The sequence below is a fragment of the Modestobacter versicolor genome (genome assembly GCF_014195485.1).
Lineage (GTDB): Bacteria > Actinomycetota > Actinomycetes > Mycobacteriales > Geodermatophilaceae > Modestobacter > Modestobacter versicolor.
Window position 1 is genome coordinate 3667403 of sequence record NZ_JACIBU010000001.1, and the last position, 227836, is coordinate 3895238.

Here is a 227836-nt window from a genome sequence, read left to right on the forward strand (position 1 = left end):
CGCTGTTCCGGCCGGGCAGGGCGGGCTGCCCGGGCCCGCCCGGCGCCTCGGGGGCGCCGGGGAAGGCCGTGCGGGCGCCGCCACCCCGACCGGGCAGCTCGGGGGCGCCGGGCTGGTTGCCCTGCCGGCCGCCGAGCCGGGGCGGTGCGCCCGCCCCGGGGTTGCCGGTCCGGGGCGCGCCGGGAGCGGTGCGGCCGCCGAGCCCGCGGGTGGCCGGGGAGCCGGGCGGAGGGGTGCCGGGAGCGGCCGGCGGTGCGCCGCGGACCGGTGCCGGAGCGCTCGCCCCGCTGCCCGGCGGCAGCACGGGGGGTGCGGGCGGGGCCACCGGCGGCCGCAGCCCGAGCAGCGCCGGCGCGACCGGGGCGAGCGCGCCGATGCCGGCGGGGGACGGCGGCGGTGCCGGGGCCGGCCCCGGGGCCGGCGGGGCCACCGGCGGGGCCACCGGAGGCGCCACCGGCGGTGCGGGCGGTGCGGGCGGCGGGGTGGGGGCGACCGGCTGACCCGTCTGCACGGGCGTGGCCAGCACCGGCGGAGCGGGCTGCACGACGCCCACCAGGGTGGGCGGCGGTGCCGGTGCCGCCGGCGGGGCGGCGGGCGGGGCGGCGGGCGGCGCGGCCGGTGGCGCGGAGGGTGCCGGAGCGGGGCCCCCCGGAGCGCTGGGAGCCGCGCCGGGCGGGGCACCGGGCGCGCCGGGTCCGCCGGGGGCCGGGACGTTCTGGCCGGTGGGCAGCGCGGCGTCGGTGGGCCCGCGGAACCGCCCACCGGACTGCAGGTCGAAGAAGGCCGAGGAGTACGCCTGGGCCAGCGGGGCGAGGACCTCCGCGCGCGACCGCTTGTTGTACTCGTCCTGGTGGTCGCCGATCCGGTGGAGGCCGACGACGTCGGTGATGTCCCGACCCAGCTCGGCCAGCGAGAAGCCGCCGTCGTCCTGCTCGCGCAGCCGCTCCAGCCCGCTGCGGTACTCGGCGTAGAGCGTCTCCATCTTCGACTTCAGGTCGGTGACGGTCTCGCCCAGCGCGTTCAGCGTCGTGGCGTTGTCCTGCGCGGCGCGCTGCCAGTCCTCGAGCGAGTACGTGGTGGCGCCGACGCGGAGCAGGAAGGCCTCGGCGGCCTCGGAGTTCCAGACCCCCTGCAGGGTCGTGCCCTCGGTGGTCAGCCGGGTGGCCAGCGAGCCGAGCTGTTCGCCCAGCGTGCGCCAGGCCGTCGCCGCCGCGGTGATCGTGTCCGGCTTCTCCTTGCTCACCGCCAGGTAGTGGACGTCGATCTCGGTGGCGTCGGGGTCCAGCGTGCCCTCGGCGTCGGCGAGCAGGTCGCCGCCGGTGGAGTAGTAGTCAGCGCCCGGGCCCAGGGAGACCCGGCCGGTCTCGCCGTAGCCGAAGTTGTCCCCAGGCATCCGCCCTGCTCAGCTCCCCTGCTCGCGTCCCGCCGGCCTCCTGCCCCGCCCCGTGTGGCCGGTCAGGCGGTGACGGTGCCGTTCCCGGTGGTCGGCTCCGTGCCCGGCGCGCCGGGCGCCAGGATCTCCGGCTCGGGCTCGGGTGCGTCGACCAGGTCGTCGTGGCCGAACAGCCAGTTCTGGTGCGCGTCCTGGCCGTACTCCTCGCGGTCGGCCTCCACCTGGTCCATCGCGGCCTGGTCGGCGTTCTGAGCGGGCGGCGCGGTCGTGGTCGGCGCCGGCAGCTGCCCGGTGGTGCGCAGCTGCTGGGCGGGGCTGCCGCCCGGGTTCTCGGCCGCCGCCTGGGCCATCGCCGCGGAGACGGTGGGGCCGCCGTCGGGGTGGAAGGCGTTCCAGACCGTCGTCATCTCCGACTGCTGGCGGGCGTCGGCGTCGGCGTAGTTCGCCGCGATGGTGAGCGCGCCGGCGCCGAGCGACTGGAGACCCTTGATCACGTCGCCCAGCAGCTCCCCGGCGGACTGGGTCAGCATCGCGTGGTACGCCGCGGCGTTCGCGCCCTCGGGGAGGCCGGTGGCCCCGATGGTGGCGGAGGCGATGGTCTCCAGCTGCGCGGTCGCACCGGTGGTGAAGTCGGTGAGCATGGTGCTGGCCGCGGTGCCGAACTGGGTGATGCCGCTGATCGAGGCGTCTGTTCCCTCGGACATGTCCACTCCGCGTCTCAGGGGCGCCGTGCGCCGCGGTCGGGCCCGTCTCCTGGGCTTTCTCCGCTGGTCACTGTACCGATCGGACTCCCCGCGGCCAGTCGGACGGGCCGGTCCACCCGGTCGGGGGACGGCCGGACCCGGCGGCCGCGGTCACTCGGCCGGGGGCAGCCAGGCCAGCTGGACCAGCTGGGTGCCGCCCTTGCGGGTCACCAGCCAGCCGCGCCCCGGCGGCAGCGGGGAGGGCTTGACGTTGCCGACCAGCGCCCCCTCCTCGCGGTTGCCCGACATGACCACGCCCGGCGAGGCCAGCTCGCGCAGGCGCAGGAGGAACGGCTCGTACAGCGCCCGGGCCGCGCCACCGCTGCGCCGGGTGAGCACCACGTGCAGCCCGATGTCGCGGCCCTGCGGCAGGAAGTCCAGCAGCGGGGCCAGCGGGTTGCTGGTCCCCGACGCCACCAGGTCGTAGTCGTCGACCAGCAGGAACAGCTCCGGTCCCGACCACCAGGAGCGTGCCCGCAGCTGCTCGGGCGTCACGTCCGGGCCGGGCAGCCGGTTGCGCATCACCGCGGCGACCTCCTCGACGATCGGCCGGGTGGTCTCCGCCGACGTCCCGTAGCCGATGAGGTGGTCGGGCGACACCGCCCCCAGCAGGCTGCGCCGGTAGTCGACGACGATCAGCCGGGCCTGCTGCGGCGAGCTCTGCTCGGTGACCCGCGCCGCGAGGGACCGGAGGAACGCGCTCTTGCCCGCCTCGGCGTCCCCGAACAGCACCAGGTGCGGGTCGGCGGACAGGTCCAGGAACACCGGCTGCAGGTCGGCCTCGGCCAGCCCGACCGCGATGCCGCGGCGCGGGTCGCTGGGCAGGGACACGTGCGGGACGACGGCCGGCAGCAGCCGCACCCCGGGCGCGGTCGGCCCGGCCCAGGCGGTGCGCACGTCCTCGACCAGGGACTTGACGCCGTCGGTGAGGCTCTCCGGGTCCGGGTCGCCGTCGATCCGGGGCAGCGCCGTCAGGACGTGCATCTTGTCCGCGTTGATGCCCCGGCCCGGGGTCTCGGCCGGGACGTTGGCCGCCGTCCGGCGGTCCAGCTGGGAGTCCGTCGGGTCGCCCAGGCGCAGCTCCAGGCGGGTGCCGAACAGGTCGCGGATCGCCGGCCGGAGGTCCATCCACCGGGAGGCGGTGACGACGACGTGCACGCCGTAGGACAGGCCGCGCGCGGTGAGGTCGGTGATGACCCCCTCGAGGTCGTCGAAGTCGTTGCGCACCGACGACCAGCCGTCGACCACCAGGAAGACGTCGCCGAACGGGTCCTCGGCGAACTCCCCGGCGCGCTGGCGGCGGCGGTAGGTGGCCATCCCGTCGATGCCGTGCCGGGTGAAGGCCGCCTCGCGCTGGACCAGCAGGGTCTGCAGCTCGGCGACGGTCCGGCGGGTCTGGTCGACGTCGGCGCGGCCGCAGACCGACCCGACGTGCGGCAGGTCGCGGAGCGCACCGAGCGAGCCGCCACCGAAGTCCAGGCAGTAGAACTGCACCTCGCGCGGCGTGTGGGTGAGCGCCAGCCCGGTGATCACCGAGCGCAGCGCCGTGCTCTTGCCGCTCTGCGGCCCGCCGACGACGACCGCGTGCCCGCCGCTGCCGGCCAGGTCCAGCACCAGGGGGTCGCGGCGCTGGTCCAGCGGGCGGTCGACCACGCCGATGACGGCCCGGAGGGTGCCCTGCTGGGCCGGGTCGGCGACGGTCAGCCCGCGCTGCGGGTCGAGCTGCAGCGCCGGCAGCAGCTGGTCCAGCGTCGGCGCGGTGGTCAGCGGCGGCAGCCACACCCGGTGGGCCGGTGCGCCGCGGTTCTCCAGCCGGTCGACCAGCACGTCGAGCAGGCTCTCGCCGAGGGTGTCGGTCGGGTCCTCCGGCGTGGCGTCGTCCTCCTCCACCACCGGCGGGGCCAGGTAGTGGGTGTCGTAGGCGAAGACCGTCGGCGTGGCGTCGCCGGCCAGCGGGCCCGAGCCGTCCGCCGTCCTGCGGTAGGTGGCCGAGACGTAGGCGGCCCGGAACCGCTCGAGCGGGTCGGTGCCGAACTTGACGTAGCCGTGGCCCGGCGCGCGCGGCAGCTCGAAGGCGTCGGGGGCGCCGAGCACCACCCGGCTCTCCATCGCCGAGTTGGTCCGCAGCCCGATCCGGTAGGAGAGGTGGGTGTCCAGCCCGCGCAGCCGGCCCTCCTCCAGCCGCTGGGAGGCCAGCAGCAGGTGCACGCCCAGCGAGCGGCCGACCCGGCCGATCTGCACGAACATGTCGATGAAGTCGGGCTTGGCCGACAGCAGCTCGCTGAACTCGTCGCAGATGATCAGCAGGCTGGGCACCGGGGCGAGCGGGACGCCGGAGGCGCGGGCCCGCTCGTAGTCGCGCAGCGAGGCGTAGTTGCCGGCCGAGCGCAGCAGCTCCTGGCGGCGCAGCAGCTCGCCGTTGATGGCGTCGGTCATCCGGTCGACCAGCGGCAGCTCGTCGGAGAGGTTGGTGATCACCGCGCTGGTGTGCGGGAGCCGGTCCAGCTTGGTGAAGGTCGCGCCGCCCTTGAAGTCGACCAGCACGAAGTTCAGCGCCTGCGAGTCGTGCGTGCAGGCCAGCGCCAGCACCAGGGTGCGCAGCAGCTCGGACTTGCCGGCGCCGGTGGCCCCGATGAGCAGGCCGTGCGGGCCCATGCCGTCCTGCGCGGACTCCTTGAGGTCCAGCTCGATCGGCTGGCCGTCGGGACCGACGCCGATCGGCACCCGCAGCTGGTCGCGGTTGGGCCGCGGCCGCCAGCCCTCGGTGACGTCGAAGGCGTACGGGTCGCCCATCTCCAGCAGCTCGGCGAGGCCCAGCGCGGTGTTCATCGCCTTCTCGCCGCTGCCGCCGACCGAGAGCCGCAGCGGGGCCAGCTGGCGGGCCAGCGCCTCGGTCTCGGACAGCGACAGCCCGTCGGCGCGGCCCAGCGCGATGGTGCCGTCGGAGGTGCGGCTGGTCAGCGAGCCGTCGGCGCCGACCTCCAGCACCAGCGTGGCGCGGTCCAGCAGCCGGGGCGGCGGGGTGCTGAGGTCCAGCACGGTGACGCCCTCGACGCCGCCGTCGGCCATCAGGTGGTCCGAGCCGGCGACGTCGCCCTCGTCGAGCACGACGACGACGTGCGGGCCGGCGATCGGTGCGACCGGGCCGCTGGGGTTGAACCGCGGCCGGCTGGCCAGCAGGTCGTCGAGCTGCGCCTCCAGGCCGGGGACGGTGCTGCTGACCAGGCGGACGTGGCCCAGCGCGTCCTGCCGCTCCGGGTGCAGCGCGTGCGGGAGCCACTTGGCCCACTCCCAGGACGCTCGGCGCCCGTTGCCCGGGCAGACGGCGACCAGCACGTCGTCGGGGGAGTGGTGGACGGCGAGCTGGGCGAGCACCGCGCGGGCCAGCGCGGCCGTGCGCTCGGGCGGCCCGACCAGGTGCACCCGGCTGAAGCCGTTGGCCGCCATCGCCACCGGCAGGTCCGGGACGCTGGCGTAGGTGAGGACGAACCGGCGCAGCGCGCTGGCGCACAGCGGCTCGAGGTCGTCGAGCGGCCGGGTCTGCGGCGGCACGATGGGGGTGGCCAGCGCCTGCGGCCCGACGCCGATCCGGACCACGCCGAAGTCGGCGTGCTCGGGCCGCCGCTCCCAGAGCCGGTGGCTGGCGGCGGTGACCCACAGCGCGTCCGGGTCGGGGTGCCGGTAGGCCATCGCGTCGCGCTGCTCGGCGATGGTGCGCAGCACCCGGCGCCGCTGCAGGGCCAGGTGGCGGAGGTAGTCGCGGCGCCGGCCGACCAGCTCCTTCTTGCCGGCCCCGCCGCCGGAGAGCAGCCCGACGGCGATCATGCCGAGGGCGGAGACGCCGAACAGCGCACCGACGAGGTAGCCGAGCGGGCCGCTGCGGCCACCGGCGAAGAGCAGGGCCATGGCGCCCGCGCCGGCCAGCATCGGCAGCAGCATGAGCACCTGGCTCCAGGAGCGGCCGCTGGGTGCCGGGATCTCCGGTGGCGGGTCGAGGACCACCTCGCCGGAGGGGAGCTCGGGAGCGTTGCGACGCGGCTGGCGGCGCACGATCACGGTGCTCAGCGCCGATCACCTCCCCGTGGTCAGACGGTGCGCCCGCACTGTCCGGACCGGCGCGGATCCGTATCGTATGGCCGCCCCGCCCTGGACCCGCACTGCTGGAGGTACCGATGAGCGCCCTGGTCACCCGATCGGTGCGGCGGCGGGCTGCGGCGTCCGTGACGGACCTCCCCTCGTGACCGCCGGGGTGACCGGCGGCCTGGCCCGGGTCACGATCGCCGCCCCCACCCGCCGGGTCGACGTCGCCCTGCCCGAGGCGGTCCCGGTCGCCGAGCTGCTGCCGGCGGTGCTGCGCAGCGCGGGCGAGGGGCTCGCCGACGACGGCCAGCAGCACGGCGGGTGGGTGCTGCGCACGGCCGAGGGGACGCTCGTCGACCCGGCGCGCTCGCTGGCCGCGCAGGAGCTGCGCGACGGCGAGGTGCTGCACCTGGTGCCGCGCCGGGTGGAGTGGCCGGAGCTGGACTACGACGACGTGGTCGACGCGATCGCCCGGGACGCGCGGCGGGAGAGCCGGTCGTGGGGGTCCGCCGCGACTCGCCGGGCAGGGCTCGCCGTCGTCCCGGTGGCGGTGCTGGCCGCCCTCGTCCTGGTGCTCACCGCCGGACCGTCCTGGACGGCGCCGGGCGGGGTGGCGCTGGCGCTGGCCGCGCTGCTGCTGCTCGGCGGGGTCGCCGTCGCCCGCGCGCTCGGCGACGCCGGGGCCGGGATGGTGCTCGCGGTCAGCGCGCTGCCGGCCGCCGCGCTCGGCGGGCTGCTCGTGCTGCAGGGCGACCAGCCGCTGACCGGGCTGCAGCCGGCGCAGTGGCTGCTGGCCGCCGCGGTGCTGCTGGTCGCGGCGCTGCTCGGCTACGTCGGCGTCGCCGACCGCACCCACTGGTGCGTGGCGGCCGTGGTCGTCGCCCTGCTGGTCGCCGTGGTCGCCGGCACCGCCGCGCTGACCCCGGTCGACGGGCGGGGCGCCGCGGCGCTGCTGGTGGCGCTGGTCGTGGTGCTCACCCCCGCCGTCCCGCTGCTGTCGATCCGGCTGGGCAAGCTGCCGCTGCCGGCGCTGCCCACCACCGCCGAGGACCTGCTGGCCGACGCGCCCCAGGTGCCGCGGCCACGGGTGCAGGCGCGGGTGCGGCGCACCGACGAGCTGCTCACCGGCATGCTCGGCGGCGGGGCGGTGCTCACCGCCGCGGGCTCGGTCCTGCTGGTCCGCGGCGGTGTGGACGACGCCGGGGTCGCCCCGGTCGTGCTCGCCGGGCTGGTCGCGGCGGCCGGCCTGCTGCGGGCCCGGCTGTTCCCCGCCGTCCGGCACCGCGTGCCGCAGCTGGTGGCCGGTGCGGTCGGCCTGGTCGCCGTGGTCGCCGCGGTCACCGACGCCGAGCCCTCGCTGCGGCTGGCGGTCGGCGTGCCCGTGCTCGTCGCGGTCGCCGGGCTGGCGCTGGCCGCCGGGCTGGCCTACCAGCGGCGGCCGCCGAGCCCCTGGCTCGGCCGGCTCGCCGACGTCCTCGACGTGCTCGTGGTCATGGCGGTGCTGCCGGTCGCCTTCGTCGTGGTCGGGCTGTACGGCTACGTCCGCGGCATCGCCGGCTGAGGTGACCTGACCGGTCATGGCGAGCAGACGGGACCTGTTCCAGAGCTACCAGTTCATGGTCCGGCGGGTGATCGCCGGCATGGTGCTGCGCGAGACCGACCCGGTGCAGGACCCGCTGCGGCGGCTCGTCGGGGCCGTGTTCGGCGGCGTCATGGTCACCGTGCTCACGCTCGCGGTGGTCGGCGTCATCGGCGTCCTCCGCCCGGGGGGCAACACCAGCTGGCAGGACGGCGGCCGAGTGGTCGTCGAGGAGGAGACCGGCGCCCGCTTCGTCTGGCTGCCCGACGCCGACGGCGAGTCCCGGCTGCACCCGGTCACCGACTTCGCCTCCGCGGCGCTGCTGGCCGGCAGCACCACGGTCGTGCAGGTCTCGGCCGACTCGCTGGACGACGTCCCCCGCGGCCCGCGGCTGGGCATCCCCGGCGCCCCCGACTCGCTGCCGCCCGCGGACCGGGTGCTGGGCAGCCCCTGGACGCTGTGCTCGCTGCCGGCGGAGACCGTGAGCGGGGAGACGGTGCCCAACACCGCGCTGGTCGTGGGGCAGGGCACCAGCCGCGGCGCGGCGGTGGGCGAGGACGCCGTGCTGGTCCGCGACGTCGAGCAGGGGACGCTGCACGTCGTGCTGGGCGGCCACCAGTTCCCGGTGCCGCCGAGCGCGGAGCCCGCCGTCCTGGAGGGCCTGGCGCTGCGCACCGAGCCGGTGCTCCCGGTCGGGACGGCCTGGCTGAGCGCGCTGCCCGCCGGTGAGCAGCTGGCCCCGCAGCCGGTGCCGGGCCAGGGCGGCGCGTCCGCGGTGCTGCCCGGTGCGGTGGTCGGGCAGGTCCGCTTCGTGGCGGCGGGCGACGAGCGGCAGTACTACCAGGTCGCCGTCGACCGGGTCGTGGAGATCACCGAGGTCCAGGCGCGGCTGCTGCTGGCCGACCCGACCACCCGGGCGACCGCCTACGGGGGGCAGCTGCCGACCGAGCTGCCGCTGTCGCCGGCCGAGGCCGCCGCCGCGCCGCGCACCGAGCTGCCCGAGGCCCAGCCCACCGACCCGCCGGCCACCCTCTTCGAGGTCGCCGACGCCGACCCGGCCGACCAGACGCTCTGCGCCTCCTTCAGCGCCGCGACCGCGGGGGAGGAGGACGCCGTCCCGCAGGTCACCGTCCAGGCCGCCGTGGACGGCGTGGAGACCGCCGCGGTCACCCAGCGGCGCACCCAGGACGGCGTCGTCCTGGCCGACCGGGTGGTCGTCCGCCCCGGCTGGGGGACCCTCGTGGAGTCGGTGACCGCGCCCGGTGCGGCCGGCGGCACGCTGACCCTGGTGACCGACGAGGGGATCCGGTACCCGCTGCCCTCCGAGCGGGTCGCGGCGGTGCTCGGCTACGGCGGGGTCGAGCCGGTCCGGCTGCCCGCGAGCCTCGTCGCCCGGGTGCCCGCGGGTCCGGCCCTCGACGTCGCCGACGCCCGCCTGCCGGGCTGACGCTGGGTCACGCACGCCGCTGAGCAGGCCCGACGGGCCGCACAGACGGGGGACACGGCTCGCACGCTGCCCGGGGACCAGATACGGTCGCTGCCGTCCACGACGTCCACGAGTGGCGTCTCCGGTCAGACGCGTGCCCCCACACGGTGCGCGCAGCACAGGAAGCGGGAACCACGCATGGCTGATGGGACCACCACCAGTACAGCTCAGATGGCGACCTTCCAGGCGCAGGCGAGCGAGGCAGCCTCCCGGCTGACGAGCATGCTCACCACCCTGGTCAACCAGCTGCAGCCGCTCCAGGAGAACTGGCTCGGCGCCGGCGGTACCTCGTTCCAGAACACCACCGCCACGGTGCAGAGCGAGACGGCGAAGCTGAACAACGCCCTCACCGGCATCGCCTCGGACGTCGGCACGGCCGGGTCCAACTACGCCAACGCCGACAGCGAGCAGTCGACGACGATGAACAACGTCACCAGCTCGACCACCGGCATCACCAGCGCACTCCAGGCCTGAGAGGAGACGGACATGAGCGACCAGTACCGCGTCAGCTGGGCCCTCCAGGGCGACGCCGCCGCCAGCGTGAACGCCGCCATCAGCGCGATGGACAGCGAGCTGCAGGCAGTGAACTCGCAGGTCAACGCCCTGATGGGGCAGTGGGACAGCGAGGCCCAGCAGGCCTACCTGGCCCGTCAGCAGCAGTGGAACAGCGCCTCGGAGAACATCAAGGCCGCGCTGCAGCAGTTCATGGCCGGGCTGAACAGCTCCGCCGACATCTCCTCGGGCACCGAGAAGACCAACGTGGGCGTCGTCTCCTGAGCTGAGGCCCCCTCCGCGAGGCCGTCCCCCGACCCGGGGGGCGGCCTCGCGGCGTTCCCGGGCCCGGCGTCCCCGGCGTCGGGTCTCCAGGGCGAGCCGCCTCAGCGGTGCGGCGGCCCCGGCGTGAACAGCGCCTCACCGGGCAGGAACTCCCCGGGCTCCTCGGCGCCACGGGTCTGCGCGGCGCGCTCCCGGCCGGCCCGCCAGCCCCGGCGGCGCATCCGCGGCAGCGCCCAGGCCGCGGCCAGCACGGCCACCACCAGCCCACCGAGGGTCGCCGCGACGGCGGTGGCGGTGGCCCGGGTGCCGGCCTGGCGGGCGGCCAGCGCCTCGGCGGCCGGGTCGGCCGGGGGCGGGGTCGGCCCGGCCACCGGCGACGGGACGCCGCCGGGCACCGGCTCGGTGACCGCCCGGGCCGGGTCGAGCAGCCCGGCGCCCAGCACCAACCGGCTGCTGCCCCCGGCGCTCGCGGTGGCGGTCAGCCGGCCGGCGAGCTCGACGGCCCGGTCGGCGGGGGTCGCGGCGGTCAGCGCGGCCGGGGCAGCGGACAGCACCAGGGCCGCCGCGGCGGCCACGAAGGCCGCCGCCGGGCCGGTGCCCTGGGCGACGGTCTGGCCGCCGATGCCCGCGGCCAGCACGTCCCCGCCGGGGCCGGCCAGGTCGACGTAGCCACCGGCCTGCGAGCCGTCGACCCGCTGGCCGCCGCTGTCGACCGCGGCGACCCCCAGCACGCCCGGGTAGGCCGCCGGGAAGGGGATGAGCGCGGGGTCCGTGGGCCCGGCGCCGTCCCGCTGCGGTGCGTGCGCGTCGCCCGCCGGGGCGACCACGAGCACGCCGGCCGCCTGGGCCCGCTCGACCGCGGCGGCGAGGCCCGGGTCGGCCGCGGTCACCACGCCCACCAGCGCCACCTGCGCACCGGCGGCGACGGCGGCGTCCAGGCCAGCCGCGACCGCGGCCGGGTCGACGTCGCCGGCGACGGCGGTCTGCGCCTGGGTGGCCACCCGCACCGGCAGCACCCGGGCGTCCGGGGCCAGCCCGGTGAAGCCGATGCCGGGCACCCGGCCCGCGACGACGATGCTGGCCAGCGCGGTGCCGTGGCCCACGCAGTCGTAGTCGCCGCTGCCCGTGCCCCCGACGACGTCGGCGCCGGGGAGCACCCGGCCGGCGAGCTGCGGGTGGGTCGGGTCGACGCCGGTGTCCAGGACGGCGACGGTGACGCCCAGCCCGGTGGCGAACGGCCAGACCCGGGCCTCGAGGTCGTAGGCCTCCTGCGGCCACGGCACGTCGGCGACCACCGGGGAGGGCTGCGGCTGCGAGGTGCACCGCGCGTCCACCGCCCGGGCGACGTCCGGAGGGGTGATGGCGAGCGCCGCCGTCACCGCGACGACCGCCGCGAGCGACCGCCCGATCGCTGTGCCCCGCACGTCGCCTCCCGCATCTGCGCTGGTCACGGCCGCCGTCACCCGCTCGTGCAGATGACCGGGGACCGGTGCAGCCAGTATCGTCGTCCCGCGCGGCAGCGCACCGCAGGACCCGAGCGACGACCGGAGGGAGTGCCGTGGAACCGATCGGACGCCCCGACCCCTCGGGGTTGATGGCGCTCGCCGAGAGCCTGCGCTCGACCGCGGAGAAGCTCGCCACCGAGGGTCCCCGGCTGCAGGCGGAGGCCAAGGCCGTGCAGGTCACCGAGACCTCGCGGGACGGGCTGGTCACGGTCACCGTCGGGTCGCGCGGCGAGCTGGTCCGGCTGGACATCGACCCGCGGGTGTTCCGCCGCCCCGACTCCCGGGAGCTGGCCGACACGATCACCGAGACCGTCCACCGGGCGGCCGCCGCCGCGCAGGAGCGGGTGCTCGACGTGCTCGAGCCGCTGGTGCCGCGGCGCACGATGCAGGCCCACCTCGACGGCGACACCGAGGCCGTCGTCTCCGGGATGACCGACCAGATGTTCGGGAGGAGCTGACGTGACCGAGGGCCAGGGCGTCCAGATCGACCCCCAGCAGGTGGCTGACGCGACGGCGCAGCTGGACGCGACCGCGACCGAGCTCAGCAGCGCGTGGCAGACCCGGATGGCGGCGATCGCCTCGCTCAACAACGCGACCACGTGGGGCACCGACGACGCCGGGCAGAACTTCGCCCAGCAGTACGCGGAGGCAGGCGGCACGGACATGCAGGGCAAGGGCGAGGCGGTCGTCGCCGACGTGCTGCAGTTCGGTCCGGACGTCCGCACGGCGGTGCAGAACTCCCTCGCCGCGGACCTGGAGCAGGCGCGCGCGGTCGACGTCCCGGTCGAGGGGCTCTGACCTCCACCCGGCGATGACAGACTCTGCCCCCAGCAGGCTCCCCGCAGCTGACACGGGGTCGGGCCGACGGGAGGGGGCTGGGTGAGCGGCGGCGACGTCCAGCCTGCCTGGGAGGGCCTCGGCCTCCCCGACTGGGCCAGCGAGCTGCTCTCCTACGTCAGCTCCGGCCAGGAGTGGCCCAAGGGCAGCGAGTCCGCGCTCTGGGAGCTCGCCGAGCAGTGGCAGGGCCTGGCCGAGGAGCTGTCGACCGCGCTCGAGCGGGAGGCGACCGCCACCGAGAACCTGCTGGCCGGCTGGCAGAGCCCGGCCACGCTGGCGTTCCTCGAGCGTGCCGACGCGACGCTGTACGGCGAGGAGGCCAGCCTCGCCCAGTTCCTGGGCCAGGCCGGGGCGCTGGCCCAGCAGAGCGACGCCATGGGCCGGGAGGTCCAGTACGCCAAGATCTCGGTCAACGTCGCCTTCTACATCGCGCTCATCTCGGCGTTCATCGCAGTCCTCGCCGCCTTCTTCACCTTCGGGACGTCGACCGTCGCGCTCGGCGCGGTCGGCACCGTGCTGCGCGAGGCCGCCCGCACGATCATCCAGCGGCTGATCCAGCTGGCCGGGCGCCGCTTCGCCCAGCAGGTGATGACGCGGGCCGCGCAGCGGGCGGGGCAGACCGCCGTCCAGCGGACCATCGCCGCCCAGCTGGCCCGGGAGGTCGCCGAGGAGGTGGCCGAGGAGGTCGCCATCGACGCGATCTCCCAGGGCTACCAGATCTCGCAGGGCACCCGGGACGGCTGGGACCTGCAGAAGACCGGTGCGGCGGCGGTCGGCGGCGCAGCCGGTGGCGCGCTCGGGGTGCCGGTCGGGCGCGGGGTCAACCGGGCGCTGGGCAACACCCCGCTCGGCCGGATGGGCCGCGACGCCGCCGGCAACCCGGTCTCCGGGCTGAGCGGGCCGTTCCGCCGCTGGCCGGGCAACGCCGTGAACGCAGGCACCACCAACGCGATCACCTCGCCGTTCGCCAACTCGATAGCGAACGCGACCGTCTACCAGCAGTACTCCTTCTCCCTGGACGGCGCGCTCGGCTCGGCCGCGGCCGGCGCCGGGCGGGCCGGCACCATCAGCCCGACCAGCCCGGAGGTCGCCGCAGCGGTGACCCGGCCGTCGCACGCGCTGGGGTCCGCGGTGGGCGACGGCTCGGTGGTGCGGCCGGGCCAGGGGGTCGACACCGCAGCGGCGCAGAGCTGGTCGGACTTCGCCGCGGCCAACGGTGCCCAGCAGCCGGCGGCGGGCTCCGCCGGTGCCGGCAGCGGCCAGGGAGCACCGGGCGGTGCCGGTCAGCAGGGTGGGGCTGGTCAGCAGGGTGGTGCTGGTCAGCAGGGGGGTGCCGGTTCGCAGGGTGGAGCTGGTTCGCAGGGTGGTGCCGGTTCGCAGGGTGGTGCGGGTCCGCAGGCCGCCCACGACGCCCCGGCAGCGGAGACCGCGCAGCAGTCGACCAGCGCTCCTACAGCCGCCACCGCGCCGGCAGCCGCTCCGGAGTCCGCCGCCCCGGGTACCACCCAGGGCACGACGGCACCGGCGGCCACACCGACCACGACGGCGCCAACGCCCGCGCCGGACACCTCGGGCGCGTCCGTGACCACGCCGAACTCGGAGACCACGCCTGGACCGGCGGGCACCCAGGACACGGCGCCCCCGGCGGCCACGCCGGACTCCGCGTCGTCCCCGGCCCCGGCGGCCCCGGCGGCCCCGTCGAACGCGGACAGCACCACCGCACCGGCCACGTCGAACTCGGAGACCACGCCTGCACCGGCGGGCACCCAGGACACGGCGCCCTCGGCGGCCACGCCGGACTCCCCGTCGTCCACGGCCCCGGCGGCCACGTCGTCTTCAGAGACCACGCCTGCCCCGGCGGGCACCCAGGACGCGGCGCCCCCGGCAGCCACCCAGGACGCCACGCCCGCACCGGCATCCACCACGGCCCCGACCACCGACACGTCGGCACCGGCAGTCAGCCCGGCCACGACCTCGCCGGGGGCCACCTCAGCGCCGGCGGTCACCTCCGACTCCACGCCCCCGAGCGCCACTCCGGGCGCGTCGCCCTCGGACTCCTCGACGTCGGCCCCCGCTGCCACGGCAACGGACACCACAGCGACTGCCGCTCCCACGACCGCCGCCCCCGCCACGGCTGCGACGCCGAGCACCGGGGCGCCGAGCACCGGGGCGCCGGGCACCGCGGCGCCGGCCGCTGTGACGCCGGGCACCGCGGCGCCGGCCGCCACGACGCCGGCCACGACCCCGAGCACTGCGACGCCGAGCTCCGGAACGCCGAGCACTGCGACGCCGAGCACTGCGACGCCGAGCACCGCGACGCCGAGCACCGCGACGCCGGCGACTGGCACGCCGAGCACTGGCACGCCGGGCACCGCGGCGCCGGCCGCCACGACGCCGGCCACGACCCCGAGCACTGCGACGCCGAGCTCCGGAACGCCGAGCACTGCGACGCCGAGCACTGCGACGCCGAGCACCGCGACGCCGAGCACCGCGATGCCGAGCACCGCGACGCCGGCCGCCGCGACGCCGGCCGCCGCGGCGGCGGCCGCCGCGACGCCCACCGCTGCGACGCCGACGGCGGCGACGCCGAGCACCCCGACGCCGGCCCCCGCGACCCGCCCGACGGGCGACCCCGCCGGACCCACCCGGGCGTCCCAGGCACCGGAGGGCTCCCCGGACGGCAGCGCCGAGCAGGTCGCGGCCCCGCTGGTGCAGTCCGGTGGGTCCGGCGTGCGGCCGACCAGCCCGGTGCGTGCCGAGATCTGGGCCGAGCGGACCTACGAGGTGATCCGGGCCGACACCCACGACGTCGCCGACATCGTGGCGTCGACCGCCGACGTCGACCGCGGGGACGGGCGACGGGGGTTCACCGCAGCGGAGGTCCAGCAGGTCAAGGACCACCTGTTCACCCAGGAGCACCGGCTCGCCCTCTACGACGACAACGGTGAGCGGGTGCCCGGCGCCGTCGACGTCCGGACGTTCGACGTCGACCCGGACATCGCCGAGACGTGGCTGCGGCTGGCCGGTCCGGGCACGGCGCACCCCGACGACGTCCGGCTGCTCGCCCACGAGCTCGCCGAAGCGGCTGCGTGGGCAGCCGACCCGGAGCTCGCCTACCCCGAGGCGCACGCCGTCGCCCAGCAGGCCTTCGACTGGCACGGCAACCGCCGCGGGCCCACGCACGAGAACACCGACACCTGGAGCGAGCGTCATGGCGCTGTTGCTGACCTACCGGCTGACGGCGGAGAGCCCCGAGCAGGTGGCGTACGAGTTCGGGAGCAGTCCGGAGGACATGACGGGCCAGGTGCTGGTCGACCCCAGGGACCCGGACCGGGAGCTGCCGGGCCGGGGGGACCCGGGCCTGCAGCGGACCGTGGCGGGCAAGGTGACCCTGCGCTGGATGCGCGAGGGGACGTGGCCGCGGGGCGGCGCGATCCAGAGCTGACGGCACCCGGCGTCGAGGCCCCGGGCCCGGCAGCACCGGGCGCGGACGCCGATCACGCGCCCCCGCTCAACGCCGGGCCGGACGGCACCGTGCTGCTGGAGAACGGCGTCCCGGTCGCCCCGGTCTTCGCCCGCTCGGCGCTGGACCTGCCGCCGTCCTTCCACGACACGGTCGCCGCCCACCTGCCGCCGGGGATGACCGTGGCGGAGTTCGACGTGCTGCGCCGCACCCCGGCCGACCAGCTCACGCCCGAGCAGGTCGAAGCCCTCCGCACGATCCGCGAGTCGACGCAGGTGGCCCGCGGGGACGTCGTCCAGCGCGCCCTGCCGGCCGAGACGCTCGCCAACTACCTGGGGAACCGCACCGTCGACGTGCCGAACGTGGGGGTGGTCTTCCAGCCCACGACCGTCAGCGGGTTCACCGCGGCGATGGCCGACGTCGCGGCGCTGACCACCCCGGCAGCGGTGTACGAGGGCCTGGCGCTGGGCTACACCGACCCCCGCTACGAGCGGGCCAACGGCCGCCCGCCCTACCTGCCCGACGACGGGTCGATCGCCGTCCTGCGCTTCCCCCTCGTCGACGTCACGCAGACGAGCACCCCGTTCTCCCCGGTCTTCGGCGGCGACGTCACCTCGCCACCGCCGTTCACCGGCAACGGCTTCACCGACAGCGCCGGCCACCGGGTGCCGGAGTTCACCATCGACGGGCTCGTCGACCTGCCCGACGGTGCGGAGATCTACGCCCTGGACGTCGACGGCCGGGAGACGCTGCTGGCGGTCTACGACCTGGAGACGGCCTCCTGGCTGCGCGCGGCGACGCCCACCGGACCCACGACCTCGACCACCCCGAGCACGGAGGACACCCATGACACCGCCGCAGGACCCGGCACTGCCGGACGGCAGCTGGGTCGAGTGGAAGGGCCGGGTCTACAAGGGCTCGATCGTGGTCGACCCGCCGGCGTCGGTGCGGGTGTTCGCCCCGACGCCGGAGGACGACCAGTTCACCCGCAGCCGCAGCGGGGGGTGGACGAGGGTGCTCCCGGAGACCGAGGTGGTGCAGTTCCAGCTGCGGACGTACTGCCGGTGGCAGGGGGAGCGGTTCGCGGTGGCGGACCGGACGCCGGACGGCCGGTTGAGCCTGGTCTGGACGGGCCGGGACGCGGGCCGGGCGGCGCAGCTGGGCCTGCAGCTGCTGGACAAGTACACGTGGGGGACGACGGTGCCCGCGTCGGAGGTGACCGACCTGGCGCAGGAGCGCCACGACGTCCAGCTGACCCCGCGCCGGAGCTGACCCCGCGGGAGGCCGCCCAGCACCTGACCGCCGAGCCGGCGCCCTGGCAGCCCGGCGACGACGAGACCGGGGTGGACCGCCCCGTCGTCGAGCCCGGCCGGTACCTCCCGCCCGGTGCGGAGGTCGAGCAGCGGATGCAGGACGCCCACCGGGCTGCGGGCGAGGGCGACGTCGCCGGCTGGATCGACGCGGTCAACCCGGCGATCCACGTGTTCGCCCCGGGGTCGGACGAGGCAGGCCCCTGGCGCAACAACTGCGGTGAGTGCTCCCGCCGGGTCGCCGACGCCGTCCAGGGGGTGGCGGTGGTCCCGGCGTGGGGCGACCCGGCGCGCGGCGAGTACGAGGAGATGTGGTCCTGGGCCGGGGCGCGGCCGCTGCAGGCGCTGACCGCGCCGCCGCCGGTGCCCGGTCCCGGCGGTGCCGACACGGCGGCCTCGCTGGACGCCGCGGCCCGGTTCACCGCGGACGCCTGGCAGGCGATCGAGCAGGCGGCGGCGGGTCAGCCGGTCGGCACGGTCGTCGTCGTCGGCGTCGACTGGGACGTGCCCGGCCTGTCCCGCGGCCAGGCCGGCGGGCACTGGTTCAACGCCGTGGTCGGCCCGACGGGGCTGCTCTGGGTGGACGGGCAGGACGGCACGGCCTCGCCGTGGCCGCCGGGGTACGGCAATCAGATCTGGCGGGCCGAGGCGATCGTGCGTCGTCCGGGCGCGCCGTGGGAGGGAGTGGACCTTGACGCAGGGCAACGGCCCGGGACCCGAGGGGTCGACACCGGAGGAGGCGATCGCCTCGGTGCTGAGCTGGACGGGCACGGACGACCAGGAGACCGAGGGGCGGTGGGCCGCCCAGCCGTTCCAGGACGCCTGGCTGGTGACCCGGCCGACCCAGCGCCGGGGCGCACCGCTGTTCCTGGTGCGTCAGGGCCGGGTGCGCCCGGTGCACCTGGCCCGGGAGACGCTGGCGGAGGCGCACGCCCAGCTGGTGACCGAGCAGGGCTGACCGCCGACCCCGGCGAGGTCGAGACCGGCGGTGCCGTCCGACCGCGCGACGTGCTCGACCCCGACGTCCAGGAGGCCTGGGCGCGGCGGGTCTACGACGCGCTGGTCACCAACCCGGCCGTCGTCCCGGCGATGGTGGCGGCGCTGGCCGACACCCGCCGGCTGGAAGGCACCACCGGGTTCAGCCCGGCCGAGGTCGCGCTGGTGCTGCGGCACGTCGTCGTCGACCGGCACCTGCTCACCGACCCGGACACCGGGCTGCCGACCCGCCGGGCGCGCTTCGACCCGGACGCGGACATGGCCGAGGCGTTCGTCCGGGTGTTCCGCGGCACCCAGACGCCGGCCGACGTGACGTTGATGGAGCACGAGCTGGCCGAGGCCCGCCACCTGGCGGCGCACCCGGGCACCAGCTACCGGGCCGCGCACGCGGTGGCCACGGCGCGGGCCGACTGGTGGGCGACGGGCCCGCAGCGCACCGGCGAGTCGATCGAGGGACTGGAGGTCACGGATGGCGGTGTACCTGGTGTACGAGAAGGTGCAGGAGACGGCGGGCGCGGTGGAGTACCGCTACGGCCCGGACGAGAGCCGGCTGACGACGTCGGTGGTGGTCGACCCGCAGGACCCGACGGCCTGGCCGAGCGTGGGGGGCGAGGACCCGATGATGCCGACGGTGGTGCGCGGGATCGTGAAGCGCCAGCGGGCGACGGGCAGCTGGCCGGACCGGGGCGTGATCGAGCACTGAGCCCGGGCCGGCTGAGCCCGGCCGCCGTCCTGCGGCTGGCCCGCGAGCTCCAGGAGCGTGCCTGGACGGCCCTCCCGCAGGCGGAGCAGGACGAGGTGACGGCGCAGGTCGCCGCCGCCGAGCGGGTCGCCGACCAGGTGACCGCGCTGCTGCAGGGCGTGCTGACCACCGTCGGGCCGGAGCTCGGGCTGGCGGGGCTCGCCCACCGGGTGAAGGCGCCGGCGTCGATCGCCCGGGCCATCCAGCCGCTGCGCCGGCTGCGCGCGCTGAGCGCGACGGACGCCGTGGCCACGTTGAACGACCGGTTGCGCTTCACCGTCGTCGTCCCGGTGGACGGGTACACCGCCACGGTGCAGCGGGTGCTGGCCGGGCTGCAGGAACAGGGCCTCACCGTCCGGGCGAAGAGCTTCTGGCGGCCGGGCAACCGGTACCTCGGGCTCAACGTGGTGGTCCGGGGCGGCCCGGACGACGTCCCGTTCGAGGTGCAGTTCCCGACCCCCGACACCCACGACGTCGGGCACGACACCCACCCCGACTACGAGCTGCACCGGCTGCCGGTCGAGCTGGCCGGTCCGCTGGCGCAGGTGCCGGCGCTCGGCCGGATCCTGGACGCCAACGCCCTGAGCGAGCTCGACGAGCGCATCCCGGCCGGCGTCGAGGACTTCGGGACGCCGAAGGACACCGGCCCGGCGACCGCGCTGGCCGCTGACGCGGAACTGGTCGACGCCTACCTGAACGCTCTGGCCGAGCGCGGGACGTCGGTGGTCGAGCACCTGCTCGAGCAGGAGGTCACCCGGCCGACGGCCCGCCTGCTGGCCGACATCATCGAGGGAGAGCGCAGTGCGACAGGACGAGGAACTGGTCTACCGGGAGGCCCGGGACCCCGGGACGGGGGAGGCGTGGAACGTCTTCGTGGCCCACCTGGGGCCGTGGACGACGCCGCGCGCGGGGGCCTACCTGCCGGCCCTGGGCCGGTGGGCGGCGGACCCGGAGGCGGTGCGGGCGCTCGTGCTGAGGGACCTGGACCAGGGGGACGGGGCGATCACCCGGGTCGACCGCGCGAGAGCGGAGGCCGTGGCCCGGGAGATGGGGCAGGAGCTGCCCAGCGAGGCGGAGCTCAAGCGGATCCTCGCGCCGGGCTGAGCGACCCGCCGGTCGCCGAGGTCGGGACGGCGCAGCTGCCGGTGCTCGCCGGGGTCCTCCCGGTCGAGCTGGCCGCCGGCCCGGTCCCGCTGCTGTTCCGGTTGGTGCTCCCGCCGGACGGGCGGCCGCCGGTGGTCGTGCTGACCGAGCTGGCCGGCTCCCCGGCCCCGTGGGCCGACCCGCGGCTGGTCGCCTCGGCCGCCGACGAGCTCACCGCGCGCTCCACCGCGCTGCAGCGGACGCCGCCGGACCGGGTCCTCTGGTTCGCCGAGCACCTGCCGCACGACGGCGCGGACGGGCTGCTGCGGCGGCTGGAGGTGCGGCGCGAGGACGGCCGCCACTCGGCCGACCCCCGGCGCAGCGAGGCGATGACCAGCGAGGCCGCCGCGTGGTGGCGCGGGGTGCTCGAGCTGCGCCCGGCCCCGGAGGTGCTGGAGCGGCTGACCGGCGGCGACGCTCAGCGCTGGGCGTCGGCGACGGCCAGCGAGCGGTCCAGGTAGACCGCGCCGACCGACAGCAGCCGGTGCAGGTCGCGCAGCAGCCGGTCGAGCACCCGCACCGGGTCGGCCTCCTCGGGCTCGTGCTGCGGGGCCTGGGCGGCCATCTCCGCCAGCCCCGCGGCCGCCTCGGTCAGCGTGGGCCACAGGTGCCCCCACTGCCAGAACTCGTAGGTGCCCAGCGGCACCTGCGCCAGCGCCGGCATGCCCAGCAGGCCGATGCCGTCGACGTCCGGCCGGTCGGGCAGCTCGCCGAGGCCGAGCAGCAGCGACTGCACGCGGTGCGTGCCGGTGAACTCGGCGGCGGCCTCGGTGCCCGGGGCCACCTCGGCGGCCAGCCCGCGCGCCAGCAGCGCGTCGAGCACCGCCGCCGGGTCCTCGACACCGGCCTCGCGGGCGGCGCGGCAGAGCTCGGTGCGCGTCCACGGCGTGCTGGCGACCCGGTCCGGGACCCCGTGCGCGAGCGCCCAGACGTCGGCCGTGGCCCGGTCGGGCAGCAGCGGGCTGTCCCAGCCCAGCCGGACCACCCAGTACGCCGGGGGTGCGCCGCGCTGCTGGTGGAACGGGCCCATGGCGTGGCCCAGCGGGAAGACCAGCGGTTCCCCGGCGGGCATCAGCTCACCGCCCAGGTGTCCAGGCAGACCGCGTTGGGCGTCAGCAGCCGGTGCAGGTCGCCCAGCAGCGAGGCGAGCAACGCCTCCGGGTCGCTGGCCAGCGGGTCGTCGATGCCCACCCGGGCGGCGGTCGCGGCCGCGCCCTGGCACGCCCGCCACAGGCTGGTCTCCATCGTCGCCCACTCGAACAGGTCGTAGGCGGCGGCGGACAGCACGGCGAGCGGCCGGCCCGGCAGCCCGACGGAGTAGGCGTCCGGGTTCTCGGCGGAGTTCCCCAGGCCCAGCACGAGCGGCACCATCCGGACCCGCTCGGCCAGCGCCAGCCCGCTCGGCGTGCCCGGGGCGGCCAGGGCGACCAGACCGGCGGCCGCCAGGTGGTCCAGCCGCTCGGCTGCGTCCGGCAGGCCGATGGCACCGGCCTGCGCGGCCAGCTCGGCGACGGTCCACGGGCGGGGGACGTGGTCGGCCGGGCCGTGGGCCATCGCCCAGACGCTGAAGTCGGTGGAGGTGAGCCGCTGCAGCTCGGCCCCGACCCGGACGTGGAACTCGTCCTGCGCCGCCCGGACCCGGATCAGCTGGCCGATCGGGTAGACCTGCAGCGGCGGCGAGTCGCTGGTCATCGCGGGGAGCCTAGCCGGGGCACCGGGGTGAGGGCCGGAGGTCGCTGTGCCAGGCTCGCGGTCATGAGCCAGCCGCGGCTGACCACCAACGACTGGGGCAAGGCGCTGCAGGCGGCGCGCCCGCCGGAGGGCACCGGGCCCTCGACCGCGGAGGTGCTGCGCGGCCTCCGCGAGCACCGCCCGCCCGTGCCGGTGCTCGCCGCCTGGGTGCTCGGGCTGCTGTTCCCGCTGGCACTGGTGGCGATCGCCGTCCTGGTCGTGGTGCGCGAGGCGACCGCCGACGGCAACCTGGCCAACCGGGTCGTGATCGGTGCCCTCCTGGTCGGTGTGCTGCTCGGTGTCGCGGGACTGTCGCTGCGCGGGCTCAACCGCGCCGTCCACGTCGGCGACCACGACGCCGCCCGCTTCCCGGCCCGGCTGATGACCGTGGTCTGCGTGCCGGTGGCGCTCTTCCTGGTCTTCTGGGTGGAGGGCCGGGGCCACGACTGGGAGTCGTCGATGGTCTGGCCGTTCGCCCTGCTGGCGCTGGCCTGGGCTCCTCGACCGTTCAGCGCGCAGCCGGCGGCCCGCCGGTGGACCGCGGACGCGCTGCTGCGCCGCGGGCCGGAGGTGCGCAGCGGGCTGGAGGCAGACCTGTTCATGGACGCCCGGGTCTGCGCCCGGTGCGGCAACGCGCTGCCGGGCCAGGCGCGCCGCCTCGAGCCGGTGTCCGGCCCCGTCGGCGAGGGCTGGGTGGTGCAGACGCCCTGCCCCACCTGCGCGGCACCGCTGCTCTACGCCTTCCGGCGGCGGGACGACGGGGTCCCCGCCCCGGACGACCCGCTCGCGATCGGCGCCCCGGGGAGCACCGGCCGGGGGATGGGCGGGGGCGACTGGTCCCACCTGGCCACCGTCCACGCGGTCCCCGCCGACCTCGACGTGGCGACGGCCGACACCGCCACCCTGCGCTCCTGGCTGGCCCGCGGTGCGGTGTCGGTGCAGGCGACCGGGGAGCTGCTGGCGCTCGTCCGCCCCGGCGGCAGAGCCGTCCCGCTGTCCCGCCGGGCCGGTCGACCGGCTCCCTTCTCCAGCGATGTCGCGGAGTTCAGCCGGGCGGGGTTGAAGAGCCGGCTGACCGAACGGCGGGCCCGGCTGGTCGCGGTGCGCGACGAGCTGGCCCGCCGCGGCGAGAGCGTCCCTGCGGTCCTGCCCGGTTGACCGGCGGGGTCAGCGGACCGCGCGGATCTGGGTGCTGGTGGTCGACATCGGCGACCACGGGTCCGGGTGCGGCTGACCGGCGTCCACGACCCAGGAGGGGGTGCGCGGAGCCGTCGTCTGTCCGCGGGTCGCCGGACGGGCACTGAGGTGCACGATCAGGGAGAGCAGGACGAACAGCCCCACGAACACGCCAGCGATGACCAGAAGCGTCGAGAGCATGTACTGGAAGTTAGTGGTGCGGACCGGTCCGTGTCCGGCACTTCACCGGGCAGAAGTCACCGAACCTGAGCCGCAGAGTGGGGGACTCTGACGGTTGACGGGGTCGACATGGCGACTCGACCGGCTGGTCAGCGGACCCGATTGGGCAGAGTCTGCCAGAACGGGGACCGCGGCGGCCGTGCCGCTGGTCACGGCTGCTCGGGATCGACCAGGTCTCGGCGCCGGGAGCTGGCTCAGAGGTCGAGCGGGAGGCCGGTGTAGTTCTCGGCGAGCTCGCGGGCGGCGGCCTCCGAGCTGCAGACCCGGCGGAGCTGGGAGAGCTGCAGCTCGGCGTCGAAGTCGTCGCCGGAGCGGTGCAGCATCGAGGTCATCCACCAGGAGAAGTGGGTGGACCGCCAGACCCGGGCCAGCGCGCGGTCGGAGTAGCTGTCGACCAGGTCGGTCTGCTTGTCCTGCAGCAGCCGGACGAGCGCGCCGGCCAGCAGGGTGACGTCGGCGACGGCGAGGTTGAGCCCCTTGGCGCCGGTGGGCGGCACGATGTGCGCGGCGTCCCCGGCGAGGAACAGCCGGCCGCGGCGCATCGGCGCGCTGACGAAGGAGCGCATCGGCAGGATCGACTTCTCGGTGACCGGGCCGGTCTGCAGCTCCCAGCCGTCGAGGGCGAAGCGGGTCGACAGCCCCTCCCAGATCCGGTCGTCGGACCAGTCCTCGATCTTCTCGGTGGTGTCGACCTGCAGGTACAGCCGGGAGACCGACGGCCCGCGCATCGACAGCAGCGCGAAGCCGTCGGGGTGCCAGGCGTAGACCAGCTCGTCGGTCGACGGCGCGACGTCGGCCAGGATGCCCAGCCAGGCGTAGGGGTAGGTCCGCTCCCAGGTGCGCCCACCGGCGCCGGCGGTCACCACCGGCCGGGAGACGCCGTGGAAGCCGTCGGTCCCGGCGATGACGTCGCACTCCAGCACCTGCGGGGTGCCGTCGGCGTCGGTGAACCGGATCCGCGGCGAGTCGCCGTCCACGTCCTCCGGCACGACGTCGGACACCTCGAACAGCAGCGGCGGGCCGCCGGCGAGCTGGGCCGCGATCAGGTCCTTGGTGACCTCGGTCTGCCCGTAGACCCAGACCCGGCGCCCGCACAGCTCCGGGAAGTCCAGGTGGTGCCGGGTGCCGGGGTACTGCAGGTAGACGCCGTCGTGGGGCAGGCCCTCGCGCTGGAGGCGGTCGCCCAGCCCGGCGTCGATCAGCGTCTGCACGGTGTGCTGCTCGAGGATGCCGGCCCGGATGCGGGCCTCGACGTACTCGCGCGAGCGGTTCTCCAGCACCACGGTGTCGATGCCCTGCAGCTGGAGCAGGCGTGACAGCAGGAGGCCGGCGGGGCCGGCGCCGATGATCCCGACCTGGGTGCGCACGTCCCGAGTGTGACCTGGGCCGCCCGGCGGTCTGCGAATTCCTTCCGGTCAGCGGAACTGGTCGGAGCGGGCGAGCTCGCGCCCGATGCCCCGCGCCGCCACCTGCAGCACCGGGGCCAGCCGGCCGGTGTCGCGGCGCTGGGCGGGGACGACGATGCCCAGGGCGGCCACGACCACCGGGCCGTTCGCCCGCTCGACGGTGACCGGGACGGCGACCGACGCCGTGCCCGGGGACATCTCCTCGGCGGTGCGCGCCCAGCCGCGCCGGCGCACCTCGCCCAGCTCGCGGGCCAGCACGCGCGGGTCGGTGACGGTGTGCCGGGTCTCGCGGGTCAGCTGCCGCAGTGCCTGCTCGACGACGTCGTCCGGCGCGGAGGCCAGCAGCACCTTGCCCACACCGGTGGCGTGCAGCGGCAGCCGGCTGCCCACCTGGCTGACCACCGGCACCGACTCGCGCCCGGAGATCCGCTCGACGTAGAGCGCCCGCAGGCCCTCCCGGACGGCGAGGTGCACGGTGTCCCGGGTGGCGGTGTGCACGTCGAGCAGGAACGGCGAGGCGACCTGGCGCAGCTCCAGCTGGACCGGGGCGAGCAGGCCGAGGTCCCAGAGCTTGCGGCCGATCTCGTAGCGCCCGTCGGGGCGCCGGGACAGCGCCCCCCAGGCGGCCAGCTCGGCGAGCAGCCGGTGCGCGGTGGTCAGCGGGGTGCCGGACCGCTCGGCCACCTCGGAGAGGGTGAGCCGGGGGTGCGCGGAGTCGAAGGCGTCGAGCACGCCGAGCGCACGGGAGGTCACCGATCGTCCGGTGGCGCCCGCCCCACCCGCCATGGCCGTACCTCTCTTCTGCCCAGCGGAAGTACCTGCTTGGGAAGCGTAGTGCGTGGGCTTACCGTCCCGGCATGACCGGGACCACATCTCGAGCTCCGCGACCTGCGGCGGACAGCGCACTGGTGCTGCCGCGCTACCTCCGCGATCCCGAGGAGCAGCGCACCCCGCTCGCCTACCCCGGTTACAAGAGCACCGGGCTGCGGGCGCCGCTGCGCACCCCGGTCGACCTGCCGCACCGGCTCACCGAGGTCACCGGCCCGGTGCTGGGCGAGGACCGGGTGCTGCCCACCGACGCCGACCTCACCCTGCGGATGGGCGGCGAGGCGCAGGGCCAGCGGATCATCGTCTTCGGCCGGGTGCTCGACAGCGACGGGCGCCCGGTGCCCGACGCGCTGGTCGAGGTGTGGCAGGCCAACGCGGGCGGGCGCTACCGGCACGTCGTCGACAACTGGCCTGCCCCGCTGGACCCGCACTTCGACGGCCTCGGCCGGGTGATCACCGACAGCCTGGGCCGCTACGAGTTCACCACCATCAAGCCCGGCGCCTACCCGTGGGGCAACCACCACAACGCCTGGCGGCCGGCGCACATCCACTTCAGCCTCTTCGGCCAGGCCTTCACCCAGCGGCTGGTCACCCAGATGTACTTCCCGGGCGACCCGCTGTTCGAGCAGGACCCGATCTACAACGCGATCCCGCCGTCGGCGCGGTACCGGGCGATCAGCCGGTTCGACCTCGACCGCACCCAGGACAACTGGGCGCTGGCCTACCAGTGGGACATCGTCCTGCGGGGCAAGGACCAGACGCCGTTCGAGACCGACGACGACGGAGATGTCGCATGAGCAGCCCCCACATCTCGCCGCTGGTGCAGGCCGCGAACGAGGAGAACGACCGGGTCCCGGGCATCCCGCGCCGGGGCAGCGGCTTCCTCGACGGGCCGCTGCGGCTGGCCACCACCCCGAGCGCCACCGTGGGGCCGTACCTGGCGATCGGGCTGACCTGGCCCGACGGCCCGTACGCCGCGGCCGAGGGCACCGAGGGCGCCATCTGGCTGCGCGGCCGGGTCTTCGACGGCAGGGGCGACCTGGTGCCCGACGCGATGATCGAGACCTGGCAGGCCGACCCCGACGGTCGTTTCGCGCACCCCGACGACCCGCGCGGTGGGCAGACCGTGCCCGGGTTCCGCGGGTTCGCGCGCTCGGACACCGTCGACGGCGGCCAGTACGCCGTGCACACGCTGAAGCCGGGACCGGTGCCCGACGGCGAGGGCGGCCTGCAGGCGCCGCACGTCGACGTCTCGGTGTTCGCCCGCGGGCTGCTGGACCGGGTGGTCACCCGGATCTACTTCGCCGACGAGGCCGAGGCCAACGCGGCCGACCCGGTGCTGGCGAGCCTGCCGGACGACGAGTCACGCGGCACGCTGGTCGCGCAGCGCAGCGAGGACGGCTACGTGCTCGACATCCACCTGCAGGACTGCACCGACAAGGGCATGGTCGAGACCGTCTTCTTCGCGGTGTGAGCCCCCGACCCGTCAAGATGCGCGAGTGACCCTCCTCGACGCGACGTTCGCCCGCGGCCCCGTCTCGGCCGGCGCCACCGCCGGCCCGGCGGGCGACCCGTGGCTGGTGGCCCTGCTGGAGGTGGAGGGCGCGCTGGCGCGCGCCGCCGCCCGGGTGGGGCTGGTGTCCACGACGGCGGCCGACGAGGTCAGCCGGGTGTGCGCCGACCCGGCCGGGCTGGACCTCGCCACGGTCTACGAGCGCGCCGCGGACGCCGGCAACCCGGTGCCGCCGCTGGTGCGCGCGCTGCAGGCCGCCGTCGGCCCGCACGCCGCCCGGGCGGTGCACGTCGGCGCGACCAGCCAGGACGTCGTCGACACCGCCGCGGTGCTGCTGGCCCGGCGTGGCCTGCAGCTGGTCGACGCCGACCTGACCACCGCCGCCGACGCCTGCGCCCGGCTGGCCGCCGAGCACCGCGACGACGTCCTGATGGGCCGGACGCTGCTGCAGCAGGCGCTCCCGATCACCGTCGGGCTCAAGGCGGCCACCTGGCTGGCCGGGCTGGACGGCGCCCGCGCGCGCATCGCCGCGGTCAGCGCCGCGCTGCCGGTGCAGTACGGCGGCGCGGTGGGCACGCTGGCCGCCAGCTCCGGTTCGGGGGTCGACCTGCGCCGCGAGCTCGCCGCCGAGCTGGGCCTGGCCACCACCGAGGTGCCGTGGTTCACCGTGCGGCTGCCCATCGCCGACGTCGCCGGGGTGCTGGGCGCGGTGGCCGGGGTGGTGGCGACGATCGCCGTCGACGTCGTGCTGCTGGCGCAGACCGAGGTGGCCGAGGCGACCGAGGTGTCCGCCCGCCGCGGTGGTTCCTCGGCGATGCCGCACAAGAACAACCCGGTGGCCGCCGTCTCCGCCCGGGCCTGCGCCCGCCGCGCGCCCGGGCTGGTCGCGACGCTGTTCGCCGCGATGGAGCAGGAGCACGAGCGCGGCGCGGGCACCTGGCACGTGGAGTGGCCGACCCTCACCGACCTGCTCGGCACCGTCGGCTCGGCGGCGTCCTGGCTCACCGAGTGCCTGGCCGACCTGCGGCTGGACACCGACCGGATGGCCGCCGCCGTCGCCGCGGCCGGCGACCCCCAGCTGGCCCGGGCGTTGGGCGAGGCGCTCACCCCGTCGCTCGGGGCCGGCCCCGCCCACGACGCCGCGGCGGCCGCGGTGCGCACCGCGACGCAGGAGGGCCGGCCGCTGGCCGACGTCGTGCTCGCCCGGGACGACGTCGACGGCGCCGCGCTGGTCGCCGACAGCTCGCCGGACGTCGGCGAGGCCGGTGCCCAGGTCGACGCGGCGCTGGCCGCCCACACGATCGCCACCCAGGGAGGACGCAGATGAGCGCCGTGCAGGCGACGAGCGAGCGAGCATCGCAGGGAGCGCCAGCGACCGAGGAGCGGAACGAGCCCGGAGGCGGACGATGAGCAGCGTCGAGGTGCACGCCGTCGTGGAGGGCCCGGCCGACGCCCCGGTGCTCCTGCTCTCCAACTCCCTCGGGGCCGACCACACGATGTGGGACCCGCAGGTGCCCCGGCTGGCCGAGCGCTTCCGGGTGGTCCGGTACGACACCCGGGGCCACGGCCGGACGCCGGTGCCGCCGGGCGACTCCACCCTCGACGACCTGACCGACGACGTCGTCGCGCTGCTCGACCGGCTGGGCGTGGCGCAGGCGCACGTGGTGGGCCTGTCGATCGGCGGGATGACCGGGCTGCGGCTGGCGGTGCGGGAACCGGAGCGGGTGGCCAGCCTCGCCGTGCTGTGCAGCTCCGCCCACACCGGCAACGTGCAGACCTGGCGCGAGCGCGCGGAGACCGCCCGCACGCAGGGGACGGCGGTGCTCGCCCCGACCGTGGCCAGCCGCTGGCTGACCCCCGGCTACGCGGCCGCGCACCCGGAGCTGGTGGCCCGGCTGGAGGCGATGATCAGCGCCACCGACGACGAGGGCTACGCCGGCTGCTGCGCGGCGATCGCCGGGATGGACCTGCGGCCGGACCTGGGCCGGGTCACCGCCCGCACGCTGGTCGTCTCCGGCGCCGACGACCCCGCCCTCCCGCCGGAGCACCAGCAGCTGATCGCCGACGGCGTCCCGGGCGCCCGGCTGCTCAGCCTGAGCCCGGCGGCCCACCTGGCCAACCTCGAGCAGCCCGACCAGGTGACCGACGCCCTGATCGCCCACGCCACCGGAGGCACCGCATGACCCGCCCGGACGACGCCCAGCCGCAGCACACCCAGCCGCTGGAGACCGACGACCAGCGCCGCGCCGCCGGCATGCGGGTGCGGCGCGAGGTGCTGGGCGACGCGCACGTCGACCGGGCGGTCGCCGCGGTCACCCCGTTCACCGCCGACTTCCAGGACTTCATCACCCGGGTGGCCTGGGGCGACCTCTGGCAGCGGCCCGGGCTGGGCCGCCGGGAGCGCAGCATGCTCACCCTGGCGATCACCGCCTCGCTGCGGCACTGGGACGAGTTCGCCCTGCACGTGAAGGCGGCGGTGCACAACGGGCTCACCGACGAGGAGATCGCCGAGGTCTGCCTGCACACCGCGGTCTACGCCGGGGTGCCCGCCGCCAACCACGCGCTCACCGTGGCCCGGCCGATCCTCGCCGAGCTGCGCGCCGCGGAGGCCTGACGCTCAGCCGGCCGGGATCCCGATCGGCACGTCCAGCCGACCGCCGCCGAAGTCGGCGACCGCACCGTCGGGGAAGGTGGCCACCCCGCCGAACAGCAGCATCCCGGCGGTGAAGTCGGCCGGCACGTCGAACGCGGGCAGCACGAACGCCGGGTCGTCGGCGAGGTCGGCGGCGCGCAGCACCGTGCCGTCGGGCAGCAGCAGCGACAGGTACTCGATCGGCACGGCGCCCGGCGGGGTGTCCGGGATCGCCAGGGCGACGTCGACGACGAGGAAGGCCCGGCCGGGGTCGGCCGGCTGCTTGGCCCCGCCGGGCCCGGCCCACCAGGCGAGCGTCGCGCGGGTCACGGTGACGGTGAAGGGGAACTGCGCGGCCACCCGGTCGGGGGCGCTCAGCGTGCCGACCAGCTGCGGGGCCGCGTTCACCTCCGCCGTCCGGTTGGTGCGGGCCAGCACCTGCAGGTTGCCGGTGCCCGGCGCACCGGTGAGCAGCGACAGCCGCTGCTGCACACCGGCGTCGTCGACCACCAGGTCGGCCTGCTCGGCGTCCTCGGGCACCGACAGCACGGCCTCCACCGTGGACCCCGGGGCGACCAGGGCCGGGCCGACGGGCACCGGGTCGGCGCCGCTGACCTGGTAGCTCAGCGCCGGCGGGGCGGACGACGTCCCCTCCCCGGCGGTGATCGCGTACCGGACGGCGACGAGCCGCTCGCCGTCGGCCGCCCGCCGGGCGTCGTCGCCGGAGCCGACTCGGTCGGGCTGGGCGAGCCCGGTGACCGCCACGGCGGCCGCCGGGCCGGAGAGCCGCGACGGCCCGGCCGGCGGCGTCCAGGTGACGTCGGGGAAGGGGCCGGTGGCCGACCACCCCGGCTCGGCCTGCGGGGGTGCCGGGACCTCGAGCCCGCCGGAGCCGTCGGGCGGCGTGCCGCCGTCCGGCCGGTGCAGCAGCGCGGGGTCGGCGAGCCGCTCGGGCTCGGGGTCGGCCGGGAGGGGCTCCACGGACAGCCGCACGTCGCCGCCGTCGGGCGCCGCGGTGAGCGGGAAGCGCAGCCAGCTCCGCTCGGGGTCGCCGTCGACGAAGAGGACGGGACCGCACAGCAGGGTGTCGGTGACCTCGTGGCCCTCGGCGTCGGCGAGCTCGAACCAGCAGCGGCTGTCGTCGGACGCGGCACCGTGCCGGTCCTCGACGTAGCCGGCCAGCACGTCGTCGGCGTCGGCGAGGACCGCCTCGGGCTCGGTCACGTACCGGCCGCCGAGGGTGAGCGGGTCGCCGCGGAACAGGAACAGCCCGGCGCCGACCAGCAGGACGACGACCAGGGCGGCGACGACCAGCCAGGGCCCCCGGGACCGCCGCGGCCGGCGCTGCACCAGCGGCGGTGTCCAGGTGGCCGGCCCGGTGGGTGCCGCGTACGGGCCGTGGGCCCAGCCGCCCGTCAGGTCCGGGGCGTGCTGCTCGCCCTGCTCGCCCACTCGTCCTCCGACTGCCGTGCCCGGTGCCGGCCGTCCCCGCGGACCGGCGCCAGGGAACGTAGCGGACCGGGCCGACCGGGGTCACCGGCAGCCGCCCGTCCGGGGGACCCCCCGCACGGGTGAGCTGGGGGAACACCTCTCGGTTCACGCGCGGACACTGCGGGTAGGGGCGACCGGCGGGGAGATCCGGCCCGCACACCGCCAGCCGAGGAGCACCGCCCCCTGCCGCGGACCCAGTGCTCGACCGCAGGAGGCGTACGACCGCGTGACCGCTCTGCCCGACGACCCGACCCGGCGACCGCTCCGGGTCGCCACCGTGCCGTTCGCCACGCCCTACGGCGACGCCGTCGCCCCCGACGGCGTCGTGCGGGTGGGCCCGGACGTGGAGCCCAGCCCGTGGCTGGACCCCGAGCACCTGACCGCGCACGCGGGCGAGGTCGACGTGCTGCACCTGCACGGCGGGTACGCGCACCTCACCGTGCCGGAGATGGACGCCTGGACCGCCGCCGTGCGCCGCTGCGACGTCCCGCTGGTGGTCACCGTGCACGACCTGACCGCCGTCGACGGCGCCGACTCCGGCACCCACCCCGGGGCGGCCCGCACCCGGGCCCGCGCCCACCTGCGGGCGCTGCTGGCGACCGCGGAGGTCGTGCTGACGCTCACCCCGGGCGCCGCCGACGAGATCGCCGACCGGTTCGGCCGCACCGCGATCGTGGTGGCCCACCCGTCGCTGGCCGCCCCCACCCCCGGCATCGGCCGGGAGACCCGGCTGGTCGGCCTGCACCTGGGCGAGCTGGGCCCCGAGGTCGCCGAGCCCCTGGAGCTGGTGCGCAGCGCGCTGTCCGGCGCGGTCTCCGGTGGCGGTCGGCTGCGGGTCGACGTGCACCCCGACGTCGACCTCGGCACCCGGCTGCCCGACCTGCTCGAGCTCGCCGACGCCGGTGACCTGGAGCTGGTCCGGAGCCGGCCCGAGGACCCCGCCGCGTGGGTGCGCCACCTGCAGGAGCTGCACGTGTCCGTCGTCCCGCAGCGCGCCCGCACCCACTCGACCTGGATCGAGCTGTGCCGCGACGCCGGCACCCGGGCGGTCGTGCCCGGCGGCGGGCACCCGCGCGAGCAGTGGTCCGACGTGGTGCTCTACGGCAACGACCCGGTGACCGGGCTGGACGGCGCCTCGCTCACCTCCGCGGTGGTGGCGGCGCTCACCCGGCCGGCCCCGGCGCGGGTCGACGCGGCCTGGCGGGCCGAGCAGCTCGCCGCCGTCCGCCGGGTGCACGCGCAGGTCTACGAGCAGGTCGCCGCGGACCACGCGAGCGCCTGAGCGGACCGGTCAGCCGGCGGCAGCCCGGGTGGCGTGCGGCAGCCGGACGGTGAACGCCGTGCGGCCCGGTTCGCTGGCGACCTGCACTTCGCCGCCGTGCGCGCCGACCACCGCGTGCACGATCGCCAGCCCCAGGCCGGTGCTGCCGGCGGTGCGCGAGCGGGAGGCGTCGCCGCGGGCGAACCGCTCGAAGACGTGCGGGCGCAGCGCGGCCGGGATGCCCGGGCCGTCGTCGACGACCTGCAGCACCGCCCAGCCGCCCTCGGTGCGCAGCCGGGTGGTCGCCGTCGTCCCGTCGGGGGTGTGGCTGCGCACGTTGGCCAGCAGGTTGGTGAGCACCTGGTGCAGCCGGGCGGCGTCGCCGGGCACCTCGACCGGGGTGTCGGGCAGGTCGACCTGCCAGCGGTGGCCCGGGCCGGCGACGTGCGCGTCGCTGACGGCGTCGACGACCAGGGCGGTGAGGTCGACCTCCTCGCTGGCCAGCTCGCGGCCGGCGTCCAGGCGGGCCAGCAGCAGCAGCTCCTCGACCAGCGCCGACATCCGCAGCGCCTCGGACTCCACCCGGCCCATCGCGTGCCCGACGTCGGCGGAGACCTCCCCGCCCTGCCGGCGGACCAGCTCGGCGTAGCCGCGGATCGAGGCCAGCGGCGTGCGCAGCTCGTGGCTGGCGTCGGCGACGAACTGGCGCACCTGGGTCTCGGACTCCTGGCGCGCGGCCAGCGAGGTCTCGACGTGGTCGAGCATGGTGTTCAGCGCGGTGCCGACCTGGCCGACCTCCGTGCCGGGGTCGGTGTCCTCCGGGGGCACCCGCTCGGCCAGCCGCACCTCCCCGGTGGCCAGCGGCAGCTGCGCCACCCGGGTCGCGGTGGCGGCCACCCGGTCCAGCGGGCGCAGGGTGCGGCGGATGACCAGCACCGCGGCCAGCGCGGCCGCGACCAGCGCGAGGAGCCCGACGACCAGCTCGACGGCGATCAGCCGGCGCACGGCGTCGCTGGTGCCGCTCAGCGGCAGGCCCGCCACCAGCACGCCCCCGTCGGCCAGGGTGCTGGACACCAGCCGGTAGTCGCCGAGGTCGCCGCCCAGGTCGACGGTCACCGGCTCGCCGCCGGAGGGCGTCGCCGCCAGCAGCTCCTGCTGCGCGCTGGTCAGGGCGAGGGTCTCGCCGTCGGGACCGATTACGCCGGAGTCGGTGCAGACGCCGTCGACGACGGTCGCGCCCAGCGTGCCCTCGGCCTGGCCGCGGGCGCCGAGGAAGCCGGGGCCCTTGGGCGAGCCCCCCTGCTGCGGTGCGGGGAACCCGTAGCCCCACTGCGCCGAGTAGTCCTTGGAGCGGTCGGTGGTCGCCTCGAGCCGGGTGTCGACCTGGCCGACCAGCTGGGCGCGGAGCGCGGTCACCGAGACCACGCCGACCAGCGCGAGCACGACCACCAGCGGGACGACGAAGGCCACCAGCAGCCGGGTGCGCAGCGACCGGCGCGACCGGGGGACGGGCGGTGGCCGGCCGTCGGTGCGGCGGCTCACCGGGAGAGGGCGGACGTCATGCGGCGGGCTTGATCACGTACCCGGCGCCGCGCAGCGTGTGGATCATCGGCGCGCGCCCGGCGTCGATCTTGCGGCGCAGGTAGGAGATGTACAGCTCGACGATGTTGCCCTGGCCGCCGAAGTCGTACTGCCACACCCGGTCCAGGATCTGCGCCTTGGACAGCACCCGCTTGGGGTTGCGCATCAGGTAGCGGAGCAGCTCGAACTCGGTGGCGGTGAGCCGGATGTCGTCGCCACCGCGGGTCACCTCGTGGCTCTCCTCGTCCAGGGTCAGGTCGCCGACGACCAGCAGGCCGTCGTCGGCGACCACGCGGCTGGTGCGGCGGAGCAGGCCACGCAGCCGGGCCGCGACCTCCTCGAGGCTGAACGGCTTGGTGACGTAGTCGTCCCCGCCCGCGGTGAGCCCGGCGATGCGGTCCTCGAGGGCGTCCTTGGCGGTGAGGAAGACGACCGGGACGAGCGGGGAGTCGGCGCGCAGCCGGCGCAGCACCTCGAGCCCGTCCATGTCGGGGAGCATGACATCGAGGACGACGGCGTCCGGGCGGAACTCGCGGGCGGCGCGCACCGCGTCGGTGCCGTCGTGGGCGGTGCGGACGTCCCAGCCCTCGTAGCGCAGCGCCATCGAGAGCAGCTCGCAGATGGAGGGCTCGTCGTCGACGACCAGCACCCGCAGGGCGCTGCCGTCCGGCCGGGTGAGCTGGGCGCGGGAGCGGGAGGCGGGGGTCGTCGTCGTCATGGGTCGACTGTGCGGGCCCATCCTGAGAGTTCCCTGTGTCCACGACAGGAAGTGGCTGGACGCGTGCCCGGCCGCGCGGAGGGCAGCGGAGCGGGAGTGGGGGTGGCCAGGGGCGGGGTCGAACCGCCGACCTCTCGCTTTTCAGGCGAGCGCTCGTACCGACTGAGCTACCTGGCCCCAGCGCCGGGACCAGCCGTTGCTGGTGCCGGATGGCGACCCTGACGGGACTCGAACCCGCGACCTCCGCCGTGACAGGGCGGCGCGCTAACCAACTGCGCTACAGGGCCTTGCTGTGGTGCTGCGTGCCCCCAACGGGGTTCGAACCCGTGCTACCGCCTTGAAAGGGCGGCGTCCTGGACCGCTAGACGATGGGGGCTCGTGGTCGCTGGAGGCAGTGAGAACCATACATGGCCCTCCGGAGGTGCTCTGCACCCGGTCCTCCGGGACCGCGTGGCGGGCGTGGCGGAGGGGGTCCCGCGTGCCAGCATCGGGCCGTGCGCACCCGCCGTCCGACCCGTTCCCTGGGCCTCGCTGCCGCCGTCCTCCTGCTGGCCGGCTGCGGCTCGCAGACCGGGACCGATGACGCGTCCTCGACCAGCGGCGTCACCGCCGGCAGCTCGGCCACCACGGAGGCCCCGACGTCGGCCGCCGGGGGCAGCGAGGCGACCGAGGACCCCGCGGCCAGCCCGTTCCCCGGCAACACCGACCCCGACGTCGCCGACCCGGTGACCCCGGACGGCCTGACCGTGACCACGGTCCGCGCGGCGCACCACGAGGGCTACGACCGGGTGGTGTTCGAGCTCTCCGGCAGCGGCACCCCCGGCTGGTCGGTCGAGTACGTCGACACCCCGACGTCGCAGGGCAGCGGCGAGGTCGTCGACGTGCCGGGGGCGGCCTTCCTGCAGGTGACCCTGCAGGGCACCACCTACCCGTACGAGTCGGGGGCCACCGAGGTCGCCCGCGGGGCCGTCGCCGTGTCCGGCACCGAGGTCGTGGACGGCGTCGTCTACGACGCCACGTTCGAGGGCACCTCGGTGGCCTGGATCGGCACCGGCGAGCGGACGCCGTTCCGGGTCTACGCGCTCACGGCGCCCTCGCGGGTCGTGGTCGAGGTCGCCGACGCCGGCTGACCCCGGGGGTCAGCCGACCTCGGCGGTGAACTCGACGCCGTCGTCGGTGACCGACGTGCAGGTGATCGACAGCGGGCCGGCCGACACGCTGTCCCCTTCGGCGCAGGAGACGCTCTGGTCGCCCAGCTGCAGGGTGGCCTTGCCGTCCTGCGTGCCGGCGAAGGCCAGCTCGTTGCCGAGGATGCTGGCCTTGGCGTCGTCGCCGGTCAGCGTGGCGGTGCACGAGGTGCCGGAGCAGTCGACGTTGCTGGAGCTGCAGGCGGCCAGCGGCAGCAGGAGCAGGAAGCCGGCGGCGGCGCCGGCAGCGAGGCGCGCGCGGCGGTGCAGGAGGTCAGCCATGCCCGGAGCGTAGGGCGACCTGGCCGACCGCGGGGGACGACGCGGCGGGGTCAGTCCTGCCGGACGGTGGCGGGCGTGAAGACCCAGCTGCGCAGGGCGACGAACCGGACGAGGCCGATCGCGCCGGTGACCGCGGCGATGAGCAGCAGCTCCACGCCGGTGCCGACGTCGCCGATCAGCATGTGCACCCCGGCCAGCGCGAAGGACGTCGCGACCAGGCCGACGACCGCCAGGCCACCGCCCTCCCACTGCGCGGTGAACCAGGAGACCTGCTGCCCGGCGTGGAAGGTCAGCCGGCGGTGCAGCTCGTTGGCCAGCAGCGTGGAGGCGATGGCGCCCACGAGGTTCGCCGGCTGGGCGCCGAACCCGCCGAGGCCGATGAACAGCAGCGCGTAGAGGGCGCTGGAGACGCCGCCCACCACCACGTACCGGGCGAACTGGGCACCCGTGTCGTCCTGGTGGAGGCGGGTGCGCAGCGCGGCGGCCAGCCGCGGCAGCCGGGCGAGCTCGCTCGTGACGACGTGCCCCACCTCGTGCGCCCCGCCGACGGCGGTCCGGCGCAGCAGGGACGGGCAGGTCACGGGTGCTCCTCGAGCTGGGGGTGTACGGACAGTTGCATGCTCCGGCACCAAGTGTGGGCGTCGCATCCGAATTCCCGGTGCGGCGCGCGCACTCTCCGTGAGGTCGATCACGGAGAGTGGTCACGGAATGATCACGGCCGGCTGGCAGGTACCTCCCAGGTACGCCCGGCAGGGTCACCGCATGAGCGCACCCGGGCACCGCCGTCCCTGGCTCTACGACCCGTCGCTGGGGGGTGTGCTGGTGCGCTCGCACCGGTCCCCGACGGCCGGCGCGGCCGGCCGGGTCGTCTCCGACGCGGTGTGGAGCGACGTCCTCGCGCTGCTGCGCTGGGCGGAGGCGACGCTCAGCTGCCCGCCGGAGCTGCGGACCGGCACGGCCTGGCGCACCGCCGCGACGTCGGCCGCGCTGCTGCGCCGGCTGCCCGGGCTGTGCCGCGAGGCCGGCGTCGCCTGGCCTGGCCCCACGCCCTCGCCGCCACCCCTGGACGGCGCCGCCGTCCGGCTGCGGAGCGCGGCCGACCGGCTGGCGCTGCGGCTCTGCTCGCCGGAGGAGGGGGTGGCCGGCCCGCTGAGCGAGGACGTCGGCGACCTGGCCCGGGACGTCGACGAGGTGGGGGCCGCCGCGCTCGCCGTGCTGGCCGCGGAGACCGACTGGACGACGGCGGGCTGATCGCCCGGTCGCCCGGTTCCGGTCGCCCGCAACGGGTATGGGCGGCCCATGAGCCTGCTCGCCGTGCTGGACCGCCTGTCCGAGGTCTCGTCGTTCGACAAGACGCTGGAGTCCGCCCGGACGGCGGTGAACAAGGCGCTGCAGCCGCAGGCGTTCAAGGACCTGCTGCACGGCAGCTGGCTGGGCCACCCGCTGCACCCGATCCTGGCGATGGTCCCGGTCGGCACGTGGCTCTCCGCCGGCCTGCTGGACATCGCGCCGCCGACCCGGCCCGCGGCCACCGCGCTGATCACCACCGGCGTCGCGGCGAGCCTGCCCGCCGCGCTGGCCGGTGCCGCCGACTGGTCCGAGCAGGACGACGCGGTGCGCCGGCTCGGCGCGCTGCACGCCGTCAGCAACGTCGCGGCGCTCGGCCTCTACGTCGGCTCGCTGGTGGCCCGCAAGAAGGGCAACGGCGGGCTCGGGCGGGCACTTGCCTACACCGGTCTCGGGGTGGCGTCGGCGTCGGCGTCCATCGGCGGGCACATGTCCTACGCGCAGTCCTCCGGCGCCAACCACTCCGTCGTCGACGCCCGCCAGCTCACCACCGACTGGATCGACCTCGGCCCGCTCGACGACCTGCCCGACGGCCGCCCGGCGCTGCGCACCGGCGAGGGCCAGGGCGCCCCGGTGCCGCTGGCCGTCGTCCGGCGCGGGGCGAAGGTCGACGCCTTCATCAGCGCCTGCGCGCACGTCGGTGGCCCGCTCGCGGAGGGCACCGTCGAGGAGGTCCGGGGCAGCGAGTGCCTGGTCTGCCCGTGGCACGGGTCGGCCTTCGACCTGGAGTCCGGTCAGCCGCGCCGCGGCCCGACAGCGTCGGCCCAGGAGAAGCTCCAGGTGAAGTACGAGGCCGGCCGGGTGTTCGGGAAGCTGCCGGACCGGCACGTCAGCAAGTAGCCGCCGGCGGGTGACCGGCGCCTAGGCTCCGGCCGTGCGGCGGGTCGCGGTGGGGCTGGTGCTCGTGCTGGCCGGCTGCGGGTCGACGGACCCGGTGGCGGCCCCGGCTCCCTCGTCCAGCTCCGCTGCTGTGGTCCAGACGCTGCCCGAGGTTCCGGGCATCGCGGCCGAGGCGGTGCAGCTCCGCACGGACGCGGCGGTCGGCGGGCAGGTGCAGGTGCGGGTCACCGACACCGGGCCCGCTCCCTTCACCGTGACCGCGGTGCAGCTGGACTCGCCGGGCTTCGCGCCGCTGCCGCCCCGCGCGGTGACCGCCCGGTACGCCCCGGGCCGGACGATCGACCTGCCCACCCCGTTCGGCGCGGTCGACTGCTCGGCCGCGGTGGACCCGGTGGGCGCGCGGCTGACGGTGGTGCGCCCGGACGGCGCGGTGGAGGAGCTCCGGGTGCCGCTGACCGGCGACACGATGGCGCAGGTGCACGCGGGGGCGTGCGCGGTCGCCGACGTGCTCGCCGTCGTCGGCATCGCGGTCGAGGACCTGGCCGACGCAGGGGAGACGATGACCGGCGAGGTCGTGCTGACCCGGCGGTCGGGCGACGAGCCGGTGGAGGTGACCCGGCTGGGCGGCAGCGTGGTGCTCGAGCCGGTGCCGGACGGGGACCTGCCGGTGACGCTGGCGGCGGAGGAGCGCGAGCTGCGGGTCCCGGTGACCTTCGACGCGGCCCGCTGCGACCCGCACGCGCTGGCCGAGACGAAGAAGCCGTTCGTCTTCCCGCTGGCCGTCACGGTGGGCGACGGCGAGAGCGTGCCGGTGGACCTGCCGCTCGACGACGCGCAGGAGGGGCGGCTGCAGGACCTGCTCGACCGGGTGTGCACCGACTGAGCGGGGTTCGCGGGGCGGCCGCCGGGGCATCCCCCCGGTCGTGTTCCTCTTCACCAGCCGGCTCGGCTGCCTCGGGTCGATCCTGGTGTCGCTGCTGCTGACCGCGCTGCTGTTCATCCTCTTCACCGTGCTCTGACCCGCTGCCCCGCGTTCAGTGCGCACTCGTCGGGGTCACCCCGCCGCCGGAGACCCCGATGACTGCGCACTCGCTGGGCCGCCCGGCCGCGGTGGCACGATGGGCGCGCCGGGCCTCTAGCTCAACTGGCAGAGCAGCGGACTTTTAATCCGCGGGTTGTGGGTTCGATCCCCACGGGGCCCACCGCGCAAGTAGGGCGGGTCGCGCACCGTCGAGGCTCACAGTCGCGTGAAGGACCGCCGGTAGGCCGTCGGTGTGAGCCCGACCCGCCGTGCCAGGTGGAGGCGCAGCGAGTCGGCGCTGCCCATCCCGCTGTGGGCAGCGACCGTGGTCATCGGGAGTTCGGTGGCCTCCAACAGCTCGAGCGCTCGGTCGATCCGCTGGTGCAGGAGCCACTGCAGCGGGCTCAGGCCCGTCTCTGCGCGAAAGCGGCGAGTCAGCGTCCGCACGCTGCACTGGGCGTGCCGCGCCAGATCGGTCAACGTCAGCGGCTGGTCGAGTCGTTGCAGGGCCCAGGCCCTGGTGCCGGCGAGGGAGAAGTCGGTCTCGGCGGGGAGCGGAGTCCGGATGAACTGGGCCTGACCACCGGGGCGCACAGGTGCCACGACGGCGAGTCGGGCGATCGTGTTGGCCGCTGCCGCGCCGAGGTCGGACCGGACCATGTGCAGGCACAAGTCGATGCCGGCTGCCAGCCCGGCCGAGGTGAGCACCAGGCCGTCCTCGACGAAGAGGACGTCCGGCTCCAGCGCCACGGCCGGGTACCGGCGGCGGAACAGCTCTGACTTCGCCCAGAAGGTGGTCGCGCGGCGCCCGTCGAGCAGGCCGGCCTCGGCCAGGACGAAGGCGCCGGTGCAGATCGACGCCACGCGTTTGCCGGCTGCCGCCGCCGTCCGCACCGCGCTCAACACCGCCCTCGGGACGTCCTCGCGGGCCATTCCGCCGGTCACCATCACCGTGTCGGCGTCGGCGACCGCCTCGAGTCCCTCGCGGACGCACACGTCGAAGGGGCCGTCCGACTCAAGGACCCCGGGCTCGGCGGCGCACACCCGGACGTCGTAGGCGCGCTGCCCGTCGACCTCCACCTGGCTGAAGATCAGCTCGGGTATGGACAGGTCGAAGGCAGGGACCGGCGCTACGGCTATGACGACGATGCGGTGCATGGCTCGAACTTCCGGATAGCTGGCGTTCTGGCCACTCACCGTAAACCCCACGGCTCGGCAGGCTGTGGGCATGTCCTTCGTCGTCGTCACCGGGGCCGGCGCAGCCGGCATGCCCACCGCCCGCCAGTTCGCCGAGAGCGGCGAGCGCGTCCGCCAGATCACCCGCAGCGGTCGCGGCGTCGACCACCCGCTCGTGGAACTCGTCGCGGCCGACGTCAACGACGCCGACCGGCTCACCGAACTCACCGCGGGGGCGCGGGTCCTGGTCAACTGCGCCGTTCCTGCCTACGACCGCTGGGCCGTCGAGATCCCGCGCATGGCCACGGCCCTGTTGACCGCTGTGGAACGGACCGGGGCGGGGTACGTGATGCTGGGCAACAGCTACGGATACGGCCAGGTGGACGGGCTCCTGACCGAGGACCTGCCGATGGCCGCCACGGGGGTCAAGGGCCGTGCGCGAGCGATGATGTGGCTGGACGCGCTGGCCGCCCAGAACGCAGGTCGCGCGCAGGTCACCGAGGTGCGCTCCGGAGCGTTCCTGGGCCCGGGACCGGTCGGTGCGTACGCGATGTTCGTGCTCGCGCCCGTCCTGGCGGGCGAGGTCGCGTCCTACCCCGGCGACCCGGACGCGCCGCACAGTTGGCACTACACCGAGGACATCGCCCGGACCCTCGTAGCCGCCAGTCGCAACGACCGCGCGTGGGGCCACGCCTGGCACGTGCCGGCCACCTCTTCCCTGCCGGTGCGGGAGCTGACCGAACGGCTGGCCGACCTGGCCGGCGCACCCACACCGCAGATCAACCGCCTCCACCGCGATGACCTGGTGAGTCTCGCCCGACAGCAGCCACTCTTCGCCGAGCTCCTCGAGGTGCTGCACAGCAACGAACACCCGCACGTGCTCGACTCCGCCCGCACCGAGGAGGTCCTGGGAGTCAAGGCGACGCCCCTGGAGACCGTCCTGCAGGCGACCCTGGCCGGCGCCGTCGACGCCTGAGCGATCGGCGGGACACCCGGAGCGCGGCGGCGGCAGTCAGTCCACCAGGCTGCCCGGTCTCGTTGGGGGGCGGATGACGCCACGTGGCCGATCAGGCTGGCGGGGACAGCCTGGCCGTGGCTCACAGACGCCAGAGGTCGGCACACCTGGAGCGTCGGCTCGGACGTGCTCTTCGGACGGGCGCTGTCAGGCGTGGAGGAGCCACGGCGCACTCGTCACGGACCTGGCGTCAGACGCATCGGCTACAGCGCGGCCGGTCAGGGCAGCGGAACCAAGACGCCCCATCCAGATGCCGTACATCCAAGAACGGGGAAGACATGACAGGCAGTGGGAAGTCGAAGCTCGAAGATGTCGCTGTGCAGTACTTCCGTCTGGTGGACGCCGGTGACCCAGCCGTCATCGACCTGTTCGTCGACGATGCGCAGATGTTCTACCCGAAGTTCGGACATGCGCGAGGCAAGGCGGAGATCGGAGCCTTCGCCCGAGGACTGGCCCGGGGCGTCTCCCGTCTCCAGCACGAGCTCGATGACTTCAACGTCATCGCGGTCGGGAGCTACGTCGTGGTCGAGGGTGCCGAACACGGACGGACGAGTTCGGGGATCGACTTCCCTGACGGCACGTCGTCGTTCGGCGTCTTCTGCAATGTCTTCGAGTTCGAGGGAGATCTGATCAAGCAGGTCCACATCTACGTGGATCCGGACTTCGCCAGCACGCATGCGGATGGGGTCGCGTGGGGGGAGTCGGTCCAAGCCGACATCGCCGAGCTCCGCAGGGCAGACAAGACCTGACGGCTGCGACGGCGCCTGGGCTGGTCCCTCGTCACCGACCGTTCCCCTCCGACCGCCCGACCATGCCGCGGGCATGGTCGGGCGCGCCGACGGTCCGCTCAGGAGCCGGCCGCCGCCTTGATGATGTCGGCGACCGCGTCGGGCCGGGAGAGGAAGACGGCGTGGCTCCCGGCCACCTCAGTCACCGTGGCGCCGGCCCGCTCCGACATGAACTGCTGGGCCGGCGGCGGGATCATCTTGTCCTCGGTGGTGATGAGGTACCAGCTCGGCTTGACCCGCCAGGCCGGGTCGGTCACCGCGCCGCCCAGGGCCTCGACGCCCCAGGGCACCTGCGAGGCCGCCATGAAGCGCGCCTGCGCCTCCGGGACGTCCCCGGCGAAGGACGCGGGGAACGCCTTCCGGTCCAGGAAGAGGAAGCCGTCCACCGGCGGCAGGATCGGCGGCACGGGCGCACCGGGCGGCGGGTCGGCGATCAGGGTGTTCACCGACTCGCCCTCGTCCAGGGCGAACGCGGCGATGTAGGCCAGTGACGCGACCTTCTCGTGGGTGCCGGCCTGGCTGATCACCGCGCCGCCGTAGGAGTGCCCGACGAGGACGGTCGGGCCGTCCTGCTGGTCGAGGACGCGGCGGGTGACAGCCACGTCGTCCTCGAGGGACAGCGTCGGGTTCTGGACCACGCTGACCTGGTAACCGTCGGCGGTGAGCAGGTCGTACACGCCCTGCCACCCCGAGCCGTCGACGAACCCGCCGTGCACCAGCACGACGTTGCGGATGGGTCCTGTGCTCATGGGTCCTCCAAGTAGAATGAACGTTCTGTCTTACCGGACGATCGTGACGTCGCTTGCGCCCGGTGTCAAGACAGAACGTTCGTTCTTTTGTTAGACTGAGGACATGCTGATCGAGGCGGCCTTCGCGGCGGCGTCATCTGGGCCTCGTGCACCGACCGCTCGGGACCGGCTGCTCCGCACGGCGGGACGGCTGTTCTATGCGGAGGGGATCAAGGCGGTCAGCGTCGACCGGCTCCTGGTCGAGGCCGGGACCACGCGGGCGACCTTCTACCGGCACTTCGCCGGCAAGCAGGACCTCGTCCTCGCCTACCTCGGGACGGTGGACGCCCACCTCAGAGCCCATGTCGACGAGGTCCTGGCCTCGGGGGCTGGTCCCGAGCCGCTGCTGTACGGCATCGCCGAGGAGATCGGCGGGGACATCTGCGGCCCGGGCTTCCGTGGGTGCCCGTTCCTCAACGCCGCTGCCGAGCACCCGGACGCCGATGACCCGGTCCACCGGGCGGTGCTGGCGCACCGGCAGTGGTTCTCCGGTGTCGTCACTGATGCGCTGATCCGCCTAGGACACCCTCGAGCGGAGGCTGCAGCCCGGCAGCTGGTGATGCTGCGTGACGGGGCGATGGCCGCCGGCCATCTCTCCGACCCCGACGTGGTGCGCGAGAGCCTGCTGACGGGCACCAAGGACCTGCTCGACTTCTCGCGCAACTGACTCGACACCGGCGCCCGCAAGACGCCCACAGAAGGGTCGTCACCGCTCGTTCGCGATCATGTACTCCCAGCGGTGGATCCGCTGGTCATGCACTCGCTCGTCAGTGAACGCACAGGTCAGAACACCGTGGCGTCCGAACTCGTGATCCGCGGGTGGTGGGTTCGATCCCACGGGGCCCACCGCCGGACCGCCGTCGGGGACACTCGGGCCATGCCTGACGGGGAGTACGCGCCGAGCACGGTGCCCTGGGTGCGCGAGGAGGTCGAGCACCTCGAGCGCACCGGCACCGGGCTGCGCGGGCGCTCCGTCGTCCTGCTCACCACGGTCGGGCGGCGCACCGGGCTGGTCCGCAAGACCCCGCTGATGCGCGTGGAGCACAAGGGCGTCTACGCCGCGGTCGCCTCCACCCGCGGTGGTGACCGGCACCCCGACTGGTACGCCAACGTGCTGGCCCATCCGGAGGTCGAGCTGCGCGACGGGGACTCCGTACTGCAGCTCGTCGCCCGGGAGGCCGTCGGCGCGGAGCGGAGCCGGTGGTGGTCGCTCGCCTGCACGGTGTTCCCGTCCTACGTCGACTACCAGAGCAGGGCCCCGCGGCGGATCCCGGTGCTCCTGCTCGAGCCCCGGCCTGAGGCCACGCAGTGAACGGCCGGACGTCGACATGTCGACACGGGGCGGGGTGACGCCGGACGCGCCGGTCTGGACGGAGCTGGCGCCGGAGCGTGCCCCGTCCGACGAGGAGCGACGGTTGCTGGAGTGGCTGGCGGCGGCCGTCGACGAGCCGCTGCTGCACGACCACGTCGCCACGGCAGCGGTGACCGCCGTGTGCCGCTGCGGGTGCCCGTCGGTCCGGCTGCGCAGCGCCGCGGCCCCGATTCCAGAGGCGCGCGTGTCGCAGCTGTCGCACGGCAGCCGACCCGACTACTTCTCGGTGTCCGCCGCTGGTCCGGCCGGCGTGCAGGTCGTGCTGCACGTGGCCCGTGGCCGGCTCCTGGAGCTGGAGGTCTTCGCCGGTGAGGGGGTCGCCGCTCCGGTCCCGGACGTGCGTGACCTGACCGACGTCACCGTGTCCTGATCCGACCCGCGGGGCCTCGTGTCACATCTGCGGGCTCGGCGGTGCTGTAGAGACATGGACCTGGTCAGGAACGGACGAGCGGCACCGGCGGCCGTCCTGATGTCCCCTGCTGTGGTGGCCGGCACCGCGGAGGGGCGGGGCGGGAGGGCGAAGCGCGTGACCGTGTCGCGTTCGGCCCCCGGCGCCGTCCGCCCGGACCTGGCCGACGTGTTCCGCCGCGACTACGCGCAGGTCGTCGGGGTCGCCGCCCGCGTCCTCGGCTCCCGCGACCAGGCCGAGGACGTCGCCCAGGAGGTCTTCCTCTCCTTCGGGCACTCCTCCGTCCCGGCCGCGGAGGCCCCCGGCTGGCTCTCGGTCGCCGCCGCCCACACCGCGCTCAACCTGCTCCGCTCCGGGCGCCGCCGCTCGTCGCGCGAGGAGGTCGCCGCGCTGGCCGAGGACGTCGTCGTCCCCGACGTCGCCGACGCCGTCGTCACCAACGAGGAACGCAGCCGGGTGCGCGCCGCGCTCGCCCAGCTGCCCCACAAGCAGGCCGTCGCCCTCGTGCTGCGGCACAGCGGCCTCAGCTACGCCGAGGTCGCCGCAGCCCTCGATCTGTCCCCCGGAAGCGTCGGCACCACCGTCCGCCGCGCCGAATCCGCCCTGCGCAAGGAGCTGGACCGCAATGCGTCATCCGACTGAGGGCGTGCTCCGCCGCCTCATCGACGAGCCGGCCGGTGTCGCCGACCCCGACCGCCAGCACGTCGCCACCTGCCAGCAGTGCCTCACCGCGCTGGCCGCCGCCCGCGAGGACGCCACCCTCGTCGGCGCCGCGCTGACCACCTCGGTCCGCCCGGACGTCGACGCCGCCTGGCAGCGCCTCTCCACCGCCGCCCGCGCCACGGCACCGGCGCCGGTCGCCGCCCCGGTGCCCCGCCGGGCCCGCCGCGGCCGGGAGCTGCTCCGCCGCCCCGCCGTGGCCGCCGCGGCGTTCGCCGTCGTCCTGGCCGGTGCGGGCACCGCGGCCGCCAACGACTGGCTGCCGATCTTCCGCACCGAGCAGGTCGCCGCGGTCAGCTTCGACACCGCCGACCTCGTCGGCCTGCCCGACCTCACCGCCTACGGTGACGTCGTGGTGACCGGGGACGGCGACCCGCGCGAGGTCGCCGACGCGGACGCCGCAGCCGCGGCGTCCGGGCTGGACGTGCCCGAGGTCGGCACCCTGCCGCAGGGCGTCAGCGGTGAGCCGACCTACCAGGTGGGCAGCCAGCTGAGCGCCACGTTCACCTTCTCCGCCGACCGCGCCGCCCAGGCCGCCGCGGAGGCGGGGGAGACGCTGCCGCCGCCCCCGCCGGGGCTCGACGGGAGCCAGGTGCGCCTGGACGCCGGGCCGGGCGTCGTCGCCGTCTGGACCCAGCCGGAGACCGGCATCCCCGCGCTGGTCGTGGGCCGCGCGGTCGCCCCGACGGCGTACTCCTCCGGCCTGCCGTTCGAGACGGTCCGCGACTACCTGCTGTCGCTGCCCGGCCTCCCCGAGGACGTCGCCGCCCAGCTGCGCACCTTCACCGCCGACGGCTCGACCCTGCCGCTGCCGGTGCCCGCCGACCAGGTCGAGAGCTCGACGGCCGACGTCGACGGGGTGCCCGCCACGGTGCTGGAGACCCGGGACCGCTCGCTGGCCGCCGTGGTCTGGGTGGACGACGGCGTGCTGACCGCCGTCGCCGGCCCGCTCGACACCGACGAGGTGCTCTCGATCGCCCGGGACCTCGACTGACGTGAGCACCGACGCCCCCGAGGTCGGCACCGGGTCCGCCGTGCGCGCTGCGGCGGACCTGGTGGCCGGTCTGCCCCCGACACCCGCCGCCTGGTGCACCGGGCTGCGCAAGCGGTACGGCAAGCGGACGGCGGTGCACGACGTCTCGCTCGAGGTCGGCCGCGGCCAGGTCGTCGGCCTGCTCGGACCCAACGGCGCCGGCAAGACCACCGTGATCAAGATGCTGCTCGGGCTGGTCCGCCCGGACGCCGGCGAGGTGATGCTGCTCGGCCGCCCGTCGAGCGACCCCGCGTCCCGGGCCCGGGTCGGCTACCTCCCCGAGCTCTTCCGCTACCAGCCCTGGCTGACCGCCGGCGAGGTGCTCGCGCTGCACGTCCGGCTGGCCGGGCTCGCCGTCCCGGTCGCCGAGCAGCGGGAGGTCCTCGACCTGGTCGGGCTGGCCGCCCGCGAGCAGGACCGGGTCGGCGGCTTCTCCAAGGGCATGCAGCAGCGGCTCGGCCTCGCCGTCGCGCTGGTGGCCCGGCCCGAGCTCGTGGTGCTGGACGAGCCGACCAGCGCCCTGGACCCCCTCGGCCGGGTCGACGTCCGCGACATCGTGCTGGCGCTGCGCGAGCGCGGCGTGGCGGTGCTGCTCAACTCGCACCTGATCGGCGAGGTCGAGCGGGTCTGCGACCGGGTGGTGATCCTCGACCGCGGCCGGGTCGCCGCCTCCGGCACGCTGGAGGAGCTGCTCGGCCAGCGCGAGGTGCACCTGCACCTGACCGACCTCACCCCCGGCACCGAGGAGCGGCTGGCCGCCTCCGGCAGCGTGCACCGCGAGGGCGAGTGGTTCACCGTGGCGCTGGCCGAGGACTCCGGGACGGCCGTCCCCGACCTGGTGCGCGACCTGGTCGCCCTCGGCGCCCGGGTGCACGCGGTCGAGCCCGCCCGGATCAGCCTGGAGGAGCGCCTGCTGGGCATCCTCCGGGCCGGTCACGACGACGCGGAGCAGGGGGCCACGCGGTGACGACCGCCCGCACGGTGCTCACCATCGCCGCGCTGACCCTGCGCGAGGCGTCCCGCCGCCGGGTGCTGTGGGCGCTGGCCGGGCTCACCCTGGTGCTGCTCGTGCTCAGCGGCTGGGGGTTCTCCCGGCTGGCCGCCGAGTCCGACATCGGCGAGCTGACCAGCGGCCAGGCCCGGCTGGTGGCCTCGCAGGTGCTCAACCTGGTGATGTTCGGCCTCAGCCTCATCGCCGCGCTGGGCACCGCCTTCCTCGCCGGGCCGACGCTGTCCGGCGAGATCGAGTCCGGCATCTCGCTGTCCGTGCTGGCCCGCCCGGTCCGCCGGTCGACGGTGCTGCTGGGCAAGTGGCTGGGGCTGGTGGCGTTCGGCAGCGGGTTCGTCGTGCTGGCCGGCCTGGCCCAGTGCCTCGTCGTCCTCGCGGTGGTCGACTACTGGCCGCCGCAGCCGGCCGCTGCGCTGGCGCTGCTCGCCGCGCAGACCGTGGTGCTGCTGACCCTGGGGCTGCTGCTGTCGACGGTCATCTCGCCGATGGCCTCGGGTGTGGTCGCCGTCGGCCTGTTCGGGGCCACCTGGATCGCCGGGGTCGTCGGGGGTGTGGGCGGGGCGCTGGGCAACGAGGGCGTCGCCCGGGTCGGCACCGTGTCGCGGATGGTGCTGCCCACCGACGGGCTGTGGCGCGGGGCCATGCACGCCTTCCAGGACCCGGGCGCGCTCACCCAGCTCGGCCCGGCGTTCGAGGGCTTCCCGTTCCTGAGCGAGGCGCCGCTGACGGCGGCCTACCTCACCTGGGCCGCCGTCTGGGTGGCGATGGTCTGGGGCCTGGCCGCGGCCTCCTTCGCGCGCAAGGACCTCTGAGCGCGCGGGGTGGGCTGGCACCGGCGGGTGCCGTGGGCCAGGCTGTGGCCGACGGTGCCACGGGGGCTGCCGGTCGACCCGGAGGGAGGCGCCGCGATGACCTCCGTCGAGGCGGTCAGGTGCCACCGCTGCGGGCACGGCTACCGCGCGCACCAGCCGGCCTGCACGACGGGCGCGTCGACCGGGGTCGGCTGCCGCTGCGACGGGTTCCGCTGGGTCGACCCGGCGCCGGCCGCCGACGTCCGCGGTTACCACCGCCCGCTGCCCTGACCCGACGCGCCACGGGCCGCGGCGACCGCGCGCCCCAGCGCCGCTCCACGGGCCGATGAGGGCAAAAGCCCAGGTCGCGGTGGTGCTGATGTCGACAAGGCGGCTGCCCGGAGGCGGGTCATCGACCGCCGGAGGGGTTCGCACAACGATTGGGTGACGGGCCCCGGACGGCGGTGTCGCAGCGCGCCGTCGGAGCCCCTGCGGGCCCTACCTTTCGTCGTGTCGCGGTACTTCCCCCGCCGTGACGGACAGCACCGAGGAGACCCGCGTGAACTCCCCTCTCGACCTGGCACCCCGCCCACGATCCGTCCCCGTCGCCGAGGAACTGGACCTGGCCGAGCTGCTCGACCTCTTCGCCCCGCCCCCGGACGGCGAGCTGTCGCCGCGCGAGTCCCTCCGCGCATCCGGCGTCCGGCTGCTCGGCTGGGCGCAGGACTCCTCCCGCCGCGCCGCCCGCTGGGGCGCCCCGGGGGTGTCGCGGTGATGCTGGTCTGGCCGGTGGTCGCGGTCCTCGGGTTCGTCGTGCTGGCCGCGCTGGTCGTGGCTCTCGCGCAGAGCTCGACCGCGCGCTACGAGTTCGAACGCAACCAGGTGCAGGGGCAGCGCCAGCAGGCAGCGGTGCCGGCGGCCGCGGAGCCGGTCCTGGTCGGGGCGGCCACGGTGGCCCGGCCGGTGGCCGGTGGCGGGGCCGCCGTCGAGGAGATCGCGCCCGAGCTGCTCGGCGCCGCGGCGCACCCCGCCGGCAAGCGGGTCGCCGAGCCGCTGACACCGCCCGCGTGGTGGCTGGTCCAGGAGGACGCGAGCGGCGCGATCGAGCGCGTCGTGGACGGTCCCTTCCACGACCGGATGGAGGCCGACTGGGCCGCCCTGGCCGGTGGCTCGGCCGAGGCGGGTCGCCCCGTGTACGGCGTGCTGCGGCTCGACGGCCGGCTGGTGCGCCGGCAGTCGCCGCAGGAGCAGGCCTGGCTGGCCGAGCTCGGTGAGCAGCTCGACCGGCTGCCCGAGGACTGGGACGGGCCGCTGGCCGACGAGGACGAGCTGGTGACCCTGGTGGTCGAGGTCGCCGCCGCGCTGGTCGAGGCGGGGCTTCCGCTGCACGACTGCGCGGGTGACGGCGTGTCCGGCGGCGTCTGCCTGACGCCGGAGCCGAGCCGGGGCGGGGTGCTGGTCAGCTGGCACCAGCACGACCGGATGAGCCGGGAGCAGGTGCGGGGTGCGGAGACCGACGCGGCCGTGCAGCAGACGATGAACGGTGCGATCACCGACTGCCTGCGCCAGTTGGGCTTCGACGCCGAGTCGCTGGGGGAGTCCGGCTGCTCGCTGGTCACCGCCGCCGAGCGGTGGTGGTGACGGCCCGCTGACGTCAGCCGGCGTCGGCCCAGGACCCGACGACGGCGACGTCCAGCGGGAAGTCGACCGGGAAGCCGCCGAACAGCAGCCGACCGGCCTCGGCGGCGGCCCGGCGCACCTCGTCGCTGACCGCGTCGGCCAGCTCGGCCGGGGTGTGCACGAGCACCTCGTCGTGCAGGAAGAAGACCAGATGCGGGCGCTCGGCGAGGGCCCCGGAGCCCAGCCGCCACAGCCGGTTGCGGAGATCGGCGAGCCAGCACAGCGCCCACTCCGCGCCGGTGCCCTGGACGACGAAGTTGCGGGTGAAGCGGCCCCAGGCGCGGCGGTGCCGGTCGCGGTCCTCGCGCGAGCCGCCCGGGTCGGCGGGCTCGCCGAGGTCGACCCCCTGCTCGGCCCACTCGCCGGTCGGCACCGGCGACCCGCGGCCGAGCAGCGTGTGCACCACCTCGCCGCGCTCCCCGGCGCGGGCGGCCTCCTCGACCAGGCCGATCGCCCGCGGGTAGCGGCGGGTGAGCCGCGGCATCATCCGGCCGCTCTCGCCGCGGGTGCCGCCGTACATCGCGCCGAGCATCCCGACCTTGGCCTCGGCCCGGGTCGCGACCGCGCCGCTGTCGACCATGCCCTGGTAGAGGTCGGACGCCCGGGCCGCCTCGGCCATCGCCGCGTCGCCGCTCATCCCGGCCAGCACCCGCGGCTCCAGCTGGGCGACGTCGGCCACCACGAACCGCCAGCCCTCGTCGGCGACCGCCGCCGGCCGCACCTGCAGCGGCACCGACAGCGCGCCGCCGCCGTTGGACGCCCACCGCCCGGTGACCACCCCGCCCGGCACGAAGTACGACCGGAACCGGCCGTCGCGCGCCCAGGTGTCCAGCCAGTTCCAGCCGTTGGCCTGCAGCAGTCGGGAGAGCTTCTTGTACTCCAGCAGCGGTGGGACGCACGGGTGGTCGAGCTGCTCGAGGGTCCACGAGCGGGTGTCGGGGACCGGCAGGCCCGCCGCCTGCAGCGCGCGCAGCAGCCCGGTGGGGGAGTCGGGGTTCAGGTCGGGCACCCGCAGCGCCGCGCGGATCTCGGCCAGCAGCTGCTCGAGCACCGCCGGCCGCTGACCCGGCGCCGGCCGGGGGCCGAGCAGCTCGGTGAGCAGCCGGTCGTGCACGTCGGCGCGCCAGGGCAGCCCGGCGTGGGTCATCTCGGCGGCCACCAGCGCGCCGGAGCACTCGGCGGCCAGCAGCAGCCCGAGCCGCCCGCGCTGGGCCGACGCGGCCAGGGCCGCCTGCTGGCGGTCGTGCTCGGCGGCCGGGTCGAGCCGGTCGGCGGGGTCGGCCAGCGGGAACAGCGCCGGGTCGCCGGGCACCACCGGCTCCAGCGCCCGCCACCCCTCGGCGTCCGGCCCGCGCAGCACGGCCTGGTCGACGAACGGCGACCGGCGGAGCACGGCGTGGCAGAGCCGCAGGTCGACGCAGCGCTCGACCCGGACCCCGGCGTCCAGCAGGGCCGGGTACCAGCGGGTGGTGTCGTCCCAGACCCACCGCGGCCGCTCGGCCTCCCGGTCGCGGACGAACGCGGGCAGCTCGTCGGCCGGCAGCGTCCGCACCGCGCCGTCGGCGAGCTCGCGCACCTCGACGGCGTCGCCGGGGCGGCGGGTGAGCAGCACCCGCACCGCCGGGGCCTCCGGGACCGTCACGACGGCAGTGTCGCCCGGGGGTCCGACGGTCCGGTCAGCGGCCGGACCACGCCGCGTCGAAGAAGCCGACCTCCAGCTGCATCGCCCGCCGGTAGGCCCGGTGCAGCTCCTGGTGCGCCGGGGCGGCGTCGAGCAGTTCCTCCAGGGTGCCGGCCAGCTCCTCGAACGCCGGGTCGGCGTAGGTGGTGATCCACTCGGCGTAGTCGCCGGCGCCGGCCGCCTCCGGCCCGAGCGACTGCCCGAGGAAGGCGTACAGCCGCATGCACGGCACCATCGCCGCGCAGGTCAGCGCGGTGTCGCCGCGGAAGGCGGTGGCCAGCAGGAAGTCGGTGTAGGCGAGCGTGGCCGGCAGCGGCTCGACCCGGCCGAGGTCGATGTCCCAGCGCGCGGCGTAGGAGCCGTGCAGTCGCAGCTCCTCGCGCACCCCGGCGAGCAGGTCGGCGAAGGCGTCCAGCCCGGCCCGGTCGGTGCTGTGCGCAGCCCCGAGGGCGTAGGCCCGGGCGAAGGCCTCCAGGAAGAAGGCGTCCTGGGCGACGTAGCCGGCGAACCGCTCGCGCGGCAGCGAGCCGTCGGCCAGCGCGGTGACGAAAGGATGGGCCAGCGCTGCCTGGGCCAGGTCGGCGTTCTCCGCCCACAGGGCGGCCGAGGTGCTCATGCCGCCCCCATCGCCATGTCCCAGAACGCGGTCTCGGCGGCGACCAGCTCGATGAAGACCGCGTCGTCCACCGGGCCGCCCACGGCGTCGGCCGCCTGCGCCAGCCCGGCGACGTAGCCGGCGAAGCCCGGCACGGTCCAGTGCTCGACGAACTCCCGGTACTCCGGGGCCCCGGGCAGCGCCGCGGACCAGGCGTCCAGGTAGGTGCGCTCGATCGTCCACAGCGCCTGCAGCGCGGTCGGGACGTCGGCGGCGTCGAGGCGCTCCAGCAGCGCGGCGTAGGCGGCGGTGGCCGGCAGCGCCGGGGCCGAGAGGTCGAGCGCGCGGACGGCGGCCTGCTCCTCGAACCAGGCCAGCTCCTCGACCAGCGCGACCAGCCCGCCGGCGAGCACCGCCTGGGCCGGGCGCGGGGCGCGGGCGAGCAGCCGGGCCTGGAAGCGCAGCAGGTCGGCGACGAAGCGCGCGTCCTGCACCAGCCAGGTGTCGAACGCCGCGCGCGGCACCGCACCGTCGCGCACCGCGGCGAGGAACGGGTGGGCAGTGGCGCCGCGCCAGGCGTCGGCGTGGCGCTGGAGCAGCTCGGCGACCGGCACGCGCCGGACTCTACGAGAGGGCCTAGGGTGGGCGACGTCATGGCTCGAGGCCATGTGCGGGAGCTCGGAGGACCGGGCTGAGAGGGCGGCTGACACGCCGCCGACCGCTGGAACCTGACCGGGTAATGCCGGCGTAGGGAGCACTGCCATGAGCACGTCAGAGTCCGTCCGCACGCCCGCGGGCGACGCCCCGCTCACCCTCGGCGAACCGCCGGCCCGCACCCTGGGCACCCGCGACCAGCTGGGCCTGTTCGGCAACCTGGGCATCAGCCTGCTGCTGCCGGTCGCGGCCGTCTTCGTCGTCCTGCCCGACCGGCCGCTCGCGGTGACCCTCGGCGCGGTCGCCGTCGGCGCCGTCATCGGCGCGGTGCTGCTGGGCGCGGGCGCGGCGGCCGGGGCCCGCGAGGGCGTGCCGGCGATGGTCCTGCTGCGCGGGCTGCTCGGCCGGCGGGCGTCCTACCTGCCCACCGCGTTCAACCTGGTGCAGTGCGTCGGCTGGGCCACCTTCGAGATCGTCATCATCGCCGAGGCGGCCTCCCGGGTCCTCGACGCGCCGCGCTGGCCGTTCGTGCTGGCCGCCGGGGTGCTGGCCACCGCCATGGCGCTGCGCCCGCTCGGCGTGGTCCGGGTGCTGTCGCGCTACGCCGTCTGGGCCGCGCTGGCCGCGATCGTCTACTTGTACGTCCAGGTGCTCCGCGAGCCGCTGCCGCCGCTCACCGGGGGCGCCGGGACGTCGTTCTGGACGGCGGCGGACATCGTCATCGCGCTGCCGATCTCCTGGTTCCCGCTCGCCGCCGACTACACCCGGCACGCCCGCTCGGCCCGGGGCGCCTTCACCGGGGCCACGGTCGGCTACGGCATCGCCACCTTCGTGATGTTCACCCTGGGCGTGCTGGCGCTGGCGGCCTACGGCAGCGCCGGCCTGGACGTCGTCGACGCGCTGCTGGCCGTGCCGCTGGGCGCCCTCGCGGTGCTGGTGCTGATCACCGTCGAGCTGGACGAGGCGTTCGCGAACCTGTACTCGACGGCGGTGTCGGCGCAGAACGTCGTCGCCCGCTGGGACCGCCGGGTGCTCGCGCTCGTCGTCGGCACGGTCGCCACGCTGCTGGCGCTGACCTTCGACATCGCCGCCTACGAGCCCTTCCTGTTCCTCATCGGCGCGGTGTTCGTGCCGCTGGTGGGCGTCTTCGTCGTCGCCTACTGGCTGCTGCCGCAGGGCCGCTGGGACACCTCGGACACCGCACCGGGCCGGCTGCTCCTGCTGCTGCCGTGGCTCGCCGGCTTCGTCGCCTACCAGCTGACGCTGCCCACGTACTTCTCCGGCGTCGGTGCGGGCTGGACGACGTGGTGGAGCGCCCGCCAGGGCGACCTGGGCATCGACCCGGCCAACGGCTGGTCGGCGTCGCTGGTCAGCCTGGCCGTCGCCGGGGTGCTCACCGCCCTGCTCGTGCTGCCCGGGGCCCGGCGCTCCCGCCGGCCCGCATGACGGCGCCGCTCGGCCGGCTGCACGTCCTCACCGACGCCCGCGGCGGGCAGCCGGCCCTGGACGCCGTCGCCGCCGCGGTCGCTGCGGGTGCGCCGGTGGTGCAGGTGCGGGCCAAGGGCTGCACCGACCGGGAGCTGCACGACTTCGCCCGCGCCGTCGTCGAGCTGTGCGCACCGACCGGGACGACGTGCCTGGTCAACGACCGGGTCGACGTCGCGCTCGCGGTCGGGGCGCACGGCACGCACCTGGGCGCCGGCGACCTGCCGCTGGTCGCGGCCCGGCGGGTGGCCGGCCCCGGCCACCTGCTCGGCGGGACGGCGCGGGAGCCGGTGCTGGCCCGGCGGCTGGTCGCCGAGGGGGCGGACTACCTCGGCGTCGGCCCGGCGTATCCCACCCGGACCAAGACCGGGCTCCCCGACGCGCTCGGCCCGGCCGGCATCCGCGCGGTCGCCGAGGCCGTCGACGTCCCGGTGATCGCCATCGGCGGGGTGACCGCCGCCCGGGTCGCCGAGCTGCTGGCGGCGGGCGCCGCCGGCGTCGCCGTCGTCGGGGCGGTCTCCGGCGCCGCCGACCCCGGGGCCGCCACGACCGAGCTGCTGCGGGCGCTGGGCTGATGGACGTCGCGATCGCCGGGGGTGGGCTGATCGGCCTGGCCGTGGCCTGGCGGGCGGCGCAGCGCGGGCTGTCGGTGACCGTCGTCGACGACGCCCCGGGCACCGGTGCCTCGGCCGCCGCGGCCGGGATGCTCGCCCCGGTCACCGAGGCGAGCTACGGCGAGGAGGCGCTGCTCCGGCTCTGCCAGTCCTCGCTGGCGCGCTACCCGGCGTTCGCCGCCGAGCTCGAGGCCGCCAGCGGTCTGCCGGTCGGGCTGCGCACCGCCGGCACCCTGGTCGTCGGCTTCGACGCCGACGACGTCGCGGCGCTGGACGCGCTGCTGGCCTACCAGCTCGAGCTGGGCCTGGACGCCGAGCGGCTGACCCCGCGGGCCACCCGGCAGCGCGAGCCGTCGCTGACCCCGCGGCTGCGCGGGGGGCTGGCCGTGGCCGGCGACCACTCGGTCGACGGCCGGGCGCTGCACGTCGCGCTGCTGGCCGCGGCGCGGGCCGCCGGCGTGCACCTCGTCACCGACCGGGTCGCCGCCGTGCAGGTGGCCGGGGGCCGGGCCACCGGGCTGGAGCTCGCCGGCGGTGGCGCCGTCCCCGCCGGCACGGTGGTGCTGGCCCTCGGCGCGCACAGCGCGGGGCTGCCCGGTGCCCCGCCGCTGCCGGTCCGGCCGGTCAAGGGCCAGATCCTGCGGTTGGCCGGTGCGGCCGGGCTGCTGTCGGGCACCGTGCGCGCGCTGGTCCGCGGCCGGCACGTGTACCTGGTGCCCCACGGCGAGGGTGGGCTGATCGTCGGTGCCACCGTCGAGGACCGCGGCTTCGACGCCACCGTCACCGCCGGCGGCGTGCACGACCTGCTGCACGACGCGATCGAGGTCGTCCCCGGCGTCACCGAGCTGGAGCTGGTCGAGACCCTCGCCCGCTGGCGGCCCGGCACCGCCGACAACGCGCCGCTGCTGGGCCCGAGCAGCCTGCCCGGGCTGGTCCTGGCCACCGGCCACCACCGCAACGGCGTGCTCCTGACCCCGGTGACCGCCGACGCGATCGCCGAGCTGCTGGCCACCGGCGAGCTGCCCGAGCTCGCCGCCCCCTTCACCGCCGAGAGGTTCGCGCGCCGATGAGCATCCAGGTGACCGTCAACGGGTCCCCGACCGACGTGGCCGACGGCGCGACCGTCGCGGTCCTCGTCGCCGACCGCAGCAGCGGGCACGACCGCGTCGCCGTCGCGCTCAACGGCGACGTCGTGCCGCGCAGCCGCTGGGCCGCGACCGAGCTCTCCACCGGCGACCGCCTCGAGGTGCTCGCCCCCACCGCAGGAGGTTGATGTGACGGAACTGGTCCCCGCACTCGAGCAGGAGGAGGCCGCCGACCCGTTCACCGTCGGCGGCGAGACCTTCACCTCCCGGCTGATCCTGGGCACCGGCGGGCTGCCCAGCCTGGAGGTGCTGGACTCCGTCGTCCGGACCTCCGGCACCCAGCTGGTCACCGTGGCCCTCCGCCGGGTCGAGGCCGCGGCCGGCAGCGCGATGATGGACGTGCTCGCCCGCTGCGGGGTCCGGCTGCTGCCGAACACCGCCGGCTGCCGGACCGCCCGGGAGGCGGTCGTCACCGCGCAGCTGTCCCGCGAGGCCTTCGAGACCGAGTGGATCAAGCTGGAGGTCGTCGGTGACGACCGCACGCTGCTCCCGGACGCCGTCGAGCTGGTGGACGCCGCCGAGCAGCTGGTCGCCGACGGGTTCACCGTGCTGGCCTACACCAACGACGACCCGATCCTGGGCCGGCGGCTGGCCGACGTCGGCTGCGCCGCGGTCATGCCGCTGGGCTCGCCGATCGGCAGCGGGCTGGGCATCCGCAACCCGTACAACATCGCCCTGCTGCGCGAGGAGGTGGACGTGCCGGTGGTGCTGGACGCCGGCATCGGCACCGCCTCGGACGCGGCGCTGGCGATGGAGCTGGGCTGCGACGCGGTGCTGCTGGCCTCGGCGGTGACCCGGTCCCGGGAGCCGGTGCAGATGGCGCTGGCGATGCGGCAGGCGGTCGAGGCCGGCCGGCTGGCCCGGGGCGCGGGCCGGATCCCGCGCCGCTGGCACGCCGAGGCCTCCACCAGCATGGCGGGGCTGCCCGACCTGTGACCGGTCTGCCGCGCCTGCTGGTGCTCACCGACCGCACCCAGGCGACCGGCCCGTTGCTCGAGACGGTGGCGGCGGCGGTGGACGCCGGCGCGCGGGCGGTCGTGCTGCGGGAGAAGGACCTGCCCGAGCCCGAGCGGGACGCGCTGGCCGCCGACCTCGCCGCCGTGCTGGCCCCGGTGCACGGGCTGCTGGTGCGGGCCGGGGCGGCCGCTGCCCCCGCCGTGCACCTGGCCGCGGCCGACCCCGTCCCCGCGCCGCGGCCCGGGCTGGTCGGCCGCTCGTGCCACTCCGCCGCCGAGCTGGAGCAGGCGGAGGCGGAGGGCTGCGACTGGGTGATGCTCTCGCCGGTCTTCCCGACGTCGTCCAAGCCCGGGTACGGCCCGGCGCTGGGGCCCGCGGGGCTGGCCGCGCTGATCCGGCCGGGCCTGCGCACCTTCGCCCTGGGCGGGGTGGCGCCGGACGACGTCGCGGCCTGCCGTGCCGCCGGCGCGTACGGCGTCGCGGTGATGGGGCCGGTGATGCGCGACCCCGCGCTGGTCGCGGCCTACCTCGACGCCCTCGGCTGAGGCCCCCGCTCAGCCGCCGAAGCGCTGCACGGTCGTGTAGTGCCGGGAGTGCTCGTCGAACCGGCTCAGCAGCGCCCGGGCCGGGGGCGGGACGACGGAGGCCCTCGGGTCGCCCCCGGTGAACGCGGCCACCGCGGCCAGGTCGGTGAAGGTCATCGCGGTGAGGAACTCGGTGCCCGGGTGCGGGTCCTGGTCGACCGCGGCCCGGCGCAGCACGGTGAGGTCGTGCAGCCCCGGGACACCGCGCGCCAGGATGCCCGGCGCGATCCGGCCGGTCAGCAGCTCCTCGTAGGCCGCCGTCCGGTCGGGGTCGGTCCAGCCGCGCCACAACCGCAGGATCATCGCCGGCTCCTCACCTCGGGTCGATGTGACAGCATCGTGTCCATTCGACAGTATGCTGTCAACCATGGACGACCTGCTCGGCTACCGGTTGCTCATCGCGGACGTCTACGAGCTCGCCGGTGAGTCGCGGCGCACCAGTGAGGCGATGGCCCGGGAGGTGGGTCACTCCGCGGCCCGGTGGCACGTGCTGAGCGTCGTCTCCGACGGGCCGCGCACGGTGGCGAGCGCGGCACGCCGGCTCGGGCTGACCCGGCAGAGCGTGCAGCGCGTCGTCGACGACCTGGTCGCCGCGGGGCAGCTGGAGCTCCGGACGAACCCCGACCACGTCCGGGCTCCGCTCGTCGGGCTCACCGGGGAGGGCGCCGCCACCCTGGACCGGCTGGTGCGCCGGTCCGACGCCGACCGCGGGGAGCTGCTCCGCCGGGCGGGGGTCGGTCGGGCCGAGCTGGACCAGGCGCGGGGCGTGCTCCGCCGGCTGCTCGGCGCGCTGCACGAGCCCCCGACCGGCTGAGGCATGGGACGGACCGGTCCGGGGCAGGGGAGTGCGGTGTCCGAGCCGTGGACACCCGCACCACGCACCAGGAGCCCGACGATGCCCCGTTCGATCGCCGACCAGACCGTCGAGGAGCTCGGCGGCCCGACCAGCGTCCTCGTCCGCCAGCGCAACGACCACGTCGAGCTCGACCGGCTGCTGCACGAGCTCGACGGCAGCACCGGCACCGCGCAGGAGCGGGTGCTGCGGAAGATCGACCGGCTGGTCTTCAGCCACGCCTTCGCCGAGGAGACCGTGCTCTGGCCGGTGATCCGCCGGGTGCTGCCCGACGGTGACGCGCTCACCGGGCAGGTCGAGGAGGAGCACCAGGAGGTCAACGAGCTGGTCGCCGAGCTGGAGACGCTGGCCCACGGCGACCCCCGCCGGGCGGAGCGGCTGGAGCGGCTGGTCCAGGTGCTGCGCGAGGACGTGCGGGACGAGGAGGACGTGCTCTTCCCCCGGCTCCAGGAGGCGCTGGACGCCAAGGCCCTGCGCCGGCTCGGCCTGCAGTGGGAGGTCGCCCGGCGGGTCTCCCCGACCCGCCCGCACCCGACGGTCTCCCGCCGTCCGCCGGGCAACGCCGTCTCGGGGCTCCCGCTGAGCCTGCTCGACCGGTCGCGGGACCTGGTCGACGCCGGGGTGCAGCACGGCCCGGCCCGGCTCGCCCCGGCCGGTGAGGTGGTCAGCCGGGGGCTGGCGGCGGTCGCCGGCTGGGTGGAGCGGGTGCCGCTGGCCCGGCGCGGTGACGACGGGCGGCCGACCAGCCGCTGAGCAGCCCGGCCGGCCGTGGTCTGATCGCGGGCACACGGCCGGCACCGCCGCCGGCCGCCGACGCGAGGGAGTCGCATGTCCGGCAGCTCTAGCGAGGTCCTGCTCGAGGTGGACGGCGGCGTCGCCGTGGTCACCCTGAACGCACCGGAGCGGCGCAACGCGCTGACCCCGGCGATGGCCACCGAGCTGATCGGCACCCTCGACGAGGTCGACGCCCGGGACGACGTCGGTGCCCTCGTCGTCCGCGGGGTCGGGAAGTCGTTCTGCGCCGGCGGTGACGTGCAGACCCTGACCGAGGCGGGCCGGGACCCGGCGGCACCGGATGCCTACGCCGGCATGGGCGCCATCTACGACTCGTTCTACCGGCTGGGCCAGGTGAAGGCGCCGACGATCGCCGCCGTCCGCGGCTCGGCGGTCGGGGCGGGGATGAACATGCTGCTCGCCGCCGACCTGAGGATCGTCGCCCGGGACGCCCGGCTGCTCGCCGGGTTCTTCAAGCGCGGCATGCACCCCGGCGGCGGGCACATGGTGCTGCTGTCCCGGCTGGTCGGCCGGGAGGCTGCGGCCGCGATGGTGCTGTTCGGCGAGGAGCTGGACGGCGAGGCCGCGGTGCGGCTGGGGCTGGCCTGGGAGACCGTCGACGACGCCGCCGTCGAGGACCGGGCGCTCGAGCTCGCCGGCCGGGTGGCGCGGGACCCGGAGCTGGCCCGGCTCACGGTGGCCAACCTCCGCAAGGAGACCGGCCCGCCCGGGGTGAGCTGGGAGATCGCCACCCAGTTCGAGCGGCCCGCGCAGATGTGGTCCATGCGCCGGTCCGCCGACTGACGCACGACGGGCCCGGCTCCAGGAGGAGCCGGGCCCGTCGTCGGTCGACCGGGTCAGGTCGTCTGCTTGTCCTTCGGGGTGGCGCGGGCGTCGAGCTGGATCTCCTTGTCCGCCCTCGGCACGCCGTCCTTCAGCTCCTTGGTGCGCTCGATCTCGGCGTCGAGCTCGATGCCGAACAGCAGCGCGAGGTTGATCAGCCAGAACCAGATCAGGAAGATCACCACACCGGCCAGCGCGCCGTACGTCTTGTTGTAGCTGCCGAAGTTGGCGACGTAGAAGGCGAAGGCGGCCGACGCGACGACCGCCACCAGGATGGCGACACCCGCACCGGGGCTGACGAACTTGAAGCCGCGCAGCTTCACGTTCGGGGTGGAGTAGTAGAGGACGGCGATCATCAGCGCCAGCAGGACCAGCATCACCGGCCACTTGGCCCAGTCCCAGACGGTGAGCACGGTGTCGCCCAGGCCGATGGACTGGCCGATGGCGTCGACGACCGGGCCGCTCAGCACCAGCATCGCCAGGATCAGCGCGGCGAACAGGATGCCGACCAGGGTGATCAGCAGCTGGAGCGGCTTGAGCTTCCAGATCTTCCGGCCCTCGGGCGTCTCGTAGACGATGTTGGCCGCCCGGGTGAAGGCGCCGACGTAGCCCGACGCCGACCAGACGGCGGCCGCGATGCCGATGATCAGCCCCAGGCTGGCCGCGCCGGAGCTGCCGGCGATCTGCTCGATGACCGGGTTCAGCGTGTCGGCGGCCTGGGCCGGCACGACCGCGGTGATCGCGTCGGTCAGCTGCTGCGGGTTGGTCAGCAGCCCGACGATCGACAGCAGCGCGGTCAGCGCCGGGAACAGCGCCAGGACGCCGTAGTAGGTCAGCGTGGCGGCCCAGTCGGTCAGCCCGTCCTCGCTGAACTCCTTGAGCGTGCGCTTGATCGTGCCCCCGGTGGTGGGCTTCGGGTCGGCGCCGACGGGCGCGTAGTCGGCGCGCGTGCCGCTGACGTTGTCGTCCTGCGGGGCGGGGTCGCCGGCGTTGGGCTCCCGGTCGCCCGAGGTGCCGCCGCTCACGCCCTCGTGGGGGGCGCGTGCACTTGCTCCGGCCATGCGGGGCCTCCGTGGGTGTGGCGCGGTGTGGTCAGCCGGGTGGGTTCCCCGGGCGGCCCGCGTCCACGCCTCGCCCCGGCGGCATTCCGGTAACGGCCCGTTCCCGCCCGGAGGACGCGCGGTGAACCGTGCGGCAACGCCACGGGTCCCCGCGCGTCTCCACGGCCGAACGCGACGACCGTCACACACTGTTCACCCGAGTTCATCCTCGGTGGAGGATTGACCGCGGGTGCGGCCGGGCAGGAATGGCTCTGACGAGAGCCGCCGGCTTCCCACGGCGGACCCCGAGAAGCAACGTGGAGCGACAGATGGTGATGTGGCCGGCCGTGACCCTGCTCGGTTTCCTGGTGCTGACGGCCCTGGTGATCGCGATGGGCACCTCGTCCACCGCGCGGTACGAGGCCGAGAAGCGGGCCGCCTCGGCGTCCCGGTCCCGGGGCAGCGCCCCGGAGGCGACCCGCGCGACCGCGACGGCGACCGCGGTCCTCTGACCCCCGCAGCGCAGCGCAGCTGACCTGACGACGACGGCGGTCCTCCTCGGAGGGCCGCCGTCGTCGCACGTCCGGGGTGTCGCCGGTTACAGCCAGTCGCTGCGCGTCTGCAGCACCGTGTCGTCCAGCGACGCCAGCAGCGCCAACTGCGGCCCGACCTTGGGCAGCTCCCAGCGCTGGAAGTAGCGCGCCGCCTGCCGCTTGCCGGCGTGGAAGTCGCCGTCCCGGCCCTCGGTGGCCAGCGCCTGCTCGAGCCACAGCCAGCCGACGACGACGTGGCCGGCCGCCTCCAGGTACACCGTGGCGTTGGCCAGGGCGGACTCCGGGTCGCCTGCCGCCCACAGCGCGGCGGTCACCGTGCCCAGCCGCTGCACCAGGTCCTCCAGCGTGGCGGCCAGGTCGGCCCACTCGGTGTCGGCCGCCCGCGCGGTGGTCGCCGCGATCGTCTCGCCCAGCAGGGCGAGCCCCGCGCCGCCGTCCGCGACGACCTTGCGCCCCAGCAGGTCCAGCGCCTGGATGCCGTGCGTGCCCTCGTGGATCGGGTTGAGCCGGTTGTCCCGGTAGAACTGCTCGACCGGGTAGTCGCGGGTGTAGCCGTAGCCGCCGTGCACCTGGATGGCCAGGTCGTCGGCGGCCAGGCACCACTGCGAGGGCCAGCTCTTCGCGATCGGGGTGAGGGTCTCCAGCAGCAGGTGCGCCCGCGCGCGCTCCTCCGCGGTGTCCGCCGTCCGCTCCTCGTCGACCAGCCGCGCGCAGTACAGGCCCAGCGCCAGGCCGCCCTCCACGTAGGACTTGCCGGCCAGCAGCATCCGGCGCACGTCGGGGTGCTCGACGATCGGCACCGGCGGGCTCTGCACGCCCGTGGACGACACGGCCTTGCCGGCCAGCGGGCGGCCCTGGGTGCGGGTCCGGGCGTAGTCGACGGCGTGCAGCCAGCCCGTGTAGCCCAGCGCCGTCGCGCCCATCCCGACGCCGATCCGCGCCTCGTTCATCATGTGGAACATGTAGGTCAGGCCGCGGTGCAGCTCGCCGACGAGGAACCCGACCGCGCCCGGCTGGCCGCCGGGAGTGTGCACGCCCTCGCCGAAGTTGAGCAGCGTGTTCGTCGTCCCGCGGTAGCCCATCTTGTGGTTGAGCCCGGCCAGCACGACGTCGTTGCGCTCGCCCAGGCTGCCGTCGGGGGCCACCAGGAACTTCGGGACGACGAACAGCGAGATGCCCTTCACGCCGGGCGGGCCGCCGGGGACCTTGGCCAGCACCAGGTGGACGATGTTCTCGGTCAGCTCGTGGTCGCCGCCGGAGATCCACATCTTGTTGCCGGTGAGCCGGTAGCTGCCGTCGTCCTGCGGGACGGCGCGGGTGGTGATGTCGGCCAGCGACGAGCCGGCCTGCGGCTCGGACAGCGCCATCGTGCCGAACCAGCGGCCCTCGGCCATCGGCGGCACGTAGGTCTGCACCTGCTCCGGCGTGCCGTGCGCGACCAGCAGGTTGGCGTTGGCCATGGTGAGGAACGGGTACGCCGACGTCCCGATGTTGGCGGCCTGGAACCAGGCGTGCACCGCCTGGTTCACCACTGCGGGCAGCTGCATGCCGCCGAGCTCCTCGGGCAGCATCGCGGCGTTCATCCCGGCCTCGGCGAAGACCTGCAGCGCGGCGGCGACCTCGGGGATCAGCACCACCTTGCCGTCGACCAGGTGCGGCTCGTTCTCGTCGGCCGTGCGGTTGTGCGGCGCGAAGTGCTCGGTGGCGATCTGCTCGGCCAGCTCCAGCACCGCGTCGAACGTCTCCCGGGAGTGCTCGGCGTACCGCGGCCGCTTGGTGAGCGTCTCGACCTGCAGCCACTCGTGCAGCAGGAACTCGAGGTCGCGCGGGGACAGGATCAGCGACGGGCGCACGGGGTTCCTCCGGTCGACGGCGGTGTCGGGTCCAGGCTAGGCGGGGGAGTCCGCGGCCGGTGGGGCTCGGCGACCAACGTGGGCGCCGGTCGGCTCAGCGCTGCGCACCCCGACGTTCGCCGCCGGTGCGCTGGGGTACGCGGGGACGCATGCCCCTACCGAAGATCGTCTCCCGCGCAGCCGGGCTGGCCGGCGGTGCCGGCGGCAAGGCGCTCGAGCAGCTGCAGCACCTGCGCCTCCCCGGCGTGGGTCAGTCGTCGGTGACCGACGACCCCCGCACCTCGGCCCGCCGGTGGCGCGCCGTCACGGTGCTCACCGACCCCGCGCAGCTCCAGGCGGCGACCCCGGCACCGCTGGCCGCCTTCGGCGACCGGCTGGAGGTCCGGGTGACGCCTGCCCCGGGCGAGCGGGGCGCCGAGCTGGCGGCCCGGTTCCGCGGCCCGGTCACCGAGGAGGAGATCGGCGAGCTGCGCGCGGCGCTGCGCGAGGCGAAGGCGCTGGTCGAGGTGGGCGAGGTGCTCCGGGTCGACCCCCAGCCGCACGGCCACCGGAAGCCGACGCCGCAGGGCGCGGCGCTGGAAGGCATGACCGAGGCCGCACCGAAGGAGGGCGTGCTGTGAGAGCCGCGACCTGGACCGGCGTCAACGAGGTCTCCGTCGAGACCGTCCCCGACCCGACGCTGCTCAACGACCACGACGCGATCATCAAGGTGCGCAAGACCACCAGCTGCGGCTCGGACCTGCACCTGCTCGGCGGCTACATCCCGTTCATGCGGGCCGGCGACGTGCTCGGCCACGAGTTCATGGGCGAGGTGGTCGAGGTCGGCAAGGGCGTCCGGGACCGCAAGGTCGGCGAGCGCGTCGTCGTCAACTCGTTCATCGCCTGCGGCAACTGCTGGTACTGCACGCAGGAGCTGTACTCGCTGTGCGACAACGGCAACCCCAACCCGGGCATCACCGAGGGCCTGTGGGGGCAGAGCCCCGGCGGCTGCTTCGGCTACTCGCACGCCGTGGGCGGCTTCGCCGGCAGCCACGCCGAGTACATCCGGGTGCCCTACGCCGACGTCGGCGCGTTCGTGGTGCCCGAGGGGGTCAGCGACACCCGCGCGCTGTTCGCCTCCGACGCGGTGTCCACCGGGTGGATGGGCGCCGAGCTCGCCGGCACCAAGCCCGGTGACGTCGTCGCCGTGTGGGGCGCCGGCGGGGTCGGGCAGATGGCGGCCCGCGCGGCGATGCTGCTGGGCGCAGAGCGGGTGTACGTCATCGACCGGCTCCCCGAGCGGCTGGCCCAGGTGCGTGAGCACGTGGGAGCCGAGGTCATCGACTACACGACCACCGACGTGCTGGCCGAGCTGCGCGAGGTGACCGGCGGGCGCGGGCCCGACGTGTGCATCGAGGCGGTCGGCATGGAGGCCCACAGCCCCGGCGCGCACGGCGTGTACGACCAGGTCAAGCAGCAGCTGCGGCTGCAGACCGACCGGCCCTCCGCCGTCCGGGAGGCGATCATGGCCTGCCGGAAGGGGGGCAGCGTGTTCGTCCTCGGGGTGTTCGCGCTCGCCGTGGACAAGTTCCCGCTCGGCGCGATGATGAACAAGGGCCTGACGGTGCGCGGGGCGCAGGTGCACGGCCAGCGGTTCATGCCGCGGATCCTCGAGCACATGGCCCGCGGCGAGCTGACCACCGAGCACCTGGCGACCCACGTGATGCCGCTGGAGCAGGCCGCCAAGGGCTACCAGATGTTCAAGGACAAGGAGGACGGCTGCGTGCGCGCCGTCTTCGAGCCGGGCAGCTGACGCTCCTGCCGGTTGATCATGGGCGGCTGGCCGGGGACACGCCGGCGGACGGCGTGGCGAGCGACCATCCGCCCATGATCAACCGGCGCTGAGACGCAGCGTCAGTCGCGGGCCGAGTGCCGCCCGCCCGGTCCGCCGTCCGGGGTCTCGGCGGTCCGGTCGGCGTCGTCCACCGGCGGTTCCACCGAGGTCGGCGCCGCGGCCCCGGCGGCGTGCGCGGAGGCCACCGCGGGGGAGTCGGCCGGGGAGTCCGCGGGCGAGGCCGGCGCCTCGTCCTCGCCGGCCTGCGCCGCCTGGATGCCGGACTGGGTCCGCAGGGCCAGCTGGGGCAGGAAGACCAGCACGAAGAAGCCGACGGCGACGACGCAGGCGGCGATCAGGAACACCAGGTCCAGCGAGTCGGCGAAGCCGGTCTTGAACGGCGCGGCCAGGGCCTGGTCGATCGACTGCACGAACGAGGTGTCCCCGAGGTCGCTGCCGGCCCCCTGCAGCTGCTCCAGCTGGTCGGGGTTCGCCGCGGCGGCCTGCTGGAACGCCGGGTCGGCCTGGGCCGCGGTGTAGGCGTCGTCGATCCGCCCCGGCAGCGTGCTGAACAGCACCGAGAGGAAGACCGCCGTCCCCAGCGTGCCGCCCATCTGCCGGAAGAAGGTCACCGAGGAGGTGGCCACGCCGATCTCCCGGGGTGAGACGGCGTTCTGCACGGCGAGGATGACCGGCTGGAAGTTGAAGCCCAGCCCCAGGCCCATGAGCAGCATGAACGGCACCAGGGTCCACACCGACGTGTCGGCGCCGACGACGACGGACAGCGCGAGCATCGCGGCCACGATGAACACCGTGCCGACCAACGGGAAGATCTTGTACTTGCCGGTGCGGGCGGTGGTCTGACCGGCGATGACCGAGCCGGTCATGATGCCCAGCACCAGCGGGATCATCTGCAGGCCGGCGACCGTGGGGCTCGAGCCGTGCACGATCTGCAGGTACTGCGGCAGCAGCAGGATGCCGCCGAACATGCCGGCGCCCAGCACGATGCTGCCCACGCTGCTCACCGCGAACGTGCGGTTCTTGAACATCCGCAGCGGCAGCAGCGCCTCGTCCTTGTAGGCCCGCTCGGCCAGCACGAACAGCACGAAGCCGACCGCGGCGAGGGCGTAGCAGACCAGCGCGCCGGTCGAGCTCCAGCCCCAGGTGCGGCCCTGCTCGGCGACGATGAGCAGCGGCACCAGGAAGGTGATCAGCGCCAGCGCGCCGGGGAAGTCGATCCGGTGCTCGCGCTTGGTGTGCGGCAGGTGCAGCACCTTGAAGACGACGGCGAACGCCAGGATGCCCAGCGGCACGTTGACGTAGAAGATCCACCGCCAGCCGGTGATGCCCAGGATCGAGGACTGGCCGGAGAGGAACCCGCCGATCACCGGGCCCAGCACGCTGGAGGTGCCGAACACGGCCATGAACCAGCCCTGATACTTCGAGCGCTCCCGCGGCGGGACGATGTCGGCGATGATCGCCAGGGCCAGCGACATCAGGCCACCGGCGCCGATGCCCTGGATCGCCCGGAAGGCGGCCAGCTGGTACATCGAGTCGGCGAGCCCGCAGAGCATCGAGCCGACGACGAACACGGCGATGGCGAAGAGGTAGAACCCCCGCCGGCCGTACATGTCGCTCAACTTCCCGTAGAGCGGGGTGGCGATCGTCGAGGTGATCAGGAACGAGGTGGTCGCCCAGGCCTGCAGGTCGTAGCCCTGCAGGTCGTCGGCGATCGTGCGGATGGCGGTGGAGACCACCGTCTGGTCCAGCGCCGCCAGGAACATGCCGAGCAGCAGGCCGACCAGGATCGTCATGATCTGGCGGTGGGTGAACGCCCCGGAGGCGTCCGGCGCGGCGGCTGCGGCACGGGCGTCGCGACGCTCGGCCCCGGTCCCGCGGTCGGTGGTCTGGGTCATCGGTCCTTCTCGGGAGGGTGCACGGCGCCGCCGGCGGCAGCGCCCAGCTGGGAGACGTGGTCGGTGAGGTCCCGCACGAAGCGGTGCAGCTGGCGGGTGAAGGTGGCGAGCTCGTCCGGCGACCAGCCGGTGGTGGCCTGGGCGATCAGCCCGTCCCGCTCCTGGCGCATCTTCTGCACCTCGCGCTCGCCGTCCGGGGTGACGACCAGCCGGCTGGCCCGGCCGTCCTGCTCGTCGGCGACCCGGCGCACCAGCCCGCGCTCGACCAGCAGCGTGACGTGCCGGCTGACCGTGGAGGGGTCGGCGTGCACCAGCTCGGCGAGGGCGCCCTGCCGCAGCGGACCCAGCCGGGTCAGCGGGAACAGCAGCACGTGCGCGGCGCGTTCTCTCTCGTCGGGGCCCTGACCTGCCGTGCCGGTCATCTGCGCCTTGAGCACGTGCATGACCCGGACCAGCTGGACCAGCTGGTCGGAGAGCGACGCGTCGCCGTCGGCCCGCGGGCCGTCGGTGGGTGGCGCGAGATCGGTCACGGGGGAGCTCCGGGGTCGGCGGCGGGCGCGACGGTGCGCCGGAGAGACACGTGCACGGTACAACCCGTTGCGCGATGCATGCAACGAGTTGCACACCACAACGAGTGCGTGTCGGGACCCGGCCCGGGGAGATGGGATCCTGGGTGCCTGACCCGCGGAAGGAACTGCGAGCACCCCGTGACCACCCCGCACGACGACCTCCGGTCGCGGCTGTCCGCGCTGACCCTCGCCGACGAGCACCGGCTCCGCCGGCGGCTCGACGGCACCCGGCGCACCCGGGACGCCGCCGCCCGCGCGCGGCAGCAGGAGCGCATCGCCGAGGACGTCGTCGTCGCCGAGGAGCGCATCGCCCGCCGCCGCGCCGCCGTCCCGGTCGTCAGCTACCCCGAGGAGCTGCCGGTCAGCCAGCGCCGCGACGACATCGCCGCGGCGCTGCGCGACTCGCAGGTGGTCGTGGTCGCGGGGGAGACCGGCTCGGGCAAGACGACGCAGCTGCCGAAGGTCCTGCTCGAGCTCGGCCGGGGCGTGCGCGGGCGGATCGGCCACACCCAGCCGCGCCGGATCGCGGCGCGCACGGTCGCCGAGCGGATCGCCGAGGAGCTGGGCAGCCCGCTGGGCGACGTCGTCGGCTGGAAGGTGCGGTTCACCGACGAGGTGGGCGACCGGACGCTGGTCAAGCTGATGACCGACGGCGTCCTGCTGGCCGAGGTGCAGCGCGACCGGATGCTCCGCCAGTACGACACGATCATCATCGACGAGGCCCACGAGCGGAGCCTCAACATCGACTTCCTGCTGGGCTACCTGGCCCGGCTGCTGCCCCGCCGTCCCGACCTGAAGCTGGTCATCACCTCGGCGACCATCGACGTCGACCGGATCGCCAAGCACTTCTCGTACGAGGGCAACGAGGTGCCGGTCGTCGAGGTCAGCGGGCGCACCTACCCGGTCGAGATCCGCTACCGCCCGGTCATCGACCCCGACGACCCGGCCGCCGACCCCGACCGCGACCAGGTGAGCGCCATCGTGGACGCCTGCGCCGAGCTGGTGGCCGAGGGCCCCGGCGACGTGCTGGTCTTCCTCGCCGGCGAGCGGGAGATCCGGGACACCGCCGACGCGCTCGGCGAGCGGGGCTTCCCGCACACCGAGGTGCTGCCGCTCTACTCCCGGCTGAGCGCCGCCGACCAGCACAAGGTCTTCCAGCCGCACAGCGGGCGGCGGATCGTGCTGGCCACCAACGTGGCCGAGACGTCGCTGACCGTCCCGGGCATCAAGTACGTCGTCGACCCGGGCACGGCGCGCATCTCGCGGTACAGCCATCGCACCAAGGTGCAGCGGCTGCCGATCGAGCCGGTCAGCCAGGCCTCGGCCCGGCAGCGCTCCGGCCGGTGCGGGCGCACCAGCGAGGGCATCGCGATCCGGCTCTACACGCAAGCCGACTTCGACGGCCGCCCGGAGTACACCGACCCGGAGATCCTGCGCACCAACCTCGCCTCGGTGCTGCTGCAGATGGCCTCCCTGGAGCTCGGCGACGTCGCCGACTTCCCCTTCATCGACCCGCCGGACCGCCGCGCCGTCGCCGACGGCCTGGCCCTGCTCGAGGAGCTGGGCGCGCTCACGGCCGAGGGGGCGCTGACCGAGACCGGGCGCTCGCTGGCCGCCCTGCCGCTGGACCCGCGGATCGCCCGGATGGTCGTGGAGGCCGACCGCCGCGGCGTGCTCGAGGAGGTGCTGGTCATCGCCGCCGGGCTGACCGTGCAGGACGTGCGGGAGCGCCCCACCGAGCACCAGCAGGCCGCCGACGAGCTGCACCGCCGCTTCGCCGACGACAACTCCGACTTCCTCGCGCTGCTCAACCTGTGGCGCTACCTGGAGGAGCGCGCCGACGAGCTCTCCGGCAACCAGTTCCGGCGCACCGTGAAGCGGGAGTTCCTCCACCACCTGCGCATCCGGGAGTGGCAGGACCTGCACGGCCAGCTGCGCAGCACCGCCCGCCGGCTCGGGATGACCACCGGCACGCTGGCGCCGGCCCCCGACGAGCGCGGCGTGACCGCGTCGCTGCTGGCCGGGCTGCTCTCCCAGATCGGCACCCAGGCCGAGCAGGCCAAGGGCGACAAGCGACCGTCGCGGGAGTACCTCGGCACCCGGGGCACCCGGTTCGTGCTCGCCCCGGGCACCCCGCTGGCGAAGAAGCCGCCGCGCTGGGTGGTCGCGGCCGAGCTGGTCGAGACCAGCCGGCTGTTCGCCCGCACGGTCGCCCGGATCGAGCCGGAGGTCGTCGAGCGGCTGGCCGACCACCTGGTGAAGCGCCAGTACAGCGAGCCGCGGTGGGACTCCAAGCGCGGCTCGGTGGTCGCCACCGAGCGGGTCACCCTCTACGGGCTGCCGCTCGTCGTCGGCCGGCGGGTGCAGTACGGCTCCATCGACCCGGTGGTCTCCCGCGAGCTGTTCATCCGGCACGCCCTGGTGCAGGGCGAGTGGACGACGCACCACCGGTTCTGGGCCGACAACGCCCGGGCCATCGAGCGGGTCGCCGAGCTGGAGGAGCGGGCCCGCCGGCGGGACATCCGGGTCGACGACGAGACGCTGTTCGAGCTGTACGACGAGCGAGTCCCCGCCGACGTCGTCTCGGTGCGGCACTTCGACCGCTGGTGGAAGGAGGCCCGGCGGACGACGCCGGACCTGCTGACCTTCACCCCGGAGATGCTCACCAACGCCGCGGCGGCCGGGCAGGTGCAGGAGGCCGACTACCCCGACGAGGTGGAGCTGACCCAGGGGCTCACCCTGCCGCTGTCCTACGCCTTCGCACCGGGGGCGGCCCAGGACGGCGTGACCGTCGACGTCCCGCTGGGCGTGCTGGACACCGTCGCCGAGCAGACCGCGGGGGAGTCGCTGGCCTTCACCGTCCCCGGGCTGCGGGGCGAGCTGGTCACCGAGCTGCTGCGCTCGCTGCCCAAGCAGCTGCGCCGCGGGCTGGTGCCCATCCCGGACCGGGTGCGCGAGGTGCTGCCGCACATCGACCCCACCGAGCCGCTGCTGCCGGCCCTGGAGCGGGAGCTGCGCCGGGCCACCGCCGTCACCGTCCCGCGGGACGCCTGGCGCCCGGCGGAGGTGCCCGCCCACCTGCGGGCCACCTACCGGGTGCTCGACGACCAGCAGCGGCCGCTGGCGCAGGGCAAGGACCTCGGTGCGCTGCGCCAGCAGGTGGCGCCGCAGGCCCGGGCCAGCCTCGCCCGGGCGGCCTCGACCTACGAGCGCACCGGCCAGACCAGCTGGACCTTCGGCGACCTGCCCGCCACCGTCGAGGTGCAGCGCGGCGGGCACCCGGTCACCGCGTTCCCCGCGCTGGTCGACGAGGGGCAGACCGTCGGCGTCCGCGTCGTCCCCACCGAGGCCGAGGCGACCCGGCTGGGCTGGCGGGGCGCGCGGCGGCTGCTGGTGCTCGCCGCCGGCTCGCCGGTGAAGCAGGTGGTCAAGGGCCTGTCGCCGCGCACCCGGCTGGCGCTGCAGTTCAACCCGGACGGCGAGATCCCCGACCTGGTGGGCGACTGCGTCGACGCCGCGGCCGACGAGCTGATCGCCGCGGCCGGTGGCCCACCGCGCACCGAGGCAGCGTTCACCGCGCTGGTAGCCGCGGCGCGCGAGCAGCTGCTGCCGCTGACCACCGACGCCGTCCGGCGGGTCGAGGCGGTGCTGACGCAGGCCCGGGAGGTCGCCGTCGCCATCGGTGCCGCCCCGGGCCGCCGGGTGCCCGACGCCGCGATCACCGACCTGCGCCGGCAGATGACCGGCCTGCTGCACCGCGGGTTCGTCGCCGACGCCGGCCGTCGCCGGCTGCCGGACCTGGTGCGCTACCTGACGGCGATGGCCTACCGGCTGGAGAAGCTGCCGGGCAACGCCGCCCGGGACGCCGTCTGGACCGCCCAGGTCGCCGCGGTCACCGCCGAGTACGAGCAGCTCCGGGCGCAGGTCCCGCCCACCGGTGCGCCCGACGACCCGGTGGCCCGGGTGCGCTGGATGATCGAGGAGCTGCGGGTCGGCCTGTTCGCCCAGCACGTGGGCACCCCGCGGCCGGTCTCCGAGCAGCGGGTGTTCAAGGCGATCGACCAGCTGTCCGCCTAGCCCCGCGCGGCCGGGGGTAGTGCCCTCCGCATGTCCCTCGGCGCCACCGAGCACCCCCGCCCCCAGCTGACCCGCCCGGAGTGGGAGGACCTGTCCGGGCCGTGGGGCTTCGCCTTCGACGACGGGTCGGTCGGGATCGGCGACCAGTGGCAACGCCGCGAGGACGTCTTCGACCGGGTCATCCAGGTGCCGTTCCCGTTCGAGTCGCCGGCCAGCGGGATCGGGGACACCGGCTTCCACCCGGTCGTCTGGTACCGGCGCGTGGTGCACGTGGCGGCCCGCCCCGGTCACCGGGTGCTGCTGCACCTCGGGGCGGTCGACTACCGCGCGCACGTCTGGGTCAACGGCCGGGCGGTGGCCTACCACGAGGGTGGCTCGACCCCCTTCACCGCGGACGTCACCTCGGCGCTGGAGGGCTCCGGCGAGCAGGTCGTCGTCGTCCGGGCCGAGGACTCCCCGTCCGACCTCCGGCAGCCCCGCGGCAAGCAGGACTGGCAGCGCGAGCCGCACGCCATCTGGTACGACCGCACCTCGGGCATCTGGCAGCCGGTGTGGCTCGAGCACGTCCCCGAGGTGCGCGTGCGGGCGCTCACCTGGACCCCGGACGTCGACACCCGGAGCATCGACCTGACCGTCCGGGTGCGCTCGGACGGCGCCCCTGGTCTGCGGTTGCGCGTGGTGCTGCGCCAGCACGGCGAGGTGCTGGCCGACGACACCTACCGCGTCCACCACGGCGAGGTGCGCCGCCGGATCACCCTGGACGGCGGGGACATGAGCCTCGGCCACTCCGAGGCGCTGTGGGCCCCGGAGGCACCCAACCTCATCGACGCGACGCTCACGCTGGTCGACGAGGGCGGCGTCGTCCACGACGAGGTGGGCAGCTACACGGCGCTGCGCAGCGTCACCGCGTCGCGGGGCCGGTTGCTGCTCAACGGCCGGCCCTACTACCTCCGGCTGGTGCTGGCGCAGAACTTCTGGCCGGAGTCGCACCTCGCCGCCCCCGACCCCGATGCGCTGCGCCGGGAGGTGCAGCTGGTCAAGGACCTCGGCTTCAACGGCGTCCGGCTGCACCAGAAGGTGGAGGACCCCCGCTTCCTGGCCTGGTGCGACCGGCTCGGGCTGCTGGTCTGGGCGGAGATGCCCGCCGCGTACGAGTACTCGACCACCACGGTCGAGCGGCTGACCCGCGAGTGGCTGGACGTCGTGGAGCGCGACCGCAGCCACCCGTGCGTCATCGCCTGGGTGCCGGTCAACGAGAGCTGGGGGGTGCCGGCCCTGGAGCGGGCTCCCGATCAGGAACACCTGGTCCGGGCGCTGTACCACCTGACCAAGGCCTACGACCCGACCCGGCTGGTCATCGGCAACGACGGCTGGGAGCAGCCGGTCACCGACGTGCTCACCGTGCACGACTACACCGCCTCCGGTGCGGTGCTCACCGAGCGCTACGGCGACCACGCGGCGCTGGCGCACACCCTGAGCCACACCCAGCCGGCCTACCGGGTGGTCGTGCTGCCCGGGGCGGCGGTCGCCGACGCCCCGGTGATGATCAGCGAGTTCGGCGGCATCTCGCTCGACGCCGACGCCGACGGGGACGACGGCGCCGGGGGCGCGTTCTCCGACGCCGGCTGGAGCGGGTACGGCGCCGTGCACGACGCGGCCCGGCTGCTCGCCGGTTACCGGGAGCTGGTCGGCGCCCTGCTCGACAGCCCGGCCGTCGTCGGGTTCTGCTGGACCCAGCTCACCGACACCCAGCAGGAGCGCAACGGCCTGGTGACCGCGCAGCGGCAGCCCAAGGTGCCGATCGAGCAGATCCGCGCGGTCACCACCCGGGTGTCGGCCGCGGTGCCCGGCGACGCGGTCGGCGAGTTCGCCTACGGCGACTACGCACCGGGGTCCGCCGGGAGCTGATCACGGCGGGTCAGGAGATCGGTCGTTTGACCGATGGCGGTGCGGGATAGACAGTGCTCGGTCCAGACAGGTCGGCCTGCGGTCCAGGACGGGACGAGCTCCCGTCCGCTCACCCCCGGGAGACCTGGGTGTCCTCTGACCGCCCGCACCCCCTGCACCCGCTGCCGCCCGTCGGTCGCACCTTCGTCGGGGGCTTCGAGAGCACCCACCACCCGGCCGCCGGGGTCGACGCGCTGGAGGTGACCGGTTTCGGCGACGCCGACCTGGACCACCTGGTCGGCAGCGGCGTGCGGCACCTGCGCTTCCCGCTGCGCTGGCCGCGGATCGAGCGCTCGCCGGGGGTCTTCGACTGGACCGAGACCGACCGGGCGCTGGAGGGCCTGCGCGACCGGGGCACGGTGCCGATCGTCGACCTGGTGCACCACACCAGCTACCCGGGCTGGCTCGTCGACGGCTTCCGCGACCCGCGGTTCGGCCCCGCCTTCCTGCGGTACGCCGAGGCGGTCGCGCACCGCTACCCGTGGCTGCCGGCGTACACGCTGTTCAACGAGCCGTTCGCGACGCTCTTCCTGGCCGGTCACGAGGCGCTCTGGCCGCCCTACGACCGGGGCATCGACGGGTTCCGCCGCCTGCTGCTGTCGGTGCTGCCGTGGCTGTCGGCGGCCGCGGCCTGCTGGCGGGAGCTGCTGCCCGAGGCGCACCACGTCTGGGTGGACACCGCCGAGCACCACACCGGCACCGGTCCGGGCGTGCAGCACGCCGAGCTCGCCAACGACCGCCGGCACGTGGCGCTGGACCTGGCACTGGGGCACGACCTGGACCCCGCCCGGCCCTTCCTCGGGCGGCTGCTCGCCGACGGCGGGGAGGCACTGCTGGACCTCCCGCCGCTGCGGGTCGACCTGCTGGGGCTGGACTACTACAGCCACTCGGAGTGGCACTACGACGAGCGCGGCAGCCACGCGCCCTCCCCCGAGTCGATCGGGCTGGCCGCGGTCGCCGAGCAGTACGCCGACCGGTACCGGCTGCCGCTCATGCTGTCGGAGACCAACGTCCGCGGCCTGCCCACGGACCGGACCTCGTGGCTGCGGTACACCCTCGAGCAGTACGAGCTGGCCCTGTCCCGGGGCGTGCCGCTGCACGGCTACTGCTGGTTCCCGACGGTCGACTCGGCCGACTGGGACTCGCTGCTGGCCCGCGCGGCCGGCCGGGTCGACCCGGTGGGCGTCGTGTCGATCGCCCCCGACGGCTCCCGGCAGCGCACGGCCTTCACCGACGCCTGGGAGCAGGCGGCCGCCGGCGTCCCCGTCGCCGACCTGCCCGCCTGGCGGTTCCAGCCACCCTGCGACGCCGACCTGGCGGGCCTCCTGCCGTCGCTGACCCACTGGCCCTGGCAGGACCCCGACCCGCAGCAGGCGGTCTCCGCCGTCCGCGTCGACCTGCCCGCCCGCCCCGTCGCCCGAACCCTGGAGGAAGCCGTGCCCGCAGCCGAGCCCGACCTCGTCGTGCTGTCCCACCTCCGCTGGCCCTGGGTGTGGCAGCGACCGCAGCACGTCGTCTCCCGGCTGGCCCGGCAGCGGGCGGCCGGCGGGGCCCGGACCTGGTTCGTCGAGGAGCCCGTGACCGGCGACGTGGCGGCCCCGGAGCTGGGCAGCGAGGACGTCGACGGCGTCACCCGGGTCTGGCTGGTGCTGCCGCGGTCGGTGGTGACCGCCCGCGACGGGCACGTCGGCTTCGACTCCCCCGCCGCCGCCGGGTACGGCGACCTGCTCGCCGAGCACCTCCGGGCAGCCGGCCGGTCGGCCGGTCCGGACGTCTGGCTGTACACGCCGATGGCGCTGGACGTCGCGCAGCCGCTGGAACCCGGCCGGCTGGTCTACGACGTGATGGACGACCTGGCGTCCTTCGCCCACGCACCGGCCGGCCTGGTGCTCCGGCAGCGCCGGCTGCTGTCCGACGCCGACGTGGTGTTCACCGGGGGGCCGTCCCTGCACCGGGGCGTGCTGCCGCTGCGCCGTGACCGCGTCCACCTGTTCCGCAGCGGGGTGGAGACCGGGCACTACGCGGCGAGCCGGCGGCTGCACCGGCCGCACGACCGGCCGGTGGCCGGCTACGTCGGGGTGATCGACGAGCGGCTCGACCTCACGCTGCTGGGGGAGCTGGCGGCCGCGCTGCCGGACTGGACCATCCGGGTCGTCGGGCCGGTGGCCAAGATCGACCCGGCGCAGCTCCCGCAGGCCGGCAACCTGGAGTACCCGGGCCTGGTCGCCTACGCCGACCTGCCGGAGGTGATGGCCGGCTTCGACGTCGCGCTGATGCCCTTCGCGCTCAACGAGGCGACCCGGTCGATCAGCCCGACGAAGACGCTGGAGTACCTCGCGGCCGGGCTGCCGGTCGTCTCGACCCGGGTCACGGACGTCGTCGACGACTACGCCGAGGTGGTGCACCTGGCCGACGACGGCGCGGGCTTCGCCGCTGCCTGCCGGGCCGTGCTCGAGGACGACCTCGGAGCTCGCGACCGCCGCGCGCAACCGCTCCAGGCGCGCCAGGAGTGGGACGCCATCGCTGCGGAGATGGCCCGGCTGATCGAGGACCCCGGCGCCGGCGTCTCCCAGCTGCGCACCGAGGAGCCGGCGTGAGCGGCTGGCGGTCCCAGCTGCGACCGACCCCGCTGGCCCAGGCGCTCGAGCAGGCGCACACCTACGCCGTCGGCGCCGCGGCCGCCGGCCTGCAAGACGCCGGCCTCGGCCCCGTGCGGCTCACCGGCACGGCGGTGCCGGTGCTCGCCGAGGCCGCCGTCACCTCCGCCACCCCGTTCGTCCGCGCCCCCCTGCTCTCCCGGCTCTCCCGGATCCGGCTGCTCCACCCGCCGGCCGGCGTCGACGGCCGGTGCCCGTCCTGCTCCGCCGCTGCCCCGTGCCCGACCGCTGAGGAGCTCGACTCATGACCCGCACCCCGAACACCGTCCGCCGTCCGGCCGGTCCCGGCGCCACGACGGAGCCCCGGCTGGCCGAGCAGCTCGCCGCAGCCGACCTGGTCGTCGTCGGCTCCGGGTTCTACGGCCTGACCGTGGCCGAGCGGGTGGCCAGCCAGCTGGGCCGGCGGGTCGTCGTGCTGGAACGCCGCTCGCACCTGGGTGGCAACGCCTGGTCCGAGCGGGAGCCGGAGACCGGCATCGAGGTGCACCGCTACGGGGCCCACCTGTTCCACACGTCCAACCAGCGGGTCTGGGACCACGTCCGGCAGTTCACCGAGTTCACCGGGTACCAGCACCGGGTCTTCTCGGTGAGCAAGGGGCAGACCTACCCGATGCCGATCAACCTCGGCACGATCAACCAGTTCTTCGGCCGGCACCTGGGGCCGGAGCAGGCCCGGGCGCTGGTGCGCGAGCACGCCGCGGAGATCGACCCCGACCAGGTGACCAACTTGGAGGACAAGGCGATCTCGCTGATCGGGCGACCGCTCTACGAGGCCTTCGTCCGCGGCTACACCGAGAAGCAGTGGCAGACCGACCCCCGCGAGCTGCCCGCCGAGGTGATCAGCCGGCTGCCGGTGCGCTACACCTTCGACAACCGCTACTTCAGCGACCGCTACGAGGGCCTGCCGGTCGACGGGTACGCCGCGTGGCTGCAGCGGCTGGCCACCCACGCCCTGGTCGACGTCGTCACCGACGTGGACTTCTTCGACGTCCGGGCTCTCGTCCCGGCCGGGGTCCCGGTCGTCTACACCGGTCCGCTGGACCGGTACTTCGACTTCGGTGAGGGCCGGCTGTCCTGGCGGACGTTGGACTTCGAGCAGGAGGTGCTGCCGATCGGGGACTTCCAGGGCTGCCCGGTGATGAACTACGCCGACCCCGACGTGCCGTGGACCCGGATCCACGAGTTCCGGCACTTCCACCCGGAACGCGAGCACCCCGCCGACCGCACCGTCGTCGTCCGGGAGTACTCCCGCTCCGCCGAGGCGGCGGACGAGCCGTACTACCCGGTCAACACCGCGGCGGACCGCGCCGTGCTGGCCCGCTACCGCGAGCGTGCGGCGGCCGAGCCGGACGTGTACTTCGGCGGACGGCTGGGGACCTACCAGTACCTGGACATGCACATGGCGATCGCCTCGGCGCTGACGACGGTGGACAACGTCCTCACGCCCCGGCTGACCCGGACGGCGGTGGTCGCGGTCCAGGCATGACGGCGCGAGGGCGCGTCGCTGGGTCGCGCAGTGCAACGGCTGGGCGGGTGAGGGCAGGCCTGTCATCCTTGGAGCCGCTACACGTTGTGCACGATCGAGCCGCCGACTGCCGAGAAGGGAACCGTGTCCTCCTTCAGCGCCCGCATCGACCTGCCGCCGACGGTCACCAGCGTCCCGCTGGCCCGGCGTCTGGTGCGCGACGTGCTGCGCACCTGGGACGCGCCGCACGACCGCGAGGACGCCGAGCTGCTGGTGACCGAGCTGGTGGCCAACGTCGTGGACCACGTCGGCGGCGACGTGCTGACCCTCGAGCTGACCCTCGGCGGCGCCTGGTTGCGGATCGGCGTCGTGGACGGTTCGGCGATCCGGCCGATCGTGCGGGAGATGTCGCACGAGCAGGAGCGCGGCCGCGGCATGCGGATGGTGGCCCGGATCGCCGACCGCTGGGGTGCCGAGGACCACGACGGTGGCAAGCGGGTCTGGTTCGAGCTCTCGCCCGCTGCGGTCGGCGAGCCCGGCTGACCGGCTGGTTTGCCGCCGGTGCGCGGCGGGGACGGTCGGGGGGACAGCGACCGATCGACGAAGGAGTCGTCGCATGAGCGAGAACACGAACTTCACCCAGGCCGGCGAGGGGCTCTCCGACGAGGAGATGGTCGAGGTCGTCGCCGGCCAGACCGACAGCGCGTCCGAGAACGCCGACGAGGCCGGCAAGGACTGGAACGGCGAGGCCGCCGAGGCCCCCCAGCCCGACGCCGCGACCGACCCGACCGCCTGACCGCCTGACCGCGACGCCGTCCGCCCTCCCGGGCCGGGACGGCGTCGCGCAGGGCGCCCGAGGTGCCCCGGCTTCCGCCACACGGGGTACCGAGTGTCCGCGATCACATCGTCTGTCACAGTCTCCGGTGTCACCGTCGACGCAGGCAGGAGAGCGCATGAGCATCCTCGGTACCCGGGTGGTCCGCACGGAGGACCCGCTGTTCCTCACGCTGGGGGCGACCTACACCGACGACCTGGTCGACCACCGCCTCACCGGCGCGGTGCACGTGACGTTCGTCCGGTCGCAGGTCGCCCACGGTCGCCTCCTCTCGGTCGACGTCTCGGCCGCCCGCGAGGCGCCCGGGGTCGTGGCGGCCTACACCGCCGCGGACGTCGACCTCGAGCCGATCCCCGCCGGGCTCCCGATGGTCCCGGAGGCGATGCGCCGGCAGTGGCTGGCCACCGACACCGTCCGCTTCGTGGGCGACATCGTCGCCGTCGTCCTCACCGAGGAGCGCTACCAGGGCGAGGACGCCGCCGAGCAGGTCGTGGTGGACGTCGACGTGCTGCCCGCCGTGGTCGGCACGGCGCAGGCGGCCCGCGACGAGGTGCTGCTGTTCCCCGAGGCCGGCACCAACGTGATGGCCTCCTTCGGGGCGCCGGCGCCCAGCGACTTCTTCGACGGCTGCGAGGTCGTCGTCACCCAGCGGCTGGTCAACCAGCGGGTCGCCCCGGTGCCCCTGGAGACCCGGGCCACCGCCGCCGCCTGGGGCGAGGACGGCCGGGTCACCATCTGGTGCACCAACCAGGGCGCCCAGCAGGCGAAGACCCAGATCGCCGGCTGGCTGGGGCTCGACGAGTCGCTCGTCCACCTGGTCACGCCGGACGTCGGTGGCGGCTTCGGGGCGAAGATCGGTGCCGACCCGGAGTACGCCTTCGTCGCCTGGCTGGCCCGCAAGGTCGGCCGGCCCACCCGGTGGACGGAGAACCGCTCCGAGAACATGCTCGGGATGCTGCACGGGCGCGGGCAGGACCAGGTCGTCACCATCGGCGGCCGGCGGGACGGCACGGTCGAGGCGTACAGCCTCGTCGTCGACCAGGACGCCGGCGCGTACCCGCGGGTCGGCGTCATCCTCCCGACGCTGACCATGCTGATGGCCCCAGCGGTGTACGGCTTCCCCAAGATCCACGCGCAGGCCCGGGTGCTCGCGACCAACGCCACCTCGATCGGGGCCTACCGCGGCGCCGGCCGCCCGGAGGCGACCGCGGCCGTCGAGCGGGCGATCGACCTGTTCGCCGCCGAGATCGGCATGGACCCGGCCGAGGTGCGCCGGAAGAACCTGCTGGAGCCCTTCGACACCCCGCACACCACCCCCACCGGCGCCGTCTACGACTCCGGCGACTACGTCGTGGCGCTGGACCGGGTGCTGGAGGCCGCCGGCTACCCGGAGCTGCGGGCCGAGCAGGCAGCCCGGCGGGAGCGCGGCGACGCCCGTCAGCTGGGCATCGGGCTGGCCGTCTACGTCGAGGTCACCGGGGCCGACACCGGCCTCGGTGCGGCCGAGTCGGCCGAGCTCGAGGTGCACCCCGACGGCACGGCGACGGTCCTCACCGGCACCTCCCCGCACGGCCAGGGGCACGCCACCACCTGGGCGATGCTGGCCAGCGACCAGCTGGGCATCCCGGTGGAGAAGATCACCGTGGTCCACGGCGACACCGACCGCATCCCCCGCGGCGGCGGCACGATGGGCTCGCGCAGCCTCCAGCAGGGCGGCGCCGCGGTGCACCAGGCGGCGGTCGAGCTGATCGACCTGGCCAAGCAGCGGGCGGCCGAGGTGCTGGAGGTCGACCCGGCCGACCTCGAGGTCGACCTGGCGTCGGCCGGCCTGCAGGTGCGCGGCACCCCGGGCTCCGGGGTGACCTTCGCCCAGCTGGCCGGGTCCGAGCCGCTGGTGGTGCAGACCCGGTTCACCGCCGGCGGGGCGACGTTCCCGTTCGGTGCCCACGTGGTCGTCGTCGAGGTCGACGTCGAGTCGGGCAAGGCGGAGGTGGTGCGGATCATCGCCGTCGACGACGCCGGCACGATCGTCAACCCGCTCCTCGCGGAGGGGCAGCGGCACGGTGGCATCGCCCAGGGCGTCGCGCAGGCGCTGCTCGAGGAGGTCCTCTACGACTCCGACGGCAACCCGCAGACCTCGACGCTGGCCGACTACCCGTTCGTCTCGGCGACGGAGCTGCCGAGCTTCGAGCTGGTCGACATGGCCACCCCGACCCCGATGAACCCGCTCGGCGCCAAGGGCATCGGGGAGGCCGGCACGATCGGCGCCACCCCCGCGGTGCAGAACGCGGTCGTCGACGCCGTGGCACACCTCGGCGTCCGGCACGTCGACATGCCGTGCACGCCCATGCGGGTGTGGCGGGCCGTCCAGGAAGCACAGCAGGGAGGCAGCAGCTCATGAAGGTGTCGATCACGGTCAACGGCGAGCAGCGGACCGACGAGGTGGAGCCGCGGCTGCTGCTCGCCCACTACCTGCGGGAGACCTGCGGCCTGCGGGCCACCAACGTCGGCTGCGACACCACCTCGTGCGGCGCCTGCACGGTCGTCGTCGACGGCCTGTCGGTGAAGTCGTGCACGGTGCTGGCGGTCGCCACCGACGGCTCCCAGGTCACCACGCTGGAGGGGCTGGCCGGCCCGGACGGCGAGCTGCACCCCATGCAGGCCGCCTTCCGCGCCGAGCACGGCCTGCAGTGCGGCTTCTGCACGCCGGGCATGGTGATGGCCGCGATCGGGGTGCTCGCCGACAACCCCGACCCGACCGACCGGGAGGTCCGCGAGGGCCTGGAGGGCAACCTCTGCCGGTGCACCGGCTACCACAACATCGTCCGGGCGGTCCGCACCGCGGCCCAGGCCGGCCCGGCCGCCGGCCAGGTCCCCCAGGCGCAGGAGGTCGAAGCATGATCCCGGCGCCGTTCGACTACGTGAAGGTGACCTCGGTCGAGGAGGCGCTGGAGGCGCTGGCCGAGCACGGTGAGGACGCCAAGCTGCTGGCCGGCGGGCACTCGCTGCTGCCGATCATGAAGCTGCGGCTGGCGGTGCCGACCGCGCTGATCGACATCAGCGGCATCTCCGAGCTGTCCTACGTCCGGGTCGAGGGTGACGAGGTGGCCATCGGCGCCACCACCCGGCACCACGAGCTGGAGCGCTCGGCGGTGGCCCTCGCCGAGGTGCCGTTGCTGCCGCACGTCGCCGGCCGGGTCGGCGACCCGCAGGTGCGGCACCGGGGCACCCTCGGGGGCACCGTGGCGCACAGCGACCCCGCCTCCGACCTGCCCACCGCACTGCTCGCGCTCGGCGGCACCGTCGTCGTCCAGGGGCCGGCCGGTCGCCGGGAGATCCCGGTGACCGAGTTCTGGCTGGGCTTCTTCGAGACGGCGCTGTCACCCGACGAGCTGGTCGTCGAGATCCGGGTGCCGCGCACCGGTGCGGCCGGGTGGGGGTACGAGAAGTTCACCCGCCGGGAGAACGACTGGCCGATCGTCGCCGCAGCCGCGGTGCAGGGCCGGGTGGCGCTGGCCAACATGGCCGGGGCCGTCGTCCGGGCCAGCGCGACCGAGGCGGCGCTGGCCGGCGGTGCCTCGATCGCCGACGCCGCCGCACTGGCCGACGAGGGCACCTCGCCGAACTCGGACATGCACGCCGACGCCGACTACCGCCGTCACCTGGCCCGGCTGCTCACCCGCCGAGCCCTGGAGAAGGCCGCCGCCTGAAGAAGGACCCCCTGCCCCCCACCGCTCGCAAGCTCGCGGCGGCCCCTGCAGGGGGGCCGAGAACCGAAGATGGCCATCTCGGGGGCCCATGAGGCCCCGGAGATGGCCATCTCTGGGTCGAGGGGGTCCTTCGTCAGCCGGCGGGGGTGAGCATCCCGGCGCCGACGGTGGCGTTGGTCGCCTCGTCGATGAGGATGAACCGGCCGGTCACCCGGTTGCGGTGGTAGTCGTCGACGAACAGCGGCTGGGTGGTGCGCAGCCGCACCCGGCCGATGTCGTTGAGGCCGAGGCTCGGGGCGTCGGGCTCCCGGTGCAGGGTGTTGACGTCCAGCCGGTACTGCAGCTCCTTCACCATGGCGCGCACCGTGCGGGTGGTGTGCTTGACCGCCAGCCGCATCCGGGGCACCAGCGGGGTGTCGGCCATCCAGCAGACCAGCGCGTCGAGGTCCTGGGTGACGTGCGGGGCGTTGTGCGGCCGGCAGATCAGATCGCCGCGGGAGACGTCGAGGTCGTCGGCGAGCCGCACGGTGACCGACATGGGCGGGAAGGCGGCGTCCACCGGGCCGTCCGGGCCGTCGATCGCGGCGACCGTCGTCGTCAGGCCGCTGGGCAGCACCTGCACCTCGTCGCCGGGCCGGAGCACGCCGGCGGCCACCCGGCCGGCGTAGCCGCGGTAGTCGTGGAAGGCGTCGGACTGCGGCCGGATCACGTACTGCACCGGGAACCGGGTGTCGACCAGGTTGCGATCGCTGGCCACGTGCACGTGCTCGAGGTGGTGCAGCAGGGAGGCGCCCTGGTACCAGGGCATGTTCGCCGAGCGGGTCACCACGTTGTCGCCCTGCAGCGCCGCGATGGGCACCACGGTGAGGTCGGGGACGTCGAGCTTGGCGGCGAAGGCGGAGAACTCGTCGCGGATGCCCTCGTAGACCTCCTCCGACCAGTCGACGAGGTCCATCTTGTTGACCGCCACCACCAGGTGCGGCACCCGCAGCAGCGACGCCAGGAAGGCGTGCCGGCGGCTCTGCTCGACCATGCCCTTGCGGGCGTCGACCAGCACGATCGCCAGGTCGGCGGTGGAGGCGCCGGTGACCATGTTCCGGGTGTACTGCACGTGCCCCGGGGTGTCGGCGAGGATGAACGTGCGCCGCGGGGTGGTGAAGTACCGGTAGGCCACGTCGATGGTGATGCCCTGCTCGCGCTCGGCCCGCAGCCCGTCGGTGAGCAGCGCCAGGTCGACGTAGTCGCCCTTGCTGGCCCGCTCGATGGCGGCGTACTGGTCCTCGAACACGGCCTTGCTGTCGAACAGCAGCCGGCCGATCAGGGTGCTCTTGCCGTCGTCGACCGAGCCGGCGGTGGCGATCCGCAGGATGTCCTTGCGGGCGTGCGCGATCTCCGCGGCGGCCTCGGCGGCTGCGGAGTGGACGTCGATGGGGGCGGCCATCAGAAGTACCCCTCCTTCTTGCGGTCCTCCATGGCGGCGTCGCTGACCTTGTCGTCGCCGCGGGTGGCGCCGCGCTCGGTCAGCCGGGTCACCGCGATCTCGGCGATGACCTCCTCGACGTTGGTCGCCGTCGAGCGGACGGCGGCGGTCAGGTTGGCGTCGCCGACGGTGCGGTACCGGACGCTCTCCCGCAGCACCTGCTCGCCGTCGCGGGGCGTGATGAACTCGTTGACCGCGTAGAGCATCCCCTGCCGGTCGACGACGTCGCGCTCCCTGGCCAGGTAGAGCTGCGGGATCGCGATCTCCTCCTGGGCGATGTAGCCCCAGATGTCCAGCTCGGTCCAGTTGGACAGCGGGAACACCCGGATCGACTCGCCGAGGTGGGTGCGGCCGTTGTAGAGGTCCCAGAGCTCGGGGCGCTGGTTCTTCGGGTCCCACTGGCCGAACTCGTCGCGGAAGGAGAACACCCGCTCCTTGGCCCGCGCCTTGTCCTCGTCGCGCCGCGCACCACCGAAGAGTGCGGTGAAGCCGTGCTGCTCGACGGCGTCCAGCAGCACCGGGGTCTGGATCCGGTTGCGCGAGCCGTTGGGCTCCTCGCGCACCGTGCCGGCGGCGATGGCGTCCGGTACCGACGCGACGACCAGGTCCACGCCCAGCTCGGCGACCCGCTTGTCGCGGAACTCCAGCACCTCGGGGAAGTTCAGCCCGGTGTCGACGTGCATCACCGGGAACGGGATGCGGGCCGGGGCGAAGGCCTTGCGGGCGAGCTCCAGCATCACGATGGAGTCCTTGCCGCCGGAGAAGAGCAGCACCGGCCGCTCGGACTCGGCGGCCACCTCGCGCAGCACGTGGATGGACTCGGCCTCCAGCGTCTGCAGCTGGGTGAGCCGGTGGTCGGCGGTGGTCACGCTGGAGGCTCCCGGGTGTCGGGGACGACGGCAGGTGCCGCCGGACGGCGACGTGTTCGAGCGGGGCAACCCGATCGAGGTGGTGCGGATTCCCCGCACCAGTGTCCGTCATGGCCCCCCGGCCGCCGTCGTGCGGTCGGTCACGTCCCGCCCGTGGGGGGTCAGACCGGCTCGGGCGCGGGGGCGGCCGGACCCGAGCGGGGCAGCCGGACGGCGAAGGTCGACCCCTCGCCCGGGGCGGTGGTGAGGTCGACCCGACCGCCGTGCGCCGCGACCAGGGAGGCGACGATGGACAGGCCCAGCCCGGTGCCCCCGGCGGCGCGGGTGCGCGAGGCGTCGGCCCGGTAGAAGCGCTCGAAGACCCGGTCCGCGTCGCCGGGGGCCAGCCCCGGGCCCTCGTCGCGCACCGCGAGCACCACCACGTCCGGGTCCGCCGGGTCCTCCGACAGCGTGACCGTCACCTTCGCCTCGACCGGGGTGTGCGTGAGCGCGTTGGTGACCAGGTTGCCGATGACCTGGCGCAGCCGGGCCTCGTCGCCCTGGACGACGGGGGCGTCGCTCAGCGACTCGTCCAGCCGCAGGGTCACCGGCCGGTCGGGCTGCACCGCCCGGGCGTCGTGGACGGCGTCCCCGGCCAGCTCGGCCAGGTCGACCGGGCCCAGGGTGAGCGGCCGCTGCTGGTCCAGCCGGGCCAGCTGCAGCAGGTCCTCGACGAGCAGCCCCATCCGGGTCGCCTCGGCCTCGATCCGGGACAGGACCCGGCCGGTGTCCTCCGCCCCGCGCACCGCGCCCTGCCGGTGCAGCTCGGCGAACCCGCGGATGGAGGTGAGCGGGGTGCGCAGCTCGTGGCTGGCGTCGGCGACGAACCGCCGCATCCGCGCCTCGGAGGCCACGGCCTGCTCCTCGGAGGCCTGCTGGGCGCGGAAGGAGCTCTCGATCCGCCCGAGCATCCCGTTCAGGGCCCCGGAGAGCCGGCCGACCTCGGTGCGCTCGTCGCCGGCGGGCACGCGGCGGGAGAGGTCGCCGGCCGCGATCGCCTGCGCGGTGACCTCGACCTCCTGCAGCGGGCGCAGGCTGTTGCGCACCAGCAGGTAGCCGGCCAGCCCCATCGCGGCCAGCACGAGCAGACCGATCACCAGCTGGATGCGCACCAGCCGGGTCACCACGGCCTTGTCCTCGCCCAGGTCGCTGCCGACCACGATGGCGAGGTCCGCGCTGACCGGGGCGACGACCAGCCGCCAGGTCGTGCTGCCGTCCCGGGACCGGACGGTGAAGGTCCGCTGCCCGTAGTCCGCGGCGTTGCCGGCGTCCATCTCCGACAGGTCCGGCAGCGAGGTGTAGGTGCCCCGGACGGCGTACTGGCGGACCACCCCGCTGGCCCCCAGGCACGCCAGGTAGGAGCCGGGGATGGCGATGCGGGGCTGGGTGCAGGCGACGGCCAGCGTGGCGGGGTCCTGCTCGGCCACCTCGGTGATCGCCTCGCGCAGCTGCCGGTCCTGCTGGTCGAGCAGGTAGCCCCGCAGCAGCGAGGTGGCCGCGAAGCCGGTGGCGGCCAGCGCGACGGTCACCAGCAGCACGAGCAGCGCGACCAGGGTGACCCGCAGCGGCACCCGGGAGCCGGGCCGGGCCGGGCCGGGGTCCGCGGCGACCGGCTCCGCGGTGACCGGGTCCGCGACGACCTCGTGCTCGGGTGCGGGGGGCGGTGCGAGCGCGGGGTCGACCGGCGGTGGCGCCGTCGTCACGTGCCGCGGGGCAGGCGCAGGGAGTACCCCACGCCGCGCAGGGTGTGCAGCAGCCGCGGTTCGGTCGTGTCGACCTTGCGGCGCAGGTAGGAGATGTAGGACTCGACGACGTTGGCCTCGCCGTTGAAGTCGTAGTTCCACACGTGGTCGAGGATCTGCGCCTTGGAGAGCACCCGCCCGGCGTTGGTCATGAGGTAGCGCAGCAGCTTGAACTCGGTGGGCGAGAGGCTGACCAGCTTCCCGGCCTTGAGGACCTCGTGCGACTCCTCGTCCAGCTCGATGTCGGCGAAGGTCAGCCGGGGGGCCTCGGCGGCGCGCTGCACGCCCTGGCTGCGGCGCAGCACCGCCCGGATCCGGGCCAGCACCTCGTCCAGGCTGAACGGCTTGGTGACGTAGTCGTCGCCGCCGAGGGTCAGCCCGGTCACCTTGTCCTCCGCGGCGTCGCGGGCGGTGAGGAAGAGCACCGGGGTGTGCGTGCCGTTCTGCCGCAGCCGCCGGACGACGCCGAAGCCGTCGAGCCCGGGCATCATCACGTCGAGCACCAGCAGGTCGGGGCGGAACTGCTCGGCGATGGCGAGCGCCTGCTGGCCGTCGGGCGCGGTGGCGACCTCGAAGCCGGCGTAGCGCAGGCTGGCCGACAGCAGCTCGCGGATGTTCGGCTCGTCGTCGACCACGAGCAGGCGCGCCTCGGGCTTCACGCCCGGCGCCGCGGAGCTGGCCACGACCCCTCCCGATGGACCCTGTGCGGCCGTCGTCGTCATGCCGTCAGGCTGCGACGTCCGGCTGCAGCTGGCCTGGACGCTACCTGTGAGGACGCTGGACGTGGGTCACCCCGACCCCGGTGCTGTCAGCCGGCGGGCGACATGGCCCGGCCGCGGCGCCAGTACCCGATCGCGTGGTGCTGGGCCCGGCGCAACCCCCAGCGGCCGCGCAGGTCGGCGCGCACGGCGCGGACGGCGGCGGACTCCGCCCCCACCCAGGCGAACAGGTCCTCGCCGTCCGGGCGGGGGAGGGCGGCGATCGCGTCGGCCAGCAGGTCGGCGTCCGGCGCGGCCGCCGAGCGGTGCAGCCAGCGGACCTCCACCCCGGGCGGGGCGGCCAGCGGCTGCTCCTCCTCCGGCCCGGCGACCTCGAGCAGTGCGACCCCGCGGGTCTGCGCACCGGCGGCGGCGAGGATCCGGCTGATCGCCGGGATCGCGGTCTCGTCGCCGGCCAGCAGCAGCCAGCCCGCCGGCGCGTCGCCCAGCGGCGCCGAGCTGGCCACCCCGAGGACGGCACCGGGGGCGGCAGCGGCGGCCCACGTCGCGGCCGGGCCGTCGCCGTGCAGCACGAAGTCGATGTCCAGCTCGCCGGCGGCGGGGTCCTGGCGGCGGGACGTGTAGCTGCGCAGCGCCACCCCGTGGCTGCCCTGCGGCCAGACGATGCGCCCGTCGCGGGCCACCTGCGGCCAGCGGGGGGCGAGGTCGCCGACCCGGGGCACCAGCAGCGCGAGCGTCGGCCCCGCCGCGGCGACCACGGGTGCCGGGGCGGTGAGGGTGACCCGCCGGACGGCGGGGGTGACGTCGCGGACGGCGGTCACGGTCAGCACGTCGACCGGGCGGACGTCGGGCGCGTCGGCGGGGGCGTGCTCGGTCGGCTCCACGAGGGCCCAGCGTAACGAGGCCGACCCGGCCGGCCCCGGGGGAATGGGGCCAGCCGGGCCGGCGTCTCAGGACGGGTTGCTCACGCAGCGTTGTCAGACCATCGCTCTGGTCAGGTCGCTCGACGTGCTTCCCCCGTGCAGTGAGCACGCTACGTGACGACCTGCCCGCCGGTACAGCACGTCCGGTGGAACTCAACCCGAACGGGTGACGACGGCCTTGCCAGGCGGCACCCGTCCGGTCGATGTGTGCGGCCCGTCCGCCCCGGGCAGGCAGGGCGGACGGACGACGAGGGAGGACCCCGCGATGGCGCAGGAGTTCAGCAAGGGCGACCACGTGAGCTGGAAGAGCCACGGCGGCGAGGCCGAGGGCACGGTCCAGAAGAAGATCACGGAGGAGACCGAGGCGGCCGGCCGGACGGTCAAGGCCAGCGCCGACGAGCCGCAGTACGAGGTGAAGAGCGAGAAGAGCGGTGGCACCGCCGTCCACAAGCCCGGCGCGCTCCACAAGGACTGAGCCGCACCCCCGAGGAGGAGGACCGATGAGCGAGACCGACGACACCTTCGCCGGCACGTCTGCCCGGAGCACGAAGCACTCGGCGCGCGAGGACGACGCGCTGGCCCACGAGGTCGAGGGGATGATCCGCTCCGGCCGCTCGACGCACGCCGAGGAGTGGAACGACCCGGAACCCACGGCGGAGGGGGAGCCCGACGTCGACTCCTCGCCGGCGGACACCCTGACCGGCGGCGTGCCGGTGGGCATGACCCCCGACGCGGTCGTCGCCCGGGCGGAGCTGGCGCGCTGGCTCGACCGGGCCGACTTCCCCAGCACCGGGCCCGACCTCGTCGAGGCCGCCCGCGACCACCGGGCCCCGGACGCCGTGGCCGACGAGCTGTCCCGGCTGCCGGACGGGCAGGTCTTCGAGCGGATCGGCGACGTGGTCCGCGCGCTCGGCTACCCGACCGAGACCTGAGTCCGCTGCCCTCCGACCGGCGCCGTCCCCGCGGGGACGGCGCCGGTCGTGCGTTCAGCGGCCGTCGGCGCCGGCCTCGGCCTCCTCCTCGGCGATCTCCTCCGCCCCGCGACGGCGGAACAGCCGGGACCCGGGGAAGCCCTTCACCACCTGGCGCATGTCCTGCACCGTGTCCAGCAGGGCGTGCACGTCCGGCGCGACGTCCCCGAGGGTCACCAGCACCGGGAGCACGTCCTCGTCCAGGTGCACGACCAGCTTCGGCATCCGGTCCATCAGCGTGATCAGCGCCTGCACCTCCTCCTCGTCCAACTGCGCGACGAAGCGGTTCAGGACGGGGGCCAGCACGGTGAGCGCCGGGCGGTAGTCGTCGAGCAGCGGCTGCACGGAGCCGAGCATCGCCTCGGCCCGGCCGAGGGTGCCGTCGGCGGCGGACGCCGTCCCGCCCACGGCCGCCACCAGCCGGTCCGCGGCGTCGTTGGTGCTCCCGATCCGCGCGACCGCCGCGTCGGCGGCCGCCTGGGTGCCCCCGATGGCGTCGATGGCCTCGTCGGCCCTGCTCTGGGTGACCCCGATGGCGTCGATGGCCTCGTCGGCCCTGCTCTGGGTGACCCCGATGCCGTCGATCGCCTCGTCGGCCCGGGTCTGGGTGCGGCCGATCGACGCGATGGCCTCGTCGGCGGCGGCCTGGGTGCGGCCGATCGACTCGATCGCCCCGTCGGCTCGGGCCCGGGTGGCCTCGACGGCGGTGATCGCGTCGTCCGCCGCCGCCTGGGTCCCCTTGATCCGCTCCATCGCCTCGTCGGCGTGGGCGCGGGTCACCTCGATGCCGGCGACGGCCACCTCGGCGCGGTCGGCGATCCGCTCCACCCGGTCGACCAGCGTCGACACCAGGCTGAGCAGCCGCTCGACCTCGCCGACGGCCCCCACCACCCGGGGCAGCAGGGCCAGCGCCTCGGCGACGCCGTCCCGCAGGCCGCCGGCCGCGGAGAGCACGTCGGATGGACCGGGGAAGGGCAGCTTCACCCGCCCGACGCTACGGTCCGGCGCCCGCCGCTGCCGGTCGAGACCGGTCAGGTGCCCCGCGCGAGGCTGCCGCCCGCCCGCGCGCCCGACCCTCCGTGAGCGCGTGCACCCGTATCGTGGACACCTCCGTGGTCGACGGGCTCTGCCCGGCCGCGGGTGACCAGACGAGCAGCCCGGACAGGGTGCTCCAGGACCACGACGACGGGATCATCGACCGGTGGCGGACGAGCCGACGCGGCGCGGGGGCGACGACGGCACCCCCGGCGCTCCGCTGACCGTGGCCGAGCTGCTCGCCCGGTCCGGTGCCCCGGTCTCCCGCCGCCGGGCCGAGCGCCGCGAGACGGCGGAGGCCACCGGCCGCCAGCAGCCGGTCGGCGAGGACGGCCGCCCGGTGGACCAGCGCCCACCGCTGCGTGGCGGCGTCCGGCGGGACCCGGCGGGGCAGCCGGCCACCGGGTCGTCCCCGGTGCTGCCCACCGGATGGCAGCCGGCCATGCCGGCGCCGCAGACCGGGGCACCGGCCGAGCCGCCCGCCCGCCGCCCGGGGAACCCGCGCCCGTCCTCCCCGATGGCCCAGCCGCCGTGGCCGCACCCGCCGGCGTCCCAGCCGCGCACGCCCCCGCCGCCCGCTGCAGGACCGGCGGCGCCCAGCACCCCGGCCGCGAGTGCGCCGCCGTCCGCGCCGCCGGCCGCCAGCACGCCGCCGTCCGCGCCGCCGGCCGCCCGGCCGGCCCTCGGCACGGCCCCGCCCGCCGGCGCGACGCCGCCGGTCAGCACCCCGCCGCGGGAGCAGTCCCCGGCGGGCCCGCCGCCGGTGCCGCCGCGCCCGGCGGCGCCCGCCGCGGCCCCGCCTGCCACCCCGCCTACCACCCCGCCTGCCACTCCGCCTGCCGCCACCCCGGCCGCGGCCGGCCCTGCCGAGGCCGCTCCGGTGCGGACACCGGTGGCGGCGCCCGCGCCGCGGATCGTCCAGCCGCGATCGGTCACGCCCGCACCGTCGACCCCCGCCCGGCCGTCGGCCCAGCCGACCCCGCCGGGCGGCACGCCGGTGCCGCCGCCCTACGCCTCGGTCCCGGTGCCCGGCGTGCGGCGCAGCGGCCCGCTGCCGCCCATCCCGGGCCGTGACCTCCCGCTCCCGCACCCCGGTGAGGCCGGCAAGCGCCCCGCGCCGGTCCGCGCCCCGGTCAGCCCGGCCCGGCGGCGGCTCACCCGGGTGGCGCTCGCGCTGGTGGCCCTGCTCGGCCTGGTGGCCGCCTACTACGTGGGCCTCTACTTCTACGTGGACCGGTCGATCGACCGGGTCGACGCGCTGGTCGTCGACGGCCCGGAGGTGCTGGCCCCGCAGCTGCAGGAGGGCTCGCAGACCTACCTGGTCGTCGGCACCGGGCTGCCCGGCCGCACCGGCCCGGCGGCGGTCAGCACGCTGATCGCGCACGTGTCCGGCGAGGGCGAGCAGGCGGTGCTGGTCACGGTGCCGCCGACGGCGCTCAGCGACACCCCCACCTGCCGGGACAGCGACGGCGACGTCCGGCCGGCGGTCACCGAGCCCTTCGCCGCCGCGCTGCTCGACGGCGGGCCGTCCTGCCTGGTCCGCTCGGTGCAGCAGCTCACCGGCCTGAGGGTCGACCACTACCTCGCCCTCGACCTCGACCGGCTGCCCGGCATGGTCGACGCGCTCGGCGAGGTGCCGGTCTGCCTGACCGCCGACTCCGCGGGCACCGCCTCCCGGCTCGCCCTGCCGGCGGGGGAGCACCAGCTCGCCGGCTCCGACGTCACCGGCTTCCTGCAGGGCACCGGCGACGACGTCACCGGCGCGGGCATGGCGGAGCGCGAGCAGCTGGTGCTCACCTCGACGCTCGGCACCGCGCTGGCCGGCGGCACCCTCGCCGACCCGCTGACCCTGACCCGCTTCCTGACCCGCGCCGGCGACGCGTTCACCCTGGACGCCGAGACGACGCTGGGCGACGTCCGCGCGCTCGGGGCGACCCTGGGCGACCTGTCCGGCGACGCGGTGGAGCGCGGCGCGGTCCCGGTGGCCCAGGTCGGGTACCTGCCGGCGGGCAGCGACCAGGCGGCGGTCGTGGTCGACGCGACCGCCACCCGCGAGCTGTTCGACGCGGTGATCGACGGCGGGCGGCTGCCCGCCGCCGCCGTGGTCGAGGCGCCGGCCGCCCCGGAGACCGCGCCCGACGCCTCCGCCGGCACCGCGCCCGCCGACTCCCTGCCCGCGCCCGCGACCACCGACCCGGTGCCCGAGGGCACCGTGGTGACCATCGAGCCGGCCGGGGTCACCGTCGACGTGCTGGACGCCACCGGTGGCGGCCGGGTCGCCGAGGTCGCCGACGGGCTGGCGGCCCAGGGCTTCCAGGTGCGCGCCCGCGGGGTCGAGCCCGGGGCGGTCGACCGCACCGTCGTCCGGTACGGGCCCGCGTCCCTCGAGGTGGCCCGCACGGTCGCCGCCGCCGTTCCCGGGTCGGTGCTGCTGGAGACCGACGCGGTCGGCAGCTCCGTGCAGCTGGTGGTCGGCCCGGACTACACCGCGCTGGCCCCGGTGGCCCTCGGCACGCCGGTACCGACGACGGCGGCCCCGGCCCCCGTCGATGGGGAGGCCGGGGCCGCGTCGTCCTGCGGGTGAGCGTGGCCCTGGGCGCCAGGGCCCGCGATCACCCGAAGCGGCCGGAGATGTAGTCCTCGGTGGCCTTCTCGTCCGGGTTGCTGAAGATCTTCTCGGTCGGGTTGAACTCGATCAGCCGGCCGGGCTGGCCCACGCCGTTGAGGTTGAAGAACCCGGTCGACTCGCTGACCCGGGCGGCCTGCTGCATGTTGTGCGTGACGATGACGATGGTGAACCGCTCCTTGAGCTCGGTCATCAGGTCCTCGATGGCCAGCGTGGAGATCGGGTCCAGCGCGGAGCACGGCTCGTCCATCAGCAGCACGTCGGGCTCGACGGCGATGGCGCGGGCGATGCAGAGCCGCTGCTGCTGGCCACCGGACAGGCCCGAGCCGGGCCGGTCGAGGCGGTCCTTGACCTCGTTCCAGAGGTTGGCACCCCGCAGCGACCGCTCGACGAGCTCGTCGGTCTCCGCCTTGCGCATGCGCTTGCTGTTGAGCCGGTTGCCCGCGATGACGTTGTCGTAGATCGACATCGTCGGGAACGGGTTGGGCCGCTGGAAGACCATGCCGATCGACCGGCGGACGTCGACCGGGTCGACGTCGGCGCCGTAGAGGTCCTGGCCGTCCATGACGACCTTGCCCTCCACGCGGGCACCCGGGAGCACCTCGTGCATCCGGTTCAGCGAGCGCAGGAAGGTCGACTTCCCGCAGCCCGAAGGCCCGATCAGGGCGGTGATGCTCCGCGGCTCGATGGAGACGTTGACGCCCTCCACCGCCAGGAAGTTGCCGTAGTAGATGTTGAGGTCGGAGACCTCGATGCGCTTGGCCACGCGATGTCCTCCTGGTCGGTCCGGTCAGCGACCGGTCTTGGGAGCGAAGAAACGGCTGATCAGGCGGGCGACGACGTTGAGCGCCATGACCAGGATGATGAGGACGAGCGCTGCCGTCCAGGCCCGGTCGATGAACGCCTGGGTCGCGGTGCCCGGCTGGGTGAGCTGGAAGTAGGCGAACACCGGCAGGGTCGCCATCCGCCCGTCGAAGGGGTTGAGGTTGGTGCCGGTGATCAGGCCGACGGTCACCAGCAGCGGTGCGGTCTCGCCGACGACGCGGGCGACCGACAGGGTGATGCCGGTGCCCAGGCCGGCGATGGCGGTGGGCAGGACGACCTTGACGACGGTGCGCCACTTGGGGATGCCCAGGGCGTAGCTGGCCTCGCGCAGCTCGTTCGGGACCAGCTTCAGCACCTCCTCGCAGGAGCGGACGACCACGGGGATCATCAGCACCGAGAGCGCGACGGCGCCCATGACCCCGAGCCGGACCGAGTTGCCGAAGACCAGCGTGAAGAGCGCGAAGGAGAACAGGCCGGCCACGATCGACGGGATGCCGGTCATCACGTCGACGAAGAAGGTGATCGCCTTCTTCAGCCGGCCGGTGCCGTACTCGACGAGGTAGATGGCGGTCAGCAGACCGATCGGCACCGAGATGATCGTGGCCAGGGCGGTGATGATGACCGTGCCGAGGATGGCGTGGTACGCCCCACCACCCTCACCGACCACCCGGTACATCGAGTTGGTGAAGAAGGCGCCGTCCAGCCGCGGCAGGCCGTTGTCCAGCACCGTGTAGACCAGCGAGAGCAGCGGCACCATGGCGATCAGGAAGGCCGTGGTCACCAGGCTGGTCACGAGCCGGTCGGTGGCCTTGCGCCGGCCCTCGATCGAGCGGGAGACCAGGTAGACCGCGAGCGTGCCGAGCACGACGCCGTAGACCACGGCGAGCACGAGGCTGAACCCGGTCAGCGCGGACAGCAGCCCACCGACGACCAGGCCGCCGAGGAAGAGGCCGCTGGCGGCGAACCGGGGGAGCCGGCGCTGGGTGCGCACCGGGCCGTCGGTGTCGGCGCGGTGCGCGCCGGCCGGGGCGAGGGGGGTCTCGGTGCTCATCAGTTGGCTCCGGAGAAGTCGGCGCGCCGGTTGACGACCCAGCGGGCGAGCATGTTGACGGCGAGCGTGATGAGGAACAGCGCCAGCCCGCTGGCGATCAGCGTGTTGACGTCGATGCCGGTGGCCTCGGGGAACGACAGCGCGATGTTCGAGGCGATCGTCGAGGGGTTCGAGTTGCTGATCAGGTTGACCGTCGCGCCGGCGCCGCCGGACAGGATGATCGCCACGGCCATCGTCTCGCCCAGGGCGCGGCCCAGGCCGAGCATGGCGCCGGCGATGATGCCGGACTTGCCGTAGGGCAGCACCGCCATCTTGATCATCTCCCAGCGGGTGGCGCCGAGGGCCAGGGCGGCCTCGCGGTGCAGCGCCGGCGCCTGGCTGAACACCTCCCGCGAGATGGCCGAGATGATCGGCAGGATCATCACCGCCAGCACGATCCCGACCGTCAGCATCGTGCGGCCGCTGGTGGAGGCGGGGCCGGCGAAGAAGGGGATGAAGCCGAGGGTGTCGGCGAGCCAGGTGTGGAAGGGCACCAGCTCGGGCGCGAGCACCGCCAGGCCCCAGAAGCCGTAGACGACGCTGGGGATCGCGGCCAGCAGGTCGATGACGTAGCCCATCGGGGCGGCGATCCGGCGGGGCGCGTAGTAGGTGATGTAGAGCGCGATGGCGACGGCCAGCGGCGTGGCGACGATCAGCGCGATCACCGCGCCCAGCAGCGTGCCCAGGATGAGGGGGCCGACGTAGCCGGCCAGGCCCTCACCGCCGGGGATCTCGTCCGACGGTGCGGTGAGGGCGGGCAGCGCCTCGCTGATCAGGAACGCGGCGACGCCGGCCAGGACCAGCAGGATGAAGATGCCGGAGCCCTTGGCGGCGCCGGAGAAGATGCGGTCACCCGGCCTGCGGACGGTGCGCTGCTGCGCCGGTGGTTCGGTCGGGGCCTTCGTGGCGGTCACCGCTGCTCCGTGGGGGTCGTTCGTTGGTTGCGGGTGCCCGGGTCCGGGCGGTGCGATGGCCCGGGACGTCGGTCGACGTCCCGGGCCATCGCGGCGTGCCGGTGTCAGCCGGCGGCGGTGATGGCGTCGACCGCGCCCTGGGCCTGCTCGCGCAGGGTGTCAGAGATCTGGGCGTTGCCGGCGTTCTCGGCGGCCGTGGCCTGGCCGTCCTCGCTGATCACGTAGTTCATGAAGGCCTTGACGTTGTCGGCCTTCTCCTGGTCGTCGTACTCGACGCAACCGATGTGGTAGCTGACCAGGACGACCGGGTACTCGCCGGTGCCCTCGGTCAGGCGGTTGACCTCGATGGCGAAGTCGTACTCGCCGCGGCCCTCGACGGCCGGGCTGTTCTCGACGACGGCCGCAGCGGCCTCCGGGGACGGGGCGACGAAGTCGCTGCCCACGGCGACGTTGGCGACACCGAGGTCACCGGCGCGGCTGGCGTCGGCGTAGGTGATCGCACCGACGGTGTTGGTGACGACCTCGATCACGCCGGAGGTGCCCTGCGCGGACTCCCCGCCCTCGAGCGGCCAGACGCCGTCGGGCTCGGCGGTCCACACGTCGGCGGCGGCCTGGTGCAGGTAGTCGGTGAAGTTCTCGGTGGTGCCCGAGTCGTCGGCGCGGTGCACCGGCGTGATGGCGGTGGCCGGCAGCGTGGCGTCCGCGTTGTCCGCGGCGATGGCCGGGTCGTTCCAGGTGGTGATGGTCCCGTTGAAGATGTTGGCGATCGTCGCGGGGGTCAGGTTCAGCTCGTCGACGCCCTCGAGGTTGAAGGCGACGGCGATCGGCGAGATGTAGTTCGGCAGCTCGAAGACCTCGCCACCGGCGCAGCGCTCGGAGGCGGCGGTCAGCTCCTCCTCGTCCAGCGCGGCGTCGGAGCCGGCGAAGTCGGCCGAGCCGTTGATGAACTGCTCGCGGCCGGCGCCGGAGCCCTCGGGGGCGTAGCTGAACTGCACGTCGGGGTACTCGCCCTCGAAGCCGGCCTGCCACGCCTCCATGGCGGACTGCTGGCTGCTGGCGCCGGCGCCGACGAGGCTGCCGCTGAGCTCGGCGGCGCTGTCGGAGCCACCACCGGAGCCGCTGTCGGAGCCGGAGTCCTCGTTCGAGGCGCCGCAGGCGGCGAGGGCGAGGACGGCGGCGAGCGATGCGGACACAGCCGCGGCGCGCGTCGTGGTGCTGAGCTTCAACTCAGGGCCTTTCGACTGGTGTGCCCGGACGTCGTAGCCGGGCAGGGGGGATCGAACGACGAGGACGCTAAGCAGGGGAGGTGGACGGATTCGGGTTCGACGGTGAACGCGAGGTGAACGCCCACTGAGGCCTTGGACACGACTCGGCCGACGCTGTCCGTCCAACGGGTGAACGACCGCGCGCCGGGGCGCCCCGGGGCCGTTCCGGCGCGCTCAGCGAGCGGGCTGGCGCCGCCAGGAGACGTCGACGGTGAACCGGGTGAACCCGCTGCGCTCGTACAGCGCGACGGCGGCGGTGTTGTCCTCCTCGACGTACAGCAGGACGTCGGTGAGCCCGCGGGACCGCAGGTGGGCCAGCCCCACGTCGGTCAGGGCGCGGCCCAGCCGCATGCCCTGCGCCTCGGGGTCGATGCCGAGCACGTACACCTCGCCGATCGGCTCGTCGCCGGCCTCCCCCGCCGGGTGCACCTTGGTCCAGTGCGAGCCGAGCAGCTGCTCGCCGCGCCAGGCGAGGAAGAAGCCGGCCGGGTCGAACCACGCCTCGGCCTCGCGGAGCGCGAGGTCCTCGCGGGTCCACCGGCCCTGCTCGGGGTGGTGGGCGAAGGCGCGGGCGTTGACCCGCAGCCAGGCGTCCTCGTCGGTGCCGGGGCGGAAGGTCGCGATGTGCACGCCCTCGGGCAGCGCCGGGCGCGGGTCGGGGTCGACGCCGGCCAGTGGGCGGCGCATCTGCAGCAGCACCCGGGCGCGCTCGTAGCCGCGCGCCCGGGCCAGCTCGGCCGACCCGGGCAGCTCGCCGTGCGCCCACACCCGCAGCGGTCGGTCCCCGGCCAGCTCCTCGAGCCGGGCCAGCAGCGCGGTGCCGGTGCCGGCGCGGCGGGCGGTGGGGGCGACCACCAGCTCCGCCTCTGCCTCCGGATCGCCGGCCGGCAGCTCCAGCCGGGCGTAGCCGACCAGGGTGCCGTCGGCGTCCCGGGCGGTGAGGTCGGTGCCGCCGGGCGGGCCGCCGTGCTGGAGGCGCAGCTCGGACTCCTCGGAGACCGGCCGGACGCCGTCCGCGGCCAGCGCCGCGGTCAGCAGGGCGCGGACCTCGGCCACGGCAGCGGCGGGCAGCCGGTCGGTGACCTCGACGGACACCGTGCCCGGGGCGGTGCTCAGCGGACCGGGCTCAGGAGAGGGTGGCGCCCGCGTCGCTGGCGGCCACGTTGGCCGCAGCGGTGGCGTCGGCGACCTGCTGGTCGAGCTTGTAGCCGACGTTGCGGACGGTGCCGATGAGCGCCTCGTGCTCGGTGCCGAGCTTGGCGCGCAGCCGCCGGACGTGGACGTCGACGGTGCGGGTGCCGCCGAAGTAGTCGTAGCCCCAGATCTCCTGCAGCAGCTGGGCGCGGGAGAAGACCCGCCCGGGGTGCTGGGCGAGGTACTTGAGGAGCTCGAACTCCTTGTAGGTGAGGTCGAGCGGGCGACCGCGGAGCTTGGCGGAGTAGCTGTGCTCGTCGATGACGAGCTCACCGGCCTTGGTGACGCCGCCGTCGCCGCCGTCGGCCGGGGTGGCCGCGGCCAGGCGCCGGGCGGTGGCCCACTTCAGCCGGGCGTCGACCTCGGCGGGGCCGGCGGTGTCCAGGACGACGTCGTCGACACCCCAGTCGGCCGAGAGCGCCACCAGGCCGCCCTCGGAGAGCACGGCCACCAGGGACGCGGCCACACCGGTGGAGGAGAGCAGGGAGCACAGCGTGCGGGCGGACACCAGGTCGTGCCGGGCGTCGACGAGGACGACGTCCCCGGCGTCACCGTCGAGCAGGCTGGACAGCTCGGGGGCCACGACGCGCACCTGGTGGGCCAGCAGCCCCAGGGCGGGGAGGACCTCCGTGGTGGCCTGCCGGGCCGAGGTCATGAGCACGAGTCGCATGTCGTCTCCTCACTGGGGTGTGATCCCAGGCCGTCGACCGCGCTGTCGAGGTGAGAGGGCAGGATAGCCGATGTGCACCGCCGTTCCGCCCCACTGGTGACGCAGCCCACGATCGGTGTCGCGGCCGGCGGCACGTCGCGGCCCGGCAGCCACGCCCGGGCGGTCGCCTCTGGGACGATCGGGGCGTGACCTCCGCCGGGCTGGACCAGGAGCTGTCGCCGCGGACCCACCACCTGCCGGCCGCCGCGCTCGTGGTGCTCAGCTGCGGCGCCACGGTCGCGCTCACGCTCGGCGTGGGCGACACCGGGCGGCTGGTCGCGGTGGCGGTGCTGCAGGTCGCGCTGGTCGCCGCCTGGGTGGTGGCCACCGGGATCCGCGGCTCGGCCGGCTCGCTGGCCCTCGGGGTCGCCGCCGCCGCGGGCGCGGACGCCGCCATGCTGCTGCCCGAGCGGCCGGAGCTCGACTCGCTGCTCGCCGTCCTCGGCCTGGGGTTCCTGGCCGCCGTGGTGCACCAGATGACCCGCCCCTCACCGCGCCTGTACCTGGTCGCCTCGCTGGCCGGCGTCGTCCTGCTGCTGTGCTCGGTGTGCGCGCTCGCGGTGCTGCTGGCCCTCGGCCGGCTCGACGACGGCGACCGGGCGCTGGTCACCGCCGTGCTGGCCGTCGGCGCCGCGCTGCTGGTGGGGCACCTCGTCGACCTGGTGCTGCCCCGGCCGGAGATCGCCGCCGGGGTGCCGCGCGGGCTGCTGGGCCTGGTGCTCGCGGTCGTCGCCGCGGTCGCGGTGGCGCTGCTGCGCCGCGACGGCGGGACGCTGGTCAGCGGGCTGTCGGCCGCCACCTACGGCGCCGCGCTCGGTGGCGTGGCGGCGCTGATGGCCGTGGGGGCGTCCTACGTCGTCGCCGAGCGGGGCCAGTCCAGCTGGGCGCTCCCGGTGGTGCAGGCGGTGCTGCCGCTGGCCGCCGCGGCGCCGATCGCCTACGCCCTCTCGCTGAACGGCCTCGGGTGAGCCGCCGCCGGACCGGGTGCCTGGTGGCGCTGCTGGTCCTCCTCGCCGTCCTGGTAGGCGTGCTGGTCGTGGTCGACCGGGTCGGGGTCGGCATCGCCGAGGGCCAGGTGGCCGAGCAGGTGGCCGCCCGCGGTGGCCTCGCGGGCGAGCCGGACGTGGAGATCGCCGGCTTCCCGTTCCTCACCCAGGCGCTGTCCGGTGAGTACGACGACGTGCGCATCCAGCTGACCGCCGAGGAGCTGGGGCAGCCTGCCGGCACCAGCGCCGACGTCTCGCTGCGCGGGGTGCACGTGCCGCTGTCCGACGCCCTCGGCGGGTCGGTCGAGCAGATCCCGGTCGACCGGGTCGACGGGACGGCGACGTTGTCCTGGTCGCTGCTGGCCGCCCAGCTCGGCGGGGACACCGCGCTGAGCTCCGACGGCGACGGCATCCGGATCACCAAGACCGTCGAGGTGCTCGGCTTCGACTTCCAGCTCACCGCGTCCGGCACCGTGGCGCTCGAGGGCGGGGACGTCGTCATCGACGTCTCCGACGCCTCGGCCGGGGCGGTGGACGTCCCGGACTTCGTGCTGGAGGAGGCCGCGCAGCTGCTGGACTTCCGCTACCCGGTGCCCGCGCTGCCCTTCGGGCTCCAGCTGACCAGCCTGACGCCCACGGCCGACGGCGTGGCGATCGACGTCGCGGCCACCGACACGGTGCTCTCCGGCTGATCCGCCCACGGGCGGAATGCGCCCGGCGCCCACCCGGTTCACGCCGTCGTGGACGCGACCGGGCTCCTGGTGCTGGCGGCTGCGCTGGTGCTGACCGCGGTCGCCGCGTGGTGGCTGCGCACCCGGGACGGCGCGGTCGCCGCACCATCGGGCACCGAGGAGGACGTCGTGGGCGAGCTGGCGGTGCTGCGGGAGCTGGGCGCCCGCCCGGAGGAGGCCGACCTGACCGTCGTGCAGTTCTCCACCGCGTTCTGCGGCCCGTGCCGCGCCACCCGGGCCCGGCTGCAGCAGCTGCAGACCACCCGGCCGGGGCTCCGGTACCTGCACGTCGACGCCGAGAGCCACCTGGACGCCGTCCGCGCGCTCGACGTCCGGCGCACCCCGACGCTGTTCTACCTCGACCGCAGCGGTGGTCTCGTCGGGCGCAGCAGCGGGGCTCCGCGGCCGGACGAGCTGACCGCCCTGGTGGACGCGCACACGGGGGTCTCCTCGTGATCCGCTACCCTCGCGCCGTGGGCACCCTGCTGACCTCGCGCCGCACAGTCGACCTGTGCCGCGTCGGCAGCTGCCTGTGTCCGGCCTCCTGAGGGCGAGAACCGTTCGCCCAGACGCGCCCTGCCCGCCGTCCGGAGGCCCTGCTCGACATGACACCCCCTGCTCGTCCCGTGCCCACCGCTGAGACCGCTGGTGGTCAGGTCGACGTCCGGGGCCCGCGCTTCGGTGCGTGGGTCACCACCGTCGTCCTGGCCGTCGCGCTGGTCACCGGCAGCGGCTGGCTGGTGGCCGCCCAGGCGGTCGTCTTCGCCGTCGGCGCCCTCGCCGGCCTGCGGTACGCGCCCTACGGCGTGCTGTTCCGCACCCTGGTCGCGCCGCGGCTGGGCCCGGTGCGGGAACGGGAGCCGGAGGCGCCGCCGCGCTTCGCCCAGCTCGTCGGCCTGCTGTTCGCCCTGGTCGGCGCTGCCGGGTACCTGATCGGGGCGCCGCTCGTCGGCGCCGTCGCCACCGGGCTCGCGCTGGTGGCAGCACTGCTCAACGCGGCCACCGGCTTCTGCCTCGGCTGCGAGCTGTACCTCACCGTCCGGCGGGCGCAGACCGCCCGCACTGCCTGATCCCGCCCAACCCACCAAGGAGACCCATCCCATGAGCCGCAACGACGTGCTCGTCACCGCCGACTGGGCGCAGGAGCACCTCGGCCAGCCCGGCATCGTCTTCGTCGAGGTCGACGAGGACACCAGCGCCTACGACAAGGGCCACATCGAGGGCGCCGTCAAGCTGGACTGGAAGAAGGACCTGCAGGACGCCGAGGCCCGCGACTTCGTCGACCGCGAGGGCTTCAGCGCCCTGCTGTCGGCCAAGGGCATCAGCAACGACGACACCGTCGTCCTCTACGGCGGCAACAACAACTGGTTCGCCGCCTACGCCTACTGGTACTTCAAGGTCTACGGCCACGGCGACGTGAAGCTGATCGACGGCGGCCGCAAGAAGTGGGAGCTGGACAGCCGCCCGCTCTCCGCCGACGTCGTCGAGCGCCCGGCCACCCAGTACCAGGCCGCCGAGCCCGACACCTCGATCCGCGCGTTCCGCGACGAGGTCGTCGCCGCGATCGGCACCAAGAACCTGGTCGACGTGCGCAGCCCCGACGAGTTCGCCGGCAAGCTGACCGCGCCGGCGCACCTCCCGCAGGAGGGCGCGCAGCGCGCCGGCCACATCCCCTCGGCGGTCAACGTGCCGTGGAGCAAGGCGGCCAACGAGGACGGCACCTTCAAGAGCGACGAGGAGCTCGCCAAGCTCTACGCCGAGGCCGGCCTGGACGACGGCAAGGACACCATCGCCTACTGCCGCATCGGCGAGCGCTCGAGCCACACCTGGTTCGTGCTCCGCGAGCTGCTCGGCCACGAGAACGTCAAGAACTACGACGGCTCCTGGACCGAGTACGGCTCCCTCGTCGGCGTCCCGATCGCGAAGGGCGCCTGACCGTGTGCGGGGCCCCCGAGCAGGGTGGCGGTCTCGCGGGCGTGGACCTGACGACCCAGACGGTGATCCAGGGGCAGGTCTGGCACGACGGTTCGCCGGTCGCCGGCGCCTACGTGCGGCTGCTCGACGCCACCGACGAGTTCACCGCCGAGGTGGTGACCAGCCCGGAGGGTGAGTTCCGGTTCTTCGCCGCCCCGGGGCGGTGGACCCTCCGGTCGCTGTCGCCGATCGGCCGGGCCGAGCGCAGCCTCGCCGCGGACGTCGGGCTCAACGAGACGACGCTCGCGATCGCCTGACCGGGCACGCCGACGGACGACGAAGGGCCGGTCTCCCCCCGGGGGAGGCCGGCCCTTCGGCGTCGCTACAGCCCGAGGAGGCCGGCGAGGTCGCGCATCGCGTCGTCGAAGAAGGCGTCTGCGTCGGCGACCGCGCCGGTGAAGTGGCCGAACAGCTCGAAGCTGATCGCCCCGAACAGCCCGCTCCAGGCCAGCAGTCCGCGGGCCCGCACCCGGTCGTCGATGTCGGGGTGGTCGCCGCCGAGCACCGGCGCCACCCCGGGGGCGAGGGCGCCCGTCGGGGTGCCGGCGGCGGGCGGCAGCTGCCCGGCCCGGGCCGCGTCGCCGAGCACCCGGCCGAGCGCGGCACCGACCCGGATGGCGACCGGCACGGTGTCCCGCGGCGCGGAGTAGCCGGGCACCGGCGAGCCGTAGAGCAGCGCGTACTCGTGCGGGTGGGCCCGCGCCCAGGCGCGCACCGCCCGGCAGATCCCCAGCCAGCGGTCGCGGGGTGCGGCCGCGGGGTCGTCGGCCGCCTCCGCCGCGTCACCCAGCGCGGCGTAGCCGTCGATGATCAGCCGGGTCAGCAGGTCGTCCCGGCTGGGGAAGTACCGGTACATCGCCGAGGACGCCATGCCCAGCTCCCGGGCGACGGCGCGCAGCGAGAGGCCGGCGGCGCCGACGGTGGCCAGCTGGGCCCGGGCCAGGTCGGTGATCTCGGCGGTCAGCTCGGCGCGGGCGCGCTCCCGGGCGGTGGTCGGTGGCACCGCAGCAGCATGCCACTGCGAGAGCACCGCGCGCAATCAAGAGCACTGCTCTTGACAGACCCGCGGAGGCAGGAGCAGGGTCGTCGCCACCCGAGAGCACTGCTCTCACAGATGGCGAGGAGACCGACATGGCGCGACACGTGGTGCTGGGCAAGGGCCCGGTGGGGTCGGCGACGGCGCAGCTGCTGGCCGAGCGCGGGCACGAGGTGCTGGTGCTGTCCCGCAGCGGTGGGCGCAGCACCGGTGCCGTGCAGCACGCGGCGGTCGACGCGTCCGACGCAGCCGCGCTGGCCGCCGCGGTGGGCCGCGCCGACGTGCTCTACAACGCGGTCAACCCGCCGCGCTACGACCGGTGGACGCAGGACTGGCCGCCGATCGCCGAGGCGGTGCTCGGTGCCGCGGAACGCAGCGGGGCGTTGCTCGTCGTCATGGGCAGCCTGTACGGCTACGGCCGCCCCAGCGGCCGCCTCACCGCGGCCAGCCCGCTGGCCGCCACCGACGTCAAGGGCCGGCTCAAGGCCCGGCTGTGGGGCGACGCGCTGGCCGCCCGGGACGCCGGCCGCATCCGGGTCACCGAGGCCCGGGCGTCGGACTTCGTCGGCCCGACCGTGCCCGCTCCCCAGTCGCACCTGATGCGCCAGCTCGACACCCTGCGCCGCGGCCGGCGGGCCTGGGTCATCGGCGACCCGGACGCCCCGCACAGCTGGACCTACGTGCCGGACGTGGCGGCGACGCTCGTCGCGCTCGGCGCCGACCCCCGCGCGGAGGGGCGCGCGTGGATGGTGCCCACCGCACCGCCGCGGACCCAGCGGCAGGCGCTCACCGACCTGGCGGCGGCGATGGGCGCACCGCGGGCGCGGGTGGCCGGCATCCCGTGGTCGGTGCTCCGGGCGATCGGGACGCTGCAGCCGCAGATGCGCGAGATCGTCGCCATCCGGCACCAGTGGGACCAGCCGTTCGTGCTCGACTCGGCGGAGACGACGGAGGTCCTGGGCCTGGCGCCGACGCCCTGGGACGACGTCGTCCGGGCCACCGCCGCGGGGGCGGGTCAGGCCGGGACGACGACCCCGGGCACCGGCACCTCCGACGGCGGCACGGGGCGGCTGAAGAAGTAGCCCTGCGCCTGGTCGCACCCCAGCGCGCGCAGCGCGTCGCGCTCCGCGGCCGTCTCCACGCCCTCGGCGACGGCGACCAGCCCCATGGCGTGCGCCAGGTGCACGCAGCTGGCCACGATCGCCCGGTCGCCGGCGTCGGTGGTCATGCCGGTGACGAAGGAGCGGTCGATCTTCAGCTCGTCCACCGGGAACTGCTTGAGGTAGGTGAAGCTCGAGTAGCCGGTGCCGAAGTCGTCGACGGCGAGCAGCACGCCCAGGGCCCGCAGCTCCTGCAGCGTGGCCAGGGCCGCCTCCGGGTCGCTCATCAGCGCCGTCTCGGTGATCTCCAGGACCAGCCGGGAGGCCCGCAGCCCGGCCCGGGCGAGGGTGCCGGCGACCCGGGGCACGAGGCCGGGGTCGGCGAGCTGGCGGGCGGAGAGGTTCACCGCCATCTGCAGCCCGGGGAGCCCGCCCGCGGCGTCCCACCGCACGGCCTGCTCGACGGCCTCGGTGAGCACCCAGGCGCCGAGGTCGCGGATCACGCCGGACTCCTCGGCGGCGTCGATGAACTCGGCCGGCTGGAGGAGGCCCCGGGTGGGGTGCTGCCAGCGGACCAGCGCCTCGACCCCGCTCAACGTCCCCGAGGGCAGGTGCTGCCGGGGTTGGTAGTGCACCCGCAGCTCGCCGTCGCGGACGGCGGCGCGCAGCTGCTCGAGCAGCACCAGCCGCTCGGCGCCGGGGTCGCTGCTGCCCGGGCGGTGCGCGTCCCAGCGCCCGCTGCCCTGGGCCTTGGCGCGGTACATCGCGGTGTCGGCCCGGCGGAGCAGCAGGTCGGCGGTGTCCGGGACGTCCGACGGCGGCACGGGCACCTCGGCGGCGCAGATGCCGACGCTGGCCGCCACGACGAGCTCCACGCCCTGCAGGACGACGGGCTCGGCGAGCAGCTCGAGCAGGCGGTCGGCGAGCCGGCCCGCGGTCGACGGGAGGACGTCGTCCAGCACGACGAACTCGTCACCGGCGAAGCGGGCGACGTCCGCGCCGGCCCGGGCGGCGCTGCGGACCCGGCGGGCGACCACCTGCAGCAGCTCGTCGCCGCTGGTGTGCCCGAGGGCGTCGTTGACGGTCTTGAAGCCGTCGAGGTCGAGGAAGAACACGGTGGGCACCGCGCCGTCGGCCCGGTCGGTGCGGGCCGCCCCGAGCCGGCCGTGCAGGGCGTGCAGCAGCCCCGGCCGGTTGAGCAGGCCGGTCAGCGAGTCGTGGTGCACCAGGGCGGTGAGCTCGGCCTCGGCCTGCGCGATCCGGGCCTGCGACTCCTCGGCGCGGCGCCGGGCGGACAGCAGCTCCTCCTCGTACCGGCGCCGCTCCTGGGCGTCGACGAGCACGACCCGGGTCTCCGCCCCGGACCCCGCCGTCTGCACCCGGGTCGCGCTCAGCAGCGCCGGGTGGCGCCGGCCGTCGGCCCCGGTGACCTGCACCGACGCCTCGGCGATCCGGCCGGTCACCAGCAGCTGCGGCAGCGAGTGGGTCGTGTAGAGGACGCGGTCGCCGATCGGCAGCAGCTGGGGGAAGGGCGTGCCCACCAGGTCAGCCGCGGCGTGCCCGGTCCAGGTGGTGAAGGTGGCGTTGACGGCGGTGACGAGCCCGTCGTCGTCCAGCAGCAGCTGTCCGCTCGGGGCGTGCTCCCAGAGCTCCGCGTAGTCCCTCACCGCAGGGTCAGCAGGTGCGCGCGGATCGCGGCTGCCGTCTCCTCGGGGGCGCTGATGTGCGGGCAGTGGCCGATGGCCTGCAGCTGCACGAGCGTCGAGCCGGCCAGCTGGGCGTGCAGGTGGTCGCCGACCGAGGGCGGCACCATCGCGTCGGCGCGGCACTGCAGCAGCAGGGTGGGCGTGGCGACCCGGGGCAGCAGCGGCCGGTAGTCGGTGGTGAACATGGTGCGCAGCAGCTGGCGGGCGATGTCCGGGTCGACCCGGCAGAAGCTCGCGGTCAGCTCCTCGCCGAGCTCCGGCTCCTCCGGCACGCCCATGATCACCGGGGCGAACGCCTCGGCCCAGGTGAAGTAGTTGCTGTCCAGCGCGGCGGAGACCTCGGCCAGGTCGGCGGTCGAGAACCCGCCGGAGTAGCCGGTGGCGGGGTCGTCCAGGAAGTAGGGGTTCGCGGCCACCAGGACCAGCTGGCGGAAGCGGCCGGGCTCCTGCAGCGCGGCGAGGACCGCCACCATCGTGCTCACGCTGTGCGCGACGAGGGTGACGTCGCGCAGGTCGAGCTCGGCGCAGATGTCCAGGACGTCCTGGGCGTGCCCGTCCAGGGTGGCGTAGCGGTCGGGGTCGTACGCCGAGGTGTCCGACCGGCCGGCCCCCATCAGGTCGTACCGGACGACGCGGTGGTCGGCGACGAGGTGCGGCAGCACGCCGCGCCACATGCCCTGGTCGCAGCCGAAACCGTGCGCGAGCAGCAGCACCGGCCCGTCCGCACGCCCGGTGCTCGTCACGTTGAGCCGTTCGGACACCGGACCGCGGCGGGCCACGCTCGGCCGGACGGCCGCTTCCATCGACACTCTCGCCACCTCTGGGCTGGGGGGATCCGCGGGTTCGAGATCCGTCGTGCACCACTGACCTCGGCCGGGGGCCGCCGACCCTTGAGCCGGGAGCGCCGCCAGCTCCCGGACTCCCCTCCACCGGGTGAGGCGGGACCGCTCCGGGTGCCGGCCGGAGGGCCGGATTACCGTGGCGGCATGGGTCTGGTCTCCGCCTGGGTGCTCGTCACCCTCACCGCGCTCGCCGCGCTGGGGCTCGCCGCCTCCGCGTGGCGCCTGGCGCGCCGCGACGTCGTCCCGAGCCGGCCGGGGCGTGCCCGATGACGGCGCCCGTCCCGCCGGGGCTGCCCACCGGGCCGGTCGCCGGCCCGACCGAGCTGCCGGTGGTCGACACCGTCGACGTCCGCGAGGGCCCCGAGGTGGCCCACGAGCTGCTGTCGGTGCTGCCGCTGCTGGGCGAGTGGCACGGCGAGGGCCAGGCCGCCGGCGACGGGGGCGACCACCGCTTCGGGCAGTGGGTCCGCTTCGCCCACGACGGCCGCGACTTCCTCACCTACGAGTCCCGCACCTGGCGGCTGTCCGACGACGGCCGGGTGGTCGGCCCCGACCAGCGCGAGTCCGGCTTCCTGCGCCCGCGGGGCGAGGACGAGGTCGAGCTGCTGGTCAGCTCGCCGGCCGGGCTGGTGGAGATCTACGTGGGCTCCGCCCGGACGACGACCAGCTGGGAGCTGGACACCGACGTGCTGGCCCGCACTCCCGACCACCCCGACACCAGCCGCGCCAAGCGGCTCTACGGGATCGTCGAGGGCGCCCTCCTCTACGCGATCGACCGGGCGGCCGGCGACCAGCCGTTGACGCCCACCATGTCCGCCCGACTGGAACGGATCCGATGAGCACCCCCACCGCCCCCCGCACCCCCCGCCAGGTGGCCGACGCCTACGTCGACGCCGTGTGCGACCTCGACCCGATCGTCGCCACCTCGCTGGGCACCCGACCCGGCGACGACCGGCTGCCCGACACCAGCCCGGCCGGGCTCGAGGCCGAGGCCGAGCTGCTGCGCCGCACGCTGGCCGAGCTGGACCGGGTGCTCGCCGCGGACCCCGCGCTGGACGACGACCCGGTCGAGCGCCGCTGCGCCCGGCTGCTGCGCGAGCGCCTCACCGCCGCGCTGGACCTGCACGAGGCGGGCGAGGACCTGCGCCAGGTGTCCAACCTGTTCTCCCCGGTGCACTCCATCCGCCAGGTGTTCTCGATGATGCCGACCTCGAGCCCCGAGGACTGGGCGGTGCTCGCCCGCCGGCTGGCCCGGGTGCCGGCCGCCTACCGCGGCTACCGGGAGTCGCTGACCGCCGGCGCCGAGCGCGGGCTGTTCGCCGCACCCCGCCAGGTGCGCACCGTCGTCGGCCAGCTCGACGAGTGGCTGCAGGGTCCCTACTTCGCCGGCCTGGTCGCCGACGGCCCGCAGGAGGTGCGCGCCGAGCTGGACGCCGCGGCGGCCGCGGCCGACTCCGCCGTCGCCGAGGTGCGCGACTTCCTGCGCGACACCTACGGGCCGCAGGCCGAGGGGACGCCGGACGCCGTCGGCCGTGAGCGGTACGCCCGCTTCGCCCGTTCCTGGAACGGCTCGGACCTCGGCGCGGGCAGCGGCCTGGAGGACGCCTACGCCTGGGGCTGGGCCGAGCACCAGCGGATCCTGGCCGAGCAGCGCGCCGAGGCCGAGCGGGTGCTGCCCGGTGCCACGCCGATGGAGGCGATGCGCTGGCTCAAGGAGCACGGCGAGGCGGTCGAGGGCGTCGAGCAGATCCGCCGGCGCCTGCAGTCGATGATGGACGAGGCGATCGAGGCGCTGGACGGCGTCCACTTCGACATCGCCGGCCCGGTGCGCACCGTCGAGGCGATGATCGCCCCGCCGGGGAGCGCGGCGGCGCCGTACTACACCCGGCCGGCCCAGGACTTCTCCCGGCCGGGCCGCACCTGGCTGCCCACCCTCGGGCAGGAGCGGTTCCCGCTCTGGGACCTGGTGTCCACCTGGTACCACGAGGGGGTCCCGGGCCACCACCTGCAGCTGGCCCAGTGGGCGTACGTGTCCGGTGACCTGTCGACCTACCAGACCTCGCTCGGCTCGGTCGGCGCGAACGTCGAGGGCTGGGCGCTCTACGCCGAGCGGCTGATGGACGAGCTGGGCTTCCTCACCGCCCAGGGCGCCCGGCTGGGCTACCTGGACGCGCAGCAGATGCGCGCCGTCCGGGTGGTCGTCGACATCGGCATGCACCTGGAGCTGCCGATCCCCGACGACGTCGAGGGCTCGGTCGCCGGGCACGCCGGGAAGCGCTGGACGCCGGAGCTGGCCCGCGCCTTCTTCGGCGACTACTGCGGCCGCGACGAGGCGTTCCTGGACAGCGAGCTGGTGCGCTACCTGGGCATGCCCGGCCAGGCGATCAGCTACAAGCTGGGCGAGCGGGCGTGGCTCCAGGGCCGCGCGGCCGCCCAGCGGGCCCGTGGCGCCGACTTCGACCCCAAGGCCTGGCACATGGCGGCGCTGTCCCAGGGCAGCCTCGGCCTGGACGACCTCGCCGCCGAGCTCGCCCGCCTCTAGACGAAGGACCACCCTGCCCCCCACCACTCGCAAGCTCGCGGCGGGCCCCTGCAGGGCGGCCGACAGCGAACGGTGGGGGGCAGGATCCGGATCGGTTGCTAGTCGGGGGCGTCGACCGGGGGCGGGTTGACCTGGTCGGCGTCCCAGGTGGTCCGCTGCCCGGACTCCGCGCGGGCGGCCTCGATGCCGTCGGCGGCGAGCAGCTCGGCGATGCAGCCCGCGCTGCCGCCGACGTAGCTGGTGACCAGGTCGACGTCGGTGGCCACGCACCAGGCGCGGTCGGCCGGCCACCACAGGTTCGCGCTCTGCTCGAACGGCTCGGCCGCCATGTTCGCCGCGGCCAGCTCGATCGGGCCGTTGATCAGCCAGTACTCGCAGCGGGGCAGGCTGAGCGTGGGGTGGTCGGTGATCACCGCGCCGCCCTCGGCCACGGCGAACCAGCAGACGTCGGGGGTCGTCGTCCAGCGGGTGAGCACCCGGACCAGGCGCTCGGCGACCGGTGCGGGCAGGTGGCCGCGGGCCGGCGCGCCGTGCCACAGCGGGGACTGGTCGTCGTTCTCGAAGTACTCCATCGACCCGGTGACCGAGCCCCACTGCATCAGCGGGTGGGCGGTGGCGCCGTTGGCGGCGGCGACGGAGGACCAGGGGACCTCGACGTCGTCGTCCCCGACGTAGCGGACGGCGGGGTGGAACACCCGGGCCACGGCCTCGAACGTCGAGGGGACCAGCGAGGCGACGGTGTCCGGCTTGGCGCTCTGCGCGGACTCGGCGAGCCAGATGCCGGCGGAGGTGTCCAGGGCGACGGACCGGCCGGCGAACTGCACGGTGACCACCCCCAGACAACGGACAACCCCCGGGCTGCTCCGCGGCGCTGTCCCCACCGTAGTGGGGGAGCAGCACGCGGGCCGACTGGACAATGTCGGCAGCCCGGGGGTCGGGTGACTGTCCGGTTCTCGCTCGCCGCCATCGACGGACGGGCGGGATGCCGTCGCTCAGTCGCTGCGGGTCTTCCACAGGTCGTGAACGGGCGGCCCATCTGGACGGCGGCTAGCGGACAGCCACCTCACGTGTCCTGTAAGTCATCAACTTCGGGACCACCTCCTCTCTCGTGTACCTCGACGGTACGACGCGTTCGGGGCGTCGGCAACGACGTTTTTCAGCCCTCGGCGGAGGGCCGCTGGTAGACGTCCGGGATCCCGTCGGCATCGGCGTCCCGGGCCTCCTCCTCGGCGATCAGCCGGTACCGGCGGTCGCGCAGCCGGAGCAGGACCGAGGCCAGCACCGCCGCGGTCAGCGTGCCCACCAGGACGCCGACCTTGACGTGCTCGTCGCGCAGGGAGCCCTCGCCGTAGGCCAGCGCGCCGATGAGCAGCGACACGGTGAAGCCGATGCCGGCGAGCATCGCCAGCCCGATCACGTCCGGCCAGCCCAGCGACTCGTCGAGCTGGGCGCGGGTGAACCGGGAGACCAGCCAGGTGGCCAGGCTGATGCCGATCGTCTTGCCGGCCACCAGCCCGACGACGATGCCGATCGCCACCGGGTCCGACAGCGACTCGGCCAGCCCGGAGAAGCCGCCGACGGTGACCCCGGCGGCGAAGAAGGCGAAGACCGGGACGGCGATGCCGGCCGAGAGCGGGCGGATCCGGTGCTCCAGGTGCTCGGCCAGCCCCGGCCCGGCGTCCGGGCCGCCGGCCGCCTCGCTGCGCACCACCGGCACGGTGAAGGCCAGCAGCACCCCGGCCACGGTGGCGTGCACCCCGGACTCGTGCATCAGCACCCAGGTGATCAGGGCCAGCGGGACCAGCAGCCACCAGGAGCGGATCCGCTTCTGCACCAGGAACCCGAACACCGCCAGCGGCAGCAGGGCCAGCAGCAGCGGGGTCACCGAGAGCGAGGCCGTGTAGAAGAGGGCGATCACGGTGATCGCCAGCAGGTCGTCGACGACGGCGAGGGTGAGCAGGAACGTGCGCAGCGCGGTGGGCAGGTGGGTGCTGATCACCGCGAGCACGGCGAGCGCGAAGGCGATGTCGGTGGCGGTGGGGATCGCCCAACCGCGCAGCGCACCGTCGCCGGTGCCCAGGTTGACCAGCACGAACAGCACCGCGGGGACGATCATCCCGCCGACGGCGGCGGCGACCGGCAGCACGGCCCGGCGGGGTTCGCGCAGGTCGCCGGCGACGAACTCGCGCTTGAGCTCGAGCCCGACGACGAAGAAGAAGACGGCCAGCAGCCCGTCGGCCGCCCAGGTGCCCAGCGTCAGGTCCAGGTGCAGCGCGCTGGGCCCGACCCGGGTGTCGCGCAGCGCCTCGTAGGCCGCCGACCACGGGGAGTTGGCCCAGACCAGGGCGATCGCCGCGCCGACGATCAGCAGGACGCCGCCGACGGTCTCCCGGCGCAGCAGCTCGGCGATCCGGGTGGCCTCGGGGTACGAGCCCCGGCTGAACAGGCGGGCGGGAGTGGTCACGGGGCGGCTCCGGGGTGCGGGGTCGGGTCAGGGACTGCCGACCAGACTTCCCGGCGCACCGTGGGTGACCCTACCGGGCGAGCAGCTCCTGCACCCGTCGGCTGAGGCCCGCGTCGCCGCGGTCCGCGCCGTCGAGCCGGGTCACCGGAGCAGCGCCGCGGACGCCGGAGAGCAGCCAGACGGCGTCGGCGGCGACGAGGTCGTCGACCGTGCCGGGGGTGACGGAGGTGGGCCAGCCGTCGTCCTCGGCCCGCGCGAACAGCCGCGCCTGCGTCGTCCCGGCGAGGATCCCGGTGTCCACCGGCGGGGTGTGCAGCCGGCCGCGGGCGGCCCAGACGACGGTGGACGTCGGCCCCTCCAGCAGCCGGCCCTCCAGCGAGGTGAGGACGACGTCGTCCGCGCCCAGCGCGTGCGCGTGCCGCTGGGCGGCCATGTTCACCGCGTAGGACAGCGTCTTCGCCCCGCCGAGCAGCCACGGGGCGGTGGCCCGGAAGTCGGCGGGGACGCCGAGGGACAGGGTGACCACGGCGATGCCCTCGGTCCGCTGCCGGACCGTCTCGGCCGGGACCGCCGACAGCAGCGCCAGCAGGGTGGGCGGCGTGCCGTCGCCCAGGCCGCGGGTGAGGAAGACCCGGCAGACGCCCTCCACCTCGGCCGGCCAGCCGGCGACCACGGCCCCGACCAGCGCGCGGACGGCGTCCTCACCCGGGTCGGTGATCGCGGTGATCTGCGCCGAGCGGTGCAGCCGGGCGAGGTGGGCGTCCAGGTGCGGGGTGCGCCCGCCGGTGACCAGCACCGACTCGAAGACGCCGTCGCCGCGGCCGAGGCCCTGGTCGAAGGCGGTCACCACCGGCTGGTCGGCGTCCACGACCCGGGGCCCGCCCTCGGTCCAGACCGCCACCCGCCGCGCTGTCTCCGGAGCTGTCACGACCACCACCCTGCCGTACCCGCGATCTAGGCTCGGCACCGTGTCCGGACCGGAGAACGCGCCACCGCTGGCCGCCCAGCTGCGGGCCCGCGGGCTGCGGCTGACCAGCCAGCGCCAGCGGGTGCTCGCCGCGGTGGCCGCGCTCGAGCACGGCACCCCGGAGGAGATCCACGCCCGGCTGCGCGACGAGGCGGGCCCGGACGGCGCCGCGCCGGACACCTCCACCGTCTACCGCACCCTGGAGCTGCTCGAGCGGCTCGGCCTGGTCTGGCACACCCACCTGGGCAAGGGCGCGCCCGTCTACCACGCGGCGCAGCACCCGCACCTGCACGTGGTCTGCCAGTCCTGCGGCCAGATCAGCTCGGCCGACCCGGGGCTGCTCGACGGCGCGGCGGAACGTCTGGCGGCCGATCTGGGTTTCACCGTGGACGTGGGCCACGTGGCGCTGTCCGGCACCTGTCGAGCCTGCACGGAGAAGGAGAACGCATGAGCTCCCCGCTGCTGGACCGCCCCGGTGCCGTCGCCCTGGAGGACGGCGGCGCCGTCGCCGCGCACTACGGCGAGCCGCTGCCCGAGCAGCGCCGGCTGGCCGAGGGCGCGGGGCTGGTCGACCGCAGCGACCGCGACGTGCTCGTCGTCCCCGGCGCCGACCGGCTGAGCTGGCTGCACTCGCTCACCAGCCAGCACCTCGAGCGGCTGGGCGACGCGAGCGGCTCCGAGGCGCTCGTGCTGTCGCCGCAGGGCCACGTCGAGCACCACGTCGTCCTCACCGAGCTGGCCGGCACCACCTGGGGCGACGTCGAGCCGGGCACCGGGGCCGCGCTGGTCGAGTTCCTGCAGCGGATGCGGTTCATGCTGCGCGTCGACCCTGCCCTGGTCACCGCCGACTGGGCGCTGCTGTCGCTGGTCGGCCCGCGCGCCGACGCCGTGCTCGCCGCGGCCGGCTGGCCGGTGCCCGCCGGGCCCTACGCCGTGGCGCCGCTGACCGGCGGCGGCTGGGTGCGCCGGATGCCGGCGATCGGCGACGGGACGGCGGACGTCGTCGACCTGCTCGTGCCGCGCGCCGAGCTGGCGGCCCGCGCCGACGAGCTGCTGGCCGCCGGTGCCGTGCTGGCGGGGCTGGACGCCTACGAGGCGCTGCGGGTCGAGGCCCGCCGGCCGCGCGCGGGCGTCGACTCCGACCACCGCACCATCCCCAACGAGCTGGAGTGGCTGCGCACCGCCGTGCACCTGGAGAAGGGCTGCTACCGCGGGCAGGAGACGGTCGCCCGGGTGCACAACCTCGGCCGGCCGCCGCGCCGCCTGGTGCTGCTGCACCTCGACGGGATGAGCGAGAGCGTGCCGGCGCCGGGCACCCCGGTCGTCTCCGGCACCCGGGAGGTGGGCCGGGTCGGCACCGCGGTGCGCCACCACGAGTACGGGTTCGTCGCGCTGGCCCTGGTGAAGCAGTCGGTGACGCCGGAGACGCCGCTCAAGGTGGGCGAGGCGACCGCCGCGATCGACCCCGACGACAACCCTGCCGGGCTCGACGACACCCAGGCGGCGGCCCGCGACCGCGTGCGCGCGGTCCGGTCTGCGACGATCGGCCGGTGAGCAGACCGGTCGGCGCCGAGGGCACCCTGATCACCCTCGCCCCGACCGGGGCCGAGTCGGCGAAGGCGGACGTGCCCGCGCTGCCGGTCACGGTCGACGAGGTCGTCGGCACCGCCCGGGACTGCGCGGCCCTGGGCGCCGCGGTGCTGCACCTGCACGTCCGCGGCACCGACACCCGCCCGACGCTGGACCTGCCGCGGGTCCGCGAGGTGGTCGCCGCCGTGCGCGAGGCGACCGACCTGGTCGTGCAGCTGTCGACCGGCGGTGCGGTCACCGACCCGGCCGAGGCCCGGCTGGCCGTGCTCGACGCGCAGCCCGATGCCGCGTCGCTGTCGCTGGGCACGGTCAACTTCGGCCGCGACGTGTTCTACAACCCGTGGGACCTGATCGTCGAGCTGCACACCCAGATGCAGCAGCGCGGCATCGTGCCCGAGTACGAGGTGTTCGACCTCGGGCAGCTGGCCACGCTGGCCCGGTTGCTGGACAAGCACGGCCTGCCCCACGGTGGCCACGTGCACGTCGACCTGGTGATGGGCGTGCCCGGCGGGATGCCCGGGACGACGGCCGCGCTCGCCGCCTGCCTGCCGGCGCTGCCGCCCGGGGCCACCTTCGCCGCCACCGGCGTCGGCCGCACGTCGCTGCCGGTGATGCTCGCCGCCCTCTCTGCCGGTGGCCACCTGCGGGTCGGCATGGAGGACACCCTGACCTACGCGCCCGGCGAGCCGGTGCGCGACAACGCCCAGCTGGTGGCCCGGGCGGCCGGCCTCGCCCGGATCGCCCAGCGCCCCCCGATCACCCCGTCCGACGCCCGGCAGCTGCTGGGCATCACCCCCGCGGAGGCCCTCCGATGACCGCTCCCACCCCTGCCGCCGGCGGCGCCGGCGTCGACGAGCTGCTGGACCCGTCCTTCCTGGACGGCGTCGAGGAGCTGCCGATGGCCGAGGTCCGGGCGCTGCGGCACCGGGCCGAGCAGGAGGAGGTCAACCTCTCCTACACCCGGCGGCTGCTGCAGGGCCGGTTGGACATCGTGCGCCGCGAGCTGCAGCGCCGGGCCGAGCACGACGGCCGCTCGCTGGTCGACCTGCTGCCGGAGATCCTGTCCGAGAAGGGGCGCGGGCCGGCGCACGGGCTGGGCCGGCACCAGACGGTGCAGCCGACCTCCCCGGAGCAGTTCGAGACCTGGGTGAACGGGCTGACCCCGGGCGTCGACCTGTCCGACGTCCCCGCGCTGGCCGACGACGCGCTGGAGGCCGCGGCCCGTTCGCTCGGTGCCGGGGAGCGGAGCCTGTCCGAGCGGCGCCGCGGTGTGCAGCAGGTGATGGACGCCGTCGCCGGTGAGCTGGCCCGCCGCTACCGCGACGGTCTGGCCGACGTGGCGCAGCTGCTGGCCGACGAGTCGCGGCATGGCTGACGCCCACGCGATGAGCTCGTGGCCCGAGAACCCCGTCCTGGTCGAGGTCTGGCGGGCGGGGTTCGGCGTCGACGTGCTGGAGTCGGTGCACCGGGGGGCGCTCGTCGTCCTGGACGCCGACGGCGCGCCGGTGCTCGAGGTCGGTGACGTCTCCCGGCCGGTGCTGCCGCGCTCGTCGAACAAGCCGGTGCAGGCCACCGCTCTCCTGGCGGCGGGCTGGCGACCGCGCGACGACCGCGAGCTGGCGATCGGCGCGGCCTCGCACAACGGCGAGGACGGGCACGTCGAGGTGGTCCGCTCCGTGCTGGCCGCCTCCGGGCTGACCCCCGACCAGCTGGGCTGCCCGCCGGCGTTGCCGCAGCACGAGGCGACCCGGGCGCAGTGGCTGGCGTCCGGCCGGGCGCCGGAGCGGCTGGCGATGAACTGCTCGGGCAAGCACGCCGCGATGCTCGCCGCCTGCGTGGCCGCCGGCTGGCCGACCGAGGGGTACCTGGACCCGCAGCACCCGCTGCAGCAGGCGATCGAGGCGCGGCTGGGCGAGGCCGCCGGCGCACCGGTCGCCGCGGTGGTCGTCGACGGGTGCGGCGCCCCCCAGCACGCGCTCTCGCTGACCGGGCTCGCCCGCGGCGTCCTCTCCCTCGTCCAGTCCGACCCGGGCACCCCGGGCCGGCTGGTCGCCGACGCGATGCGCGCCCACCCGTGGCTGGTGGCCGGCACCGGCCGGGAGGACACCGAGCTGATGCAGGCCGTCGACGGCCTGCTGGTCAAGGGCGGTGCGGACGGCGTGCACGTCGCCGCGCTGCCCGGCGGGGGAGCGGTGGCGCTGAAGCTCGACGACGGCGGCGACCGGGGCCGGGTGCCCGCGCTGTCCGCCGGGCTGCTCCGGCTCGGGGTGCCGGCCGGGACGCTGGAGCGCTGGCTGTCCACCCCGGTGTCCGGCGGTGAGGCCGTCGTCGGTCAGGTGCGGGCGGCCGACGTCCTCCGCTGAGGCACTGCTAGCACTCCGCTTGCAAGAGCTAGCACTCCGGGCTACCGTGGCGGTGTGCAGCGACCCACCGAGTTCGTCCGGGAGCAGGTGACCGCGGTCCGCGAGACCGTGGCCACGGCGGCAGCCTCCGCAGCCGCCGGCGCGTCGACGGGGGCGTCCACCGTGGCGTCGTCGGTGCCGGCGGTCGGCTCGCAGGTCGGTGAGTTCATCCGGCACCAGCGCAGTGCCGCCCAGGTGTCGCTGCGCGAGCTGGCCCGCGCCGCCGGCGTCAGCAACCCCTACCTCTCGCAGGTCGAGCGCGGGCTGCGCAAGCCGTCCGCGGAGATCCTGGCCCAGATCGCCCGGGGCCTGAAGATCTCGGCCGAGACGCTCTACGAGCAGGCCGGGATCCTCGACCGCCGGTCGGGCACCGCGGGCACGGTGGCCGCCATCCGCGCCGACGAGGCGATCTCCGAGCGGCACAAGGCCGTGCTCCTGGAGCTCTACGAGACCTACGCCCGCGAGCACGCCGCCCAGCAGTCCCGCGAGCAGGCGGCCGCCCCGCACCCCACCCCCACCCCCACGAAGACGGAGGAGACGGCATGAGCCGCACCGACACCCTGAAGTCCTACGGCGAGACCCTCGTCGACACCGGCCGCACCGGCCTGCTGGCCGCCATCGGCGCCGGCGACGCGGCGGTCGACGCCGCCGTGACCCGCTCCCGCGCCGTGTTCGGCACCGTGCGCACCCGCGCCGAGGCGCTGCCCGGCGAGGCCCAGGTCCAGGCCGACCTCGCCGCCAAGGAGGCCCGCACCCGGGCCGAGCAGGCCCGCGAGCGGGCGGCCCGCGCCGCCGCCGAGGCCCGTGCCCGCGCCGTCCAGGCCCGCACCCAGGCCGAGGGCGCCGCCACCCAGGCGCGCGCGGCGGTGACCACGGCCGCCTCGACCGTCCGCCCGGAGACCGTGCTCGGCACCGTCACCGGCCTCGTGGACAGCGCCCGCAACCAGGCGCTGGCCGCGATCGCCGAGCTGGCCGGCCGGGGCGAGAAGGTCGTCGGCGACCTGCGCACCCAGCCCGCGTTCCGCCGGGTCGTGGCCCGCACCGAGCGCGCCGTCGACACCGTCGAGGACGCCCTGGAGGACGTGCTCGAGGAGACCGCCGAGACCGTCGGCAAGGCCTCGGACGAGGTGACCTCGGTGGCGCAGAAGACCAAGGCGCGCACCGACAAGGCCGTCGACCGGGCGACCGAGGACGGTCGCACGGCCGCCCGCTCGGCCAAGCGCGCCGTCCGGGAGACCGCCGAGGCCCCGGCGGCGCCGAAGGCCCCCAAGGCCACGGCGAAGGTCGCGGCTCCGAAGGCGACCGCCACCAAGGCGACCGCGAAGAAGGCGACCCCGGCGACCGTCCCGGCCGCCACGGCCAGCACCCCGGTGCCGGACCCGACCGCCGTCCCGGCGAAGAGCAGCACTCCCGCCAGCTAGGCACGCACCACCGCGACGCCCCGGCACCGCTCCTGCGGTGCCGGGGCGTCGTCGTCCCACCCGTCCGGGGCAGCAGGCGCGTTCCCGCCCACCTGCCCGGCGATCGCGCCTATCCTGGACGCCATGTTCGGCTTCGACGGGATCGTCTACGCAGTGGTGCTCTACGGCACCCTCGCCCTGGCGCTGTGGGCCTTCGTCGACGCCGTGATCCGGCCCGCCGCGGGGTTCGTGGCCGCCGGCAAGCTCACCAAGCCCGGCTGGCTGGCGATCACCGGCATCGCCGCGCTGGTGCTCTACTGGCGTGGCCCGCTCGACTTCTTCGGCCTGCCCGCGGTGATCGCGGCGGTCGTCTACCTGGTCGACGTCCGGCCGGCCGTGCGCGGCCTGCGCCGGGGCAACACCAGCTGGTGACCCCTCGGGTCGGTCAGAGCCGGTCGTCGGCCGGCATGACGACCCACAGCACGATGTAGGCGATGAACTGCGGCCCGGGCAGCACGCAGGAGACGACGAAGGCCGCCCGGAGGCCGGTGCGGGACAGCCCGAGCCGACGGGCCAGGCCGGAGCAGACCCCGGCGATGACGCGGTGACGGGTGTCGCGGGTGAGCCGGTTGGACACGGGAGAGGTCATGGCTCCGAACGTAGCCGTCAGCCGAAGATCCCGGCAGGTGGCTGCGGGGAGGGCTGGGCGTCGGCGTCGGTGACCACGGCGGCCTGGCCGACGAACCGGTCCAGCTCCTCGTCGCCGACCACCCGCGAGGGCATCGGGTCGCCGGCGCAGCGGCGGGTCAGCCCGGCGATCGGCAGCTCGGCGTCGGAGGCGACCGCCACGGTGTTGCCGAACCGGCGGCCGCGCAGCGTGCCCGGCTCGGCGAGCAGGGCGACGTGGCCGAAGACCGCCCGCAGGGTGGCCGCCTCGGCCTTCACGAAGCGCAGCGGCGGACCGTCGGAGACGTTCCAGGCGGTGACGCCACCAGGCCGGAGCACCCGCGCGACGTCGCGGGCGAACTCGACGGTGGTCAGGTGGGCCGGGGTGCGGGCGCCGGCGAACACGTCGACCAGGACGACGTCCGCGCTGGCGTCGGGGTGCGCGGCCAGCCCGGCCCGGGCGTCGGCGGCCCGCACCCGGACCCGGGCGTTCCGGGGGAGGGGCAGCTCGCGGCGCACCAGGTCGGTGAGCGCCTCGTCCAGCTCGACCACCCGCTGCCGCGAGCCGGGCCGGGTCACGGCGACGTAGCGGGCCAGGGTCAGCGCGCCGCCGCCGAGGTGGACGACGTCCAGCGGCCGGCCTGGCTCGGCGGCGAGGTCGAGCACGTGCCCCATCCGGCGGACGTACTCGAACTCAAGGTGCGTGGGGTCGACCAGGTCGACGTGCGACTGCGGGACGCCGTCGAGCAGCAGCTCCCAGGAGCCGTCCCGGTCGGCGTCGGCCAGCAGCTCCGCCGTCCCGCCGGCGACCTCGGTCCGCCCCGGCAGCGCGGTCAGGTGCGCCCGGTCCCGCCGGCTCACCGGACCACCGGTGCGCTCAGCCGGGCCGGGTCGAACAGCGCGATCGGGTGCCGCGTCGCCCGCTCGGTGACCAGGTCGGCGAGCACCTCCCCGACGAGCGGGACGAACTTGAAGCCGTGCCCGGAGAAGCCCGCCGCGACCGCGACCTGCGGGTGCTCGGGGTGCACCGAGAGCACGAAGTGCTGGTCGGGGGTGGTCGTGTACATGCACGCGACGCTGCGGAGGTGCCGGCCGGCCAGCGCCGGCATCCGCCGGGCGAGGTGCGCGCGCATCTCCGCGACCTCGCCGGCGGTCACCGTCCGGTCCAGCCGGTCGGGGTCGGTCGGTCGGCCGTTGCGGAAGAAGGCGACCTTCACGCCCTCGGAGTCCGGCCCGTACGCCGGGAAGCCGTAGAGCTGCAGCTCCCCGGTGTTCTCCCAGATGAAGACGGGTTGCTCGCGGAAGGGCCCGACCGGCCCGTCGGGTGCGAACCAGAACAGCAGCTGCCGCTCCACGGTGAGGTGCGGCGCGAGGTCGGGCAGCAGCCGCGGCGCCCAGGCGCCGGCGGAGACGACCAGGGACGCCGCCCGGTGCTCGCCGGTCGCCGTCCGCACGGTGACGCCCTCACCGCCGGCGTCGGCCGCCCACCCCAGCGCGGGTTCGCCGAAGCGGAGGTCGGCGCCGGCCGCCGCCGCCCGGCGGAGGTGCTCGAGCACCGTCTGCTCCGGGCGGACGAAGCCGGCCCGGTCCTCGTGGAGGGCGACGGTGCCGTCCTCGACCGCGAAGGTGGGGAAGCGGCAGCGCAGCTCGGCGGCGTCCAGCAGCTCGTGCGGGAGGTCCCAGGCGCGGGCGCTGGCCAGGCTGCCGCGCACCGTGGCGGAGTCGGCGGGCCCCATCATCAGCCCGCCGGTGAGGGTGAGGACGCCGGGCGAGCTGGCCTGCAGGTCCTCGAACAGCTCGTAGCTGCGGCGCAGCAGCGGGACGTAGGCAGGGTCCTCGTAGTAGGCCTGACGGATGATCCGCGAGTCACCGTGGCTGGACCCGCGGTCGTGGGCGGGGGTGAACTGCTCCAGGCCCAGCACCCGCTGACCGCGGGCGGCCAGGTGTGCCGCGGCGGCGCTGCCCATGCCGCCCAGGCCGAGCACGATGACGTCGAACACCGGCCCATGCTCCCGCACCGGGGTCGGGCGGCGGTCAGACTGGTGCGACCGCCGACCAGCGGACGCTGACCTCACCGTGCCGCCACCGGCGGGCCGGCCCGACCAGCGGCCAGCCCTGGTCGGCCAGCGACTCGCAGGCGGCGGCCCAGCGCTGCCGGGGGCCGAACGTCGACAGCCCGGCCGCAGCCGCCCAGCCGGCGTCGAACGCGCTCAGGAAGGCGTGCACCGGCTGGCCCGGCACGTTGTGGTGGATCAGCGCCTTGGGCAGCCGCTCGGCCAGGTCGGAGGGGCGCTCGAGGTCGGAGACCCGGGCGGCGAGGGTGAGGGTGAGCGGACCGTCCTCGTCCAGGGCCACCCAGGTCGCGCGCCGTCCCCACTCGTCGCAGGTGCCCTCCACCACCAGCCCGCCGGGGGCCAGCGCGCCGCGCATCGTGTCCCAGGCGCGGGCGGCGGACTCCTCGTCGTACTGCCGGAGCACGTTGAACGCCCGCACCAGCACCGGCCGCAGGCCGGCCAGCTCGAAGCCGCCCAGCCGGAAGTCGACCCGGGGCGGGTCGCGCTGCTCGGCGACCGCGGCCACCCGCAGCGGGTCGATCTCCAGGCCGACGACCTCCAGCCGGTCGATCTCCGGCGCCAGCCGGTCCACCAGCTCCAGGGTGGTCACCGCCGACGCGCCGTAGCCCAGGTCGACGACGAGCGGGCGGGCGGCGTCGCGCAGCCGGGCGACCTGGGTGGCGACCAGCCAGCGGTCGACCCGGCGCAGCCGGTTGGCGTTGGTGGTGCCGCGGGTGGGCAGGCCCAGCGCGCGGGCCCGGCCGGCGGCCAGCCGCGGCGCCCGGCGGGACGGGGGCAGCGACGCACGCTGGGTGTGGTCGGCCACGGTCACCCAGGTTAGCCGCGCCGCCGTTTACCGTGGTGCCGTGCAGGAACGCCGTGACGCCCGACTGGCGGACCTGACGACCCTCGAGGTCGGCGGGCCGATCGAGCGGCTGCTCGAGGTCACCACCCGCGAGGAGCTGGTCGCCGCCGTGCGGGACGCCGACGACGCCGGCCGCCCGCTGCTGGTGCTGGGCGGTGGGTCGAACGTCGTCGCCCCGGACAGCGGCTGGCCCGGTGACGTCGTCCTGGTGCGCACCCGCGGCATCGCCCGCCGGGACGTGGGGGACACCGTCGAGCTCGAGGTCGAGGCCGGCGAGCCGTGGGACGACCTGGTCGCCTTCACCGTCGACCAGGGGCTGGCCGGCATGGAGGCGCTGTCGGGCATCCCCGGGTCGACCGGCGCGACGCCCGTGCAGAACGTCGGCGCGTACGGCCAGGAGGTGGCCGCGCTGATCACCGCCGTCCAGGTCTACGACCGGGCGGCCGGGGTGGAGCGCACCTTCCGCCCGGCCGAGCTGGGCTTCGCCTACCGGGACAGCCGGCTCAAGCAGCAGCCCGACGCCCACGTCGTCCTCGCGGTGACCTTCGCGCTGCGGGTGTCGGCGCAGTCCAGCCCGGTGAGCTACGCGGAGCTGGCCAGGGCGCTCGGCGTCGAGCTGGGGGACACCGCACCGCTGGCCGACGTGCGCGCCGCCGTGCTGGCCCTGCGCCGCGGCAAGGGGATGGTCTGGGACCCCGCCGACCCCGACTCGCGCAGCGCGGGCTCGTTCTTCACCAACCCGGTCGTCCCGGTCGAGGCCGCGGTCGAGGGCTGCCCGTCGTGGCCGGCCGGCATCGGCGCCGACGGGGCCGCGCAGGTCAAGCTGAGCGCGGCGTGGCTGGTGCAGCACGCCGGCTACGGCAAGGGCACCCGGGTGGGCCGGGTCGGCACGTCGTCGCGGCACAGCCTGGCGCTGACCACCGAGCCCGGCGCCACGGCGACCGAGCTGATGGAGTTCGCGCAGCAGGTCGTCGCGGCCGTCCACGAGCGGTTCGGGGTCACCCTGGTCCCCGAGCCCACCGCGGTGCGCCCGTGAACCCGGCCGGGTCGCTGCAGCTGGGCTCGCTCTACGACGCGCTGCGGACGCCGGCCCCGATGCCGGCCGACCCTGCCGCGATGACCGGCTGGCTGGCCCGGGTCGAGGCGGACGCCGCGCTGAGCGGGCTCATCTCCCGGGTGCTGAACTCCGGCAGCGCGACCACCGCCGAGGTGACCGACGCGCGGGCGCTGTTCGACCGGCACGGCACCGCGGCCGACCCCGCCCGCGTGACCCGCGCCTACGAGCTGCTGCACCGGCACGCCGAGCAACTCTGATGGCGGTCCGGCCGGAGACGGCGGACCTGCTGCGGCAGCTGTACCACGACCTCCGCCAGCCGAACCCCTTCCCGGAGCAGGCCTCCGAGGCCGAGCAGGACGTCTGGATCGCGCAGGCCGAAGCCGACAGCTGGCTCGCCGGGCTGCTCTCCCGGGCCACGGCCCACGGCCGGGTCACCCGGGAGGAGGTCGAGGAAGGGCGCGCCCTCTCGACGGCCGCTGGCAGCTGCCTCGGCGGGGAACGGGTCGCCGCGGCCTACGAGCTGCTGCTGCCCGAGGCTCTCTGAGCCCGCGGCGCGTCGAGAACCGCCGGATCGCTGCATCCCCGGGTGGGATGCCGCGATCCGGCGCGCCTCGGCGAACCCGCGCCGGGCTCAGGCCTCCCGGTGCACCTTGTGCTGGGCGGCCTGCGCGCGCGGCCGGACGACGAGCAGGTCGACGTTGACGTGGTGCGGCCGGGTGACCGCCCAGGCGATGCAGTCGGCGACGTCCGCGGCGACCAGCGGCTCGCGCACCCCGCGGTAGACGGCGTCCGCCTTCTCCTGCGACCGCGTGCGGTTGAGCGAGAACTCCTCGGTCCTGACCATGCCCGGCGCGATCTCCACCACCCGCACCGGCTCGGCGACCAGCTCCAGCCGCAGCGTCTCGGCCAGCGTGTGCACCCCGTGCTTGGCCGCCGTGTACGACGCCCCGCCCTCGTAGCTCACCAGCCCGGCCGTCGAGCCGACGAAGACCACGTCGCCGGCGCCCGAGGCGCGCAGCGCCGGCAGGAGCGCCTTGGTCACCCGCACCGTGCCCAGGACGTTGACGTCGTAGGTGCGCTGCCAGGAGTCCAGGTCGGCGTCGGCCACCGGGTTGGCGTCGAAGGCCCCGCCGGCGTTGTTCACCAGCACGTCGACCCGGTCCAGCCCCGCCGCGAACGCCGTCACGGACGTGGGGTCGGTCACGTCCAGCTGCACCGCCCGGCCCCCGATCCGCTCCGTCAGGGCGGTCAGCCGGTCGAGCCGGCGGGCGGCCAGGACGACGTCGAACCCCTCGGCCGCCAGCCGTTCGGCGGTCGCGGCGCCGATCCCGCTGGAGGCTCCGGTGACGACGGCGACGCGGCCCCGGCCGGCGGAGGGCGCGCTGGTGGAGGGGGGGATCACAGGGCTGGACATGTGCCCATCCTGGCGCTGTAGGACACTGGGCAGTCGACAGGGGTGTCCCGATCGGGCGCTCGACGGACCAGCCGACGCTGCCCGAGCGGGAGGAGTGACGTGCCCTCACGTCGTCATCCGCGCCAGCCGACGCCGTGGCGGGCCGCCGTCCAGCCTCCCGTGCCGGTGCTCCCGCGCCGGGTCGCCACCCTCTCGGTGCACACCAGCCCGCTCGAGCAGCCCGGCGCCGGTGACGCGGGCGGCATGAACGTCTACGTGGTCGAGGTGTCCCGCCGGCTGGCCGCCCGCGGCATCGCCGTCGACGTCTTCACCCGGGCCACCTCCTCCGAGCAGCCGCCGGTGGTCGAGATGGCGCCCGGCGTCACCGTGCGGCACGTCAGCGCCGGCCCGTTCGAGGGGCTGGGCAAGAACGAGCTGCCCGCCCAGATGTGCGCCTTCACCGCGGCCGTGCTGCGCGAGGAGGCCCAGCACGACCCGGGCCACTTCGACGTCGTCCACTCCCACTACTGGCTCTCCGGCCAGGTCGGCTGGCTGGCCCGCGACCGCTGGGGCGTGCCGCTGGTCCACTCCGCGCACACCCTGGCCAAGGTCAAGAACGCCGCGCTGGCCGAGGGCGACGACCCCGAGCCGCGCGCCCGGGTGATCGGCGAGGAGCAGGTGGTCGCCGAGGCCGACCGGCTGGTCGCCAACACCGCCGAGGAGGCCCGGCAGCTCGTCGACTTCTACGACGCCGACCCGCGCCGCACCCTGGTCATCCCGCCCGGCGTCGACCTGCAGCGGTTCCGCCCGGGCGACCGGCAGCGCGCCCGGCAGCGGGTCGGGGTGCCGGCCGACGCCGTCGTCCTGCTGTTCGTCGGCCGCATCCAGCCGCTCAAGGCACCGGACATGCTGCTGCAGGCCGCGGCGCGGATGCTCGCCGACGACCCGTCGCTGCGGGCCCGGCTGCAGGTCCTGGTCGTCGGTGCCCCCAGCGGGTCCGGGCTGGCCGAGCCGCAGCGGCTGCAGGAGCTCGCGGTCAGCCTCGGCGTCACCGACGTGGTGCGCTTCATCCCGCCGCAGGCGCCCGAGCAGCTGGCCGACCACTACCGGGCCGCCGACGTCGCCGTGGTGCCCAGCCACAACGAGTCCTTCGGGCTGGTGGCGCTGGAGGCGCAGGCCTGCGGCACCCCGGTGGTGGCCGCCGCCGTCGGCGGGCTGTGCACCGCCGTGGACGACGGGGTCTCCGGGCTGCTGGTCGCCGGCCGCGACCCGGAGGGCTACGCCTCGGCCATCCGCCGGGTGCTGGCCCGCCGCGAGCTGCTCGCCGCGGGCGCCCGCCGGCACGCCGCCGCGTTCAGCTGGGACCGCACCACCGACTCCCTGGTCGGGGCCTACGCCGCCGCGATGGCCGAGCTGCGGGACACCCGCCCGGCCATCCGGCCCGCCGAGCGGTTCCGCAGCGCCGTGGGGCTCCGCGCTCGATGAGCGAGCGCACCGTCCCCGAGCTCGACACCGTGATCGAGGGGACGCTGCGCGCCGCCGACCTGGAGTTCGAGCACCCCGGCCCGGGCCGCTGGGTCGTCACCCTGCCCGGGGAGAAGCGGCTGCGGACCCTGGTGGGGCTCACCGTCGGTGGGCACGGGTTCCGGGTGGAGGCCTTCGTGTGCCGCCAGCCCGACGAGAACCGCGAGCAGCTGTGGGCCTGGCTGCTGCAGCACAACGCCCGGATGTACGGCGTGAGCTACTCCATCGACACGGTCGGCGACATCTACCTCACCGGCCGGCTCCCGCACGCCGCGGTCACCCCGGAGGAGATCGACCGGCTGCTCGGCTCGGTGCTCACCTACGCCGACGAGCACTTCAACACGATGCTGGAGATCGGCTTCGGCAGCTCGATCCGCCGCGAGTGGGACTGGCGGGTCAAGCGGGGGGAGTCGCTGCGCAACCTCGAGGCCTTCGCCGCGTTCGCCGACCCGGCGCACCGGCCCGCGGAGTGAGCGGGCCGGCGTGAGCACCACCGAGCGCCCGGCAGCGGAGACCACCGAGCTCCCCGCGGGCTACGAGCGCCGCTGGTGGGTGCTGGCGACGATGGTCGTCTGCCTGCTCATGGTGATCATGGGCAACACGATCCTGAACGTCGCGCTGCCCACCCTGCAGCGCGAGCTGGACGCCACCCAGGGCGAGCTGCAGTGGGCGATCGACTCCTACATCCTGGTGTTCGCCGGGCTGCTGTTCAGCTGGGGCGTGGTCGGTGACCGGATCGGCCGCCGCAAGGTGCTGCTCGCCGGGCTGACCATCTTCGCCCTGGGCTCGGTGCTGGCGGCGTTCAGCGGGTCGGCGCTGGAGCTCATCGCCTGGCGGGCGCTGATGGGCGTCGGCGGCGCGGCGGTGCAGCCGGCCACGCTGGCGGTGATCACCAACGTCTTCCCGGCCGGCGAGCGCGGCCGGGCGATCGGCTTCTGGGCCGGTGCCTCGGGGCTGGCCGTGGCCGGCGGGCCGCTGGCCGGTGGTCTGGTGCTCGAGCACTTCTGGTGGGGCGCGGTCTTCCTGCTCGGCGTCCCGGTCGCGGCGGTCGGCGTGCTCGGCATCCTGCTCGTCGTCCCGGAGTCCAAGGACCCCGACCCTGGCCGGCTCGACATCCCGGGCGTGCTGCTGTCGATCGCCGCCCTGGTGGTCCTGGTGTACGGGATCATCCGCGGGGGCTCCGAGGGCTGGGGTGACACGTTGACCTGGGGTGCGCTGGCCGTGGGCGCCGGCCTGCTCGCCGTCTTCGTCTGGTGGCAGCGCCGCACGGCGCACCCCGCGCTGGACGTCTCGCTGTTCCGCAGCCCCGCGTTCTCCGCCGCCGCCGGGGCGCTGGCGCTCAACTTCTTCGCCCTGCAGGGCGCGACGTTCTACCTCGTCTACTACCTGCAGGGCGTCCGCGGGTACTCGCCGCTGCAGAGCGGGGCCGCGCTGATCCCGGTGGCGCTCGGGATCGCGCTGATGGCCCCGCGGTCCTCGAAGCTCGCCGAGCGCTTCGGCGCCAAGGCCGTGTGCGCCACCGGGTTCGCCCTCATCGCGACCTCCTTCGCCGGCATCCAGCTGCTGGAGACCGACGCCCCGGTGTGGCTGGTACTGGTCGACCTGTCGCTGCAGGGCATCGGGATGGGTTGCACGCTGGCCCCGGCCACCGAGTCGATCATGTCGGTGGTGCCCCGGGAGAAGGCCGGCGCGGGTGCTGCGGTGAACAACTCCGTCCGGCAGGTGGGTGGTGCGCTGGGCGTGGCCATCCTCGGCTCGGTGCTGGCCGGCGCCTACGCCAGCCGGCTCGGGGACGACGTCGACGTGCTCCCGGCCGCGGCGCGCGACCAGGCCAGCGAGTCGATCGTCGCGACGCTGTCCGCGGTCGAGCAGGCCGAGCGGGCCGGTGGGGACGCCGCCACCGCGGCCGCTGCGGTCGCCGACCCGGCCCGCGAGGCCTTCGTCGGGGCCATGCACCTGACCGCCGTGGGCACCGCCGCCTGCGCCGTCGTCGCCATGGTCGTCGTCCTGGTCTGGCTGCCCGGACGGCACCGCACCCGCTGACCTGCCCCCTCGTGCGGTCGGGTGTCACCCGACCGGGCGTCCCGGCGTGGCGCGGACCGCCACGCTGCGTCGATCAGTGACCCACCCCACGCCTGCTCGGGTGACCCTCGACCGGACTGTGCGGGTCCCGTTGACCACGGAGCGTGCGGACCGCCACTGTCTGGGGGAGAGCGGCGCCGGACCCACGGCGCCGACGAGGAGGAGCCCCCGTGCACGACGTCCGCCCTGTCCAGCAGCTGCCGCACCGCCCCGCCCGCCGCGACCCCTTCGCGCCCCTGCTGGGCAGCGAGCGGGCGGAGATGATGCGCCGGCACGTGCGGGAGGGCCTGGTCACCCACTCGGTGCCCACCGGTGGCGCGCCGCAGCCGGTGACCGTGTTTGACGACGGCCGCGCGCGGGTCAACCTGGGCACCAACAACTACCTGGGCCTGGCCGGTGACCCGCAGGTGGTCGAGGCCGCGATCAGCGCGCTGCGCCAGTACGGCACCACCGCCGCCGGCAGCCGCATCCTCAACGGCACCACCCGGCTGCACCTGACGCTGGAGCAGGAGCTCGCCGAGCACTACGGCACCGAGGACGCCGTCATCGTCTCCTCCGGCGTCAACGCCAACGTCGCCGTGCTGTCGACCAGCTGCGCCCCCGGCGACGTGCTGCTCGTCGACGCCCATGCCCACGCCAGCCTGCACACCGCCGCCGCGGGCAGCCGCGGCACGGTCCAGCGCTTCACCCACAACTCGACCGCCTCGCTGGAGCGTCGGCTGAGCAAGCTCGACCCCGAGGCCGGGGCGGTCGTCGTCGTGGACGGGGTCTACTCGATGAGCGGCGAGGCCGCACCGCTGGCCGCGATCGCCGGGCTCTGCGGGCGGTTCTCCGCCCGACTGGTGGTCGACGAGGCGCACGGGCTGGGCGTGCTCGGCGCGGGCGGCCGCGGCGCCGCGGAGGCCGCCGGGGTGCTCGACCGGGTCGACGCGGTGACCGTCGCCTTCAGCAAGTCGCTGGCGAGCGTGGGCGGGGCGGTGATGACCTCGCGCGCCGTCGCCGACGGCATCCGGGGCACCGCGATGCCCTACATCTTCAGCGCCTCCGGCGACCCCGCCGCGATCGCCGCCGCGCTCGCCTCGCTGCGGGTGCTGCGGCGCGAGCCGGAGCGGATGGAGCGGCTGCGCGCCAACGGCGAGCTGCTGCGCCGGGTGCTGACCGAGCACGGCGCCGCGCCGCTGCCGGGCAGGGGCGCGGTCATCGCCGTCCTCACCGGCGACGACGAGGCCACCCGGGCCGCCTGGGCCGCGGCGCACGAGGCCGGCGTCTACACCAACGCGGTCGGCTACCCGGCGGTGCCGCGGGGCAGGGGCGTGCTGCGGCTCGCGGTGATGGCCACCCACACCGAGGAGCAGCTGCGCCTGGCCGGCGAGCTGGTCGCCGCCGCCGTCCGCAGCGTGCGCACCCCGGAGGTCACCGACCTGGCCGAGGCCGTCGCCTGACGGGTGGCCGACCCGCCTGGGCACACCGGCCCGGCGCGGGTCGGGCAGGATGAGCCGCGTGAGCGACGCGACCAACTCCGGCACCCTCATCCTGCTCCGCCACGGCGAGAGCGAGTGGAACAAGGCCAACCTGTTCACCGGCTGGGTGGACGTCGAGCTGTCCGAGAAGGGCCGGGCCGAGGCCGCCCGCGGCGGGCAGCTGCTCGCCGAGCAGGACCTGCTGCCCGACGTGCTGCACACCTCGCTGCTCAAGCGGGCGATCACCACCGCCGAGCTGGCGCTGGCCGCCGCCGACCGGCAGTGGATCCCGGTGCGCCGGTCCTGGCGGCTCAACGAGCGGCACTACGGCGCGCTGCAGGGCAAGGACAAGGCGCAGACCCTGGCCGAGTACGGCGAGGAGCAGTTCATGACCTGGCGGCGCAGCTACGCCACCCCGCCGCCGCCGATCGAGGCCGGCAGCGAGTACAGCCAGGACGCCGACCCGCGCTACGCCGCGCTGCCCCCGGAGGCCCGCCCGGCCACCGAGTGCCTGGCCGACGTCGTCGTCCGGATGCTGCCCTACTGGTACGACGCGATCGTCCCGGACCTGCGGGCCGGCCGGAACGTGCTGGTCACCGCGCACGGCAACAGCCTGCGCGCGCTGGTGAAGCACCTCGACGGCATGGGCGACGACGAGGTGGTCGGGCTCAACATCCCGACCGGCGTCCCGCTGCGCTACGACCTGGACGCCGACCTGCGGCCGACCAACCCGGGTGGCCAGTACCTCGACCCCGAGGCCGCCGCCGCCGCGATCGAGGCCGTCAAGAACCAGGGCAAGAAGTAGCGGAGCCCCGGGCGCTCTGCGCCCGGGGCCCGTCGGCCCCTCTGCAGGGTCCCGTCCCGAGCGTGCGAGGGATGGGCGGCAGAGGGGTCCTTCCGCTAGCCGACGTGCGGCGACTTCTCGCCGGTGACCAGGTAGACGACGCGGCGGGCGACGCTGACGGCGTGGTCGGCGAACCGCTCGTAGTAGCGGCCCAGCAGGGTGACGTCGATGGCGGCCTCGATGCCGTGGCCCCAGGTGGGCAGCAGCAGCTCGCGGAACAGCTGCTTGTGCAGCTGGTCCATCAGGTCGTCCTCGGCCTCCAGCTCGGCGGCGGCCTCGATGTCGCGCTTGGCGATCACCGTGCCGGCCTTGGTCACCAGGCTCTCGGCCACGTGCCCGGCCTCGAGGAGGATCGGTCGCACCTCCTGCGGCACCGCGTGCTCCGGGAAGCGCATCCGGGCCACCTTGGCGATGTGCTCGGCCAGGTCGCCCATCCGCTCCAGGTCGCCGACGATGCGCATCGCGGTGGTGATCGTGCGAAGGTCGGTGGCGACCGGCTGCTGGCGCGCCAGCAGCGTGAAGCAGCGCTCCTCGATGCTCTCCCGCACCGCGTCGATGCGCTCGTCGCCGGCGATCACCAGGTCGGCGAGCGCCACGTCGGCGTCCAGCAGCGCGGTGGTGGCGGTGCTCATGGCCGATCCGACCGAGTTCGCCATCTCCACCAGGCAGGCGTTGATGTCGTCCAGTTCCTCGCGGTAGCTCTCCCGCAACACGGTTCCTCCCTCGTCACGTCGCCGGTCCGGTGGACGCCGGGCGACGCTGCACCGCGCGGGGGCGTCTCGGCTCGACGGTCACGGCACGCGGATGCCGTCGAGGGTAGAGACCGGCGGCCGGGCACCAGGGGACTGGCAGGTGAACGCCTGTGCACACCGTGGTGAACAGTACCGACCCGACCGGGTGAGGAGCACCGGAGCGGCTGGTCAGGCTGCCGGAGCCGCCTAGCATCGACCCTGTGGAACCCCTGCTCGCCCTGATGGCGGGCCTCGTGATCGGCCTGCTGCTGGCGTTGACGGTGGTCCGCGCCCGCTACCGGCCCGTCGACGAGGGCGGTTCCGGGCTCCGCGCGGCCGCCTTCGAGCCGCGCGTCGACTCCGACGCCGCGCTCAGCCGCCGGCTCGTCGACCTGATGGACCCCGCCGTCGTGCTGGTCGGTCCCGACGACGCCGTCCTGCTGGCCAACCCCTCCGCGCGGGCGCTGGGCATCCTCCGCGGCGACCGCCTGCTGGTGCCCGGCCTGCTCGAGGTGGCGCGCAACGTGCAGGTCAGCGGCTCCCGCCGGGCCGACGTCGCGCTGCCCGGCGACCTGGTCGGCACCGGCCCGCGGATGGTCGGCGTGCACGGCATCCGGCTGGGCAGTGGCCCGGTGGTCGCCCCCGGGCCGGTGGCGCTGGTGCTCACCGACGTCACCGAGGCGCGCCGGGTCGAGGCGGTCCGCCGCGACTTCGTGGCCAACGTCGGGCACGAGCTGAAGACGCCGGTCGGCGCGCTGGCGCTGCTGGCCGAGGCGGTGCAGGGCGCGGCCGACGACCCGGAGACGGTGCAGCGCTTCGCCGCGCGGATGAGCCACGAGGCCGACCGGCTCGCGCGGCTGGTGCGCGAGCTGATCGACCTGTCCCGGCTGCAGGGCGCCGAGCCGCTGCCCGAGCTGGTGCCGGTCGCCGTCGGCACGGTCGTCGCCGAGGCGGTCGACCGGACCAGGGCCGCTGCGGCCGCCAAGGACATCCAGCTGGCCGTCGCCGCGCAGCCGGGCCTCGTCGTCCGCGGGGTGGAGGCCCAGCTGGCCACCGCGCTGACCAACCTGCTCGCCAACGCGGTCGCCTACAGCCCGCCGGGGACGACGATCGCCGTCGGTGCCCGGGCGCGCTCGGGGTTCGCCGAGATCGCGGTGACCGACTCCGGCATCGGCATCCCGCGATCGGACCGGTCGCGGGTCTTCGAGCGCTTCTACCGGGTCGACCAGTCGCGGGCCAGCTCCACCGGCGGCACCGGGCTGGGGCTGGCGATCGTGAAGCACGTGGCCAGCAACCACGGCGGTGCGGTCACGGTCTGGAGCGAGGAGGGGCTGGGCTCCACGTTCACCCTCCGGATCCCGATGGCCACCGACGCCGACCAGCCGGTGGACGACGACGGCCCCGAGCGGCCGCCCGTGCCGCCGCTGCACGGCCGCCAGACACCTGACGACGACCCCGCCGGGGTCGCGCAGCCGAACGCGCCAGAGAACATGGAGAAGGGACGGTCATGACCCGAGTGCTCGTGGTGGAGGACGAGGAGTCCTTCTCCGATGCGCTGTCCTACATGCTGCGCCGGGAGGGCTACGACACCGTCGTGGCCGCCACCGGCACGGACGCGCTCGCCGAGTTCGACCGGGCCGGGGCCGACATCGTGCTGCTGGACCTCATGCTGCCCGGGCTCTCCGGCACCGAGGTCTGCCGGGCGCTGCGCACCAGGAGCTCGGTGCCGATCATCATGCTGACCGCCAAGGACACCGAGATCGACAAGGTCGTCGGGCTGGAGCTGGGCGCGGACGACTACGTCACCAAGCCCTACTCGGCCCGCGAGCTGGTGGCCCGGATGCGGGCGGTGCTGCGCCGCGGCACCGAGGCGGAGGTCTCCAGCGAGTCGGCGCTGGCCGCCGGCCCGGTGCGGCTGGACGTCGACCGGCACGTGGTCGCGGTCGACGGGCAGCCGGTCTCGCTGCCGCTCAAGGAGTTCGACCTCCTGGAGCTGCTGCTGCGCAACGCCGGCCGGGTGCTCACCCGCGGGCAGCTCATCGACCGGGTGTGGGGAGCGGACTACGTCGGGGACACCAAGACCCTCGACGTCCACGTCAAGCGGCTGCGCGCCAAGCTGGAGCCCGACCCGGCCAACCCGCGGTACCTGGTGACCGTCCGGGGGCTCGGCTACAAGTTCGAGGCCTGAGGAGGGGCCCCGCTGCCGGGCAGCGGGGCCGTCCCGGTCACTGGCCCCGGCCGGTCTCTTCCTGCAGCTCGTCGATCTTGATCGAGGCGTCCGCCTTGCTGATGTCGTCGGGCACCTCCTCGCCGGCCTGCCGCGCCAGGGTGTGCAGGTAGCTCTTCTGCGCGCCGGTGGCCGGCTCGTCGCCGGTCACCCAGTCGGAGGGGTCCTTCTCGGCGGTGGGGTCGCCGGCCTGCCCGGTGTTCACGTTGGATTCGCTCATGTGTTCGAAGCTACGCGGGGATGCCGACCCGTGCAGCCCGAGCGGTGACGACGGCGGCGTCCACCGCGCTCTGCGCCGCGGCGCGGTCGGCGACCCGGGTGCGGGCCTGCTCCCACCGGCGGCCGGTGCGGTAGACGTGCACCGCTCCGCACTGGGGGCACTCGACGTGCAGGGCGACGTGGGTCGGGTGGTTGGCGATCGATCGGATGCGCCGGTCAGCGACCAGCTCGTCGGTCCGGGTCACGGGGCAGGTGATCAGCAACATGGGACGAGCGTGCTCGGGGCGGACGGCACCGACGAGTGGCAGGACTGACCACGGTCGCGGTTTTCCTGCCAGGATGTGCCCATGACCACAACGGACCGCCCGCTCGTCGTCAGCGCCGTCGTCGCCGACGGACTGGTGGGCAGCTTCGGCGTGGGGGTGGCCGCCGAGGTGTTCGGCTACGACCGCCGCGCGATGGGGCTCCCGCTGTTCGACTTCGCGCTGGTCGCCGAGCGCCCGGGGGTGCTGCGCACCGACACCGGCATCGCGATGGTCGTCGAGCACGGCCTGGACCGGCTGGCGTCCTCCGACATCGTGCTGGTCACCGCCTGGGAGCTGTTCGACCACGAGCCCCCGGCGCAGCTGCTCGACGGCCTGCGCGCGGCGTACGCGCGGGGGGCGGTGATCGTCAGCCACTGCACCGGGGCCTTCGTGCTGGCCCGCGCCGGGCTGCTCGAGGGCAAGCGCGCCTCCACGCACTGGCGGTACGCCGGGGAGCTGGCCGCCCGGCACCCCGGGATCGAGGTGGACGCCGCCGTCCTCTACGTGGACAACGGCCAGGTCATCACCGGGGCCGGCACCGCGGCCGGGGTCGACACGATGCTGCACCTGGTGCGGCGTGAGTGGGGTGCGGCCGCGGCCAACGCGCTGGCCCGCGAGATGGTCGTCCCGCCGCACCGCGACGGCGGCCAGGCCCAGTTCATCGACACCCCGGTCGCCCGCTGCGAGGACGACCTGCTGGGCGTCGTCCTGGAGTGGGCCCGCGGCCACCTGGCCGAGGACATCAGCGTCGAGCTGCTGGCCCGCCGGGCGCTGATGAGCCCGCGCAGCTTCGCTCGCCGGTTCAAGGCCACCACCGGGACGACGCCGCACGCCTGGCTGCTCGGCCAGCGGCTGGCCGCGGCCGAGACGCTGCTCGAGGAGAGCGACGCCCCGGTCGAGGAGATCGCCCGGCTGGTCGGCTTCGGCACCGCGGCCGGCCTGCGCGAGCAGTTCGCCCGCCGTCGCGGTGTCTCCCCGCGGGCCTACCGGCAGACCTTCCGGGCCGGCCGCACCGCCGCCTCAGCCGGGCCGGCGCCGGTGCAGCTCCACCGGCACTGGCCGGGGGCTGGCGGGGTGCGGGGCGACGAGGCCGGCGTCGAGGCGGGCCTCGGTCAGCCGGCGTAGCTCGGCGTAGGCGGCCGGGCCCAGCAGCGCGGTCAGCTCCGGGCCGTAGGTGACCACCAGCGGCTCGGCGGCGACGTGGGCGACCGGCGAGCCGGTGCACCACCAGTGCAGGTCGTGCCCGCCCGGCCCCCAGCCGCGCCGGTCGAACTCGCCGATGGAGGACACCAGCACCCGGGTGTCGTCGGGGCGGTCGACCCACTCCTGCTCCCGGCGCACCGGGAGCTGCCAGCACACGTCGGGCTTGGTCTCCAGCGGGTGCCGGCCCTGCCGCAGCGCCATGGCGTGCAGCGCGCAGCCGGCGCCACCGGGGTGCCCGGGCCGGTTGAGGAACAGGCAGGCGCCGTCGACCACCCGGGTGCGCAGCGCCTGCTCCGCGGGCTCGCCGGGGGCGGGCTCGGTCAGGGTGTCGGGCTCGGTCCAGTCGTCCCGGCCCACCGGCGTCCCGGGGTGGCGCTGCCAGTCCAGCGGGGTGAGCTCGGCGACCGAGGCCTCCACCCGGGCCAGGTCGTCGGAGTCGGTGAAGAAGGCGCCGTGGTTGCAGCAGCCGTCCTCGGCCCGCCCCTCGACCACCCCGGCGCAGCCGCGGCCGAAGACGCACGTCCACGCGCTGGTCAGCCAGGTGAGGTCGGCGCGGACCAGGTGCTCGGGGTCGGCGGGGTCGGAGAACTCGATCCACTCGCGGGCGAAGTCCAGCCCGACCTCGGGCGGGGGGCCGACAGGGGTGCTCGGGTCCACGGCGGGAGCGTAGGCGTCGGCGGAGGCCCCGAGACACGGCCGGGCCCCAGACGGCAGACTCTGCGGCATGCGACTCGGGGTGCTGGACGTCGGCTCCAACTCCGTGCACCTCCTGGTGGTCGACGCCCATCGCGGCGCGCACCCCACGGCGATGCACGACGACCGCTGGCTGCTCCGGCTGGCCGAGCACGTCGGTGACGACGGCAAGCTCTCCAAGGCGGGGGAGAAGGCGCTGCTCAGCGCCGTGCAGAAGGCCAAGGCGCAGGCCGCCGACCGCGACTGCGACGAGCTGATGGCCTTCGTCACCTCCGCGATCCGGGAGGCCGACAACGGGTCGGCGGTGCTCCGCCGGGTGCGCGAGCAGACCGGCGTGGACCTGCAGGTGCTCAGCGGCGAGGACGAGGCCCGGCTGACCTTCCTCGCGGTGCGGCGCTGGTTCGGCTGGAGCGCCGGCCGGGTGCTGGTGCTCGACATCGGCGGCGGCTCGCTGGAGCTGGCGACCGGCGTCGACGAGGACCCCGACGTCGCGATGTCGGTGCCGCTGGGGGCCGGCCGGATGACCCGCCGCTTCCTCCCGAAGGCCGAGACCGGCGGCCGCCCGGACCTCGCCGCGCTGCGCGCCCTGGAGGAGCACGCCGACGACGTGCTCACCTCGCCGGGCAAGAAGCTGCGCGGGGCGGGCGAACCCGACCTGGTGGTCGCGACGTCGAAGACCTTCCGGACGCTCGCCCGGCTGGCCGGTGCCGCGCCCTACGCCGCGGGCCTGCGCGTGCCCCGCGAGCTGACCGCCATCGGGTTGTCCCAGGTGATCGGCTTCGTGTCCCGGATCGAGTCCTCGGCGCTGGCCGAGCTGCAGGGCGTGTCGGCCCAACGCGCGCACCAGGTGCCCGCAGGTGCCGTCGTGGCGCAGGCCGCGATGCGCGCGGTGGACGTACCGTTCGTGCGGATCTGTCCCTGGGCGCTGCGTGAGGGAGTCATCCTGCGCCGTCTGGACCAGCTGGAGGGAGCGTGATGTCGGAACCGAACTCGGGTGAGTACAGCGTCCGCTCGCTCGCCGAGATCCTGCGCGAGCACGGGCTGGAGACCGAGCTGGGCACCCGCCCCGGCCGGCGACGGCGCACCTCCGACGACCCCGAGGTCACCGGGCGCTCGCCCCGCGTCGAGCCCGCCGCCCGCGCCCCCCGGCCGCCGGCTGCCGCGCAGCCACCAGCCGCGTCGCCGGCGGGCCGCGCTGCCGCGCCGGCACGGGCCACCGGTCAGCCGGGTGCCACCCGGACCCCGCCCGCCGCGGCGCCCGCACCCCAGGTGCGCCACCCCTCGCCGTCCTGGGCGGACAAGTCCGCCGCCGCCTCCCGTCCCGCCGCCGGGCTGGCCGGACCGGCCACCCCGGCCCGCGAGCCGGCACCGGCCCGGGTCCCGTCCCCGGCCCGGTCCGCCGCCCCGGCGGCAGCACCGGCGCCCGCCCGGGCGGAACCGGCGCCGCGCGAGACGCCGGCCGACCGGACGTCGACCACCGGCCCTGCCGGCGGCCGGGCCGACGCGACGCCGCTCCGCCCGGCCCGCCGCAAGAGCGACACCGACGCCCCGGTGGCCGACCCGCCGTCGGCCGGCCGCGGGCCCACCACGTCGGCGATCCCCACGGCGGGCACGTCCGCCGCGAGCCGCCGCGAGGCCCACCCGGTCACCGGGCCCATCCCGGTGCAGCGCGCGGGCGCGGAGGCGGCCGAGGCCGCCGACGAGGAACCGCTCACCGGCCGGGAGAGCGTGCTGGCCTGGGCCCGCTTCGCCGGTGAGCTGGTCGTGGCGCTGGCGGTCGGCATCGGCCTCTACTTCGCCTTCACCGTGCTCTGGGAGCTGATGCCCTACGTCGCCCTGGTCGCCGCCCCCGTCGCGGTGACCGGCCTGGTGGCCGGGGTGGCGGCCTGGCGCAGGAAGACCGGCCAGGGGGAGCTCGGCGTGCGGCTGCTCGCCATGCTGGTGCTGGCCGGCACCGTGCTGGTCATCGCGCCGGCAGCGGGCCTGCTCGCCGGCTGACCGCCCGGCTCAGCCGGCGGCGAACTGCTCGACGATCGCGCGGCCGAACGCCGGCAGGTCGTCGGGCTCGTGGCTGGTGGTCATCCGCCGGCCGCGCACGACGTCGGCCGCCAGGCCGACCAGCTGGGGCTGCGCCCGCGTCGACCAGGGCCTGCCAGGGCTGGTCGAGCGCCACCTGCTCGACGCCGTCGGTCGCCAGCACCGCCACCCGCTCGCCGTTCAGCTCCCGGACACGCAGCGGCCGCCACCCCGTCCGGCCGCGGGGCGCACCGGCGGGCACTACGGTCGCGGGCATGATCACCGCGGGGCGCACGGGCCTGGCCATCATCGGCGGCGGCAAGATCGGCGAGGCGCTGCTCGCCGGTCTGGTCCGGCAGGCCGGCAGCGGGGACGGCGTCTGGGTCGTCGAGCGCAGCCCGCAGCGGGCGGCCGAGCTCGCTGCCCGGCACGGCGTCGGCGCGGTCGACCTCGCCGAGGCGGCCGCCCGCGCCCGGGTGCTGCTGCTGGCCGTGAAGCCGCAGGACATCGACGCGCTGCTCGCCCTGCTGGCCCCGCACGTGACCGACGAGCACCTGGTCGTCTCGGTGGCCGCCGGGGTGCCGACGAGCCGGATCGAGGCGGCCCTGCCCGCCGGCACGCCCGTGGTGCGGGTCATGCCGAACACCCCGGCGCTGGTCGAGGCCGGGATGAGCGTCATCTCCGCGGGTGCGCACGCCACCGAGGGCCACCTGGACGAGGCCCAGGCGCTGCTCTCACCGGTGGGGGAGGTGCGCCGGGTGCCGGAGGGCCAGCAGGACGCCGTCACGGCGCTGTCGGGCAGCGGGCCGGCGTACTTCTTCTTCCTGGTCGAGGCGATGATCGACGCCGGGATCCTGCTCGGCCTGCCCCGCAACGTCGCCGCCGACCTCATCGTCCAGACCGCCTACGGGTCGGCGGTGATGCTGCGCGAGTCCGGGGAGCACCCGGTGCAGCTGCGCGAGGCGGTCACCAGCCCCGGGGGGACGACGATCGCCGCCATCCGCGAGCTGGAGCGGCACGGGGTGCGGGCGGCCCTCATCGCGGCCATCGAGGCGGCGCACGACCGCTCGGTGGAGCTGGGGCGCGCAGCCGGCTGACCGGGCTGCCCACACATCGCCCACACGGCGTCCACAGGCGGGCGCCGCACCGTGGGCCCCAGACTGCAGCAGGTGAATCACAAGCGTGTGGTTTTCCACAGAAATCTGTGGACAGGCCATGCGCGAGCAGAGTCGACTTGGGGACAACACGCCGTTACGGGTGTGTCACCCGGTGCTTCTGTCCACTTGTGCCCAGGACGGACCGGTCCGCCTGTCCGTTTCACCCATCGCTTCTGTCACTCCGGTCCCCATATGGTCTTTTCCAGCACGAACGTGACACGCCCGCCGGTGGGGAAGCCGGTGGCCGCGCCAGTGCTGAGACCGGAGATGATCGTCGTGACCATGCCCCAGCGCGCCACCATCCAGACCTCCCGCCCGGGTGTCCCGGCCCCGCGCCCCGTGGGTCGGCCGATCTCGGCCGCCTCCCTCTCGCGCCCCGTGCCGGCCGCCCACCCGGCGTCCATGCCGGTCGGCCGTCCGGCCCCGGTGCCGGCCCCCCGTGCCGCTGTCGCCTTCCTGACCGTCGCCGAGGTCGCCGCGCTCATGCGGGTCTCGAAGATGACCGTCTACCGCCTGGTGCACGGTGGCGAGCTCTCCGCCGTCCGCGTCGGCCGCTCGTTCCGCGTCCCGGAGCGCGCCGTGCACGACTACCTGCGCGACGCCTACACCGACATCGCCTGAGCCAGGACCCCACCCCCGCTGCCCGCAGGCTCGCGGGGGGCCTGCAGGGGATGCGTCCGCACCCGGCCGGGTAGTCTCGTGCGCTGAGCGGTGCCGCCCCGTCGGGGTGGCCCGCGCACGAGCTGATCACCTCGCCCGGTGCCCGGCGTGACCGACCCGGTCACCGCCCCGGCCACCGAGCGAAACTCGACGTCGGGAGCAGGACATGGGTTCGGTCATCAAGAAGCGCCGCAAGCGGATGGCGAAGAAGAAGCACCGCAAGCTGCTCAAGAAGACCCGCGTCCAGCGGCGCAACAAGAAGTGAGCTGACGCTCGTGCCGCCCGCGGTCGTCCTGGTCACCGGCGTGAGCCGGTGGCTGGGCGGCGCGCTGGCGGCCGAGCTCGCCGCCGACCCGGCGATCGACCGGGTCATCGGGGTGGACACCGTCCCCCCGCCCCCCGAGGTGCTCCGCCGCCTCGGGCGCACCGAGTTCGTCCGCGCCGACATCCGCAGCCCGTTGATCGGGAAGGTCATCGAGTCGGCGTCGGTGGACACCGTCGTGCACATGAACATCAGCGCCACCCCGGCCGCGTCCGGTGGGCGGGTGTCGATGAAGGAGCTCAACGTCATCGGCACCATGCAGCTGCTGGCCGCGTGCCAGCGCTCGACCACCGTCCGGCGGCTGGTGCTGAAGTCGACCAGCGCGGTCTACGGCGCCAGCTCCCGCGACCCCGCCGTCTTCACCGAGTCGATGCAGGCCCGCCGTGTCCCGGCCGGCGGCTTCGCCAAGGACAGCCTCGACATCGAGGGCTACGTCCGCTCCTTCGCCCGCCGCCGCCCCGACGTGGGCGTCGCGGTGCTGCGCTTCACCAACCTGATCGGCCCGCGGATCGACTCGCTGCTGTCCGGCTTCCTCCGGATGCCCGTCGTGCCCACCGCGCTCGGCTACGACGCCCGGGTGCAGCTGCTGCACGAGGACGACGCGGTCGCGGTGCTCCGGCAGGCCACCACCGGCGACTTCGCCGGCACGGTCAACGTCGGCTCGTCGGGCACCGTGCTGCTCTCCCAGGCCATCCGCCGGCTGGGCCGGGTCGCGCTGCCCGTGCCCGAGCCCGCCATGGGGTCGGTCGGCCGGCTCACCCGCCGCGCCGGGCTGGTCGACTGGTCGCCCGAGCAGATGCGGTTCCTCAACTTCGGCCGCGTGGTCGACACCCGGGTGCTGCGCGAGGAGTTCGGCTACACGCCGCGGTACTCCACCGAGGAGGCGCTCGCCGACTACGCCCGCACGCTGCCGCCGGTGCTGCGCCCCGAGCTGGTCGACGAGACCGCGGCGACGGCGCGCGCGCTGCTGGGCCGGGTCGCCGGCGGGGTCTCCGCCGTCCGCTCGATCGTCGGGGACCGGCACCGCCCCGCGCCCCCGGTGCCCGGACTCCGGGCGGTGCGCGATGCCTGAGGCACGGGTGATACCGCTGCGGCCCGACGACGACCCGCCCCCGCCGCCGCACCGGCCGGAACCCTCGTTCGAGGAGCAGCTGGCCGGCGGGGTGGAGTTCCTCCGCCGCCGGCTCACCGGTGAGTACGACACCGACGAGTTCGGCTTCGACCCCGACCTCACCGACCACGTGCTGCTGCCGCTGCTGCGCCCGTGGTTCGAGCGCTGGTTCCGGGTCGAGACCCTCGGGCTGGAGAACGTCCCCGACACCGGCGGCGCGCTCGTGGTGGCCAACCACTCGGGCACCGTGCCGGTCGACGCGCTGATGGCCACGGTCGCCCTGCACGACGAGCACCCGGCGTCCCGGCGGCTGCGGCTGCTCGGCGCCGACCTGGTGTTCCAGGTGCCGTTCATCGGTGCGCTGGCCCGCAAGCTCGGCACGACCCTGGCCTGCAACGAGGACGCCGAGCGGCTGCTGTCGGCCGGCGAGCTGGTCGGGGTCTTCCCGGAGGGCTTCAAGGGCGTCGGGAAGCCGTTCAGCGAGCGGTACACCCTGCAGCGCTTCGGCCGCGGCGGTTTCGTCAGCGCGGCGCTGCGCACCGGGGTGCCGATCGTGCCCTGCGCGATCGTGGGCGCCGAGGAGATCTACCCGATGCTCGGCAACGCCCGCACCGCGGCGCGGCTGCTCGGCCTGCCGTACTTCCCGATCACCCCGACGTTCCCGCTGCTCGGCCCGCTCGGCGCGGTGCCGCTGCCGTCGAAGTGGTTCATCGCCTTCGGCGAGCCCATCGAGACGGCGTCCTACGGGCCGGCCGCCGCCGACGACCCGATGGTCGTGTTCAACCTGACCGACCAGGTGCGCGAGACGATCCAGCACTCGCTCTACCGCCTGCTGCTCCAGCGGCGCAGCGTCTTCAGCTGATCGGCCGGGCCTAGAACGGCCAGCGGTTGCGGCGGCGGAGCGAGATGAGGCCGCCGACCACGCCGCCGGACAGCGCCGCGACGCCCACGGTGGGGACGCCGATCTTGGCGGCCTTGCGCCCGGTGCGGAAGTCCTTCACCGTCCACCCCCGCGAGCGGGCGACCGCGCGCAGCTCCGAGTCGGGGTTCACCGCGACCGCGGTGCCGACCAGGCTGAGCATCGGCATGTCGTTGGTCGAGTCGCTGTAGGCGGTGCAGCGGGACAGGTCCAGCCCCTCCCGCTCGGCCAGCGCGCGCACCGCCTGCGCCTTCGCCTCGCCGTGCATGAGCTCGCCGACGAGCCGGCCGGTGAACTTCCCGTCGACGACCTCGGCGACCGTGCCCAGCGCGCCGGTGAGCCCCAGCCGGTGGGCGATGATCGAGGCCAGCTCGACCGGGGTGGCGGTGACCAGCCACACCCGCTGCCCGGCGTCCAGGTGCTGCTGGGCGAGCAGCCGGGTGCCCGACCAGATCCGGTCGGCCATCAGCTCGTCGTAGATCTCCTCGCTGGCCTGCACGATCTCCTCGACCGGCCGGTCGGCGACGAACGCCAGCGCGTTGTCCCGCACGGTGTGCATGTCGATGCTGCTCTCCGTGCCGGCGACCCGGAACTTGGCCTGCTGCCAGACGAAGGAGGCGACGTCGCGGCCGGTGAAGTACTTGCGGGCGGCCAGCCCGCGGGCGAACCAGAACAGCGAGGCGCCCATCATCATCGTGTTGTCGACGTCGAAGAACGCCGCCGCCGTGCGGTCCGGTGCAGGCGCGGCGGGCACCTCGGTCTCGGCCGCGGCGGCCGAGGCCTCACCGGCGACGACCGCCCGCGCCTCGTGGTCGGCGAGCTCGGCCGGCTTGCGCGCCGCACGACCGCGGAAGGGCACCCGGACCACTCCGCACCACCCTCCCGGCGTCGGCTTGCACCGTCGTCCGCGACCCTAGCGTCGCCCGCTGACCGCTCTGGACCGGGTCAGCAACCCACCGTCACCAGGGGCGGCAGGCAGACCGTGACCCCCGGCACCAGCGTGGGCACCGAGACGACGGCCCCGGGGCTGCTGCTGGGCGCCGCGGCGCTGGTGCTGGGCGCCCCCGGCAGCGGCAGCGAGGGCAGCGGCAGACCCGGGCGGGCGGTGCTGGTGGGCGCCGGGACCGGGGGGAGACCGCCGGCGGTGGGGGCACCGGGCGCGCCTGCCGAGGGGAGGGCCGCGGTGGTCGGGGCCGGGCCGCCGGTGCCGGCGGCGGGCGCGCTGGTGTCCACGGGCGGGACGGCACCGCTGGGTGGGACCTGGGCGGGCGTGGACGAGCTGCTCGGTGCAGGTGTCCCGGCGGGGGCCGGGGGAGCGGCGGGGCAGGCGGCGGGCAGCGGACCCAGGTCGTCGGCGCCCTCGACCGCCGGACCGCCGGGGCAGCCGAACGCCGTCCGCAGCTCGGCGCCGCGGGCGGCGACCCGGCCGACCAGCTCCTGCGACCCGGCCAGCGCGCCCTGCGCGCCGGTCGGGACCGCGCCGGCGACCCCGGCCAGGCCGTCCTGCTGCTCGGCGGCCCACCCGGTGAGCGTCTCCAGCGCACCGGGGTCGGACTCCTCGACGGCGCGCGCGGTCAGCTCGGCGGTGCCCTCGGAGGTCTGCTCGTCCATCGTCTGCAGCGTGTCGAGCACCAGGTCGACGTCCGGGCCGGCGGCCAGCCCGGCCTCGCCGCCGGACGGCGTGGTGCCCACGACGGCGTCGGCCCCCGGCTGCACGCCCACCAGCTCCTCGAGCTCGTCCAGGCGGGTGCTCGCGAAGTCGAGCAGGGTCAGGCCGCGCTGCGAGTCGCCGGCCAGCGCGAGCTGGGTCTGCTCCCCGCCGCGCTTGAGGTCGTAGAGCAGGTCGCCCGGGCGGGCACCCTGCGCCGCGGCCAGCAGGCCGCCCAGGGCGGTGACGGTCAGGGCCGCGCCGGTCAGCCCGGCGGTCAGCCGGGTGCGCCAGGGGGACGGCCGCGGGTCCGCGCCGCCGGCGAGGAACCGCCGCAGCGCACCGGTCGGCGCGGTGGGACGGCGCGCGGACCCGGTCGCCGGCGTGCGCACCGCGGCCATCGCCACCAACCGGGCCCGGGTGGCCGCTCGGAACTCCTCGTCCGGGTCGACGGCGTGCTCGCTGGACAGCGCCCGCAGCCGGGCGACCAGCGCCGCCTCGGCGTCCGCGGGGTCCCCGGCGCCGCGACGGGCGGGGCCGGGGGCGTCGTCGTGCAGCGTCACCGTGTCCCTCCGCATCCGCGTCGCCTCGTGGCACGCCCGCCCCGGGCGCGTCCTGGACCGGTCAACGACCCCGGGCGCAGCGCCGTTACGGGGTACCGGCGGGTAACAACCGCGGCGGCGTCACAGCCGGTCACCGCAGTCCCTCGGGCAGCAGGGCCGCCAGCCGGCGCACCGCCCGGTGCTGCAGCGCCTTCACCGCGCCGTCCTTCTTGCCCATCGCCGCGGCCGTCTCGGCCACGGACAGCCCCTGCAGGAAGCGCAGCACCAGGCACTCGCGCTGCTCGTCGGACAGCTGCTGCACCCCGGCCATCAGCTCGGCGTTGGTCAGCCGCTGCAGCACCGCCTCCTCCGGCCCCTCGGTGGCCCGGTCGGCGTCCCGCATGTCGGCGGTGGCGACCTCCAGCCGGTACCGGCTGCTCTTCACGTGGTCCAGCACGATGTTGCGGGCGATGGTGACCAGCCAGGCGCCGACGTCGCGGCCCTGGAAGGACAGCGAGTCGATCCGGCGCAGCGCCCGGACGAAGGTCTCGCTGGTGAAGTCCTCGGCCGTCGCCCGGTCACCGACCCGGTGGTAGAGGTACCGGAAGACGACGTCGACGTACCGGTCGTAGAGCTGGCCGAACCCCTCCGCATCGCCGGCCTGGGCGCGGCGGACCAGCTCCCAGACCGCCTGCTGGTCGTCGGTGCGCTCCTCGGCGACGGGGGCGCCAGCCGGGACGGCGTCCACGGTCGCGGGCGCGACGGCCGGTGCGGGCTCGACGGCCGGAGCGGCTGCGGCGGGCTGCCGTGGCACGGGTGAGGGCCGGGGGCGCGGGCTGGGCCGGGGGTGCGGGACGGGGCGGGTGGCACCCCGCTCGGCCGGTGCGCCGGAGCTGGGGACGGCAGCAGGCACGACGGGCCGGGGGCGGGTCATGCCGGTCTCGACCTCCGCTCACCCCCGCCGAGCCGGCGGCTCGGTCCCTGCCCGGTCCGAGCGCGCCCGCGCGGGAACGCTGCGGCCCGGGGCCCATGGTGACAACATCGTGCCGCTGCGTCCACGCGACCGCCGTCCGAGGCGGTCGCCCGACTCCCCGCGGGAGGCCCGCTGTGCCGGTCGACGAGGTACCGGCCCTCGGGCTGCCTGCGGCCGGGCCCGGTGAGGTCCGGTCGTTCTCCGCGCTGGTGCGCCGGGCGGCGCGCGCCGCCGGCGACGCCCCGGCGGTCATCGCCGGCGGCACCCGGCTGAGCTGGGCGGAGGTCGACGAGCGGGTCGACCGGGCCGCCGCGGGCTACCGCGCCCTGGGGCTCGCGCCCGGCGACCGGGCCGCCGTCCAGCTGGGCAACACCGTCGACTGGGTGGTCGCGGTGATGGGCGCGCTGCGGGCCGGGCTGGTGGTCGTGCCGGTCAACACCGCCTACACCGACCCCGAGGTCACCCACCTGCTCACCGACTCCGGCGCCCGGCTGCTCGTGGTCGGCGCCGAGCGCGCCGAGCTGGCCGGCGTGCCGGTCAGCGTGGGCCCGCCCACGTCCGCCGACCCGGCCCCGGCCGACCCCGACGACCCCGACGCCCTCGCGCTGCTGGCCTACACCAGCGGCACCACCGGCCGGCCCCGCGGCGCGATGCTCACCCACGCCGCGCTGCTGGCCAACCAGCAGCAGCTGCTGGCGCTCGACCCGCCGCCGGTGCGCACCGGCGACCGGGTGCTGCTGGTGCTCCCGCTGTTCCACGTCTACGGCTTCAACAGCGGCTGGGGGCTGGTCGCCGAGACCGCGGCCTGCGCCGTCCTGGTCGAGGAGTTCGACCCGGTGGCCACCCTGCGGCTGATGGCCGCCGAGGAGGTCACCGCCGTCCCGGGCGCCCCGCCGATGTACGCCGCCTGGCTGGCCGTCGCCGATGCCGAAGGCGACGCCGTGCTGCGCCGCGGGTTCGCCGCCGTCCGCACCGCCAGCTGCGGTGCCGCCCCCATGTCCGGGGCGCTGTTCCACGCCATGCGCAGCCGCGCCGCCGTCACCGTCTGGGAGGGCTACGGGCTCACCGAGGCCGCGCCGGTGCTGTCCAGCACGCTGGCGACCGGCCGGGCCAAGCCCGAGTGCATCGGCGGCCCGCTGCCCGGCGTCGAGCTGGCGCTGCGCGACACCGCGGGCGGCCCGACCGCCGGCCCCGACCCGGGCAGCCGGGTGCGCGGCGACGTCTTCGGCGACCCGTTCGCCGACGACGACGCCGACGGCGACGAGGCGGGGGAGATCTGCGCCCGAGGGCCGAACCTGTTCAGCGGGTACTGGCCCGACGGTTCCGACGGCCCGGACACCGACGGCTGGCTGCTCACCGGCGACATCGCCTACCGCGACGCCGACGGCGACCTCAAGCTCGTCGACCGGCGCCGCGACCTGGTCCTGGTCAGCGGCTTCAACGTCTACCCCGGTGAGGTCGAGCGGGTGCTGGACGAGCACCCCGGCGTCGCCGAGAGCGCGGTGATCGGCGTCCCGGACCCGCGCACCGGGGAGGCCGTGCACGCCGTCGTCGTCCGCGCCGCGGGTGCCGAGGAGGTGACCGAGGCCGCGCTGCGCGAGCACGCCGCCCGGTCGCTGGCCCGGTTCAAGGTGCCGGTCGGCGTCCACTTCGTGCCGGAGCTGCCGCACTCGCTGGCCGGCAAGGTGAGCCGGGCCCGGCTGCGCGAGCTGGGGCTGGAGCGCGCCGCGGCGGCCGCGGCCGACGAGGAGGCCACCGGTGCCTGAGCCGGTCACCGTGCAGCTGCTCACCCGGCAGGGCTGCCACCTGTGCGTCATCGCCGAGGAGACCCTGGCCCGGGTCGCCGGGGAGGCCGGGGCCCCGGTCGAGCTGGTCGACGTCGACGCCGACCCCGAGCTGCAGGCCGAGTACGGCGACCGGGTGCCGGTGGTGCTGCTGGACGGCCGGGAGCACAGCCACTTCACCGTGGACGTCGACCGGCTGCGCCGCGACCTCGGGCTGGGCTGACCCCGGGCTGGGCTGACCGGGCACCCGAACGGGTGCCGGGACGCGTGGTCCTCGACACAGCGGACCCGCCCGACCTGCACGGACGCCGTCCGCGACTTTGTTCAGGCGTTCACAAGCGGTTACCGTGGCGTTCGCCGGGCGCCGACGCGCCCAGGTCCCTGAAGTGTCTGAGCCCGAAGTCCTCCCGATCGCCCCCGGCCCCGGCCGGACCGCGGTCGGATCGCTGTGGAGTCTGCCCGTGTCGGAGTCGCGGCCCCGGATCGTCCCGGAGGCCACCGTTGCCCGGTTGGCCGTGTACCTGCGGGTGCTGGCCGGCCTCGCCGACGGCGGCCGCAGCCACGTCTCCTCCGGTGAGCTCGCCTCCGCGGCGGGCGTCAACCCGGCGGGGCTGCGCAAGGACCTGTCCTACCTGGGTCCCTGCGGGGTCCGCGGGGTGGGCTACTCGATCAGCGGTCTGCGTGACCGGCTGACCGAGGTGCTCGGTGGCGAGCGGTCCCGGCCGTGCGTGCTGGTGGGGATCGGCCGGCTGGGCTCGGCGCTGGCCGACTACACCGGCTTCGCCAGCCGCGGCTTCCAGTTCGCCGGGCTGCTGGACAGCGACCCGCGCCAGGTGGGCACCGAGGTCGGCGGCCTCGTCGTCCGCCCGGTCGAGGAGCTGGAGGCCGTCGTCGCCGAGACGCATGCCGCCATCGGGGTCATCACGACACCGGCCGAGGTGGCCCAGTCGGTCTGCGACCGACTGGTCGCGGCCGGGGTGAGGAGCATCTTGAACTTCGCGCCGGTGGCGTTGACGGTGCCCGCGGGCGTCGACGTCCGGAAGGTCGACCTCTCGGTGGAGCTGCAGGTGCTGGCCTTCCTGGACCAGCAGCGGGACGGCTCCCCGCCGGTGGTCGCCGCGCTGCGCGCCACGGGGGGTGCCCGATGAGCCTGCTCGCCGTCGGCATCAGCCACCAGACCGCGCCGGTCGCCCTGCTCGAGCAGGTCAGCATGACCGGCGACGACACCGTCAAGACCCTGCACGAGCTGGTCGGCTCCGAGCACGTCTCGGAGGCCCTGGTCCTCGCGACGTGCAACCGGATCGAGGTCTTCGCCGAGGTCGACCGCTTCCACGGCGGCATCACCGACGTCAGCCGGGTGCTCGCCCGGCACGCCGGTGCGACGGTCGAGGAGCTCTCCCCGTACGTCACCGTCTACTACGAGGACCAGGCGATCGGGCACCTGTGCACCGTCGCCGCGGGCCTGGACTCGATGGTCGTCGGCGAGACCCAGGTGCTCGGCCAGCTCCGGGCGGCCTACGCGCTGGCCCAGGAGGAGGGCACGGTCGGGCGCGAGCTGCACCCGATCGCCCAGCGGGCGCTGCGGGTGGGCAAGCGGGTGCACGCCGAGACCGGCATCGACAAGGCCGGCGCCTCGCTGGTCTCCGTCGCGCTGGACCGGGTCACCGCCACCCTCGGCGACCTCGCCGGCCGCCCGGTGCTGGTCGTCGGCGCCGGCTCCATGGGCGCGCTGGCGGCGACCACCCTGGCCCGCCGCGGCGCGTCGGTCACCGTCAGCAGCAGGACGCCGGCCAGCGCCGCCCGCCTCGCCGAGTCCGTCGGCGGGCGCCAGGCCGACCTGGACCAGCTGGCCGAGGAGCTCACCGCCGCCGACGTGCTGGTCACCTGCACCGGCGCGACCGGCACCGTCATCGGCACCGACGTCGTCAGCACCGCGCTCGCCGCCCGCGGCGGCCGCCCGCTGGCGATCGTCGACCTGGCGCTGCCCCGCGACGTCGACCCCGCCGTCGCCGGCCTGCCCGGCGTGCAGGTGGTCGACCTGGAGATGCTGCAGGGCGAGCGCGCCGCCGACCCGAGCCGCCCGGTGGCCGGCTCGGTCGCCGCCGACGACATCGCCGCCGCGCACGCGCTGGTCGAGCTGGAGACCTCCCTGCTGCGCGCGGAGCGCCAGGCCGCCGCGGTGGCCCCGACGGTCTCCGCGCTGCGCAGCCAGGCCGCCGAGGTCGTCGACGCCGAGCTGCTCCGGCTCTCCACCCGGCTGCCCGACCTGGACGCCAAGGCCCGCAGCGAGATCGCCCGCACCGTCCGCCGGGTGGTCGACAAGCTGCTGCACGAGCCGACCGTGCGGGTCAAGGAGCTGGCCAGCGCCCCCGGCGGCACCGACTACGCCGACGCGCTGCGCGCGCTGTTCGGGCTGGGGCTCGACGGCGACACCGCCAGCCTGTCCCGCGCGGTCACCGTCGACCCGGAGCTGCCCGCCGGGACGACCCTGTCGGCCCTGGACGTCCTCTCGGTCGAGGGGAGCCCGGAGTGACCGACCTGCGCACGGCCACCCTGCGGCTGGGCACCCGGGCCAGCCAGCTCGCGCTCACCCAGTCCCAGCACGTCGCCGACGCGCTGACCGAGACCAGCGGCCTGGCCGTCGAGCTGGTGCACGTCAGCACCTACGGCGACCGCTCCACCGAGGCGATCGCCCAGCTCGGCGGCACCGGCGTCTTCGTCAGCGCGCTGCGCGACGCGCTGCACGCGGGCACCGTCGACCTGGCGGTGCACAGCTTCAAGGACCTCCCGACCGCGCCGACGCCCGGGCTCACCGTGGCCGCCGTCCCGCCGCGGGAGGACCCGCGCGACGTGCTGGTCGCCCGCGACGGGCTGACCCTCGGCGAGCTGCCCCCCGGTGCCCGGGTCGGCACCGGTGCGCCCCGCCGGATGGCCCAGCTGCGCGCCCTCGGGCTCGGGCTGGACGTCGTCCCGATCCGCGGCAACATCGACACCCGGATGGGCAAGGTCACCTCCGGCGAGCTGGACGCCGTCGTGCTGGCCCGCGCCGGGCTGTCCCGGATCGGCCGGATGTCGGTGGTCACCGAGGTGCTCGACCCGATCCAGGTGCTGCCCGCCCCCGCGCAGGGCGCCCTGGCCGTGGAGTGCCGCAGCGACGACACCCGGGTCGTGGAGCTGCTCGCCGCCCTCGACGACCCGGCCGCCCGCGCCTGCGTGGCCGCCGAGCGCGCCGTGCTCGCCGCTCTGGAGGCCGGCTGCAGCGCCCCGGTCGCCGCGCACGCCGAGCTGACCGAGGCCGAGGACGGCAGCGCCGAGCTCTGGCTGCGCGCGTCGGTCACCGCGATCGACGGCAGCGACTCGGTCCGCGACTCGATCTCCGGGCCGGCCGCCGAGGCCGAGTCCCTGGGCCGGCGGCTCGCCGCGGAGCTGCTCGACCGCGGCGCCGCCGCGCTCGTGGCCGGTTCACGGTGACCGGCCCCCGGCGGGCAGTGCCCGCCCTCCCACGTCCCGCAACACCCGCAGCGACCCCCACCAGGGGCAGGAACAGGAGCACGCGATGACGCGCTCACGCAAGCAGAACGGCAACGGGAAGGGCACGGTCGTCTTCGTCGGCGCCGGACCCGGTGACCCGGAGCTGCTCACCGGCCGGGCCACCGCCGCCATCGCCGGTGCCGACCAGGTGCTCGTCGACGCCGACGTCGCCGCCGCCGTGGTCGAGGCCGTGCGCGAGGCGCACCCCGACCTCGAGCTGACCACCGTCACCGGCGAGCCGGCCGAGGTCGCCAAGGGCGCCGTGGCCGCCGCCAAGAACGGCAACGTGGTCGTCCGGCTGGTCGCCGGTGACCCGTTCACCAGCGACGCCGTGGTCAAGGAGGCGCTCGCGGTCACCCGCACCAGCGTCGCCTTCGACGTCGTCCCCGGTGTCGCGGTCGGCACCGCGGTGCCCGCCTACGCCGGCGTGCCGCTGGGTGCCAGCTCGGTCCACGCCGACCTGCGCCCGGTCGACGCCGCCGTCGACCTGGCCGCGCTCGCCGCCGCCGCGACCGGCACCGGCAGCCCGCTGGTGCTGCAGGCCAACGCCGAGCAGCTGGCCACCACCGCCGCCGCGCTCGTGGACGGCGGCCTGTCCGGCAACACCTCGGTGGTCGTCACCACCGAGGGCACCGGCACCGCGCAGAAGAGCGTGGCCGGCAAGCTCTCCGCCGTGGCCGAGAAGACCGCCGGGCTCGACGCCCTCACCGGGCCGGTCGTGGTCACCGTCGGCGCGGTCGTCGACAAGCGCGCCAAGCTCTCCTGGTGGGAGAGCCGCCCGCTGTTCGGCTGGCGCGTCCTGGTGCCGCGCACCAAGGAGCAGGCCGGAGACATGAGCGAGCGGCTGCGCGCCTACGGCGCCGTCCCGGTGGAGGTGCCGACCATCGCCGTCGAGCCGCCGCGCAGCCCGGCCCAGATGGACCGCGCGGTCAAGGGCCTGGTCACCGGCCGGTACGGCTGGATCGTCTTCACCTCGACCAACGCGGTGCGCGCCGTGCGCGAGAAGTTCGCCGAGCTCGGCCTGGACGCCCGCGCGTTCGCCGGGGTCAAGGTCGCCTGCGTGGGGCAGCAGACCGCCGACGCGGTGCGCGAGTTCGGCATCGTGCCCGAGCTGGTGCCCACCGGTGAGCAGTCCAGCGAGGGCCTGCTGGCCGACTTCCCGCCCTACGACGACGTCTTCGACCCGATCGACCGGGTGCTGCTGCCCCGCGCCGACATCGCCACCGAGACCCTCGCCGCCGGGCTCAAGGAGCGCGGCTGGGAGATCGACGACGTCACCGCCTACCGCACGGTGCGCGCGGCGCCGCCGGCGGCTGCGGTGCGCGAGGCGATCAAGGGCGGTGGTTTCGACGCGGTCTGCTTCACCTCGTCGAGCACCGTGCGCAACCTGGTCGGCATCGCCGGCAAGCCGCACGCCCGCACCGTGGTCTCGGTGATCGGCCCGGCCACCGCGGCCAGCGCCACCGAGTTCGGCCTGCGCGTCGACGTGCAGCCCGAGATCGCCGCGGTCGGCCCGCTGGTCGACGCCCTCGCCGAGTTCGCGCAGGCGCGGCGGGCCGAGGCGGAGGGCGGCGAGGGCCAGTGACCGGCGGCGCCAACCCCGGCTTCGCCCGGGGCCGCCGGCTGCGCTCGACCCCGGCCATGCGCCGGTGGACGGCGCAGACCCGGCTGACCCCGGCCGACTTCGTGCTGCCCGTCTTCGTCAAGGAGGGCATCTCCGAGCCGGTGCCGATCAGCTCGATGCCGGGCGTCGTCCAGCACACTCCCGACTCGCTGCGGAAGGCAGCCGCCGAGGCGGCCGAGGCCGGCATCAGCGGGCTCATGCTGTTCGGCATCCCGAGCGAGAAGGACGCGGTCGGGTCGCAGGCCGACGCCGCCGACGGCATCGTCAACGTGGCGCTGCAGCAGCTGCGGTCCGACCTCGGCGACGAGCTCGTGCTGATGGCCGACCTGTGCCTGTGCGAGTACACCGACCACGGGCACTGCGGCGTGGTCACCCCGGCCGGCGTCGTGGACAACGACCCCACGCTGGACCGCTACGCCGCGGTGGCGATCGCCCAGGCCCAGGCCGGGGCGCACGTGATCGCGCCCAGCGGGATGATGGACGGCCAGGTCGCCGCGATCCGCGCCGGGCTGGACTCCAGCGCCTTCACCGAGACGCCGGTCCTGGCGTACGCCGCGAAGTACGCCTCGGGCTTCTACGGCCCGTTCCGCGAGGCCGCCGAGGGGGCGCCGCAGTTCGGTGACCGCTCGACCTACCAGATGGACCCGCCGAACGCCGACGAGGCGCTGCGCGAGGTGGCGCAGGACCTGGCCGAGGGCGCGGACGCCGTCATGGTCAAGCCCGCGCTGCCCTACCTGGACATCGTCACCCGGGTCGCCGATGCCGTCGACGTCCCGGTCAGCGCCTACCAGGTGAGCGGCGAGTACGCGATGGTCGAGGCGGCCGCCGCGAACGGCTGGATCGACCGGCGGCGGGCCGTCCTGGAGACGCTGACCGCGATCCGCCGGGCCGGCGCGGGCTCGGTGCTCACCTACTGGGCGGTCGAGGCCGCTCGCTGGGTGCGTTGAGGAAGGACCCCCTGTCACCCCACGCCTCGCAAGCTCGGCACGGGCCCCTGAGAGGGGGCCGTACGGACACAGCGGAAGAAGACCAGTCCATGGACGGCAGCCACCTGGAGCAGGGCGGGTCCTGGCGCCCGTTCTGGCTGGTCGCCGCCGTCCTCGCGGTGCTGGTGGTCGTGGACGCGGTGCTGCCCGGCCCGGACGTGCCGCCGCTGCTGTGGCTGCTGGCCGCCGTCCTGGTGCTGGGCTGCGTCGCGGCCGGGTGCCTGTCCGCCCGGCGGATCTGGACGGTGCGGGTGGCCGGCCGGGGCCCGGACGCGACCCTCTCGGTCGGCCGGGAGCAGCTCCGGCTCGCCGACGTCGACGCCGCGCACCTCCGGGCGGCCACCGACGGCGCTGCCGGGGTGGACGCCGGCGCGCCCGTGCTGGGCGGCGGCTGGTCGCTGCCCAAAGGCCGGGTGGGCCTGCCGCTGCGGCGCACCGACGGCACGACGGTGCTGGTGCCCACGCGCGACCCGGCCCGGTTGGCCGAGGCTCTTCTCACAGCCCACCCCGCCGGCGCCCCCTCCACGGACGCGCCTGGGAGAGTGGAGCCGTGACCGAGCCCTACCCCTATGAGGCGCCCGCGTCGGCGCAGCTGTTCGAGCGTGCCCAGCGGGTGACCCCGGGCGGGGTGAACTCCCCGGTGCGCGCCTTCCGCGCCGTCGGCGGCACCCCGCGGTTCATGGCCTCGGGGTCCGGCGCCTGGCTCACCGACGCCGACGGCCGCCGCTACGTCGACCTGGTCGCCTCCTGGGGCCCGATGATCCTGGGCCACGCCCACCCCGAGGTCGTCGCCGCGGTCACCGCCGCCGCCCGCAACGGCTTCACCTTCGGCACCCCGACCGCCGCCGAGGCCGAGCTGGCCGAGGAGATCGCCTCCCGGGTCGCCCCGGTCGAGCGCGTGCGGCTGGTCAACTCCGGCACCGAGGCGGTGCTGTCCGCCGTCCGGCTGGCCCGCGGGTACACCGGCCGGCCGCTGGTCGTGAAGTTCGCCGGCTGCTACCACGGCCACGTCGACGCGCTGCTGGCCTCGGCCGGCTCCGGGGTGGCCACCCTCGGGCTGCCGGACACCCCCGGCGTCACCACCGGCGCGGCCGCCGACACCATCGTCGTCCCGTACAACGACGTCGCCGCGGTCGAGGCGGTGTTCGCCGAGCGCGGCGACCAGATCGCCTGCGTGGTCACCGAGGCGGCCCCGGGCAACATGGGCGTCGTCCCGCCGCTGGACGGGTTCAACGCCCACCTCCGCCGGATCACCGCCGCGCACGGCGCCCTGCTGCTGGTCGACGAGGTGATGACCGGGTTCCGGGTGTCCCGCGGCGGCTGGTACGGCCTGGACCCGGTCGACGCCGACCTGTTCACGTTCGGCAAGGTCATGGGCGGCGGGATGCCGGCGGCGGCGTTCGGCGGCCGCGCCGACGTGATGGACCAGCTGGCCCCGGCCGGGCCGGTCTACCAGGCGGGCACGCTGGCCGGGAACCCGGTCGCGGTGGCCGCCGGGCTCACCACGCTGCGGCTGTGCACCGACGAGGTCTACGCCCGCTGCGACGAGGTCGCCGCCACCCTGCGCGGGGCGGCCAGCGCGGCGCTGTTCGCCGCCGGGGTGCCGCACCGGGTGCAGCAGGCCGGCTCGATGTTCTCGGTGTTCTTCGTCCCCGACGAGCGCCAGGTGCGCGACTACGACGACGCCCGCAGCCAGGACGTCGCCGCGCACACCGCCTTCTTCCACGCGATGCTCGCCCGCGGGGTCTACCTGCCGCCCTCGGCGTTCGAGGCGTGGTTCGTCAGCGCCGCCCTGGACGAGGCGGCCGTCGAGCACGTGCTCGCCGCGCTGCCCGCCGCCGCCCGGGCGGCCGCCGCGGCCGCCGGCGGCCCGGCCTCGCCGGTGGCCACCGACGCGCTGGAGCTGCAGCCATGAACGAGACGACCGTCGTCCACCTGATGCGCCACGGCGAGGTCTTCAACCCGGCCGGCGTGCTCTACGGCCGGCTGCCCGGCTACCGGCTCTCCGAGGGCGGCGAGGCGATGGCCCGCACGGCCGCGGCGTGGTTCGCCGACCGGGGCGACGTCACCCACCTGGTGGCCAGCCCGCTGGAGCGCGCCCAGCAGACGGCGCAGCCGATCAGCGAGGCCCTCGGGCTCGAGATCGCCACCGACGAGCGGCTGATCGAGGCGGGCAACTCCTTCGAGGGCAAGACCTTCGGCGTCGGCGACGGGTCGATGAAGCACCCGGAGAACTGGTGGCGGCTGCGCAACCCGTGGAAGCCGTCCTGGGGCGAGCCGTACCGGGAGATCGCCGCCCGGATGCTGGGGGCCATCGCCACCGCCCGGGACGCCGCCCGCGGGCACGAGGCCGTCTGCGTGAGCCACCAGCTGCCGATCTGGACCGTCCGGCTGCACCTCGAGGGCCGCCGCTACCTGCACGACCCGCGCAAGCGCGAGTGCGGGCTGGCCAGCGTCACCTCGCTGGTCTACGACGACGACCGGCTGGTGCGGCTGGAGTACGCCGAGCCGGCCGGCGCCACCGACCCCGACGCGGTGCCCGGTGCCTAGGTCGTCCGGACGCCGCTCGGCCGCCCTGGTGGTGGCCCTCGCCGGGCTGCTCGCCGGGTGCAGCAGCGGCGAGGGGCAGGCGGTCGACGTCAACAACGGCGGCGAGTTCCGCTTCGTCCAGGGCACCCCGGCCGGCGAGGTGATCCCCGCCGACGAGCGGCAGAGCGCTCCGGAGTTCTCCGGCACCCTGCTGTCCGGCGAGGAGTTCTCCTCGACCGAGCTGGCCGGCGACGTCGCGGTGCTCAACTTCTGGGGTTCGTGGTGCGCGCCCTGCCGGGTCGAGACGCCGGAGTTCCAGGAGCTCTACACCGAGGTGGCCGACGAGGGCGCGCAGTTCCTCGGGCTCAACGTCAAGGACCAGGAGCAGCTGGCGACCTCGTTCCTGGAGACCAAGGGGATCACCTTCCCCTCGCTCTACGACCCGAAGGGCCAGGTGGCGCTGGCCTTCCGGGACTACCCGGCCAACGCCATCCCGTCCACCATCGTGCTGGACCGGCAGGGCCGGGTCGCCGCCGTCTACACCGCCGCGGTGCTCCAGGACGACCTGCGCACCACGCTCACGCAGCTGCTCGGGGAGGAGTGAGATGGCCGACGGAGTCGCCGACCTGGTGACCGACGGGCCGCTGCTGGTGGCGGCCGCCGTCGCCGCCCTCGCCGGGCTGATCAGCTTCGCCTCGCCCTGCGTGCTGCCGCTGGTGCCCGGCTACCTCTCCTACGTCACCGGCCTGGTCGGTACCGGCGCCCGGACGGCGGCCCCCGCCCCGGCCGGGGACGGCGCCGTCGCGACCGCCGTGCGCGTCGACGAGCGCCCCAGCCGCGGCCGGATGGTCACCGGCGCGCTGCTGTTCGTGCTCGGGTTCACGCTGGTCTTCGTCGTGCTGAGCACCGCCGTCGGCGGGCTGGGCCGGGTGCTGCTGCAGCACAACGACACGATCACCCGGGTGCTCGGCGTGGTCACCGTGCTGGTCGGGCTGGGCTTCCTGGGCTGGCTGCCGTTCCTGCAGCGCACCGCGCGGATGAGCGCCCGGCCGGCGGTCGGCCTGGCCGGCGCGCCCCTGCTGGGCATCGTGTTCGGGCTGGGCTGGACGCCGTGCCTGGGGCCGACGCTGACCGCGGTCAACTCGCTGGCCTTCACCGAGGCCAACGCCGGCCGTGGTGCCTTCCTCGGCGTCGCGTACTGCCTGGGCCTGGGCGTGCCGTTCGTGCTCGTCGCCCTGGGCGCCCGCTGGGCCGTCGGGGCGACGTCGTTCCTGCGCAGCCACGCCCGCACCGTCACCCGGGTCGGCGGCGTCGTGCTGGTCGTCGTCGGGCTGATGCTGGTCACCGGCGCCTGGACCGAGCTGATGCAGTGGCTGCGCGGCTGGCTCGCCGCGACCGGCCTCGGTGAGGGAGCGCCGTTGTGATCGAGCTCGCGAGACCACCGATGAGCACAGCACGACCGGTCGCAGCCCCGACGAGCGCCGGCGAGGAGGCGCTGTGACCACGACGGCCCCGCCGCGGCCGGCGGCCCCGGCCACCCCGCCGTCCCCGCCCTCGCCCGGCCGCCGGGTGCTCGCCCGGCTGCTCCGCTGGTGGCGGCAGCTCACCGCGATGCGCACCGCGCTGGTGCTGCTGTTCCTGCTGGCCGTGGCCGCCATCCCGGGCTCGCTGCTGCCGCAGCGCTCGCTGTCGCAGAACAGCGTCAACCGGTACTTCCAGGACAACCCGACGCTGGCGGAGTGGCTGGACCGGTTCTACCTGTTCGACGTCTTCAGCTCGCCGTGGTTCGCCGCGATCTACCTGCTGCTGTTCATCTCGCTGATCGGCTGCGTCGTCCCGCGGGCGATCGAACACGGCCGCACCCTGTTCACCCCGCCGCCGACCGCGCCGCGGCACCTGCACCGGCTGCCGGAGCACGCCGAGCTGCCCACCACGCTGCCGGGCACCGGCGCGCTGGACGTGGTGGAGGAGGAGCTGCGGGTCCGCCGCTTCCGGGTGGTGCGCCGCGAGGGGCGGTCCGGGCCGGAGGTCTCGGCGGAGAAGGGCTACCTGCGGGAGACCGGGAACGTGCTGTTCCACCTCTCCCTGCTGGCGCTCCTGCTGGGGCTGGCCGGCGGCAAGATGTGGGGCTACGAGGGCAGCATCCTGGTCACCGAGGGCCAGGGGTTCTGCAACTCGTTCCAGCAGTACGACACCTACTCCTCGGGCCCGCTGGTCGACAGCAGCGGCCTGTCGCCGCTGTGCGTGGACCTCGACGACTTCCAGGCGCAGTACGAGGACGACCTCACCGCCTCCTCCTACACCGCCGACATCAGCTACCAGCTGGACGGCGGCGACCCGGTCGGGACGACGATCGGGGTCAACGACCCGCTGCGCATCGACGGCGAGCGGGTCTACGTGACCGGCCACGGCTACAGCCCCGAGTTCAGCCTCACGCTGCCCGACGGGACGTCGTTCACCGACCTGTCCGCGCCGTTCCTCCCCGCCGACCAGGGCACGCTGGCCAGCCAGGGCGTGCTCAAGGTGCCCGACCTCGGCGCCGGCTCGACCGACCAGCTGGCGATCGAGGGCTTCTTCGCCCCCACCGGCGTGACCCAGGGCGCGGGGATCCTCACCTCGGTCGACCCGCGGCCGCTGGACCCGCAGGTCGCGATCGTCGTCTACACCGGCTACCTGGGCCTGGACTCCGGGCTGCCGCAGTCGGTGTACTCCCTGGACCAGACCCAGATCGACCGCGGCCTGCTGACCGAGCAGGCGTCGGGCAACCTGGCGGTGGGGGAGTCGCTGACGCTGCCCGACGGCACGGTGGTCACCTTCAGCGGCTACCAGGAGTTCGCGGCGCTGCAGCTGTCGCACGACCCCGGCCAGCTCTGGGTGCTGGCGGCCTCGATCGCCGTGCTGCTCGGCCTGGTCGGCATGCTGCTGGTGCGCCGGGAGCGGGTCTTCGCCCGTGTCGGCCCCGCCCCCGACGGCGGGGGTACCGTGCTGTCGATCGGCTCGTTGACCCGCGGCAGCGCCGACACCGGGCCCCGCTTCACCGCACTGACCGACGACGTCCGGGCGGCCCTGGCCGCCCGTGCTCCCGCGCCTCCCGGCGCCGCACCCACCGCCCACGAGGAGGCACCGCCGTCGTGATCGACGAGTCGCTCGCCCGGTTGTCCGACACGTTCTTCACCGTCACGGTGGTCGTCTACTCGCTGGCCGTGGTGGCGTTCTGCGCCGAGCTGGCCTTCGGCCGGCCCGCCCGCGACCGGCAGCTGGTCGCCGCGGGGGCCGGCACCCCGGCCGCCGGCGCGCCCACCGGCGGTGCGACCTCCGCCGTCGACCCGGCTGCCGACGAGCCGGCCCGCGCCCGGCGGCTGGGCACCGTCGCCATGCTGCTCACCGGCCTCGGGCTGCTCACCCACGCCGCCGTCGTCGTCACCCGTGGGCTCGCCGCCGACCGGCTGCCCTGGGGCAACATGTACGAGTTCACGACCGTCGTCGTGCTCGTCGCGGTCGTCGCCTACACCGCGCTGGCCGTCCGGGCCCCGGAGCTGCGGCACATCGGGCTGTTCGTCATGGGCCCGGTCGTGGTCTCCATGGCGCTGATCCGGATGGTCCTCTACGTCGAGGCCGGGCCGCTGGTCGCCGCCCTGCGGTCGTGGTGGCTCGCGGTGCACGTCACGACCGCGACGCTCGGCTTCGGCATCTTCTTCGTCAGCGGCATCGTCAGCGTGCTGTACCTGGTGCGCAGCCGCCGCGAGGAGCGGGCCGCCGCCGAGGGCCCGCTGCCGCCCTCGCTGCTGGACCGGCTGCCCTCGGCCGCCGCGCTGGACCGCACCGCGCACCGCACCGCCGTCTTCGGCTTCCCGATCTGGACCTTCGCGGTCATCGCCGGCGCCATCTGGGCGGAGAGCGCCTGGGGCCGGTTCTGGGGCTGGGACCCCAAGGAGACCTGGGCCTTCATCGCCTGGGTCGTCTACGCCGCCTACCTGCACGCCCGCACCACCTCGGGCTGGCGGGGCCGCCCGTCGGCGTGGGTCAACGTGGTCGGGCTCGCGGTGATGGTCTTCAACCTGCTGTACGTGAACTTCGTGTCCACCGGCCTGCACAGCTACGGCGGCGTCAGCTGACGTCGTCCCGGTGAGGCGAAGCCCTCACTCTGAGTCACGATCGGGTGAAACGAGACCGCTCGGTACCCAACGTTCCTCCCGCGAGCCCGGTGACCATGGCATCCTGAGCGCATGACTCAGCGCGGCGGTGGTCACCGTGGGTAGGCACGCGGCTGGTGACGGCACGGCCGTCGACCCGATCGTGGCGGCGGCGCTGGACCAGCGCCCGGCCGCAGCGGCGCCCGGTCCCCCGCGGCACGCGGAGGGCTCCCGGCAGGCGCTGCGCGCGACCGGCAGCGAGGGCGGTCTCGGCTGGCCGGGCGACCCGGCCGACGGCACGGGGCTCGGCTGGCCCGCCGAGCAGCTCGCCGCTGCGCCGGCGGCCGTGACCCTGGTGCCCGACGCCGGGCCCGGCGAGGCGCCCGCGCGGCGCCGCGCGGGCTGGCGCCGGCTCTTCGGCGGCGGCTCCACGACCGGCAGCAGCAGCGCCGCGTAGCGGGGCACGCCGAGAGCCGGACGAGCCGTCGACCCCGCAGGGTCGACGGCTCGTCGGGTCTCAGGCCGGTGGACGGCGGGTCAGCTCAGGCTGCCGTCGTCCCGCTTGGTGCGCCGCTCCAGCTCGCGCAGGAACTCCGGGTCGTCGTCGGGGGCCAGCGGCCGGGTGGGCCGCTGGGTGCGCGGCCGGCGCGGCGGGCGGACGGGCCGCCCGGCGGCCCCCTGCCCCCCGCCCTGGGCAGCAGCAGCACGCATCACGAGCACGACCACGGCCACCGCGATCAGCATCATCACCAGGAAGACCATCAGGCCACCCCCCTCGTCGCCACCCAATGTACGACCGCGGCGATACTCGGGGGCGGTGATCTCGCCCGACCGGGGCCGGATCGGTGTCCCGGGCCCGCGCCCGGGCCTGCACGAGGACCGGAGGGGCGTCATCGACGCGGTGGACGAGCAGCTGATCAGCCTGCTGCGGGCCAACGGGCGGGCCAGCTACGCCGAGCTCGCGCGGCAGGTCGGGCTGTCGGCTCCCTCGGTGCACGAGCGGGTGGGGAAGCTCGAGGCGGCCGGGGTGATCACCGGGTACCGGGCGGTCGTCGACCCGGCCGCGGTCGGCCTCGGCGTCACCGCCCTGGTCGGCGTGATCGAGAGCGACCAGGTCGACGACACCGGGCTGGAGGAGGCGCTGGCGGAGCTGCCGTCGGTGGAGGACTGCTGGCGGGTCGCCGGCAGCGAGGGGTACGTGCTCAAGGTCCGGGTCCCCGACATCCGGGCACTCGAGGACACCATCAGCGCGTTGAACCGGATCCGGGGCGTCGCGCGCACCCGGACGACCGTCGTGCTGTCGACCAAGTGGGAGGGCCGTCGTGGCTGAGCAGACCGGAGCCACCGCAGCAGGGGCGGAGGGGGTCCCGGCCGCGCCGAAGCTGGTCCCGCTGTTCCTGCTCTACACCGTGGGGCGGCTGGCGATCGCGGCCGCGCTGATCGCGCTGCTCTGGGCGCTGGGCCTGGGCGGCACGCCGGGGTTCCTCTTCGGCGTCCTGCTGGCCATGCCGGTGTCGTTCCTGGTGCTCGGCCCGGTGCGCACCCGGCTGACCAGCGCCCTGGTGGTGCGCAACGACCGCAAGGAGGCGCTGCGCGCCCAGCTGCGCGGCACCGACGCCGACGACGCCCGCTAGCTCAGCGCCAGCCCGGCCCCGAGCAGGACGCCGACGGCGAGGGTCAGCTGCCCGGTGCCCTTCAGCGCGCCGATCAGCACCGGCCCGCGCCCGCCGCTGGTGACCGTGCGCACCGGCGGCAGGGCCAGCGGCAGCGCCAGCAGCCCGAGCAGCGCCCACGGCCGGGTCACGCCGATGGCCGCGATCACCGCGAACGCGACGACGAGCAGGCCGGCGTAGGCCACCCGGGTGCGGCTCTCGCCGAGCAGCACCGCGAGCGTCCGCTTGCCGACCGCGGCGTCACCGTGCACGTCGCGCAGGTTGTTGACCACCAGCAGGGCCACCGAGCACAGCCCGATCGGCACGGCGGCGGCGAAGGCCAGCCCGTCCAGCGTCTCCGTCTGCCCGAACGTCGTCCCGACGACCGCGACCAGCCCGAAGAAGACGAAGACGAACACCTCGCCGAGCGCCCGGTAGCCGTAGGGGATCGGACCGCCGGTGTAGGTCCAGGCGGCGACGATGCTCACCGCGCCGACCGCGACCAGCCACCAGCTCGACACCGCGGCCAGCGCCAGGCCGGCCACCGCCGCGACGGCGAAGGCGATCGCCGCGGCCACCAGCACCTGCCGCGGCGTGGCCGCCCCCGAGCCGACCAGCCGCATCGGCCCGACCCGGTCGGCGTCGGTGCCGCGCTTGCCGTCGGAGTAGTCGTTGGCGTAGTTCACCGCCACCTGCAGGGCGAGCGCGACGACCAGCGCGAGCAGCGCGGGGCCGAGCCGGAAGCCGTCGAGTGCGGCGGCGACGCCGGTGCCGACGAGCACGGGGGCGAGGGCGGCCGGCAGGGTGCGGGGGCGGGCGCCCTCCAGCCACTCGGCTGCGGTGGTCACGGGTGTTCTCCCAGGGTGCGCAGGACGGACCGGCGGTCGGGCTTGCCGGTGTGCAGGGTGGGGACGGCGTCGACGAGCGTGAGCGCCCGCGGGGCCGCGGCGGCGCCCAGCCGGTCGGCGACCCAGGGCCGCAGCTCGGCGAGCTGCGGCACCGCACCGGCCGCGGGGACGACGGCCGCGACGACGCGCTGCCCCCACTCCGGGTCGGGCAGGCCGGTGACGACGGCGTCGGCGACGGTCGGGTGCTCGCGCAGCGCGGCCTCGACCGCCTGCGGCGAGACGTTCACCCCACCGCTGATCACCACGTCGTCCAGCCGGCCGTGCACGGTCAGCGTCCCGTCGGGGGCGAGGGAGCCGGCGTCCCGGGTGCGGAACCAGCCGTCGGCGAAGGCCGCCGCGGTGCCGGCCGGGTCGAGCCGGTACCCGGAGGCCAGCACCGGCCCGGCGAGCTCCACGCCCTCGGTGACCCGCACCCGGACGCCGTCCAGCGGGACGCCGTCGTACACGCAACCGCCGGCGGTCTCGCTCATCCCGTAGGTGGTGCGCACCCGCACGCCGGCCGCCCGGGCCCGCTCGAGCAGCGCCGGGTCGGCGGCGGCCCCGCCGACCAGCACGGCGTCGAAGGAGGCCAGCGCCTCGGGCTCGTCGGCCAGCAGCCGGCGCAGCTGGGTGGGCACCAGCGAGGTGTAGCGGCGGTCGCCGCCGGGCAGCCGGGCGGCCGCCGCGGCCAGCGTCTCGCCGCGGGCCAGCACGGCGGGCTCACGGCCGGCCACCGCGCTGCGCACCAGCACCTGCAGCCCGCCGACCGCCGAGGTGGGCAGCGCCAGCAGCCAGCTGCCCGGGCCGCCCAGCCGGTCCAGGGTGGCCGTCGCGGAGGCCCGCAGCGCGGCGGCGGACAGCAGCACGCCGCGACCCCCGCCGGTCGACCCGGAGGTGACGACGACGAGGTCGGTGCCCGGTTCCAGCGGCTCGTCGGGCCGCAGCACGGCCCGCGCGGCGTCGGCCGGGCCGCTGCCGGCGGGGAGGACGGCCAGCGGCGCCCCGCCGTCCAGGCTGCGGCGCAGCGCGGGCCAGACGGTGCCCAGCACCGCCGCGGCGGCCTCGGGGGGCGGCGCGGGCACGAGGGTCAGCTGCCGGGCCACAAGGGGTCAGGCTACGGCGCCGGGTGCGGGCGCCCGGTCAGAAGAGGTCGGGCACCAGCGCGAGCACGACGAACCGGACCGCCCGGCCCAGCAGGCAGGTGATCACGAAGGCCTGCAGCCGCATCTTCGACGTCCCGGCGTAGAAGGCGATCGCGAGCAGCGGCGGGATGCCCACCGAGGCGCTGAGCAGCACCACGCCGTGGCCCCAGCGCCCGGACAGCAGCCGGACGCCGGCGGCGTTGACCCGCTTGAGCCAGCGGCCCACCGGCCGCAGCGCGCGCTTGACCGGCCCGCCCGGCGGCTCCTCGCCGGCCTCCTCGGCGGCGCTGATCTCGGCGGCCTCCTTGGCGCCGCGGTCGCGCAACCGCTGCAGCCAGCTGGAGCTGGTCGCGCCCCGGGCCGCGGAGAACAGCAGCACCTTGCCGACGGTCTGCCCCACGGCGGCGGCGACCGCGGAGGCGACCGCGACGGTGGGGGAGCGGGTGACCGCCACGCCGATCACGTAGGCCTCGACCGGCAGGAACGGGGTGACGGCGGAGACCGCACCGACCACCAGGCCCAGGGCGATGAGGCCGATCGTGCCGGCGTCAGGCACGGGCGGCGGCGCCCTGGGGCACGTGCGGGGTGTCCTTCGGCACGGTCAGCCGCAGCACCCGCCCCAGCGACCAGACCTTGATCACCAGCACCGTGGAGGCGGCCACCAGCGCGACCCACTGGTGGTCGGGCAGCACCACCAGCAGGGTGATCAGCAGGGTGGTGTTGGTGACCTTGGCGACCACGTGCCAGTTGAGCGTGTAGGCCAGCGGGTCGATCAGGTGGAAGTAGTTCGGCGAGAGCACCGGCCAGCGCATCGGCAGCAGGGTCAGCGGCAGGTCGACGACGACGAACTGGAACAGGAACACCGCGATCGGCCAGGGCGCGTCGACGAACTGCAGGAACACCAGCGCGCAGCTGACGCAGTTGATCCGGTCGCACACCACGTCGAACACCGCGCCGAACCGGGTCTCCTGGTTCCGCCAGCGGGCGATGTTCCCGTCGGCGGAGTCGCCGATCCAGTAGACGAGGTAGGCGGCCAGCAGCCACGGCCACGAGTGCTGCACGGCGGCGACGGTGACCAGCGCCAGCGAGGCCAGCGTGCGGAGGACGGTGACCGCGTTGGCGGCGTTGCGCAGCTGGCGGGGGTCCTCGCAGCCGCAGCCGCGCACGCCGCACCGCGCCGGCAGCCCCGGGCGGCGGGGGCTGAGGTCGGCGGTGGACCGCGGGGCCGTCTGGTGGGCCACGGTGACCTCCGGGGGTTCGGGTGCGCCGGGACGGCGCCGCGTGCACGCTATGGGTTGCTCGGATCGCACGCCAGGCTCGGGCCCGAGTGTCCCGCAGCAGCGCGCCTAGGCTGTCATCCGTGCCCCCCGCCGCCCTCGACGACGCCACGACCAGCGCTCCGGCGGCGCTGGAGGCGCACGTCTGGTCGGTGCCGATGCGCACCCGGTTCCGCGGCATCGACGTCCGCGACGGCGTGCTGGTGCGCGGTCCGGCCGGCTGGGGCGAGTTCTCCCCGTTCTGGGACTACGACGTCGCGGAGAGCCGGCGCTGGTGGGCGAGCGCGTACGAGGCCGCCGTCCTGGGCTGGCCCGACCCGGTGCGCGGCAGCGTGCCGGTCAACGTCACGGTGCCCGCGGTCGGCCCGGAGCGGGCGCACGCGATCGTCACGGCGTCGGGCTGCCGCACCGCCAAGGTGAAGGTGGCCGAGCCGGGGCAGACCGACGCGGAGGAGGAGGCCCGGGTCGAGGCCGTGCGCGCCGCGCTGGGCCCGGGCGGGGGGATCCGGGTCGACGCCAACACCGCCTGGGACGTCGACACGGCGGTCCGCCGGATCACCGCGCTGGACCGCTACGACCTGGAGTACGTCGAGCAGCCCTGCGCCACCGTCGAGGAGCTCGCGGCGCTGCGCCGTCGCATCGACGTCCGGGTCGCCGCCGACGAGGTCGTCCGCCGGGCGCCCGACCCGCGCCGCGTGGCGCTGGCCGAGGCGGCCGACGTCGTCGTGCTCAAGGTGCAGCCGCTGGGCGGGGTGCGCGCCGCGCTGGAGGTGGCCGAGGCGCACGGGCTGCCGTGCGTCGTCTCCTCGGCGCTGGAGAGCTCCGTGGGGATCGCCGCCGGGGTCGCCCTGGCCGCGGCGCTGCCCGAGCTGCCGTTCGCCTGCGGGCTGGCCACCGTGGCGCTGTTCACCGCCGACGTCGCCAGCGCCCCGCTGCTCCCGGTGGACGGCGCGCTGCCGGTGGCCCGCCCGGTGCCCGACCGGCTCGCCGAGACCGCCGCCGACCCGGACACCGACCGGCGCTGGCGGGCCCGGCTGGCCGCGGTGCTCGCCGCGTGAACCCCTCCACCGCCTTCGCCCGGGTGCTGGTCGACGAGCTGCTGCGCGGCGGCGTCACCGACGCCGTCGTGGCCCCCGGCTCCCGCTCCGCGCCGGTGGCCCTCGCGCTGGCCGACGCCGAGGCGGCCGGCCGGCTGCGGCTGCACGTCCGCATCGACGAGCGCACCGCCGCCTTCCTCGCCCTGGGGCTGGCCAAGTCCGCCGGGCGCCCGGTGCCGGTGCTCACCACCTCCGGGACGGCGACCGCCCACCTGCACGCCGCGGTGCTGGAGGCCGACGCGAGCGGGGTGCCGCTGCTCGCGCTGACCGCCGACCGGCCGCCGGAGCTGCGGTCGACCGGGGCGAACCAGACGATCGAGCAGCCGGGGCTCTACGGCCGTGCGGTGCGCTGGGCCGCCGACGTCGGCACGCCGGAGCCCGGCCGCGAGGCGGCGCAGAACCGGTACTGGCGATCGCTGGTGGCCAAGGCGCTGCTGGTGGCCCGGGGCGAGCTGTCCGGCGACCCGGGGCCGGTGCACCTCAACCTCGCGCTGCGCGAGCCGCTGATGCCCGACGACGTCACCCCCGGCGTGCGGCCGCCGCTGCCCTCGGGCGACCTCGCCGGCCGGCCCGACGGTGCGCCGTGGACCGCGTCGGCCGGTGCCGCCGGCGGCGCCCGCAGCGCGCCGCTCACCGCCGGCGAGGCCGACGCCGGCCGCACGCTGGTCGTCGCCGGGGACGCGCCCTCGGCGGTGGGGCGGGCGGCCGCCGTCGTCGCCGACCAGCGCGGCTGGCCGGTGCTCGCCGAGCCCAGCAGCGGGGCGTGGGGCGCGGCCGGCGCGGTGCGCGGGTCGGCGCTGCTGCTCGGCGCGCAGGAGTGGGCGGGGGCGCACCGGCCCGACCGGGTCGTCGTCGTCGGCCGGCCCACGCTGTCCCGCCCGGTCGCCGCGCTGCTCGCCGACCCGGCGGTGCGGGTGGAGACCTACGCCCCGTCCCCGCGCTGGGCCGACCCCGGCCGGGGCAGCGCGGTCGTGGGGAGCGCCGCGCTGGACCCGGGGCTGGCGCTGCGCGACAGCGGTCCCCGCGGTGACGCCGCCTGGAGCGCCGCCTGGGCCGACGCCGCGACCCGGGTGGGCCTGGCCGTCGACGCCGAGCTGGACGACGCCCCGGCGCGCGGGCTGACCGCCGCCCGGCTGGCCCGCGACGTGGTGGCCACCCTGCCGGCCGGGGCGCTGCTGGTGCTCGGCTCCTCGACGCCGGTGCGCGACGTCGACCGGCTCGCGGTGCCCCGGCCCGGGCTCACCGTGCTGGCCAACCGCGGGGTCGCCGGCATCGACGGCACGATCTCCACCGCCCTCGGGGCGGCGCTCGCGCACCAGGGCGCCGGCGGCGGCCGGGCGTTCGCGCTGATGGGCGACCTGACGTTCCTGCACGACCTCACCGGCCTGCTCACCGGCGAGGGGGAGGCGGTGCCCGACCTGACCGTCGTCGTCCCGGACAACGACGGCGGGGGGATCTTCGCCCAGCTGGAGCCCGGGCAGCCGCAGTACGCCTCGGCCTACCGCCGGGTCTTCGGCACCCCGCACGGCCGCGACCTGGTGTCGGTTGCCCGGGCGCTGGGCTGGGCCGCCACGGCGGTCGGTGACCCCGGTCAGCTGGTGACCGCGCTGGGGGCGGGCGGGCCGCGGGTGGTCGTCGTCCGCACCGACCCCGCCGCCGATGCGGCGCTGGCGGTCCGGCTGCGCGACGTGGCGGCCCAGGCACTCGGGTGATCTCCGGCGGGTCCCTTCTCAGGCCTGGGCGAGCGGCCGGGGAGCCCGCTGCCCGAGCAGCAGCAGCTCGGCGTCGGCCTCCTCGAGCGGCCGGGAGAACAGGTAGCCCTGGGCCAGGTCGCACCGCTCGGCGCGCAGCCGGTCGCGCTGGGCGGTGGTCTCCACGCCCTCGGCCACGACCTCCAGGCGGAGCGTGCGGCCCAGCTGGACCAGGCCGTGCACGATCGCCGCGTCGTCGGCCGAGCCGTCGAGCAGGGTGACGAACGAGCGGTCGATCTTGAGCACGTCGACGTCGAACTGGCGCAGGTAGCTCAGCGACGAGTAGCCGGTGCCGAAGTCGTCCAGCGCCAGCCGGACGCCGAGCGCGCGCAGCTCGGCGAGCCGCTCGGCCACCGCGGCCGGGTCGGTGACCAGCGCGGTCTCGGTGACCTCCAGGACCAGCGCGGACGGCGCGAGCCCGCTGGCGGTGAGCGCCTCGGCGACGTGCTGCAGGAGGGTGCCGCCGACGAGCTGCCGGGCCGAGACGTTGACCGCCATCGACAGCGGGCGGCCCGGGTGGGCGCGCTGCCACCGGGCGGCGGTGCGGGTGGCCTCGGCGAGCACCCAGCGGCCGATCGCGACGATCTCGCCGGACTCCTCGGCGACCGGGACGAACCGGTCCGGCCCGACGGCGCCGAGGGTCGGGTGCTGCCAGCGGAGCAGCGCCTCGAAGCCGACGACCTGCTCGTCCTGCAGGTCGACGACGGGCTGGTAGGTCAGCCGCAGCTGCCCGGCGGCCAGCGCACCGGCGAGCTCGCGCTCCAGCTCGATGCGCTGCAGGGCGGCGGTGCGCATGTCGGGGTCGAAGACCACCCACTGGGCGCGGCCGGCGGCCTTGGCGCGGTACATGGCGATGTCGGCGTCCCGGAACAGCGACAGCGGGGTGGCCTCGGGCTCGGCGACGACGATGCCGATGCTGGCGGCCACGGTGACCTTGTGCCCGCCCAGGTCGACCGGCTCGCTGATCACCTCGAGCAGCCGCTGCGCGAGCGCGGCCGCCTCGGGCAGCCCGCCGGTGGTGTCGTCGACCAGGACGGCGAACTCGTCGCCGCCCAGCCGGGCGACGGTGTCCGCCGACCGGACGACGCCCAGCAGCCGCGCGCCGATCGCGCACAGCAGCTGGTCGCCGGCGAGGTGGCCGATGCTGTCGTTGACGTCCTTGAAGCCGTCCAGGTCCAGGCAGAGCACGATCGGCGGGCTGCCGGTGCGGCCGGCCCGGCGCAGCGCCTGCTCGGTGTGGTCCAGGAACAGCGAGCGGTTGGCCAGCCCGGTCAGGCCGTCGTAGAAGGCCTGGTGGGCCAGCTCGCGCTCGGCCAGGGTGCGGGCCGTGGTGTCGTAGAGGCTGACGACGATCCCCGCGACGTCCGCGTCGTCCAGCAGGTTCACCGCCCGGCCGCCGAGCCAGAAGGGGCTCCCGTCCGGGCGCCGTCCCTCGAGCTCCAGCTCGACCGGCACACCGGGCTGGGCGACGCTGCGGGCCAGCAGCAGCCGGGTGGCGTCGGGGTCGCCGCCGACCTGCCCGACCAGCGCCGCCAGCTCGACGCCGGCGGTCGCGTCGGCGCCGAAGGAGCGGGACAGCGACCCGGAGTCGGCGGTCAGCCGGCCCTCGACGTCGACGACCGCGACGGCGTCGGAGGAGTTGACCGCCAGCGCCTCCGAGCGGCGGGCCTGCGAGCGGACGACCGCCCAGGCCCGCTCGCCGTCCAGGGCGACCAGCCGGGTGCGGATCGAGATGAGCACGAGGAGCACGCCCCAGACCACCAGGCCGGGGACCGGGTTGACGTCGATGCCCTCCCGCCAGGCGAAGAGCTCGACCAGCGCGGGGGCGGTGAACGGCGCGACGTTGATGGCCATCCGCCAGGGGCCGTTGCCGGGGCCGCGGTCGGTGGCGGGGTCCTCGGTGCCCGACTGGGGCACCCAGGGCACCGCGGCCATGAGCACGACGCCGAGCAGCCAGCCGCCGTCCAGCCAGCCGGCCACGGTGTCGGCGGAGGCGAGGAGCAGCCAGCCCAGGTCCGCGCCCATCCAGCACGCCATGCCGAGCAGCACCAGCGCCACCACCGGCCGGACGCGGCCGTGCAGCACCAGGCGCCACGCCATCAGGCCGATGACGACCGCGTCCAGCACCGGGTAGGCGACGAAGGCGGCCCGGGCGGTGGGGGAGAGGCCGTGGTCGGCCAGGGTCGCCGTCACCGACGTCTGGAAGACGACGAGCAGGGCGACGGAGAGGGCGGCCACGCCGTCCAGCACCGCGTAGAGGCGTGCGCCGGGTCGGCGCCGGCCGCCGATGCGGCCGGTCAGCGCGATGCCGGCCATCGTGAGGTAGCTGGCCAGCCAGGCCACGTCGGCGATCGACACGTCGGGCGGGGAACCGGTGGCCCAGGTGAGGGCCTGCCAGAGCACGTCGCCGGCGGCGTTGAGGGTCAGGGTGAGGGGCAGCCACGGGACCCGGCCACGGCGGTTCTGCGGCCGCCGGAGGTCGCCGGCCCAGGCGACCGCGGCGCCGCCGACGCTGATGACGAGGTAGAGCCAGTCGGCGAGCAGGCTGTCCGGCGCGAGCACCACGAAGCCCAGGGCCAGCACCAGCAGGGCCACCAGCACACCCGGGGAGACCACGGCACGCGGCCGGATCGCGCGGAGGGTGCGGGGGGAGCTCACCGAGACTGCTTCGGCCGTACCCGGCGCGCTCTGGAGCCAGGGGCGCCCCCGGCGCCCCTTCCGGGTGAGCCTCAGTCCTCCAGGGCGGCCTGGAAGGCGGCGAGCTTGGCCTGGGTCTCGGCCAGCTCGGCGAGCGGGTCGGACCCGGCGACGATGCCGCAGCCGGCGAACAGCCGCGCCTGCCGGCCGTCGTCGGCGCCGGTCAGCTGGGCGCAGCGCAGGGCCAGCCCGAACTCGCCGTCGCCCCGGGAGTCCAGCCAGCCGACCGGCCCGGCGTACCGGCCGCGGTCCATGCCCTCGAGCTCGGCGATGACCCGGGCGGCCTGCGGCGTGGGGCTGCCGCAGACGGCGGCGGTGGGGTGCACGGCGCCGACCAGCTTGAGCAGGCCGGTCCGGTCGCCGTCCCGCTGGCGGCCGTGCACGTCGCTGGCCAGGTGCCGCACGTTGGGCAGGGTGAGGACGTCGGGCCGCTCCGGAACGTGCAGGTCGTCGACGAACGGGCGCAGCGCGTCGGCGAGGCTGGTGACGGCGTAGGCGTGCTCGGCGTGGTCCTTGACCGACTCCTCCAGCCCGGCGGCGAGCCGGTCGTCGTCGGCGCCGGCGCCCCGCGGGGCGGTGCCGGCGAGCACCCGGGCGTCCAGCCGGCGGCCGGTGCGACGAAGCAGGAGCTCCGGGGTGGCGCCGAGCATGCCCTCGACGGCGAAGGTCCAGGTGTCGGGGAACCGCTCGGCCAGCCGCAGCAGCAGCCGGCGGGGGTCCAGCGGGCGGTCGGCGCTGACCAGCAGGTCGCGGGCGAGCACCACCTTGTCCAGCTCGCCGGCGTCGATGCGCGCGACGGCGGTGGCGACCGCGCCGCACCAGGCCACCGGGTCCAGCGCCCCGTCGGCGTAGGCGAGCCGGCCGATCGAGGTGGCCGCCTCCTGCGGGGAGGTCTCGACGACGGCGCGGTCCTCGTCGGCCTCCCCGGTCACGGTCACCCAGGTCTGGCCGTCGCGGCGGCCCACCACGACCTCCGGGACGACGAACACCGAGGTGCCCGCCGCCGGGTCGAACGCGATGGAGGCGAAGACCACCGGGCCGGAGCCGGGGACACCGAGCGGGTCCTCGGCCCGGGTGCGGGCGCAGCGGTCGGCCCACCAGGCGGCGGCCTCCTGCAGCGCGTCCGGGCCGGTGACCTCGAGCCGGTCGGCCTCGCCCCAGCCGACCAGGCCCTCGCCGCGGCGCACCCAGGCGAGCGCGCCCTCGGCCGGCAGCAGGGTGAGCAGCGGGGTGCGGCGCGGACCGAAGGGCGTGGTCGTGACGGCGGCCGCGTCGGTGGTCTCGGCTGCGATGGTCACGTCTCCAGGGTAGGAGGCGCGCAGGTAGCGTCGCCGACGTGGCGACCGGTGGACGACCTGAGACGGCGGGGACGCGCGCGGGGCTGGACAAGCGCCCGGCCGACGTCGCGGCGATGTTCGACCGGGTGGCCGGCCGCTACGACGTGACGAACACGGTGCTCTCCGGGGGCCTGGACGCCGGCTGGCGCCGGGCCACCCGCGAGGCGCTGGGGGCGCGACCGGGGTCGACGGTGCTCGACGTCGCGGCCGGCACCGCGGTCTCCACCGTCGAGCTCGCCGCCGGCGGCGTGCACGCGATCGCCTGCGACTTCTCGCAGGGGATGCTGCGCGCCGGGGCCGCGCGGGCGGTGCCCAAGGTCGCCGGTGACGCGATGGCGCTGCCGCTGGCCGACCAGAGCGTGGACGGCGTCGTCATCTCCTTCGGCCTGCGCAACGTGGCCGACCCGGTCGCGGCGCTGCGGGAGTTCTCCCGGGTCACCCGGCCCGGCGGCACGCTGGTGGTCTGCGAGTTCTCCAGCCCGGTGTGGGGGCCGTTCCGCACCGTCTACACCGAGTACCTGATGCGGGCGCTGCCGGCGATCGCCCGGGTGGTGAGCAGCAACCCGGAGGCCTACGTCTACCTGGCCGAGTCGATCCGGGCGTGGCCGCAGCAGCCGGAGCTGGCGCGCTGGCTGCAGGAGGCCGGCTGGGGCGACGTCGCGTGGCGCAACCTGACCGGCGGCGTGGTCGCCCTGCACCGGGGCACCCGGATCTAGGCGTCCGCCAGCACCGCGGCGATCACCGCCTCGGGGTCTGACCGGTCCGCGGTCCCGGTCATCGCGGCGCGCAGGAGAAGCGCCTTCCACAGCGCCCAGCCGCGGCCGCGCGCCCAGGTCTCGGGGTCCAGGGCCAGCCCTCCTCGGAACGCCGTCCTGCTGCCGCCGTCGAACAGCGTCCAGGCGATGACCAGGTCGCACGCCGGGTCGCCGACGCCGCTGGTGCCGAAGTCGAGCACGGCGGCGAGCCGGCCGTCGCGGACCAGCAGGTTGCCGGCCGCCACGTCGCCGTGGAACCAGCGCGGGGGTCGCTCCCAGGTCGTGGCGAGTGCGCGGTCCCACACGGCCGTGACCGCTGCGCGGTCGACGACGTCGGACAGCACGTCGATCGCCCGGCGGGTCTCCGCGTCGTAGTGGGCGAGCGGGGCGCCACGCCACCAGCTGTGCGGCCCCGGTGGTGGCCCGCCGCTCGCGTCCACCTGCTGCAGCGCGGTCAGGAAGGCCGCGACGTCGGCGGCGAAGGCGGTCAGGTCGGTGACGGCGGCGGTCCGGGCGTCCTCGCCGTCGAGCCACCGGTACACCGACCACGACCAGGGGTAGCCCTGGCCGGGAGCCCCCTGGGCCAGGGGGACGGGGACCGGCAGCGGCAGGTGCCGTGCCAGGTGGGGCAGCCAGCGCTGCTCCTTGCCCACCGCCGCGGCGTAGCCCTCGGCGCTGGGCAGTCGGACCAGCATCTCCTCGCCGAGCCGGAAGGTGCGGTTGTCCCAGCCGCTCGACGTCACCGGGCGCACCGGCAGCTGTCCCCACTCGGGGAACTGAGCCCTCACCAGGCGCCGCACCAGCGGGACGTCGATCTGCACGGCCCGACCCTCCGGTGCGGCGCTCCAGGGCGCCATCGGATTCCACCGAGCGACGCCGGTGACGAGTGCCCACTCGTCGGGGTCTCCACGCGGGGCGATGCCCAGAGGACTGCGCAACGGGCGAGGCGAGGAGCAGGGTCGGCGCATGACGACACCACCCACGCCGATGCCCGAGCCGCCCGGACCCTCGCCGTCCCCGATCGACCCGCTCCCGCCGCCGGAGCCGGCGCCCTTCCCGCAGCCGAGCCCGACCGACCCGACCGCCCCGCCGCCTGCCCCGTCCCCGGGACCGCTCACCTGACCAGCAGGAACGGCCAGCCGGGACCCTCGGTGTGAACTCGGTCACCGGGGGTCCTGGTGTTCCGACGCCCCTCGGGCATAGGCTTCCACCGCTCGACTTTGTGAAGTAGTTCACAAGCGTCATCCCGGGGGTCCCCGGGCGTGGAGTGGAGGTCGTCCCGGTGGTCTGCACGACGAGGTGCACACCGATCAGGGGCGGGTCGCCGGCTGGTCCGGTGCCCGTCCGCGGGTCGGTGGGCTGTCCCTGATGCTGTCGAACTACGTGCCCCTCGTCGGGCTGTTCGTGCTCGCCGCCGGCTTCGCGCTGTTCTCGGTCACCGCGGCCCCGTTCATCGGCCCGCGGCGCTACAACCGCGCCAAGCTCGAGGCCTACGAGTGCGGCATCGAGCCGGTCGACCAGCCGCTCACCGGTGGCCGCTTCCCGGTGAAGTACTACCTGACCGCGATGTTGTTCATCGTCTTCGACATCGAGATCGTCTTCCTCTACCCCTGGGCCGTCGCCAACGAGCAGCTCGGGGTCTTCGGCCTGGTCGAGATGGCCGTCTTCATCCTCACCGTCTTCATCGCCTACACCTACGTGTGGCGTCGCGGCGGGCTGGAGTGGGAGTGACCGTGCGTGCACCGAGGGACGGGGAGTCCTGATGGGCCTCGAGGAGAAGCTGCCCAGCGGCGTCCTGCTGACCAGCGTCGAGAAGCTGGTCAACTGGACCCGGAAGTCCTCGCTGTGGCCGGCCACCTTCGGGCTGGCCTGCTGCGCGATCGAGATGATGGCCTCCGGCGCCGGCCGCTACGACCTGGCCCGCTTCGGCATGGAGGTCTTCCGGGCCTCGCCGCGCCAGGCCGACCTGATGATCGTGGCGGGGCGGGTGAGCCAGAAGATGGCGCCGGTCCTCCGCCAGATCTACGACCAGATGCCCGAGCCGCGCTGGGTGCTCGCGATGGGCGTCTGCGCCAGCTCCGGCGGCATGTTCAACAACTACGCGATCGTCCAGGGCGTCGACCACATCGTCCCGGTGGACATGTACCTGCCCGGCTGCCCGCCGCGGCCGGAGATGCTCACCGACGCCATCCTCAAGCTGCACCACAAGATCCAGCACGAGCCGCTGGGCGCCAAGCGGGCCGCGCAGCAGGCCGCTGCCCGGGCCGACGGCACCGCACCCGACCTGCACATCGAGATGCCCTCCAGCGTCCGCGCCGACAAGGCGCAGCGCCGGGCGTACGAGGAGGCGGCCGCCGCGGGCCGCACCGGTCAGTTCGCCATCGAGCAGCGCGGGGGCAACGCCGTCGTCCTGCCCGGGGCGGGGGCTCCGCGATGACGACGGGCGAGCGAGCATCGCAGGGAGCGCCAGCGACCGAGGAGCGGAACGAGCCCGGAGTCGAGCCGAGGTGGTTGCGATGACGGAGGCGGGGCCGGGGGCCGCGGCCGCGCCGTCCGGCGGGTTCCGCAAGGGCGCCTTCGGCGTCAGCGGCAGCGGCGACACCTCCGGCTTCGGTGGCCTGGTCCGGGTCGAGCCCGGCGGCGCCGTCGCGCTGCACACCACCGACCGCCCGTACGGCGGCTGGTTCGACGAGGTCACCGACGCCCTGATCGACGCGGTCGGCCAGGCGACCTACGACGCCGCCGTCCTGCGGGTGCTCGTCGACCGCGGCGAGATCACCTACTTCGTCGTCCGGGAGCACCTGCTCACGCTGGTCCAGGCGCTGCGCGACGACGACGCCCTGCGTTTCGAGCTGTGCAGCAGCGTCTCCGGCGTCGACTACGAGGACAGCGGAGGCCCGGTCGCGACGCCGGACCGACCGCGGCTGCACGTCGTCCACCACCTGACCTCGATGACCTACCGCCGCCGCATCCGGCTCGAGGTGGCGGTCACCGCCGAGGACCCGCACGTCCCCTCGGTCACCGGGGTCTACCCGACCGCGGACTGGCACGAGCGGGAGACCTGGGACATGTTCGGCGTCGTCTTCGACGGCCACCCCCAGCTGACCCGGATCCTGATGCCCGACGACTGGGAGGGCCACCCCCAGCGCAAGGACTACCCGCTGGGCGGGGTCCCGGTCGAGTACAAGGGCGCGCAGATCCCCCCGCCCGACGAGCGCCGGAGCTACCGATGACCGGGAGTGCGCGATGACGACGACGAGCGACCCCTACGCCGGCTCGCGGGAGACCACCGAGGGCCGGGTCTACACGGTCACCGGTGGCGACTGGGACCAGACCTTCGGCGCCGACCCGCACGAGGAGGAGCGGCTCGTCGTCAACATGGGCCCGCAGCACCCCTCGACCCACGGGGTGCTCCGGCTGGTGCTCGACCTCGAGGGCGAGACGGTCACCAAGGCCCGCGTCGTCATCGGCTACCTGCACACCGGCATCGAGAAGACGACCGAGTACCGCACCTGGACCCAGGGCACGACGCTGGTCACGCGGATGGACTACCTGGCCCCGCTGTTCAACGAGACCGCCTACTGCCTGGCGGTGGAGAAGCTGCTGGGCATCGAGGCCCCGCCGCGCGCCCAGACCATCCGGGTGCTGGTGATGGAGCTCAACCGGATCGCCTCGCACCTGGTCGGGCTGGCCACCTTCGGCATGGAGATGGGCGCCCTCACCGGGATGACCAACGGCTTCCGCGAGCGCGAGCTGGTGCTCGACCTGCTCGAGGAGATCACCGGCCTGCGGATGAACCACGCCTACGTCCGCCCCGGCGGCCTGGCCCAGGACCTCCCCGAGGGCGCGGTCGAGCACGTCCGCGAGTTCCTCGCCGTCATGCCCGAGCGGATCACCGCGATGCACCGGCTGCTCACCGGCCAGCCGATCTGGCAGCGCCGGCTCAAGGACGTCGGCTTCCTCGACGTCACCGGCTGCCTGGCCCTCGGCGTCACCGGTCCGGTCCTGCGCTCGGCGGGGCTGCCCTGGGACCTGCGCAAGGTCGAGCCCTACTGCGGCTACGAGACCTACGACTTCGAGGTGCCGACCGCCGACACCGCCGACGCCTGGGGCCGCTACCTGGTGCGGGTCGCCGAGATCGGCGAGTCGCTGAAGATCGTCGAGCAGGCGCTGGACAAGCTGGAGCCGGGCCCGGTCATGGTCGAGGACAAGAAGATCGCCTGGCCCGCCCAGCTCTCCCTCGGCGCCGACGGCATGGGCAACTCGCTGGACCACGTCCGGCACATCATGGGCCAGTCGATGGAGGCCCTGATCCACCACTTCAAGCTGGTCACCGAGGGGTTCCGGGTGCCGGCCGGGCAGGTCTACGCCGCGATCGAGTCGCCCCGCGGCGAGCTCGGCTACCACGTGGTCAGCGACGGCGGCACCCGCCCGTTCCGGGTCCACGTGCGCGACCCCAGCTTCACCAACCTGCAGGCGACGGCCGCGATGAGCGAGGGCGGCATGATCGCCGACGTCATCGCCGCGATCGCCTCGATCGACCCCGTGATGGGAGGCGTCGACCGATGAGTGCCCTGCCCGGTTCCTTCGAGGGGACGGCGGTGACCGGGCTGGACTCCAGCCCGGTGGAGCCCGCCGCCCCGGACCTGCCGCTGCTGACCGCCCAGCACGAGGCCGAGGCCGCGGAGATCATGGCCCGCTACCCGCAGGCCCGGTCCGCGCTGCTGCCGATGCTGCACCTGGTCCAGTCCGTGCAGGGCTACGTCTCGCCCGAGGGCGTCGGCTTCTGCGCCCGGCTGCTCGGCCTCACCAAGGCCGAGGTGGGCGCGGTCGCGACCTTCTACACGATGTACAAGCGGCACCCCACCGGCCGGCACCTGGTCAGCGTCTGCACCAACACGCTCTGTGCCGTCCTCGGCGGGCAGCGCATCTACGACGCCGTCTCCGCCGACCTCGGCGTCGGCCACGACCAGACCGCCGCCGACGGCTCGGTGACCCTCGAGCACGCCGAGTGCCTGGCCGCCTGCGACTACGCCCCGGTGGTCACCGTCGACTACGAGTTCTACGACCAGCAGGACGTCGACAGCGCCCGCGAGCTGGTCGCCGCCCTGCGCCGCGGGGAGAAGCCGCCGCCGACCCGCGGCGCTCCGCTGACCGACTTCCGCGGTGTCTCCCGCCAGCTCGCCGGTCTCTCCCAGCACGCCGACGCCGCCGCCGAGCGGGCCGCGGTCGACGCACCGTCGGCCGGCGTCCCGACGCTGGTCGGGGTGCGGCTGGCCGCCGAGCGCGGCGAGGCCGCACCACCCATCGGCCGGGCCCCCGACCCGGGCGCCGACGCCGGCACCCCGGCGCCCGAGGCGCCGTCGTCCGGGGGCACCGGGGCCGAGCGGGCCGGCGACGCGACCGTCGCGGCGGCCACCAACCCGGCCGAGAAGGCCGGCGCCGAGCAGGTGCACACCGACGCCCCCGAGCCCGCCGGCCGGCGGCCCGCCGAGCGCGGCGCCGAGGGCACCGACACCCCACCGACCGGCTCCGGGGCCGGGACGAACAGCTCCGTCGAGCGAGAGGTCTGACCGCCGTGCCGCTCACCCCCGTGCTCACCTCGCGGTTCGCCGCGCCCCGCTCCTGGACGCTGGAGACCTACGAACGGCTCGACGGCTACCGCGCGCTCCGCCAGGCGCTGGCGATGACGCCCGACGAGCTGGTCGGCCTGGTCAAGGACTCCGGCCTGCGCGGCCGCGGCGGCGCCGGGTTCCCGACCGGCATGAAGTGGAGCTTCATCCCGCAGCCCAAGCCGGGGGAGACCCCGACCGGCCCGGCCGCGGCGCCCAAGTACCTGGTCGTCAACGCCGACGAGGGCGAGCCGGGCACCTGCAAGGACCTGCCGCTGATGATGGCCGACCCGCACTCCCTGGTGGAGGGCGTGATCATCTCCGCCTACGCGATCCGCTCGCACTTCGCGGTCATCTACGTCCGCGGCGAGGCGGTGCACGCCCACCGCCGGCTGGTGGCCGCCGTGCAGGAGGCCTACGCCGCGGGCTACCTCGGCACCGACGTCCTCGGCTCGGGCTACGACCTGGAGCTGGTCGTGCACGCCGGGGCCGGCGCCTACATCTGCGGGGAGGAGACGGCGCTGCTCGACTCGCTGGAGGGCTACCGCGGCCAGCCGCGGCTCAAGCCGCCGTTCCCCGCCGTCGCCGGCCTCTACGGCGCCCCCACCGTGATCAACAACGTCGAGACGCTGGCCAGCGTCCCGTACGTGGTGCGCGGCGGCTCGGCCTGGTTCAAGTCGATGGGCCCGGAGAAGTCGCCCGGGCCGAAGATCTACTCGCTGTCCGGGCGGGTGGTCCGGCCGGGCCAGTACGAGGCCCCGATGGGGACGACGATGCGCGAGCTGCTGGAGATGGCCGGCGGCGTCCGCCCGGGCCACCAGCTCAAGTTCTGGACGCCGGGCGGCTCGTCGACGCCCTACTTCACCCCCGAGCACCTCGACGTCCCGCTGGACTTCGACTCGGTGGCCGCCGCCGGCTCGATGCTCGGCACCACCGCGCTGATGGTCTTCGACGAGACCGACTCGATCGTCGAGGCGACGCTGCGGTTCACCGAGTTCTACGCGCACGAGAGCTGCGGCAAGTGCACCCCGTGCCGGGAGGGCACCTACTGGCTGGTCCAGATCCTGGAACGGCTGGTGGATGGGCACGGCCGGGCCACCGACCTCGACCTGCTCACCGACACCTGCGACAACATCCTGGGCCGCTCGTTCTGCGCCCTCGGTGACGGCGCGACCAGCTGCATCGCCAGCTCGCTGAAGTACTTCAAGGACGACTACGTCGCCCTGCTGCCCGCCGAGGAGCAGGGCCGGCTGGGCCGCTCGCTCCGCCTCGAGCCCGTCGGAGCCATGTCATGACCGCGACCCCGACGACGCCGCAGCCGGCGCCGGCCACCCCGCCCGCGGTCCCCGGCCCGCACACCCCGCCGGACGCCGTGCACTGCACGATCGACGGCTTCCCGGTGGCGGTGCCCAAGGGCACGCTGATCATCCGGGCGGCCGAGCAGATCGGCGTGCAGATCCCGCGGTTCTGCGACCACCCGCTGCTCGACCCGATCGGCGCCTGCCGCCAGTGCCTGGTGGAGGTCGAGGGCCAGCGCAAGCCGGTCGCCTCCTGCACCACCCCGGTGACCCCGGACATGGTGGTGCACACCCAGCTCACCAGCGCGGTCGCCGACAAGGCGCAGCAGGGCACGATGGAGCTGCTGCTGGTCAACCACCCGCTGGACTGCCCGGTCTGCGACAAGGGCGGCGAGTGCCCGCTGCAGAACCAGGCGATGAGCAACGGGCGCACCGAGACCCGGTTCGTCGAGACCAAGCGCACCTACCCCAAGCCGCTGCCGATCAGCTCGCAGGTGCTGCTGGACCGCGAGCGCTGCGTGCTCTGCGCCCGGTGCACCCGGTTCAGCCAGCAGGTGGCCGGCGACCCGTTCATCGAGCTGTTCGAGCGCGGCGCGCTGGAGCAGGTGGCGATCTACGAGGACGAGCCGTTCGAGTCCTACTTCTCCGGCAACACCACCCAGATCTGCCCGGTCGGCGCGCTGACCAGCGCCACCTACCGGTTCCGCTCCCGCCCCTTCGACCTGCGCAGCGAGCCCAGCGTCTGCGAGCACTGCGCCAGCGGCTGCGCCCAGCGCACCGACTACCGCCGGGGCACCGTGATGCGCCGGCTGGCCGGTGAGGACCCCGCGGTCAACGAGGAGTGGAACTGCGACAAGGGCCGCTACGGCTTCCGCTACGCCAGCAGCAACGAGCGGCTGACCACCCCGCTGGTCCGGCGCGACGGCGAGCTGCAGCCGGCCTCGTGGCCGGAGGCGTGGGCCGCGGCCGCGGAGGGCCTGCGCGCGGCGCAGCAGGCCGGCGGCGTCGGCGTGCTGCCCGGCGGGCGGCTCACCGTCGAGGACGCCTACGCCTACGCCAAGTTCGCCCGGGTCGCGCTCGGCACCAACGACGTCGACGCCCGCGCCCGCGCGCACTCGGCCGAGGAGCTGGCCTTCCTCGCCGCGCACGTGGCCGGCACCGCGCCCGGCGCCGGCGCGCTGACCTACGACGAGCTGACCGCGGCGCCGGTCGTGCTGCTGGTCGGCTTCGAGCCGGAGGAGGAGTCGCCGATCGTCTTCCTGCGGCTGCGCCGGGCGGTCCGGACGGCGGGGATGCAGGTCTTCGACGTCGCCCCGTTCGCCACCCGCGCCGCGGAGAAGCTGCGCTCCACCCTGCTGGCCACGATCCCCGGCGACGAGGCCCGCTCGCTGGCCGCGCTCGCCGCCGGCACCTGGGGCGGCCCGGCCGTCGAGGCACTCCGGCAGCCCGGCGCCGTGGTGCTGGCCGGCGAGCGGCTGGCCGAGGTCCCCGGTGGGTTCTCCGCCGTCGCCGCGCTCGCCCGGTCCACCGGCGCCCGGGTCGCCTGGGTCCCGCGCCGGGCGGGGGAGCGGGGCGCGGTCGAGGTCGGCGCGCTGCCCGGGCTGCTGCCCGGCGGGCGCCTGGTCACCGACGCCGACGCCCGCGACCAGGTCGCCCGGCTGTGGGGCGCCCCGGTGCCGCAGACCGCCGGCCGCGACCTCACCGGCATCCTGGCCGCCGCCCGGGACGGCGCCCTGGGCGGGCTGCTCGTCGGCGCGGTCGACCCGCACGACCTGCCCGACCCCGCGCTGGCCGAGGCGGCGCTGTCCGCCGCCGGGTTCGTGGTCAGCCTGGAGCTCTTCCCCTCGGCGGTCACCGCGCACGCCGACGTCGTCCTGCCGGTCGCCGCGGCGCCGGAGAAGGCCGGCAGCTACCTGGACTGGGAGGGCCGGGTGCGCCCGTTCGACGCGACCCTGCACGGCACCGGCCAGCTCACCGACGGCCGGGTGCTGCACGGCATCGCCGAGCACCTCGGCGTCCCGCTCGGCCTGCCGACCGTCGTCGAGGCCCGCCGGGAGCTGGTCGAGCTCGGCGGCGCGACGTCGCGGGCCCCGGTCGGCGGGCTGGACGTCGCCCCCACCCCGACGCCCGCGCTGACCGGCGAGCAGGCGGTGCTCGCCTCCTGGCGGCAGCTGCTCGACGACGGCACGCTGCAGCGCGACGAGCCGGCGATGGCCGGCACCGCCCGCCCGCCGGTGGCCCGGCTGGGCAAGGACGCCGCCCGCCGGCTCGGGCTGACCGACGGCGAGCTGCTCACCGTGACCGGCCCCGCCGGCACCGTCACGCTGCCGGTGCAGCTGGTCGAGATGCCCGACCGGGTGGTCTGGCTGCCGATGCGCTCGCCGGGCAGCGCCGTCCGCGCCGGGCTCGGTGCCGGGCCGGGCACCGTCGTGACGCTGACCGCCGGGGGGACCCGATGAGCGTGCTCGCCGCACGGGACCAGCCGACGCTCGAGGACTTCGGGCACGACGTCTGGTGGATCGTGCTGATCAAGATCGTCGGCATCTTCGGCGTGCTGGTCGTGATGACGCTGTTCGCGATCGTCTTCGAGCGCAAGGTCGTCGCCCGGATGCAGCAGCGGATCGGCCCCAACCGGGTCGGCCCCCGCGGCTACCTGCAGAGCCTCGCCGACGGCCTCAAGCTGGCGTTCAAGGAGGACATCATGCCGGCGCTGGCCGACCGGCCGGTGTACTTCCTGGCCCCGGTCATCGCCACCATCCCGGCGTTCCTGGCGTTCTCGGTCATCCCGCTGGGGCCGACGGTGAGCATCTTCGGCGAGCGCACCCCGCTGCAGCTCACCGACGCCCCGATCGGGGTGCTCATCGTGCTGGCCTGCTCGGCGATGGGCGTCTACGGCATCGTGCTCGGCGGTTGGGCCTCCGGGTCCACCTACCCGCTGCTGGGCGGGCTGCGCAGCGCCGCCCAGATGGTCAGCTACGAGATCGCCATGGGGCTGTCGATCGTGGCGGTCTTCCTCTACGCCGGGTCGATGTCGACCTCGGAGATCGTCGCCGCCCAGGCCGACGGCACCGACCTGTCCTTCTTCGGCGCCGAGTTCACCGGGCCCAGCTGGTACGCGGTGCTGCTGCCGGTCTCCTTCGTCATCTACGTCATCGCCGTGGTCGGCGAGACCAACCGGGCGCCCTTCGACCTGCCCGAGGCCGAGAGCGAGCTGGTCGGCGGCTTCCACACCGAGTACTCCTCGCTGAAGTTCGCGCTCTTCTTCCTGGCCGAGTACGTCAACATGGTCACCGTCTCCGCGCTGGCCGCGACGCTGTTCCTCGGCGGCTGGCGGGCGCCGTGGCCGATCTCGATCTGGGACGGCGCGAACACCGGCTGGTGGCCGCTGCTGTGGTTCTTCGCCAAGGTCGTCGTCGCGCTGTTCGTCTTCATCTGGCTCCGCGGCACGCTGCCCCGGTTGCGCTACGACCAGTTCATGCGCTTCGGCTGGAAGGTCCTGGTGCCCACGGCGCTGGTCTGGATCCTGGTCGTCGCCACGATGCGCACCGTCTCCCGGGAGGCCGACCTCGACGGGGGTGAGGTCGCCGTCTTCGTCGGGGTGCCGATCGCGCTGCTGGTGCTGGCCGGCCTGCTCATCGCCTCGCGGGTCAGCAACCGCGACACCCGGGTCGCCGCCCGGGCGGCGGCCGCGGGCTCGGTCAACCCGACCGAGCCCGAGGTCCTGCCGCCGACCTCGCGCAGCCGCGACCGGGCCGCCGGCGGGTTCCCGGTGCCGCCGATGGACCTGCGCGTCCCGCCGTCCCCCCGGCTGCGCAGCCGCGAGGCGGTCGGGGCCGGCACGGTCGTCGGCACCGGACGGCGCAGCAGCACCCTCACCGAGCCTGCCCCCGCCCAGCAGGAGGACGACGATGCCTGACACCACCCCGGCCCGGCGCGAGGGCGGTGCCGTCGAGCGGCAGGCCGGCGCGCCGCCGACCCCGGCCGGCAAGCGCGCCAGCTGGCTGCCCGGCCCCGCCCAGGGGTTCGGCGTCACCTTCGCCACCATGTTCAAGAAGGTGACGACGGAGGAGTACCCCGACGTCCCGAAGCAGACGAAGCCGCGCTACCACGGCCGGCACGTGCTCAACCGGCACCCCGACGGGCTGGAGAAGTGCGTCGGCTGCGAGCTGTGCGCGTGGGCCTGCCCGGCCGACGCCATCTACGTCGAGGGCGGCGACAACACCGAGGACGCCCGGTACTCCCCGGGTGAGCGGTACGGCCGCGTCTACCAGATCAACTACCTGCGCTGCATCTTCTGCGGCCTGTGCATCGAGGCCTGCCCGACCCGCTCGCTGACGATGAGCAACGACTTCGAGCTCGCCGACGACGACCGGCAGGCGCTGATCTACACCAAGGAGCAGCTGATGGCCCCGCTGCTGCCCGGCATGGAGCAGCCGCCGCACCCGATGCGGCTGGGCGACGACGAGAAGGACTACTACGTCCGCGACCCGAAGGCGCCGGTCGACGCGCTCGCGCACGCCGCCGCCGAGCCGGTCGTCGAGGAGCGGGTGTGACCCCGGTCGAGATCGGCACCGCGGAGACGATCGTCTTCTGGGTGCTCGGGCCCGTCGCGCTGGCCGGCGCGCTGGGCATGGTGCTGTCGAGGAACGCCGTCCACTCGGCGCTCTGGCTGGTCAACACGATGCTCGCGCTGGGCGTCTTCTACGTCGTCCAGGAGGCGCCGTTCCTCGGCGCGGTGCAGATCATCGTCTACACCGGCGCGATCATGATCCTGTTCCTCTTCGTCCTCATGCTGGTCGGCCGGGACACCTCCGACTCGGTGGTCGAGACCCTGCGCGGGCAGCGGGTCGCCGGCATCGTGCTCGGCATCGGGTTCGCCGGGCTGGTCGGCGCCGGCATCGCCGAGGCCACCCGGGACACCCCGGTGACCGGGCTGGAGGGCGTGCAGGGCGGGGCCGGGGGAGCCGCCGACGGCAACGTCCCGGCCATCGCCGAGCTGCTGTTCACCCGCTACCTGCTGGCCTTCGAGATCACCAGCGCGCTGCTGATCACCGCGGCCGTCGGCGCCATGGTGCTCGCGCACACCGAGCGCGAGCCCGGCAGCCGGCAGACGCAGAAGGAGCTGTCCCGGGCCCGGTTCCTCGCCGGTGACCACCCGCAGACGCTCCCCGGCCCCGGCGTCTACGCCCGGGCCAACTCGATCGCCGCCCCCGGCCGGCTGCCCGACGGGAGCCCGTCGCCGCGCAGCTTCGCCACCGGCGTCGAGCCCCAGGTCGTCGACGAGCTGCCGCCCTCGGGGTCCACCGGCGCCGAGCGCGAGGGCCTCGGCCACGCCGGCGGCCCCGACGCCGCGCTGGGCACGCTCGGCGGCGGCACGACCGGTCCGGTCCCCGGCAGCGGAGAGGGCGCGCCCCGATGAACATCTCGAACTACCTGGTGCTGGCCGCGATCTTGTTCACCATCGGCGCCGTCGGGGTGCTCGTGCGGCGCAACGCGATCGTCGTGTTCATGTGCGTCGAGCTGATGCTCAACTCGGTGAACCTGACGCTGGTCACCTTCGCCCGCACCACCGGCACCGTCGACGGCCAGGTCATCGCCTTCTTCGTGATGGTGGTCGCCGCGGCCGAGGTGGTCGTCGGCCTGGCGATCATCATGGGCGTCTACCGGACCCGCCGCTCCGCCTCGGTCGACGACGTCAACCTCCTGAAGTACTGAGCGGAGCCAGCTGATGGAGACGATCCCCGCCACCGGCCTGCTCGGCGCCTCGTGGCTGCTCATCGCGCTGCCGCTCGCCGGCGCCGCGGTGCTGCTGCTCGGCGGCCGCCGCACCGACCGGTGGGGCCACCTGCTGGCCACCGGCACGGTGACCGCGGCCTTCGTGATCGGCCTGCTCTGCACGTTCCAGCTGGGCGGCCTGGACGAGCCCTCGGCCAGCGTCGACCTGTTCACCTTCATCCAGACCGGCAACCTCGACGTCGAGGCCGGCCTGCTGTTCGACCCGCTGTCGGCGGTGTTCGTGCTGCTGATCACCGGGGTCGGTGCGCTGATCCACGTGTACTCGATCGGTTACATGGCGCACGACCCCGGGCGCCGCCGGTTCTTCGCCTACCTGAACCTGTTCGTCGCCGCGATGCTGCTGCTGGTCCTGGGCAACAGCTACGTGGCGCTCTACGTCGGCTGGGAGGGCGTCGGGCTGGCGTCCTACCTGCTCATCGCCTTCTGGTACACCCGCCCGGCCGCCGCCACGGCGGCGAAGAAGGCGTTCATCATGAACCGGGTCGGCGACGTCGGCCTCGCCCTGGCGATCTTCATCATGTTCGCCCAGCTCGGGACGACGTCCTACGCCGGCGTGTTCGGCGAGGTCGGGCTGCTCGCCGGGGGCACCGTCACCGCGCTCGGCCTGCTGCTCCTGCTCGGCGCCTGCGGCAAGTCCGGCCAGTTCCCGCTGCAGGCCTGGCTGCCCGACGCGATGGAGGGCCCGACCCCGGTCTCCGCGCTGATCCACGCGGCCACCATGGTCACCGCGGGGGTGTACCTCATCGCCCGCAGCGCCCCGGTGTTCGACGAGACGCCGACCGCGCGCACCGTCGTCCTGGTGGTCGGCGCGGTGACGCTCATGATCGGCGCGATCGTCGGGTGCGCGTACGACGACATCAAGAAGGTGCTGGCCTACTCCACGGTCAGCCAGATCGGCTACATGTTCCTGGCCGTCGGGCTGGGCCCGGTCGGCTACGCCGCCGGCATCGCCCACCTGCTCGCCCACGGCTTCTTCAAGGCCGGGCTGTTCCTGGGCGCCGGTTCGGTCATGCACGCGATGCACGACCAGGTCGACATGCGCCGCTACGGCGGGCTGGCGAAGAAGCTGCCGGTCACCTTCGCCACGTTCGGGCTGGGCTACCTGGCGCTGATCGGGTTCCCGTTCCTGTCCGGCTACTGGACCAAGGACGCGATCATCGAGGCCGCGTTCGACCGCGGCGGCACGTCGGGCTGGCTGCTCGGCGGGGTCGCGGTGCTCGGCGCCGGGCTCACCGCGTTCTACATGACCCGGCTGGTGCTGATGACCTTCTTCGGCCGGGCCCGGTGGGAGGACGGCGTGCACCCGCACGAGTCGCCACCGGTGATGACCGCGCCGATGGTCGTGCTGGCGATCGGGTCGGTGGCCGCCGGGTTCCTCATCGTGGAGGCCTTCCCGCTCACCGAGTGGCTCGAGCCGGTCTTCGGCGAGCCCGAGGAGGCCGCGCACGTCGTCGCCCCGCTGACGGTGAGCATCGGGCTCACCGTGGTGATGCTGCTCGGCGTCGCGGCCGCCTGGCTGTTCGTCGGGCGCCGCGAGGTGCCGACGACCGCACCGGCCCGGGTCTCGCCGGTCGTCGTCGCCGCCCGCCGGGCGCTGTACGCCGACACCGTCAACGAGTCGCTGTTCATGCGGCCCGGGATGTGGCTGACCCGCGCGCTGGTCTGGCTGGACAACCGGGGGGTGGACGGCGTGGTCAACGGGACGGCGGCGGCGCTGGGCGGCTCGTCGTCCCGGCTCGGCCGCGCGCAGACCGGCTTCGTGCGCAGCTACGCCCTGGGCATGCTCGGCGGCGCCGTGCTGATCGCCGGCGCGCTGCTCGCGGTGACGACGGCATGACCACCTCACCGATGGAGGAGGAGCGGCACCGTGGCTGACTTCCCGTTCCTGCTCGTGATGATCGCCGTGCCGGCCGTGGGTGCCGCCGTCGTCGCCGCGCTGCCCCCGGCGCGGGAGGCGCTGGCCCGCCGGCTCGCGCTCGCCGTCAGCCTGGTCGTGCTGCTGCTCGCGGTGCTGGCGACCGTCGCCTTCGACGTCGGCGGCGACCGGTTCCAGCTGACCACCTCGGTGGCCTGGATCCCCGACTTCGGCGTCGACTTCGCGCTCGGCGTCGACGGCATCGCGCTGTCGATGCTGCTGCTGATCGGCGTGCTGGTGCCGGTGGTCGTGGGCGCCTCGTGGCAGGAGACCGCCGCGGGCACCCGGTCGATGCGCACCTACTGGGCCTGGCTGCTGCTGCTCGAGTCGATGATGGTCGGCGTCTTCGCGGCCACCGACGTCTTCCTGTTCTACGTCTTCTTCGAGGCGATGCTGGTCCCGATGTACTTCCTGATCGGGAGCTTCGGCGGCCCGAACCGGCAGTACGCCGCGGTCAAGTTCTTCCTCTACAGCCTGCTCGGCGGGCTGGTCATGCTCGCCTCGGTCATCGGGCTCTACGTGGTCAGCAACTCCCAGCTGGGCGAGGGCACCTTCGCCTTCGACGCGCTGCGCCAGCTGGAGATCGACCCCGGCGTGCAGAAGCTGCTGTTCCTGGGCTTCTTCGTCGCCTTCGCGATCAAGGCGCCGCTGGTGCCCTTCCACACCTGGCTGCCCGACGCCGGTGCCGAGGCGCCCATCGGCAGCGCGGTGCTGCTCGTCGGCGTGCTGGACAAGGTCGGCACGTTCGGCTTCCTGCGCTACTGCCTGCCGCTGTTCCCCGACGCCGCCCGGGACCTCGCGCCCTGGGTGCTGGTGCTGGCGGTGGTCGGGGTGCTCTACGCCGCCCTGCTGGCGATGGGGCAGAGCGACATGAAGCGGCTGGTGTCCTACACCTCGATCGCGCACTTCGGCTTCATCGCGCTGGGCATCTTCGCCTTCAGCACCGAGGCGGCCACCGGCGCGGTGCTCTACATGGTCAACCACGGCATCGCGACCGGCCTGCTGTTCATCGTGGTCGGGATGGTCATCGTCCGGGGCGGCTCCCGGCAGATCCGCGACTACGGGGGCCTGGCGGCGAAGGCGCCGCTGCTGGCCGGCGTGTTCCTGCTCGCCGGGCTGGCCTCGCTGGCGCTGCCGGGCACCAACAGCTTCGTCAGCGAGTTCCTGGTGCTCCTCGGCTCGTTCCCGAGCGAGCCGGTCTTCACGATCATCGCGACCGCCGGCATCGTGCTGGCCGCCCTCTACGTGCTGCTGATGTACCAGCGGGTGTTCCACGGCCCGCCGCGCGGCGTGCTGGCACCGCCGGACGACGCCGTCCCGGCCACCGGGGGCGGCGGGAGCACCGCCGTGCTCACCGCGCCCGCGCCGGCCCGGACGTCGCTGGTGCGCGACCTGTCCCGGCGCGAGCTGGCCGTCGTCGCACCGCTGGTCGCGCTGGTCATCGGCCTGGGCGTGTACCCGCAGCCGCTGATCGACCTGGTCACCCCGGCGGTGGAGGCGACGATGAGCGACGTCGGCGCCGACCCCGGGGGCAGCACTCCCGCCACGACCGACGAGGGCACCGACTGATGGGCACCATCGACGCTCCGGACCTGTCCTACGCAGCGCTCGCGCCGCTGCTGTTCGTCTTCGGTGCCGCCTCGGTCGGGGTGCTGGTCGAGGCGTTCGCCCCGCGCGCCGTCCGGCACCCGGTGCAGGTGGCGATCGCGCTCGTCGGCACCGTGGGCGCGCTGGCCAGCACGCTGCTGCTGGCCGGCCGGGAACCGGAGGTCACCGCCGGCGGTGCGCTCGCCGTCGACGGCGCCGCGCTGTTCCTGCAGGCGACGATCGCCGCCCTCGGCGCGCTGTCGATCCTGCTGTTCAGCGAGCGCTCGCTGGACCCGGCCCGCTCGGCGTTCGTCGCCGCGGCGGCGGTGCCGGCCGGCAGCGTCCGCGACCGCGAGCTGGCCACCTCCGAGCGCGTGCAGACCGAGGTCTACCCGCTGGCGACGTTCGCCATCGGCGGGATGATGCTGTTCACCGCGTCGAACGACCTGCTGATCATGTTCGTCGCCCTCGAGGTGCTGAGCCTGCCGCTGTACCTGCTCTCCGGGCTGGCCCGCCGCCGCCGGCTGCTCTCCCAGGAGGCGGCGGTCAAGTACTTCCTGCTCGGCGCCTTCGCCTCGGCGTTCTTCCTCTACGGGCTCGCGCTGGTCTACGGCGCCACCGGCAGCGTGCGGCTGTCGGCGATCCGGGAGGCGTCGGTCACCGAGGGCGGCGACACCCTGCTCGTGCTGGGGCTCGGGCTGCTCGTCGTCGGCCTGATGTTCAAGGCCAGCGTCGCGCCCTTCCACACCTGGACGCCGGACGTCTACCAGGGCGCCCCGACCGCGGTGACCGCCTTCATGGCCGCCGCCACCAAGGTCGCCGCGTTCGGTGCGGTGCTGCGGCTGCTCTACGTCGCCTTCGGCACCGCCGACTGGACCTGGCGGCCGCTGGTCTACGCGCTGGCGATCGCGTCGATGGTGGTCGGTGCGGTGCTCGGGCTCACCCAGACCGACGTCAAGCGGATGCTGGCCTACTCCTCCATCGCGCACGCCGGCTTCCTGCTCACCGGCGTCATCGGCCTGGGGCCCGGCGGCACCGGCTACGGGCTGGCCGCGACGATGTTCTACCTGCTGGCCTACGGCCTCACCACGCTCGGCGTCTTCGGGCTGGTCACCCTGGTCCGCGACGGCGACGGCGAGGCCACCCACCTGTCGCAGTGGGCAGGCCTCGCGCAGCGGTCACCGGTCGTCGCGGCGCTGATGAGCTTCTTCCTGCTCGCCCTGGCCGGCATCCCCCTCACCAGCGGGTTCACCGGCAAGTTCGCCGTGTTCCGGGCCGCGATCGAGGAGGGGGCCTGGCCGCTGGCGCTGGTCGCCCTGGTGGCGAGCGCCGTCGCGGCGTTCTACTACCTGCGGGTCATCGTGCTCATGTACTTCTCCGAGCCCGCGGCCGACGGGCCCACCGTCGGGGTCCCCGGCCTGCCGACGACCATCGTGCTGGCCGTCACCGCCGCCGCGACTCTCGTGCTCGGCATCGTGCCGGGCTCGGTGCTCGACCTGGCCGAGTCCGCAGCGGTGCTGGTCGGCTGAGCAGCCCGCCCTGCGAGGTCGTCGATGAGGGCCCCGGACGACGGGCTGTATCTTCAGCGGTTGATGAGCGGAGCCGGCACCACCAGCCCACGGCGCGGCGGTAGCGAGACGCAGCAGGAGCCCGACTCGTGGCACCGGCCCTCCACCCCGGCCTCGACGATCGGCCCCTGGCTGCCCGACGGTGAACTGGGTGCCGCGCTGGTCGAGGGCCTGGCTCGGGTCGAGGCGGCGCTGACCGTCGCGGTCGCCAGCGACCACGCGTTCGTCAGCGAGGCGGCCGGGCACCTGATGGCGGCCGGCGGCAAGCGGGTCCGCCCGATGCTGGCGCTGCTCGCCGCCCAGCTCGGCGACGCGGACTCCCCGGAGGTCGTGCAGGCCGCCGTCGTCTGCGAGCTCACCCACCTCGCGACGCTGTACCACGACGACGTGATGGACGAGGCGTCCGTCCGCCGCGGCGCCCCCAGCGCGAACAGCCGCTGGGGCAACAGCGTGGCCATCCTCACCGGCGACTTCCTCTTCGCCCGGGCGTCGGACCTGCTCGCCGACCTCGGCCCGGAGGCCGTGCGCGTGCAGGCCCGGACGTTCGAGCGGCTGGTCACCGGGCAGCTGCGGGAGACCGTCGGCGCCCGCCCGGGTGAGGACCCGGTCGACCACTACCTCGGGGTGCTCGCCGACAAGACCGGCTCGCTGGTGGCCACCTCGGCCCGCTTCGGCGCCTCCTTCGCCGGCGTCGACGGCGAGCTGGTCGCCGCGCTGGACGCCTTCGGGGAGGACTTCGGGGTGGCCTTCCAGCTCTCCGACGACCTGCTCGACATCGTCAGCGAGGGCGGCACGTCCGGGAAGTCACCCGGCACCGACCTGCGCGAGGGCATCGCCACCCTGCCGGTGCTCTTCGCCCTGGCCGGCACCGACCCCGCCGAGGCCCGGCTGCGCGAGCTGGTCGCCGGCCCGGTGGTCGACGAGGTGGAGCACGCCGAGGCGCTGGCGCTGCTGCGCAGCTCCGCGTCGCTGGCGCGGGCCACCGCCGTCCTCGAGGAGTACGCCGACCGGGCCCGCGCCCGGCTGGACGCCGTCCCCGACGGCCCGGTCCGCGAGGCGCTGTCCGCGCTGTGCACCTTCGTGGTCACCCGCGACTCCTGAGGGCGCGGCGCGACCCCTCCGCCCAGGGGATGCTGGGGTCGTGCCCCGCTGCTCACCGCTGGTCCTGGGTCTGCTGACCGCCGTCCTGGTCGCGGGGTGCAGCAGCGCCCCCGGTGAGCAGGGGGAGGGGGCGGCCACCGACGTCCCCGACGCCGCCGGGCCCAGCGCGTCGGCCGCCGTCCCGGCGCTGGACGTCGAGGTGCTCGCCGAGGGGCTGGACCACCCGTGGGACGTCGCCCGGGCGCCGGACGGCGCCCTGCTGCTGGACGAGCGCGGGGGCGGGTTCACGGTCGTGCTCACCGACGGCACCGTGCGCCCGCTGGACGCCGACCTCGACGACCTCTTCGCCGACGGCGAGACCGGGCTGATGGGCCTCACCCTCGACCCGGGGTTCGCCGGCAACCGGCGCTTCTACAGCTGCCAGGGCGTCGAGGAGGACGGCGACGCGGAGATCCAGGTGGTCGCCTGGACGGTCGACGAGGCCTGGACGGCGGCCACCCGGGTCGCCGACCCGCTGCTGGGTGGCATCCCGGTCAACGAGTCCTCCGGCCGGCACGGCGGCTGCCGGCCCCGCTTCGACGCCGAGGGCCAGCTCCTGGTCGGCACCGGCGACAACGCCGTGGGCAGCTACCCGCAGGACCTGGGCACCCTCGGCGGCAAGGTGCTGCGGATCGACCCGCAGACCGGCGCGCCCTCGGCGGGCAACCCCTTCCTGGACGCCGCCGACCCGCTCACCCGGCTGGTCTGGAGCTACGGGCACCGCAACGTGCAGGGCATCGCCGTCCGCCCTGGCAGCGCGCAGGTGTACACCGTCGAGCAGGGCACCGGCCGCGACGACGAGGTCAACCTGTCCGTGGCCGGCGGCAACTACGGCTACGACCCCGACGGCGCGCCGGACGGCCCGGACGGCGCGTACGACGAGAGCGTCCCGATGACCGACCCGGAGATCCCGGGGGCCGTGGCGGCGGTGTGGTCCTCGGGCGACCCGACCATCGCCACCAGCGGGGCCGCCTTCCTCGACGGCGCGCCGTGGGGCGGCTACGACGGGGTGCTGCTGGTCGGCGTGCAGAAGGACACCGGCGTGCTGGGGCTCCGCCTGGACGACGACGGCCGGCTGGTCGAGCAGTTCCGGGTGCCCGAGCTGGAGGACTCCTACGGCCGGGTGCGGTCCCCGGTCCTGGGCGAGGACGGCGCGCTGTACCTCACCACCGACAACGGTGACGGCGAGGACCAGCTGCTCCGGGTGACGCCCCGGGGCTGAGACGCCGACCGGCCCGCCCCCGGGTCGGGGACGGGCCGGTGCGGACCTGGAGCGGTGAGGTCCTAGGCGCTGACGGTCCAGCTGTCGCCGCCGGCCAGCAGGGCGTCGAGGTCGGCCGGCTCCTGCGCGGCGGCGTCCTCGAGCTGGTCGGCCATCATCCGGTCGTAGCTGGGCTTGGCCACCTTCCGGAAGACGCCCATCGGGGAGTACCGGAGGTCCTGGCTGGACAGCCGGGACAGCGCGAAGGCGTACGACGGGTCGTCGCGGTGCGCGTCGTGGACGACGATCTGCGACGCGTCGACCTGGTTCGTCTCGGCGATCCGCAGACCACCGAAGTCGTCGCGGACGACGCAGGAGGCGCCCCCGGGTCCGAAGACCAGCGGCTCGCCGTGCACCAGCGGGATGGTCCACATCGGGCCGGTGTGCGGGTCCTTGAGCAGCTCGAACGCGCCGTCGTTGAAGATGTTGCAGTTCTGGTAGATCTCCACCAGCGAGGTGCCCTGGTGCTCGGCGGCCTGCCGCAGCACGTCGGTGAGCCCCTTGCGGTCGGAGTCCATCGCCCGGCCGACGAACGTGGCGTCGGCGCCCAGGGCCAGCGACACCGGGTTGAACGGGGCGTCGATCGAGCCCATCGGGGTGGACTTGGTGACCTTGCCGACCTCGGAGGTGGGCGAGTACTGGCCCTTGGTGAGCCCGTAGATCCGGTTGTTGAACAGCAGGATCGTCAGGTTCACGTTGCGGCGCAGGGTGTGGATCAGGTGGTTGCCGCCGATGGACAGCGCGTCGCCGTCACCGGTGACGACCCACACCGACAGGTCCGGGCGGGACGCGGCGAGGCCGGTCGCGATCGCCGGGGCCCGGCCGTGGATCGAGTGCATCCCGTAGGTGTTCATGTAGTACGGGAACCGGCTGGAGCACCCGATGCCGGAGATGATGACCATGTCCTCGCGGGCGATGCCGAGGCTGGGCAGGAAGCTCTGGACCGCGTTGAGGATGACGTAGTCACCGCACCCCGGGCACCAGCGCACCTCCTGGTCGGTCTTGAGGTCACGGGCCTTCAGCTCGGTCTGCTTCGGGCCGTTCAGCGCGATCGAGGCGTCGATGGCGCCGGAGATCGTGGTGACGTCCGGGCCCGCGGGCATGCCGAGGTCGTGCACGTGGGCGTTGGACTCGATGGCGGTCACAGGGCCGCTCCCGTCTGTGCAGGGGTGTCGGAGCCGGTGTCGAGGGTGGCGACCGTCCCCGTGGTCCCGTCGATGACGTCCTGGAACACGGCCGCCAGCTCGGCGGCGCGGAACGGCAGCCCCCGCACCTGGGTGTGGCTGTGGACGTCGAAGAGGTACTTCGCCCGCAGGATCATGGCCAGCTGGCCGAGGTTCATCTCGGGGCAGACCACCCGGTCGTACCGGGCGAGGATCTCGCCCAGGTCGGCCGGCAGCGGGTTGAGGTGGCGCAGGTGCACCTGGGCGATGGAGCGGCCCGAGGCGCGGATCCGCCGGCAGGCGGCCCCGATCGGGCCGTAGGTGGAGCCCCAGCCGATGACCGCCACCCGGGCGTCGCCGTCCGGGTCGTCGACCTCGGTGGCCGGGATCGAGGCGGCGATGCCGTCGATCTTGGCCTGCCGGGTGCGGGTCATGAAGTCGTGGTTGGCCGGGTCGTAGGAGATGTTGCCGGTCTTGTCGGCCTTCTCCAGCCCGCCGATGCGGTGCTGCAGCCCGGCGGTGCCCGGTACGGCCCACGGGCGCGCGAGCGTCTCGGGGTCGCGCAGGTAGGGCAGGAACTCGCCGTCCTCGCCGTTGGGCGCGGTGGCGAACTCGACCCGCAGGTCGGGCAGCTCGTCGGCGGCCGGGATCGACCACGGCTCGGCACCGTTGGCCAGGTAGCCGTCGGACAGCAGGATCACCGGCGTGCGGTAGGTCAGCGCGATCCGCACCGCCTCGAGCGTGGCGTCGAAGCAGTCGCCGGGGGAGCGCGGGGCGATCACCGGCACCGGCGCCTCGCCGTTGCGGCCGAACAGCGCCTGCAGCAGGTCGCTCTGCTCGGTCTTGGTGGGCAGCCCGGTGGACGGGCCGCCGCGCTGCACGTCGACGATCAGCAGCGGCAGCTCGGTCATCACGGCCAGGCCGATGGTCTCGGCCTTGAGGGCCACACCCGGGCCGGACGTCGTCGTCACGCCGAGCGCACCGCCGAACGAGGCGCCCAGGGCGGCCCCGATGCCGGCGATCTCGTCCTCGGCCTGGAACGTGCGGACGCCGAAGGCCTTGTGCTTGGACAGCTCGTGCAGGATGTCGCTGGCCGGCGTGATCGGGTACGCACCGAGGAAGACCGGCAGGCCCGACCGCTGCCCGGCGGCGACGAGCCCGTAGGACAGCGCCTGGTTGCCGGAGATGTGCCGGTACTTGCCCGGGGCCATCGGCGCGGGCTTGACCTCGTAGGAGACCGCGAAGGCCTCCGTCGTCTCGCCGTAGTTGAAGCCGGCGCGGAAGGCGGCGATGTTGGCCGCGGCGATCTGCGGCTTGCGGCGGAACTGGCGCTCGAGGAAGCGGATCGTGCCCTCGGTGGGCCGGTGGTACATCCAGCTCAGCAGGCCGAGGGTGAACATGTTCTTGCTCCGCTCGGCCTCCTTCTTGCCCAGGCCCGAGTCGGCGAGCGCGTCGGTGGTCATCGAGGTCAGCGGCACGCTCACCAGCTGCCACTTCTCCAGCGAGCCGTCCTCGAGCGGGTTGCTGTCGTACCCGACCTTGGCCAGGTTGCGCGGGGTGAACTCGTCGGAGTCGGCGATGAGCAGGCCGCCGCCGGGGAGGTCGGGGAGGTTGGCCTTCAGCGCCGCCGGGTTCATCACGACCAGGACGTCGGGCGCGTCACCCGGGGTCATGATGTCGTGGTCGGCGAAGTGCAGCTGGAAGGAGCTGACACCCGGCAGGGTCCCCGTTGGTGCCCGGATCTCGGCGGGGAAGTTCGGCAGCGTCGACAGGTCGTTGCCGAAGGACGCCGTCTCGCTGGTGAAGCGGCCGCCGGTCAGCTGCATGCCGTCGCCGGAGTCACCGGCCAGCCGGATGACGACGCGGTCGAGCTCGACGACGCTCTTGACGAGCCCGCCGGGGGCGGAGCTGTGCGCTGCGCGGTCCATGCCGGTGGCAACACCGCTCGCGGCGGGGCTGATTCCGGGGTCGGTGCCAGTTCTGCCAGTCATCTGTGTGAGGTACCTCCGACCCGCCAGGTTACGTGCGGGTTGCCGGGGTCGACCCGTCGACGGGGGAACGTGAGGCAACCCACACAGGGTCGCCTTGCCTTGCCCGGGCGGCCGCGCCGGCCAGGGAACGGCGGCTGCGCCGACCGCGTTCTACCGGGCGTGCAACGGTGGAACAACGGGCTGAAGACGGCCGTCCTGCTCGGCCTCATGGGCGGCGTCATCCTGCTGGTCGGGAGCTTCTTCGGCCGGGGTGGCCTGCTGGTCGCCCTGGTGCTCGCCCTCGCCGTCAACGGCTGGGCGTACTTCAACTCCGACAAGCTCGCGCTGCGGGCGATGCGGGCCTTCCCGGTCACCGAGACGCAGGCGCCGCAGCTGTACGCGATCGTGCGCGAGCTGGCCACCGAGGCCCGCCAGCCGATGCCCCGGCTCTACGTCAGCCCGACCAACCAGCCCAACGCCTTCGCCACCGGCCGCAACCCGCGCAACGCCGCGGTCTGCTGCACCCAGGGGATCCTCGAGCTGCTGGACCGCCGCGAGCTGCGCGGGGTGCTGGCCCACGAGCTGTCCCACGTCTACAACCGGGACATCCTGATCAGCTCGGTGGCCGGCGCGATGGCCACGGTGATCACCTACCTGGCGCACATGGCGATGTTCGCGTCGCTGTTCGGCGGTCGCTCGGAGGACCGCGAGGGGGGCGGCATGGTCGGCGGCCTGCTGCTGGTCTTCCTCGGCCCGCTCGCCGCCGGCCTGGTGCAGATGGCGGTCAGCCGGAGCCGGGAGTACCAGGCCGACGCCTCGGGTGCGCAGCTGTCGCACGACCCGCTCGCCCTGGCCAGCGCGCTGGGCAAGCTCGAGCGCGGGGTCGCCGCGCGGCCGCTGCCGCAGGACGACCGGCTGGTCACCCAGAGCCACCTGATGATCGCCAACCCGTTCCGCGGGCAGGGCATGGCGTCGATGTTCGCCACCCACCCGCCGATGGCCGAGCGGATCGCCCGGCTGCAGCAGATGGCCCGGGAGCAGGGTCAGGCCTGACGGTTGGTTGCTCCGCGCACCGTCCCTACGCTGAGGGGGTGGTGGACGGCGAGGTGCGGTACGCGGCGATCGGCGACAGCTTCACCGAGGGGATGGGCGACGAGCTCCCCGACGGCTCGGTGCGCGGGTGGGCCGACCTGGTGGCCGCCGGGCTGGCGGCTGCGACGGACGGGCGGGTGCACTACGCGAACACCGCGGTGCGCGGGCGGCTGCTGGCGCCGGTGGTGACCGACCAGCTGGAGGCCGTGCTGGCGCTCGACCCGGCACCCACGCTGATCACCCTCAACGGCGGCGGCAACGACATGATGCGGCCGGGCTGCGACGTCGACCGCCTGGTCGCGCTGACCGAGCGGGCCGTGCTGCGGTGCGCCGGGGCGGGGGTCCAGCTGGTGCTGCTGAGCGGGGCCGACCCCACGGCCCGGCTGCCGTTCGGCGGCACGATGCACCGGACCGGGGTGGCCCTGACCGCGGCGGTCGCCGACCTGGCCGCGCGGCACGGCCTGCTGTTCGTCGACGCCTTCGGGGACGAGGAGCTGCGCCGTCCCGGCTACTGGTCCCGCGACCGGCTGCACCTCGGGCCGGCCGGGCACCGCCGCGTCGCCGGCCTGGTGCTGGGCGCCCTCGGGCACCCGGTCACCGCGCACGCCATCGACCCGGGCCCGGCCGAGCCCCGGCGGCTGTCCGCCGAGGCCCGCTACTACCGCGAGCACGTGCTGCCCTGGGCGCTGCGCCGGCTGACCCGCCGCTCGTCCGGCGACGGGCGGAGCGGCAAGCACCAGGACTGGGTGGCGGTGCCGGCCGGCCCCGGCGTCCTGGCGGACGAGGCCAGCCGCTGAGACCCCCGGCCGGTGGCGCCGGCCGGGGGACCGCGCTCAGCGGTAGTTGTCGAACTGCAGGGCGATCTCGAAGTCCTTGCTCTTCAGCAGCTGCTGCACCGCCTGCAGGTCGTCGCGCTTCTTGCCGGTGACCCGCAGCTGGTCGCCCTGGATCTGCGCCTGCACGCCCTTGGGGCCCTCGTCGCGGATGGCCTTGGCGATCTGCTTGGCCTTGTCCGAGGCGATGCCCTGCTGGATCCGGGCGGTGATCTTGTAGACCTTCCCCGAGGGCTGCGGCTCGTCGGCGTCCAGCGCCTTCATCGAGATGCCGCGCTTGACCAGCTTCTCCCGGAACACCTCGAGCGCCGCGGCGACCCGCTCCTCGGTGTCGGCCTGCAGGGTCACCCCCTCCTCGCCGGCCCAGGCGATGGTGGCGTTGACGCCGCGGAAGTCGAACCGCTGGGAGAGCTCCTTGCCCGCCTGGTTCAGCGCGTTGTCGACCTCCTGGCGGTCGACCTTGCTCACGACGTCGAAGGACGCATCGGCCATGACTGTCTCCTCTCTCGCGCGACGGACGGGCCGGCCGGGTCCCTGCCCGAGCCGTCGTCCGCCGTCTTGTAAGCTCATCCGGCACCAGCACGCGGCGGGTTGCCCGAGTGGCCAATGGGAGCGGACTGTAAATCCGTCGGCTTAGCCTACGAAGGTTCGAATCCTTCACCCGCCACACCCGGTGCGACGGCCCCCGACCTCACGGTCGGGGGCCGTCGTCTTCCCCGGGCCGGGTCACGGGGCCGTCGGGGCCCGGGCGCTGGCGACCGCGGTGCGTTCCAGCGGTTGCCCGCCCAGGAACAGCCAGTCGAAGGCGATCTGGACCGACCGGGTGCAGCGCACGGTCACCTCGAGCCCGTCGGTCTCGGCCGACCACGCGTCCAGCTGCACGCCCGCGTCGGCCAGCTGGTCGGCGACCGCCGCCTCGGCGGCGGCCCGGCCCAGCGGCAGCTGCGCGCCCACCCCCAGGGAGTAGACGGCGGCCTCGTCGGCGTCGTTCGCCGCGGCGAGGGCCGCGCCGTCGCAGATCGACTGGACCTCCTGCTGCTCCAGGAAGGCGTCCGAGGCGGCGATGGCCCCGAAGACCATGAGCGCGGCCACCAGCCAGCAGACCAGCACGAACGGCAGCGTCGACCCCTCCTCGGGGTCGGTCGCCTGCCTGCCCGGTCGCACGCGCGCAGCGTAGAGGGCGCCGGCAGTGGTCGGTCACGGTTGTCCACCGCCTGTGGACAGTGCCTGTGGACGGTGTGGACGACGACGCAGCGGTGGCCCAGCGGCGGCCCCGGGCCTGTGGACGACGCCCGCGCCCCGGCCGCGGGGCCGACAGACTCCACGGCATGGCGATCGAGGTGGTCCCCGAGCAGCTGCACGCCCTCGCCGGGGCGCTCGACGCGGCGTCGACCTCGGCCGCCCGGGCCGCTGCCGCGCTGGCCACCGACCCGGTCGGCGGCCCGGTGGGGGAGGCGGTCGCCGCGTTCTGCGAGGGCACCGGGGCGGCCGGCCGCTGCCTGGCCGGTGAGCTCGGCTGGCTCGGCCGGGCCGTCGCAGCGGCAGCCGACTCGTGGCTGGGTCTGGACGCCGGGCTGCTCCCCGTGCCGGGCCGGGGCGTCGCCGGGTGACGGTCACGCTGAGCCCGCCGCAGCCGCTGCCGCCACCGCCCGGTTCCGTGGCTGCCCTCGCCGCGGTGCTCGACCAGCTGGCCACCGCCGGCTTCGCTGCCGGGCTGACCACCCACCTGCTGGAGCCGGCGGCGGTGCTGCCGGGGTGGCAGGGCGCCGACGCGGCGGTCGCGGCGGCCGAGGTCGGGGCCGCGCTCGCCGTCGCCGCCGACCTGCACGACGCCCTCACCGCTGCGCACCTGCGGCTCGCCGACCACCACGAGCTGTGGTTGGCCGTGGCGGCGCGGGTCGGCGTGCTGGCCGACGAGCAGCGCGCCCGGTTCGCCGACGCCGGTGCCCGGCTGGCCGTGCTGGTCGGCCCGGCCGTCGACCTGGGCGCGCCGGGCGAGTCGCCGGAGGCGCGCCGGCTGGTCGAGGCGGTGGCCGAGCAGGACGCCGCCGCGGCCGGCGAGCACCGCGCCCTGCTGCAGGCGCTCACCGACGACGCCGCCGCGGCCGCGGCCGTGCTGGTCGCCGCGACCCGGCCGCTCGGCGGCACCGGCCGGCCCGGCGACGCGGTCGCGGTCACCGCGCGGCTCGCCGTCCAGCTGCCCGGCTGGGGCGCCGGCGCCCTGGCCGCCCTCGGTCGCCGGGCCGCCGACGAGCTCACCGGCCCCGACGCGACGGGCGACCTGGCCGCCGCGGTGGCCAGGTGGCACGAGTGGGCGTCCGTGCCGGGCTTCGCCGACGCCCTGGTCGAGCGGCTCGGCGCCGACGGCCTCGGGTGGCTGCTCACCGTGCTCGGCGGGCTGGCCGGCACGGGGGAGGAGCAGCAGCTCGCGGGCCTGCTGGCGGGCGCGCTCAGCGGAGCGGGCGCCCGCACCGGCGAGGTCCTCGCGGCCTTCCGGCTCGACCCGGGTGCGCCCGGCGACGGAGCCGACGGGACGGCGGTGGCGATGGGGCTCGTGCTGGCCGCTCCCGCCGCGGGGCCCTCGCTGGCGGTGGCCTGGGGGCGCCAGCTGCTGGACCGCGAGGCGGCCCAGGCGGCCCGCGCCGGGGCCGGCTCGACCGGCGGGGCCCTGCTCGGCGACCCGGTGGAGGCGGCGCTGGCAGCGCTGGCCCGCTCCGGCGACCGCGCGGGGGCGGCGCAGCTGCTGGCCGACCCCGGCGCGTGGACGACCCTGCTGGCCCGGCCCTGGCCGGGCGGCACCGGGGCCCTCGCCGCGGTGGTCCAGCTCGCCGCCGCCGCGCCGGAGGCCGGCCGGGTCGCCCGGTCGGCGCTGCTGGCGCTCGGGCAGGGGCTGGCGCCCGGGAGCCCGGCCCGGGTGCTGGACGACCAGGGAGCGCTGGCCCGGCTGCGCCCCGCGGTCACCGGCCTCGTCGCCGGCCAGCCGGGCGTCGTCCTGCCGGTGCTGGACGCCGCGGTCACCGGCGCACCGCTGGACGCCGGCGGGGACGCCGCGCTGCGCGGGCTGGGCTACCTGGTCACCGACGAGGACGCCGCCACGGAGCTGACCGCCGCCGTGCGGGGTGCGCTGCAGACCGGCGCGGCGGGCGGCTTCGCCGGGGAGGTGGCCGGGGCGCACGTCGCCGTGCTCGAGTACGGCCAGCGGCTGCGGTACGCGCTGGAGTGGAGCCAGGCGCAGAGCTGGGCCGTCGACCTGCAGATGCCGTGGCAGCTGGCGGTCAGCGCGCCGCTGTCGGCGGTGCCGGGGGTGGCGGGGGAGCTGGCCGGCGCGGTCGAGGGCGTGGCCGCCGACCTGCTGGGTACGAACGGGGAGGTGGAGATCGGGCCGGACACCGGCATCGTCCGGACCGGCGTGGACGCGGCCGGGTTCGCGGCCGGCGCGCTCGGTCCGGCGGCGGCCCCCGCCGCGCGGGCGGGCTTCGACCGTGCGGGCGCGCTGCTCGGCGGGCTCACCGCCCCGCAACCGTCGCTGCTGGACCGGATGACCGACCTGGAGCTGCCCGACCCCTTCCGCAGGCGTCGGTGAGCGGCGTCACCCTGCGGTGGCGAGTGGTCACCCATTCGATACCGGTCATCTTGTCGTCATCACGCACGGTGACGACACGGCGAAGATCACTTCACCGGGTCGTGTCAATGCTTGCCCCGTGTGGGTGACCCCCTGCATTCTCATGGTTGCGGTCTGTGCCGGACATCGCTCTGCCCCCGCGTGGGCGGCTGCCGCGATCCGTTCGCCACGTCTCGAGGAGATCCCGATGTCCGCACGCACCTCTGTCACCGTCACCACCGCCGACTCCTCCGCCCGTGGCTGGAAGTGGGGCCGGGGCTGGAAGTGGGGTCGCTGACCTCCTGGCTCTGACCTGACGGAGCAGCCCGGCACGACGGGCTGCTCCGTCCGGGTGAGCCGCACCCCCACGGTCGCTTCGCACTGTTACCTTCGGTGAACGCCGAATCGACAGACAGGCTGACCGTGGCCCAGCTCGCGGCTCCCGCGCAGCCGGGAGCGTCACTGATCCGACGGCCATGGACCATCGCCGGGCTGGCGATCGTCGTGACCGTTGCCGTAGGCGTGCCCACCTTCCCCTCGGCGTGGACCACCCCGTCACCGTGGATGGTCGCGGTCCTGCTCGCCGTGCTGGTGCTCACCGAGTCCGTCCAGCTGGACCTCGAGGTCGGCAAGCAGACGATCTCCCTGTCGCCCACCGAGATCGCCGTGGTGGTCGGCCTGGTCGAGGTCGGCGGCACGTGGACCGCGATCGCCCGCGTCGTCGCGATCGTCGCGGTGATGTCGTGGCAGGGGTACCCGGCGGCCAAGCTCGCCTTCAACGCCGCGCTCGGCGTCGCCGAGCTCGCCGCCGCGCTGGCCGTGCTCTCGCTCTTCCCCCCGCTGGACGTCACCGACCCGATCACCTGGGTGTCGCTGGCGGTCGCGACGTTCGTCACCCACGTGGTGGGGATGGCCGGCGTCGGGGTGGCGATCACCCTGAGCCAGGGCTTCCCCGGCTGGTCGTTCTGGGTCGCCGCCCTGCCGAACACCGTGGTCGGGCCGCTGAGCGTCGTCGTCGGCGTGATCGCCATGCTGCTGGTCGAGGAGAACAGCTGGGCGTGGTCCCTCATCGTCCCGCTGCTGCTCGGCTTCATCGCCATCTTCCGGCTCTCCAGCCGCGCCTCGCGCGAACGGCGGACCGTCCAGCGGGTGTACGACTTCGCCCGGCGGGTCGAGCTGGTCAGCCCCGACGACGAGGGCACCCGGGAGATCGTCCGGGCCGTCCGCGAGCTGCTCAACGCCGACCGGGTGGCCCTCTGGCTGCCGCCCTACCTGGACGAGGGGCCGCAGCTCGTCGTCGACGGCGAGGGCGACCCGCAGTGGTACGAGGGCCCGGGTGACCCCGACGACCTGATCCGCCGCCGCGCGCTGGTCTCCGACGGTGAGGGCCCGGTGCTCGTCTCCGACGCCCGCGCCGACGAGGCCGAGCTGGCCGCCCTCCGCCGGCGCGGCGCCCGCGAGGTGCTGGGCGCCCCGGTGACCACCGCCGCCGGCGAGCCGGGCTACCTCGAGGTCTGCGACCGGCGCTCGGACATCGTCAGCTTCACCTCCGGCGACCGCGGCGCGCTGGAGTCGGTGCTCACCCACGTCAACGCCGCGATCCGGCAGCAGCAGCTGCTGAGCCAGATCCGCCACGACGCCGACCACGACCGGCTGACCGGCCTGCCGAACCGCCAGCGCCTGGCCGTCGAGATCGACGCGCTGCTGCTGGCCGAGCCGGCGACCGCCCGGGCCGGCCTGGTCCTCGCCGCGCTCGACGGGTACACGAACGTCACCGACACCCTCGGCCACGCGGCCAGCGACGAGCTGCTGCTGGTCACCGCGGGGCTGCTCCGCGAGCACGCGCCGCCGCAGGCCCTCGTCGCCCGGATGGAGGGCGGCCAGTTCGCCGTCCTGCTGCCCGGCCTGTCGCTGCCGGCGACCGAGCGCGCTGCCCGCCGGCTGCGCGAGGCCGCCTCCACCCGGGCCCGGGTCGCCGGCCTGGACCTGGAGGTGTCGCTGACCATCGGGGTGGCGGCGGCCCCGGTGCACGGCTCGGACGCCGGCACGCTCATCCAGCGGGCCGACGTCGCGCTGCTCGCCGCGCACAGCTCCGGTGGGGTGGCCACCTACCACCCGGTGCTCGACCAGCAGAGCCTGCGCCGGCTGCAGCTGGGCACCGAGCTGGAGACGGCGATGGCCGAGGGTCAGATCACCGTGGTCTTCCAGCCGATCATCGACACCCGCACCGCCGACATCGTCTCGGTGGAGACGCTGGTCCGCTGGGCCCACCCGCGCTACGGCGACATCCCGCCGGACGACTTCATCAGCCTCGCCGAGCAGATCGGCCGGATCGGGCCGCTCACCGACCACGTGCTGGACCGGGCGCTGGACCGCTGCCGGCGCTGGCTGGACCAGGACATCGCGCTCTCGGTCGCGGTCAACCTCTCGGCCCGCTGCCTGGCCGAGCCCGACCTGGTCGCGCGGGTCCGCAACGCGCTGCGGCACCACGGCGTGCCCGGTGAGCTGCTGACCCTGGAGCTCACCGAGGGCAGCGTCGTCGACGACACCGTGCGCAACAGCACGGTGCTGGCCGACCTGCACGCCCTCGGGCTCCGGTTGTCGATGGACGACTTCGGCACCGGCTACTCGTCGCTGTCCCAGCTGCGCCAGCTGCCGATCGACGAGCTGAAGATCGACAAGTCCTTCGTGCTGGGCATGTCCACCAGCCAGAACGAGTCCTTCATCGCCCGGTCGATCGTCGAGCTCGCCCACAACCTCGGCCTGCGGGTGGTGGCCGAGGGCGTCGAGGACGAGGTCACCCGCGACCTGCTGGCCCAGATGGGCTGCGACAAGCTGCAGGGCTTCCTGGTCAGCCGCCCGCTCCCGGAGGACCGGCTGGAGGGCTGGCTGCTGGCCCGTACCGGCGTCCGCAGCGCGGCCCCCGGGGCCCGGCACCGCCGTCTGTTCGTCCGGACCTAGCTGTTAGTGTCTTCCCCGTCGCCCGGACGGTCACGGCGACTCGCACCGGCCCACGCCGACCCCCTGCGCGGGGGGCCACGAGGTCCGAGGTAGAGTCTCTCCCGCTCCCGAGCAACGCCCCTTTAGCTCAGTCGGCAGAGCGTCTCCATGGTAAGGAGAAGGTCTACGGTTCGATTCCGTAAAGGGGCTCCGACCACCGGTCCAGTCGAGAGACCGGGCCGCAGGTCACCCGGCGGTGTAGCTCAGCCTGGTAGAGCAAGCGGCTCATAATCGCTGTGTCACCGGTTCAAGTCCGGTCACCGCTACCCCAGACGGACCCCGCTCGCGGGGTCCGTCGTCGTGTGTGGCACCTGCCGCCCACGAGCACCACCCGAGAACACCGAGAACAAGGCGAGGAACGCGCTCATGGCAGCCACAGACGTCCGTCCGAAGATCACCCTGGCCTGCCAGGAGTGCAAGAACCGCAACTACATCACCCGCAAGAACCGGCGGAACGACCCCGACCGGATCGAGCTGAAGAAGTACTGCCCGACGGACCGCAAGCACACGCTGCACCGCGAGACCCGCTGACCTCAGCGGGCAGGCGAGCGAGAGGGCGGGAGCATGGCGCTGGACGCAGGACTGGTCGGGCGCAGCTACCCGCCCTCTGCCGTGTACGAGGTCGGGCGGGAGAAGATCGCCGAGTTCGCCACGGCGCTCGGTGACCCCGACCCGGTGTACCGCGACCCGGCCGCCGCCCGCGCCGCCGGGCACCCCGACGTGATCGCCCCGCCGACCTTCGCCATCGTGCTCAGCCTGGGCGCCGGCAACGTCGTGGTCGAGGACCCTGAGGTCGGGATCGACTACAGCCGGGTGGTGCACGGCGAGCAGCGCTTCACCCACCACCGCCCGGTGCGGGCCGGCGACCGGCTGGTCGCCACCGCGACCATCGACGCGGTGCGCAGCGTGGCCGGCAACGACATGCTCACCACCCGGGTCGACCTGGCCACCGAGGACGGCGAGCCGGTCTGCACCACCCGCTCGATGCTCGTGGCCCGGGGCACGGCATGACCCTCCGCCTCGCCGACGTCGAGGTCGGCACCGAGCTGCCCGAGCAGGTCTCCCGGGTCACCCGCGCGGACCTGGTGCGCTACGCCGGCGCGTCCGGCGACCTGAACGTCATCCACTGGAACGAGCGGGTCGCCCGGGAGGTCGGCCTGCCCGGCGTCATCGCGCACGGCATGCTCACCGCCGGCATCGCGGTCCGCGCCGTCACCCGGTGGGTCGGTGACCCGGGCGCCGTCGTCGACTACCAGGTGCGGTTCAGCCGGCCGGTCGTCGTCCCCGACGACGACACCGGCGCCGAGCTCACCGTGCGCGGACGGGTCGCCCAGGTCGGCGAGGACGGCCGGGTCCGCGTCGACCTGACTGTGACCAGCGGTGGGGAGAAGGTCCTCTCCCTGGCCCGCGCCGTCGTCGCGCTCGGCTGACCCGGCGGTCGGGGAGGATCGACGTGCGCCGTCGTCCCGCCGTCCTGCTCGCACTGCTGCTGACCGCGGGCTGCACCAGCGACACCTCCGGCACGGCCGCCCCGGCGAGCACGGCGCCGGTGCCGTCGCCGCCCACCGGTGCCACCGGGTGCCCCACCGAGCGCGCCGCCCCCGACCCCGACCGGCCGGTGGTCGACCTGGAGTTCTCCCTCGCCGACGACCTGCGCACCGTCACCGGCACCGAGACCGTCGTCTTCACCCCCGACCTGCCCACCGACGAGCTGGTCTTCCGGCTGGTGCCCAACGGCCCCGACGCCACGGCGCTGGGCAACCAGCTCACCGTCGACTCCGTGCGCGGTGACGACGTCGCGCGCGGCGGGTACGAGGAGGCCGGCGCGACGGCGCCCGGCGGGCTCTACGTCGTGGAGCTGGCCGACCGGCTGGCGGCGGGGGAGTCCACCGAGGTCGAGCTGGACTTCTCGCTGTCCCTCGGGGGCGGCGGCTTCGAGCGGCTCGGCACCGCGCAGGACGTCTCCTGGTTCGCCAGCGGCGCACCGCTGCTGGCGTGGGAGCCGGGCGTCGGCTGGGCCCGCGACCCGTTCGTGGCGCTGACCGGCGAAACGGCCAGCAGCCCGGTCAGCGACACCACGATCTCCGTCGAGGCCCCGGCCGCGCTGACCGTGCTGATGACCGGTGACCAGGACGAGCCGAGCCGCCCGCGGGACGGCCGCCGCACCTGGACCTCGCACGAGCCCGTGGCCCGCGACGTCAGCGTCGCCGTGGGCTCCTTCACCACCGCGGAGACCCAGGCAGGCGGCGTCCGCGTGACCACCGGCGTGCTGCCCGGCTCCGGCCTCGACCCGGCGCGGCAGGCCCAGGCCACCGGCGAGGCGATCGAGCAGCTCAGCGCCCGCTTCGGCGCGTTCCCCTACGCGACCCTGACCGTGCCGTGGCTGCCCGACCTCGGCGGCGGCATCGAGTACCCGTCGTCGATCCTGATGGCCACCGACGACGAGGTCGTGCTGGTCCACGAGGTCGCGCACATGTGGTTCTACGGGATGGTCGGCGACTCCCAGTTCCGCGACCCGTGGCTGGACGAGTCCTTCGCCAGCTACGCCGAGTCGGTCGCCGGCGACCTGGCGCCGGCCCGGGTGTCCCGGCTGCTCGCGCTCGAGGGCGACGTCGGCGGCTCGATGGCCTCGTTCCCCGACGACCGCAGCTACGTGACCACGGTGTACGGCAAGGGCGCCGCCATGCTGCTCACCGCCCGCGAGCAGGCCGGCGCGGAGGCGTTCGACGCGGCGGTGCGGTGCTACGTGGACGCGACGGCCTGGTCGATCGCCACCCCGGACGACGTCGCGGCGGCGCTGGCCGACCTGCCCGCCGCGCTCGCCGTGCTCCAGCAGGCCGGCGCGCTGGACGCCGACGACCTGCCGGACTGAGCCGCCGACCTCGGCCGACCGGGCTCAGCCCGCCGAGCCGAGCAGCTGCTGCATCCGGGTGACGCCCTCGACCAGGTCGTCGTCACCGAGGGCGTAGGACAGCCGCAGGTATCCCGGGGTACCGAACGCCTCACCCGGGACGACCGCGACCTGCGCCTGCTCCAGCAGCAGCTCGGCGAGCTCCAGGCTGGTGTGCACGGTGCGCCCGGCGATCGGCCGGCCGAGCAGCGCCCGCACCGAGGGGTAGACGTAGAACGCACCCTGCGGCTCCGGGCAGGCGATCCCCGGGATCTGCCGCAGCATGCCGACCACGGTCTTCCGCCGGCGGTCGAAGGCCTCGCGCATCACCGCCACCCCGGACTGGTCGCCGGTCAGCGCGGCCACCGCGGCCGCCTGGGAGACGTTCGCGACGTTGGACGTGGAGTGCGAGTGCAGGGCCGTGGCGGCCGAGACGACGTCCGCCGGGCCGATCAGCCAGCCGACCCGCCAGCCGGTCATCGCGTAGGTCTTCGCCACCCCGTTGACGACGACGCAGCGCGACTGCAGCTCGGGCACCAGTGCGGGCAGGGACGGGGCCGTGGCGCCGCCGTAGACGAGGTGCTCGTAGATCTCGTCGGTGAGCACCCACAGCCCGGTCTCCAGCGCCCAGCGGCCGATCTCGGCGACCTCCTCGGCGGGCTGCACCGCGCCGGTGGGGTTGGCCGGGGAGCAGAACAGCAGCAGCTTGGTACGCGGGGTCCGAGCCGCCTCCAGCTGGCCGACCGAGACCAGGTAGCCGCTGGCCTCGTCGGCCTCGACCGGCACCGGGACGCCGCCGGCGAGCCGGACGGCCTCCGGGTAGGTGGTCCAGTACGGCGTCGGCAGCAGGACCTCGTCGCCCGGGTCGAGCAGGGTGGCCAGCGCCTCGTGGACGGCCTGCTTGCCGCCGTTGGTGACCAGCACGTCGGCCGGCCGGACGGAGACCCCGGAGTCGCGCAGCGTCTTGGCGGCGATGGCCTCCTTGAGCTCCGGCAGCCCGCCCGCGGGGGTGTAGCGGTGGTACCGGGGCTCCAGCGCGGCCGCGCGGGCGGCCTCGACCACGTGCGGCGCGGTCGGGAAGTCCGGCTCGCCCGCCGCGAAGCCGATCACCGGGGAGCCGGCGGCGCGCAGCTCCTTGGCCCGGGCGTCCACGGCCAGCGTCGCCGACGGCGTGATGCCGGCGACGCGCCGGGACACGCGGCGCTCGGCCGGCGGCGGGGCCGGCACCGGCGGGGTGGGCCCCGGGACGGGAGCGGTGGTCATGGCGGCGATCGTGTCAGACCGGGCGTCCCCGGCGGCCCGGCTGCGGCACCTCGCGGGGTGCCCGGCGCAGCGCCCGGGGAGGGGTCGGGACGGCGGTCCACCTGCCGTGTTGGCTCCCGGTCCGGCCGGTCCCGTACACTCGACGACCTGGGGCCTGTGGGACCCCGCCACCGGCGTGCCCCGGGGCTCCTCTCGAGGGTCCGGTCGCGCCGAGGCGCGGCCCGGCGATCCCTAGGGGTGTAGCTCAATTGGCAGAGCAGCGGTCTCCAAAACCGCAGGCTGCAGGTTCAAGTCCTGTCACCCCTGCCACCACCTGACCGACGACCGAGAAGAGCGAGGCGCTGTGAGCGAGAAGGACGGCGAGCCCACCGACGGCGCTCCCGCCGACGACGAGCTGACCGCCGAGCAGATCGACGCCGAGACGCCGGGCGTCGACGACGCCGCCGAGCTCGAGGCCGCCGAGGCCGAGATCGCCGACGACGCCGCCTCGGACGAGGACAAGGTCGTCGCCACGCCCACCCGTCGTCGCCGGACCGCCAGCCGCCCGGCCGACAAGCCCACCGGCTCCACCCGGGCCGGTGAGGGCACCCGCACCCGGGCCGCCGCCGAGCGGGCCCGCGCCGCCGAGCTGCGCGAGAAGCGCAGCATCGGCCGGTTCCTGCGTGAGGTCGTCGCCGAGCTGCGCAAGGTGATCTGGCCCGGTCGCAAGGAGCTCATCACCTACACCACCGTGGTGATCGTGTTCGTCGCGGTCATGGTGGCGATCGTCGCCGGCCTGGACATCCTCTTCGCCCAGGGCGTGCTCGCCGTCTTCGGCTGACCGCCCCCTGCGACTGCACCACACCCGAGAAGGAAGAGACCCTGTGACTGACCCCCGCGAGCCCTTCGAGACCGACAGCGCGGTCGAGGGCATCGACCTCGACGACGCGCGCGCGGACGTGCGCGGCAGCGCCGACCTCGAGACGGGCGCCGGCGAGACCGGGGCCGCCGAGGGCTCGACCGACACCGCGGACCAGGACACCGCCTCCGGTACGGCCGACGTCGTCCCGGAGATCGAGTCCGGTGGCCGCGACACGCTCGTCGCCGACCCGCTGGCCGAGCCGGCCCCCGACCACGACCCGCTGGTGACCGAGACCCTCGAGGCCGCGGCCGAGGCGGACGAGGACCCGGCCGACGCGCTGCGGAAGACGCTGAAGACCCAGTTCGGCGACTGGTACGTGATCCACTCCTACGCGGGCTACGAGAACAAGGTGAAGACCAACCTCGAGTCCCGGATCACGTCGCTGGACATGGAGGACTACATCTTCCAGATCGAGGTGCCCACCGAGGAGGTCACCGAGATCAAGAACGGCAAGCGGGTGCAGGTCAACCGGAAGAAGCTGCCCGGCTACCTGCTCGTCCGGATGGACCTCAATGACGAGTCGTGGGGCGCGGTGCGCAACACCCCCGGCGTCACCGGCTTCGTCGGGGCCACCTCCCGCCCCTCGCCGCTGAGCATCGACGAGGTCGTCAACCTCCTGGTGCCGGCGACCACCGCGAAGCCCGCGGCCGCTGCCGAGGCCACCCCGACCGCCGGCCCCAGCACGGTCGTCGAGTTCGAGGTCGGCGAGAGCATCACCGTCATGGACGGCCCGTTCGCCACGCTGCCGGCCACCATCAACGAGATCAACCCGGAGCAGCAGAAGCTCCAGGTCCTCGTCTCCATCTTCGGCCGCGAGACGCCGGTCGAACTGTCGTTCACCCAGGTCGCCAAGATCTGACCCGGGTGCGCCCGAACCACCACCTGATCAGCAGAAGAAGGAAGTCATGCCCCCCAGGAAGCGGTTGACCGCGGTCATCAAGCTCCAGATCAACGCCGGTGCGGCCACCCCCGCACCGCCCGTGGGCCCGGCCCTCGGTCAGCACGGCGTGAACATCATGGAGTTCTGCAAGGCCTACAACGCGGCGACGGAGTCGCAGCGCGGCAACGTCATCCCCGTCGAGATCTCGGTCTACGAGGACCGGTCGTTCACCTTCGTCACCAAGACGCCGCCGGCCGCGCGGATGATCCTCAAGGCCGCCGGGGTCGAGAAGGGCTCGGGCGAGCCGCACAAGACCAAGGTCGCCACGATCACCCGTGACCAGGTCCGCGAGATCGCCACCACCAAGATGGCCGACCTCAACGCCAACGACCTCGACCAGGCCGAGAAGATCATCGCCGGCACCGCCCGGTCGATGGGCATCACGGTCAAGTGAGGGAAGCCGCCGGCTGACGGCGGCGTTCCAGCACGTACCCGCACCACCTGAGCACCACGTGGGAGGGCCTCGCCAGGCCCGCACACCACACGACCGGGGCACCGCCCCGAGGAGAGGAACCACCATGGCGAAGCACGGCAAGAACTACCGCAAGGTCGCCGAGCTGGTCGACGCGGAGGCGCTGTACAGCCCGCTGCAGGCCACCGGTCTGGCCAAGCAGACCTCCACGACCAAGTACGACGCGACGGTTGAGGTCGCCATCCGGCTGGGTGTCGACCCCCGCAAGGCCGACCAGATGGTCCGCGGCACGGTCAACCTGCCCCACGGCACCGGCAAGACCGCCCGCGTCATCGTCTTCGCGACCGGTGACAAGGCCGCCGAGGCCGAGGCCGCCGGCGCCGACGTCGTGGGCGCCGAGGACCTGATCGAGCGCATCCAGGGCGGCTTCCTGGACTTCGACGCCGCGATCGCCACCCCCGACCAGATGGCCAAGGTCGGCCGGATCGCCCGCATCCTCGGCCCCCGCGGCCTGATGCCGAACCCGAAGACCGGCACCGTGACCCCCGACGTCACCAAGGCCGTCAACGACATCAAGGGCGGGAAGATCAACTTCCGCGTCGACAAGCAGGCCAACCTGCACCTGGTCATCGGCAAGACCTCCTTCGACCAGGAGAAGCTGGTGGAGAACTACGCCGCCGCGCTCGACGAGGTGCTCCGCGCGAAGCCGTCGGCCGCCAAGGGCCGGTACCTGCGGAAGGTCACCATCTCCACCACCATGGGCCCCGGCATCCCGGTCGACCCGAACCGCACCCGCAACCTGACGGTGGACGAGCCCTCCGCCTGAGGAAGGACCCCGCTGCCCCCCACGCCTCGCACGCTCGGCGCGGGCCCCTGCAGCGGGGCCGGAGAGCATCAACGGCGCCGTCCCTCCGGGGGCGGCGCCGTTCGCCGTGCGGGGGCATGTACTCTTGTCCCTGTTCCCCCCAAGACCGCTGGTCGTCGCACGTCCGCGTGCGATCGAAGGTCCCGGAGCAACCGGGCGACCCGCGCAGGTGGACGGTTCGACGAACGTGCCGTGGTCCGGTGAGTCCCGGAGCCCGGCCCGCCTCTCGCCCCGTGCGCACTGCGCCGGGGCGTTCCTCGTCTCCGGGCCCCCGATCGTGAGCGCACGTGCGCCGGTCGCGGTCGCCCGACACACGAGAGGAGGGCCCATGCCCACTCAGGCCAAGAACGCGGCGATCGAGGAGATCAGCCAGCGTTTCCAGGACTCGAGCGCAGCGGTGCTCACCGAGTACCGCGGGCTGACCGTGGCGCAGCTGACCCAGCTGCGTCGTTCCCTCGGTGCGGGCAGCAGCTACGCCGTCGTCAAGAACACCCTGACGAAGCGGGCGGCGGACCAGGTCGGTCACTCCGACCTGGCCCCGCTGCTCACCGGCCCCACCGCGATCGCCTTCATCGAGGGCGACCCGGTCGAGGCCGCCAAGGCCATCCGCGACTTCTCCCGCGCCAACCCGCTGCTCGTCATCAAGGGCGGCGTGGTCGAAGGCCGCACGGTCGACGCTGCCGAGGTCTCGCGCCTCGCCGACGTCGAGCCCCGTGAGGTCCTGCTGGCCAAGCTGGCCGGCGCGATGAAGGGCAACCTGACCAAGGCCGCCGGGCTGTTCCAGGCCCCGCTGTCCCAGGTCGCCCGGCTGGCTGCCGCGCTGCAGGAGAAGAAGGAGGCGGCCGGCGAGAGCCTGCCCGCCGCCGAGGCTCCCGCCGACGACACCGCTGCTGCTGACACCACCCCCGAGACCACCGATGCTGCCGCGGACACCGCGGCCAGCACCGACTGACCTAGAAGGAGATCAACATGGCCAAGCTGTCCACTGACGCCCTGCTCGACGCGTTCAAGGAGATGACCCTCCTGGAGCTGTCGGACTTCGTGAAGCAGTTCGAGGAGACCTTCGAGGTCACCGCCGCTGCGCCCGTCGCCGTCGCGGCTGCCGGCCCGGCCGGTGGCGGCCCCGCCGCCGAGGCCCCGGCCGAGCAGGACGAGTTCGACGTCATCCTCGAGGCTGCCGGCGACAAGAAGATCCAGGTCATCAAGGAGGTGCGCGGCCTGACCTCGCTCGGCCTCAAGGAGGCCAAGGACCTGGTCGACAACGCGCCGAAGCCGGTCCTGGAGAAGGTCGCCAAGGACGCCGCCGAGAAGGCCAAGGCCGCTCTCGAGGGCGCCGGCGCCACCGTCACCGTCAAGTAAGGACCCCGGCGCCCCCCAGCCCTCGCTCCGCTCGGGCCGGGACCCTGCGCCAGGGCCGTTCCATCGCGTCACCAGCACCACCGCACTGCACAGCAGGGGCCGTCCTCCTCCGGGAGGGCGGCCTCTGCTGCGTCGCGCCCGGTGACACCCGGGCGGGCGACCCACGTCACGTCCGGCACGTGACCCACGTAACCTGTCGCGGCCGTGGTCGTTACCCATGAGTACGACAGGGCGGCAACGGAGCCGGGGCGGGGGAGGTGGACGTGGGCGTCGCAGTGCACGTCGAGGGGCTGACCAAGTCCTTCGGCAGCCAGAACATCTGGAGCGACGTCACCCTGACGCTCCCGCCGGGGGAGATCTCGGTGATGCTCGGCCCGTCGGGCACCGGCAAGTCCGTCTTCCTCAAGTCGCTGGTCGGGCTGCTGAAGCCCGAGCGCGGGTCGATCGTCATGAGCGACACCGACATCGTCACCTGCAGCGAGCGCGAGCTCTACGACGTCCGCCGGTTGTTCGGCGTGCTGTTCCAGGACGGCGCCCTGTTCGGCTCGATGAACCTCTACGACAACGTCGCCTTCCCGCTGCGAGAGCACACCAAGAAGAGCGAGGCCGAGGTCCGGCGCATCGTGCTGGAGAAGATGGACATGGTCGGCCTGACCGGCACCGAGGGGAAGCTGCCCGGGGAGATCTCCGGCGGCATGCGCAAGCGGGCCGGGATCGCCCGGGCGCTGGTGCTGGACCCGGAGGTCATCCTCTTCGACGAGCCGGACTCGGGCCTGGACCCGGTCCGCGTCGCCTACCTCAACCAGCTGATCGTCGACCTCAACGCCCAGATCGACGCCACCTTCCTGATCGTCACCCACGACATCGGGACCGCCCGCACCGTGCCGGACAACCTCGGCCTGCTGTTCCGCCGGCACCTGGCGATGTTCGGCCCGCGCGAGCAGCTGCTGACCAGCCAGGAGCCGGTGGTCCGGCAGTTCCTCAACGGCCGGCGCGAGGGCCCGATCGGGATGAGCGAGGAGAAGGACGTCGCCCAGGTCGAGGCCGAGATGGCCGCCCTGGAGGCCCGCGGCGGCGACCAGCACAACGGCGTCGGCCCCAAGGGCGCCTCCGGCGGGGAGGCCGTGCCGCCGCAGCTGGAGCCCTCGCCGGGCCTGCCCGAGCGCAAGGCGGTGCGCCGCCGCCAGGAGCGGGTGGCCCGGATGCTGCACACCTTCGACCCGGCCACCGCCGAGGCGATCCGCGCCTCGCTGCCGCAGGACCTGCTCGCGCTGGCCGACGCCGGCGTCTACGAGCCCACCGCCGCGACGCCGTCCGGGCGCCACTGGCGGGCCGAGCCCGGCTCCGAGATCGCCGCCACCGGGGCCGGTGTCCCCGGTCCGCGGGGCGAGCGGTGACCGACGCCCCCGACCGCCCGAAGGCCCCCGGCCTGCTGGACGGCAAGCTCTCCCCGCTGCGCCCGCTCAGGGCCAGCGGCAACCTGTTCGCCTTCGGCCTCGACACCGGGCGGGCCGTCTTCCGCCGGCCCTTCCAGCTGCGCGAGTTCATCCAGCAGACCTGGTTCGTCGCCAGCGTGACGATCCTGCCGACGGCCCTGGTCGCCATCCCGTTCGGCGCGGTCATCGCGCTGCAGCTGGGCTCGCTCACCCGGCAGCTCGGTGCCCAGTCCTTCACCGGCTCCGCGTCGGTGCTCGCCGTGCTGCGCGAGGCCAGCCCGATCGTCACCGCGCTCCTCATCGCCGGCGCCGGGGGATCGGCGATCTGCGCCGACCTCGGGGCGCGGAAGATCCGCGACGAGATCGACGCCATGGAGGTGCTGGGCATCAGCCCCATCCAGCGGCTGGTCGTGCCCCGGGTGCTCGCCTCGATGGTGGTCGCCGTCCTGCTCAACGGCCTGGTGAGCGTCGTCGGCGTGACCGGCGGCTACTTCTTCAACGTCATCCTCCAGGGCGGGACGCCGGGGGCCTACCTCGCCTCGTTCAGCGCGCTGGCCCAGGTGCAGGACTTCTGGTCCGGCGAGTTCAAGGCGCTGGTCTTCGGGCTGATCGCCGGGATCGTGGCCAGCTACAAGGGGCTGCGGGCCGGCGGTGGGCCCAAGGGCGTGGGCGACGCGGTCAACCAGTCCGTCGTCATCACGTTCTTGCTGCTGTTCGCCGTGAACTTCGTGATCACCGCGATCTACTTCCAGCTCGTCCCGCCGAAGGGCCAGTGATGGCCCTCCTCTCACCCGTCGACCGGGTCAAGGTGCGCACCCGGCGGATCGTGCGCGCGGTCTACCGCACGCCGCTGTCCACCCTCGACGACCTCGGCGACCAGCTCGCCTTCTACGGCCGCGCGCTGGCCTGGACGCCGCGCACGCTGCGCCGCTACAAGCGCGAGACGATGCGGCTGCTGGCCGAGGTCACCTTCGGCACCGGGGCGCTGGCGGTCATCGGCGGCACGGTGGGCGTCATCGCCTTCCTCTCCTTCTTCACCGGCACCGAGGTCGGCCTGCAGGGCTACGCGGCGCTGGACCAGCTCGGCACGTCGGCGTTCACCGGGTTCCTCTCCGCGTACTTCAACACCCGTGAGATCGCCCCGCTGGTCGCCGGCCTGGCGCTGTCGGCGACCGTCGGCTGCGGCTTCACCGCGCAGATCGGCGCGATGCGGATCAACGAGGAGATCGACGCCCTCGAGGTCATGGGCATCCCGTCGTTGCCGTTCCTGGTGACCACCCGGATCATCGCCGGCTTCATCGCGGTCATCCCGCTCTACGTGATCGGGCTGCTCACCAGCTACTTCGCCACCCGCACCATCAGCACCCAGGTGTACGGCCAGTCCACCGGCACCTACGACCACTACTTCAACCTCTTCCTGCCACCGCAGGACGTGCTCTGGTCGTTCCTCAAGGTGCTCGTCTTCGCCGTGGTGATCATCCTGACCCACTGCTACTACGGCTACCGCGCTGCCGGCGGCCCCGCCGGGGTCGGGCTGGCCGTGGGCCGCGCCGTCCGCTTCTCCATCGTCGCGGTCAACGTCATCGACCTGTTCCTGTCCCTGGCCATCTGGGGCTCGACGACGACGGTGAGGATCGCCGGATGACCCGCTCGGGCACGGGCGCCGTCGTGCGCCGGCGGCTGCAGGGGCTGGCGTTCCTCGTCGTCCTGGTGCTGCTGCTCGGCCTGGCCGTGGCCCAGTACCAGAAGGCGTTCAGCGGCGCGGTCACCGTGACGCTGGAGACCGACACCATCGGCAACCAGCTGCAGGAGGCCAGCGACGTCAAGATCCGCGGCGTCCTGGTGGGGGAGGTGCGCTCGGTGTCCGCGGACGCCGACGGCGCGACGATCGAGCTGGCCATCGACCCCGAGCACCTGGCCGACATCCCGGCCGACGTCAGCGCCCGGCTGCTGCCCAAGACGCTGTTCGGCGAGCGGTTCGTCTCGCTGGTGCCCCCGGAGCAGCCGGGCAGCGAGCGGCTGGCCGAGGGCGACGTCATCGGCCAGGACCGCAGCGAGAACGCCATCGAGCTGCAGCAGGTCGTCGACGACCTGCTGCCGCTGCTGCAGGCGGTCTCCCCGCAGGACCTGAGCTACACCCTCGGCGCGGTCGCCGACGCGCTGCGCGGCCGCGGCGACCGGCTGGGGGAGAACCTGGCCTCGCTGGGCAGCTACGTCGGTGAGGTGAACACGGTCCTGCCGCAGCTGCAGGCCGACATCACCCGGCTCGCCGACGTCGCCGACACCTACGACTCGGCCGCCGACGACCTGCTCGCGGTGCTGGACAACCTGTCGGTGACCAGCAGCACCCTGGTCGACCAGGCCGAGCAGCTGCGCCGCACCTTCACCGTGGTCGACGCCTCGTCGGCCACGGCCACCGACTTCCTCACCCGCAACGAGCAGTCGCTGATCTCGCTGGCGGAGAGCTCCCGGCCGGTGCTGGGGCTGCTGGCCGAGTACTCGCCGGAGTACCCCTGCCTGCTCGACGGGCTGGCGCGGTACAAGCCGCTGATCACCGAGGCGTTCGGCGGGGACGGCGACCCGGCGCTGAACCTGAACATCACCGTGCAGTTCCCGCCGCGCAACCCCTACGCCCCGAACGACCAGCCGGAGTACCTGGACACCAGCGGCCCGTCCTGCGGCGGGCTCGACGACATCGACGCGATCATCGCCAACGCCCAGGCCGGGTCGTACTACTGCCCCGAGCCGCCGGCCGACGGCATCGAGTCCGACGAGGACGCGGTCGACGGCCCGCGCTGCCTGAACGGCACCCCGGGGTCCTCGGACCCGGCGCCGGCCGGCGGGGCGGGCACGGTGGGCAACTCGCTGCCGGTCGAGCTGGCCGGGTCGACGGCCGAGCTGGACTTCGTCCGCGGCCTGCTGGCCTACCAGACCGGGGTCGACCCGTCCGAGGTCTCGGACCTGTCGGCGGCCCAGCTGGCGCCCGTGCTGCGGGGGACGGAGGTGGTGGTCCCGTGAGGGGACTGGCCGCACCGATCGTCAAGCTGGTCGTCTTCGCGCTGGTGACGATCCTGGCCAGCTACGTGCTGATCGCCACCATCACCAACGCCGGCTACGGCGACCAGACCGCCTACCGGGCCCAGTTCACCGACGTGGCCGGGCTGGTCACCGGCGACGAGGTGCGGATCGCCGGCGTGCGCGTGGGTCAGGTGACCGAGATCCGCATCGCCCGGGACGGCTCGGCCACCGTCGCCGAGGTCGGGCTGGAGGTCTCCTCCGACGTCCGCCTGCCGGCCGGGGTGCAGGCGACCATCCGCTACCGCAACCTGGTCGGCCAGCGGTACGTGGCCCTGACCGAGGGCGACGGGTCCGCCGGCGCGACGCTGGCCGCCGACGACGTCATCCCGCTGTCCCGCACCACGCCCGCGCTGGACCTCACCACGCTGTTCGGTGGGTTCCAGCCGCTGTTCCAGGCCCTCTCGCCGGACGACGTGAACCGGCTGTCCTACGAGCTGATCCAGGTGTTCCAGGGCGAGGGCGGCACGATCGAGAGCCTGCTCGGGCACGTGGCCTCGCTGACCTCCTCGCTCGCCGACAAGGACGCCGTCATCGGCAGCGTGATCGACAACCTCAACACCGTGGTCGGCACCGTCGCCGCCCGCGACCAGCAGCTGTCGGACCTCGTGGTGTCGCTGCAGCAGTTCGTCAGCGGGCTCGCCGCCGACCGGGACGCGATCTTCGACTCGCTGCAGACCATCGACGGCCTCGCCGTCGCCACCACCGACCTGCTCGAGCAGGCGAGGGCGCCGCTGGCCGCCGACATCCAGGCCCTCGGGGACCTGTCGACCAACATCGCCGACACCGGCGACGTGCTGGAGGACTTCCTGCAGCTCACCCCGACCAAGCTGGACCTGATCACCCGGACGGCGGTCAACGGCAGCTGGTTCAACTTCTACCTCTGCGGGGCCAGCGGCTACGTCGTCCTGCCCGGACAGTCGACCGGCGTCAACCTGCCGGCCGGCGGGGCCAGCAGCGGTGCCGAGGGGTGCAGCTGATGGCCCGGCAGAGCAAGCCGTTCCGCGACCGCGACCCGGCGGTGATCGGCGGGATCAGCCTCGCGGTGATCCTGACCCTGGTGGTGCTGGCCTTCAACACCGCGTCGCTGCCGGTCATCGGCGGCGGCACGGTCTACCGCGCCCAGTTCAGCGAGGCCGCCGGGCTGAAGACCGACGACCCGGTGCGGGTGGCCGGGGTGAAGGTCGGCCAGGTGGAGAGCCTGCAGCTGGAGGACGGCGCGGTCACCGTCGAGTTCCGGGTCCGCGACGCGTTCGTCGGCGACCGCAGCGAGGCGGCCATCAAGATCGAGACGGTGCTGGGTGCGAAGTACGTCGCCCTGGTGCCGCGCGGCGAGGCCGAGCTGGACCCCGACGAGGCGATCCCGCTGGAGCGCACCGCCGCGCCCTACGACGTCGTCGAGGCGTTCGCCGGGCTGTCCAGCACCGTCGACCGGATCGACACCGGCCAGCTCGCGGCGTCGTTCGAGACGTTGTCGGAGACGCTGTCCGGCACGCCGGACGAGGTGCGCACCTCGCTGGACGGGCTGGCCCGGCTCTCCCAGACGATCGCCTCCCGCGACGAGCAGCTGCAGCAGCTGCTCTCGGCGACCCGCGACGTGACCCAGGTGCTCGCCGACCGCAACGGCGAGTTCACCCAGCTGATCGTCGACTCCAACACCCTGCTCACCGAGGTGCAGGAGCGGCGCGAGCTGATCGACTCGATCCTCACCAGCACCCAGACGCTGTCCCAGCAGCTGGCCGGGCTGGTGCAGGACAACACCGAGGCGCTGACCCCGGCGCTCACCCAGCTGTCCACGGTCACCGACATCCTGTCCCGCAACCGGCAGCAGCTCGGCGAGACCGTGGCTGACCTGGCCCCCTTCGTCCGGGTGTTCACCAACACCCTGGGCAACGGCCGCTGGTTCGACAGCTTCGTCGACAACCTGGTCCCCGGTGTCGTCGGCGCCGCCCTCTGCGGCGGCAGCCCGGCGCTCGGCGGACCCCCGACCTGTTCCCCGGAGGCCGGCGGATGACGGGCAGGCTGCAGCGCACCGTGGCGCTCCTCGCGGCGGTGGTCCTGGTGGGGGCGGTCGGCTGGGCGGTGCTCCGCCCGGCCGGGCAGATGCGGGTCACGGCGTGGTTCGACGCCGCCGTGGGCCTCTACCCGAACTCCGACGTCCGGGTGCTGGGCATCGCGGTCGGCACGGTCACCGAGGTGGTGCCGCAGGGCGACCGGGTGCGCGTGGAGATGCTGGTCGACGAGGACTACGACATCCCCGCCGACGCCGGGGCGGTGGTCCTGGCGCCGTCCCTGGTCTCCGACCGGTACGTCCAGTTCGCGCCGGTCTACAGCGGCGGCCCGACCATGCGCGACGGCGCCGAGGTGCCTCTGGAGCGCACCGCCACCCCGGTCGAGCTGGACGCCGTCTACGGCGCGCTCGACGACCTGTCGGTGGCGCTCGGCCCGACCGGTGCCAACGCCGACGGCGCCCTGCAGGACCTGCTGGCCACCGGCGCGGACAACCTCGAGGGCAACGGCGAGGCGCTCAACCAGACGCTGACCGGCTTCTCCCAGGCGGTGCGCACCCTCTCCGAGGGCCGCGACGACCTGTTCGGCTCGGTCGAGAACCTGCAGGTGTTCACCACCGCGCTGGCCACCGTCGACGCGCAGGTCGGTCAGTTCAACGCCAACCTGGCCGCGGTGGCCGACCAGCTGGCCGGCGAGCGGGACGACCTCGCCGCGGCGATCGCCCTGCTCTCCTCGGCGCTGGGGCAGGTCGCCACCTTCGTCCAGCAGAACACCGCGCTGCTGACCACCAACGTCGACCGGCTGGCCGACGTCACGCTGACCCTGGTCCAGCAGCGCAGCGCGCTCGCCGAGGTGCTCGACGTCGCCCCGGCGGCGCTGAGCAACGTCGCCCGCGCCTACAACCCCGACACCGGCACGCTCGACACCCGGGACAACTCGCTGGGCTCGGCGAACGCCGAGGTGGTGGTCTGCCAGCTGCTGGCCACCGCGGGCCGCCTCCAGCTGGCCGGCGTGGACGTCGACGACGTCACCCAGCTGCTCGGGCTGCCGCCGACGGAGCAGATCTGCGCGCGGCTGCTGTCCGGCGACCCGAACGCCGACGGCGCGCTGGACGACCTCAACGGCAACGGCGTGCCCGACCTGCAGGAGCTGCTCACCGGCATCTTCGGCGGCGCCGACGGCGGTGGCGGCGGACCGATCTCGCTGCCCGGCCTCCCGGCGGTGACCCGGTGAGCCGCACCCGGCGCGCGGGCGCCCTGGTCGCCGCCGTCCTGCTGCTGACCGGCTGCGGGTTCCGCGGCGCCTACTCCTTCGACCTCCCCGGTGGCGCGGACGTCGGCGCGGACCCCTACCGGGTGCAGATCGAGTTCGCCGACGTGCTGGACCTGGTGCCGCAGTCCGGTGTCCGGGTCGCCGACGTCCCGGTGGGCCGGGTCGAGGAGATCACCCTGGCCGACGACTGGACGGCGGTGGTGACCGTCGAGGTGGCCGGGGACGTCGACCTGCCGGCCAACGCCGTGGCGATGATCGGCCAGTCGTCGCTGCTGGGGGAGAAGTACGTCGAGCTCGCCGCACCCGGCACCGAGCCGCCCACCGGCGAGCTCGCCGACGGCGGCCGGATCCCGCTGGACCGCACCAACCGCAACGTGGAGGTCGAGGAGCTGCTCGGGGCGCTGTCGCTGGTGCTCAACGGCGGCGGGCTGGCGCAGCTGCAGACGATCAGCTCCGAGCTCGGCCAGGCGCTCGAGGGCCGCGAGGACGCCGTCCGGGACACGCTCACCCAGCTGGACACCTTCATCGGCGGCCTGGACCAGCAGAAGACCGAGATCAACCGGGCGCTGGACAGCGTCGACGCGCTGGCCACCACGCTCGCCGCCGGCACCGGCACGCTGACCACCGCGCTGGACACCATCGGGCCCGGGCTGGACGTGGTGGAGCAGCAGCGGGACCTGCTGGTCGGGATGCTGGAGAGCCTCGCCCGGCTCGGCGACGTCGGCACCCGGGTGATCAACCAGGCCGGCGCGAACACCGTCGAGGACCTCCGGCTGCTGCAGCCGGTGCTCTCCCAGCTGGCCGCGGCCGGCCCGGACCTCACCGAGGCGCTGGACCTGCTGCTCACCTACCCCTTCCCGGCCAGCTCGCTGTCGACCCTGCACACCCGGCAGGACCTGCGCACCGGGGGCTACGCGCTCTTCACGAACATGACGGCGACCCTCGACCTGGACCTGAGCGAGCTGCTCTGCCGGTACGTCATCGACCCGCTCACCGGGGCGTTGCGGGTCGTCGACCTCGCCGACCCGGCCGCCCGGGCGTGCACCGCCGCGTCGGCCGCCACCCAGGGCGGTGGCGGCCCGCCGGCGACCGGCGGCTCCGGCACGGGCACCGCGCCGACCTTCAGCCTGCCGACCCTGCCCGACCTGACCGGCGTCGTCCCCGACCTCACCGGGCCCACCGGCGGCCTGCCCGGGCTGCCCCGGATCGGGGGCACGCCGTGATCACCCGCACGGTGCGCCTGCAGCTGCTCGCCTTCCTGGCGGTCGCGCTGCTGGGCATCTCCTACGTCAGCTTCGAGTACGTGGGGCTGGACCGGCTGCTGCTCGGCGACGGCTTCGACGTGGCCGCCGACTTCACCGACTCCGGCGGCATCTTCGTCAACGCCGAGGTCACCTACCGGGGCGTGGGGGTGGGCCGGGTCAGCGACATGGCGCTGACCGAGGACGGCGTCCGGGTCACCCTGACCCTCGACCCCGGCGCACCGGACGTCCCGGCCGACACCGACGCGGTCGTGGCCAACCGCAGCGCCGTGGGGGAGCAGTACGTCGACCTCCGCCCGGCCGACGACGACGGCCCCTACCTCACCGAGGGGTCGGTGATCCCGGTCGACCGCACCGCCATCCCGATCCCGGTCGAGCAGCTGCTGCTCGACGTCGACGAGCTGGTCGGCTCCATCGACACCGACGACCTGCGGGTGGTCGTCGACGAGCTGGGCACCGCGTTCGCCGGCGCCGGCGACGACCTTGCCCGGCTGCTGGACAACGGCGACCTGCTGCTGGCCCGCGCCGAGCAGTCGCTGCCGCAGACGCTGCAGCTGATCACCGACGGGCAGACGGTGCTGGACACCCAGGCGGGGTCCCGGTCGGCCATCGAGTCGTGGGCCCGCGACCTGCGCGCGCTGTCGGACACCCTGGTCAGCAGCGACGCCGACCTGCGCTCGCTGCTGGTCGACGCCCCGGACGCCGGCGCCGCGCTGCAGACGCTGGTGCAGGACGCCGGTCCGAGCCTGGGGCCGCTGGTGCGCTACCTCGACGTGCTCAACGACGTGACCAACCCGCGGCTGGCCGGGGTCGAGCAGATGCTGGCCACCTACCCCGACGCGGTCAGCGGCGCGTTCAGCGTCGTCCGCAACGACGGCGGCACCATGCGGGCGCACTTCGGCTTCGTGGTGAACTCCGGCGACCCGCAGCCGTGCACCACCGGCTACCTGTCCAGCGCGACGGCGCAGTCGCCCGGTGCGGTGGTCAGCGAGGACGTCACCGGCGTCAGCTGCGACGTCGTCGACGGCGTCGACCCGGGGGGCGACGCGGTCGACGAGAGCGGCTCCAACATCCGCGGGGCGCAGAACATCGGCTCCTCCGGCGGGGTCGGTTCGCCGGGCCCGGGCGCGGCGCTCGGCGGCGCCGTCCTCGCCCCGGTCGAGGACCTGCTGGGCGGCCTGCTCGGTGGGCTGCTGCACGCCAGCCCGTTCGCCACCACGGTCGGCTGACCCGGCGCGGCCGGGCGCCGGCGCCCGGCCGGTCCGGCTACCGTGACCGCCGCCCCCGCGCCGGGCGCCCCGGCACCCCCGACCCCGACCACCACCCGACCCCGCCCGACCGAGAGGAGACCGGCGTGCCCGACGACACCGGAACCGCGACCGAGGTCGAGGACGTGCCGACGACGGAGCCCGCCGCCGACGAGCAGCACGACGACGACGCCGCCCCCGCGCGCGGGCTGTCGCTGCCGCTCGTGCCGGTGCTCGCCGTGCTGCTGGTGCTGCTGGTCGCCGGCTGCGCCGCGCTGTGGGTCACCCGGCCCGAGGGGTCCGCCGTCCGCACCGGTGACTACGTCGGCGCGCTGCAGGCCGCCCGGGCCGGCATCGTCGACGTGACCTCCTTCGACCACGTCACCCTCGACGACGACATCGAGCAGATCCGCACCGTCACCACCGGCGACCTGCAGCAGGAGTCGATCGAGCAGCTCGACCGGAGCCGGCAGCAGATCACCGACGCCCAGGCGGTGGTCAGCACCACCGTGGTCGGTGCCGCCGTGGGCGCGGCCGACGACGACCGGGCGACGGTGTTCGCGGTCATCCAGTCCACCCAGCAGACCAGCGCGTCGCCGCAGGCGCAGGTGCAGCGCTTCCGGGTCGAGATCGCCCTCGAGCGGGTCGACGGCCGGTGGCTGCTGTCCGGGATCACAGGACGGTGAGCCGACGATGAGCGAGCAGGACCGGCCCGGCGACGGGTCCGACGAGCGGTCCCGCCGGCCCGCCCCCCGGCCGCGCCCGACCCCCGGTACGCGCCCCGCCGCCGCGCGGCCCAGCCCCCGTCCCCGGGTGGCCGGCAGCCGGCGCGAGCGGGAGGACGACGAGCCGGTCGCCGCCCCCGCCGCCGCTCCCGCCGCGGTCGCGCCCGCACCGGCGCCCCCTCGCGCCTCCCGCCGCGCGACCGCGGCACCACCGGAGCCCGAGCGCGCCGGCGCCGCCGCGCGGCGGACGGGCACCCGGCCCCCGGCACCGGCCGGCCCGGCGGAGCGCGCGCCCCGCCGGCCTGGCCGGCTGACCGCCCTGGTGCTCGCCGCGCTGTGCCTGCTGGCCGCGGCCGGCGGCGGCTGGCTGCTGTGGGAGCGGCAGCACCCGGCCCACGTCGACCCGTCGGTGTTCAGCGCGGCCCGGTCGGGGGTGGAGGCCCTCTACGCCTTCGACCACACCGACGCCGAGGGCAGCGTGCAGCGCAAGCTCGACGTCCTCACCGGCGACCTGCGCGAGCAGTACCGCGAGGACCTGTCGACCGGCGGGATCATCGACACCTACGAGCAGGTGTCGGCGACCACCCGCTACGACGTGGCCGAGGTCGGGCTGCAGCAGGTCGACGAGGACCAGGACCGGGCGACCGTCGTCGTCTTCGGCCAGTACGTGGTCGAGTCGGTGAACTCCGGCACCCAGGAGGCGCCGACCGGCTCGGAGTGCACGGTGACCGCGGAGGGCGCGCAGGCCTGCACCCAGACCGTGCAGATGACCATGACCCGGGTCGACGGGGACTGGAAGATCAGCGAGCTGACGCTGCTCACCTCGAGCTGAAGCGTCCACAGCCCCCGGCGTGGCGGCCCCGGCACAGCCGGTGCACTGGCATCATCTGGGAGCGAGTCACCCCGCTCGTCTGCCCCGGGCACCCGCACGGGTGTGTCCCCGGCCGCTCCGGCGGCCCGGCGTGGACACCGGCGCAGAGCAGGGGTAGGGTCTCCTGTTGCGCTGCCCTCTGACTGCCAACCCGCCGACACGGGTCACCAGGGGTGCCCGGGAACGGTCCCGGGTCACCTCGTGTTGATGCCCACGGCGGGGCAGGCATCCGCGGACAGCCTCGCCGATACCGACGACGACCCAGGACGAAAAGCACCCGCCCGCACGTCGTGAGGTCCTTGGAAGGACGCATCTTGGCAGGCTCTCGCCCCACCAGCATCACCCCCGGCACCACCGAGTCAGGCACCACCCAGAACACCCCGGTCGAGCCGCAGCCCGGTCCCCGCACCGGCGGCGCAGACCAGCAGAAGATCCCCGGCGCCCCGCTCCGCGTCTCGTTCGCCAAGATCCGCGAGCCCCTCGAGGTGCCGGACCTGCTGGCCCTGCAGACCGCCTCGTTCGACTGGCTGGTCGGCAGCCCGCAGTGGAAGGCCACCCTCGCCCCCGAGGAGCAGGCCGACGCCGTCGGCGGCCTGGCCGAGATCCTCGAGGAGATCTCCCCGATCGAGGACTTCAGCGGTTCGATGTCGCTGTCCTTCTCCAACCCGCGCTTCGAGGACGTCAAGGCGTCCCTCGAGGAGTGCAAGGACAAGGACATGACCTACGCGGCGCCGCTGTTCGTCACCGCCGAGTTCATGAACAACACCACTGGCGAGATCAAGAGCCAGACGGTCTTCATGGGCGACTTCCCGATCATGACGAGCAAGGGCACGTTCGTCATCAACGGGACCGAGCGCGTCGTCGTCTCGCAGCTGGTCCGCAGCCCGGGCGTCTACTTCGACAAGACCCTGGACAAGACGTCGGACAAGGACGTCTACAGCGCCAAGGTCATCCCCAGCCGTGGTGCGTGGCTGGAGTTCGACGTCGACAAGCGCGACACCGTCGGCGTCCGGATCGACCGCAAGCGCCGCCAGCCGGTCAGCGTCCTGCTCAAGGCCCTCGGCTGGACCGAGGACCGCATCCGCGAGCACTTCCAGTGGTCGCCCACGATGCTGGCCACCCTGGAGAAGGACCACATCGCCGGCCAGGACGAGGCGCTGCTGGACATCTACCGCAAGCTGCGCCCGGGCGAGCCGCCGACGCGTGAGTCCGCGCAGGCGCTGCTGGAGAACCTCTTCTTCAACCCGAAGCGCTACGACCTGGCCAAGGTCGGCCGCTACAAGGTGAACAAGAAGCTCGGCGTCGACGTGCCCCAGGGCACCTCCACGCTGACCGAGGACGACATCGTCGCCACCATCGAGTACGTCGTGCGCCTCCACGCCGGCGAGCCCGACCACGGCGTCGACGACATCGACCACTTCGGCAACCGCCGGCTGCGCACCGTGGGCGAGCTGATCCAGAACCAGATCCGGGTCGGCCTCTCCCGCATGGAGCGCGTGGTCCGCGAGCGGATGACGACCCAGGACGTCGAGGCGATCACGCCGCAGACCCTGATCAACATCCGGCCGGTCGTCGCCTCCATCAAGGAGTTCTTCGGCACCAGCCAGCTCTCGCAGTTCATGGACCAGACCAACCCGCTCGCGGGCCTGACCCACAAGCGCCGCCTGTCGGCGCTGGGTCCGGGCGGTCTGTCCCGTGAGCGCGCGGGCATGGAGGTCCGGGACGTGCACCCGAGCCACTACGGCCGGATGTGCCCAATCGAGACCCCTGAGGGCCCGAACATCGGCCTGATCGGCTCGCTGTCCTCGTTCGGCCGGGTGAACCCCTTCGGGTTCATCGAGACGCCGTACCGCAAGGTCGAGAACGGCCAGGTCACCGACCAGATCGACTACCTGACCGCCGACGAGGAGGACCGCTTCGTCGTCGCCCAGGCCAACTCGCCGCTGGACGCGCAGGGCCGTCTCGCCGAGGAGCGGGTCCTGGTCCGCACCAAGGGCGGTGAGGTCGACTACCTCGCGCCCGAGAACGTCGACTACATGGACGTCTCGCCGCGGCAGATGACCTCGGTCGCGACCGCGATGATCCCGTTCCTCGAGCACGACGACGCCAACCGCGCCCTGATGGGCGCGAACATGCAGCGCCAGGCCGTCCCGCTGCTCCGCAGCGAGGCGCCGCTGGTCGGCACCGGCATGGAGCTGCGCGCCGCCGTCGACGCCGGCGACGTCGTGGTGGCCGAGAAGGCCGGTGTGGTCGAGGACTCCACCGCCGACTACGTCACCGTGATGGCCGACGACGGGACCCGGCAGACCTACCGGCTGCTGAAGTTCCGCCGCTCGAACCAGGGCACCTCGATCAACCAGAGCCCGGTCGTCGAGGAGGGCCAGCGGGTCGAGGTCGGCCAGGTCATCGCCGACGGTCCGTGCACCGACGAGGGCGAGATGGCGCTGGGCAAGAACCTGCTCGTCGCCTTCATGCCGTGGGAGGGCCACAACTACGAGGACGCGATCATCCTGTCGCAGCGCCTCGTGCAGGACGACGTCCTGTCCTCGATCCACATCGAGGAGTTCGAGGTCGACGCCCGCGACACCAAGCTCGGTGCCGAGGAGATCACCCGGGACATCCCGAACGTCTCCGAGGAGGTCCTCGCCGACCTCGACGAGCGCGGCATCATCCGCATCGGTGCCGAGGTCGTCCCCGGCGACATCCTCGTCGGCAAGGTCACGCCCAAGGGCGAGACCGAGCTGACCCCCGAGGAGCGGCTGCTGCGG

221 protein-coding genes, 8 tRNA genes and 1 riboswitch (2 of these 230 cut by a window edge) are annotated in these 227836 nt (G+C 75.0%); of the genes, 159 read left to right on the top strand and 70 right to left on the bottom strand.

Annotated elements, in window-relative coordinates; translation table 11 throughout:
- The 3 genes from FHX36_RS17915 to eccCa form a co-directional block, all read right to left on the bottom strand.
- Positions 1-1393, bottom strand: the 5' portion of a protein-coding gene (locus tag FHX36_RS17915) for a hypothetical protein (RefSeq protein ID WP_183513964.1). Its footprint begins 722 nt before the window's first position; 1393 of the gene's 2115 nt are visible here — the first part of the coding sequence; its start codon is at positions 1391-1393; the stop codon falls past the left edge of the window.
- 62 nt (positions 1394-1455) lie between these two features.
- Complete coding sequence (locus FHX36_RS17920; protein WP_110550286.1) at positions 1456-2097, bottom strand: hypothetical protein; 642 nt, start codon at positions 2095-2097, stop codon at positions 1456-1458.
- 150 nt (positions 2098-2247) lie between these two features.
- Positions 2248-6192 (bottom strand): type VII secretion protein EccCa, encoded by a 3945-nt coding sequence (eccCa, locus tag FHX36_RS17925; protein ID WP_220035766.1) that lies wholly within the window; start codon positions 6190-6192, stop codon positions 2248-2250.
- 181 nt (positions 6193-6373) lie between these two features.
- Here eccCa and eccD point away from each other — a divergent pair, with 181 nt between their 5' ends.
- The 4 genes from eccD to FHX36_RS17945 all read left to right on the top strand — a co-directional run bounded on the left by eccD (position 6374) and on the right by FHX36_RS17945 (position 10058).
- Positions 6374-7777 carry a type VII secretion integral membrane protein EccD gene (eccD, locus tag FHX36_RS17930; protein WP_220035767.1) on the top strand — a complete coding sequence of 468 codons (1404 nt, stop codon included), beginning with the start codon at positions 6374-6376 and terminating at the stop codon, positions 7775-7777.
- Positions 7778-7793: 16 nt separating this feature from the next.
- On the top strand, positions 7794-9242 hold the full coding sequence (gene eccB / locus FHX36_RS17935; protein WP_110550288.1) for a type VII secretion protein EccB: 1449 nt from the start codon (positions 7794-7796) through the stop codon (positions 9240-9242).
- Between the two features lie 177 nt (positions 9243-9419).
- Positions 9420-9755, top strand: coding sequence for a WXG100 family type VII secretion target (locus tag FHX36_RS17940; protein ID WP_110550289.1), 336 nt, complete (start codon positions 9420-9422; stop codon positions 9753-9755).
- Between the two features lie 12 nt (positions 9756-9767).
- Complete coding sequence (locus FHX36_RS17945) at positions 9768-10058, top strand: WXG100 family type VII secretion target (RefSeq protein ID WP_110550290.1); 291 nt, start codon at positions 9768-9770, stop codon at positions 10056-10058.
- Between the two features lie 101 nt (positions 10059-10159).
- Here the strand turns inward: FHX36_RS17945 and FHX36_RS17950 are convergent, their stop codons facing one another.
- Positions 10160-11482: a S8 family serine peptidase gene (locus FHX36_RS17950; RefSeq protein WP_183513966.1), complete on the bottom strand. Its 1323-nt coding sequence runs from the start codon at positions 11480-11482 to the stop codon at positions 10160-10162.
- Between the two features lie 134 nt (positions 11483-11616).
- Here FHX36_RS17950 and FHX36_RS17955 point away from each other — a divergent pair, with 134 nt between their 5' ends.
- The 3 genes from FHX36_RS17955 to FHX36_RS17965 all read left to right on the top strand — a co-directional run bounded on the left by FHX36_RS17955 (position 11617) and on the right by FHX36_RS17965 (position 20515).
- The gene (locus FHX36_RS17955) at positions 11617-12021 is read left to right on the top strand and encodes a YbaB/EbfC family nucleoid-associated protein (RefSeq protein WP_220036082.1); all 405 of its coding nucleotides are present in this window, start codon (positions 11617-11619) and stop codon (positions 12019-12021) included.
- A 1-nt stretch (position 12022) separates the two neighbouring features.
- Positions 12023-12361 (top strand): hypothetical protein, encoded by a 339-nt coding sequence (locus tag FHX36_RS17960; protein ID WP_110554089.1) that lies wholly within the window; start codon positions 12023-12025, stop codon positions 12359-12361.
- Positions 12362-12442: 81 nt separating this feature from the next.
- Positions 12443-20515: a WXG100-like domain-containing protein gene (locus FHX36_RS17965; protein WP_183513967.1), complete on the top strand. Its 8073-nt coding sequence runs from the start codon at positions 12443-12445 to the stop codon at positions 20513-20515.
- Here the strand turns inward: FHX36_RS17965 and FHX36_RS17970 are convergent.
- Together FHX36_RS17970 and FHX36_RS17975 are read right to left on the bottom strand one after the other, a co-directional pair.
- Positions 20473-21126, bottom strand: a complete 654-nt coding sequence (locus FHX36_RS17970) for a hypothetical protein (protein WP_183513968.1) — start codon at positions 21124-21126, stop codon at positions 20473-20475. The two genes, FHX36_RS17965 and FHX36_RS17970, sit on opposite strands and share 43 nt — an antisense overlap.
- Positions 21126-21746: a hypothetical protein gene (locus FHX36_RS17975; RefSeq protein WP_110553636.1), complete on the bottom strand. Its 621-nt coding sequence runs from the start codon at positions 21744-21746 to the stop codon at positions 21126-21128. Before FHX36_RS17975 ends, FHX36_RS17970 begins: the two co-directional genes overlap by 1 nt.
- A 63-nt stretch (positions 21747-21809) precedes the next feature.
- Here FHX36_RS17975 and FHX36_RS17980 point away from each other — a divergent pair, with 63 nt between their 5' ends.
- Complete coding sequence (locus tag FHX36_RS17980; RefSeq protein ID WP_110553638.1) at positions 21810-22943, top strand: hypothetical protein; 1134 nt, start codon at positions 21810-21812, stop codon at positions 22941-22943.
- 9 nt (positions 22944-22952) lie between these two features.
- Here FHX36_RS17980 and FHX36_RS17985 read toward each other — a convergent pair whose 3' ends face one another.
- The 3 genes from FHX36_RS17985 to FHX36_RS17995 form a co-directional block, all read right to left on the bottom strand.
- A complete protein-coding gene (locus tag FHX36_RS17985; RefSeq protein ID WP_110553640.1) occupies positions 22953-23162 on the bottom strand; it encodes a hypothetical protein in 210 nt (69 codons plus the stop codon).
- Positions 23163-23395: 233 nt separating this feature from the next.
- Positions 23396-24568, bottom strand: a complete 1173-nt coding sequence (locus tag FHX36_RS17990) for a 4-hydroxybenzoate 3-monooxygenase (protein WP_110553641.1) — start codon at positions 24566-24568, stop codon at positions 23396-23398.
- A gap of 48 nt (positions 24569-24616) precedes the next feature.
- Positions 24617-25360: an IclR family transcriptional regulator gene (locus FHX36_RS17995; protein ID WP_258372975.1), complete on the bottom strand. Its 744-nt coding sequence runs from the start codon at positions 25358-25360 to the stop codon at positions 24617-24619.
- A gap of 104 nt (positions 25361-25464) precedes the next feature.
- On the opposite strand from FHX36_RS17995, the gene pcaH reads away from it, so the two are divergent.
- The 5 genes from pcaH (at position 25465) to pcaC (ending at position 29562) form a co-directional block, all read left to right on the top strand.
- Positions 25465-26232: a protocatechuate 3,4-dioxygenase subunit beta gene (pcaH, locus tag FHX36_RS18000; RefSeq protein ID WP_110553644.1), complete on the top strand. Its 768-nt coding sequence runs from the start codon at positions 25465-25467 to the stop codon at positions 26230-26232.
- A complete protein-coding gene (gene pcaG / locus FHX36_RS18005; RefSeq protein ID WP_110553646.1) occupies positions 26229-26909 on the top strand; it encodes a protocatechuate 3,4-dioxygenase subunit alpha in 681 nt (226 codons plus the stop codon). Before pcaH ends, pcaG begins: the two co-directional genes overlap by 4 nt.
- A 25-nt stretch (positions 26910-26934) precedes the next feature.
- Positions 26935-28275, top strand: a complete 1341-nt coding sequence (gene pcaB, locus FHX36_RS18010; protein WP_183513969.1) for a 3-carboxy-cis,cis-muconate cycloisomerase — start codon at positions 26935-26937, stop codon at positions 28273-28275.
- A gap of 79 nt (positions 28276-28354) precedes the next feature.
- A complete protein-coding gene (gene pcaD, locus FHX36_RS18015) occupies positions 28355-29131 on the top strand; it encodes a 3-oxoadipate enol-lactonase (protein WP_183513970.1) in 777 nt (258 codons plus the stop codon).
- A complete protein-coding gene (gene pcaC / locus FHX36_RS18020) occupies positions 29128-29562 on the top strand; it encodes a 4-carboxymuconolactone decarboxylase (protein WP_110554025.1) in 435 nt (144 codons plus the stop codon). Before pcaD ends, pcaC begins: the two co-directional genes overlap by 4 nt.
- 3 nt (positions 29563-29565) lie before the next feature.
- Here pcaC and FHX36_RS18025 read toward each other — a convergent pair whose 3' ends face one another.
- A complete protein-coding gene (locus FHX36_RS18025; RefSeq protein WP_110554026.1) occupies positions 29566-31032 on the bottom strand; it encodes a hypothetical protein in 1467 nt (488 codons plus the stop codon).
- A 265-nt stretch (positions 31033-31297) separates the two neighbouring features.
- On the opposite strand from FHX36_RS18025, the gene FHX36_RS18030 reads away from it, so the two are divergent.
- On the top strand, positions 31298-32353 hold the full coding sequence (locus tag FHX36_RS18030; RefSeq protein ID WP_183513971.1) for a glycosyltransferase: 1056 nt from the start codon (positions 31298-31300) through the stop codon (positions 32351-32353).
- Between the two features lie 9 nt (positions 32354-32362).
- Here the strand turns inward: FHX36_RS18030 and FHX36_RS18035 are convergent, their stop codons facing one another.
- From FHX36_RS18035 to FHX36_RS18055, 5 genes are all read right to left on the bottom strand, one after another.
- The gene (locus FHX36_RS18035) at positions 32363-33874 is read right to left on the bottom strand and encodes a sensor histidine kinase (RefSeq protein ID WP_343056657.1); all 1512 of its coding nucleotides are present in this window, start codon (positions 33872-33874) and stop codon (positions 32363-32365) included.
- Positions 33875-33890: 16 nt separating this feature from the next.
- Positions 33891-34631 (bottom strand): response regulator transcription factor, encoded by a 741-nt coding sequence (locus tag FHX36_RS18040; protein ID WP_110552311.1) that lies wholly within the window; start codon positions 34629-34631, stop codon positions 33891-33893.
- Positions 34632-34734: 103 nt separating this feature from the next.
- A tRNA-Phe gene (locus FHX36_RS18045) sits at positions 34735-34808 on the bottom strand.
- A gap of 33 nt (positions 34809-34841) precedes the next feature.
- Positions 34842-34918 (bottom strand) — tRNA-Asp (locus tag FHX36_RS18050).
- A 16-nt stretch (positions 34919-34934) separates the two neighbouring features.
- Positions 34935-35007 (bottom strand) — tRNA-Glu (locus FHX36_RS18055).
- Positions 35008-35125: 118 nt separating this feature from the next.
- Between FHX36_RS18055 and FHX36_RS18060 the strand changes: the two genes are divergently transcribed.
- Positions 35126-35761 (top strand): AMIN-like domain-containing (lipo)protein, encoded by a 636-nt coding sequence (locus FHX36_RS18060; protein ID WP_110552312.1) that lies wholly within the window; start codon positions 35126-35128, stop codon positions 35759-35761.
- A gap of 9 nt (positions 35762-35770) precedes the next feature.
- Here FHX36_RS18060 and FHX36_RS18065 read toward each other — a convergent pair whose 3' ends face one another.
- Entirely contained in the window at positions 35771-36100 is a 330-nt protein-coding gene (locus FHX36_RS18065) for a hypothetical protein (protein ID WP_110552313.1), read from the bottom strand.
- 50 nt (positions 36101-36150) lie between these two features.
- Positions 36151-36681, bottom strand: a complete 531-nt coding sequence (locus tag FHX36_RS18070; RefSeq protein WP_110552314.1) for a GtrA family protein — start codon at positions 36679-36681, stop codon at positions 36151-36153.
- 181 nt (positions 36682-36862) lie between these two features.
- Here FHX36_RS18070 and FHX36_RS18075 point away from each other — a divergent pair, with 181 nt between their 5' ends.
- From FHX36_RS18075 to FHX36_RS18090, 4 genes are all read left to right on the top strand, one after another.
- On the top strand, positions 36863-37351 hold the full coding sequence (locus tag FHX36_RS18075; protein WP_110552315.1) for a hypothetical protein: 489 nt from the start codon (positions 36863-36865) through the stop codon (positions 37349-37351).
- 48 nt (positions 37352-37399) lie between these two features.
- Entirely contained in the window at positions 37400-38287 is an 888-nt protein-coding gene (locus tag FHX36_RS18080) for a Rieske (2Fe-2S) protein (protein WP_110552316.1), read from the top strand.
- A gap of 34 nt (positions 38288-38321) precedes the next feature.
- A complete protein-coding gene (locus FHX36_RS18085; protein ID WP_110552317.1) occupies positions 38322-39170 on the top strand; it encodes a hypothetical protein in 849 nt (282 codons plus the stop codon).
- Positions 39171-39416: 246 nt separating this feature from the next.
- A tRNA-Lys gene (locus FHX36_RS18090) sits at positions 39417-39489 on the top strand.
- Between the two features lie 35 nt (positions 39490-39524).
- Here the strand turns inward: FHX36_RS18090 and FHX36_RS18095 are convergent.
- Entirely contained in the window at positions 39525-40466 is a 942-nt protein-coding gene (locus FHX36_RS18095) for a GlxA family transcriptional regulator (protein ID WP_110552325.1), read from the bottom strand.
- Between the two features lie 70 nt (positions 40467-40536).
- Here FHX36_RS18095 and FHX36_RS18100 point away from each other — a divergent pair, with 70 nt between their 5' ends.
- Together FHX36_RS18100 and FHX36_RS18105 are read left to right on the top strand one after the other, a co-directional pair.
- Entirely contained in the window at positions 40537-41460 is a 924-nt protein-coding gene (locus FHX36_RS18100) for an NAD-dependent epimerase/dehydratase family protein (RefSeq protein ID WP_110552318.1), read from the top strand.
- Between the two features lie 356 nt (positions 41461-41816).
- Positions 41817-42248, top strand: coding sequence for a nuclear transport factor 2 family protein (locus FHX36_RS18105; RefSeq protein ID WP_220035938.1), 432 nt, complete (start codon positions 41817-41819; stop codon positions 42246-42248).
- Between the two features lie 98 nt (positions 42249-42346).
- Here the strand turns inward: FHX36_RS18105 and FHX36_RS18110 are convergent, their stop codons facing one another.
- On the bottom strand, positions 42347-43036 hold the full coding sequence (locus tag FHX36_RS18110; protein ID WP_110552320.1) for an alpha/beta hydrolase: 690 nt from the start codon (positions 43034-43036) through the stop codon (positions 42347-42349).
- A gap of 103 nt (positions 43037-43139) precedes the next feature.
- On the opposite strand from FHX36_RS18110, the gene FHX36_RS18115 reads away from it, so the two are divergent.
- The 10 genes from FHX36_RS18115 (at position 43140) to FHX36_RS18160 (ending at position 50050) form a co-directional block, all read left to right on the top strand.
- Complete coding sequence (locus FHX36_RS18115) at positions 43140-43742, top strand: TetR/AcrR family transcriptional regulator (RefSeq protein WP_110552321.1); 603 nt, start codon at positions 43140-43142, stop codon at positions 43740-43742.
- A gap of 210 nt (positions 43743-43952) precedes the next feature.
- A complete protein-coding gene (locus FHX36_RS18120; protein ID WP_110552322.1) occupies positions 43953-44387 on the top strand; it encodes a nitroreductase family deazaflavin-dependent oxidoreductase in 435 nt (144 codons plus the stop codon).
- A gap of 16 nt (positions 44388-44403) precedes the next feature.
- The gene (locus tag FHX36_RS18125) at positions 44404-44817 is read left to right on the top strand and encodes a hypothetical protein (RefSeq protein WP_183513972.1); all 414 of its coding nucleotides are present in this window, start codon (positions 44404-44406) and stop codon (positions 44815-44817) included.
- 156 nt (positions 44818-44973) lie between these two features.
- Positions 44974-45498, top strand: a complete 525-nt coding sequence (locus tag FHX36_RS18130) for a sigma-70 family RNA polymerase sigma factor (protein ID WP_258372733.1) — start codon at positions 44974-44976, stop codon at positions 45496-45498.
- A complete protein-coding gene (locus tag FHX36_RS18135; protein ID WP_183513974.1) occupies positions 45482-46570 on the top strand; it encodes a hypothetical protein in 1089 nt (362 codons plus the stop codon). The genes FHX36_RS18130 and FHX36_RS18135 overlap by 17 nt, the downstream gene beginning before the upstream one ends.
- 1 nt (position 46571) lies before the next feature.
- Positions 46572-47576, top strand: coding sequence for an ABC transporter ATP-binding protein (locus FHX36_RS18140; protein WP_110553962.1), 1005 nt, complete (start codon positions 46572-46574; stop codon positions 47574-47576).
- Positions 47573-48430, top strand: coding sequence for an ABC transporter permease (locus FHX36_RS18145; protein ID WP_110553963.1), 858 nt, complete (start codon positions 47573-47575; stop codon positions 48428-48430). Before FHX36_RS18140 ends, FHX36_RS18145 begins: the two co-directional genes overlap by 4 nt.
- 96 nt (positions 48431-48526) lie before the next feature.
- Positions 48527-48700 (top strand): hypothetical protein, encoded by a 174-nt coding sequence (locus FHX36_RS18150; RefSeq protein WP_181428923.1) that lies wholly within the window; start codon positions 48527-48529, stop codon positions 48698-48700.
- 268 nt (positions 48701-48968) lie between these two features.
- On the top strand, positions 48969-49184 hold the full coding sequence (locus FHX36_RS18155; RefSeq protein WP_146251707.1) for a hypothetical protein: 216 nt from the start codon (positions 48969-48971) through the stop codon (positions 49182-49184).
- The gene (locus tag FHX36_RS18160; RefSeq protein WP_110553966.1) at positions 49184-50050 is read left to right on the top strand and encodes a hypothetical protein; all 867 of its coding nucleotides are present in this window, start codon (positions 49184-49186) and stop codon (positions 50048-50050) included. The genes FHX36_RS18155 and FHX36_RS18160 overlap by 1 nt, the downstream gene beginning before the upstream one ends.
- A 13-nt stretch (positions 50051-50063) precedes the next feature.
- Here FHX36_RS18160 and FHX36_RS18165 read toward each other — a convergent pair whose 3' ends face one another.
- The 3 genes from FHX36_RS18165 to FHX36_RS18175 are packed head-to-tail and all read right to left on the bottom strand — an operon-like array spanning position 50064 to position 52979.
- Entirely contained in the window at positions 50064-51731 is a 1668-nt protein-coding gene (locus FHX36_RS18165) for a bifunctional 3'-5' exonuclease/DNA polymerase (RefSeq protein ID WP_343056658.1), read from the bottom strand.
- A gap of 34 nt (positions 51732-51765) precedes the next feature.
- Entirely contained in the window at positions 51766-52386 is a 621-nt protein-coding gene (locus FHX36_RS18170; protein ID WP_110554375.1) for a TenA family protein, read from the bottom strand.
- Positions 52383-52979: a thiaminase II/PqqC family protein gene (locus FHX36_RS18175; RefSeq protein WP_183513976.1), complete on the bottom strand. Its 597-nt coding sequence runs from the start codon at positions 52977-52979 to the stop codon at positions 52383-52385. Before FHX36_RS18175 ends, FHX36_RS18170 begins: the two co-directional genes overlap by 4 nt.
- A 46-nt stretch (positions 52980-53025) precedes the next feature.
- A riboswitch (TPP riboswitch) is annotated at positions 53026-53136 on the top strand.
- On the opposite strand from FHX36_RS18175, the gene FHX36_RS18180 reads away from it, so the two are divergent.
- The 6 genes from FHX36_RS18180 to FHX36_RS18205 all read left to right on the top strand — a co-directional run bounded on the left by FHX36_RS18180 (position 53128) and on the right by FHX36_RS18205 (position 57765).
- Entirely contained in the window at positions 53128-54465 is a 1338-nt protein-coding gene (locus FHX36_RS18180) for a purine-cytosine permease family protein (protein ID WP_110554389.1), read from the top strand. Its footprint overlaps the riboswitch before it by 9 nt.
- Positions 54462-55079 carry a thiamine phosphate synthase gene (gene thiE, locus FHX36_RS18185; RefSeq protein ID WP_183513978.1) on the top strand — a complete coding sequence of 206 codons (618 nt, stop codon included), beginning with the start codon at positions 54462-54464 and terminating at the stop codon, positions 55077-55079. The genes FHX36_RS18180 and thiE overlap by 4 nt, the downstream gene beginning before the upstream one ends.
- Positions 55079-56188: a glycine oxidase ThiO gene (thiO, locus tag FHX36_RS18190; RefSeq protein ID WP_110554291.1), complete on the top strand. Its 1110-nt coding sequence runs from the start codon at positions 55079-55081 to the stop codon at positions 56186-56188. The genes thiE and thiO overlap by 1 nt, the downstream gene beginning before the upstream one ends.
- Positions 56185-56391 (top strand): sulfur carrier protein ThiS, encoded by a 207-nt coding sequence (gene thiS, locus FHX36_RS18195; protein WP_221202957.1) that lies wholly within the window; start codon positions 56185-56187, stop codon positions 56389-56391. The genes thiO and thiS overlap by 4 nt, the downstream gene beginning before the upstream one ends.
- Before the next feature lies 1 nt (position 56392).
- On the top strand, positions 56393-57199 hold the full coding sequence (locus tag FHX36_RS18200; RefSeq protein WP_309147331.1) for a thiazole synthase: 807 nt from the start codon (positions 56393-56395) through the stop codon (positions 57197-57199).
- Positions 57196-57765, top strand: a complete 570-nt coding sequence (locus tag FHX36_RS18205) for a thiamine phosphate synthase (RefSeq protein WP_183513980.1) — start codon at positions 57196-57198, stop codon at positions 57763-57765. The genes FHX36_RS18200 and FHX36_RS18205 overlap by 4 nt, the downstream gene beginning before the upstream one ends.
- Before the next feature lie 9 nt (positions 57766-57774).
- Here FHX36_RS18205 and FHX36_RS18210 read toward each other — a convergent pair whose 3' ends face one another.
- Entirely contained in the window at positions 57775-58107 is a 333-nt protein-coding gene (locus tag FHX36_RS18210) for an antibiotic biosynthesis monooxygenase (protein ID WP_110553233.1), read from the bottom strand.
- A gap of 64 nt (positions 58108-58171) precedes the next feature.
- Here FHX36_RS18210 and FHX36_RS18215 point away from each other — a divergent pair, with 64 nt between their 5' ends.
- The 3 genes from FHX36_RS18215 to FHX36_RS18225 all read left to right on the top strand — a co-directional run bounded on the left by FHX36_RS18215 (position 58172) and on the right by FHX36_RS18225 (position 60235).
- Positions 58172-58618, top strand: coding sequence for a MarR family winged helix-turn-helix transcriptional regulator (locus FHX36_RS18215; protein WP_110553234.1), 447 nt, complete (start codon positions 58172-58174; stop codon positions 58616-58618).
- Between the two features lie 81 nt (positions 58619-58699).
- Complete coding sequence (locus tag FHX36_RS18220) at positions 58700-59410, top strand: hemerythrin domain-containing protein (protein ID WP_110553235.1); 711 nt, start codon at positions 58700-58702, stop codon at positions 59408-59410.
- A gap of 75 nt (positions 59411-59485) precedes the next feature.
- On the top strand, positions 59486-60235 hold the full coding sequence (locus FHX36_RS18225; protein ID WP_110553236.1) for an enoyl-CoA hydratase-related protein: 750 nt from the start codon (positions 59486-59488) through the stop codon (positions 60233-60235).
- 53 nt (positions 60236-60288) lie between these two features.
- On the opposite strand, the gene FHX36_RS18230 is transcribed toward FHX36_RS18225, so the two are convergent.
- Positions 60289-61299, bottom strand: a complete 1011-nt coding sequence (locus FHX36_RS18230) for a YihY/virulence factor BrkB family protein (protein ID WP_258372901.1) — start codon at positions 61297-61299, stop codon at positions 60289-60291.
- Positions 61300-61631: 332 nt separating this feature from the next.
- On the opposite strand from FHX36_RS18230, the gene FHX36_RS18235 reads away from it, so the two are divergent.
- Positions 61632-61826, top strand: a complete 195-nt coding sequence (locus FHX36_RS18235) for a hypothetical protein (RefSeq protein WP_246407153.1) — start codon at positions 61632-61634, stop codon at positions 61824-61826.
- A gap of 86 nt (positions 61827-61912) precedes the next feature.
- Here the strand turns inward: FHX36_RS18235 and FHX36_RS18240 are convergent, their stop codons facing one another.
- Positions 61913-63721 (bottom strand): acyl-CoA dehydrogenase, encoded by a 1809-nt coding sequence (locus tag FHX36_RS18240; RefSeq protein ID WP_110553239.1) that lies wholly within the window; start codon positions 63719-63721, stop codon positions 61913-61915.
- 149 nt (positions 63722-63870) lie between these two features.
- Between FHX36_RS18240 and FHX36_RS18245 the strand changes: the two genes are divergently transcribed.
- On the top strand, positions 63871-64341 hold the full coding sequence (locus FHX36_RS18245) for a hypothetical protein (RefSeq protein ID WP_110553240.1): 471 nt from the start codon (positions 63871-63873) through the stop codon (positions 64339-64341).
- The gene (locus FHX36_RS18250) at positions 64338-65513 is read left to right on the top strand and encodes a zinc-dependent alcohol dehydrogenase (RefSeq protein WP_110553241.1); all 1176 of its coding nucleotides are present in this window, start codon (positions 64338-64340) and stop codon (positions 65511-65513) included. The genes FHX36_RS18245 and FHX36_RS18250 overlap by 4 nt, the downstream gene beginning before the upstream one ends.
- 101 nt (positions 65514-65614) lie before the next feature.
- Here FHX36_RS18250 and FHX36_RS18255 read toward each other — a convergent pair whose 3' ends face one another.
- Together FHX36_RS18255 and FHX36_RS18260 are read right to left on the bottom strand one after the other, a co-directional pair.
- Positions 65615-67450: an MDR family MFS transporter gene (locus FHX36_RS18255; RefSeq protein WP_246405510.1), complete on the bottom strand. Its 1836-nt coding sequence runs from the start codon at positions 67448-67450 to the stop codon at positions 65615-65617.
- On the bottom strand, positions 67447-67980 hold the full coding sequence (locus FHX36_RS18260; RefSeq protein ID WP_110553678.1) for a MarR family winged helix-turn-helix transcriptional regulator: 534 nt from the start codon (positions 67978-67980) through the stop codon (positions 67447-67449). The genes FHX36_RS18255 and FHX36_RS18260 overlap by 4 nt, the downstream gene beginning before the upstream one ends.
- A 177-nt stretch (positions 67981-68157) precedes the next feature.
- Here FHX36_RS18260 and hrpA point away from each other — a divergent pair, with 177 nt between their 5' ends.
- The 10 genes from hrpA to FHX36_RS18310 all read left to right on the top strand — a co-directional run bounded on the left by hrpA (position 68158) and on the right by FHX36_RS18310 (position 82710).
- Positions 68158-72096 (top strand): ATP-dependent RNA helicase HrpA, encoded by a 3939-nt coding sequence (gene hrpA / locus FHX36_RS18265; RefSeq protein ID WP_183513982.1) that lies wholly within the window; start codon positions 68158-68160, stop codon positions 72094-72096.
- A 30-nt stretch (positions 72097-72126) separates the two neighbouring features.
- On the top strand, positions 72127-74004 hold the full coding sequence (locus tag FHX36_RS18270; RefSeq protein WP_110551922.1) for a glycoside hydrolase family 2 TIM barrel-domain containing protein: 1878 nt from the start codon (positions 72127-72129) through the stop codon (positions 74002-74004).
- Positions 74005-74132: 128 nt separating this feature from the next.
- The gene (locus FHX36_RS24040) at positions 74133-76640 is read left to right on the top strand and encodes a glycosyltransferase (RefSeq protein ID WP_110551921.1); all 2508 of its coding nucleotides are present in this window, start codon (positions 74133-74135) and stop codon (positions 76638-76640) included.
- Positions 76637-76948: a hypothetical protein gene (locus FHX36_RS18280; protein ID WP_110551920.1), complete on the top strand. Its 312-nt coding sequence runs from the start codon at positions 76637-76639 to the stop codon at positions 76946-76948. The genes FHX36_RS24040 and FHX36_RS18280 overlap by 4 nt, the downstream gene beginning before the upstream one ends.
- Positions 76945-78186 carry a UDP-galactopyranose mutase gene (glf, locus tag FHX36_RS18285; protein ID WP_110551919.1) on the top strand — a complete coding sequence of 414 codons (1242 nt, stop codon included), beginning with the start codon at positions 76945-76947 and terminating at the stop codon, positions 78184-78186. Before FHX36_RS18280 ends, glf begins: the two co-directional genes overlap by 4 nt.
- Before the next feature lie 123 nt (positions 78187-78309).
- Positions 78310-78708, top strand: a complete 399-nt coding sequence (locus FHX36_RS18290; RefSeq protein WP_110551918.1) for an ATP-binding protein — start codon at positions 78310-78312, stop codon at positions 78706-78708.
- A gap of 73 nt (positions 78709-78781) precedes the next feature.
- Positions 78782-78961, top strand: coding sequence for a hypothetical protein (locus FHX36_RS18295; RefSeq protein ID WP_110551917.1), 180 nt, complete (start codon positions 78782-78784; stop codon positions 78959-78961).
- A 157-nt stretch (positions 78962-79118) separates the two neighbouring features.
- Positions 79119-81401, top strand: a complete 2283-nt coding sequence (locus FHX36_RS18300) for a xanthine dehydrogenase family protein molybdopterin-binding subunit (protein WP_110551916.1) — start codon at positions 79119-79121, stop codon at positions 81399-81401.
- A complete protein-coding gene (locus tag FHX36_RS18305) occupies positions 81398-81901 on the top strand; it encodes a (2Fe-2S)-binding protein (RefSeq protein ID WP_110551915.1) in 504 nt (167 codons plus the stop codon). Before FHX36_RS18300 ends, FHX36_RS18305 begins: the two co-directional genes overlap by 4 nt.
- A complete protein-coding gene (locus FHX36_RS18310; protein ID WP_110551914.1) occupies positions 81898-82710 on the top strand; it encodes an FAD binding domain-containing protein in 813 nt (270 codons plus the stop codon). Before FHX36_RS18305 ends, FHX36_RS18310 begins: the two co-directional genes overlap by 4 nt.
- 133 nt (positions 82711-82843) lie before the next feature.
- On the opposite strand, the gene FHX36_RS18315 is transcribed toward FHX36_RS18310, so the two are convergent.
- From FHX36_RS18315 to FHX36_RS18335, 5 genes are all read right to left on the bottom strand, one after another.
- On the bottom strand, positions 82844-84151 hold the full coding sequence (locus tag FHX36_RS18315; RefSeq protein ID WP_110551913.1) for a sulfate adenylyltransferase subunit 1: 1308 nt from the start codon (positions 84149-84151) through the stop codon (positions 82844-82846).
- A complete protein-coding gene (gene cysD / locus FHX36_RS18320; protein WP_110551912.1) occupies positions 84151-85059 on the bottom strand; it encodes a sulfate adenylyltransferase subunit CysD in 909 nt (302 codons plus the stop codon). The genes FHX36_RS18315 and cysD overlap by 1 nt, the downstream gene beginning before the upstream one ends.
- Before the next feature lie 161 nt (positions 85060-85220).
- Positions 85221-86801: a sensor histidine kinase gene (locus FHX36_RS18325; RefSeq protein WP_258372678.1), complete on the bottom strand. Its 1581-nt coding sequence runs from the start codon at positions 86799-86801 to the stop codon at positions 85221-85223.
- Entirely contained in the window at positions 86798-87523 is a 726-nt protein-coding gene (locus tag FHX36_RS18330; RefSeq protein WP_110551911.1) for a response regulator transcription factor, read from the bottom strand. Before FHX36_RS18330 ends, FHX36_RS18325 begins: the two co-directional genes overlap by 4 nt.
- A gap of 125 nt (positions 87524-87648) precedes the next feature.
- The gene (locus FHX36_RS18335; protein ID WP_183513984.1) at positions 87649-88443 is read right to left on the bottom strand and encodes an SIP domain-containing protein; all 795 of its coding nucleotides are present in this window, start codon (positions 88441-88443) and stop codon (positions 87649-87651) included.
- 304 nt (positions 88444-88747) lie between these two features.
- Here FHX36_RS18335 and FHX36_RS18340 point away from each other — a divergent pair, with 304 nt between their 5' ends.
- Together FHX36_RS18340 and FHX36_RS18345 are read left to right on the top strand one after the other, a co-directional pair.
- Entirely contained in the window at positions 88748-88957 is a 210-nt protein-coding gene (locus FHX36_RS18340) for a hypervirulence associated TUDOR domain-containing protein (RefSeq protein ID WP_110554295.1), read from the top strand.
- A gap of 25 nt (positions 88958-88982) precedes the next feature.
- Entirely contained in the window at positions 88983-89414 is a 432-nt protein-coding gene (locus FHX36_RS18345) for a DUF2795 domain-containing protein (RefSeq protein WP_110554296.1), read from the top strand.
- A gap of 54 nt (positions 89415-89468) precedes the next feature.
- Here FHX36_RS18345 and FHX36_RS18350 read toward each other — a convergent pair whose 3' ends face one another.
- Entirely contained in the window at positions 89469-90437 is a 969-nt protein-coding gene (locus FHX36_RS18350) for a hypothetical protein (RefSeq protein ID WP_110554297.1), read from the bottom strand.
- Between the two features lie 217 nt (positions 90438-90654).
- On the opposite strand from FHX36_RS18350, the gene FHX36_RS18355 reads away from it, so the two are divergent.
- Positions 90655-93072, top strand: a complete 2418-nt coding sequence (locus FHX36_RS18355; RefSeq protein WP_343056659.1) for an LCP family protein — start codon at positions 90655-90657, stop codon at positions 93070-93072.
- Between the two features lie 28 nt (positions 93073-93100).
- Here FHX36_RS18355 and pstB read toward each other — a convergent pair whose 3' ends face one another.
- The 6 genes from pstB to FHX36_RS18385 form a co-directional block, all read right to left on the bottom strand.
- On the bottom strand, positions 93101-93880 hold the full coding sequence (pstB, locus tag FHX36_RS18360) for a phosphate ABC transporter ATP-binding protein PstB (protein WP_110553570.1): 780 nt from the start codon (positions 93878-93880) through the stop codon (positions 93101-93103).
- Positions 93881-93904: 24 nt separating this feature from the next.
- Positions 93905-94990: a phosphate ABC transporter permease PstA gene (pstA, locus tag FHX36_RS18365; protein WP_110553571.1), complete on the bottom strand. Its 1086-nt coding sequence runs from the start codon at positions 94988-94990 to the stop codon at positions 93905-93907.
- Positions 94990-95943 carry a phosphate ABC transporter permease subunit PstC gene (gene pstC / locus FHX36_RS18370; RefSeq protein ID WP_110553573.1) on the bottom strand — a complete coding sequence of 318 codons (954 nt, stop codon included), beginning with the start codon at positions 95941-95943 and terminating at the stop codon, positions 94990-94992. The genes pstA and pstC overlap by 1 nt, the downstream gene beginning before the upstream one ends.
- Before the next feature lie 104 nt (positions 95944-96047).
- The gene (gene pstS, locus FHX36_RS18375) at positions 96048-97136 is read right to left on the bottom strand and encodes a phosphate ABC transporter substrate-binding protein PstS (protein ID WP_258372961.1); all 1089 of its coding nucleotides are present in this window, start codon (positions 97134-97136) and stop codon (positions 96048-96050) included.
- Between the two features lie 246 nt (positions 97137-97382).
- Positions 97383-98303: a mycothiol synthase gene (mshD, locus tag FHX36_RS18380; protein ID WP_183513986.1), complete on the bottom strand. Its 921-nt coding sequence runs from the start codon at positions 98301-98303 to the stop codon at positions 97383-97385.
- A 31-nt stretch (positions 98304-98334) separates the two neighbouring features.
- A complete protein-coding gene (locus FHX36_RS18385) occupies positions 98335-99072 on the bottom strand; it encodes a winged helix-turn-helix transcriptional regulator (protein WP_110551556.1) in 738 nt (245 codons plus the stop codon).
- Between the two features lie 185 nt (positions 99073-99257).
- Between FHX36_RS18385 and FHX36_RS18390 the strand changes: the two genes are divergently transcribed.
- From FHX36_RS18390 to FHX36_RS18415, 6 genes are all read left to right on the top strand, one after another.
- Positions 99258-100079, top strand: coding sequence for a hypothetical protein (locus tag FHX36_RS18390; protein ID WP_110551555.1), 822 nt, complete (start codon positions 99258-99260; stop codon positions 100077-100079).
- Positions 100076-100789, top strand: a complete 714-nt coding sequence (locus FHX36_RS18395; RefSeq protein WP_258372640.1) for an LmeA family phospholipid-binding protein — start codon at positions 100076-100078, stop codon at positions 100787-100789. The genes FHX36_RS18390 and FHX36_RS18395 overlap by 4 nt, the downstream gene beginning before the upstream one ends.
- 48 nt (positions 100790-100837) lie before the next feature.
- A complete protein-coding gene (locus FHX36_RS18400) occupies positions 100838-101284 on the top strand; it encodes a thioredoxin family protein (protein WP_258372639.1) in 447 nt (148 codons plus the stop codon).
- 170 nt (positions 101285-101454) lie between these two features.
- Complete coding sequence (locus FHX36_RS18405) at positions 101455-101898, top strand: DUF4395 domain-containing protein (RefSeq protein ID WP_220035871.1); 444 nt, start codon at positions 101455-101457, stop codon at positions 101896-101898.
- A 31-nt stretch (positions 101899-101929) separates the two neighbouring features.
- Positions 101930-102763 (top strand): sulfurtransferase, encoded by an 834-nt coding sequence (locus FHX36_RS18410; RefSeq protein WP_110551553.1) that lies wholly within the window; start codon positions 101930-101932, stop codon positions 102761-102763.
- Between the two features lie 2 nt (positions 102764-102765).
- Positions 102766-103059 carry a DUF1416 domain-containing protein gene (locus FHX36_RS18415; RefSeq protein WP_110551552.1) on the top strand — a complete coding sequence of 98 codons (294 nt, stop codon included), beginning with the start codon at positions 102766-102768 and terminating at the stop codon, positions 103057-103059.
- Positions 103060-103124: 65 nt separating this feature from the next.
- Here FHX36_RS18415 and FHX36_RS18420 read toward each other — a convergent pair whose 3' ends face one another.
- Positions 103125-103805: a TetR/AcrR family transcriptional regulator gene (locus FHX36_RS18420; protein ID WP_110551551.1), complete on the bottom strand. Its 681-nt coding sequence runs from the start codon at positions 103803-103805 to the stop codon at positions 103125-103127.
- A 128-nt stretch (positions 103806-103933) separates the two neighbouring features.
- Between FHX36_RS18420 and FHX36_RS18425 the strand changes: the two genes are divergently transcribed.
- Positions 103934-104920 carry an NAD-dependent epimerase/dehydratase family protein gene (locus FHX36_RS18425; protein ID WP_181428708.1) on the top strand — a complete coding sequence of 329 codons (987 nt, stop codon included), beginning with the start codon at positions 103934-103936 and terminating at the stop codon, positions 104918-104920.
- On the opposite strand, the gene FHX36_RS18430 is transcribed toward FHX36_RS18425, so the two are convergent.
- Positions 104854-106605, bottom strand: a complete 1752-nt coding sequence (locus tag FHX36_RS18430) for a putative bifunctional diguanylate cyclase/phosphodiesterase (protein ID WP_110551549.1) — start codon at positions 106603-106605, stop codon at positions 104854-104856. The two genes, FHX36_RS18425 and FHX36_RS18430, sit on opposite strands and share 67 nt — an antisense overlap.
- Positions 106602-107447, bottom strand: coding sequence for an alpha/beta fold hydrolase (locus FHX36_RS18435; protein WP_181428710.1), 846 nt, complete (start codon positions 107445-107447; stop codon positions 106602-106604). The genes FHX36_RS18430 and FHX36_RS18435 overlap by 4 nt, the downstream gene beginning before the upstream one ends.
- A 183-nt stretch (positions 107448-107630) precedes the next feature.
- Between FHX36_RS18435 and FHX36_RS23650 the strand changes: the two genes are divergently transcribed.
- Genes FHX36_RS23650 through FHX36_RS18445 form a run of 3 tightly spaced genes read left to right on the top strand, consistent with a single transcriptional unit; the run spans position 107631 to position 110028 of the window.
- Positions 107631-107756, top strand: a complete 126-nt coding sequence (locus tag FHX36_RS23650; RefSeq protein WP_258372638.1) for a hypothetical protein — start codon at positions 107631-107633, stop codon at positions 107754-107756.
- The gene (locus FHX36_RS18440; RefSeq protein ID WP_110551547.1) at positions 107753-108325 is read left to right on the top strand and encodes a heme-binding beta-barrel domain-containing protein; all 573 of its coding nucleotides are present in this window, start codon (positions 107753-107755) and stop codon (positions 108323-108325) included. The genes FHX36_RS23650 and FHX36_RS18440 overlap by 4 nt, the downstream gene beginning before the upstream one ends.
- Complete coding sequence (locus tag FHX36_RS18445) at positions 108322-110028, top strand: DUF885 domain-containing protein (RefSeq protein ID WP_110551546.1); 1707 nt, start codon at positions 108322-108324, stop codon at positions 110026-110028. The genes FHX36_RS18440 and FHX36_RS18445 overlap by 4 nt, the downstream gene beginning before the upstream one ends.
- Positions 110029-110126: 98 nt before the next feature.
- Here the strand turns inward: FHX36_RS18445 and FHX36_RS18450 are convergent, their stop codons facing one another.
- The 3 genes from FHX36_RS18450 to FHX36_RS18460 form a co-directional block, all read right to left on the bottom strand.
- On the bottom strand, positions 110127-110852 hold the full coding sequence (locus FHX36_RS18450; RefSeq protein ID WP_146251548.1) for a hypothetical protein: 726 nt from the start codon (positions 110850-110852) through the stop codon (positions 110127-110129).
- 332 nt (positions 110853-111184) lie between these two features.
- Positions 111185-112492 (bottom strand): Na+/H+ antiporter NhaA, encoded by a 1308-nt coding sequence (nhaA, locus tag FHX36_RS18455; protein WP_110551544.1) that lies wholly within the window; start codon positions 112490-112492, stop codon positions 111185-111187.
- A 70-nt stretch (positions 112493-112562) separates the two neighbouring features.
- A complete protein-coding gene (locus FHX36_RS18460) occupies positions 112563-113420 on the bottom strand; it encodes an aminotransferase class IV (protein ID WP_110551558.1) in 858 nt (285 codons plus the stop codon).
- Between the two features lie 40 nt (positions 113421-113460).
- Here FHX36_RS18460 and FHX36_RS18465 point away from each other — a divergent pair, with 40 nt between their 5' ends.
- The 8 genes from FHX36_RS18465 (at position 113461) to FHX36_RS18500 (ending at position 119283) form a co-directional block, all read left to right on the top strand.
- Complete coding sequence (locus FHX36_RS18465) at positions 113461-113910, top strand: Fur family transcriptional regulator (protein ID WP_110551543.1); 450 nt, start codon at positions 113461-113463, stop codon at positions 113908-113910.
- Positions 113907-115013 (top strand): CAF17-like 4Fe-4S cluster assembly/insertion protein YgfZ, encoded by a 1107-nt coding sequence (ygfZ, locus tag FHX36_RS18470; protein ID WP_110551542.1) that lies wholly within the window; start codon positions 113907-113909, stop codon positions 115011-115013. The genes FHX36_RS18465 and ygfZ overlap by 4 nt, the downstream gene beginning before the upstream one ends.
- The gene (locus FHX36_RS18475) at positions 115010-115864 is read left to right on the top strand and encodes a beta-keto acid cleavage family enzyme (RefSeq protein WP_110551541.1); all 855 of its coding nucleotides are present in this window, start codon (positions 115010-115012) and stop codon (positions 115862-115864) included. Before ygfZ ends, FHX36_RS18475 begins: the two co-directional genes overlap by 4 nt.
- Entirely contained in the window at positions 115861-116424 is a 564-nt protein-coding gene (locus tag FHX36_RS18480; protein ID WP_110551540.1) for an RsiG family protein, read from the top strand. Before FHX36_RS18475 ends, FHX36_RS18480 begins: the two co-directional genes overlap by 4 nt.
- Positions 116417-117412: an asparaginase gene (locus tag FHX36_RS18485; protein ID WP_181428707.1), complete on the top strand. Its 996-nt coding sequence runs from the start codon at positions 116417-116419 to the stop codon at positions 117410-117412. Before FHX36_RS18480 ends, FHX36_RS18485 begins: the two co-directional genes overlap by 8 nt.
- Positions 117413-117466: 54 nt before the next feature.
- Positions 117467-117997, top strand: coding sequence for a helix-turn-helix domain-containing protein (locus tag FHX36_RS18490; protein ID WP_110551539.1), 531 nt, complete (start codon positions 117467-117469; stop codon positions 117995-117997).
- On the top strand, positions 117994-118872 hold the full coding sequence (locus tag FHX36_RS18495) for a hypothetical protein (protein WP_183513988.1): 879 nt from the start codon (positions 117994-117996) through the stop codon (positions 118870-118872). The genes FHX36_RS18490 and FHX36_RS18495 overlap by 4 nt, the downstream gene beginning before the upstream one ends.
- A 123-nt stretch (positions 118873-118995) precedes the next feature.
- Positions 118996-119283, top strand: coding sequence for a DUF2516 family protein (locus tag FHX36_RS18500; protein WP_110554393.1), 288 nt, complete (start codon positions 118996-118998; stop codon positions 119281-119283).
- Between the two features lie 13 nt (positions 119284-119296).
- On the opposite strand, the gene FHX36_RS18505 is transcribed toward FHX36_RS18500, so the two are convergent.
- From FHX36_RS18505 to FHX36_RS18520, 4 genes are read right to left on the bottom strand one after another with little or no spacing between them, the layout of a single operon-like run.
- Positions 119297-119500: a PspC domain-containing protein gene (locus FHX36_RS18505; protein WP_110554392.1), complete on the bottom strand. Its 204-nt coding sequence runs from the start codon at positions 119498-119500 to the stop codon at positions 119297-119299.
- 17 nt (positions 119501-119517) lie between these two features.
- Positions 119518-120378 (bottom strand): fused MFS/spermidine synthase, encoded by an 861-nt coding sequence (locus FHX36_RS18510; RefSeq protein WP_183513990.1) that lies wholly within the window; start codon positions 120376-120378, stop codon positions 119518-119520.
- Positions 120375-121517, bottom strand: a complete 1143-nt coding sequence (solA, locus tag FHX36_RS18515; RefSeq protein WP_258372842.1) for an N-methyl-L-tryptophan oxidase — start codon at positions 121515-121517, stop codon at positions 120375-120377. Before solA ends, FHX36_RS18510 begins: the two co-directional genes overlap by 4 nt.
- A 34-nt stretch (positions 121518-121551) precedes the next feature.
- The gene (locus tag FHX36_RS18520; RefSeq protein ID WP_110552938.1) at positions 121552-122397 is read right to left on the bottom strand and encodes a class I SAM-dependent methyltransferase; all 846 of its coding nucleotides are present in this window, start codon (positions 122395-122397) and stop codon (positions 121552-121554) included.
- A gap of 40 nt (positions 122398-122437) precedes the next feature.
- Here FHX36_RS18520 and FHX36_RS18525 point away from each other — a divergent pair, with 40 nt between their 5' ends.
- From FHX36_RS18525 to FHX36_RS18535, 3 genes are read left to right on the top strand one after another with little or no spacing between them, the layout of a single operon-like run.
- Complete coding sequence (locus tag FHX36_RS18525; protein ID WP_110552937.1) at positions 122438-123472, top strand: UDP-N-acetylmuramate dehydrogenase; 1035 nt, start codon at positions 122438-122440, stop codon at positions 123470-123472.
- Complete coding sequence (locus FHX36_RS18530; protein ID WP_110552936.1) at positions 123469-123750, top strand: hypothetical protein; 282 nt, start codon at positions 123469-123471, stop codon at positions 123748-123750. Before FHX36_RS18525 ends, FHX36_RS18530 begins: the two co-directional genes overlap by 4 nt.
- Positions 123750-124037: a hypothetical protein gene (locus tag FHX36_RS18535; RefSeq protein ID WP_110552935.1), complete on the top strand. Its 288-nt coding sequence runs from the start codon at positions 123750-123752 to the stop codon at positions 124035-124037. The genes FHX36_RS18530 and FHX36_RS18535 overlap by 1 nt, the downstream gene beginning before the upstream one ends.
- Positions 124038-124124: 87 nt before the next feature.
- Here FHX36_RS18535 and FHX36_RS18540 read toward each other — a convergent pair whose 3' ends face one another.
- A complete protein-coding gene (locus FHX36_RS18540) occupies positions 124125-124907 on the bottom strand; it encodes an SDR family oxidoreductase (RefSeq protein WP_110552934.1) in 783 nt (260 codons plus the stop codon).
- A gap of 159 nt (positions 124908-125066) precedes the next feature.
- Here FHX36_RS18540 and mshA point away from each other — a divergent pair, with 159 nt between their 5' ends.
- The 5 genes from mshA (at position 125067) to FHX36_RS18565 (ending at position 130757) form a co-directional block, all read left to right on the top strand.
- Positions 125067-126371 (top strand): D-inositol-3-phosphate glycosyltransferase, encoded by a 1305-nt coding sequence (gene mshA, locus FHX36_RS18545; protein ID WP_110552933.1) that lies wholly within the window; start codon positions 125067-125069, stop codon positions 126369-126371.
- Complete coding sequence (locus FHX36_RS18550) at positions 126368-126883, top strand: type III secretion system chaperone family protein (protein WP_110552932.1); 516 nt, start codon at positions 126368-126370, stop codon at positions 126881-126883. Before mshA ends, FHX36_RS18550 begins: the two co-directional genes overlap by 4 nt.
- A gap of 10 nt (positions 126884-126893) precedes the next feature.
- Entirely contained in the window at positions 126894-128453 is a 1560-nt protein-coding gene (locus FHX36_RS18555) for an MFS transporter (RefSeq protein ID WP_110552931.1), read from the top strand.
- A 209-nt stretch (positions 128454-128662) separates the two neighbouring features.
- On the top strand, positions 128663-129934 hold the full coding sequence (locus tag FHX36_RS18560) for an aminotransferase class I/II-fold pyridoxal phosphate-dependent enzyme (RefSeq protein ID WP_183513992.1): 1272 nt from the start codon (positions 128663-128665) through the stop codon (positions 129932-129934).
- Positions 129935-129992: 58 nt separating this feature from the next.
- Positions 129993-130757 (top strand): phosphoglyceromutase, encoded by a 765-nt coding sequence (locus FHX36_RS18565; protein ID WP_258372906.1) that lies wholly within the window; start codon positions 129993-129995, stop codon positions 130755-130757.
- 95 nt (positions 130758-130852) lie between these two features.
- On the opposite strand, the gene phoU is transcribed toward FHX36_RS18565, so the two are convergent.
- Positions 130853-131509, bottom strand: a complete 657-nt coding sequence (phoU, locus tag FHX36_RS18570; protein WP_258372907.1) for a phosphate signaling complex protein PhoU — start codon at positions 131507-131509, stop codon at positions 130853-130855.
- Between the two features lie 239 nt (positions 131510-131748).
- Here phoU and FHX36_RS18575 point away from each other — a divergent pair, with 239 nt between their 5' ends.
- Together FHX36_RS18575 and FHX36_RS18580 are read left to right on the top strand one after the other, a co-directional pair.
- Complete coding sequence (locus FHX36_RS18575) at positions 131749-133038, top strand: sensor histidine kinase (protein ID WP_110553259.1); 1290 nt, start codon at positions 131749-131751, stop codon at positions 133036-133038.
- Entirely contained in the window at positions 133035-133715 is a 681-nt protein-coding gene (locus FHX36_RS18580; RefSeq protein ID WP_110553260.1) for a response regulator transcription factor, read from the top strand. The genes FHX36_RS18575 and FHX36_RS18580 overlap by 4 nt, the downstream gene beginning before the upstream one ends.
- A 37-nt stretch (positions 133716-133752) precedes the next feature.
- Here FHX36_RS18580 and FHX36_RS18585 read toward each other — a convergent pair whose 3' ends face one another.
- Together FHX36_RS18585 and FHX36_RS18590 are read right to left on the bottom strand one after the other, a co-directional pair.
- Entirely contained in the window at positions 133753-133974 is a 222-nt protein-coding gene (locus FHX36_RS18585) for a DUF3072 domain-containing protein (RefSeq protein WP_110553261.1), read from the bottom strand.
- A gap of 10 nt (positions 133975-133984) precedes the next feature.
- Positions 133985-134239, bottom strand: coding sequence for a hypothetical protein (locus FHX36_RS18590; RefSeq protein ID WP_110553262.1), 255 nt, complete (start codon positions 134237-134239; stop codon positions 133985-133987).
- Between the two features lie 81 nt (positions 134240-134320).
- On the opposite strand from FHX36_RS18590, the gene FHX36_RS18595 reads away from it, so the two are divergent.
- A complete protein-coding gene (locus FHX36_RS18595; protein ID WP_110553263.1) occupies positions 134321-135403 on the top strand; it encodes a helix-turn-helix domain-containing protein in 1083 nt (360 codons plus the stop codon).
- Here FHX36_RS18595 and FHX36_RS18600 read toward each other — a convergent pair.
- The gene (locus FHX36_RS18600; RefSeq protein WP_110553264.1) at positions 135299-136138 is read right to left on the bottom strand and encodes a DUF3109 family protein; all 840 of its coding nucleotides are present in this window, start codon (positions 136136-136138) and stop codon (positions 135299-135301) included. The two genes, FHX36_RS18595 and FHX36_RS18600, sit on opposite strands and share 105 nt — an antisense overlap.
- A gap of 67 nt (positions 136139-136205) precedes the next feature.
- Between FHX36_RS18600 and FHX36_RS18605 the strand changes: the two genes are divergently transcribed.
- The 7 genes from FHX36_RS18605 (at position 136206) to FHX36_RS18635 (ending at position 142302) form a co-directional block, all read left to right on the top strand.
- Entirely contained in the window at positions 136206-137150 is a 945-nt protein-coding gene (locus tag FHX36_RS18605) for a Ppx/GppA family phosphatase (RefSeq protein ID WP_110553265.1), read from the top strand.
- On the top strand, positions 137150-138172 hold the full coding sequence (locus FHX36_RS18610; RefSeq protein WP_183513994.1) for a hypothetical protein: 1023 nt from the start codon (positions 137150-137152) through the stop codon (positions 138170-138172). The genes FHX36_RS18605 and FHX36_RS18610 overlap by 1 nt, the downstream gene beginning before the upstream one ends.
- 293 nt (positions 138173-138465) lie before the next feature.
- Complete coding sequence (gene proC, locus FHX36_RS18615; RefSeq protein ID WP_110553715.1) at positions 138466-139287, top strand: pyrroline-5-carboxylate reductase; 822 nt, start codon at positions 138466-138468, stop codon at positions 139285-139287.
- 342 nt (positions 139288-139629) lie between these two features.
- Positions 139630-139968, top strand: coding sequence for a helix-turn-helix domain-containing protein (locus FHX36_RS23125; protein WP_246406985.1), 339 nt, complete (start codon positions 139630-139632; stop codon positions 139966-139968).
- A 205-nt stretch (positions 139969-140173) separates the two neighbouring features.
- Positions 140174-140272 carry a 30S ribosomal protein bS22 gene (locus FHX36_RS18625; RefSeq protein ID WP_012854759.1) on the top strand — a complete coding sequence of 33 codons (99 nt, stop codon included), beginning with the start codon at positions 140174-140176 and terminating at the stop codon, positions 140270-140272.
- Between the two features lie 10 nt (positions 140273-140282).
- On the top strand, positions 140283-141401 hold the full coding sequence (locus tag FHX36_RS18630) for an NAD-dependent epimerase/dehydratase family protein (protein WP_110553713.1): 1119 nt from the start codon (positions 140283-140285) through the stop codon (positions 141399-141401).
- Positions 141394-142302, top strand: coding sequence for a lysophospholipid acyltransferase family protein (locus tag FHX36_RS18635; RefSeq protein ID WP_110553711.1), 909 nt, complete (start codon positions 141394-141396; stop codon positions 142300-142302). Before FHX36_RS18630 ends, FHX36_RS18635 begins: the two co-directional genes overlap by 8 nt.
- A gap of 10 nt (positions 142303-142312) precedes the next feature.
- Here FHX36_RS18635 and FHX36_RS18640 read toward each other — a convergent pair whose 3' ends face one another.
- From FHX36_RS18640 to FHX36_RS18650, 3 genes are all read right to left on the bottom strand, one after another.
- On the bottom strand, positions 142313-143218 hold the full coding sequence (locus tag FHX36_RS18640) for an HAD family hydrolase (RefSeq protein WP_258372987.1): 906 nt from the start codon (positions 143216-143218) through the stop codon (positions 142313-142315).
- A gap of 86 nt (positions 143219-143304) precedes the next feature.
- A complete protein-coding gene (locus FHX36_RS18645; protein ID WP_183513996.1) occupies positions 143305-144570 on the bottom strand; it encodes a DUF5667 domain-containing protein in 1266 nt (421 codons plus the stop codon).
- Positions 144571-144700: 130 nt separating this feature from the next.
- Positions 144701-145363 carry a sigma-70 family RNA polymerase sigma factor gene (locus tag FHX36_RS18650; protein WP_258372800.1) on the bottom strand — a complete coding sequence of 221 codons (663 nt, stop codon included), beginning with the start codon at positions 145361-145363 and terminating at the stop codon, positions 144701-144703.
- A 293-nt stretch (positions 145364-145656) separates the two neighbouring features.
- Between FHX36_RS18650 and FHX36_RS18655 the strand changes: the two genes are divergently transcribed.
- The 15 genes from FHX36_RS18655 (at position 145657) to FHX36_RS18725 (ending at position 160566) form a co-directional block, all read left to right on the top strand.
- The gene (locus tag FHX36_RS18655) at positions 145657-147288 is read left to right on the top strand and encodes a class I adenylate-forming enzyme family protein (RefSeq protein ID WP_110552699.1); all 1632 of its coding nucleotides are present in this window, start codon (positions 145657-145659) and stop codon (positions 147286-147288) included.
- Complete coding sequence (locus FHX36_RS18660; protein ID WP_110552700.1) at positions 147281-147529, top strand: glutaredoxin family protein; 249 nt, start codon at positions 147281-147283, stop codon at positions 147527-147529. Before FHX36_RS18655 ends, FHX36_RS18660 begins: the two co-directional genes overlap by 8 nt.
- A gap of 238 nt (positions 147530-147767) precedes the next feature.
- Positions 147768-148454 carry a redox-sensing transcriptional repressor Rex gene (locus tag FHX36_RS18665; RefSeq protein WP_110552701.1) on the top strand — a complete coding sequence of 229 codons (687 nt, stop codon included), beginning with the start codon at positions 147768-147770 and terminating at the stop codon, positions 148452-148454.
- A complete protein-coding gene (locus FHX36_RS18670; RefSeq protein WP_110552702.1) occupies positions 148451-149839 on the top strand; it encodes a glutamyl-tRNA reductase in 1389 nt (462 codons plus the stop codon). Before FHX36_RS18665 ends, FHX36_RS18670 begins: the two co-directional genes overlap by 4 nt.
- Positions 149836-150777 (top strand): hydroxymethylbilane synthase, encoded by a 942-nt coding sequence (gene hemC, locus FHX36_RS18675; protein ID WP_110552703.1) that lies wholly within the window; start codon positions 149836-149838, stop codon positions 150775-150777. The genes FHX36_RS18670 and hemC overlap by 4 nt, the downstream gene beginning before the upstream one ends.
- An 85-nt stretch (positions 150778-150862) precedes the next feature.
- Positions 150863-152422, top strand: a complete 1560-nt coding sequence (locus tag FHX36_RS18680) for a uroporphyrinogen-III synthase (RefSeq protein WP_110552704.1) — start codon at positions 150863-150865, stop codon at positions 152420-152422.
- Positions 152419-153408 carry a porphobilinogen synthase gene (hemB, locus tag FHX36_RS18685; protein WP_110552705.1) on the top strand — a complete coding sequence of 330 codons (990 nt, stop codon included), beginning with the start codon at positions 152419-152421 and terminating at the stop codon, positions 153406-153408. Before FHX36_RS18680 ends, hemB begins: the two co-directional genes overlap by 4 nt.
- A gap of 89 nt (positions 153409-153497) precedes the next feature.
- A complete protein-coding gene (locus tag FHX36_RS18690; protein WP_110552706.1) occupies positions 153498-154001 on the top strand; it encodes a DUF3093 family protein in 504 nt (167 codons plus the stop codon).
- Positions 153998-155362, top strand: coding sequence for a glutamate-1-semialdehyde 2,1-aminomutase (gene hemL, locus FHX36_RS18695; protein ID WP_183513998.1), 1365 nt, complete (start codon positions 153998-154000; stop codon positions 155360-155362). The genes FHX36_RS18690 and hemL overlap by 4 nt, the downstream gene beginning before the upstream one ends.
- A complete protein-coding gene (locus FHX36_RS18700) occupies positions 155359-155997 on the top strand; it encodes a histidine phosphatase family protein (protein WP_110553901.1) in 639 nt (212 codons plus the stop codon). Before hemL ends, FHX36_RS18700 begins: the two co-directional genes overlap by 4 nt.
- On the top strand, positions 155990-156580 hold the full coding sequence (locus tag FHX36_RS18705; protein ID WP_110553902.1) for a TlpA family protein disulfide reductase: 591 nt from the start codon (positions 155990-155992) through the stop codon (positions 156578-156580). The genes FHX36_RS18700 and FHX36_RS18705 overlap by 8 nt, the downstream gene beginning before the upstream one ends.
- 1 nt (position 156581) lies before the next feature.
- Complete coding sequence (locus FHX36_RS18710) at positions 156582-157400, top strand: cytochrome c biogenesis CcdA family protein (RefSeq protein WP_110553903.1); 819 nt, start codon at positions 156582-156584, stop codon at positions 157398-157400.
- A 73-nt stretch (positions 157401-157473) separates the two neighbouring features.
- The gene (resB, locus tag FHX36_RS18715) at positions 157474-159111 is read left to right on the top strand and encodes a cytochrome c biogenesis protein ResB (protein WP_181428915.1); all 1638 of its coding nucleotides are present in this window, start codon (positions 157474-157476) and stop codon (positions 159109-159111) included.
- Positions 159108-160091, top strand: a complete 984-nt coding sequence (ccsB, locus tag FHX36_RS18720; protein WP_110553904.1) for a c-type cytochrome biogenesis protein CcsB — start codon at positions 159108-159110, stop codon at positions 160089-160091. The genes resB and ccsB overlap by 4 nt, the downstream gene beginning before the upstream one ends.
- A 136-nt stretch (positions 160092-160227) precedes the next feature.
- Complete coding sequence (locus FHX36_RS18725; protein ID WP_183514000.1) at positions 160228-160566, top strand: hypothetical protein; 339 nt, start codon at positions 160228-160230, stop codon at positions 160564-160566.
- An 80-nt stretch (positions 160567-160646) separates the two neighbouring features.
- On the opposite strand, the gene FHX36_RS18730 is transcribed toward FHX36_RS18725, so the two are convergent.
- Positions 160647-160871 carry a hypothetical protein gene (locus FHX36_RS18730; protein WP_110554367.1) on the bottom strand — a complete coding sequence of 75 codons (225 nt, stop codon included), beginning with the start codon at positions 160869-160871 and terminating at the stop codon, positions 160647-160649.
- A gap of 55 nt (positions 160872-160926) precedes the next feature.
- On the opposite strand from FHX36_RS18730, the gene FHX36_RS18735 reads away from it, so the two are divergent.
- Positions 160927-161439: an Lrp/AsnC family transcriptional regulator gene (locus FHX36_RS18735; protein ID WP_258373078.1), complete on the top strand. Its 513-nt coding sequence runs from the start codon at positions 160927-160929 to the stop codon at positions 161437-161439.
- On the top strand, positions 161432-161743 hold the full coding sequence (locus FHX36_RS18740) for a DUF4229 domain-containing protein (RefSeq protein ID WP_110554366.1): 312 nt from the start codon (positions 161432-161434) through the stop codon (positions 161741-161743). Before FHX36_RS18735 ends, FHX36_RS18740 begins: the two co-directional genes overlap by 8 nt.
- Here the strand turns inward: FHX36_RS18740 and FHX36_RS18745 are convergent.
- Genes FHX36_RS18745 through FHX36_RS18760 form a run of 4 tightly spaced genes read right to left on the bottom strand, consistent with a single transcriptional unit; the run spans position 161740 to position 165031 of the window.
- Positions 161740-162609, bottom strand: coding sequence for a 1,4-dihydroxy-2-naphthoate polyprenyltransferase (locus tag FHX36_RS18745; RefSeq protein ID WP_110554365.1), 870 nt, complete (start codon positions 162607-162609; stop codon positions 161740-161742). The genes FHX36_RS18740 and FHX36_RS18745 overlap by 4 nt on opposite strands.
- Positions 162606-163751, bottom strand: coding sequence for an o-succinylbenzoate--CoA ligase (gene menE, locus FHX36_RS18750; RefSeq protein ID WP_343056661.1), 1146 nt, complete (start codon positions 163749-163751; stop codon positions 162606-162608). Before menE ends, FHX36_RS18745 begins: the two co-directional genes overlap by 4 nt.
- A 37-nt stretch (positions 163752-163788) precedes the next feature.
- Positions 163789-164346 (bottom strand): hypothetical protein, encoded by a 558-nt coding sequence (locus FHX36_RS18755; protein WP_110554317.1) that lies wholly within the window; start codon positions 164344-164346, stop codon positions 163789-163791.
- Positions 164339-165031 (bottom strand): CDP-alcohol phosphatidyltransferase family protein, encoded by a 693-nt coding sequence (locus FHX36_RS18760; protein ID WP_220036117.1) that lies wholly within the window; start codon positions 165029-165031, stop codon positions 164339-164341. Before FHX36_RS18760 ends, FHX36_RS18755 begins: the two co-directional genes overlap by 8 nt.
- Positions 165032-165150: 119 nt before the next feature.
- On the opposite strand from FHX36_RS18760, the gene FHX36_RS18765 reads away from it, so the two are divergent.
- Both FHX36_RS18765 and menD read left to right on the top strand, forming a co-directional pair.
- Entirely contained in the window at positions 165151-166125 is a 975-nt protein-coding gene (locus tag FHX36_RS18765) for an o-succinylbenzoate synthase (protein ID WP_343056662.1), read from the top strand.
- Positions 166122-167876, top strand: coding sequence for a 2-succinyl-5-enolpyruvyl-6-hydroxy-3-cyclohexene-1-carboxylic-acid synthase (gene menD, locus FHX36_RS18770; RefSeq protein ID WP_183514002.1), 1755 nt, complete (start codon positions 166122-166124; stop codon positions 167874-167876). Before FHX36_RS18765 ends, menD begins: the two co-directional genes overlap by 4 nt.
- Positions 167877-167894: 18 nt before the next feature.
- Here menD and FHX36_RS18775 read toward each other — a convergent pair whose 3' ends face one another.
- Positions 167895-170573 carry a putative bifunctional diguanylate cyclase/phosphodiesterase gene (locus FHX36_RS18775; protein WP_146251585.1) on the bottom strand — a complete coding sequence of 893 codons (2679 nt, stop codon included), beginning with the start codon at positions 170571-170573 and terminating at the stop codon, positions 167895-167897.
- Between the two features lie 71 nt (positions 170574-170644).
- The gene (locus FHX36_RS18780; protein ID WP_110552217.1) at positions 170645-171910 is read right to left on the bottom strand and encodes an isochorismate synthase; all 1266 of its coding nucleotides are present in this window, start codon (positions 171908-171910) and stop codon (positions 170645-170647) included.
- A 38-nt stretch (positions 171911-171948) separates the two neighbouring features.
- Here FHX36_RS18780 and FHX36_RS18785 point away from each other — a divergent pair, with 38 nt between their 5' ends.
- Positions 171949-172665, top strand: a complete 717-nt coding sequence (locus FHX36_RS18785) for a demethylmenaquinone methyltransferase (protein ID WP_110552216.1) — start codon at positions 171949-171951, stop codon at positions 172663-172665.
- On the opposite strand, the gene FHX36_RS18790 is transcribed toward FHX36_RS18785, so the two are convergent.
- Positions 172662-173525, bottom strand: coding sequence for an aminoglycoside phosphotransferase family protein (locus FHX36_RS18790; protein WP_220035934.1), 864 nt, complete (start codon positions 173523-173525; stop codon positions 172662-172664). The two genes, FHX36_RS18785 and FHX36_RS18790, sit on opposite strands and share 4 nt — an antisense overlap.
- Positions 173526-174003: 478 nt before the next feature.
- Between FHX36_RS18790 and FHX36_RS18795 the strand changes: the two genes are divergently transcribed.
- The 16 genes from FHX36_RS18795 to FHX36_RS18870 all read left to right on the top strand — a co-directional run bounded on the left by FHX36_RS18795 (position 174004) and on the right by FHX36_RS18870 (position 192842).
- Positions 174004-174435 (top strand): NADH-quinone oxidoreductase subunit A, encoded by a 432-nt coding sequence (locus tag FHX36_RS18795; protein WP_425487823.1) that lies wholly within the window; start codon positions 174004-174006, stop codon positions 174433-174435.
- A gap of 31 nt (positions 174436-174466) precedes the next feature.
- Positions 174467-175141: a NuoB/complex I 20 kDa subunit family protein gene (locus FHX36_RS18800; protein WP_110552214.1), complete on the top strand. Its 675-nt coding sequence runs from the start codon at positions 174467-174469 to the stop codon at positions 175139-175141.
- Positions 175142-175220: 79 nt separating this feature from the next.
- Entirely contained in the window at positions 175221-175937 is a 717-nt protein-coding gene (locus FHX36_RS18805) for an NADH-quinone oxidoreductase subunit C (RefSeq protein WP_110552213.1), read from the top strand.
- A gap of 13 nt (positions 175938-175950) precedes the next feature.
- The gene (locus tag FHX36_RS18810; protein ID WP_110552212.1) at positions 175951-177273 is read left to right on the top strand and encodes an NADH-quinone oxidoreductase subunit D; all 1323 of its coding nucleotides are present in this window, start codon (positions 175951-175953) and stop codon (positions 177271-177273) included.
- Positions 177270-178277 carry an NADH-quinone oxidoreductase subunit NuoE gene (nuoE, locus tag FHX36_RS18815; protein WP_110552211.1) on the top strand — a complete coding sequence of 336 codons (1008 nt, stop codon included), beginning with the start codon at positions 177270-177272 and terminating at the stop codon, positions 178275-178277. Before FHX36_RS18810 ends, nuoE begins: the two co-directional genes overlap by 4 nt.
- A 5-nt stretch (positions 178278-178282) precedes the next feature.
- Positions 178283-179611, top strand: a complete 1329-nt coding sequence (gene nuoF, locus FHX36_RS18820) for an NADH-quinone oxidoreductase subunit NuoF (RefSeq protein ID WP_110552210.1) — start codon at positions 178283-178285, stop codon at positions 179609-179611.
- A complete protein-coding gene (locus FHX36_RS18825) occupies positions 179608-182073 on the top strand; it encodes an NADH-quinone oxidoreductase subunit G (protein ID WP_183514004.1) in 2466 nt (821 codons plus the stop codon). Before nuoF ends, FHX36_RS18825 begins: the two co-directional genes overlap by 4 nt.
- The gene (gene nuoH / locus FHX36_RS18830) at positions 182070-183530 is read left to right on the top strand and encodes an NADH-quinone oxidoreductase subunit NuoH (RefSeq protein WP_110553864.1); all 1461 of its coding nucleotides are present in this window, start codon (positions 182070-182072) and stop codon (positions 183528-183530) included. Before FHX36_RS18825 ends, nuoH begins: the two co-directional genes overlap by 4 nt.
- Positions 183523-184167: an NADH-quinone oxidoreductase subunit NuoI gene (gene nuoI / locus FHX36_RS18835; protein ID WP_110553865.1), complete on the top strand. Its 645-nt coding sequence runs from the start codon at positions 183523-183525 to the stop codon at positions 184165-184167. The genes nuoH and nuoI overlap by 8 nt, the downstream gene beginning before the upstream one ends.
- Positions 184164-185033, top strand: a complete 870-nt coding sequence (locus FHX36_RS18840) for an NADH-quinone oxidoreductase subunit J (RefSeq protein WP_110553866.1) — start codon at positions 184164-184166, stop codon at positions 185031-185033. The genes nuoI and FHX36_RS18840 overlap by 4 nt, the downstream gene beginning before the upstream one ends.
- On the top strand, positions 185030-185329 hold the full coding sequence (gene nuoK, locus FHX36_RS18845; RefSeq protein ID WP_110553867.1) for an NADH-quinone oxidoreductase subunit NuoK: 300 nt from the start codon (positions 185030-185032) through the stop codon (positions 185327-185329). The genes FHX36_RS18840 and nuoK overlap by 4 nt, the downstream gene beginning before the upstream one ends.
- A 13-nt stretch (positions 185330-185342) precedes the next feature.
- Entirely contained in the window at positions 185343-187247 is a 1905-nt protein-coding gene (gene nuoL, locus FHX36_RS18850; RefSeq protein WP_183514006.1) for an NADH-quinone oxidoreductase subunit L, read from the top strand.
- A 30-nt stretch (positions 187248-187277) separates the two neighbouring features.
- Positions 187278-188894: an NADH-quinone oxidoreductase subunit M gene (locus FHX36_RS18855; protein WP_183514008.1), complete on the top strand. Its 1617-nt coding sequence runs from the start codon at positions 187278-187280 to the stop codon at positions 188892-188894.
- Complete coding sequence (gene nuoN / locus FHX36_RS18860; protein WP_110552862.1) at positions 188894-190441, top strand: NADH-quinone oxidoreductase subunit NuoN; 1548 nt, start codon at positions 188894-188896, stop codon at positions 190439-190441. The genes FHX36_RS18855 and nuoN overlap by 1 nt, the downstream gene beginning before the upstream one ends.
- A gap of 24 nt (positions 190442-190465) precedes the next feature.
- On the top strand, positions 190466-191581 hold the full coding sequence (locus FHX36_RS18865) for a polyprenyl synthetase family protein (RefSeq protein ID WP_246405511.1): 1116 nt from the start codon (positions 190466-190468) through the stop codon (positions 191579-191581).
- A 40-nt stretch (positions 191582-191621) separates the two neighbouring features.
- Positions 191622-192842, top strand: coding sequence for a PQQ-dependent sugar dehydrogenase (locus tag FHX36_RS18870; RefSeq protein ID WP_110552860.1), 1221 nt, complete (start codon positions 191622-191624; stop codon positions 192840-192842).
- A gap of 62 nt (positions 192843-192904) precedes the next feature.
- On the opposite strand, the gene FHX36_RS18875 is transcribed toward FHX36_RS18870, so the two are convergent.
- Complete coding sequence (locus FHX36_RS18875) at positions 192905-194026, bottom strand: 2-oxoacid:ferredoxin oxidoreductase subunit beta (RefSeq protein ID WP_258372827.1); 1122 nt, start codon at positions 194024-194026, stop codon at positions 192905-192907.
- The gene (locus FHX36_RS18880; protein ID WP_110552859.1) at positions 194023-195972 is read right to left on the bottom strand and encodes a 2-oxoacid:acceptor oxidoreductase subunit alpha; all 1950 of its coding nucleotides are present in this window, start codon (positions 195970-195972) and stop codon (positions 194023-194025) included. Before FHX36_RS18880 ends, FHX36_RS18875 begins: the two co-directional genes overlap by 4 nt.
- 222 nt (positions 195973-196194) lie before the next feature.
- Here FHX36_RS18880 and htpX point away from each other — a divergent pair, with 222 nt between their 5' ends.
- Both htpX and FHX36_RS18890 read left to right on the top strand, forming a co-directional pair.
- Positions 196195-197067 carry a zinc metalloprotease HtpX gene (htpX, locus tag FHX36_RS18885; protein ID WP_110552858.1) on the top strand — a complete coding sequence of 291 codons (873 nt, stop codon included), beginning with the start codon at positions 196195-196197 and terminating at the stop codon, positions 197065-197067.
- Positions 197068-197105: 38 nt separating this feature from the next.
- Positions 197106-197903 carry an SGNH/GDSL hydrolase family protein gene (locus tag FHX36_RS18890; protein WP_343056663.1) on the top strand — a complete coding sequence of 266 codons (798 nt, stop codon included), beginning with the start codon at positions 197106-197108 and terminating at the stop codon, positions 197901-197903.
- A 36-nt stretch (positions 197904-197939) separates the two neighbouring features.
- Here the strand turns inward: FHX36_RS18890 and FHX36_RS18895 are convergent, their stop codons facing one another.
- A complete protein-coding gene (locus FHX36_RS18895; RefSeq protein ID WP_110554427.1) occupies positions 197940-198431 on the bottom strand; it encodes a YajQ family cyclic di-GMP-binding protein in 492 nt (163 codons plus the stop codon).
- A gap of 93 nt (positions 198432-198524) precedes the next feature.
- Here FHX36_RS18895 and FHX36_RS18900 point away from each other — a divergent pair.
- Positions 198525-198606, top strand: a tRNA-Tyr gene (locus tag FHX36_RS18900).
- Between the two features lie 59 nt (positions 198607-198665).
- Here the strand turns inward: FHX36_RS18900 and FHX36_RS18905 are convergent.
- Positions 198666-199103, bottom strand: coding sequence for a pilus assembly protein TadG-related protein (locus FHX36_RS18905; RefSeq protein WP_110554426.1), 438 nt, complete (start codon positions 199101-199103; stop codon positions 198666-198668).
- Between the two features lie 164 nt (positions 199104-199267).
- Between FHX36_RS18905 and FHX36_RS18910 the strand changes: the two genes are divergently transcribed.
- The 9 genes from FHX36_RS18910 (at position 199268) to FHX36_RS23655 (ending at position 207412) form a co-directional block, all read left to right on the top strand.
- Positions 199268-199549: a hypothetical protein gene (locus tag FHX36_RS18910; RefSeq protein WP_183514010.1), complete on the top strand. Its 282-nt coding sequence runs from the start codon at positions 199268-199270 to the stop codon at positions 199547-199549.
- Entirely contained in the window at positions 199546-201522 is a 1977-nt protein-coding gene (locus tag FHX36_RS18915; protein ID WP_183514013.1) for a hypothetical protein, read from the top strand. The genes FHX36_RS18910 and FHX36_RS18915 overlap by 4 nt, the downstream gene beginning before the upstream one ends.
- A 522-nt stretch (positions 201523-202044) precedes the next feature.
- Positions 202045-204501 carry a putative bifunctional diguanylate cyclase/phosphodiesterase gene (locus tag FHX36_RS18920; protein WP_343056664.1) on the top strand — a complete coding sequence of 819 codons (2457 nt, stop codon included), beginning with the start codon at positions 202045-202047 and terminating at the stop codon, positions 204499-204501.
- 116 nt (positions 204502-204617) lie between these two features.
- Positions 204618-204690: transfer RNA gene (locus FHX36_RS18925), tRNA-Thr, on the top strand.
- Positions 204691-204732: 42 nt separating this feature from the next.
- Positions 204733-204806: transfer RNA gene (locus FHX36_RS18930), tRNA-Met, on the top strand.
- A 100-nt stretch (positions 204807-204906) separates the two neighbouring features.
- Positions 204907-205071 (top strand): 50S ribosomal protein L33, encoded by a 165-nt coding sequence (gene rpmG, locus FHX36_RS18935; RefSeq protein ID WP_110553396.1) that lies wholly within the window; start codon positions 204907-204909, stop codon positions 205069-205071.
- 33 nt (positions 205072-205104) lie between these two features.
- A complete protein-coding gene (locus tag FHX36_RS18940; RefSeq protein WP_110553395.1) occupies positions 205105-205551 on the top strand; it encodes a MaoC family dehydratase N-terminal domain-containing protein in 447 nt (148 codons plus the stop codon).
- A complete protein-coding gene (locus tag FHX36_RS18945; protein WP_110553394.1) occupies positions 205548-205970 on the top strand; it encodes a MaoC family dehydratase in 423 nt (140 codons plus the stop codon). Before FHX36_RS18940 ends, FHX36_RS18945 begins: the two co-directional genes overlap by 4 nt.
- A gap of 23 nt (positions 205971-205993) precedes the next feature.
- Positions 205994-207412: a M1 family aminopeptidase gene (locus FHX36_RS23655; protein ID WP_110553393.1), complete on the top strand. Its 1419-nt coding sequence runs from the start codon at positions 205994-205996 to the stop codon at positions 207410-207412.
- Between the two features lie 24 nt (positions 207413-207436).
- On the opposite strand, the gene FHX36_RS18955 is transcribed toward FHX36_RS23655, so the two are convergent.
- Positions 207437-208693, bottom strand: a complete 1257-nt coding sequence (locus FHX36_RS18955; protein WP_183514015.1) for a pyridoxal phosphate-dependent aminotransferase — start codon at positions 208691-208693, stop codon at positions 207437-207439.
- 233 nt (positions 208694-208926) lie between these two features.
- Here FHX36_RS18955 and FHX36_RS18960 point away from each other — a divergent pair.
- The 19 genes from FHX36_RS18960 to rpoB all read left to right on the top strand — a co-directional run.
- Positions 208927-209002, top strand: a tRNA-Trp gene (locus FHX36_RS18960).
- Positions 209003-209036: 34 nt separating this feature from the next.
- The gene (secE, locus tag FHX36_RS18965; RefSeq protein ID WP_181428611.1) at positions 209037-209513 is read left to right on the top strand and encodes a preprotein translocase subunit SecE; all 477 of its coding nucleotides are present in this window, start codon (positions 209037-209039) and stop codon (positions 209511-209513) included.
- A 43-nt stretch (positions 209514-209556) separates the two neighbouring features.
- The gene (nusG, locus tag FHX36_RS18970; RefSeq protein WP_110550679.1) at positions 209557-210453 is read left to right on the top strand and encodes a transcription termination/antitermination protein NusG; all 897 of its coding nucleotides are present in this window, start codon (positions 209557-209559) and stop codon (positions 210451-210453) included.
- A gap of 46 nt (positions 210454-210499) precedes the next feature.
- Entirely contained in the window at positions 210500-210928 is a 429-nt protein-coding gene (gene rplK / locus FHX36_RS18975; protein WP_110550678.1) for a 50S ribosomal protein L11, read from the top strand.
- Between the two features lie 124 nt (positions 210929-211052).
- Positions 211053-211772 carry a 50S ribosomal protein L1 gene (gene rplA / locus FHX36_RS18980; protein WP_110550677.1) on the top strand — a complete coding sequence of 240 codons (720 nt, stop codon included), beginning with the start codon at positions 211053-211055 and terminating at the stop codon, positions 211770-211772.
- A gap of 367 nt (positions 211773-212139) precedes the next feature.
- Complete coding sequence (gene rplJ / locus FHX36_RS18985; RefSeq protein ID WP_110550676.1) at positions 212140-212763, top strand: 50S ribosomal protein L10; 624 nt, start codon at positions 212140-212142, stop codon at positions 212761-212763.
- A gap of 17 nt (positions 212764-212780) precedes the next feature.
- The gene (rplL, locus tag FHX36_RS18990; RefSeq protein ID WP_110550675.1) at positions 212781-213170 is read left to right on the top strand and encodes a 50S ribosomal protein L7/L12; all 390 of its coding nucleotides are present in this window, start codon (positions 212781-212783) and stop codon (positions 213168-213170) included.
- Between the two features lie 263 nt (positions 213171-213433).
- Positions 213434-214567: an ABC transporter ATP-binding protein gene (locus FHX36_RS18995; RefSeq protein ID WP_110550674.1), complete on the top strand. Its 1134-nt coding sequence runs from the start codon at positions 213434-213436 to the stop codon at positions 214565-214567.
- The gene (locus FHX36_RS19000; protein WP_258372571.1) at positions 214564-215382 is read left to right on the top strand and encodes an MlaE family ABC transporter permease; all 819 of its coding nucleotides are present in this window, start codon (positions 214564-214566) and stop codon (positions 215380-215382) included. Before FHX36_RS18995 ends, FHX36_RS19000 begins: the two co-directional genes overlap by 4 nt.
- Positions 215382-216251, top strand: a complete 870-nt coding sequence (locus tag FHX36_RS19005) for an MlaE family ABC transporter permease (RefSeq protein ID WP_246405512.1) — start codon at positions 215382-215384, stop codon at positions 216249-216251. The genes FHX36_RS19000 and FHX36_RS19005 overlap by 1 nt, the downstream gene beginning before the upstream one ends.
- A complete protein-coding gene (locus FHX36_RS19010; RefSeq protein ID WP_110550673.1) occupies positions 216248-217624 on the top strand; it encodes an MCE family protein in 1377 nt (458 codons plus the stop codon). Before FHX36_RS19005 ends, FHX36_RS19010 begins: the two co-directional genes overlap by 4 nt.
- Positions 217621-218661 carry an MCE family protein gene (locus FHX36_RS19015; protein ID WP_110550672.1) on the top strand — a complete coding sequence of 347 codons (1041 nt, stop codon included), beginning with the start codon at positions 217621-217623 and terminating at the stop codon, positions 218659-218661. Before FHX36_RS19010 ends, FHX36_RS19015 begins: the two co-directional genes overlap by 4 nt.
- Positions 218661-219695, top strand: coding sequence for an MCE family protein (locus FHX36_RS19020; RefSeq protein WP_110550684.1), 1035 nt, complete (start codon positions 218661-218663; stop codon positions 219693-219695). Before FHX36_RS19015 ends, FHX36_RS19020 begins: the two co-directional genes overlap by 1 nt.
- Positions 219692-220924 carry an MCE family protein gene (locus tag FHX36_RS19025; RefSeq protein WP_110550671.1) on the top strand — a complete coding sequence of 411 codons (1233 nt, stop codon included), beginning with the start codon at positions 219692-219694 and terminating at the stop codon, positions 220922-220924. The genes FHX36_RS19020 and FHX36_RS19025 overlap by 4 nt, the downstream gene beginning before the upstream one ends.
- Positions 220921-222186, top strand: coding sequence for an MCE family protein (locus FHX36_RS19030; RefSeq protein WP_110550670.1), 1266 nt, complete (start codon positions 220921-220923; stop codon positions 222184-222186). Before FHX36_RS19025 ends, FHX36_RS19030 begins: the two co-directional genes overlap by 4 nt.
- Positions 222183-223454 (top strand): MCE family protein, encoded by a 1272-nt coding sequence (locus FHX36_RS19035; protein ID WP_183514017.1) that lies wholly within the window; start codon positions 222183-222185, stop codon positions 223452-223454. Before FHX36_RS19030 ends, FHX36_RS19035 begins: the two co-directional genes overlap by 4 nt.
- Positions 223455-223579: 125 nt before the next feature.
- Complete coding sequence (locus FHX36_RS19040; RefSeq protein ID WP_183514019.1) at positions 223580-224158, top strand: hypothetical protein; 579 nt, start codon at positions 223580-223582, stop codon at positions 224156-224158.
- A gap of 7 nt (positions 224159-224165) precedes the next feature.
- Entirely contained in the window at positions 224166-225029 is an 864-nt protein-coding gene (locus tag FHX36_RS19045) for a hypothetical protein (RefSeq protein WP_110550668.1), read from the top strand.
- A gap of 353 nt (positions 225030-225382) precedes the next feature.
- Positions 225383-227836 carry the 5' portion of a DNA-directed RNA polymerase subunit beta gene (rpoB, locus tag FHX36_RS19050; RefSeq protein ID WP_220035799.1) on the top strand. The gene runs 1056 nt beyond the window's last position, so only the first 2454 of its 3510 coding nucleotides appear in the window; the start codon lies at positions 225383-225385; its stop codon lies off the right edge, out of view.

Coding starts and splice junctions, on each gene's coding strand:
- FHX36_RS17920 (WP_110550286.1), bottom strand. CDS start 2,097: ATGTCCGAGGGAACAGACGCCTCGATCAGCGGCATCACCCAGTTCGGC.
- eccB (WP_110550288.1), top strand. CDS start 7,794: ATGGCGAGCAGACGGGACCTGTTCCAGAGCTACCAGTTCATGGTCCGG.
- FHX36_RS17940 (WP_110550289.1), top strand. CDS start 9,420: ATGGCTGATGGGACCACCACCAGTACAGCTCAGATGGCGACCTTCCAG.
- FHX36_RS17945 (WP_110550290.1), top strand. CDS start 9,768: ATGAGCGACCAGTACCGCGTCAGCTGGGCCCTCCAGGGCGACGCCGCC.
- FHX36_RS17970 (WP_183513968.1), bottom strand. CDS start 21,126: ATGCCCGCCGGGGAACCGCTGGTCTTCCCGCTGGGCCACGCCATGGGC.
- FHX36_RS17975 (WP_110553636.1), bottom strand. CDS start 21,746: ATGACCAGCGACTCGCCGCCGCTGCAGGTCTACCCGATCGGCCAGCTG.
- FHX36_RS17980 (WP_110553638.1), top strand. CDS start 21,810: ATGAGCCAGCCGCGGCTGACCACCAACGACTGGGGCAAGGCGCTGCAG.
- FHX36_RS17985 (WP_110553640.1), bottom strand. CDS start 23,162: ATGCTCTCGACGCTTCTGGTCATCGCTGGCGTGTTCGTGGGGCTGTTC.
- pcaH (WP_110553644.1), top strand. CDS start 25,465: ATGACCGGGACCACATCTCGAGCTCCGCGACCTGCGGCGGACAGCGCA.
- pcaG (WP_110553646.1), top strand. CDS start 26,229: ATGAGCAGCCCCCACATCTCGCCGCTGGTGCAGGCCGCGAACGAGGAG.
- pcaD (WP_183513970.1), top strand. CDS start 28,355: ATGAGCAGCGTCGAGGTGCACGCCGTCGTGGAGGGCCCGGCCGACGCC.
- pcaC (WP_110554025.1), top strand. CDS start 29,128: ATGACCCGCCCGGACGACGCCCAGCCGCAGCACACCCAGCCGCTGGAG.
- FHX36_RS18040 (WP_110552311.1), bottom strand. CDS start 34,631: ATGACGACGACGACCCCCGCCTCCCGCTCCCGCGCCCAGCTCACCCGG.
- FHX36_RS18065 (WP_110552313.1), bottom strand. CDS start 36,100: ATGGCTGACCTCCTGCACCGCCGCGCGCGCCTCGCTGCCGGCGCCGCC.
- FHX36_RS18075 (WP_110552315.1), top strand. CDS start 36,863: ATGAGCGCACCCGGGCACCGCCGTCCCTGGCTCTACGACCCGTCGCTG.
- FHX36_RS18080 (WP_110552316.1), top strand. CDS start 37,400: ATGAGCCTGCTCGCCGTGCTGGACCGCCTGTCCGAGGTCTCGTCGTTC.
- FHX36_RS18095 (WP_110552325.1), bottom strand. CDS start 40,466: ATGCACCGCATCGTCGTCATAGCCGTAGCGCCGGTCCCTGCCTTCGAC.
- FHX36_RS18100 (WP_110552318.1), top strand. CDS start 40,537: ATGTCCTTCGTCGTCGTCACCGGGGCCGGCGCAGCCGGCATGCCCACC.
- FHX36_RS18110 (WP_110552320.1), bottom strand. CDS start 43,036: ATGAGCACAGGACCCATCCGCAACGTCGTGCTGGTGCACGGCGGGTTC.
- FHX36_RS18115 (WP_110552321.1), top strand. CDS start 43,140: ATGCTGATCGAGGCGGCCTTCGCGGCGGCGTCATCTGGGCCTCGTGCA.
- FHX36_RS18120 (WP_110552322.1), top strand. CDS start 43,953: ATGCCTGACGGGGAGTACGCGCCGAGCACGGTGCCCTGGGTGCGCGAG.
- FHX36_RS18125 (WP_183513972.1), top strand. CDS start 44,404: ATGTCGACACGGGGCGGGGTGACGCCGGACGCGCCGGTCTGGACGGAG.
- FHX36_RS18135 (WP_183513974.1), top strand. CDS start 45,482: ATGCGTCATCCGACTGAGGGCGTGCTCCGCCGCCTCATCGACGAGCCG.
- FHX36_RS18150 (WP_181428923.1), top strand. CDS start 48,527: ATGACCTCCGTCGAGGCGGTCAGGTGCCACCGCTGCGGGCACGGCTAC.
- FHX36_RS18160 (WP_110553966.1), top strand. CDS start 49,184: ATGCTGGTCTGGCCGGTGGTCGCGGTCCTCGGGTTCGTCGTGCTGGCC.
- FHX36_RS18170 (WP_110554375.1), bottom strand. CDS start 52,386: ATGAGCACCTCGGCCGCCCTGTGGGCGGAGAACGCCGACCTGGCCCAG.
- FHX36_RS18180 (WP_110554389.1), top strand. CDS start 53,128: ATGAGCACGTCAGAGTCCGTCCGCACGCCCGCGGGCGACGCCCCGCTC.
- thiE (WP_183513978.1), top strand. CDS start 54,462: ATGACGGCGCCGCTCGGCCGGCTGCACGTCCTCACCGACGCCCGCGGC.
- thiO (WP_110554291.1), top strand. CDS start 55,079: ATGGACGTCGCGATCGCCGGGGGTGGGCTGATCGGCCTGGCCGTGGCC.
- thiS (WP_221202957.1), top strand. CDS start 56,185: ATGAGCATCCAGGTGACCGTCAACGGGTCCCCGACCGACGTGGCCGAC.
- FHX36_RS18210 (WP_110553233.1), bottom strand. CDS start 58,107: ATGATCCTGCGGTTGTGGCGCGGCTGGACCGACCCCGACCGGACGGCG.
- FHX36_RS18215 (WP_110553234.1), top strand. CDS start 58,172: ATGGACGACCTGCTCGGCTACCGGTTGCTCATCGCGGACGTCTACGAG.
- FHX36_RS18220 (WP_110553235.1), top strand. CDS start 58,700: ATGCCCCGTTCGATCGCCGACCAGACCGTCGAGGAGCTCGGCGGCCCG.
- FHX36_RS18225 (WP_110553236.1), top strand. CDS start 59,486: ATGTCCGGCAGCTCTAGCGAGGTCCTGCTCGAGGTGGACGGCGGCGTC.
- FHX36_RS18245 (WP_110553240.1), top strand. CDS start 63,871: ATGCCCCTACCGAAGATCGTCTCCCGCGCAGCCGGGCTGGCCGGCGGT.
- FHX36_RS18255 (WP_246405510.1), bottom strand. CDS start 67,450: ATGACCCAGACCACCGACCGCGGGACCGGGGCCGAGCGTCGCGACGCC.
- FHX36_RS18270 (WP_110551922.1), top strand. CDS start 72,127: ATGTCCCTCGGCGCCACCGAGCACCCCCGCCCCCAGCTGACCCGCCCG.
- glf (WP_110551919.1), top strand. CDS start 76,945: ATGACCCGCACCCCGAACACCGTCCGCCGTCCGGCCGGTCCCGGCGCC.
- FHX36_RS18295 (WP_110551917.1), top strand. CDS start 78,782: ATGAGCGAGAACACGAACTTCACCCAGGCCGGCGAGGGGCTCTCCGAC.
- FHX36_RS18300 (WP_110551916.1), top strand. CDS start 79,119: ATGAGCATCCTCGGTACCCGGGTGGTCCGCACGGAGGACCCGCTGTTC.
- FHX36_RS18305 (WP_110551915.1), top strand. CDS start 81,398: ATGAAGGTGTCGATCACGGTCAACGGCGAGCAGCGGACCGACGAGGTG.
- FHX36_RS18310 (WP_110551914.1), top strand. CDS start 81,898: ATGATCCCGGCGCCGTTCGACTACGTGAAGGTGACCTCGGTCGAGGAG.
- FHX36_RS18315 (WP_110551913.1), bottom strand. CDS start 84,151: ATGGCCGCCCCCATCGACGTCCACTCCGCAGCCGCCGAGGCCGCCGCG.
- FHX36_RS18340 (WP_110554295.1), top strand. CDS start 88,748: ATGGCGCAGGAGTTCAGCAAGGGCGACCACGTGAGCTGGAAGAGCCAC.
- FHX36_RS18345 (WP_110554296.1), top strand. CDS start 88,983: ATGAGCGAGACCGACGACACCTTCGCCGGCACGTCTGCCCGGAGCACG.
- pstA (WP_110553571.1), bottom strand. CDS start 94,990: ATGAGCACCGAGACCCCCCTCGCCCCGGCCGGCGCGCACCGCGCCGAC.
- FHX36_RS18385 (WP_110551556.1), bottom strand. CDS start 99,072: ATGCGACTCGTGCTCATGACCTCGGCCCGGCAGGCCACCACGGAGGTC.
- FHX36_RS18410 (WP_110551553.1), top strand. CDS start 101,930: ATGAGCCGCAACGACGTGCTCGTCACCGCCGACTGGGCGCAGGAGCAC.
- FHX36_RS18425 (WP_181428708.1), top strand. CDS start 103,934: ATGGCGCGACACGTGGTGCTGGGCAAGGGCCCGGTGGGGTCGGCGACG.
- FHX36_RS18435 (WP_181428710.1), bottom strand. CDS start 107,447: ATGGAAGCGGCCGTCCGGCCGAGCGTGGCCCGCCGCGGTCCGGTGTCC.
- FHX36_RS23650 (WP_258372638.1), top strand. CDS start 107,631: ATGGGTCTGGTCTCCGCCTGGGTGCTCGTCACCCTCACCGCGCTCGCC.
- FHX36_RS18440 (WP_110551547.1), top strand. CDS start 107,753: ATGACGGCGCCCGTCCCGCCGGGGCTGCCCACCGGGCCGGTCGCCGGC.
- FHX36_RS18445 (WP_110551546.1), top strand. CDS start 108,322: ATGAGCACCCCCACCGCCCCCCGCACCCCCCGCCAGGTGGCCGACGCC.
- ygfZ (WP_110551542.1), top strand. CDS start 113,907: ATGAGCTCCCCGCTGCTGGACCGCCCCGGTGCCGTCGCCCTGGAGGAC.
- FHX36_RS18480 (WP_110551540.1), top strand. CDS start 115,861: ATGACCGCTCCCACCCCTGCCGCCGGCGGCGCCGGCGTCGACGAGCTG.
- FHX36_RS18485 (WP_181428707.1), top strand. CDS start 116,417: ATGGCTGACGCCCACGCGATGAGCTCGTGGCCCGAGAACCCCGTCCTG.
- FHX36_RS18495 (WP_183513988.1), top strand. CDS start 117,994: ATGAGCCGCACCGACACCCTGAAGTCCTACGGCGAGACCCTCGTCGAC.
- FHX36_RS18500 (WP_110554393.1), top strand. CDS start 118,996: ATGTTCGGCTTCGACGGGATCGTCTACGCAGTGGTGCTCTACGGCACC.
- FHX36_RS18505 (WP_110554392.1), bottom strand. CDS start 119,500: ATGACCTCTCCCGTGTCCAACCGGCTCACCCGCGACACCCGTCACCGC.
- FHX36_RS18535 (WP_110552935.1), top strand. CDS start 123,750: ATGGCGGTCCGGCCGGAGACGGCGGACCTGCTGCGGCAGCTGTACCAC.
- FHX36_RS18540 (WP_110552934.1), bottom strand. CDS start 124,907: ATGTCCAGCCCTGTGATCCCCCCCTCCACCAGCGCGCCCTCCGCCGGC.
- FHX36_RS18550 (WP_110552932.1), top strand. CDS start 126,368: ATGAGCGAGCGCACCGTCCCCGAGCTCGACACCGTGATCGAGGGGACG.
- FHX36_RS18580 (WP_110553260.1), top strand. CDS start 133,035: ATGACCCGAGTGCTCGTGGTGGAGGACGAGGAGTCCTTCTCCGATGCG.
- FHX36_RS18585 (WP_110553261.1), bottom strand. CDS start 133,974: ATGAGCGAATCCAACGTGAACACCGGGCAGGCCGGCGACCCCACCGCC.
- FHX36_RS18590 (WP_110553262.1), bottom strand. CDS start 134,239: ATGTTGCTGATCACCTGCCCCGTGACCCGGACCGACGAGCTGGTCGCT.
- FHX36_RS18595 (WP_110553263.1), top strand. CDS start 134,321: ATGACCACAACGGACCGCCCGCTCGTCGTCAGCGCCGTCGTCGCCGAC.
- FHX36_RS18605 (WP_110553265.1), top strand. CDS start 136,206: ATGCGACTCGGGGTGCTGGACGTCGGCTCCAACTCCGTGCACCTCCTG.
- FHX36_RS18610 (WP_183513994.1), top strand. CDS start 137,150: ATGTCGGAACCGAACTCGGGTGAGTACAGCGTCCGCTCGCTCGCCGAG.
- proC (WP_110553715.1), top strand. CDS start 138,466: ATGATCACCGCGGGGCGCACGGGCCTGGCCATCATCGGCGGCGGCAAG.
- FHX36_RS23125 (WP_246406985.1), top strand. CDS start 139,630: ATGCCCCAGCGCGCCACCATCCAGACCTCCCGCCCGGGTGTCCCGGCC.
- FHX36_RS18625 (WP_012854759.1), top strand. CDS start 140,174: ATGGGTTCGGTCATCAAGAAGCGCCGCAAGCGGATGGCGAAGAAGAAG.
- FHX36_RS18635 (WP_110553711.1), top strand. CDS start 141,394: ATGCCTGAGGCACGGGTGATACCGCTGCGGCCCGACGACGACCCGCCC.
- FHX36_RS18670 (WP_110552702.1), top strand. CDS start 148,451: ATGAGCCTGCTCGCCGTCGGCATCAGCCACCAGACCGCGCCGGTCGCC.
- FHX36_RS18680 (WP_110552704.1), top strand. CDS start 150,863: ATGACGCGCTCACGCAAGCAGAACGGCAACGGGAAGGGCACGGTCGTC.
- FHX36_RS18690 (WP_110552706.1), top strand. CDS start 153,498: ATGGACGGCAGCCACCTGGAGCAGGGCGGGTCCTGGCGCCCGTTCTGG.
- FHX36_RS18700 (WP_110553901.1), top strand. CDS start 155,359: ATGAACGAGACGACCGTCGTCCACCTGATGCGCCACGGCGAGGTCTTC.
- FHX36_RS18710 (WP_110553903.1), top strand. CDS start 156,582: ATGGCCGACGGAGTCGCCGACCTGGTGACCGACGGGCCGCTGCTGGTG.
- FHX36_RS18730 (WP_110554367.1), bottom strand. CDS start 160,871: ATGGTCTTCCTGGTGATGATGCTGATCGCGGTGGCCGTGGTCGTGCTC.
- FHX36_RS18800 (WP_110552214.1), top strand. CDS start 174,467: ATGGGCCTCGAGGAGAAGCTGCCCAGCGGCGTCCTGCTGACCAGCGTC.
- FHX36_RS18805 (WP_110552213.1), top strand. CDS start 175,221: ATGACGGAGGCGGGGCCGGGGGCCGCGGCCGCGCCGTCCGGCGGGTTC.
- FHX36_RS18810 (WP_110552212.1), top strand. CDS start 175,951: ATGACGACGACGAGCGACCCCTACGCCGGCTCGCGGGAGACCACCGAG.
- nuoE (WP_110552211.1), top strand. CDS start 177,270: ATGAGTGCCCTGCCCGGTTCCTTCGAGGGGACGGCGGTGACCGGGCTG.
- FHX36_RS18825 (WP_183514004.1), top strand. CDS start 179,608: ATGACCGCGACCCCGACGACGCCGCAGCCGGCGCCGGCCACCCCGCCC.
- nuoH (WP_110553864.1), top strand. CDS start 182,070: ATGAGCGTGCTCGCCGCACGGGACCAGCCGACGCTCGAGGACTTCGGG.
- nuoI (WP_110553865.1), top strand. CDS start 183,523: ATGCCTGACACCACCCCGGCCCGGCGCGAGGGCGGTGCCGTCGAGCGG.
- nuoK (WP_110553867.1), top strand. CDS start 185,030: ATGAACATCTCGAACTACCTGGTGCTGGCCGCGATCTTGTTCACCATC.
- nuoL (WP_183514006.1), top strand. CDS start 185,343: ATGGAGACGATCCCCGCCACCGGCCTGCTCGGCGCCTCGTGGCTGCTC.
- nuoN (WP_110552862.1), top strand. CDS start 188,894: ATGGGCACCATCGACGCTCCGGACCTGTCCTACGCAGCGCTCGCGCCG.
- FHX36_RS18865 (WP_246405511.1), top strand. CDS start 190,466: ATGAGGGCCCCGGACGACGGGCTGTATCTTCAGCGGTTGATGAGCGGA.
- FHX36_RS18880 (WP_110552859.1), bottom strand. CDS start 195,972: ATGGACCGCGCAGCGCACAGCTCCGCCCCCGGCGGGCTCGTCAAGAGC.
- FHX36_RS18895 (WP_110554427.1), bottom strand. CDS start 198,431: ATGGCCGATGCGTCCTTCGACGTCGTGAGCAAGGTCGACCGCCAGGAG.
- FHX36_RS18910 (WP_183514010.1), top strand. CDS start 199,268: ATGGCGATCGAGGTGGTCCCCGAGCAGCTGCACGCCCTCGCCGGGGCG.
- rpmG (WP_110553396.1), top strand. CDS start 204,907: ATGGCAGCCACAGACGTCCGTCCGAAGATCACCCTGGCCTGCCAGGAG.
- FHX36_RS18940 (WP_110553395.1), top strand. CDS start 205,105: ATGGCGCTGGACGCAGGACTGGTCGGGCGCAGCTACCCGCCCTCTGCC.
- FHX36_RS18945 (WP_110553394.1), top strand. CDS start 205,548: ATGACCCTCCGCCTCGCCGACGTCGAGGTCGGCACCGAGCTGCCCGAG.
- FHX36_RS18955 (WP_183514015.1), bottom strand. CDS start 208,693: ATGACCACCGCTCCCGTCCCGGGGCCCACCCCGCCGGTGCCGGCCCCG.
- rplK (WP_110550678.1), top strand. CDS start 210,500: ATGCCCCCCAGGAAGCGGTTGACCGCGGTCATCAAGCTCCAGATCAAC.
- rplA (WP_110550677.1), top strand. CDS start 211,053: ATGGCGAAGCACGGCAAGAACTACCGCAAGGTCGCCGAGCTGGTCGAC.
- rplJ (WP_110550676.1), top strand. CDS start 212,140: ATGCCCACTCAGGCCAAGAACGCGGCGATCGAGGAGATCAGCCAGCGT.
- rplL (WP_110550675.1), top strand. CDS start 212,781: ATGGCCAAGCTGTCCACTGACGCCCTGCTCGACGCGTTCAAGGAGATG.
- FHX36_RS19005 (WP_246405512.1), top strand. CDS start 215,382: ATGGCCCTCCTCTCACCCGTCGACCGGGTCAAGGTGCGCACCCGGCGG.
- FHX36_RS19010 (WP_110550673.1), top strand. CDS start 216,248: ATGACCCGCTCGGGCACGGGCGCCGTCGTGCGCCGGCGGCTGCAGGGG.
- FHX36_RS19020 (WP_110550684.1), top strand. CDS start 218,661: ATGGCCCGGCAGAGCAAGCCGTTCCGCGACCGCGACCCGGCGGTGATC.
- FHX36_RS19025 (WP_110550671.1), top strand. CDS start 219,692: ATGACGGGCAGGCTGCAGCGCACCGTGGCGCTCCTCGCGGCGGTGGTC.
- FHX36_RS19045 (WP_110550668.1), top strand. CDS start 224,166: ATGAGCGAGCAGGACCGGCCCGGCGACGGGTCCGACGAGCGGTCCCGC.